The organism is Bartonella sp. WD16.2, from assembly GCF_002022505.1.
In the GTDB taxonomy this organism is placed as follows: domain Bacteria; phylum Pseudomonadota; class Alphaproteobacteria; order Rhizobiales; family Rhizobiaceae; genus Bartonella.
Genome location: NZ_CP019781.1, coordinates 922,741 through 1,147,500, shown reverse-complemented (window position 1 = coordinate 1,147,500; position 224,760 = coordinate 922,741). Strand labels below are relative to the sequence as shown.

Here is a 224,760-nt window from a genome sequence, read left to right as displayed (position 1 = left end):
TCTGTTTGAGCTCAAAGTCAGAAAGGTCACTATTGGCTTTTTGTAAAAAGGATAACTAGAGTATCGCTGTGAGTGTTGATATCGGTACCTAACTTAAACTCGCTGTGGTTCTTCATCTCTTAAAAAGTGTCTTACACTTTGCAAAGGTCGTGCTGTATTGAGTTCTTGCTGTTCTAGCCATCGTTCTCATTTTACCAGGGCAATAAAAGCACTTAAAAAAAAGAGGAAAAACTTTCTTATTAGCTTTACTTACTTCTTCCATTTTGAAAGCGTGGCTAAACACTATCACCTAATAAAGCTACAAACACTTTATTTTTAGCTAATTCCCGTTTGTATCATTCAAAAAAATGAAGGTGGTAGGATCAGCGTTTTCTCCTTCTAGAGTTTATAAAAAAATCTTATAAGTTGGTAGGTATTTCAAAAGTATAACACTTAATCTATTGTTCAAAATGCTAGAGATAACTTTTCCTTGTGAGCAAGAAAGCTGCTATAAGTGAGCAGCTTTCTTGTTGTGATGATCAATGATGATCCATTGCGATGTTTTTTAAAGAAAAGCTTTTAAATAAGGCAGCAATGTTTACGGCTTTTAGAACCATAATAGCCACATACAGTTGCAATAACAGCACCGATAAGGCTACCTAAAAAGCTCCACCACCCAATGGTAGAAGCTGTTCCAATAGCTTTGTCTGCAAAGCTCTGGGCGCTCTTTGCTGTTTGTTCAAGGTGATGAGATAGTGTTTCAATTTGTTGGCTAAAGTTTTTGATGGCCTGTTCAGTTTTTACTTGTGCTGCTTGATAAAGAGTTATGGCATGATCTGCAGTGCGTTCTGCTTCAGCCTGGGTCATGCCGTTGTTCATAAGGCCACCGATGACATCACTGCGATCAATATTATCTGTTATCGTTGCAAGGCGGTTGGATAAACGATCTCCTAGTTGCTTAAGATAAACAGAATAGCCTGAAGGATTATGCATCAAAGCGGTGATAACAGATTCTATATCATCTAAACTCTCTTCATAAACACCTCGCAAATGTTCAGGATTAAGGGCTTCAATATTACTTTCGTTGAGTACTTTTCGTAAATCGTTTTTGAGTTTGTCAAAATCAATTTTATGGCTGTTTTTATTGCTCAACAGTTTATTGAAAGTGTTATAGTCTGAAGATGAGAAGAGGGTGCCAATCCCTTTTCCTAGGCTAGAAATGACATTTTTAGAGCTGGATGCAACACTTGAGAGAGTTTGAGCCCCCATGTGTGCTGCTCCGGAAACGAACAGAGTTGTCTGAAGTGTTACAAGAAGCATAAGAAGAGCCCAGGTTAAGAAGCCATGTGCTGCTCCCGCTTGTCTTGCAAAATGACCAGCAACAAAACCACCAATAGCAAGACTAAAAAACATCACAATAATGGAACCTATGCCAACAGACATCAAGACTCCTCCAAAGGGCGCAGAAGAATAGAGGTCAATTTGTCCTAAACCTAAAGCTGCGAGCAAAAAAGAAAAGCAAATTGAAGTAGCAATAACTGTAATTAGTCCTGCAAAAAGGGCTGACCAAGAAAGAGGCCTATGAAATAGTGGACGCTGAGGTTCCACAATTTTTTCTCCTTGCGAATGTGGATTTAATAGTGTGTCTGTTGGAATGCGCGTTTCCATTTGTTTATCTCCTTCGATGAGTATTTTATATACAACGCACGATTTGCGTTTATGTTCCAATCTAGAGAGATCTTGTTAGAAGGAAAGGGGATGCTTAATGGTTTCAGGTTTTTAGAGAATTATATTCCATTTTAAATAAACCTTAAAAATAAAATGTCTCATTGTCATGATTATTTATAATAATCTGTTTACTAAAAGGATCAATAAGATGATGCTTTTTAGAGAATAGTGTGGTATTATAGCGGTGTAATGGGTTTTCTTGTTGTGTCTTTTTAGGTGCGAGAGTTTTTGTAAGAGGAACTCTTGTGAATGGTTGTGCTTTTCTTACTGCAATGGATGGTGGGGACATATTACAATATGTATGGTGTGCTGAGAATATATTATTATTTTTATTGGTGGTTGCGTTGAGCAATTTTTGTGATGGTCATTTTGTGGGGTATAAATAAATTGTTTATTGCTTCCCAAATTTGATTTATTGCGATATGTAAGGATATGTTTTATGTCAAGTATGGTTACACTATACGATAATTTTTTAGAGAAAAAGTAGAACAAATAAAAAAGCCTTGTCAGAAACAAGGCTTTTTAGTGGTTAGGTTATACAGTGTACAGGGAAATTAGAATTTATAAGATACTCCAGCACGAAAATCATTAGTCTTGTAATGAAGTTCAAGGCTATCTTTAACAAATTTCTTTTTTCCGAAATCCGAATAACGATACTCTGCCCGCAAAATAACATTGTCGGTCATTGCAAAATCAATACCAGCACCAAAAGTATAACCGATCATTGTTTTTGTTTCATCTACCATATTATTAAGCTCTTTGTCTTGTGTATTTGTGCTTGATAGCGATAGAATATTTTGGAACTGTCCATAAGCAACACCACCGGCAATATAAGGCATAATACGATCAGCAGCAAAACCGATACGTATCCGTGTAGCGCCAGTCCATTTTTGGTTTAAAGTATACTTAAATGTTATAATGTTTTTTTCTGCCTCTTCTGTATTAATTGTATTTTCTAATTGGGCAGCTCTTTTTGACCGTTGATGTTGGCTTGTTGTTAAGTCACTTTCTTCTGTATTTACACCTTCATTAGATGGGGGAGTGATTACGGTAGTTTTTGTATTTTTTCGTGCAGATAAAATTATATCCGTATCAATGCTTAGGATAAGGCCATTACTGAGATCAACATTGGAACCTGCATAAAAACCACCTATAAAACCAGAAAGTTTAGGTAAAAATTTTTCACTAACTGGAACCCATTTTATAGGTCCTCTACTCGTAGCAGGCAGTAAAGGAATATCATCACTATGACTCATTGCAGAAATCTTACTTGAAAAACCACCAACCTGCCCCCCAATATAAAAACCATTCCAAGAAAAAGTAGGGGGTCTAACAATTGGTGAAACATCCATTTGATAATTTTCTTTACGAATTATACTATCTGCTGCTTGTGCTAAAGAAATTGCAGCTAAAGTGAAAATAGATGTAGTTATTAAACATTTTGTGTTCATAGTTTTCTCCAAAAGTAACAATTTAAATACGTAATGTTATTTTTACATCAAAAAATTTACAAAATATTGATTTTTTCTTTGTCTTAAAAGACAATACTTTATGACATATTCTAAGGCTTTTATGCAAGATGAGCTTATATATGTTTACTTTTAGTGTTGTCATATATAATAATCAAAATGATTTTAACAATAGATCACTTTGTTGTTTAATTTTTTTAGGAACAAGCAGAGCAACACGATCTCCTAATGTAGCGACATTCCTCTGATATCGTTGATAGCAGGCATCAAGTTATTTTTTTGGAAGTGTTGTTTTTACTCTTCTTCCAACTTTTGACTCAGTAATGCTTAATGCTATAAATAGCTGTGATATAAAAAGATTGTCCCGTTTTCTTCATGTATAGATCATAGGTTGCTCAAGGGAGGAAAAAGAGTTTCTGTGGATAAATTGATGGCTATTTTTAACACACTTAGAAATGCAAGTGTCATATAACAATAATAATTGATTCAATATTTTCGAGGAAAATGTAAAACTTATAACTTGTGCTTCATTTGGAGATAAGAAGAAGCTTGAAGCTTTAAATGCTTTGTTGACGGAACGGTATAAGTAATATCTTTTACTGTCCGTAATATTCCTTGTTTTTTGTGTTGTAGATAAAGTCTCCTACCTTACAACAATATTATAGATGAAATTACTTCTAAACTTTTAGAGTCTTTATTTTGTGTCATTACATTAATTAAAATAACACTAAAGCGTATTATGCCTATTCTATAACTTAGAAACAAACATTTGCCAACGGCGAGTGAACACAAGGATCATATTAACTGATCTAACTCAAAGGCATAATACTTGAATGTTTAAAACGATCTTGTGGGCTGTTTAGTTTAAACCAAGCAGCAAAAATGTTAGAATTAAAGCCCAAAGATTTTCTAGTTATTTTCATGTTTATTATTGTGTTTCGAGTGGGTTTTTATTATCAGAGTAAAATCAATGAAAACTGATGGATTGTATAATCCGCATTATTCAAATACCCAGCGGAATAAAAAAGACCGTTTCTAGTGCAAAAATCATGGACGAAGAATTAGCATGCTTGAGGGAGGTAAATTCAAAAATAGTGTGCATATAAAAAGATATCAATCAAAGTATGAGCTTTTTCAATACACGTGTTTTTCATGCCACAGGTAAGGTGCATCTCAAAATTAGAGAAAATAATGATGACAACTTCCTTCATAGCAAAAGTAGCGCAGAAATATAATTTATCAGAACAAGAGTTTCGTGAAGCACTCTTTAAAACCTGTATCAATTTCAATATTTTTGAAGAAGATTTTGAAGACTTTATTTATCTTGCCAATGAGTATAACTTAAATCCTTTAGGAAAAGAAATATACGCTGTTCCTAAAAAAATGGCATCATCCCAGTTGCTACAACCACTGGGGGGACCAAGATAATCAAATCCCACCCTTGATAATATAACACTTCAAAAGAACGACGATAACGAAGGCAATCTGCTTTCTGTTACATGCGCTATGTATTTGAAGAACAGTAAAACATCCAATAAAAATCACAGAATATTTAAAAGATTGCAAACAAGACACAAAACATTGGCGGAAATATCCTGTTCGCATGCTGCAGAATGAAGCAATTAAACAATGTGCACGTTATACCCTCGGTTCTGTTGGCCTTTTTTTATGAAGAAGATAAAGCTTTTTATGAAAAAGAAGATGTAGTCGATCTTATTCACGAAATTATTTGCTGCAAATGAGACTAATTATAATCCCAAAAACGAGAGGGTATTTAGTGAATTGCTTACGCCAATCAAAGAGTTAAAAAACAAACACAAACAGAGTGATTTCAAGCTCGTTTAAGAAAAGTTACAGCTTCAAACATTGATAGCATTATCAGTAGAACAGCTAAAAGTTTGCCGACAAGTAAATATGAGGAGAAGGGTACAAACTTAGATTTATCGCAAAATGTTTAAGAGATGAAACAATATCATTTTATAAAATACCAGCTATAAAATGGGGAAATAAACGCAAAAAGAGAGTGATTAAAAAATACAGCCTCAAATGTGAAATTGCTATCACCCGATGTGGATTTATTCCCCATCCGACAATTGAAATGGTAAGTACTAATCCTGATAGGTCTCATTGGGGATGAAGGCTTTATAAAGGTCAAATATTCTCAAGCAACGACGCGTGTACGTTTTTTACGAGATGATAAAATCAAGCCTGAATATATCTTACAAATGCAATTCCAAATGGCTTGCACAGGATGAAAATGGTGTAATTTTGTCAGCTATTATCCTTGGTTTATAGATAAATCATCTCATTTATATATCAAAATTCAACGCATCTCACGCGATGATGAACAGATTGAACGCATTAATAAAGCTGTAGAAGCACTTTTAGAAGAAATAGAACAAGAAATGAAAATCTTTATACAAGCTGCTTAAACCTATGGGGGGAGCTCTGTTACTTACATGTCTCCTTAAGCGCTCCCACTCATTAAAGAGAAAGGCAATGAGATGATATTTAATGATGGTGATAGATATGTCATAATACGTGAATGTGCTCAGTTTTTTAGCGTATCGACAACAACGATTCGCAATTGGGTAATACGAGGTTCCCAAACCATATAAGTTGGGCAAATCAGTAAGATGGAGAAAAAAAGAAATCTTGGCATTTATACCAAAGGAAATAAGCTGCAAATAACACAAATTTAGATAAAATTATATAAACTCTAAAGAGTAGACTAAATGGTGGACTAAAAATTATCTAATTAAGTAAAAATCTATATATTTCAACATGTTAAAGGTAAAAGATGGTGCCCAGAAGAGGACTCGAACCTCCACACCTTGCAGTACAGGTACCTGAAACCTGCGCGTCTACCAATTCCGCCATCTGGGCAATGGAATTTATCTAAGCTTGAGAAGTAACTCTGTCAATGATCATTACTCTACTAAAAATATTAGAGTTAGGGTGCTTATTTCTATAAATCGCAATTATAATAATTTAAGACGTAATGATTTTTTTTGATAAAATTGTTGAATCAGAATTGAAGTCATAAATAATAGGGACACCAGTTGCTAATTCTTGAGATATGATTTCTTCAGTGCTTAGACCTTCAAGTGCCATAATAAGAGCACGAAGAGAATTGCCATGCGCTACAATTAAAACAGTTTTGGAGCGTAAAATGTGGGGCTGAATATGGTAAAAATAATAAGGCCAGACACGCGCACCTGTATCACGCAGGCTTTCCCCATTGGGTGGGGCAATGGCATAAGAACGGCGCCATATATGCACTTGTTCTTGCCCCCATTTTTGACAAGCATCATCTTTATTTAAGCCGGATAAATCGCCATAATCGCGTTCATTCAATGCTGAATTTTTTATCAATTGCAAATCTGTTTGTTCTGTTTGTTCTAAAATATGCTGAGCAGTTTTTTGTGCTCGCTGTAAGGCTGATGTATAAGCAACATCAAATTTTAAGCCAGATTCTTTTAGTTTTTTTCCTGCTTTTATTGCTTCTGCATAACCTTTTTCTGTCAAATCTGGATCTTTCCAACCAGTAAAAAGGTTTTTAAGGTTCCATTCACTTTGTCCATGACGGATTAATACAAGTGTACGTCCCATTATAAATTTCCTGAAATTGATTGATTAACGTTAATCGTTCAGATCTAAAACATCCAGCATTGAATAAAGACCATTTTTATGATTTCTTGCCCACAGAGCTGCTTTTAATGCACCGTTGGCAAAAATAGAACGTTCTTGTGCTGAATGTGAAAGAACAATGTGTTCATTTGGACCTGCAAAAATAACACTATGGTCTCCGACAACTGTTCCACCCCGTAAACAAGCAAAACCAATAGTGCCTTTTTTGCGTTCGCCTGTATAGCCTTTACGTTCGCTAACATAGACATCTTGGAACTGAACATTGCGTCCTTCTGCTGCCGCATTTCCAAGAAGAAGAGCTGTTCCAGAAGGAGCATCAACTTTGCCAAAATGGTGCATTTCAGAAATTTCAATATCAAAGTCTTCAGATGTTAATGTTTTAGCTGCTTTCTTTACAAGGTTAGCCAAAAGATTAATTCCAAGGCTCATATTTCCAGATTTAACAATTGTTGTGTGCATCGCAGAAGTTGCAATTTGTGCTTCCTCTTCTTTGCTAAATCCTGTTGTCCCTATAATGTGAACAATGCCTTTTTGGGCTGCATAATCAGCGTAGATAATAGTAGCTTGTGGCTGGGAAAAGTCTAAAATACCTTCAGCATTAGAAAAGGCCTTTTCAGGATCATCAGTAATTGGGATTCCAAGAATATTTGAACCAATCAATACGCTGGCGTCTTTTCCTACAAAGGGTGACCCTTTGCGCACAAGCACACCACAAAGTTCTACACTTTTTCTATGTTGGAGAGCTGTAATTAACGCACGCCCCATTCTCCCATTGGCACCAACAACTGCAAGGCGCATGTTTTTCTCCTTGTGACACTTTACTCCTTGAGTATAGGCAAATTCTTTTTTTTGCCAACTATTCTTTTTCCATATAAAGCTAAATTTAGTACATTTAATGGTTTAAACTGATGATTAATTTATGTGGAACTTGTATAAGTAATATACTTATTATCATTATAACAAATGAACACTTTTGTAAGTATGTATAAAGTATTTTAAAAGTACATTTTGAAATTTAGTGTAATTTTAATGTATTTTACTACAATCAGTGATAAGTTTCTCTATTTATTGTATATTAATTTTGAAATTAAATACACATTTTGTTTATCTTTATGTAAATTATTTCAATAATATTATTTATGACTGTTATATGAACAAAGTTAAATACTTTCTTTAATTTAATGATATACAGGAATTTCTTTTTTACAATTTAATAAAAATTCCAACTAAAATTGTTATTTATTGGTCAATATAAGGTAGCTGTAAAATACAGTATTTATTGACAAATTAGAAGTCCAGATCAGTGTAATGAGAACTAGGCGTAGTTCCACGAATCCGATCATTTAAAAGAGGGCGAAAAGAAGGGCGAGATTTAATCCGCATATACCATTCTCGAATAGAAGGAAATTGCTCCCAATCAATTTCTCCCAAAAAATCAAGTATAGAAATAGAAGCTGCAGCTGCTAAATCTGCATAGGACAATATAGATCCAGCTAACCAATCACGGGATGTGCAAAGCCAATTCAAGTAATTCATGTGTGGTGGAATATTAGCACGTGCATTGCGTAAAATTTGCGAATTAGGAGCTCCACCACCAATGGCTAATGGCATTTCACGTTTATAGATTCGCTCTCGCACAATATGACGCGTAACTTCATTTTCAAGTTTGTTTAAAAACCAATCATTAAGACGGCGTACTTCGGCACGTTCTAAAGGATTTGCTGGAAAAAATTGTTTATCTGGTCGTAAACTGCCACGCGTTTCATCTAAATATTCATAAATCACGGTAGCACCCGATAATGGTATTTCATGTTCAGCAAGGAAAACGGGCAAATGTCCCGCTGGATTAAGAGCAAGAAATTCAGGTTTTCTTGTCCATTCATATTCTTCAATAAGATGGGTTGCTATACCATATTCTTCGAGAATAAGACGTATAAAACGAGAGGCAGAAGATAGGGGATGATGAAAAAGTGTGAGCATAATTTATGTGCTTAAATAGAGTCGGTAGATTTCTTAATATAATAGGATTTTTATAAAGATGCTTTGTTGAAAGAACAAGCTCATTAGTAATTGCTAACAGTTATGTTTAATAATCTCTTAAGAAAGATATCATCTTATTGCGTAACTGCTTGCAAGATAGCTGCACGCAACTCTTCTAACCCCGAAGCTTTTTGTGAAGAGGTGATTAGTAGCTCTGGATAAGCAGCTGGATGTTTTAAAATATTTTTTTTTGTAGCAGTTACTAAAGTTTCAAGTGCATTTGGTTTGATTTTATCACTTTTGGTTAAAACAATTTGATAAGAAACTGCTGCTTTATCCAGAAGATCTAAGACATCTGTATCATTTTTTTTAATTCCATGACGTGAGTCAATTAAAACATAAGCGCGTTTAAGTGTTGTACGACCCCGCAAATAATCAAAGATCAAATGTGTCCATGTTTCAATGCAATTTGGAGGAGCTTTGGCAAAACCATAACCTGGCATGTCGACAAGTGCTATAGGGGGAAAGTTTTCTTTCTGATCACTTAAACTGTCAGGTATAAAGTAATTAAGCTCCTGAGTACGCCCTGGTGTATTTGAAGTGCGTGCTAAACCTTTTTGTTGCACCAGTGCATTGATTAGGGAAGATTTTCCAACATTAGAGCGTCCTACAAATGCAATTTCTGGGGGGCCCTCAGGTGGAAGATGTTGTATTGCGGGTACACTACGAATGAAAATCCAATTACGAAAAAAAATCCCAGAAGTTGTAGGACGTTTTGTCATTTATGTCCTTCTTTTTTAGATTTCTTATGGAACATAGCTTTAAGATTATCAAAAAGCTCAATTTTCACGCCTTGACGTTTCATCATGATGCCTTGCTGAATAATTGACAATGTATTATTCCATGCCCAATAAATAACAAGACCAGCTGGGAAGGAAGCTAGCATAAAGGTAAAAATAACTGGCATCCATGTGAAAATCATAGCTTGTGTTGGATCTGGAGGAGTTGGGTTCATATGCATCTGTAGAAACATTGTTATCCCCATGATTAAAGGCCATGCACCAAGGATAAGAAATGCTGGAACTTCATAAGGTAATAAGCCAAATAGGTTAAAAATAGATGTTGGATCAGGTGCTGCTAAATCTTGAATCCAACCAAAGAAAGGTGCATGTCGCATTTCAATGGTAATATAAAGAACTTTATAAAGAGCAAAAAATATTGGAAATTGAACTAGCATTGGCCAACAGCCCGCAAGAGGATTGATTTTTTGAGTTTTGTACAATTCTATCACTGCTTGTTGCTGTTTAACTCGGTCATCTGCATATTTTTCCTTTATTTCTTGCATCATTGGTTGCACTAACTTCATGCGTGCCATAGATTTATAAGATTTATTAGCAAGCGGGAATAGAAGTACTTTCAAGAGCACTGTAACAAGAAGAATGGCAATACCAAAATTTCCTGTTTGTTTATAAAAGATATCAATAAGAGCAAACATTGGTTTGGTGATAAAATCAAACCAACCCCAATCAATTAAAAGACCAAATTTCTTAATCTTTAATTGATTTTGATAACGGTTAATGATCCCAACTTGTTTTGCACCCGCAAAGAGGTGATTTGTAATAGTTTTTGTTTCATTGGGAGCAACTGTTAAAAGAGCACTTTGTAAGTCGGATTGATAGTGGGTATTTAGTTGATTAAAATAAATAAAACGACTTGTATATTCTTGATCTTGTGGAGGGATAACCACTACAGCCCAATATTTATCAGTGATACCAATCCAACCTCCTGTAACTTTGGAGAAAATCATGCTTTTCTGACCATTTCCAGAATTTGGGTTGAGCTCTTCTAGATTTTTATATGTTTCTGTTTTGAGTGAATCCCCCGCGACACCAATCATACCTTCATGGAGCAAATAAGTTGCATTTGTGTATTCTGGTGGAGCTGCACGTGCAACTCGGGCATAAGGCGAAAGATATACAGGATTGTCACTTTCATTTTTGATAGAATCTTCAATGGTGAACATGTAATGATTGTCGATTGAGAGAGTACGACGGAAAATTTGTCCTTGTCCATTATTGTAGATTAAAGTGACAGGTGTTGAAGGGGTTAGAGTCGTATTTTCACCTTCTATCTGCCATTGTGTATGAGATTGTGGCAATGCTGTTGCTGGTAGAGATGAACTCGTAAAACCAAATTCAGCAAGATAAGTTGTATTGAATCCATTAGGATTGAGCAAAGCAATTTCCGGCGATCCTTTATCTACAGTTAAGCGATATTTTTTGAGAAAAAGGTCATCAAATTGTGCACCAACAAGATTAATAGAACCTTCTAATTCATCAGTTTTAATTGCAATACGATTTGTTTTAGCCAATTCTACACTACGGTTTTCAGGCGTCATAGGGCGGTCAGATACACCCCCTGATTCACTTGTTTGAGCAGTATCAGAGAAATGCACATCAGTTGTGGGAAGTTCTGAACTTTGTTTTGACAATTGTTGTGCCATTATTTGCATTTCTTGTAGTTTTGTTTGTTGGGGAATAACATAAAAAAAATGCCATGCGACAAAAATAATAAGAGATAATCCAATGGCGATAAAAAAATTACGATTATATTCCATTTGTACTTATCCTATTGCCGTTGCTGGTTTTTAATTTTTGGCTTTATTCGTCGGTTTAATTCATTGATCAGAGATGAAAACGGTGCATGCAGTGCATCGGGATGAGCTACAATGACATAATCGGTTCCTGCTTCTATGTTATTTTTTAGTCCAATTCGAACTGCTTCACGTAGACGCCTTTTAATGCGATTACGTTTGACGGCATTGCCATTTTTACGCGTTACAGTAAAGCCTACACGTGCAACAAGAGGATGTTTTATTTCTGCTGTTTGTTCACGAGGTTTAATTTCAAGTAGAAATAGAGGACCACGTCGTTTTTCTCCTGTGCGTGCAGCCAAGAAATCTGCTCTTTTACGAATGCGGCAGGGGTGTTTTTGCTTCATTGAAAGATGCTTCATAGCTTTACTAAATGCCTGCCTTTTACAGAAAAGACAGGCACCAAAGATTCATAATGAAAAAATAACTAACGACATTCAATCTGTTGTAAAAATTCAAAGAATCAAGCAGATAACCGCTTCCGTCCGCGATTACGCCTGGCTGAAATGATTTTACGCCCACTAGCTGTTGCCATACGGGCACGAAATCCATGGCGACGTTTACGAACAAGTTTAGAGGGTTGATAAGTACGTTTCATTTATTCAAATACCGTTGTGCGGCCCTTCTTAGTTCTATAGCACAATAATACACTCGATGAATAATCTTATTCCATCAGATAATTCTAAGGTAAGTGCTTACCCTATAAGGAAAAGCATAAAAAAGTCAATCTTAGATTATTTTTTCGTATTTTAAAAAGATGCAAGAAGTTTGAAGTTTATTGACTTAAGCAATATATTTCTCATTCGAGATATTTACTATTTGAACAGTTAATAAAAAAGGCCACGCGGGTGCGCAGCCTTTTTACATAAGAATGTTATGAAATTAATTACGGAACAAGAATAAGATATTCTGGCTACCTTGATTTGCAATAGAAAGAGCTTGAACACCAAGCTGTTGCTGAACTTGCAAAGCAGACAATTTTGCAGATTCTGCATTCATGTCAGCATCAATCATTGAACCGATCCCTGCATCAACATTGTCTAACAATCTTTTAACAAATTCGAGCTGAGTATTCATCAAGTTAACTGCAGCACCAATCTTAGCACCCGCAATAAGAGTTAAATCAACTGCATCGCGCACTTTATTTTGAAGGCTGCCTAGAAGGATATTTTGTCCATCTGAAGACATTGCACCAATTCCTTCTATTTTGACAAATTCAGCTATGGTAACTTTACTAGCTTCCACTTTAAAAGCAGCTTGCGCTTTAGCCCACGTTTCGTTCCCTTTACCAGTAGTCAGTTTGTCTTCAGCCGTTTTTACTTTCTCCTTTGCCGCTTTTATTTCTTTACCTCCTGGTTTATCCTCAGTAACGTCACCATATATGGACACCAAATCCGCCAATGCAGCTTTCGCATCTTCAATGTCATTTAACAGGCCCTTGTATACTTTTTCTGCTGCCTCAAAAGTACTAATAGCTTTTTTAGCATCATTTTTTTCGTCTACATTGAAAATGTTTTTCAAAATACCTTTTGACATATCAATGGTGCCATTCTCATTCATAACACCAAAATTCAACTCACGGCCACCAACTTCAATCATATCAACATAGACAGCTGTACCTTCACGACGATAACCAGCAGCTATGCTAGCAGTTTGACCACCATTGGAAAGCATGTTTTTGCCAGCAAATGAAGAAGACTGAACTGCATTCGAAATGTTCGTCATATTTGCTTTCATTGAATCTTGAAGCTTAGCAATATCAACTTCACCTTTTCCATTAACAGTAACCATTGATTTTTGAATATCATCAAGTGCTTCTTTGGTTAGGTCAACAGCTGTAGCAGCAATACTCACCTGTTCTTTACCTAAATTAATGGCATCAATAACAGTGCTCATTGTATTACTGTCATGCTTCATCATTGATGAAATAGACCAGTAGGCTGTATTATCACCAGCATTGTTAATACGCAAACCTGTTGAAATACGGTCTTTTGATTTGTCTAAATTATTATCAATTGCACGAAGTGTCTGCAATGCAGTCATTGCAGATCTATTAGTAAGTATACTTGAACCCATAATCGTGTCCCTTAACGAAAAATAATTAAAGAGGGACATGCTATTTTTATAGCTCATGATAGAACGACATCATGTCTGCCAGATAAATTTGGCCTATCACTTTTTGCAGTGCTATCAGACTAAAAAATATTGTTCAAGTTGTTTTTTTCAATGTGTGGATAAAAATGCAACTCTTTGCTCTCAAATACATTTACTATTATTGATTTACGAATAATTGATGATGAACTTTCAGACTTCAGTAACTACTCTCAATGTAAGTAAAATTATTATTTTTCGCAAAAAACTAAGACCCCTATATTCTAAAAAATACAATTTTTATTCAGCTAAAAATTGTGATTTATATACTGATGCTTATAAGGCACATCTGACCTTACCCCCCTAATCCATATTTTAAATCAGCTAAGTTAGACTGCTCTTATCAGAAAAACTAAGCGTATACTCATTATTTGAACAGTTAATAAAAAAGGCCACGCGAATGCGCAGCCTTTTTAAGTAAGAATGTTATGGAATTAATTACGGAACAAGAATAAGATATTCTGGCTACCCTGATTTGCAATAGAAAGAGCTTGAACACCAAGCTGTTGCTGAACTTGCAAAGCAGACAATTTTGCAGATTCTGCATTCATGTCAGCATCAATCATTGAACCGATCCCTGCATCAACATTGTCTAACAATCTTTTAACAAACTCGAGCTGAGTATTCATCAAGTTAACTGCAGCACCAATTTTAGCACCCGCAATAAGAGTTAGATCAACTGCATCGCGCACTTTATTTTGAAGGCTGCCTAGAAGGATATTTTGTCCATCTGAAGACATTGCACCAATTCCTTCTATTTTGACAAATTCAGCTACGGTAACTTTACTAGCTTCCACTTTAAAAGCAGCTTGCGCTTTAGCCCACGTGTCGTTCCCTTTATCTTTATCAGTCAGCGCTTTTTCAGCATTAGTTACGGCCTCTTTCGCCTTTTGTATCGCACCCTTTCCTGGTTCTTCTTTAGGGTCAGCACCATATATGGCAACCAAATCCGCCAATGCAGTTTTCTTCTCTTCAAGGTCATTTACCAATGCTTTGTATGCTTTTTCTGCTTTCTCAAAAGTCTCAATAGACTTAGCAATATTACTTTTTTCGTCTGCATTGAAAATGTTTTTCAAAATACCTTTTGACATATCAATGGTGCCATTTTCATTCATAACACCAAAGTTCAACTCACGGCCACCAACTTCAATCATATCAACATAGACAGCTGTACCTTCACGACGATAACCAGCAGCTATGCTAGCAGTTTGACCACCATTGGAAAGCATGTTTTTGCCAGCAAATGAAGAAGACTGAACTGCATTCGAAATGTTCGTCATATTTGCTTTCATTGAATCTTGAAGCTTAGCAATATCAACTTCACCTTTTCCATTAACAGTAACCATTGATTTTTGAATATCATCAAGTGCTTCTTTGGTTAGGTCAACAGCTGTAGCAGCAATACTCACCTGTTCTTTACCTAAATTAATGGCATCAATAACAGTGCTCATTGTATTACTGTCATGCTTCATCATTGATGAAATAGACCAGTAGGCTGTATTATCACCAGCATTGTTAATACGCAAACCTGTTGAAATACGGTCTTTTGATTTGTCTAAATTATTATCAATTGCACGAAGTGTCTGCAATGCAGTCATTGCAGATCTATTAGTAAGTATACTTGAACCCATAATCGTGTCCCTTAACGAAAAATAATTAAAGAGGGACATGCTATTTTTATAGCTCATGATAGAACGACATCATGTCTGCCAGATAAATTTGGCCTATCACTTTTTGCAGTGCTATCAGACTAAAAAATATTGTTCAAGTTGTTTTTTTCAATGTGTGGATAAAAATGCAACTCTTTGCTCTCAAATACATTTACTATTATTGATTTACGAATAATTGATGATGAACTTTCAGACTTCAGTAACTACTCTCAATGTAAGTAAAATTATTATTTTTCACAAAAAACTAAGACCCCTATATTTTAAAAAATATAATCTTTATTCAGCTAAAAATCGTGATCTATAACACTGATACATGCAACTTTTAAAGTATAGATACATTTGACGTTATTTCCCTAATCCATGCTTTATTAACAGAACTAAACTTCTCTAATTAATAGTCTTTATTGATGGGCCATATTAAAGAAAGTGGTATACATAGAATAATTTGTAGTTATTTCGTTACGCCGCGAGTAAACGATCAAAAAATTGAAAATAAGATAAAAAATGGTGCATCACTCTATAATATCAATAAGGTTTTCAAATTTTGGATTATTTACAAAGATTTGTAGAAAAATTCGTACACAAATATTTGTAACGAGATTCTGCAATGCATTTTATTCTAGAGTTTTTTATAGAACTGGCTTTGCATCTTGAATTGGTATTTTGAAAGAAACACAGTTATTACACTGAAACTTTTATAACTCTTAACGAAGGAAAGTGCTAAGGTGATTGACGTAAATATTTTTTCTCTTTATTGCTATATTATCTAGCATCTGTATAGAGAGGAAAGAGTGTGGTCCCTGTTACACGCGAAGCTATTCGTGAAGAACTGCGTAAAGTTAAAGGACCAAATTTTGAAAGCGATATTGTATCGCTTGGGTTGCTTTCAGAAATATTCATTACAGGTGGTAAGGTTTTCTTTTCCATTACAGTTCCCCGTGAACGCGCACAAGAATTAGAACCATTACGCCGCGCTGCTGAAAAAGTAGTGTATGCTATGGATGGAGTTGAAGCAGTTGTTGTCACTCTTACGGAAGAAAAACAATCGCCAACATTTTCTCAAACACACAAACATGCAGTTTTTTCTGCGCAGAAACGTAAAGCAAATACATTGCCTATGAAAATGCCGATAGAAAATGTACAGCATATCATTGCTGTTGCTTCTGGAAAGGGAGGAGTTGGCAAATCCACAATGGCGATAAATATTGCCTTAGCTTTACAGGATGCTGGTTTTAAAACAGGTTTGATGGATGCAGATATCTACGGTCCGTCTCTGCCACGTTTGACAGGGCTTGTAAATCAAAAACCATCATTAGTTGATGACAAAAAAATTCAACCTCTTGAAAAATTTGGCCTTAAATTAATGTCTATGGGTTTTTTAGTTGAAGAGGAAAAACCAATCGTATGGCGTGGTCCTATGGTGATGGCAGCTGTAACCCAATTACTAAGGGATGTTTTATGGGGGCCTCTCGATGTTTTGGTAGTTGATATGCCACCTGGAACAGGGGATGCACAATTAACACTAGCTCAACAAGTGCCGTTAACGGGTGCGTTGATTGTTTCTACCCCACAAGATCTTGCTTTAGTTGATGCACGCAAAGCTGTAGAAATGTTTACAAAAGTTAAAGTCCGCATTCTGGGACTTATTGAAAACATGAGCTACTTTATTGCGCCTGACACAGGAAAACGCTATGATATTTTTGGTCATGGCACTGTGCGTACAGAAGCAGAAAACCGAGATATTCCCTTCTTGGCAGAAGTGCCACTCGATGCAACTTTTCGATTTTCTTCAGATGATGGAGTGCCAATTTTTATCTCTGAGCCGGAAGGTAGGCATACCAATCTTTACCGTGCAATTGTTCATCAAATAAAAGACAAATTTTCTTAACTTCATTTTTTTGAGTAAAGTCTCGCTTAAGGTAAAGTAATCCTAAAATAATAAGGGAGTGTTTTAATGGTAACTATGATGCGTGAACGCTTAATCGTGGGATTAGACGTTCCGGATATTAAACAAGCAGAAAAATTGATCACGCAATTGGGTGATTGGGTCAGCTGGTATAAAATCGGTTATCAGTTGTTTTTTTCTGGCGGAATGGAATTAGCCAAGGATCTTATTCAAGCACAAAAAAAAGTGTTTTTCGATATGAAATTGTTAGATATCGATCATACCGTTGCTAGAGCTGTGGAAAATATTGCAAAATTAGGTGTTTCAATGCTGACGATTCATGCATATCCAACAACAATGAAAGCAGCTGTTGCAGCGGTTAAAGGAAGTGATTTATGTTTACTGGGGGTGACAGTCTTAACATCAATGGATGAAGTCGATTTAAAAAATGCTGGTTATAAAGATAATCCCCAAAAATTAGTGCTCAAAAGAGCTGAGCAAGCGCAAAAAGTAGGAATGGGTGGCATTGTTGCTTCAGCACTTGAAGCAGAAGCTTTGCGAAAAGTTATTGGAACTGATATGGCATTAATAACACCAGGGATTCGCCCTCAGGGAAGTGATAAAAATGATCAAAAACGAGTTATGACACCAAGAAAAGCATTGGATTCTGGTGCAAGCCATCTTGTCGTGGCGCGGCCTATCATTCAAGCTATTGATCCTTTAGCTGTAACAAAGAAAATTTTGGCAGAAATGTCTGACGATTGTTCATAAGGTCTTTGCTAAAATTTTGAAGAGAAAGCACTGGATATGCAGAAGAGTGTGAGTGAAAAAATATATTTTATAGGTTCTCATGCCTTTTGTGCACCAATTATAGAACCAGCGCTTTATTTAGTGGCAACACCTATCGGAAATCTTGCAGATATAACTATCCGTGCTTTGCAAGTCCTTGCACAAGTCGATATTTTAGCTTGTGAAGATACGCGGGTAACACGTGTTCTGTTAGAACACTACGGTATTCAGAAAAAAACATTTCTTTATCATGAGCATAACGCACAAAAAGCAGGAGTGAAATTATTAGAAGCTTTGGCAGAAAATAAAACAGTGGCCCTTGTATCAGATGCTGGAACACCACTTATTTCTGATCCAGGATTTAAATTAGTAAAAGAGGTGCGTAAAGCTGGTTACAAAATCGTTCCGATTCCCGGTGCATCAGCTCTTTTAGCTTCTATTGTAACAACAGGGTTTCCTACAGATAGCTTTTTCTTTGCAGGTTTTTTGAGTACTAAGAAAACGCAGCGCCAAAAGCGACTGGAACAATTAAAATCGATACCTACGACCTTAGTGTTCTATGAATCGCCTCACCGTCTTGTAGAAACTTTGCAAGATATGGTTACTATTTTCACAGCTAACCGACCAGCTGCAATATGCCGTGAATTAACAAAAAAATTTGAAACTATAGATGTCTCCAATTTAGGAAACTTAGTTGAGAAATATGGAAAACAAACGCGTATTCGTGGAGAAATTGTTATACTCGTTGGAGAAGCAACAGCATCTTTACAGCAAATGAGTACTCAAGAAATCGATGCGATGTTACTAGAGTTGCTTAGTATATATCCTGCAGCGAAGGCGGCTGCTTTAATTGCAAAAAAAACAGGTTTGAAAAAACAAGAACTTTTCCAACGATCAACTCTTTTAAAGGGAGGGTAGGATTATGCAAAAAAAGCATAAGAAAAAATCCTTTTATAAAGGTATTCGAGCGGAAAAGTGGGCAGCTTGGTGGTTACGTTTGAAAGGATTTCATATTGCTGAAATGCGTTTTAAAACAAAATGTGGGGAAATTGATTTAATTGCACGGCGTGGAAATCTTGTTTTAATTGTTGAAGTGAAAGCACGTTCAACATTAACTGAAGCAATGACTGCAGTTTGTCAGGTAAATGAAAAACGTATTATATCGGCAGCTAATGTTTGGTTAGCACGGCAAAAAGATTACTCTCTTTTATGTGTACGTTTTGACCTAATTGCAATTTTACCGTGGCGTTGGCCACATCATATTCCGGCATTTATTGAGTCTCATAAATAAATTTTCTATACCGTTTATTGTATCAGCTAAAAATATTTTGGATTGATTATTCTCCCTATTTATATGTTGCTCTTGTTATTAATTTTTATACGCGGATAAAATCCATTAACTGAGTGAAGCAATTACGCTAAGTGGCAAGATACATATCTTAACTTTGGAATAATGCTATACAGATGCAAATTTATGGCTTTTATGACTTAAGTCTATTTTGCTTCATCTAGATTTTACAAAGAAACAATGGCCTTATTTATGTTGAGGGTAGTCTACTGAAGTCTTTAATGATATTTATTATCAACTATTCGTGAATCAATGCTAGTCAAAGTATGTTAAGAGCTGATTTGAGATCCACTTTAAATTGTAAACATGAGGAGAGACATGAAAATTGGCTTTTTGGGAACGGGCACAATTAGCGCTGCAATGATTGATGGTTTAATGGCTAGCGCTTTTGAGGTGCATTCAATTGTCGTTTCACCACGCAACACACAAATAGCACAACGTCTCTCCCATGATTATAATAAGGTTATAATTGCTGAAAACAATCAAGCATTGCTAGATAGTAGTGATTGTGTTCTCCTTTGTCTACGCAATCAAGTTGCTGAAGAAATATTGCGCCCTCTTCGTTTCCACCCAGAACAACTTGTTGTTTCTGTACTTGCAATGGCTAGAGCAGCAGATGTTGAAAAATGGATAAACCATAAAGTTTACCGTGCTATTCCTCTACCCTTTGTCTCAGAATGCAAAAATTTAACACCAATCTATCCCGATCATCCATTTTTACGTGCCATGTTTGATAAGTTAGGTGGCACATTAGTACTTGAAAGAGAAGATCAGTTTAACCTTTTCATGACAGCTGGATCACTTATGGGAGTGTACTTTAATTTTATAGAAACAGCACATCAATGGTTGGTGACACAAGGAATAGAAAAAACTCAGTCAGCAGATTTTCTTAGCACGATGTTTGGAAATCTTTCTGATCAAATGCGCAAAAACACAAAAGCTCATTGTTCAATGTCTATTGATTTTGCACTTCTTGAACAAGAATTTTCAACAAAGGGAGGAACAAATGAACTTTTATCAAATTGTTTTTCTAACCAAGGTGGGCGGGCTGCTTTAATAACGGCCCTTGAAACTACTTTGCAAAGAGTTGCATTTTTATCCACACATTGAAAAAAACAACTTGAACAATATTTTTTAGTCTGATAGCACTGCAAAAAGTGATAGGCCAAATTTATCTGGCAGACATGATGTCGTTCTATCATGAGCTATAAAAATAGCATGTCCCTCTTTAATTATTTTTCGTTAAGGGACACGATTATGGGTTCAAGTATACTTACTAATAGATCTGCAATGACTGCATTGCAGACACTTCGTGCAATTGATAATAATTTAGACAAATCAAAAGACCGTATTTCAACAGGTTTGCGTATTAACAATGCTGGTGATAATACAGCCTACTGGTCTATTTCATCAATGATGAAGCATGACAGTAATACAATGAGCACTGTTATTGATGCCATTAATTTAGGTAAAGAACAGGTGAGTATTGCTGCTACAGCTGTTGACCTAACCAAAGAAGCACTTGATGATATTCAAAAATCAATGGTTACTGTTAATGGAAAAGGTGAAGTTGATATTGCTAAGCTTCAAGATTCAATGAAAGCAAATATGACGAACATTTCGAATGCAGTTCAGTCTTCTTCATTTGCTGGCAAAAACATGCTTTCCAATGGTGGTCAAACTGCTAGCATAGCTGCTGGTTATCGTCGTGAAGGTACAGCTGTCTATGTTGATATGATTGAAGTTGGTGGCCGTGAGTTGAACTTTGGTGTTATGAATGAAAATGGCACCATTGATATGTCAAAAGGTATTTTGAAAAACATTTTCAATGCAGACGAAAAAAGTAATATTGCTAAGTCTATTGAGACTTTTGAGAAAGCAGAAAAAGCATACAAAGCATTGGTAAATGACCTTGAAGAGAAGAAAACTGCATTGGCGGATTTGGTTGCCATATATGGTGCTGACCCTAAAGAAGAACCAGGAAAGGGTGCGATACAAAAGGCGAAAGAGGCCGTAACTAATGCTGAAAAAGCGCTGACTGATAAAGATAAAGGGAACGACACGTGGGCTAAAGCGCAAGCTGCTTTTAAAGTGGAAGCTAGTAAAGTTACCGTAGCTGAATTTGTCAAAATAGAAGGAATTGGTGCAATGTCTTCAGATGGACAAAATATCCTTCTAGGCAGCCTTCAAAATAAAGTGCGCGATGCAGTTGATCTAACTCTTATTGCGGGTGCTAAAATTGGTGCTGCAGTTAACTTGATGAATACTCAGCTCGAGTTTGTTAAAAGATTGTTAGACAATGTTGATGCAGGGATCGGTTCAATGATTGATGCTGACATGAATGCAGAATCTGCAAAATTGTCTGCTTTGCAAGTTCAGCAACAGCTTGGTGTTCAAGCTCTTTCTATTGCAAATCAGGGTAGCCAGAATATCTTATTCTTGTTCCGTAATTAATTCCATAACATTCTTACTTAAAAAGGCTGCGCATTCGCGTGGCCTTTTTTATTAACTGTTCAAATAATGAGTATACGCTTAGTTTTTCTGATAAGAGCAGTCTAACTTAGCTGATTTAAAATATGGATTAGGGGGGTAAGGTCAGATGTGCCTTATAAGCATCAGTATATAAATCACAATTTTTAGCTGAATAAAAATTGTATTTTTTAGAATATAGGGGTTTTAGTTTTTTGCGAAAAAGATAATAAGGCGCTAATTACATATTTGGGTAAAAAGGTCCTTCACTTCCTTGCGGACAAGTCCAATTGATATTTTGGTTAGGGTCTTTAATATCACATGTTTTACAATGGATGCAGTTTGAGGCATTAATAATATAAATTTTATGATCATTATGGTCTAGCCATTCATAGACACAAGCGGGGCAATAACGTGTAGAAGGTCCCCCGTAGATTGCATATTCAGAGTTCTTATGTTTTTCCAATGAGGCTATTTTTAAATGGCAAGGTTGATTTTCTGTATGGTGCGTATTGGAAAGTGCTACACTGGAAAGACAATCAAAAGTCACAATACCATCTGGCTTGGAATAAGCTATAGGTTGAAATTTTTCTGCTGGTTCCAAATATGCATAGTCCGGTTTTCCATGAGGGAGTGTTCTAAATAAAGAAAAGCCAAAAATCTTTTGCCACCATATATCAAATACAGCAAGTTTAATTCCGTATTTTGTACCATATTTTGCCCAGAGTGGTTTAGTATTACGTGCTATATAAAGATCTTTTCCGATAGGACCTTTGCGCCAATGATCTTCGATCTCTTTAACTTCATCATGGGAACGACCTTGAGCAAGGGCGTCAGCTATTTTATCAGCTGCTAGTATACCGGATAATATGGCATTATGTGAGCCTTTGATACGAGGTACATTAACAAAGCCAGCAGAACATCCAATGAGTGCACCACCGGGAAAGATGAGTTTTGGTACAGATTGCCAACCACCTTCGCTGATAACGCGTGCACCATAAGCAAGACGTTTTGCACCCTTTAAAAGTTCGTACAGCTTGGGGTGTGTTTTGAAACGTTGAAATTCTTCAAAAGGAGAGAGATAAGGATTTTTATAATCCAAGTGTACAACAAGGCCAACGGAAATCAAATTGTCTTCTTGATGATAGAGAAAACCTCCACCACCAGTGTTATTATCCAATGGCCAGCCGATGAAATGCTGAACTGAACCAGGTTTATGCTTTGAGGAATCAACTTCCCAAAGTTCTTTAAGACCAAGACCAAATTTTTGTGGTTCACGGTTCTTGCTAAGGTCGAATTTTTGTATGAGTTGTTTAGCAATTGAGCCACGCGCTCCTTCTGCAATGAGGGTGTATTTTGCCAGTAAAGCCATGCCAGGAATATAATTTTTTCCAGGTGTCCCCTCTTTTTCAATACCCATATCACCTGTGAGGACACCAATAACAGCTCCTTTATCATTATAAAGAATCTGAGATATGGCAAATCCGGGATAAATTTCAACACCAAGCGCTTCAGCTTTTTTACTTAACCAGCGGCAAACACTCCCCAGTGAAACGATATAACAACCATCATTTGATAAGATTTTTGGGAGAAAAATATTAGGTAATACTTTAGTGCTCGTTGGCTTCAATAGAAAAAATTGATCACTAGTAACAGGCGTTTTGAAAGGATGATTTTGTTCATTTTTCCATTCTGGTAAAAGTGTATTTATACCAATAGGATCAACCACTGCACCTGATAGAATGTGAGCACCGATTTCGGTGCTTTTTTCGAGAATTACAATAGAAAGTTTGGGATTGTTTTGTTTCAAACGAATTGCAGCAGAAAGGCCTGCAGGTCCTGCTCCTACAATTACTACATCAAATTCCATACTTTCACGCTGATGATGTGTAGGTACATTCATAGTAAAGCTTTCTCTAACTCAGGAATGACGTGGTGAAGATCACCTACGAGGGCGTAATCAGCAATATGCATGATGGGGGCTTCTTCGTCTTTATTAATAGCCACAATGGTTTGTGCATCCATTATTCCTGCTAGATGCTGGATGGCACCAGAGATGCCTATAGCAATATAGAGTTGAGGAGCAACGATTTTTCCTGTTTGTCCAATTTGCCAATCATTTGGAGCATAGCCTGCATCAACTGCCGCACGGCTAGCACCCACCGCAGCTCCTAGTTTGTTTGCGAGCGGTAGAAGTAATTCCATAAATTTCTCTTGTGAGCCAAATCCACGCCCACCTGCTATGATAACTCGTGCTGATGTAAGATTAGGGCAGTCACTTTTGTTGGTTTCTTCTTTTACAAAAGAAGAAAGGTTTGGGTTGGGGGCTGGTGTTATTGTTTTAATGGGAGCGGAATTTCCTTGGAGAGTTGGAGTGAAAGAAGCTGTGCGTACTGTTATAATCTTTTGGCGGTCATTTACACGCACAGTTTCAATAGCATTACCTGCGTAAATTGGTCGTTTAAAGGTGTCAGGTGCAACAATGGCAATAATGTCTGAAATTTGCATAAGGTCAAGGAAGGCAGCCACGCGCGGCATTACATTTTTGCCAACACTTGTGGAAGCTGCCATGATTACATCATAGTTATCGGCAAGTTCGACAATCGTTGCTGCTACAGGTTCGGCTAGTTGATGTGCTAGATAATCAGCCTCAGCAATAAGTACTTGCCGGATACCAGCCAATTGCGCACTATTTTCTGCAATTGCTTGAACCTTTGTTCCGCAGACTAAAATATCAACATCACCACCAATTAAATGAGCGGCAGTAAGTGCTTTTGCAGTTTCTTCTGACAAGGAATGATTATTATGTTCGGCCAATAAAAGAATTGCCATAAATTATTGCCTTTTTATGCATTGTTACTTTTGATATATCTATTATTGCATTTTAAATACAACTTGTTTTTTTAAGCGCACTAACAAGTTCTACTACATTTGCTACTTTAATTCCTGGTTGACGGGATTGAGGTTCTTCAATGTTAAGCACTGTTAAACGTGCTCGCGTATCTACGCATAGATCAGAAAGCGCTTTTTGTTCAATAGGTTTCTTTTTAGCTTTTATAATATTAGGAAGAGAAGTATAACGCGGCTCATTTAATCGTAGATCAGTTGTCATAACAACAGGAAGAGGTAAACAAATAGTTTGTGTACCACCATCTACTTCACGAGTAATAATAGCTTGATGGTTTTCTATGTTTAGATGTGAGGCAAATGTTGCTTGCCCCAACCAAGTAGAGCTGCTAACATTTGACCAGTTTGATTGTTTTCATCATCAATTGCTTGTTTGCCTAAAAAAACCATATTTGGTTTTTCTTCAAGAATAATTATTTTAAGAGTTTTTGCAATTGCTAAAGGCTCAAGAACTTCTTCAGTTTTGACAAGGATGGCACGATCAGCTCCCATTGCAAGTCCTGCCCGTAGGGTTTCTTGTGCTGCTTCTGGCCCAATTGAAACAAGAACAACTTCTGAAATTTTACCAGCTTCTTTTTGCCGGATAGCTTCTTCTACAGCGATTTCATCAAAAGGATTCATAGACATTTTTACATGGGATAGATCAACACCTGTGCCATCGGGTTTAACACGTATTTTGATATTATAATCAACAACACGTTTGACAGCGACAATTATTTTCATAATGATCCTCTTTAATTTATATAGTCACTATATTTTATAATAATAACCACAAGAAACCAAATCATTTAAGATTGATGCCAGCAGTTGGTTTTTAAAAAACCATTGCTATAAAGCTATAAGCCTTTGGTCAATGGTAAGAACGGGTCAGTTAGGTATTATGTTAAATATTGAATAAGGTGAAAATTAATAATATTTCCATTAATTTTGTTAGTTAGCTTTGTTTTGATATTATTATTTTCAATCTCTCTGATTGTTTTAAAGCTCTATTTACTAAAATGAGCCATATTCTCTATTATAAATATGATTTCTTGAAAAAGGTAAAAAGGGATGCATCTGTGAATATGAAACGTTATGTTATAAATCCGGTTGCACATAATCAACTTTCTACTTTTGTTGTTGAACAAAAGCAGAAAACGAAAAAGCATGCTGAAATAACTATGTCCGATATTGCTACTAAGTTGCGCTACGTTTACAAACAAATGCAGATAAAAAAAGTGCCCAATCATTTAATTATGCAAAGCTTTGTGGATAATAGTATTAAATCTTATTTAGATACAATTGGTCGGGCAATTTTAGCTGAGCATTCTGCACGAGATCAAGCGCAAAAAAGTTGTTTGAACGTTTGGAACAGATAGAAAAGCTTATTCAAAAGATTCTTCATGAAAAGAAAAGTTCACAAGAAACTATTATAGAGCAGTGTGTTCCTCGTGCGCAATCAATGGATTCTATTGTGCATCATCTTGCTCATATGACATATGAATGTGAAGAGAACTAAATGTTTGGTGTATCAAGAGGGACTCAATTTTTCTGAAAATAGTCAATTGAATCTACCTCAACAAAGTCAGTTTTAGTTCTTTACCAATAAAAGCTATGGAACATTTCTTAATAAAATTCTATAAGGTTTTTCAAAAAGGGAAATCTTTTTTTAATGTTCAATTATTTAGTTGTTTAGTTAAAATCTCTTGATGTGTGCTTTTTTTAAAAAATCTCTAAGATTTTCTTTTCGTAATAGAGCTTTTATAGAAATTTGTTTTTTAAAAGAGAGATTCTCTAAAGTACCTTTATTTTCTACGGAAGATGCGTAAAAAAAGGAAAACAGGCATAACAATTATTGCACCAGCCAAGGTCACATGAAAGAGGTTTACAAAAGTCATAAACCCTGTTTCCCATAGAGATTGAAGGAAGTCTATTATTTCCCAAATAAGATTAATAGGTGTCCACCCTAGGATGTTGATCGCGATTCCAGTGAAGAATGAAAGGATAAGCAGTTTTACAGCAATACGCCCTGGTGTATCACCGAGAAATGAATGAAGAGAATTGTGTGAATTTTTTCTATTTTTCATTTTTACATGACTTCAAATATACTAAACTATATACGTAGTGCAAATGATATACCCATAATGGGGGAGGAAAACGGATTTTATCGTTATTTATTTACTCTTTGTTTTGTAAGTTTTTCTCTCAAATTTACACCTTTAAATGCTCGTGTAACATTTGTACTATTTTTTTGAATTGCGTTCATGTGTAATTGACAATTTTTGTAATATTTTCATAGGGATTTTTCATTGTTTGCTTGATGTTGTTTAATTTTTTAGAATTCATCAGGCGCTATTGGTAATTTTCACCAATAATTTCCACCTCTTGGATGATGGTGAGTATTTCTCAATAAATGTTATTGCGGAAACGTTAATATGTTGTGCATAGAATATATTTCAAGGTATCTATTTTATAGAGATACTATTCATCTTCATAAAGATGTATTTATGTTACAGTTGGGTTAAGTGTTTTTAAGATTAAGCGAGTTTGAAAAATACGATGGATTTATTTAGTTCACGACCAGTGGCAACGAATGTAGCAGAATTTAGTGTTTCCGAAATATCAAGTGCTTTAAAACGCATTGTTGAGGATAAATTTGCTTATGTACGGGTGCGAGGGGAGATATCTGGTTATCGTGGTGTTCATGCTTCAGGCCATGCGTATTTTGCCTTAAAAGATGATAAAGCTCGATTAGAGGCTGTTATTTGGCGAAGCTTAATGGAAAAGCTTAAATTTTCTCCTGAAGAGGGGATGGAAGTGATCGCTGTAGGCAAACTTACTACTTATCCAGGTTCATCAAAATACCAAATAGTCATTGATGCTCTTGAGCCAACAGGAGTTGGTGCTTTAATGACACTTTTAGAAAATCGTAAGAAAAAGCTTGCAGACGAAGGTTTGTTTGATGAAGCAAAAAAGAAGCCACTACCTTATATGCCTCAAATTATAGGAGTTGTGACATCACCAACAGGTGCTGTTATTCACGATATTATTCATCGTATATCAGATCGTTTTCCTTTGCATATTTTGGTTTGGCCTGTAAGAGTTCAGGGAGAAACGAGTGGCCGAGAAATAGCTTCTGCTATTGAGGGGTTTAATGCTCTACCTTTAGGTGGTGTTTTATTTAAACCTGATCTTATTATCGTAGCACGCGGAGGAGGGAGTTTAGAAGATTTATGGGAGTTTAATGATGAAGCAGTTGTTCGTGCTGTTTATGCATCGACTATTCCTATTATTTCTGCAGTTGGGCACGAAACAGACTGGACTTTAATTGATTATGCCGCTGATTGGCGGGCACCAACCCCTACGGGAGCAGCAGAAAAAGCTGTTCCTGTTAAAGTTGATATTGAAGTACAATTGGCGTCACTTGGTGCACGTCTTTGTGCGGGATTAACACGTTATTTTAGTTTTCATCAACAAAAATTGCGTGCTATTTCGCGAGGTTTACTTACTGCCGACCAATTACTCGCTTTACCGCGTCGTGGTTTTGATGAAATTTCAAGTCGGTTGCAACGAGCTCTTTGTATAAGCTACGAGAAAAAACTTTTTTATTTTCGTGCTCTTAGTGTTCGGTTTTCTCCGCGTTTACTAAATAGCGAAAAAGCACGATACAATGTAAAAGGATATACGATACATCTTCGTCGTGCTTTCTTACGCAATGTTGAAAAACAACGTGCTCAGGCAGAGATGGCATTTAGGCTTTTAAAAAGCACTTCTTATCAGAATATTTTAGAGCGGGGATTTGTTTTGGCATTGGGGCAAAATAATAAGCCACTTAAACGATTAGTGCAGTTACCTAAAACAGGTCAGATGAATTTACGTTTTTTTGATGGTGAAATTAGCGTTTCAACACTTAATCGTGCTTCAAAAAACAAACGGATAAAACAGCAAGAAGATGATCAAGGAACACTCTTCTGATACGATAGATTCTGTACTCAATGAAGGACTTTTGATGGGGGTGGATGGAAAAGTTCGTTGTTTTTGGGCAGGAACTGATCCGCTTTATTGCGCTTATCATGATCATGAATGGGGAAAACCCGTTTTTGATGATCTGCGTTTATTTGAAAAAATCTGTCTTGAAGGTTTTCAAGCAGGACTTTCTTGGTTAGCAATTTTAAAAAAAATCTCCCATTTTCGCAGTGCTTTTGATGACTTTGATTTTGAAAAGATCATTCATTATGATGAAGCTAAAATCAAAATGTTAATGCAAAATAAAGGCATTATTCGCCATCATGGGAAAATCCGATCGGTGGTTAATAATGCTTTTAGGGCACAAGAAATTATCGCAGAGCAGGGCAGTTTATCCCACTATTTTTGGTCTTTTCAACCGCCACCGTTTGAGCGTCCTGAGAAGATAGATTTTAAGATGTGGCAGAACAATTCTATAACAGCCGCTTCTATTCGTCTTTCTACAGATTTGAAAAAACGTGGTTGGACATTTGTTGGTCCCACTACGTGTTATGCTTTTATGCAGGCAGTAGGGATAGTTAATGATCATCTCGAAGGGTGTTTTTGTCGTTAAATCTGCAAAGGTTTGTTTTAGCTAACCTTATTTTATTTCTTGGTTATAAACGATCATGAAAGACTAAAATACGTATCTGGGAGAAAGGCGTTAAAGATAACATGCGTTATATAGAGATTAATTATTGATATATTGACGCTTTAAATAACAATTGTATTGTGCGCCTATTAATTGGGGAAAATACTTAATAAACAGGTTTCATCTTCTCTGTTTTAAATCAAAATTCAGCATTTACTACTAGAAAAATATAAAGAAAATTGTTAAATATGGGGGAAATTATTTGGGTATACTTAAAGGTAAATAGTATGTGGGAATATTCTTTATATATTTTACCAATTGCTCAATTTATTCCAAGATAACACAACAGAAGTAAACATGCACTTTTAAAATTAAATGTATTGAAATAATATGATTATTTTTAAAAGTCTGCGCATGTGCTTTTGATAAAGGTTCGTGATATGGGAGAAGTTACTTTGCAGATTTTATATAAGTAATTTCATGTATTGTTAATAACCGTGATAACCAGTTTAAGTTAAAATTATGGCTTATGTCAGTTGTGAGAAAAGTTTTTTTGGTGCAAATATAAATCACCATGTTGAAAAAATCATTATTTGAGAAGAATTTAAAAGAATAGAAAAAAACGCGATATTTATTTTTAAATGTGAATTTATAGAGCAGACTTTATATAGTCCATTTTAAAATAACAATATCGCAACCGTTGTGCTGTTATCAAACAATGAGTTGAAGTAGTAGACTGTATGTTTTCAGATGTAATTCAGAAATAAATTCAGTGAATGAGGAAGGAAATAACCATTTAAAAGAGTATTCGCATTATATGTATTCAGTTTTTGCTGATATAAACTTACTAATTCAACTAAAATAGCTAATTATAAAATAAGAGTTTAAGGGAAAGGTCTATGAATATAAAAAGAAGATATTAAAAGGGAGCTGTTCTTTTATTTCTGCTCTTATGGCTATAAGCGTGCTGTTACAACAAGTGTCAGCAAAAACACCTGCTGATACACTCGTGATGGCTTGGAATCTTGATGCGATTAATGCATTTGATCCTGCTCAAGTTAACGATTCTTACAGCAGTGAAATTATTCATAATATTTGTGATAGTTTGGTTGATACTGACCCAAGTGATGCAACCAAAATGATTCCACATTTGGCAAAGAGTTGGGATGTTACAAGTGATCATAATATGATGATTACTTTTCATTTGCGTGATAATTTAAAGTTTGCTGATGGGCGGCCTGCTAGTGCTGGTGATCTTGTTTGGAGTATGAAGCGTGTTGTTCAGTTGAATATGGCTAATGCCGCAACACTTAATGAATATGGCATTACAACGCAAACAGTTGATTCTGCTATTTACGCGCCGGATGAGAAAACTGTGGTAATGAAATTTGATAAGCCTTATCCAGCGGAGCTTATTCTTAGTAATATTGCTGCTAATCGTGTTGCTATGTTGCTCGATCGTGAAACGATTATGAAACACGAAAAAGATAATGATATGGGAAACCGCTATTTAGCAACTCATGCTGCTTGTGTTGGGCCTTATCAGCTGGTCAGTTGGCGCCCTGGAGAAGCTATTTTACTACGTTCTCATTCCAATTATTGGGGGGAAGCACCTAAACTTAAACAAGTTCTAATTCGTCATGTTTCTGAATCTGGTACGCAACGCTTATTATTGCAAAAAAACGATATTGATGTAGCACGTGACTTAACACCTGAGGCTTTGGAAGATCTTGAAAAAACAACAGATGTCAGGATTGAAAGAATATTACAGCCAGCTATGATGTATTGGGGTTTTAATATGACAAACCCTATTTTTGCTAATGAAAAAGTGCGTTTGGCTATGCGCTATCTTATTGATTATGACAATCTTGGTAAAACAGTTTTGAAAGGTATTGGTATTCCGCGTTCTAGTTTTATACCTATCGGTGTTTTTGGGGCTTTGGACGAAAAAGAAGGACTACCTTTCAAACTTGATCTTCAAAAAGCTAAGCAACTTTTAGTTGATGCAGGTTATCCAAATGGATTTGAAGCGCATATCGTTGTGGGAGGGGCTCCTTATACTTTACCGATTGTTCAGTCTATTCAAGATAATGCAGAAAAGGTGGGTGTGCACCTTAAAATTGAACGTGTGGCGGGTGCGCAATTGTTTTCAAAAGTTTCTGCACGTGCTTTTGATACAGCTTTTTTAGGATGGGTTAATGAGTCTGCAGATCCTTATACGATGGCTTTGCGCATTGTTTATAACCCCGACAATCGTTTTGAGGCTAAAAATACGGCTTATCCTAGTTGGCAGCAAGGATATTTTGATGCAAATATGAATCAGCAAGTTGAAGACGCTCTATTTGAAAAGGATTTAGAAAAACGAGCGCAACGATATGCTGATTTGCAGCGTAAACTTATGCAAAAAGGGCCTTATGCTTTTCTGTTTCAAAAATATAATACTGTAGCTGTTTCATCTGTTATTAAAAATGGGTTTGGAATAGTGCACCACGTGTTTTCTATAGTTCAATTGAAAAATAAGCGTATTTTAGGCAGTAAAAATACGAAGGGTGAATAAGTTAAAGGTTAGTAATGAGTAATAGCTCCTTGCATAAAGTGATTTTTAGTGATTTGTAACATTAAACTATAAGGGGTAGCTTATTCATAAAAGTTCAATTTATATGTATTTAATCAATATTAACGACACGTGATAAGTAATATTGCTTGGTGTACTTGCTCATATATTATGGGTAATTTATAACTTTAAGTATGGGGAGAGAGACTAAGAGCATTTTTGAGTTTAAGTTGGATAAATAGAGTGAGTGTGTACAATGTTTTGTAAGGGAAAAAACAATAAAGAAATCGTAATCACTTTATTTGGAAAGAGTAAAACACCATAAAAAAGGGGGTTGAAAGGGAATTAAAAGGTAATGCTTAAGAGTTTTGGTGCTTTATTAGGATTAATCGTTTTTTTAAGTAGTTTAATGCCAGTAGCGCTAAGTGTGCCGCCTAAAAATACATTAGTAATGGCATGGAACATTGATTCAATCAGCAATTTTGATCCTGCCCAATCTGTTGAAATTGTAACAAGTGAATTATTGAGCAACATTTGTAGTTCTTTGGTGCAGTTTGATAAACATGATTCTATGAAAATTCGTCCTGCTATGGCTCGGTCTTGGGATGTTTTAGATGATGGGAAGAGAATTGTTTTCCATCTTCGTGATGATTTAAAATTTGATGATGGAAGGGTAGCAACTGCGAAAGATCTTGCTTGGTCGATGCAGCGAATCATTAAATTAAATTTGGGCTTTTCTCAATCTTTGGGAGACTTTGGATTTACCAAAGAAAATATTGAGACTAGTATTCAAGCTCTTGATGATACAACTTTACAGTTAGACTTTGATAAGCCTTATCCTGTCCATCTTATATTGACTACAATTGGGCAAACTTATACTGCTGCTTTGCTTGATCGGAAGACACTTGAAACAAATAGTGTTAATGGTGATATGGGGAATAAGTATTTAGCTACTCATTCGGCTTGTGTTGGTCCTTATAAATTGGTCCGTTGGCTCCCCGGGGAGCGGGTTGTTTTACAAGCTACCCAACATTATTGGGGAGAGAAACCCAAAATTCAGCAAATTTTAGTGCTTCATGTGGCTGAATCAACAAGCCAGAGATTGCTTTTGGAAAAGGGTGATGTGGATATAGCACGTGATCTTTCTTCAGAAGATGTTTTGGATCTTGAAAAACAAGGGGGATCTATCAAGATTAATCGTATTTTGCGGCCACAATCTGTTTATCTATCGCTGAATAATAAGAGAGAAGCTTTGGCTCATGAAAAAGTAAGGTTGGCGTTGCGTTATCTTGTTGATTATGACAATCTTGGTAAAACAATTTTAAAAGGTATTGCAATTCCTCGTGCAAGCTATATGCCATTAGGAATGCCAGGCGCTTTAGATGAAAAAGAAGGAATGCCATTTGAGCTAGATCTAGAAAAAGCAAAGCAGTTAATAAGTGAAGCAGGTTATCCAGATGGATTTAAAGCCAATCTTTTAATTGGTAGTCTTTCCTATATGTCATCTGTTGCACAGTCTATCCAAGAAAATGCACGCAAAATTGGGATTGATCTTACAATTGAAAAAATGACACAGACTCAATTATTAAGCCGCGTTCGTGGAGGAAATTATGACATTGCTATAATGGGGTGGCATACAACAATTCCCGATGGACATTTGTCTTCAATACGTCATGTTTTTAATCCTGATCCAACATTTACTCAAAAGCACAACATGTATTTGGCTTGGCGGGCTGGTTATTATGATGTAAAAGTCAATAAAATGGTGATGGATGCTTTATCTGAAAAAGATCAAAATAAACGCTTTGAACAGTATCGCAATTTGCAGCATTATATTCTTTATCATGGTCCTATGGCTTATTTATTTCAGACCTATTATATCATTGGTATGGGGCCTAAGGTAAAAAAATGGTTTTGGAATAGTTTTGAAATTCGCTATAGTGAAGCAGAAAAATAAGTTACAATTCCGTTACGAATAAGAGTCATGTGAATGTGCGAGTGCGATGTATTTTACTGTATGGCTAGAAAAGGTCGTAAAGCATAGGTTTTATAAATGTGTGGGGAATTACCATAATGGTTTTATCGGATTCAAAAGCTGATGTGGCATTAGCACAAAAGCGGAGAAGTCTGCGTATATGGCCTTTTTTCTTTAAGTCATTTAAGCTGTTAATTTCGGTATTAATTACATTATTTGGTTTAGTGACAATCACTTTTTTTATTGGTCGTCTTTTACCTTTAGATCCTGTTATTGCTATCTTGGGTGATAATATTAGTCAGGAAGCTTATGATACAATGTTCTATAAATTAGGTCTCGATCAGCCGTTGATTGTACAGTATTGGGGTTATCTTCAGAATATTTTTCTGTTTGATTTGGGGGACGCTTTGACTTCGGGGCGTCCTGTTTTGGAAGATATTTTACGTGTATTTCCTGCAACGTTAGAACTTGCGACGGTTGCTGTTATTATTGGCACGAGTTTGGGTATTCCGTTAGGGGTCTTTGCAGCGATGTATCGTAATTCATTTGTTGATTATTTCGTTCGTATTTTTACCTTGATAAGTTATTCAACACCAGCTTTTTGGCTTGGATTGATGGCGTTATTAGTATTTTACGCTAAACTTGGTTGGATTGGTGGTCCAGGGCGTATTGATTTTCTTTATGAATATTCTTTCGAACCCAAAACAGGTTTATTTCTTTGGGATACTGCTATGCAGGGGCAATGGGAAGTTTTTGGCAATGTTTTTAGTCACATCATTATGCCTGCCTTAATTCTATCTTTTGGTGCTATGGCTTATATTAGCCGTATGACTCGTGGGTTTATGATTGAACAGCTTAATCAAGAATATATTCTTACAGCACGTGTTAAAGGATTATCATGGGCTCGAACAGTTTGGGGGCATGCTTTTCGTAATTCTGCTGTTCAGGTTATTACTGTGGTTGGCCTTTCTTATGCGTTTTTATTGGAAGGTGCTGTGTTGACAGAAACAGTTTTTGCTTGGCCTGGTTTCGGGCGTTATTTGACCAATGCGCTTTTTGCAGGAGATATGAACGCAGTTGTAGGTTGTACCCTACTTATAGGATGTTTTTCTGTCACTATTAATTTATTTTCTGATTTACTTTATCAGCTTTTTGATCCAAGGACACGTTGAATATGACAATAATTAATCATCATAATCCGCGATCGTCATTTTCTTTGAGTCGTTGGTTAAATGGATCTGTTCCGCAGTCAACAATCCAAGCAAATATACAAAGATTTTATTACTCATTGACCATTTTTTTCGTAATTTTTCAGCTGTATTGGGATTGGCTATTATCCTTGTTATTCTTTTGTGTGCGATTTTTGCATCTTGGATTGCTTCCTATGATATTGCTAGCAATGATCTTGTTCACCGATTACAGCCACCGTCTATGCTGCATTATTTTGGAACTGATGAATTGGGCCGTGATATTTTTAGTCGATTAATTTTTGGTACGCGTATTACCCTTTATATTGTTTTTTTAACGACAATTATTGTAGGTCCGATAGGACTGATTGTAGGCACTATATCTGGTTATATGGGGGGATGGGTTGATACGGTTTTAATGCGTGTTGTAGATATTTTTCTTGCTTTCCCAAGTTTGATTTTAGCACTTGCTTTTTCAGCAGCTTTAGGGCCAGGTATTGAAAATGCAGCAATTGCGATTTCAATGGCAGCATGGCCACCGATAGCACGTTTAGCGCGTGCAGAAACTTTGACTATACGTTCGTCTGATTATGTTGCAGCAATTTTCCTGCAAGGTGCATCAATGTGGCGAATTATTTTATTTCATATAGCACCAATGTGTATTCCTTCAGTGATTGTACGGTTAACATTAAATATGTCTGCGATTATTTTAACAGCTGCTGGTCTTGGTTTTTTGGGATTGGGTGCTCAACCGCCAACTCCTGAATGGGGCGTTATGCTTTCGACTGGTCGTGAATTTATGATGACAAGTTGGTGGTTGGCGGCAGTACCAGGTTGTGCAATATTACTTACAAGTCTTGCCTTCAATCTTTTAGGTGATGGACTTCGTGATATATTGGATCCACGCAATGGATAAAAAATTATTAGAGATAAAAGACTTACATATTTCATTTCCTACAACGCGTGGTATTTTAGAGGTTGTACGTGGCGTTAGTTTTTCTGTAGGAAAAGAGAAAATTGGAATTGTTGGAGAATCTGGATCAGGAAAGTCAACGATTGGGCGTGCAATTTTAAAATTAAACCCAAGATCAGCAATTATCAAAGCTCAAAAAATGTGCTTCAATAACATAAATTTGTTGGCTGCCAGTGAGCATCAGATGCGCTCTATTCGGGGAAAGCGTATTTCAATGATTTTACAAGATCCCAAATATTCACTTAATCCATTGATGCGAATTGGGAAGCAGATTATGGAGGCTTACCGTATTCATTATCGTGTTTCAAAAATGGAGGCGTGGGAAAAAACGGTTTCTATATTGGAATCTGTTCATATTCGCGATCCTGAACGTATTATGAGGTTATTTCCTCATGAAATATCAGGTGGAATGGGACAGCGTGTTATGATTGCTATGATGCTTATTCCTAAACCTGATTTGATTATTGCAGATGAACCAACATCTGCACTTGATGTCACTGTGAGATGTCAGGTTTTAGCAATATTGGATGAGCTTGTAACAAAGTCTGGAGCGGGGCTTGTTTTCATTAGTCATGATTTAAATTTGATTGCTGATTTTTGTGATCGTGTTTTAGTAATGTATGCTGGCCGTATATTGGAAGAATTGTCTGCATGTGATTTATCTCGTGCATGTCATCCTTATACTAAGGCTCTTTTACAAAGTTTACCACGGCTTGATAAGCCGGTTGATATTTTGTCTGTTCCTGAGCGGAACCCTGATTGGCTACATGGTCCAACAATTGTTAATGGCGTTGAAAGAACTTACCATGACCAATTGTAAAAATATTATTGAGGTTTTTGATTTATCTGTAACCTTTGGACGTGGACATAGGGCAATAGAAGTTGTTAAAGAAGTCAATTTTCATATTAAGCGTGGTGAATCTTATGGTTTGATTGGTGAATCAGGATGCGGAAAATCAACCATTTTGAATGCACTAATTGGGCTTATTTCCGATTATAGGGGGCATTTTATTTTTGATGGAAAGGAAGTATTAAAGAAAAAAAATAAAACTTTTTTACGCCGTATTCAAATGGTTTTTCAAGATCCTTATGCTTCGCTTCATCCAAGAAAGATGGTGCATACGGTTCTTTCAGAATCTCTTACGATCCATGGTATGGATAATCAAAAGGAAAGGGTACACAATGTTTTGGATTCTGTCGGCTTAGACGCTTCATTTCTTTATCGTTATCCACATGAGTTATCAGGAGGGCAGCGTCAGCGTATTGCTCTTGCACGTGCTTTGATTATTGAGCCAGAGGTTTTGTTGTTAGATGAGCCAACCTCTGCACTAGATGTATCTGTGCAGGCTGAAATTTTGAATTTATTAAAATCATTACGAGAAGAAAAACAATTAACCTATTTAATGGTATCTCATGATCTTCCTGTTGTTGCACATATATGTGAGCGTATTGGAATTATGCATCAAGGAGTTATTTTAGAAGAGTTAAGTAATAATAATTTACGTCATTTGCGTGCGCAGCATGATTATACAAAAATGTTTCTTAAAGCGAGTATTCAACCAATTTCTTACAAAGAAGAGGAGGTATAATTAGCTTTACAAGAAAGTGGGAGGGATTTTCTTTATTTTGAAGCTCTTGTGCTAAAATAAAAAGTTTTCTTTATCTTTCAATTTTTTTACTTTTATTATAAAAACATTTTATAAAAATGGGTTTAATACCTAAAATTTTAGCAAGATAACTGCTTGTTGATTTATAAGTTTACTATTATTCTTCTTTTAAAAAGTTGTTTATAATTATCCTAATAGAATCTGTCAAAAACCAATAGTGCAGAATTCTTTTTAAAAATGCTATAAAAGAGCGCTAGTAGCGGAGGAGGGATTCGAACCCCCGACACAAGGATTATGATTCCTCTGCTCTAACCTACTGAGCTACTCCGCCAAAACAGAAAGATATTAAGAAATAATTTTATCTTTGGCGGATATAAGAGGTAGAATAGTGAGATGTCAAGCATCGTTTTTAAGCTTTTCTCTTGTCATTCTATTTCATCCCCGATATGGAATGAATGGAAATATAATTTTCATAGAGTTAGGCAAATAAGGTGTAAAAATGACACCACGTGTAGCGGTTTTAGGATGCGGTTATTGGGGTAGAAATCATATACGAACACTCCAAAGTCTTGGAGCTTTAGCAGCAGTTTCTGATATTGATTCTAATCGAGCTATGAGTTTTGCAAACGCGCATAACGTTGAAGCTATAGCGGCTGATGATCTTTTCACTCATGGGGATATTGATGCGATTGTATTAGCACTCCCTCCACAATTTCATACAGACAATGCACTACGTGCTCTAAAAAATGGTAAAGATATTTTGGTTGAAAAACCAATTGCTTTAAATATGGCTGATGCTGAGCACCAAGTTCATGTGGCTAATGAATATGGACGGATTTTTATGGTAGGCCATGTTTTACGTTTTCATCCTGCTTTTGAAAAAACATGTGAATTAGTGGTGAATAAAGAATTGGGAGATGTGCGTTATATTTATTCTCATCGATTGGGTTTTGGAAAATTTCATATGCAAAGTGGTGCCCTATGGGATCTTGCTCCTCATGATCTTTCAATGATTTTAGCTTTGACGGGGTGTGAACCTTCTGAAGTTCGCGGAGAGGGTGCTGCAGTAATTGACCAACTCTCTGATTTTGCACATATTCATATGGCGTTTCCAAATGGTATATGCAGCCATCTTTTTACTTCACGCCTTAGTCCTTATCGTGAAAGGCGTTTAACAGTCGTTGGTACAAAAGCTATGCTTGTATTTGATGATATGGAATCGTGGGACCGTAAATTAGCATTTTGCCGCTTTTCTGTTTGGCAAGAGAATAAAGAGTGGGCTTTTCATTCTGATGAATTAAATTATATTGATATTTGTGAAGGTTTACCGCTTACTTATGAGTTGCAGCATTTTCTTCATTGTATTGAAACACGTCAGGTACCTCGTACAAATGGTGATGATGCTCTTGCTGTTTTACGAACTTTAATTGCTGCTAATATCGATCATCAGAGATGAAAAAATAAATAGTACTTTCATATTTTTGTAATTATCAATGGAGTTAATATGCAATTTATCGACCTTGGGGCGCAGCGCGCACGCATTGAAGAGAAAATTAATGCCGCAATTGCGCATGTTGTAGCCAGTGGTCAGTATGTTTTAGGGCCGCAAGTAACGGAATTTGAAGGACAATTGGCGGATTATCTTGGCGTTAAACATGTGGTTGCATGTGCCAATGGAACTGATGCATTGATGATGCCCCTTATGGCTAAAAATATTGGTCCAGGTGATGCTGTTTTTTGCCCAAGCTTTACATTTTCTGCAACAGCTGAGGTTGTTGCTTTGGTAGGAGCAAAACCTGTTTTTGTGGATGTTTTGCCGGACACGTTCAATATTGACGTTGATAAACTTGGTAAAGCAATCGAAATGATAAAGAAAGAGGGAAAGCTCAAGCCAAAAGCAATTATTTCGGTCGATTTGTTTGGGTTACCTGCTGATTATACAAAAATTTCTGCAATAGCTGCGAGAGAAAATCTTTTTGTTATTGAAGATACTGCTCAAGCGATAGGTGGTAAAATAGGTAATGTTATGTGCGGGGCTTTTGGTGATGTTGCAGCAACAAGCTTTTATCCAGCAAAACCATTAGGATGTTATGGTGATGGAGGCGCTATGATGACCAATGATGGTGATCTGGCAGCGCTTTTACGTTCGATTTTGTTTCATGGTAAAGGTAAAACGCAATATGATAATGTTCGTATTGGTTTAAATTCACGATTGGATACAATTCAGGCTGCAATTTTATTAGAAAAACTTGCAATCATTGAAGACGAGATGGAAAAACGTATGGCAATTGCCCAGCGTTATTCTAGTAGTTTAAAAGATATTGTAACAGTTCCAGAAGTGGGAAGGGATATTCGTTGTGCTTATGCGCAATATACTATTAAAGTGAAAAATCGCGATCAATTGAGGATGTATTTACAAAAAAACGGCATCCCTACAATGGTTTATTATAATACTCCATTGCATTTACAACCAGCTTATAAACATTTTCCCTACGTGAAAGGTTCTCTTTCTGTTTCTGAATCTTTAGCAGATTGTGTTTTAAGTTTACCTATGCATCCTTATTTATCGCAAAATGATCAAGATGTAATTATTCAACACATAAGAAATTTTTATCATTCTTAAAAGAATATTTGCATTCTTAAAAGACTAAATTATTACATTCGTTTTATTTTTTTAAATGCATCGTTTTTTGAAGAGAATTTTTTACGCTATGATTTTTAAAAATAAAATTTAAAATTATACGAAGATGTCTCCATCAACAGGGGCTTTCATAGAGAAAAGTATGTTTGTGTTTTTCCCATCATAAAAAATGTCAATAATGGCTTTTAAAAAATAAGATAATTATCAATTGGATAAGTAGTGCTTTATAGATCAACATAGAAAGCAAAAAGGGACAAAATTTCAAAATTATTCAAAATGAATATTATGGTTTATGATCTAATTGTCACTATGACTATCATAAAGGTTCTTATCCCAATATAGAGATTAGAATTTAAGTTATATTAGTGATTGTCAGTAGCTGATATAAGATTACTGTAAGTGTTTTAACGAGATAATAATTGCGTTTTCTAAAAATGATCGTGAAACAAATAAAATACGACGTACATTGATTATGGTTAGGGTATATAAGGAATCTTTCTACATTTTAATGTGCTATTAGTAATTGCAACAAGAGATATACCAAAGATTTGTAGTAATTTGGATCACTTATAAAGTTTTTTAAAGCTGTAGTTTAAGCAGTGTTTATGTTGGAGGTTTTATCGTTAAAGGGTGTGTAATTTGGTTAACATAAGAGGAAAATTGCGACCACCATTTAACTGCATCAGCAACTTTTTAATGTAAACGTTAAGCTAATATTGTTTTTAAAGACAGTTTATGTAAGAAATATTTATATAGTACGGATTGTTTTTTTACGAATGCAGGATGCAAGATCGTTTTTATTTTTAGAGTTTTTAATCAATGTATTGATGGGTGAATCTTCACTTTCTTTTAAGGCTATTTGGGCAGCTAATGTAGCTGCTAATTCTTTAGTTTCTTTGCGCAATTCATTGAGGAGTTGATTGTTAGAATCATTGTTAAGGTCATTGATTTGAATTTTTAATAAGCGTTGTTGAAAATCTTCTATTTTTTCACGCATAGCGTTAGTTTCCATTATGAAAAATTTATCGCAAAAATATGTTGCTTGTTTTTATTGTGTTAGCTCCTGTTTAAGGAAAAGGGATATAGAGCCTATTATATGGGAAGAGACAATCTGTATTTTACTTGATTGAATTAAATTTTGTCTTTTAAAAATCGCATTTTTGTCATTATGTATCAGTTTTATGACATATTGAGCATAAAAAAATCACAGCTTTCTTATACTGCATTGAGTGATAACAGAACTATTATAGACACAAATTGATGTACGAAAAAAAGTATTTTGCCAAATAAAAAAATGACACTTCCTCCTAACCGAGAAATAAAAATATCAAGAATAAAAAAGAATTAATTAAATTGGCATAGTTTTTTCAATAACAATTGTTTAAAATGGATTCCACGTTGGCATGGGTGTTAATTTTAAATATCCCATATTAATGCCGAGACGTGCACCAAGCCCTGTCCGTACCGGAATTAATAAAGTATTGTCACGTTTAAGAGCATGAAACCCGACTCCTGCAATTAAATAGGCTGAACCTGAAATACCACCATAGCGTCCCCATAAATTATTTATATCATTGAGATCATAAATTAGAATCATTAAACGAGAGCCTTGACCGCCAAAGTCCCACCCTACAGAAGGTCCTTGCCAAAAGACTTTATGCTGACCATAATTTTTGGTAAAAACCTGTCCTTCACCATAAGTTAATCCAGCAAAAAAAGCACCAGAAGCCTCTTCTCCTAAAATATAAGCATTTGGAAGACCGTATCGCGAGAAGATATTTTCAATTGCAGTTGCTAGATTATTTGTAGTTTGCCCAAAAAAATTATGGCCGGAAGCAATAATTTCTTGCATTGAATAGTATTTATTTTTGTTCATTGGTTGAAGTTGAGCATTTGCAGAAGCTCCTGTTACAAATAAAAGAGCTATCAAAAGTGCAATATTTATATTCCAGCGTGGTAAAAAAGAGAGAGTCATGGGATTTTCTTTTTAGTTGTCATATGAAATAATATTAAAGTTTTTATCCAATTTAAATAGAAAATAAGGCATAAAACTGTTTAAATCCTTAAATTTGTCTCACAAAATTTTTTTTAAGTAGTTATTAAATTTTTCATCTATGTACTGAATGTTAAAAATTTTAGCGTAAAATGAACCTTAATTTTTAAGTTTGGGAGTTATCAATAAAATTATGATGTCAGCTGTTTCTTTGAAGTTTGCCGATCTTACTGCGCTGCTTTGTAGTCGTATTTGCCATGATTTAATTTCACCTATTGGTGCCATTCAAAATGCGATGGAACTTTATGATGAAGGGGGAGTTGAGGAAGATGCTTTACAATTGGTGCGTTCGTCTGTCTCAAAAGCTTCTGCATACTTACAGTTTTTCCGATTAGCTTTTGGTGCTGCAGGATCAGTAGACAGTCAAATAGATACTCGTTTTGCTGAACAGGTTGCTCAACAATATATGGAAGAGGAAAAGACAATTTTGAAATGGCAAGCTCCTACTTTGCTTTTACCAAAAAATGAAATTAAGCTTTTATTGAATTTATTATTAGTTGCAAATACAATCACTTCCCGTGGTGGTGAAATAGTCGTAACCATTGCACAAGATATAAATACACGCTCTTTCCAATTCAAAATTTGCGGTCAAGTTTTACGTATTCCTTCTCATTTTATTGAATTGTACAATAAAAAAGCACCGGAAGAAACAATTGATGCTCATGCAATTCAATTTTACTATACAGTATTGCTGGCTGAGATAACGACTATGACAATAAACATACATGAAACTGATAGTCACGTTATTTTAGAAAGCATAAAAAAGCTTTAAGTAAAATTGTTTATATTATACTAAAAACACCCTAAATCCTGTGAGTTAATAGTGATTTTGATCTCTCTTAACCCACAAGTCTTTTATATGAAGAAAATCTTTGTATAAAACCTTTATTAAGAAATAAAAAACCTTACACTTAAATTCCAAAATCATACTTACATATTTTATTTATTTAAGCAGTTTTGCGTATATTTTCTTCAGACGGATCACGTAATACATAGCCACGTCCCCAAACTGTATCAATATAGTTAATTCCCGAGGATACAGCATCCAATTTTTTACGTAATTTGCAAATGAATACATCGATAATTTTAAGCTCTGGTTCATCCATCCCACCGTAAAGATGATTGAGAAACATTTCTTTGGTAAGTGTGGTTCCTTTGCGTAGGGAGAGAAGTTCTAGCATCTGATATTCTTTACCAGTCAAATGAACAGGACGACCCGCAATCTCAACTGTTTTATTGTCAAGATTGACAGTAAGATCACCTGTAACAATAACTGATTGTGCATGACCTTTAGAACGACGCACAACAGCGTGAATACGCGCAATTAGTTCATCTTTATGAAAGGGCTTAGTCATATAATCATCGGCCCCAAAACCAAAACCACGTACCTTATCTTCAATGCTACTCATGCCTGAAAGAATAAGAACTGGGGTTTTTATTTTTGCTAATCGTAGAGTTCGCAAAACATCATACCCCGACATATCAGGTAAATTTAAATCAAGCAAAATGATATCATAATCATAAAGCTTGCCTAAATCGATACCTTCTTCACCTAAATCAGTAATATAAACATTAAAATTTCCCGATTTTAGCATCAATTCGATGCTTTGAGAGGTTGTTTTATCGTCTTCAATTAATAATACGCGCATTTTAAAATTCCTCGCTTTGCTCCTTCCGAATCAAGTGGAGCTCTTTATTTATACGATTGGTAGAACCACCGTTGATAAAAAAACATAAAATCAAACACTTAATTATTAAAAGTGTTTGTATGCAATGGTACGCGTAACAATCACCACTGTTTCTTCCCCACTATCTGAGATAGTGGTTAACAAAATGTTTTCATTTTTGAAAGAGGTTTAATAAAATTATTTTTAAGAAGAATTTTATTTTTCTTAAATTAAGTGGAAAAATTAGTTACTATTTTATTAATTTGTTACTTAAAAAAATCTTCTAATAGATTATAAAATTATTTTTTTGTTCAAGATTATGATGTTTATTTATTGTGTTCTAAGTTTCTTTGATTCTATAGTAGCAATGAAATAAAGAATAAGTAATTGATACTTTTTAAACATATTGTATTTGTTAAGTGTTTTAAAAAAGGCAAAAAAGAGCTATTTTTCGATTTAAAAAGAATAGTTTACTTTTTTTTGAAAGGATGGTGTTAGAAGTCTGTTTTAGAGGGGAAATGTGCGTTTTTATTAGCGCAATCAAGGAGTAATGAGTATGAAATCACAGCAAAGTATGGTAAGATTAAAAATGTTTCAAGTACGTGAGAAGCGTCGTGAAATTGCACAGCTTGAAATAATGATCAAAGAATTTGAACAAATGACGCTAGAGTTAGAGGCACAAATTGCCAGTGAAGAACGTAAATCTGGAAATAATGATATTCATCATTTTGCTTATTCAACTGTTGCTTGTGCGGCACGGAAGCGGCACGATAATTTAACGGATTCAATTCGTAATTTACAGCTTCAGAAAGCAAATGCTGAAATTATTTTACATGAAATTGAAACAGAATTGCGACGTATACAAATTCTTGAAATGCGAGAAAATAAAAAGGCAGTGGGTGAATGATGGCCGTGTTTTTATTCAGTTTCGTACTCATGGCAGAATAACACAAAATGTGGATTTGGTATAAATTTTTAATTTGTGGACTATAATAGAAAACAGCCAGATTTTAAAAAATCTGGCTGTTTTAAAAATATAAAGGCCAAAAATCCATCACTATCAGGGCAATTAATGCCTGTAGTGTTGGATTCTTGTTGTCCGTAGTCCAGCTAAGCCGTGTTCATCAATAGAACTTTGCCATGAGAGAAATTCTTCTACAGTCAAAGTATAGCGTTGACACGCCTCATCAAGACTTAACAAACCACCTCTAACAGCCGCAACAACTTCAGCCTTACGGCGGATAACCCAACGCCTTGTTGTTGGTGGTGGCAGGTCGGTAATTGTAAGTGGACTGCCATCCGGGCCAATCACATATTTTATTTGTGTTTTTATCAAATCGGTCATTGTATTCTCTACTTTTGTTCAAGGACCTGAGATACTTATAAAGTGTGAGCTTTAAAAAGAACTAAACACGTTGAAAAAAAATTAATAAAATCGATTCAAATGCAAAGAGACGGATAAAAAGTAAATAAAACAGTACATTATGATATTTTCGATAAAATTTTTTTTATTTCAAAAAATGCAAAAAATTTGTTTTCTTTGTTTTTTATCCATTTCCTTTGTGTTTTGAGTCGCTTCTTTAAAAATCTAATACTATTAGTTGTAGGAAGGATAAAAAAACAATATAAAGAGATAATAGATGGTGTGTATATGAATTTACTCACTAACGCGTATTTTAACTAGAGAATGAATATATGTCTTTAAATAGTCTTGATTTGCCAGGACAGCCGGAAAACTCTCGTATTGTTGTTGCAATGTCTGGAGGAGTTGATTCGTCTGTTGTGGCAGGCCTTTTAAAAAAAGAAGGTTATGATGTGGTTGGAATTACCTTGCAACTTTATGATCATGGTGTTGCAACGCATCGTGTGGGGTCGTGTTGTGCAGGACAAGATATTGAAGATGCACGTCGTATAGCGGAAACATTGAAGATACCTCATTATGTTCTTGATTATGAAGAGCGATTTCGTGAAGCTGTAATTGATCCTTTTACGGAAAGCTATACACATGGAGAAACACCTGTTCCATGTGTGGCCTGTAATCAAACTGTTAAATTTTCTGATTTATTAGCAACTGCACGTGAATTAGGTGCAAATGCTTTGGCAACAGGGCATTATATTCGTAGTCGTTCTTGTGGTGCGCATCGAGCATTGTTTCGCCCTCTTGATGCTGACCGTGATCAGAGTTATTTCCTTTTTGCCACAACGCAAGAGCAAATTGATTATTTGCGTTTTCCACTTGGAGATCTTTCAAAAGCACGTGTTCGTGAAATAGCAGCAAAAATGGGTTTTGTTGTTGCCGATAAGCACGATAGTCAAGATATTTGCTTTGTTCCACAAGGGAAGTATTCTGATGTTATCACAAAATTGCGTCCAGAATCCACAAATCCTGGAATTATTATGCATATCAATGGGCAAATTTTGGGCGAACATTCAGGAATTATCAATTATACTGTTGGTCAACGTCGCGGTATTGGGATTGCAACTGGTGAAGCGCTTTATGTAGTTTATCTCGACGCGGAAAATGCGCGCGTTATTGTTGGTCCGCGTGAGATGTTGGAAACACATAAACTCTTTTTGCGTAATGTAAATTGGCTTGGTGATGAGCAATTAGATAATTTTCCTCCTGATGGCATTGATGTGGTAGTCAAAATTCGTTCGACACGTCCTCCACGTCCAGCTCGTTTACTTTATCAAAAGGGTGTCTTTTCTGTTGATTTATTAGAAAGCGAAAGTGGAGTTGCTCCTGGGCAAGCCTGTGTTTTTTATAATGAAAATAGTAATGAAGCACGTGTCCTTGGGGGAGGATTTATTACACATTCAGAACGTTCTGCAGGTGCTGAAGCAATGTTGAAGCAAGTTTTGCATAATTTAGAAACAAAAACTATTACTTTTTCTCAGACTAAAGAAGCTATTGCATGCAAATGAAATGGGTAAGCTAATAAAAGTATATATTTACAACTTAAAGTATTCTCGCTTTTAGTTGAGTTTATCAAAATCAGCAAAATGTGCTAATGCGATACCTGATGCTGTAGCAACATTGAGGCTATTAAAACCATAAGCCATAGGAATGCGTAAGGTCTCTGATTTTTGCAGAATATGAGCTGGCAAACCGTCACTTTCTGTTCCTAAAATAATTGCAGTGCGTTTTGTTGATTTTGCTTCTTTGAGATAACGTGGAGCAGAAGGGGAAAGAGCATAAAGATGAAAATCTGCATCATTTAAAGTTTTAATAATACTATCAATATCAGCGCCTTGTGTATAAGGTATTTTTAGAGTCGCACCAACAGAACCTCTAATTGCTTTTCGGTATAGCGGATCGCACGAAGTTTTATCAACAATGATACCGTGACTGGCAAAAGCGGCTGCATTGCGAAAAATAGCACCCATATTATCATGATTAGAAATACCACATAAAACTGGAACTAAAGCTTTTTCTGGAAGATTTTGTAAGAACTTTTGTAATGATGGTAAAGTTTTACGTTTACCGATACCGAGTATACCACGATGAACATGAAAACCAGCAATATCATCCATGACTTTTTGCGGGACGCAATAAATAGGACAGGTTGGTTTTGTTTCTTTTAAAATGGGCATAATTCCAAGAAGGCGCGCTGCTACAATAAGCAATGACAAAGTAGAAAAATTTTTTGAATGCAGCAATGTCGACAATACCACTTCACCTTCGGCAACAAATTGATGCTGCCGTCCAACGAGATCTTTTTCACGAATATTACGATAAGTTTCCAAACGCGGATCATCAGCTTCGTGGATTGTGGTGATATTCAGAATCATGTGGAGCTTCTAACATTATTTTTTTTAAATCACCAGTATAGTGAATGTTGTCTTTGTGATTGAATAAAAAAAACAAAAATATGGGTTATTTTTTAAATTTAAAGTAGAATATATATTGACATAATACAACCATAGGTATAAAACACAAATACCGAGTGCAGCACAGGAGAGGTTTCATTCGGGTACAGGATTAGGTCCCCGCTATTTCCTAAGACTGTAGTCCCTTTTTTAGGGGAAAAGAATCTGGGTCCCCAATGCCCAGATTCTTTTTTGTGGGAATAACCATTTATAAAAAGCTTTTTTCCATAGTTAAAAATAACTTTTTAAATTACACACTTAGACCACAAAATAAAAATTTTGATAAATATTCTATCCACTTTATGATTTTTCTTTAAGTAGAATTATTTATAACAACCATAAGTTTTGATGCATTTGGGAATAAAATCACAGCAATAATATTAACTGGCTTTTTTGTATTTTATGCAGTAACAGCTATGCTGAATGAAAATGATAGTAAACAATATGTAAGTATAAAGTATATTTAAAAAAGTTATTTTTCTATTATAAAGCAGCAAGGATGTTCAGTCTATTTAATAAGCAATTATAACAGTTGGGTTGATACATCTGGTGTCGTCTTAAGAGCTGTCTCTTCTTTTTATGGGAGAGATTCAAATTGTTACAGTTGATTATAGTATGGTTTGTGGTGTGGCAATTTTGCACGAACAGTAGGCCTACGATAATTGTTTTATTTTAAAGCTATCTGATATTGAGGAATGGTGTAAAGGCATATCAATAATGTTTATTGGGTATGCTGCTCAAAATATTGTACTTCATTTAATAGAGAATGGTGTGTGGTTATGAGTACAAAGATAAAGATACAAAGATTGACACTATGGTCTATTTTAGTGGCTTGTATCGTTTTTGCTTTGAAATATTGGGCTTATCAGATTACCGGTTCGGTTGCACTTTATTCTGATGCTTTGGAATCAATTGTTAATATAATTGCTGCCTTAGCAACATGGTGGGCTGTTAAAATAAGCCTTAAACCAGCTGATCAAAATCATCCTTTTGGGCATCATAAGGCGGAATATTTTTCTGCTATTTTTGAAGGTGTATTGATCATTATTGCAGCAATTGTGATTTTAAGAAAAGCATGGCTAGCTCTTTCGACTGCTGAATTACCGCAGCAGCCTGGAGTATGGATTGGTATTAATCTTGCAGTCTGTATCATAAATTATTTTTGGGGTTTGATTCTTATTCGACAAGGAAAAATTCATCATTCACCAGCTCTTAAGGCTGATGGAGCGCATGTAATGATGGATGTTTTAACCTCCTTTGGCATTTTAGTAGGACTCATTGTTGCTTTCATAAGTGGATGGACTATTTTAGATCCAATTTTGGCAATAATGGTTGCTATTCATATTCTTGTGCAAGGCTGGAAAGTGATTCATAATTCTGTTCAAGGATTGATGGATGTTGGAGTAGAATTAAATGAAACCATGCGGATTAATGATCTTATTTTAGCAAATGCGTGTGGGGCCATTGAAATACATGATTTACGCACGCGTATTGCTGGTAGGGTTACTTTTATAGAGTTTCATTTAGTTGTACCAACTGCGATGCAGGTGGGAGAAGCACATCAAATTTGTAATAAAATTGAGAAAGCACTTAAAGTAGAATTTGAAAATGCACGTATTACTATTCATATAGAACCTGAAAGTGAAGCCAAATTTTTTTCTGGTACAATGACTATTCCTTTTTTGTGAGAAGTTTTCTTTTTATTTGTTTTTTCTACGTACAATGCATAATCGAATTTTGTATAGGTGTAGAAATATCAATCACGGATTATCGCAGACATTTATTCTAACAGGAAGATGCTACGATAGTGAGATGTTATATGAAAGTAATGCATCGGCAAAATATGAGGCATTATAATTGATAATGGCATCATAATTGTTATATCCAGCAACTCTGAGTTTTGTAGTTAATTATAATATTGTTTTAAAAGTGTAAACTACAGGATGTTTTAGGATTAGTAATTTTAAAAATACTAAAGATCAGTTTTTTCAGTACACATTATTTCATTATTTTGATTAATAATACTATGACGTTGTAACTGGCAGTGCCATTGCTGATGAAAGCGCTCAATAGCAAACAAGTTGAAATTGGCAGGTGGCTTCTTGCTTCCAAAGATTTGTGATGCAGAAGAAACACCTACAATAGGAATTTTTTTCATTTTTCCTTCAATAAAGTTTAATGTAGGTAGGTGGGTGTGGCCATGGAGAATAAGTTCACAACCGTGATTTTTTATAACGTCTAGAAATTTTTCTATACCCCATAATTTTTTATACCAAGAGGTCGCATTATGAAAAGGAGGATGGTGTATCATGACGATACGAAAGAGATTGTGTTCTGCAGCTTCATTTAGAAGTTGGGATAAAGTTTGTGCTTGCATTTTATCAAAATAGCCGGCAGCTTGGAAAAATGGTGTAGCGATGGCTGAAGAAGCACTGATAATAGCTACATTATCACGAACGCGCATATAAGGAAAAGCATCACTTTGAGGAAGATCACCTGTGATCCAAGGTTGAAAGGCGATACAAGCTTTTTGAAATGCTCCGCGAACATAGGCATCATGATTACCAAGCGTTAAAGAAATATTTTTAGGATGATCTTGTGCACGTAACCAACGACACGCTTGTTCAAATTCTTTATCTAGAGAAAGATTGACGAGATCACCGGAAATTACAAGATGATCAGGTTTTGCCTTTTTTAGGGTATGCATTAAAGTGTCTAAAACACTTGTTGTCATTTGGTTTTTGCGTTTTTTTTGCCAATTAAAATAACCAGTAAGACGCTTCCCAAAAAGCTCAGATAAAGAAGGCTGTGGGAGAGGTGAAAGGTGTACATCCGATATATGGGCAAGATAAAACATAAATGTTAGCATAGTGCTGAAAACAATTTAGGCAATAGAAAAATAAACCGATTTATTGTTAGAAGCGATAGAGGGGTATAAAATAAAAACAGTTTGCTAGAAAGTTTTAAGAAAACTTTGTGAGCATTTACGGTGTTAGAAAAGAGTGCTAAAGCAAGGTTTTTCAAATGGGGTGGATAATGTGTGAAAAAATTAGTGATAATAAATCAAAACTTTCGAAGTTAAAATAATTAGCTTTTTGTTTGCATATTAATTTTAGGAACGATCTATGATAAACTCATCGTCTACTTCTCAATCTTGCGCTCCTTTTTCTGCAATTGATAATACAATAAGCTATTGGCCTGAAACAATTGATCATGAGGCTCAAATTAAGCAAATCAATCAAGTAGTTTTTGGTCCTGGTCGTTTTGTGCGTGCAAGTTATTTACTGCGAGAAGATGGTAAGCATGATCGTCAACTTTCTTTTGTTGCTTGTTTGGGAGACTATGTTATTGGTTCTGTGAGGATGACACCTATATACATTGGTATACAAACTGCTTATTTATTAGGTCCTCTTGTTGTTCATCCTGACCATAAGAATATTGGTGTAGGAAGCAAATTAGTACGTATGACATTAAAAGCAGCAGAAAATTGTAATGTTCCTTTGGTTATTTTGATTGGGGATAAGGATTATTATGGCCGTTTCAATTTTAAAAATGTACAACATAAACAAATACAAATGCCTGCGCCAGTAAACCCACGACGATTATTAGTCTTAGAATTACAAGAAGATGCGTTAAAAATGGCACATGGTAAAGTACGTTATCGTTCATGTAGCTAATATACATTCTTTCCGTAAAAAATGGATTTAAGCCATCTTAAAGTGATTAAAAATCGCTTAGAATTTTTTAGTGGTTTTCACGATACCACGTGCTACTGAGTAGTAAAAAGCAGGTGATCAGAGCTAAAAATCCAGAAAAGATTGGAAAATATGAAACACTAATCAAACGGGTTTCTGTTGCTTCTTTCAGAACAATTGATTGAGTACGAGGAGATATTGATTTTGTTTTCGTTTGAATCAATTTAATGGGAGGAAGGTGAATGCCCTCTTTTTTCCCATGATGCAAACGCACTACATGACCACCAGTGTGTTGGCTGATAGGGGCTAGTTTTTCTTCTGTTGAAATTAAATCAGAAAATTCAAGGCTATCGAGTGAGCCTATAGGAGAAAACACTGTTTGATCACCATTGTGGATGGTAAAGATTCCTGTTTCATTGGTATTTACAGTTCCTGTAAAAACACCTTCTTGTTCTTTTGTGAGAATGATCTTTTGTTTTTTTCCAGAGGGGAAAATCACTTCGGCTGGCTCTGGCTGCTCTTTAAGTGTCTGTCGACGAATTGTTAAATGATGATGATCATTTACACTACTTAATCGTTCTTCTTCAAGTTCTGGTTCTTTCATGAGCCAATGAGCAATGCGACGATAAAGAGCAGCGTAAGGACCTCCTCCTTCGAAACCTCGCGCCCACAACCAGCTTTCATCAGAAAGCAACATGCCTACTCGACCTTTACCCATATGAGAGAGAAGCAAAAGTGGTTGTTCATCAGCTCCTTTCATAATAGGAACACTTTTGTTTGTGCTTTGAATTGCAATTTGTCGTAACCACCGCCCCCATTGAGAAGCTGGGTGGGCAGGGGTAGCAAGATCTCGCGTAACAGGATGGCGCTCGCCTTCTGTGGTTAATGTAGGGCGGAAAGGCTTTTGAATAATGGTACCATTTGGTAATGCTGGTAGGACACTTATTAAAGGTGTTTTAGCAAGTGATTGTTCATTAGCAAATTCAGGTCCTGTTACTATAAGTAATGCACCACCTTTTTGTACATATTGGGTGATATAATCATAGTAAATCAATGGTAACACATTGGAATGCTGAAAGCCGTCAAGAATGATGAGATCAAAATTATTGATTTCTTCAACAAATAATTGGGTTGTAGGAAAAACAACAAGTGATAATTGGTTCAAAGGTGTATTGTCTGCTTTTTCAGGTGGACGCAAAATAGTAAAATGAACAAGATCAATATTAGAATCACTTTTTAAAAGATCACGCCATGTACGTTCACCATTGTAAGGTGCACCCGAGATAAGAAGAACACGCAAATTTTCTCTAATTCCTTCAATGACAGCAATGGCGCGATTGTTTTCGAAGCTTAATTCACCTTCATAAGCGTCAGTTGTAGCTTGAACGATATTTTTTTCAGCATGAGGAAGAGTGATTTCAGTTTGAAAAATAGTACCAGGAGTTACAGAATAACGGCCAACCTCTTGGTCATTAACACTTATAAAAATATTTGCTTGTGCTGGTATAGATTCTTGAGGTTGGCCTTTATCTTCTACCAAGATGGAAAGTACTTGTGGTTTATTGATAAGAGCAAAACGGGGAGGAGAAATAAACTTAATTTGACGATCAAATTCATTGGCTTTCCCTGTTATAAGAGCATTAATTGGCGCACTATCATGAAGTTCTGACAATTTTGGAATATCATGCACTTGTCCATCTGTGATCAAAATTGTTCCTGCATAGCGAGATGGGGGTATATCAGCTATAGCTTGTGTCAGAGCATTAAATAAATTTGTTGATGGTGCATAATGGTTTTCAGAAAGTTTTCCAGCTTCAATAAAACGCAGTTCAAATTGTGAATAGCGGGATAGCTCATTTGTTAATTGTATGCGTGCTTTATGACTATCATCTGCACGTGTACCAAATGTTTGACTTTCGCTTTGGTCAATCACAATACCCACAGTGCTTTTAACAGGTTCACGCTGTTCTTTTATTATCATTGGATTAAGCAAAGCAAGAATGATTGAGCTTAATGCTATAAAACGCAACAAGGCTCCGGAGCGCTGCGTAATGAGGCCGATAATGATAAAAAAGGCGGGAAGTCCCCCTAAAAAAAGAAGCCAGGGAATGGGTAAAAGAGACTGAAAAGTGATTGATGGTATCATTGACTTTTTTTTCTGTTAAAGCTCTCTAACAATGCAGGAACATGAATCTGATCGGCTTTATAATTACCTGTGAGCATGTAGATGACAATATTCAGTCCTGCGCGAAATGCCCATAGGCGTTGCATAGGATCATTGGGGACAAGTGGGTATTTCCATGTACCGTTCTCGTCTAGTGCCCAAGCACCAGCGAAGTTATTGGCAGTGATAAGAAGAGAACTAACATTATCGCCAGTAGCAATAGAGTTTTTATTTTTTTTATTTATTGATGATGATTCAACCCATAAAGGTGAACCACGATAGCGTCCAGGAAAATCAGGCATAATATAAAAAGAACGAGTAACAACGTGATCAGTTGATGCCGGTTCAATGGTTGGGATATTTAATCCGCTTAAAATAGCACGCAATCTTTGTGTGGCTGGGGTAGCAGTTTCTTCAAGACTGAGATTGGTACTTATTTGATCACGGGTGTCAAATAAAACTGTACCACCATGTTTCATAAAAGCATTTATTTTTTCAAGACTTTTTTGCGTTGGCATGGGGCCGTTAGCGTCAATAGGCCAATAAATAAGAGGATAAAAAGAAAGTTCATCTTTATCAAGATCAAGCGCTACAACAGAGCCAGGTGAAAGCATTGTACGCTCTGAGATAAATTGACTGAGTGCTTCTAATCCACTTTTACTTGTTGTATCAATTTCATGATTATGAGTCACAACATAAGCAAGGTGGGTGGCACCAGCTGCTTGCACCATGATTTCATCATGCTTTTCCACAGTTTGTGCATAAGTGATTGGTGAATAAGACAATAAGACGATAAAGCTTGCTATCAGAGGAAGTAGGAGGGACATATTACTTCGTCGATTAAAAAGAAAAGCTCCTCCCATCCATAACACTAAAAAACTATCTAGCGCTAAAAATAGGCTAGCTAGCCCTAAAAGTGGTCCAGCAAAGTGTTTTTCTTGTGTATCATAGGATAATAGGTCATTGCCTAAGGAGGCAGGTAATGACAATTGTTTCGTTAAACTTGATGAATGATTTAATAAATTCAATGCATAAAGATTATTTTTAGAACCGTAAAATCCAGGTGGTGTATCATAGGATGGAAGGGGTGGCTTTTGTACATCAATGACAAGTGGAGAGATATGAGCGGAGGGTATCTGTAATTGGCCGTCAGCATTTAATATTCGCCAAGGGCTTTGTGCCGTTGTTGTCTGTGTTTGTATAGGGGATTCCTGGTCATGTACACGAAGCGTGGTAAGCTTTTGCAACATTTGAGCAAAAAATCCAGAAAGCGGAAGATTTGACCATATAGGATCAGGCGCAATGTGGACAAAAATGAGTATGCCTTTTCCATAGTTAGCAGCTGTAAGAAGAGGGGTACCATCAGCAAGACTGAGCCATGTTTTTTCAAAAAGATCTGAGCTTGGTTCTGCTAAAATTTGACGTGAAACAGTGACTTCTTCTGGAAAAGGAAGATCAAAGAAAAAGCTATTTTTTGCAAAAGGTGCTAATTTTTGGGGTTTAGCCCATGACATAGTACTTCCAAGATAACGTTCACCAGAACGTAATGGTACAGGTAATAAACTGTCATATTGTTCTGTAGAACTCAGATTCTCTCCAGCAAAACGGATAAGTACTCCCCCTTTATTCACAAAATTAGATAGTTTTTTTTCTGCTTCTTTTGACATATTAGCAATGTCACCCATAATGAAAACAGACGGATTTTGTTTGAGTAAGTGATCAATATCAATTGAAAGTTCTCCTCCGCCAGCTGTTATAATTTGTGCATGTTCCTGCAATGCTTTGATGACATAGTAAAGTGGAGACAATAAAGGCTGCACCATTTCATTAACGCTTGGTGATAGAAGAGCAACGCGACTTATTTGGTTACGGCTATCAATTAAAAAAGTTGCGGCAGCTTGAGCATGGTTATCAATTTTTATCCATGCAATGTCATTGCGTAGTTCAAGAGGTAAGTTAAGAGGAACAAGAGCTGTTGTTTCTCCTTCATGAAAGTGTGCTGTAAAACGCCCAAGAAGCTGACTTTTGAAATCATAAAGGCTTAATGTCGTCATGGACTTATTATGGGTGGTTGCGCGAATGATACGTGCTGCCATATTTCCATCGTTATTGACTATGCCTGTTATGCCAATCAAACGAGAAATATCATCTGAATACCATAAGAGTGTTTTAGGCTTTAATTGTTCAATGAAAGTAAGAACTTGTTTATCTTCATTTGTTTGTAAGCCATCACTTAAGTAAGCAATATCAAGAGGTTTTTCGCCAGTTTTTTCAATGAGTTTTTTAAATGCTTGTACTCGATTGACGGGCCATGGTTGAGGTTGCAAATGCGTTAAATGTTGTCTTACAACTTCTGCAGAAAAAGGACCAATTTCTTGGGTGTTATTCTCAGCTGTTGCAAGTAAATAAATGTTTTTTTTATGTTTTTCTGCTTGTACAAGTAAGGATTTTGCAACAGTAATACGTTTTTTCCATTCTTCAGCAGACGCCCATCCATTATCAATAATAAGTGCCAATGGTTGAGGTCCGGAAAAGATAATGGAATTTTGGTTCCATATAGGGCGTGCTAAGGCGATAGTGATTAATGCTATCATAGCGAGCCGTAGCAATAACAACCACCAAGGTGTATGGTTAGCTGTTTCTTGCTGATTAGTTCGTTTAAGCAAGAGGCGTAAAGGAGGAAAAGGCTCTTTATGAGGCGTGGAAGGTGTTGTTCGCAACAACCACCAAATGATTGGTAAGGCTAAAAGCCCAAGCAAAACTAAGGGAGCTTCAAAACTCAAAGTTCCCTCCCTGTATGAGGTGTAGAGGTATTCATTCTATTTGTAAGTTGCAAGATAGTTTCTTTTAAAGGTCGATCAGTTGTGCTCACATGATAACTCCATCCTTGGCGTGAGCAGAAATTTATTAATTTTTCCCGTCTTTCTTGGTAGAGTTTGCAATAATGTTTACGAAGGTTTTCTGCTTTTCCTAAAAGAAGCTTTTGTTTGGTTTCAGGATCAAAAAATTCTGTACGTCCTTTGTAAGGAAAACGCTCTTCTGCAGGATCAGCAACTTCAATTAAATGTGCATTGACCTGTTTTGCCACCAAAATTTTTAAATGTTGAATGATTTGTTCGGGCTGATCAAGAAAATCGCTAATTATTATGACTTGTGAAAAGCGAGTAATAGACGAGAAATCTGGAAATGGATTTTCAGCTTGGTAATTTGTTAAAGCTATTGCCATGCGTTCTGCTATATTAGATGCCATGATGGGAGCCATTAAATTAGGAATAGCGATATATTGACCATCTCGTGCAAGAAGTGTTGCCAATGCAAGGGAAAGAATAATCGCATGATTGCCTTTAGAGATTTTAGAAAAGCGTGAGCAATAGTGCATGGAAGCACTTTGATCCGGCCAGATCCAAACTGTTTGGGCTGTTTCCCATTCACGTTCACGTAAGTAAGTGTGTTCATCACGTGCAGAACGACGCCAATCAATATGTGTTGTGGATTCTCCTTCAACATATAGACGGAACTGCCAAAAATTATCTCCATTGCCACGTTTACGTTGGTTATAGCAACCAGCCATTAGTGTATTAGCAATAAGGCGTGCTTGTAAAAGAAGGTGGGGCATATTTCCTACATCTTTATGCAGTTTTGCAATAAACGACTGTGGATTTTTTTTAGAGACTTTTTTGCCAATAGCCATTAAAGAGCATCTTTCACAAGCTTAGCGATAATATCTTTGATGGTTATATTATCAGCACGTGCAGAAAAATTAAGTGCCATGCGGTGTTGTAATACGGGATAAGCTAATGCTTTAATATCGTCAAGTGAGGGGGATAGACGCCCGTGATAAAGAGCACGGGCGCGAGCACAAAGAGAAAGAGCTTGTGATGCTCGAGGGCCAGGTCCCCAAGCAATATAAGTATTTGCAAAGGAATTATCTTCATTTGGACGAGCCGAACGCACTAGTTTCAAAATGGTTTCAACAACATTTTCAGAAATAGGTATTTTACGGACGATTGTTTGAATTTTTTGTAGTTTTTTGGTCGATAGAACTGGTTTTACAGTTTGGCTTTTTTGACCTGTTGTTTCTAAAATAATACGCCGTTCCGTAGTAAGATCAGGATAATCAATATCAATTTGCATCAAAAAGCGATCAAGTTGTGCTTCAGGAAGTGGGTAGGTTCCTTCTTGTTCGAGAGGATTTTGTGTTGCAAATACATGAAAAGGTTTTGGCAGATCATAACGAGTGCCAGAAATAGTCACATGATATTCTTGCATGGCTTGTAAAAGAGCTGATTGAGTACGAGGAGAAGCACGGTTAATTTCATCTGCCATAAGAAGTTGGGCGAAAACAGGGCCTTGAATGTAACGAAAGAAGCGTTTACCGTTTTTATCTAAGTCCATAATTTCAGAACCTATAATATCTGATGGCATTAAATCTGGTGTAAATTGAATGCGCTTTCCATCAAGTCCTAAAACAAGGCTTAATGTTTCAACAAGACGCGTTTTAGCAAGCCCTGGAACGCCAACAAGAAGGGCATGCCCCCCGGCCAAAATGGCTGTTAAGGTATATTCAATCACGTGACTTTGTCCAAAAATAACTTTGTCGATTGCTTTTTGTAGAGTAGCTAATTCTTTATACGCTGCATCAATATCATCAACGATCGATTTGGTATCTTTATTTACACTAGCCTTTTTGGTGGCATTAGATAACGTATCATCTTGATTCATATTGTTTCCTTAAAACAGTTGTCGCAAAGTAATAATTTCTTTTATACGATAATAAATATTTATAGTTTGTAGCAGAAAATAAAGAAAAAAGAAGCATGATAAGCTGTTTTTTTAATTTGTGTGCAGATAGAGAAGTGCATTAATGAAGGAGGGATTATAACTTATGAGGAATATATTACAAATTATTGTGTGATAGACTATTCAAGTGGAGGGAAGCATTAAGAATTTGTTCAAAAGGTTAAGTGGATGAGCATGCCACAAAGTTTCAGACAGGTTGATTGGTTGCAAAACAGCCATATTCAAACACTTCTTCGTATTTTATCGTTGGATGGTGAAGAGGCACGTATTGTTGGTGGTGCAGTACGTAATCAGCTTTTGAATCAGCCCATTAGCGATATTGATATTGCTACGACCTGTTTGCCGCAGCAGGTTATAAAGCGCGTGGAAAAGGAAGGATTTAAAGCTATTCCTACAGGCGTTGATTTTGGTACAGTAACAGTTGTCATCGAGTCACGTTGTTATGAGGTTACAACTCTTCGCTCTGACATTGAAACAGATGGTCGTTATGCAAAAGTCGTTTTTTGTCGTGATTGGAAAAAGGATGCTCAGCGACGGGATTTTACTATAAATGCGCTTTATTGTGATGCATCTGGTCAGCTTTATGATGAAGTGGGAGGTTTGAACGATATTGAAAGCAAAACGATACGTTTTATAGGTGTTGCGAAGGATCGTATTTGTGAAGATTATTTACGTATTTTACGTTTTTTTCGTTTTTTTGCTTGGTATGGGAGAGGGCGACCTGATGCGCAAGGGTTGAAAGCGTGCATTTCTTTAAAACAAGGTTTGCACAAACTTTCACCTGAGCGTATTTGGGGAGAAATGAAAAAGCTTCTTACTGCTTCTGATCCAACACGTGCTCTTTTGTGGATGCGTCAAAGTGGTATTTTAACACTCATTTTACCTGAAACAGAAAAATGGGGTATTGATACAATTCACCCACTTGTGAAAATAGAACACATTCTTGCTTGGAAAGCTGATTCATTGCTGCGCTTAGAAAGTTTACTACCTCCTGATCCCGTACGTCTTTATGATATGGCTCATCGTTTACGTTTGTCTAATGAAGAAAAAAAGCGATTACAAGAATGGGCAAAGTTAGGGATGATCAATCCAAATTGTTCAGATATTTGTGTAAAAAAATTGATTTATTTTCATGGACGACAGCCTGTATTAGATCAATTATCCTTGTCCTTGGCATCTGTCTGTACTGGTATTTTAGATGAAGACGAAATTTTGGAAAAAGCAAAATATTATCTTCAACTTTATCATCTGGCTCAACAATGGCAGATTCCAACTTTTCCTATAAGTGGCAGAGATTTGGTGAAAAAAGGTTTAGCTCAAGGAGTACTTTTAGGTCAAAAGCTTAAAGAGCTAGAAAAAATCTGGGTTAAAAGCGAATTTTTAATGGATCGTGATGAGTTATTAGAAAAAATTAAACAGTAATACTAAGTTTTTTATGAGTAACTCTCTACTTCTTTATTTATACAATATTTTCTATCTTATTATAACCAATTTGACGAAGGGCCTCACCGGTTGTTATGGCTACGCTCATTGCGAGATTTAAAGAGCGTGCGTGTGGTTGCATAGGGATTGTTAATATATGATCAACTGCTTCACGAACATAATTAGGGGCACCTGCTGATTCACGGCCAAAAAGTAAAACATCATTTTTTTGATAGCGTATATCTGTATAATATGTTTTTGCTTTTGTACTCAAAAGTAAAAGACGGCGATTAAAATGTCTCATGGTTTCAATAAAGTGTTGCCAATCAATGTGACGTTCCAACAAGGCATGTTCAAGATAATCCATACCTGCTCGTTTAAGGTTACGATCTGATAAGTTAAAGCCCGCTGGTTCAATAATATGCACGTGTACGCCAAGACAAGCGCTAAGGCGTAAGATTGTTCCAGTATTACCAGCAATATCCGGTTGAAAAAGAGCGATGTGAAGTGGCATACGCTATTCCATATGATTTTACATATTTATCTATAGAAGATCTATACAACTCTCCCTAGAGAATAAAGGTGTTGTTTTTTTATTTAATAACTGTTTATTCTAAACTTTAGAGAGAATTATTTACACGGGCTTTTATCTATATACAATAAGTAGAGAGAGTTTATATTCCTTAATATATTCAATAAAATTTATGTTCCAAAGAGTGTAAAAGTATTATGTATATCAAACTGATTGAAAATACATTTCTTTAATAAGTACTTGGGTATTTCTTTTGAAAGTGGAATTTTAGAAACAACGAAACATTATCATACATGATGTCTCTATTTTAAAATTTGAACTGATAATTCATAACGTAGATTTTTTAAGATAACCAGTTCTCATATTATTTTACTTTTCAATGTTTTAGGTGCTGTTTATCTTATAAAAACTAAGTTTAACATAATTGAGATAAGAAATTCAAAAAGAAATCGCATAATTGAAGGAACACACAAAAATAGAACAAGCCAATCTTAAAAGCCCATAGGGAACAAATCAAATTACTGTGCATTGAGAGCATGTAAAGTAAAAATGGAGAATGTAAAATGAAAAAAATTGCTATCACTGCTCTCGCATCAATTTTAATGGTTTCTAGTGCCTATGCCCAATTTTTATTGCCTTCTGAACATGAAAAGATTTCGGCAACAGGTATTGTACGAGTTAAGGCAGATATGATTGCACGTTATGTTACGCCTTTAACAACTGATTTTGTTGCTTCAAACCTTATTGGTGTGGATGTATACGATATAACAGATGAAGAAATTGGTGAGGTAAAAGATATTATTTTGCGTCAGAATAATATCGATGGGATTGTTATTAGCATTGGTGGTTTTTTAGGTATGGGTGAGCATTATGTTGTTGTTTCTCCAGAAAAAATCCAGATGAAAAGTGATGATGGTAAGTGGAAGCTTATGGTCAATGTAACAAAGAATGCTTTAAAAGAAGCTCCAAAATTTAAATATGAAGACTATTTGATACGCTAGTTTTTATATTTCTGTCTTTGATAAATAAAACAGTCGCTCTCATGGTGCGGCTGTTTTTATTGAATAGTGCTCTTTGAGAATATGAAAACAATTTTATGCAAAAAATATTTTAAGTTGTTAAAGAAATAATAATATTAAGTATTATGTTTAAACAACATAATGTCCCCATCTTGTACGATATACTCTTTACCTTCATCACGGGCTTTTCCTGCTTCTTTCGCTGCGTTCTCTCCACCCAAGGTAACATAATCTTCGTAGCTAATAGTTTGTGCGCGAATAAAACCGCGTTCAAAGTCTGAGTGAATGACACCAGCTGCTTGAGGTGCTTTAGTACCACGGGCGATTGTCCAGGCTCGTGTTTCCTTGGGTCCACAAGTGAAATAAGTGATTAAATCAAGTAGATGATAACCAGCGTGGATAAGTCGATTCAAGCTAGGCTCAGATAATCCTAAGACATGAAGATATTCTATAGCTTCTTCATCAGCAAGTTGAGCGATCTCAGCTTCAATGGAAACAGAAATAGTAATACTTTGCGCGTTTTGCTCTGCAGCTATTTTCTCCACCGCTTTAGTAAAATCATTGCCATGAACAGTTTCATTTTCGTCGACATTGCAAACATAAAGCACAGGCTTTGAGGTTAAAAGATTCAAACCATGAAGAATACGTTGTTCATCAGAGGAAATATTTTTAAGCAATAATCGTACAGGATCTCCTTTCTGTAATAATTCTAATGCTGCTTCCATTATAGGAAGGATTGCCAAAGCTTCTTTGTCTTTTCCGATTGCACGTTTACGGACTTGTATGATTCGCCGTTCAAGACTTTCAAGGTCTGAAAGCATGAGTTCTGTATCAACAGTTGTAGCATCAAAAACAGGATCAATCCTTCCTTCTACATGGGTAATGTCTTCATTTTTAAAGCACCGTAGTACATGGATAATGGCATCGACTTCACGAATATTGGCTAAAAATTTATTGCCTAAACCTTCACCTTTTGAAGCTCCACGGACAAGTCCTGCAATATCAACAAAATTGATACGTGTAGGAATGATTTCTTTTGAACCAGCAATAGAAGCGATTTTTTCCATTCGTGAATCTGGCACAGCAACTTCACCGGTATTAGGCTCGATTGTGCAAAAAGGATAATTAGCTGCTTGTGCTGTAGCTGTTTTTGTTAACGCGTTAAAAAGAGTTGATTTACCGACATTAGGCAGCCCGACGATACCACATTTAAAACCCATAGGCTCTCTCTCTTATTAGATTATGATTTATTTATAATGGCTTAAGATATACTTTATTGGCGCTTTTATGACATGTTTAAAGAAGAGTTCTAGTCTTCAGCTTTTGTAGTGGTAAAAAAGATAAACTGAAACAATTATGACGATTTTAGCGAGTTGTTATCATTTTTTAATCGACAAATTCTAAACATTCCCTATTTTAATAGTCATAAAATTATAAATCAACGTTAACAGTGTGCTAAGTTTTTTATAGTATAGAAAACTGTAGGATTAAATAATTTATATTAAATCAAATAATTGCGGAAATATAAAATTGTTATCTCGTCGTGCTTTTTTAATGGCTGTTTCTCTAGTGTTGGTTGGCTGTGCTACACATCAGCCCAGTGAGTCTTTTGTTTCTGTTCAACAAGTTCGCTTCATACCAGAGGAACTACGCACTTTATATGGGCCTGTAACGAATGAACCTTATTTATTACCTGCAATCGATCTTGCAGAAATTGATCCAAAATTTTTGCGTAAACAAGTAGATTATGATACTTCTTATCCGGCTGGTACGTTGGTTATAGATATTCAGGAGTGCTTTCTTTATCTTGTTGGTGAAAATGGAAAAGCTATGCGTTATGGCATTGGCGTTGGCAAGGAAGGTTTAGAGTTTAAAGGCGAAGCAGTTGTGCAATATAAGCGTCGATGGCCGTCTTGGGCTCCAACTGCGGCAATGATGGCTCGGGAACCAGAACGATACGGTCATTTAGGGAAAGGGATGCCGCCAGGGCCTGATAATCCATTAGGTGCGCGGGCGTTATATCTCTTTAAAAATGGTCAGGATACGCTTTTCCGTATTCATGGTTCATATGAAGAATGGTCAATTGGTCAGGCTATTTCAAGTGGGTGTATCCGTTTGCTCAATCAAGATATTATTGATCTTTATGATCGTGTTCCTAATGGTTCACGTGTGGTAGTTTTGTAGCTATAGTGAAATGTGCTGTAAGTTTTCATCAAAGGGCTTCTTTGTAATTCCGATGGCCATATAAGCTTGGACAGTTTTGTCTGATGAATTCGATATTATTCTCCTTAGAAAAGGAGTGTATCATATATAAAGGTCGTAAAAAGTTGTTCATTATTACGCCTGCTTAAAAGAAATTATATTTTATCATGAGTTTTTTTCTCCATTACCAATGAAATTTTGTTCATAAATTGATTAACATCTCCCTTTATTAGGGTAGCAATATTATTCGCGATTGTGTTTAATAAAGTAAGTAACCATTCTTGATCAGATTTTGTAAAATTGCCTAAAACATGTTGATGAACCAATTCTTTGGGACCAGGATGTCCAATCCCTAAGCGTACACGGCAGTAGTTATTACCGCAATGGCTATCAATGGATTTTATGCCGTTATGTCCTCCACTTCCTCCTCCAATTTTTACGCGCACTTTCCCAGGAGGTAAATCTAGTTCATCGTAAAAAACAATAAAATTATTCAATTCTAGTTTATAAAATCGCAAGGTTTGGCTGATGGCTTGACCAGATAAATTCATAAAAGTTTGAGGTTTAATAAGAAGAATTTTTTCACCATTTATGAGACCATTAGAAATTTCAGCCTGAAATTTTTTTGACCATGGAGAAAAAGAAAAGAACTGATGAATAGCATCAACAGCCATGAAACCAATATTATGGCGATTATTTTGGTAGGATAAACCAGGATTGCCAAGACCAGCAATGAGTAACATATACGCTTTCAATGAAGTATAAAAGTATTAAATGATTAGCAAAATACTTCAAAATAGGTGGGAAAACTTCCCACCTACTGAAATTTATAAGGTTTTAATTATTTTCATCACTCTCTTGTTCTGAATTATCGCTCACATTTGCACTGGCAGGAGCTGCGATGGTTGCAATGGTAAAGTCTCGATCTTGAATAACCGGAGTTACACCTTCTGGTAATTGTACTGCCGAAATATGGATAGAGTCACCAATAGAATAACTAGAAAGATCAATGTTAATCGCTTCAGGGATAGCATTTGCTGGTGCAGTACATTCAATTTCATGGCGAACAATGTTTAAGACACCACCTCGTTTAATACCTGGAGCTGTATCTTCATTGAGGAAATGTACAGGAATGTTTACATGCACAACTGATTTCTCTGAAACATGTAAGAAATCTACATGCATAGGAAAATCACGAACCGGATCAAGTTGATAATCCTTTGGTAGAACTTGAATTCTTTTTTTATCAACTTCAATGGTGGCGACAGTAGTACGAAAGCCACCTGCATGAATTTTGTAGAAAATTTCCTTATAAGAAACTGCAATTGCCAAAGGAGGTTGTTTGTCACCGTAGATAACTGCTGGAATAAGACCGTTGCGGCGAAGTTCACGGGAGGACCCCTTACCAACCCGCTCGCGTATTTCGGCCTTAAGAGTATAACTCTTGCTCATGGTTAAATCCTTCTTACATGATTGGAGATTCATCAAAAACAACGAGTAGCTTTTGCATGAATATGAAGATATATACTGCAACGCAGCAATTAGCTCCATTCTGCGTTGCCTCCAAGGGTGTCTACGCAGAAGCTTACTCTATAATTCAAACCCTTTAGAGATGCAAGAGTTGTAAGGAAGACCCATTGATCTGATTTTTGACTTATTTGGAAAAGCGTGAATTTTGCATTGTGCGTATTGATTTAGTAGTAAAAATTTCAGGTATTTCTCGGTTTCAATTTATAAAGGCTTCAGGAAACCCAAAGATACTATTTTAGTCAAATAAGCTTGAGACAGACTGTTCTGCTGCTGTTCTTGCGATTGCTTCTCCTATTAAGTCGGCAATAGCCAAAACGCGTATATTATGTGCTTGTTCAATTTTTGTTGTTGGCATAATCGAATCAGTAATGATTAATTCTTTCATTTCTGAGTTGGTAATGCGTTCGATGGCGTTTCCAGAAAGAACACCATGTGTGATATAAGCAGTAACACTGTTTGCTCCATGCTTAAGAAGAGCGCTTGCTGCATTGCATAGAGTGCCACCTGAATCAACAATATCATCTAGTAGGAGGCAATCTTTTCCAGCTACGTTTCCGATAATGTTCATTACTTCTGATTCACCTGGCCGTTCACGACGTTTATCAACGATAGCAAGTAGACTGTTTAAGCGCTTGGCTAAGGAGCGTGCACGTACCACACCACCAACATCGGGTGAAACAACCATAACATTTTCAAGAGAATAACGCATTTTGATATCACGAGAAATGACGGGAACAGCATAGAGGTTGTCAGTAGGAATATCAAAAAAACCTTGGATTTGTCCTGCATGAAGATCTAATGTTAAAACGCGATGGGCACCCGCTTGAGTAATCAGATTGGCAACAAGTTTTGCAGAAATAGGGGTACGTGGTCCAGGTTTACGGTCTTGGCGAGCATACCCAAAATAAGGTATAACAGCTGTAATACGACGTGCTGAAGAACGACGCAAAGCGTCAATCATGATGAGTAATTCCATCAAATGATCATTGGCTGGATAAGAGGTTGATTGCAGCACAAATGCATCTTCTCCGCGCACATTTTCATGCAATTCTACGAAAATTTCTTGATCTGCAAAACGCTTAACGGTTGCTTCACCTAGGGAAATGCTTAAATAATTTGCGATATTTTCAGCAAGATGTGGGTTAGAATTGCCACAGAAAATTTTCATGATAAAACCCCTGAATAATCATGATAGAATTTAATACAGCTTTTAACTTTTTATTATTAGATTGCAAGGGAACAATTACAAAAGCAATTATAATTTTATTTAGTATGGGTTAAAAGAATTATTTTGCTATTAATTATGACAAATCAAGTATCCGGAAACAAGGTTTTAAATTATCATAATTTACGGACTTATAGGTTATTTTACTAAACAAAAAAACATAATCGAATGTATCTTTTTTCATTTAGATTAAGAAATTTATTTTGCAGTTATGATATGTTTCTGAGGTAAAAAACTTATTTTTCATTTTCTAACATAAGAGCAGAAATCTGTCGCCCATAATCAGATTCATTACGATGTGTTGCACGACGGTAGGAAAAAAAACGTTGTTCATCTTGGTAAGTGCAAAGTTTCAAACAAGAAGCATTGAGGCCTGCTTGTTTTAATTGGTTGATAATGAATGCCCATAGGTTAAAATGAAAACGGTTTGTTTTATCTGTTTTTAAAAAATATTTTTTAAATTGATTATTGCGATTCATAAATTGATTATAGAATTCGTTTGTTACTTCATAGTGACTGGGACCAATACAAGGTCCGAGTACTGCTGTTATTGATTGTCGTTTGGCACCTTGTTCTTCCATAGCTAAAATTGTTTTTTCCAAAATTCCATTCAAGCTTCCTCGCCAACCAGCGTGCGCGGCACCGATGACACCTGCGTACGGATCAGCAAAAAGAACTGGTCCGCAATCAGCTGTAAGAATGCCGATTACTAAACCTTTTGCAGTTGTAACAAGAGCATCAGCTTTAGGACGTTCACCAGTGAAAGCTTGATCAATTACTACTACGTCACAGGAGTGTACTTGATTGACAGTGATCAAATTTTTTATGTCAATATCAAAATAATTCGCGATTAATATGCGGTTTTGCCTAATATGTTTAGGATGATCATTTGAACCTTGGCCGACATTAAGGCTGTGATAAAGGTTTTGTGAAACTCCGCCTTGACGCGTAAAAAAACCATGTTTTATCCCGTATTTATGTAAAGCAAGAAGATCTTTTGCAAGGATAGGTTTAAGGACAGGCTTCACGAAAGCTCCCCATAATTGTTTGAACAAGCAATGGTGTCCGAGACAACAGTACTTGTCAATTCTTTGTCATTATTGAAAGTCAAAAAAGTTAGAGATAGTAGTAGATTGATCACTAACATGGAGAACTTTGAAAAGTTTACCCATTTGATCTGGGCTGACAAGCCGTTCAATATCTTGACGGATTTTATTTTGGATCAAGGTGTCTTTGTTAATGCTAAGCTGTTTTGCGCGTTCAAGAATTCCCATTTTTAAAAGAAAATCTCCTTGTTCTAGAATTTCAGCAAAACAACCTTGTTGAAGAGCTATGGTTTTTAAGGAGAAAAAATCAACATGTGATGTTAAATCATGTTTACCTGGATTGGCAAAAACATCACGAAATTTATGTTTTGAAATAGCTTGCAATGTGTCTCCAAATGCACAATCAGAAGCACCATAATCAATGAGTAAAGCAGAACCTTTATCTTGTATTAAGCGATTACTAATTTGTTGCATCAGTTGGTTACGTAAGGGGGCGTGCTCCCAAATTGTTCCGTTAGGCATTTTAGCACAATAGATTGGTAAGTCATCAGAGGAAAATTGATGCATTCCAGCTATAAAGGTGAAATGACCATCTTGATCAAGTGTAATGCAACGCTCTTTCCATTCTCCGTTGATTTTGATATATTGGTGGATAGGAAGCACATCAAAGAGCTCATTAGCAATGAGAAAAAGAGGCCCTGAAGGTATTTGATTAAAATGTTCAATGCTATGAATATGTTTTTGATAAGGGGAAAGACGCTGTTTTTGTTCTGTTGCAAGACGTTGGTTTATTTCAATAAGAAAAATTTCAGCGGCATTGAAAGCTGTTTTACATAATTTTTGAATGGTACGTAAAACATCGTCCATAAGTGTTCCGCGCCCTGGGCCTATTTCAGTTAGAATAAAAGGATTGGGGCTACCTTGAGCTTTCCAGCTTGCAAGAACCCAAATACCAATCATCTCTCCAAATAATTGACTTATTTCAGGTGCAGTGATGAAATCACCGGTGGATCCAAAAGGTTCTTGTGTTTGGTAATAGCCAAATTGGGGATCTGTGAGGGCTAATGTCATGTATTGATTAACAGTTATTGGCCCGTTGACAGCAATAATTTCTTTAATTTTCTCTTTTAGAGTGGCCATTATTTTATAGAATGATTCCTGAAAGCTTGAAGAAGTGCGTAAAAGCCAAAAAGAATCATAGGAAGAGATAGTGCCATTCCATAGGTAAATCCAGTAGAATAAAAGAGGGAAGAAAACCACTCTGGGTCTTCTTGGGGAACACGAAAAATTTCTGAAATACTACGCGTTATTCCATAACCTAAAATAAATATTCCAGTTGCTGTTCCAGGGCGTTTTAATGCTTTAAAAGCAAAAATGGCAATAGTTAATATGATAAAAAGAAGAAGTCCTTCCATTAATGCTTCATAAAGTTGGCTTGGGTGGCGTGGTAGATATTGAGGATCGTGGTTGAAGCAAACAGCCCAAGGAACGGTGGTAACATTACCCCATAATTCCTGGTTAATGAAGTTGCACACTCGCACAATACCGATACCTACGGGAGCACCTACGGCAATTATATCAAACATTGTCCAGGTGTTAATGTTATTTTTATGAGCGAACCAGATCATTGCAATGGTAGTACCAATAAGACCACCATGAAAAGACATTCCTCCAGTCCATACCGCAATAATGGCGCTGGGATGGTTAAAATAATACGCGAGATCCCACACAAGTACTTGTCCTAAACGACCACCAACAACAATACCTATAGTGGCCCAGATAACAAAATCACTTATTTTATGCTGATCCATGGGAGGTTGGTTTGCGTACCACAAGAATTTTTTTGCTAATAATTTTTGTGCATACCACCAAGAAAAAAGAATGCCTACGACATAACCAAGCCCATACCAGTGTAGCGCTATGGGGCCTAAATGGATAATAACAGGATCAAGAAAGGTAGGAAAATTAATAGCAGGACAAAAAGGAAAGTCGTTCATCAGGAAGCGCTTTACATTTATGAAATTATAAGTTGTTAAAGCATGACAGATGAACACACAATGGTCAAGGTAAGAAGAGAATAGATCACTATTGTTTATAGATGTAAGAGGAGGATAGAAAAATTACAGTGGATTTTGTAAAAGAAACAAATACAATATCTACGTTTCATAAAATGCACTATAATGCATACATAATTGGCTAAAATTAAGGAAAAATTTCATGCATGATGGACCCAACCGTATTCTTGACGAATTAGCAAAATTGATGACAGATGCAGCTGGTGTTGCGCAAGGTGTACGGCATGAAGCTGAAACAGTTTTTCATTCGCAAACTGAGAAGATAGTCAATAAGCTCAATCTTGTTTCACGTGAAGAATTTGAAGTGGTTAAGGAAATGGTTCTTAAAGTACGTGCAGAAAACGCTGATTTGGCAAAACGTCTTGATGATTTAGAAAAATAGAGTTCATGATGGAAACTAATATAATTTTAATATAAAAATTATATTCTCAAAAAATAATCCCCAATTTTTCAATATTATGCACGAAACTAAAAAATGCTTAATTCTGAATCTGTTAAAGCAAATCATTAATTTATTGTTGGATTCGTTTTTTATAAAAAAGCATTTTTTTTAAATCAGGGGGCTGGCACTATGAGATTGTATCAATACACTGAAATAGCTTGGTGATTCGTTTTATCTTTATCAAGCTATATACCATGAGAAACATCACCTGTTGTGTTGTTGTGGGTATCGTATATTGTCTACGTTTTTTGTGTATTTTGTTTGGTGTAAAAGCTTAATTGTAACAAATGTTATTACAATTGTAACCATTTTGCGCTGTATTGATAACATTCTTAAATTTTGAGGGTTAATGATGAGGCTTGCCTTTAGCACCGCGGAAAGAGAAGAGCATCCAGTCGATTTTATCGAACAGATTGCCTATAAATACGACTGGTCTTTTGAGCGGAATGCAGAAGATGAAATTAATGTTTGCGTGGAAGGAAAATGGGCTAATTATCATCTTGCTTTTTCATGGGTGGAAGAGCATGAAGCTCTTCATTTAGCTTGTGCATTTGATCTTTCTATTGAAAGTACTCGAACGGCGGAAATACACCGCTTATTATTGGCAATTAATGAAAAGTTGTTACTAGGGCATTTTGATTATTGGCAAGGAGATAATTCAGTTATTTATCGGCAAGGCCTTCTTTTAGCTGGTGGGGTACATCCATCCCCTGTACAAGTTGAAACATTATTGATCCATGCGCTCAGAGTTTGTGAAAGTCATTATACTGCTTTTCAGATGGTAGCTTGGATGGGTGAGAGTGCTTATAAGGCATTGCAATATGCTTTATTTGAGACTGTAGGAAACGCTTAAAACTATTCAGTAAATTTATTTTACGATTAATTCTTAATCAAAGGTTTTTTGAATATATTTTATAAGGGAATATCAATAATAGCACGCAAACCTCCTAATGGACTGTCGTCTAATTGAATATTCCCTCCGTGGCTACGGGCTATATCTTGTGCAATGGCAAGACCAAGGCCTGTTCCACTTGCATCTTGATTACGTGCTTTATCAAGTCTAAAAAATGGCTTAAATACTTCTGTACGCATGTTTTTATGAATGCCAGGTCCATTATCATCAATAATAATAATAAACGATTCTTGTTGAGATGTAGCTGTTAGTTTGATGGTGTTTGCATAATGAAATGCATTTGATACAAGGTTGCTAACCAAACGCGTAAAAGCATGAGGGCGTACTTGTATCTGTGTAGGGCCTTCAATTGTATAAAAGAATTGACGTTTATGAAGATGAGCTTCGGTAGAGAATTTTTGCATGAGAGCATTTAAATCAAGGGAACTAACATTTTCACCACTTTCTCCGCGTGCAAAAGCAAGATAATCTTCTAACATATTTTGCATGTCACTAACGTCTTGCTCAAGCGGGCTAATATCAAAATCTGTACTTGCTAAGGCTAGTTGGAGCTTAAAACGCGTAAGAATGGTTCTTAAATCATGACTTACACCTGAAAGCATCATAGTGCGTTGTTCAATTTGACGCTCAATGCGTTCACGCATACGTAGAAAGGCGATGCCAGCACGACGCACTTCATCAGCCCCTTGTGGTTGAAAATCTTTTGGTAGGGGACGTCCCCGTCCAAAACTTTCAGCTGCTTCAGCGAGTTGTTGGATCGGTTTAATTTGATTGCGTAAGAAATAAATGGCTATCAATAATAAAACCAGAGCTGTTCCTACCATCCAGCTTAAGAAGATACCGGTATTGGAGGCATAGGCTTGACTACGCACAGCAAAGACGCGCAAAATATTATTATCAAGACGGATACGAATTTCAACAAGATTAGAATCGCCCACTGTATCAATCCAGAAGGGGCGGTTAATTTGATGGGTGATTTCTTCACTAAGAAAATAGTCAAGAATTGCAAAAAATGGTTTAGGACCAGGAGGGGGCAGGGGGTCCGGGGGCAGGATAGAAATATTTAACCCCATGCGTTGTTGTGCAATGCGCTTGATATCTTCATAGTTATGCTGTTGCGGATATGTTTCAATTATATCAATAATAGCAGCAATATCGTGGACAATAGCAGTTGAAAGACGCTCAGTTACCATTTGCCAGTGACGTTCCATAAAAACATAGGCAATCACTGTTTGCAAGAGCACCATGGGAGCGATAATAATAATTAAAGAGCGGGCATAAAGGCGTTTAGGCATTTGCCTCGTTAACCACCAAGCAAATTGTTTTGCGAGTTTAATCATTGTTTACGTCTATTCAATTGAGAGTTTGTAACCGATCCCTCGCACAGTTTGAAGCCATATAGGGGTTGCCGGGTCTTTTTCGATTTTGCGGCGTAAACGATTGATTTGTACGTCAATGGCACGTTCACTTATCTCGTTGTCACCTGTTGCGAGTTTATGGCGTGGAATTGTATTACCTGCATTTTCGGCAAAAATAACCATCATTTCTTGTTCTTTATCTGTTAGTTTGATAATTTCTCCTCCTTTTTTCAGTTCACGTCGTGAAATTGAAAATATATAGGGCCCAAAAATAATTTGTTCGATTTTGGGTTGGTTAGGTAAGAAACCACGCCGTAAAATGGCGTTAATGCGAAGTAAAAGTTCACGAGGATCAAATGGTTTGGATAGATAATCATCTGCTCCTGCTTCTAGTCCATGGATGCGACTATCTGTTTCTGACAAAGCCGTTAACATTAGGATGGGGACATTTTTTGTTTGACGCAGTGAAAGGGTAAGATCAATGCCATTTTCACCAGGCATCATCACATCAACAATGAGAAGATCAAAATCTAGACTTGTAAGTTGACGTCTGGCTTCATCAGCATTAGCAGAAACTGAAACACGAAATCCGCTTTTAATAAGAAATTGAGATAAGAGGCTACGAATACGTGTGTCATCATCAATAACAAGAAGATGAGGTGCATCATCGCATAAAACGTGAACATGGCCGGTCATTATTTAAAACCTTGACGAAAATCCAGTTTCCAATAAGATCCAGTCTACATAAGTTGTGTCAAGCTGTCGAGCATGCAATTTTTGATTTTATAAATGCATGAAGTGTTATTTAATTGATAAATATTTCTTAAAAAGGGTATTATGAGTAATCTAAGCGCACATATTATTCCAGTTACATCTTTCCAACAAAATTGTACTTTACTTTTTGATAATAAAAGTAAAAAGGGGGTTTTAGTTGACCCAGGTGGTGACTGGCCTAAAATCCAAGCAGCAATTCAAGAGATAGGTGTTAATATTGAAGCTATTTGGATAACACATGGTCATGTTGATCATGTGGGAGCGGCGATGCAAGCTAAAGAGGACCTTAATGTTAAAATTATTGGTTCACATTGTGGTGATAAACCAGTTATGGAAGATGTAGTCGAAAGGGCAAAAGTCTATCGTATGACTGATGTGCGTATTTGTATGCCTGATCAATGGTTGGAAGATGGTGATAGTGTTGATTGTGCTGGACATGTGTTTGATGTTTTGCATATCCCTGGTCACACCCCTGGGCATGTTATTTATTTCAATAAAGAAGAACGCTTAGCTTTAGTGGGTGATGTTCTCTTTCGTGGTTCTATTGGACGTACTGATTTTCCATTATCTTCTCACGAGGAATTGATGAGATCCATTAAAGAAAAAGTTTTACCCTTAGGAGATGATGTCAACTTTATTTCTGGTCATGGACCAGGAAGCACAATAGGTTATGAACGCCGCTTCAATTCTTTTCTTCAAGGAATGTGATGGTAAGTGTATGAAAAACCCCGCTTCAAAACGGGGTTTTTTCAATATTGCTTAAAGTCATTGTATTGGAGCATGACAGAAATGGTCTAACCCATCGTAACCACGAAAGGTACCTGTTCTGGGATTAAATGAGCGGTATTTTTTTGTGCAATATTGAAGCCATTGTGATGTCCATGGTTGGTAAATGGGTTGATAGGTTACTGTTGGATGCACTTGGTAAACTACTTGAGGTTGTGGTATTTCTTGATAGATCACCTGATTTTGAGGGTATGGGGCTTGATAGATAATTTGTGGTTGCGCAGGTTTCGTTAAAACATTGCCAAGAATTGCACCTGTAGCAAGGCCTAGAACACCTGCTGCTAAAGCGTCATTTGTGTTATTAGGGCGATTGACATAATATTGATGAGTATTGTATTGCGTTGTTTGTTCGTAATGATAAGAGTGACGTGTTGGGTTCTTGTGATGGATATGCCGTTGCTCGCGATGATATTGAGTATGTTGTTGAGGGATGCTGTTTACATTGTGCTGAATGTACACATAATCATTACGGGCAGATGCTGCGGCTAGTGGTGTTGAGATGGTTGCGGTTGATATTGCTGATAGTACTATTAATTTGGTCAATTTGTTCATAACATACTCCCTTTATAAATTTATATTATTCATACTTTATGTGTATTAAACTGAATATAACCTGAACGTTTTTAAATTTTTTTGATAAAACGATAAAGAAACCATTTAGTTGAGAATAAATTATAAAATAACAAAATAAGATTACGCTAAAAATCTGATTACACAAAATTTATTATACTATATTAACACATAAAACGTTAGTATTTAAAGTTTTGTTTTTACTACGGTGGTCAAATTTTTGTACCAAATATATTTTATACACTGTTTAATTTAGTAAAATCTGAATCTTAGACAATAGAAATGTAATAAAAATATCAATGCTACTATTATTGAAGTTAACGAAATCAAAGCCTTTGTTATTGTTTAAAAATTTTACTTGTCCGTTTAAGGTGGAGAGTATTGTTTATGTTATTGCTTTTTACAAGTAGATAATAAAAACTATGTCCTATACTGTATACAAATTGGTATATTAAGGTAGCTTCTGATATATGAAAAATTCTCTCTTTATTGGTTTTTTCTTATTTAAAAATTAGAGAATAACTCTTTTATAACTTTGTGATATTTATAACTTATCCAAATGTGATAAGGTTTCTTGGGCAGAAAATATTTGACAGAAGTTTTATTCGTACAAATTCGTCTTTTTGTATTGTTTTTTTAGCTAGAAATAATTTTAAAAGATTTTTACTATTGGATTATAGCGACAGAAAAATACAATTTTTTGATTATGGATTTAGAATTTACTGATGTTCTGGGCGACCATTTTTTATAAAGCGCTTCCGTTTTTTAGTTGTATAAGGGTCATTTTTAGAAGTGCTAGAATTTACTTGACTATAAGTTATTTGTTTAGAACTATTATTTGAAAAGACTTCAGCTTCCTTTATATCTTCTCATCAAGAGCTTTTTTACGCAGCTTTTTTTCTATTTGATGATTTTCTAAAAGACCAGCATCCATAGTTGGTTCCATATGGTCAAGATCAGGTTTGGAGAAAAGACTTGACTGTATCGTTGTCTCATTAGTGGAATATTCATTATCACTATGTGTTAAGAGGTCATCAGCAATTGTTAATTCTATTTTCTGTAGTCGTTTAATTTCATCACGAAGTCGGGCTGCTTCTTCAAAGTTAAGATTGGCAGCTGCTTCACGCATTGATTTTTCGAGATGTTGAATATGGTTGGCTAAATTATTGTCAACTTTATTATTTTGTTTAACAAAATCAGGAATATCTGCATGATGGTTATTTTCGTAAACTGAATTAAGGACATCACCGATATTTTTTTGGATACTGGTTGGTGTGATATGATGTTCTTTATTATAGGCTATTTGTTTTTGTCGGCGTCGTGTTGTTTCTTGCAATGCTCGTTCTATGGAGTTGGTGATTGTGTCCGCATAAAGAATAACGTGGCCATCTACATTACGTGCAGCTCGTCCAATTGTTTGAATAAGAGAAGTTTCTGAGCGTAAAAAGCCTTCTTTGTCAGCATCTAAAATAGCAACAAAGCCGCATTCTGGAATGTCCAATCCTTCTCGCAGTAGGTTAATGCCAATTAAAACATCAAAAGTACCAAGCCGTAGGTCACGAAGAATTTCAATACGCTCTAATGTATCAATGTCAGAGTGCATATAGCGTACACGAATGTTGTGTTCATGGAGATATTCTGTCAAATCTTCAGCCATACGTTTGGTTAGAACAGTTACTAATGTACGATAACCTTTTTTAATTGTTTTGCGAATTTCATTCATAACGTCATCGACTTGTGTGCGTGCGGGGCGCACTTGTGTTAGTGGGTCAATAAGCCCTGTTGGACGAATGATTTGTTCGACAAAAACGCCGCATGTTTGTTCTATTTCCCAACGTCCAGGTGTTGCAGAAACAGCAATTGTTTGCGGACGCATAGCATCCCATTCTTCAAAGCGTAGGGGGCGATTATCCATACAAGAAGGTAGGCGAAATCCATATTCAGCTAGGGTTGCTTTTCGTCGAAAGTCACCCCGATACATTCCACCAATTTGGGGAATAGTTACATGGCTTTCATCAATAAAAATGAGAGCATTGTTGGGAATATATTCAAACATGGTTGGAGGTGGTTCACCAGGATTGCGGCCCGTTAGATAGCGTGAGTAATTTTCAATTCCAGCACAAGAACCAGTCGTCTCTAACATTTCTAAATCAAATATTGTGCGCTGTTCTAAACGTTGTGCTTCTAAAAGGCGACCAACAGAATTTAATTCATCAAGACGTTGGGCTAATTCCATTTTAATTGCTTTTATCGCTTGATTTAATGTTGGTCGTGGTGTGACATAGTGTGAATTTGCATAAATTTTAATAGATTGAAGATCCCCTGTTTTTTGCCCTGTTAAAGGATCAAATTCAGTAATTGCTTCAATTTCATCACCAAATAGTGAAATTCTCCAAGCACGATCTTCAAGATGAGAAGGAAATATTTCTATCGTATCGCCTCGTACACGGAAGGATCCACGCGTAAAATTTATATCTTGTCGACGATATTGTTGAGTAACTAAATCAGCTAATAATTGCCGCTGATTTAATTTATCACCTTTTTGCATTTGGAAGGTCATAGCGGTATAAGTTTCTACTGAACCAATTCCGTAGATACAGGATACAGATGCAACAATAATGACGTCATCACGTTCAAGTACAGCACGTGTTGCAGCGTGGCGCATACGATCAATTTGTTCGTTAATAGAGGATTCTTTTTCTATATAAGTATCAGAGCGTGCAACATAGGCTTCTGGTTGATAATAGTCATAATAAGAAACAAAATATTCAACAGTATTGTGGGGAAAGAAGTTTTTGAATTCTCCATAAAGTTGCGCAGCTAAAGTTTTATTTGGTGCTAGGATTAGAGCAGGGCGTTGTGTTTCTTCAATAATTTTAGCCATTGTGTAGGTTTTACCTGAACCGGTAATACCTAAAAGTACTTGAGTGCGTTCATTTCTTTCAATGCCTTCAACTAGAGCTTTAATTGCTGCTGGTTGATCTCCTGCAGGTTTAAAAGGTGTATTTATTTGGAATGGAATTCCACCTTCAGATTTTTCAGGACGAATAGGGCGATGAGGTGTCCATACTGTACCATTTTTAAAAAGGGGATTATCCGAAGCAATAAGTGTAGAAAGGGCTTCAACTGTTGCTGTAACACCATTTATTATCACATTGTGAGATGTAAAATCGTTTGTAGTTTTAAAAGAAATATTAGGTCCTGTTACTAGATTAGGGCTAGTAGCAGAAGGTTGTTCAGCAATTGCAGCATGGCCTGTTTTTATCTTGCAGGATGTTTTATTAGATTTTTGGGCAGGTCTTTTAATTTTTTGGTACGACATTATAGGAACATTTTATGAGTTTTTATCGTAAGGAATTAAAGTAAATCAATGTTATCATCAGTTTTGTATTTCATTTATTATAAATTAGCATTTTTAGTTTGATAACACTAGAGTTGCTTGTACCTATTGTTTATTTGTTGTGGGTGATATTTATTATTTTGTTTTTTTGATTATGGTACTTAATTAATAGCTATTGTTTTTGATAAAAATGCAGTTAGCTTAGAAATTAGAGCAGCATAGCTGCTAGTGGGGCAAATGATAAGAGAGTGTACGGTATTGGGATTTTTAAATTCACCCAACTGCTATCAATAATAATCGGCAGTCGAAGATGATGGTATCGTATATGTATGATAGAGGTCATTTCCATTTTTAAACGATAGATAACGAGATGATACCCAACCGGTTTGTGAGTCATAATTAATTTGGCACCACTTATTTCTACAGCTATAGACGGTTATTAAGTGTCCTACAGGAATGAAACCCCGAAGGGCGTAACGAATACTTGGTCCTTCTCTAAGATTAAGATTTCTTGTTACAATTGCGTTTGTGGCTTGGCTTACGTTTGTGGACAGGAAGAAAAAGCCGAACACAAAAAAAACAATTATTTTTTTCATTATTGACCTCATAGGATTTTTATATAGTTCCATGTCTTCTAGTTTTACACAGTGTTTTTTGTTTAAGTTAATGATAAGATAGAAAAATATAATTGTTTCTTTGATGTGTCCATCATTATAGGTATTGTGGGTGAATATTTAAGCTGAAAATGTAAATTTATCTAAAAGAATCCTAATATGCTATGTATTGTTTTTATTTTTATATGGAAAATGAGGTTGTTGTCCTATATAATAAAATAATTGTAATGCTCGGGTTCCAAAAGTAATTTTGGAAGCCGTTTTTGTATTTTTATAAGGCCTTCTGTATAAGAGAAAGGGACGGATCATGGAAAAAGTTCCGATGACTACAACCGGTTTTGAAAATCTCAAAGAAGAGTTGCGTTGGCGCCAGCAGCAGGAACGTCCTCGGATTATTGAAGCAATTTCTGAAGCACGTGCGCATGGTGATCTATCGGAAAATGCTGAATATCACGCTGCCAAGGAAGCGCAAAGTCATAATGAAGGGCGTATAAACGAACTTGAAGATTACATTGCGCGGGCAGAAGTTATAGATGTTTCTCGCCTTTCAGGTGATAGAATTAAATTTGGGGCTACTATAAAACTTTTGAATGAAGACACTGAAGAAAAAAAGGTTTATCAGATCGTTGGTGATCAAGAAGCCGATGTAAAGACTGGTAAAATTTCTATTTCTTCACCTATTGCACGTGCACTCATTGGTAAACAAGAGGGTGATGTCATTGAAGTCAATGCTCCAGGTGGAGCGCATAATTATGAGATTATTGAGATTCAATATATCTAAATTATTATGTACATGTCTTTAAAAGAGATTGATATTATTGCTCCTCACTTTAAAAAGCGTATATCAGGGGTGACGTCTACAATTATTCAACTTATTCCATTACAACAAAAACAAGGGATACGTATATCTACTTTGGGATGGGGATTGCCGCAAAGTTTACCAGCTCTTTCTTTTAGAGATATTTTGGGGCTTTGGAAAAATCCAGTAAACAAGCCATTTCGTATTTGGCATGCACGACGCAATATTGAAATGCTCTGTGGTATCTTTTTTCGCGATATTTTGCGCATGAAGCTTAAACTCATCTTTACATCAGCATCTCAGCGTCAGCATAAGCCTTTTACAAAATGGTTAATTCGTTGCATGGATAAAGTTATTGCTACTAGTGCACGTACTGGAACTTATCTGGAAGTTCCTTATCAAGTTATTATGCATGGGGTGGATCTTGAGCGTTTTTCACCACCAAAAACTGTTAATGATTGCTTTGTAGCAACAGGGCTACCCGGAAAATATGCAGTAGGGTGTTTTGGGCGTGTGCGTTATTTGAAAGGTACTGATTTATTTGTGGATGCAATGTTAAAATTGTTACCACACTATCCTGACTGGACAGCAATTATCGCTGGCCGTACTACAACACAACATTATAATTTTGAAAAGAAATTACGTCAAAAAATCGCTCATGCTGGTTTGAATGATCGCATTATTATTCTTGGTGAAGTATTGGATGTACCTTTATGGTACCGTCGTTTATCACTTTATGTAGCACCTTCTCGTGTGGAAGGTTTTGGTTTAACACCATTAGAGGCAATGGCATCGCAAACGGCTGTAGTAACCAGTAATGCAGGTGCCTATGAAGAATTAGTAGTAGAAGGAACGGGAACAGTTGTTAAAGCAGGAGATGGACTAGCTTTAACTGCTGCAATTGAACCATATTTTGCTGATTTAGAAAAAACATTAGCTACAGGGAAAAAGGCTTTAACTCATGTTCGCACTCATTTTCCTTTAGAACAAGAAGCAGCTGCAATTGGGAGTGTCTATGAGATGATGTTTGAAGGAAAAACATTTTAAATATATTTCAAGGTTTTTAGAATAATTATTTTGCAAAGGGAAACGAATACCTTACAAGAAATGTCGTATATCATTTGCAAAATGTTCCAGGTTATTCACTGAAACCTAATTTGATTGTTTATGTCAGGAAGGGTTGCATTAAAGTAAAGTGTAAATTCTTGTTAGGCAGAGTATAGTTAGCAATAATTATTTCAGATTTTTTTATTCAAGATAGGTTACATTACTATTAGTGAATTAAAAAGATTGTTTTTTCTACAGCGTTTTTTAAGGATATGAGATGATTCTTCTTTGAAAATGCGGGTTATTAAAGCTTTTTGTACTGATTCAATAAAAAATAGAGATGAATTTTTAAACACAACAAAGCGGTAAAAGTTTTGATATCAAATGTAATGTAATATAGAAAATCAGATTCACTGTGACTTTTCTATGTTGATGAGCTGATAATTATTCGTAAGTCGTAACAAAGAGGTAGTGCAGATTAGCTTCGGATTGATAGAAAAGACCTACAAAGCTAAATGTTACAAATTTTAGTCAATATAAGAAGTCGTTGTACCCAACGTATGGTTGTTTTAATAACATTACCTGGCTTATTGATAAATGTATCTTAGACAGATGAAGCAAAAATTATAGTTGATGTTAAGCTTAACATTACTAATGTAGCTATTCATTTGAGGTTCTTTAAATATTTGCCAATCAATTGGACTGAAGATTAGTCTTAATGTGCGTATTATTCACCTTTTTGTTTAGCTTGTGAGTTTCTTTTATTAACAAACTTAAGCATTAAGCATAAAACTACTCACGCCAAAAAGTAGGGATAAAAAATACAAATATAGTTATAATTTCGAGACGACCGGCTAGCATGAGAAAGCTTAAAATCCATAAAGCGTTATCATTAATTGTCGTAAAATTACCAGAAGGACCAATAATTTCTCCAAAACCTGGACCTATATTTGAAAGTGCAGTTAAAACGCCTGTAAAAGCAGAAGTGAAATCAAGCCCGGTGGTGAGTAAAAGTGTAGTGCCGATAAGAAGACAAAACATATACAGGCATACAAAAAGCAAAACGGATTGAGCAATGTCATTAGATATATTTGAATGATCATAGCGAACTTTTACAACTGCATTAGGGGAAAGGAGTTTTGTCATATTTGTTTGTGCAATGCGCCAAAGAATAATTAAGCGGTTGATTTTTATACCACCAGAGGTAGAACCAGCGCACCCACCTGTAAAAGAAACAATGAAAAAAACACCAAATGCAAAAGGTCCCCAAAGTTGATAATTTTCAGCGCTATAGCCGGTGGTGCTGATAATAGATACAAAGTGGAAAATCACATCAAGAAAAGTCCAATGAAAGGTAAGATGGTCCTGAGATTGTAACCATACAGCTAAAGCAAAGCTGAAAAAGAAAACAATATTTAGAAAAACGATAACTTGTGGATCAATAGAGCGTTTTGATTGGCCAGGAAGTACTAGTTTTACATAAAGTACAAAGGGTAAAGCAGAAAGCAACATGAAGATTGTTGAAACAATCAGGATGGCTGGCTTATCAGAAAAATAACCAAATGAGGCATCGTGGGTTGAGAACCCAGCAGTTGCTATCGTACTCATTGCATGGTTGATGGCATCAAATAAGGTCATACCAGCAGCAAAATAAGAGAGCATGCAAGCAAGTGTTAAACCAATATAGGCAATGATAATTCCATTAGCGATTTGATTAATACGGGGCAATATTTTTTCGGATTTATCTGATGATTCCATGTGAAAAAGTTGTACTCCCCCAACACGAAGTGAAGGTAAAAGCAATAAAGCTAGACCAATAAAACCAATACCTCCTATCCAGCAGATAAGAGAACGCCATAGCAAAATACTTCGTGAGAGATTATCGAGACCTGTGATTATGGTGGAACCTGTTGTTGTAATTCCAGAGACAGATTCAAAAATCGCTCCTGCTAAAGAAATTGGGAGTGGAGAAAGATATAGAGGGAGAGCACCCACTATACTACCTGTTAACCAAAGGCAAATAGTCAGTGTAAAACCAAGGCGTGCTGAAAAACGGCAGCTAGCACCTTTGGTTGCTAAAAGAATCAGTGTTGCTAGCATGGTAATTATAGCACAAGAGTAAAGAAAGACTGTCCAATTGTGGTTTCCATCACGCAAATCTGCAAGAGCAGGCAAAAGCATTGCTACTCCCATGATTAATGCAAAACGTGCACAGATATTGATAATAAACTGAAAAATGACCGTTTCCTATCTCTTTTTTATTTTGTTTGTGGTTTTGTACTCATTAGTGTGTATATAATTTATATAAGATACAGTTTAGTCTCTATAGTAAGCAAGCTATGATAAATTGGCAATCAACCTTTAGTCGATCTTGAAAAAATACAGGTAAACCATAACTTGCTTGAATTGTAAGAGAAATATTTTAAAAAGGCTACATTTTTCATCATAATTTATAGATATAAGAGGATAAAAGAGAAAGGGATTTTATGACAAAACCGCATATTCGCGTTCTTATTATTGGTTCGGGGCCGGCTGGTTATACAGCGGCAATCTATGCGGCAAGAGCAATGCTTAAGCCTGTTTTGGTTACAGGAGTGCAGCAGGGTGGACAGTTGACAATTACAACCGATGTTGAAAACTACCCAGGTTTTTCTAATTTAATTCAGGGGCCATGGTTGATGGAACAAATGGCAAAACAAGCTGAGCATATGGGTACGGAAATTGTTTATGATAGTATTATAGAAGCTGATTTATCGAAACGTCCTTTTATTTTATATGGAGATTCAGGAACACAATATTGTTGTGATGCATTGATTATTGCAACAGGAGCACAAGCTCGTTGGCTTGGTTTGGAAAGTGAACAAACTTTTATGGGCGGTGGTGTTTCTGCTTGTGCTACTTGTGACGGTTTTTTTTATCGTGATAAAGATGTTATTGTTGTAGGTGGTGGAAATACAGCTGTTGAAGAAGCACTTTATTTATCACACTTGGCTAAAAGTGTTAGTATAGTTCACCGGAGAGATCATTTTCGTGCGGAAAAAATTTTGCAAGATAGATTATTTGCTCGCGATAATGTGCGTATTATTTGGGACCATATAGTAGAAGAAATTGTTGGTTTACCAGCTAATTCATCAGTGGGCGCTGTTGTGACAGGAGCGCGTCTTAAAAATATTAAAACAGGTCAAGAACTTAAGGTGGATGCAGACGGGATATTTATTGCTATCGGACATGACCCTGCTGTTTCTTTGTTTGAAGGACAATTGAAACAAAAACCAGGTGGCTATTTATGGACAGCACCAGATTCAACAGCTACAAGCATTTCTGGCGTTTTTGCTGCAGGGGATGTAGCGGATGATGTATTTCGTCAAGCTGTGACTGCTGCAGGAAGAGGATGTATGGCTGCGTTAGAGGCAGAACGGTTTTTAGATTTACACACATAAGCGTTTTTAAAACAGCAATTATTTAGTTAGTAAAAGAGATTAGAGAAAAATTGTGACTTCACCGTTGGATTGGGATAAATTAAGAGTTTTTCATGCTGCAGCAGAAGCAGGTTCTTTTACGCATGCAGCTGAAAAGCTTCATTTGTCTCAATCAGCAATTTCACGACAGGTCGCTGCTTTAGAACAAGATGTTGGTGTTCCCTTGTTTCAACGTCATGCACGTGGTTTAATTTTAACAGAACAGGGCGAAATTCTCTACCGTACCGCTTATGATGTTTTAATGAAACTTGAAAATGCGCGTTCGCAATTAAATGAAAGCAGCAAGAAGCCAACAGGGCGTTTACGCGTTACATCAACTTTTGGAATGGGGGCGGGTTGGCTTGCGGAGCGTGTGCATGAATTTCTTAGTCTTTATCCCGATATGCAAGTACAACTTTTGCTTGATGATAAAGAGATTGATTTAACAATACGTTATGCAGATTGCGCAGTTCGCTTACGTCAACCTCAACAACCTGGTCTTATACAAAGAAAATTATTTACGGTTCATATGCATGTTTATGCTTCGGTAAATTATATTGCAACTTATGGAAAGCCAGAGAGATTATCTGAACTAGATTCACATCGCATTATTTCATTTGGTGAACCTGTCCCTTCTTATTTGTCTGGTTTGAATTGGTTGGAAAAAGCAGGGAGAAGTGATGGCTCTTTGCGTGTTTCAGTCTTACAAATTAATAATATTATTTCGATCAAGAATGCGCTTATGCGTGATTTTGGTATTGCTGTGCTTCCCGATTATATTGCTCATAACAATGAGCAGCTTGTACGTCTTTTTCCTGATATGGTTGATATTCCCTCTTTTGATACCTTTTTTTGTTATCCTGACGCTTTGAAAAATTCGGCAAAGCTCAATGCTTTCCGAGATTATATTTTTCTAAAAGCTCGTAAATGGTCTTTTTAATAAAATGATGTTTTTTAAACTATTGGGTAATTAAAGTAAAAAACTTTAATGAGCTATGTGTTTAGTGTACAGCAGCTCACTTTAAGTTTTTATTATGCTTCATTCTTTGTAAAATGCTATAAATCTATTACTTCTTGGTTATGTCTACTTCTATTACTTTTTAGGTATTTCTCTGCAAAGATCTGTTAGATTGGTTTTATCTCTACAGGTCTAGAAAATTAAGCGAGCATATATCTAATTTTTGCTTTTAAATATGAAAAATGGTTCAGAACTTTTTAAAGTAAACTGTTACAAAAACGTTGGATACGCAAGCAAGCTTCTTCGAGTATTTTTTCTGATGTTGCATAAGAAATGCGAAATGCTGGCCCAAGCCCAAAGGCAGATCCTTGCACTACAGCTACAGATTCTGATTCTAGAAGCTCTGTTACAAAGTCTTCATCATTTGCAATAATTTTCCCTCCAGGTGTTTTTTTGCCAATGAGATTTGCACAAGAAGGGTAGACGTAAAAAGCACCTTCGGGTGTTGGACAATTAATACCAGGAGCTTGATTAAGCATAGCGACAACAAGATCACGACGCGCTTGGAAAACACTTTTATTTTGAATAATGAAATCTTGTGGTCCATTAAGTGCTTCGACAGCTGCCCATTGTGAAATGGAGCTTGTACCAGAGGTTTGTTGCCCCTGAATTGTATCCATAGCTTTAATTAATTCTTGAGGTCCACCTGCATAGCCAATCCGCCAACCTGTCATTGAATAAGCTTTGGAAACACCGTTCATTGTTAATGTACGATTATAAAGCTTTGGTTCTACTTGAGCTGGAGTAACAAAAGCAAAATCTCCATATGTTAGGTGTTCGTATATATCGTCGGTGAGGATATAAATATGAGGATATTTTACTAAAACATCCGTTAGCTTTTTTAATTCGTCGTATGTATAAGCGGCTCCTGATGGATTTGAGGGAGAATTAAAAATAAACCATTTGGTTTTTGGGGTAATGGCAGCTTCTAGATCTTGCGGTTGGAGTTTATAAGAAAATTCTGCTTTACTTTCTACAAAGACAGGTGTGCCATCGTTTATGATAACCATTTCAGGATAACTCACCCAATAAGGAGAGGGAATAATGACTTCATCTCCTTTATTCAAAGTTGCCATAAGCGCATTAAAAAGAATTTGTTTTCCACCTGTACCGACAATAATTTGTTCTGGTGTATAATTAAGGTTATTGTCTCGTTTAAATTTGGCAGAAATTGCTTTACGCAATTCTGGGATACCGGATATAGGTGTGTATTTTGTTTCCCCACGTTGAATGGCTTCAATAGCAACTTTTTTAATATTGTTTGGAGTATCAAAGTCTGGTTCTCCAGCGCTTAAAGAAATGATATCACGACCTAAGTCTTTTAAATTACGTGCCTTTTGGGCAACAGCAATTGTTGCGGAAGGTTTGATATGAGAAAGCTTATCAGCAATAAAAGCCATAATTAAAATCCTTAGTAATATAAGTGGATGATTGTTTTATAATAGATACTCCAATAAAGGATTATGTCGTAAGCGATAAAAAACTACAAGAAAACTCTTAGAAAATTTTATTTTAGGCACAGATTATATAATTTTATTTTGAAATTCTGGAAGAATATCTAAAAAGCAAATGTGCAGAAAGTTTTCTTTTATCTGGAATAATGCAAGAAGTTTACTTTGAATTTTTCTGATAAAACAGTGCTATCATTTATAAGTGAGAGAGCGATTTACACTTGAAATTTTTCTAGTTAATTTTCCGTGTTTTTTATTATTTTTTTAAGAATTTTCACAAAAAAATTATGAATAATTGTGAGCAGATTTTAAGGTAAGTACAAAAATGCTGCAAATATTCGTTATTTTATCAAGGTAAAATATTTAAAAAAATAAAAACCTCGTCTGTGAAGACGAGATTTTTAAAAACAAAATAAGCTTGAATTTAAAGAACTGCAAGATTTCCAGCAGTAAATTTTCCTGAGCGATGATCTTGAACAACTTCATAAGAAATTTTCTGCCCTTCATTAAGGTTACTCAAACCAGAGCGTTCAACAGCAGAAATATGTACGAATACATCTGCACTCCCATCATTGGGTTGGATAAAACCAAAACCTTTTATTGTATTAAACCACTTGACTGTTCCTGTAGACATAGGAAACTCCTTGTATATAAAATGTTATCATATATTGAAGCTAAGAGCTTTCAATATGGCTATAAATCGAAATTAGGCAGGAGAAGTTTTGTCAAAAATGCGTATGCACAGGAAAAAAGTCACGTAACCGAAAATCCGATCGCAATAATGATAAAAGACTTTTGAATAAGAAACAAGTCTTATCACTATTTTTATGCAAAGAAAAGGTGAGTAAGAAGTAATAAACGTTATGTTTTGTAAGTGCAGTTCAAATCTTAAGCAAAATAACTTTGTAGCGGACGTACTTCTAAATAATTGGATTTAAGTGCTTCAATGGCTTGTACTGCGGCTTCAGCTCCAGCTATTGTTGTGTAATAGGGTACTTTTTGCATGAGTGTTGCTTGGCGTAATGATTTAGAGTCTGAAATGGCACTGGCTGTATTTGTTGTATTAAAAATCAATTGGATTTGCCGATTGCGAATGGCATCTTCAATATGAGGATGACCTTCTAGCACCTTATTAATTTTTTGGGCTTTGACACCATGGGAGCCCAGAAATTTTTGTGTTCCGCTTGTTGCTAAAACAGAAAAACCAAGCTCAGTTAAACGTTTGACGCACTTGAGGATACGTTTTTTATCTTCATCTTTCACGGAAACAAATACAGTTCCCTCATATGGAAGATCAACACCAGCCCCAAGCTGTGCTTTAGCAAAAGCAAGTGCAAATTCGTAATCGACTCCCATAACTTCTCCAGTTGAACGCATTTCCGGACCAAGCAGCGTATCTACACCAGGAAAACGATCGAAAGGAAAGACCGCTTCTTTGACGGTGATATGCTGTTTTTGGGGTGTAGAAGGTAATTCACCGTAAGCTTGAAGTGCACTATGAAGTTTTTCTCCCGCCATAATACGTGCAGCAATTTTAGCAATTGGTCGGCCAATAGTTTTTGCAACAAATGGAACAGTACGCGAAGCACGGGGATTGACTTCTAAAACATAAATCACTCTATCTTTGATGGCATATTGTACATTCATTAAGCCCACAACATGAAGTGCTTGTGCTAATGCTTTAGTTTGACGCTCTAATTCAGAGACCAATTCACGTGAAAGTGTGTTTACGGGTAAAGAACAAGCTGAATCGCCAGAATGGATACCTGCTTCTTCAATATGTTCCATAATGCCAACAATCAGTGTTTCTTCACCATCGCACAGACAATCAACATCAACTTCAATAGCTTGTGTTAGATAGGTATCAAATAAAAGTGGGTTTTTACTCAGCAATGTGTTGATCTGCTTTGTTGTGTCGTTAGGATAACAGGCTTTGAGATCTTCTGAAACTAATTCAGGAACTGTTTCAAGCAGATAATTTTGCAAGCTGCGTTCATCACGAATAATTTGCATGGCACGTCCACCTAAAACATAAGAAGGGCGTACAACTAATGGAAATCCTAGGTCATGAGCGATAAGACGTGCTTGTTCAATTGAATGAGTAATACCATTTTTTGGTTGTTTTAAGTTAAGCTTAAATAATAATTGTTGAAAGCGATCTCTATCTTCTGCTAGGTCAATAGCATCAGGTGAAGTACCTAAAATGGGAATGTTATTTTTTTCTAATGCATTTGCTAGTTTCAACGGTGTTTGTCCACCAAATTGAACGATAACTCCAATCAACTCGCCTTTTTCTTGTTCCGTTTCTAAAACAGCTAAAACATCTTCTGTTGTTAAAGGTTCGAAATAAAGACGGTCAGATGTATCATAGTCGGTCGAAACAGTTTCGGGGTTGCAGTTAATCATGATGGCTTCAAAGCCTGCATCACGCAAGGCAAAAGCGGCATGACAACAACAATAATCAAATTCAATTCCTTGGCCGATGCGGTTTGGACCTCCACCCAAAATGACAATTTTTTTGCGTTTGGAAACATATGCTTCTGAACATGTTATCCCTGCAAAAGGTGTTTCATAGGTTGAATACATATAAGCTGTAGGTGAAGCAAATTCAGCGGCACAAGTATCAATCCGCTTAAACACATGTTTAACATTAAGTGATTTACGTAGAGCAGCAATATTGTCTGGCTCTTGTCCTGTAAGGTTAGCTAAACGTGCGTCCGAAAAGCCCATAGCTTTTAACATACGTAGATTGTCTGCGTCTTGAGGAAGACCGTGAATGCGAATACGCTGTTCCATTTCAACGATGGAAGCTATTTGCTCTAAAAACCATGGATCAATTTTGCTTATTTGGTAGATTTCATTTAAGGGTAAGCCCATGCGCATTGCTTGAGCCACATAACGTAGACGATTAGGACTTGGTATTGCGATAGCTGAACGTATAGAATTATTTTCATCACCTTCAGCATGTTCAGGAAGCTCAATTTCATCAAGGCCGGTAAGACCTGTTTCAAGTCCACGGAGCGCCTTTTGTAATGATTCTTGAAAAGTACGACCAATTGCCATGACTTCCCCTACAGATTTCATTGCAGTGGTTAAGACAGGTGATGAACCGGGAAATTTTTCAAAAGCAAAACGAGGGATTTTGGTGACAATATAATCGATAGAGGGTTCAAATGACGCTGGTGTTATACCACCCGTAATATCGTTTTTAATTCATCAAGTGTATAGCCAACCGCTAATTTGGCTGCCACCTTGGCAATTGGAAAACCTGTTGCTTTTGAAGCAAGTGCTGAAGAGCGTGAAACACGTGGGTTCATTTCAATGACGATTAAACGACCATTTTCGGGATTGACAGCAAATTGTACATTAGCTCCACCGGTTTCGATGCCGATTTCACGCAATACGGCAATTGAGGCATTGCGCATGATTTGGTATTCTTTATCAGTTAAGGTAAGAGCAGGGGAAACGGTAATAGAATCACCAGTGTGGACACCCATAGGATCAATATTTTCAATGGAACAAACGATAATACAATTATCTTGTTTATCGCGGACAATTTCCATTTCATACTCTTTCCACCCCAAAACACTTTCTTCAATCAGAATTTCCGTTGTGGGAGATGCTTCAAGACCACGTTCAATTATTTCATAAAATTCAGATCGATTATAAGCGATACCACCGCCTGTGCCACCAAGCGTGAATGAAGGGCGAATGATAACTGGAAGGCCAATAATATCAAGAGCTTGAACTGCTTTTGCTGTGGCATGTGCTATATAACGTTGTTTACGATCAGCTTCTGTATGATACCAATTGTGATCAAGTTTTTCTAATGCTTGCTCAAGTGCGTCACCGGAAAGTTCAGTTTTCAGTTCATTACGTCTTTTTTCGTATAATCGACGATCTTCTTCTTTGAGTTCGGTTGCATTGGCTAACATAGAACGCGGTGTTTCTAAACCGATTTTTGCCATTGATTTGCGAAATAAAGCACGATCTTCGGCTTTATCAATAACGTCAGCATTAGCTCCAATCATTTCAACGTTATAGCGGTCTAAAATTCCCATACGCTTTAATGATAAAGCTGTATTAAGTGCTGTTTGTCCTCCCATAGTAGGTAAAAGAGCGTCGGGGCGTTCATAAGCAATAATTTTTGCGACTACTTCTGGGGTGATGGGTTCAATATAAGTTGCGTTAGCTAAATCTGGATCAGTCATAATGGTGGCAGGATTAGAATTGACTAGAATAATTCGGTAGCCTTCTTCCTTTAAAGCTTTACAAGCTTGTGTACCTGAATAGTCAAATTCACATGCCTGGCCAATAATAATAGGTCCTGCCCCAATAATAAGGATAGATTTTATATCTGTACGTTTTGGCATGTTTTTTCCTATCACAAATTTCTGTGCGCGGTTGTGGCAGGCAGAATATTGAAAATTTTAAGGCTAAAATCACTTTATAGGTTAATAAACGAAGAAAGTAATCCATAAAATGTTTTTTCCATTGCTTTTTTATAAAAATTGGAAATCAATATCTTCTTTATTGTGATAAACTTTATATAGCTGTGAAAGTGTGTTTTTTGATAAAAAAGACAATAATGCATTGGAAAAAAGCACGTTCAAATCAGTGTATTGAAGACTACCGTGTTTGGAAGATATAAACAGCTGCTGATCGTAAATAGAATTTAGACAGATAGAAATTAAGCTGTTTGTCTGCAGCAATAACTGTAGCATGCTTATGCTGATTATCCTTATTAAATTTTTGGATGATGATTTTGATTGTGTTCTCTTTAGTGATGACGTTCAAAATAGAGCTCTCTTTATAAACACGGTGATAAATGTTCAACATTGCTAGAAAGATACTTGGCTGTAATTTTCTGCTGATATAACACGTGTTCGCAAGAACTTATATTGGTATTTATTTGTAGATTGCATCTTTGTTGTTGGTTTTATCACTATTTGGCTGATTGTAGTTTTTATTTTAATGGTGCATTCCAAACTAAATAGTGATACCAAAATCGCACACTGCGGTATTTTCTGAACTTACGTTATTGTGTATGGATTTGATTGTTCTTTTAAGAAATAACCTGCATAAATATGCAATGGGTTTATAGCAATTTTAATATTTCTTGTATGGATAGAATTGCAAAGGTTGTTACATTAAGATTTTGATTGATTTAACCAACAAAAAAGATTTTTCAAAAATGATGGTGTAAGAATACTAAACGTGGGCAACAAAATTAATGATAATGTTTTGAAAAAAACATACACGGTTATGGAGTTTTGAGATTTATTCAAACTTCTTACGTGTGGTGAATAGTTTAGACATGGTTATAAAATTTAGTAATAAGTAATTTATATTATATTTTTTATGTTTTCCGTAACCTTTTTTATTTTGCTATTGTTATATATGGAACTCGAGTTATGTTTTTGGGCGGCTCTAAAAATAAGTAAGGTCTAAAAAACAGGGGCGAAGAAATATGCATACTGTGAAAGATCGAAAGCTTGATCCGAAGTTTATCCGTAGTGGGCTCATTATAGTTTTTATTACTCTGTTATTAGATATTATTGGTATTGCAATTGTTAGTCCTGTTTTGCCTGAATATCTTCGTTATTTGACTGGAGAGGATCTTAGTAAGGTTTCCATAAATGGGGGTATATTACTGGCAGTCTATTCAGTAATGCAATTTTTGTTTGCTCCCTTGATTGGTAATTTTTCTGACCGCTATGGTCGGCGTCCTATTTTGCTTATTTCTATTATCAGTTTTGCTATTGATAATTTTATATGCGCTATAGCATGGAGTTATTCTATGTTGTTTATTGGGCGTCTTTTATCGGGGATAAGTGGTGCTAGCTTTGCAACTTGTTCAGCTTATTTAGCAGATATATCAGATGATAAAACTCGTACACGTAATTTTGGTATGATAGGAATGGCATTTGGAGTAGGATTTATTATAGGCTCTCTTATTGGTGGCTTTTTAGGCCAATTTGAGTTGCACTTGCCTTTTTATTTCGCAGCTGCTTGTTCATTTGTTAATTTTATTTTTGCGTGGTTTATGCTTCCAGAAACTCTTGCTATGCATGATAGACGCCGTTTTGATATTAAGCGTGCTAATCCTTTAGGTGCACTTTTGCAACTTAGACAATACCCAGCAGTTATTTGGATGTTGTTAGCTTTTTTCTTTATTGGCTTGCAGAAGCTGTATGGCCGAGTGTTTGGGCATTTATTGCTAAAGAACGTTATGATTGGAGCACATTTTCTATTGGATTGTCTTATAGTATTTTTGGTGTAGGCCAGATTGTTGTGATGGTTCTTATTTTACCATATTTTTCTAAGCGCTGGAGCGATTGGCACATGACTATGATAGGACTCTTTTTTGCATTAATTGCTATGCTTGGTTATATGTTTGCGGTGCAAGGGTGGATGGTTTATGTCGTTTTTGTATGTACAGTGCTTGAATATCTTGTTCACGCACCTATACGTTCTATTGCTGCAGCACAAGTACCGGCGAATGCACAAGGAGAATTGCAGGGAGTAATGACATCCATTACTTCGTTAAGCTTGATAATTGGGCCCATTTTTTATACATTTCTCTTTGAACAATTTACACATAAAAATGCAGTATTTCATTTTTCTGGTGCACCTTTTGCTGGGAGCTTCTGCATGCTTTTTTTAGCAATTTTAGTATTTGCTTTTTCGGTAAGACAGTCTCTAAAAGAACTTCCTAGAGATATTTTACCGAAATAATTCAATAAAATGTAACTCCTGTATTCTATAAACGAATTTAGCTATTTTGTTATTTCAAAGGCCGGTATGTTTGAATGTAGTAAAGGGATCAATGTTTGGTAAGAAATTCAAATTAATTAAGCTGTTTTTTATATTCTACGATCAGATTATGAAAACGCTGGAAAAGATATTGACTGTCTTGTGGTCCAGGGGAAGCTTCAGGATGATGTTGGACAGAAAAAACTGGTTTTCCAATAATCTGAATACCACAATTTGAGCCATCAAAGAGAGAAATATGTGTTTCTTCAACGTGTTTTGGTAGAGACGCTGCATCTACGGTGAAACTATGATTCATTGATGTAATTTCCACTTTTCCGGTGGTAAGGTCTTTTACAGGGTGATTTGCTCCATGATGTCCTTGATGCATTTTTATGGTTTTAGCTCCAACAGAAAGGGCAAGAAGTTGATGGCCAAGACATATGCCAAAAAGTGGGATATTACAGTCAATTAGTTTTTTTATAGTTGGAACTGCATACGCGGCTGTGGCAGATGGATCTCCTGGTCCATTGGAAAGAAAAATGCCATCAGGATTCATTGCCAGAATTTCTTCTGCGTTTGTATGTGCTGGCACAACAGTAATACGCGCACCTTGTGTTGCCATAAGGCGGAGTATATTGCGCTTAATGCCATAATCAATCGCAACAATATGAAAATTGCATTTACTATTTGTACCGTAACCTTGATTCCAAGTCCATGCTTTTTCACTCCATTCCATCAACTGGTGTGATGTCACTTTTTTTGTGAGGTCGAGATTAGTGATCCCTAACCATTTTTGCATACGTTTTTTTAAAGCACTGAGATCAAAATTGCCATTTAAATCGTGAGCAATAATAGCATTTTGCGCGCCTTTTTCACGGATAAGAACAGTTAGTGCACGTGTATCAATGCCGCAAATTGCAATGATTTGACGCATTTTAAGCCATTGATTTAAGTTTTCATTCGCACGATAATTAGAGGGCTGAGTAATATCTGCTTTTAAAATAGCACCAACTGCACCATGGTGATTGGTTGGTGTAAGATCTTCAATATCTTCACTATTTATACCTACATTGCCTATATGAGGAAAGGTAAAATTAACGATTTGTTTAGTGTATGATGGATCGGTGAGAATTTCTTCATAACCTGTCATGGCAGTGTTAAAACATATTTCTGCTTCAACAATACCCGTAGCTCCTGCACCTTTACCTTCAATAATGGTTCCATCGGCTAATACTAAAAGAGCTGTAGGTTTGCTCGTACACCAAGGTTTGGGAGATAGAATGGTTTGTGTCATAGTGTGTGTTCACAGTTCGACGTCATACGGAAACCGCAGCCATAGCAGATGCTATATATTATCTTGTAATGTTTTGCTTAATTTTAAAAGTATAAGTATATTCCATAAATAGGTAAAGCCCCATTTTAGATTTTCTAAGACTTTTGTTATTATTATGCATTGTAAGATATTAAAGAGTACTGAAAGAGTATGTATCCATTTGAACAAAATTGGATAAATTTATGTTGTATTGATTAGGTTAATAGAGCACTCCAAATGATTTTGTAGAAGAAAGAGAGAACATATTTTGCTCTACGTTACTTAATGCATATTATGTGATTAATGAATATCAGAGTATTTAGAGTGTTTGATAATGGTGAAAAAAAACTAAGATGGTAGCTAGAAATACTTTTTTTAACAAAAATGGTTGTTTTAGAAATCAACACGTATTTATGAATAAACTGATATCTTGAAGTTTAAAATGCAAGTAAAAGGGATTGTTACTTGCGATCTCTCTACTAGTTAATAGGATACAAGGTGATTAGGTTTTTGTGATATTTTAGGTAACAAGAGTTAAAAAATTATGTAATATAAAATGGGTAAGTTATAATTCTGTTTAAAAAGACAATTACATAGATTAAGTAGATTTTAAAGGTTATAATGATAGTGTTTTATAAATACTTAAACAAGTTTATCAAACTGATCTAAGAATATCTCAAGCTGTTTTTATAACTAGTAGGGCGTTAAGCTAGTAAAGAGTATGGTATGTTATTATAAATAACACGCGTCTATATAAATATTATAAAGGACGTGGTAAAAGTAAGTTAAATTAATGAGTTTTCATTGATGAAGGGCAATGGATAAGGTGTCTGTTATTTATTGTATACTACATTTCTTTTCAAGATATTGATTTTTCTTATTTATTTAATTTTGTATATTGGTGAAGCAGTTAAAAACAGTTCAGTCAACAATAGTGGTTTGTTTGCTAGCCGCAAACGAGAACGACGCGCCCATAGTGCATCTTTTCGGCCAATATGAATGTAATCACGGGTTAATTCTTTACTGTTAAATAAATAACGTCCCAGAGGTACATTTCCCAAATTTGTTAGTTGACTGTGGTCATCTAAAGTTTCTTGTGGGATTACTGTACGCCCTAAAAGCCAAGGCTGATTATCTCCCATTAGTACAATTTCGCGCAGCCAATAACGGGTAGTATCAGGCAAATGCTCGGCCTCTTCTTCTAGTTCATCATAAGTAATGAAGCATTCACGTTGTGGTTCAATATGTATCTGAGTACAGTAACATTCCAAACGACGAGTCATAGAGCCTGATTCCATCAGCCAATCTTTGATAGTAATAGGTACTGAAAGGTTTTGATCAGATAACCACTTTAGTGGTGGTAAAATGGAGTTTCTAGTACTCGACATGATTTAATGTTTCTAAATGGGTAGAGATTGTTAAAGTGCCTATTATAAAGCTTTCAATTATAATGTAGAAATATAAAAAGCAGCAAACTGCTAAGATGGGTATAAAAAACGGATTATTGGTTTTATGACTATAGTTTTTAGTATTTTGTCGATAAAAAAATTTAATAGTATGATTAGCGTATTTTAGTTTAGTTTAAGAATTTTGATTGTTGATATTATACTATTTTGCATTATTTCATGCAGGAAACGCTAGTGATTTGAATGTGAATACAGTAATTTCATACTAAACACGGTTAGTATTTAAGTAATTTGCTATGTAGAGCAAGCTTTTGGAGAATATTAGCTAGTGTGTTGAAAAAATATTCTTTTTTCGTATTTACATCAAAATTTTATCATTGATTACGCTTTTAAGGTTTTAGTCGTTAATGAATCGATATTAATTCTAGTAGGATAATCGTTGTGCTGAATGGTTACTTTCTGTATTTAGCTGGTAGATTATAACTTTTAAAACTAAGATAGAATTTTAGGATAGCTTAAAAAGGCACCAAAAGGTGCCTTTGAAACTAAGCATTTTATGGTCGGATTTTTCGACCGACCCATATAAGAATGCAGGCGCCGATGAAACCTGAAATCAGGTAACCAAATACACCAACAAAAGTAACACCAAAAAGGCCAAAAAGAAAGCTAGCCAATGACGCTCCAATAATTCCTAGGATAATGTTTAAAAATATTCCTGTTCGACTGTTCATGAAATATTGTGCAGCCCAACCTGCAAGACCACCAATGATAATGGCTGCAATCCAGCCGATGTTTGCATCTTCCATTACGCTCTCCTTTGCCTGAATTAAACTGTAAATTCTAGTTAGGGTAAGCTTTTTAAAGGTCAAGTCTTGCTTGTTGTTTAGAAAGGTTATGGAAGCGAGAACTTTGGGGTAGTTCCTGTTCTTCTAAAATGGGATAGACCATAGAAGAGAGAAGAGAATTAATTTGTTTTAGATGATGCACACTATCAAGATATAAATTGGATATTTCTATATTTTGGATATTAATTTCATGTAAGTATTTGAATTTTTTAAGCTCATTTCTTTTTCTAAATTACGGAGCTGATTTTTTTGCGCTAATAAATTATGTACAGTATGGGTATCGCATGAGATGAGAATATTAAATGCAATATGCACATTAGCTAAAACAGTTGTATGGGGACAAGGCGGATCATTTCAACTATTATGAGTGAATTGTGGATTTTTTTGTTTTTTTAACAAGCATATTGTAAATAATAATATTTCCTTCTTGATCTATTTTTAGATATTGCGCTTGGAGGTTTTTGAGTTTGAAGAGCTTCTTCATTCGATAATTTTTGCCTTGCTAAGAGTGCAAAGTAAAGTTTAATTGTGGTGTGTTTTTTGTTCAATATAATATTAATTGATTAAGCTCATATACGATGGAGTGATTTGGATTTTCATAAAATTCCATTTTTTGCAGCATTATAATTAACAAGATCACAGATATGGAGCACTTCTCACACATGACATTAGGAAACGCTGCAATTAGGCGATTAAGAACATTATCATCAAGAGCTGTTTATTTATTAAGTCAGGAGTTTTTCAGGCTGCATTTGTACTTATATGAATAAGTTTAGTGATTGTTTTTTAAACTCATCTTGATAGTGTTTTTTTGCAGGAAGGGCGAACATATTAAAATTTCAAATGTAGGCATTGATGATTTAAGTATTAGTATTGTCGTCCAACTATGTAATTGGGTAGTTGGAAAAAGGAATAAGATAAGAGTAATGGTTAAACCAGCTCCACGTATGAGTAAATTACCCAATGTGATAATTGCCTAATATGATAAGACGAGTATTAAAGGGAGCATTGCGCGTTAAAATAGAATTATGAAAGAAGAACTTGGATTAATGCTAAGGACCATTACGATGATAATTTGGTATGAGTAAGATCATAATTAGCAAAATTAATTAACAATGATTCTTGTAATAGAATGGAATGTAAAAGATAAGTTACGACTGCCACCAACAACAAACAGAGGTAGAATCTGTTGAAAGATAACTGATGATGGTATTAGGCAAAACGCATTATCACATAAAGGTTTTATAGCAGCGCTTATCATACCAATTTTTATTTACACCATGCGTGTGTAACCTTAAAGAAATAGAGAAATACCATCTGTAAGATGAATAATTACCAATAAGCTATTTGTTGATACTTTTTCTTTCCTTGTTATGTTGAGAATGTAGTTCGATTAAAAGAATTCATATAATTAAGACTTACGGTTTTTCTTGGTTTCAAATACGTGAACAAAATCATAGCCACTTGGGTTTTGAAAAAGCTTAAGATCAAAACTAGGGAGGATGGAATAAAGATGGTCAAAAATATCAGCTTGAATTTGTTCATACTCTATCCAAATAGTGGTGTTCGTAAAACAATAGACTTCTAAAGGCAAACCATTCGGTGTAGGGGATAATTGCCGTATCATGAGAGTCATATTATTTGTAATGTTTGGGTGATTTTGTAAATAAGATAAAACATAAGCGCGAAAAGTTCCAATGTTGGTTAAGCGACGAGTATTAGCTGGTATATCGCGGTTTTTATCTAATTGAGCATTCCATTCATTAATTTCCGGTAATTTTTTTGCAAAATAGTTTTCTAACAGATTAAATTGCATCAAGTATTCTTGTTCTTCTTCTCTATAGAATCGGATACTGGATTGATCAATGAAAAGAGACCGTTTAATACGTCTTCCACCTGATTCTTGCATGCCACGCCAATTTTTAAAAGGATCGGTTACAAGTTTACGAATAGGAACTATGGTAATCGTTTTATCAAAATTTTGAACTTTGACGGTATGGAGTGCAATTTCAATTACATCTCCGTCTGCACCAAGATTGGGAATTTCAATCCAATCGCCTACACGTACCATATCAGTAGATGAAATTTGAATACTTGCAACGAGGGAAAGAAGCGTGTCTTGGAAGACTAAAATTAAGACAGCTGCCATCGCACCAAGACCGGAAAAAAGGATAAGAGGAGAGCGGTCAATCAATTTAGCTAATATTAAAACAGTGGCAACAGTGAAAAGCGCAATTTTAGCGATTTGAATATAACCTTTTATTGGTTTTAACCGCGATGTTGGCCGTTGTTCATAAAGGGTATTAATAATATTAAGGAGTGCGGAAATTATTAAGACAATAACAAAAATAATAAAAGCATTGGAAACATTACGAATAATGGTACTAAGTGGATTAGGTAATGTAGGGATAAAATTAACACCGATTGAGAAAATAAAGGCTGAAGCAGTATTAGCCATGTGCCGAATGGTGTACTCAGTGTCATTAGTTGTATCTGCCGGAAGAAAAGAAAAAAGCTGTTTTGCTTTATGAATAAGCAATTTGCGTACTAAAATATTAATTAAAATAGCAATAAGAGTAAGGATAATAAGCCAAGAAATAGTCTCTAGTAATGGATATTGAGCAAGAAATTCGGTCACTTTTCTATCTCCATTTCTCAAATTATTTAGGGTTGATCACTTGGAATTTGTCAACCATTTAAGAGAAGTATTGGAATTATGCTTCAAAGTAGTTAAACATACAAAAAGAATTTAAAACTCTGTGAGATATAATGCGTTTTCCACCTGATTTTCTTGATGAGATCCGCAGCCGATTACCAATTTCAACGGTTATTAGCCAAAGGGTGACATTTGATCCTCAAAAAAGCAAGCCCGCACGAGGAGATTTTTGGTTTTGCTGCCCGTTTCATGGTGAAAAAACTCCAAGTTTTCACTGTAATGATCGTAAAGGCTGTTATTATTGTTTTGGTTGTGGTGTAAGCGGTGATGTTTTCACTTTTCTTTGTGAACTTGATGGATTGCAGTTTGTAGAAGCTGTAGAGCGTTTGGCTGATCTTGCAGGTATGAAACTACCTCTCCTTGATCCACAAAGTTATGAACGTGAAATGCAGAAAGCCAGTCTTTATGACGTTATGGGAATGGCTACGGATTTTTTTCAATCTAGCTTGCATGATAAAGGAGGAAAACAGGCACTTTATTATCTTAATGAACGTGGCGTGACGCCAGAGCTTATAAAACGCTTTCGGATTGGTTTTGCTCCAATAGGGCGTACGGCTTTAAAAGAAGCGTTAAGTATGCGTGGTGTTTCAATAAAGCAGATGGAAGATTGTGGTCTTCTTATATCGGGTGAGGATGTTACAGTTCCCTACGATCGATTTAGAAATCGTATCATATTTCCTATTGAAGATTTTCGTGGGCGTGTGGTGGCTTTTGGAGGACGCACGTTAGATAAAAGCGTGCGAGCAAAATATCTCAACAGTCCTGAAACGGTACTTTTTCATAAGGGGAATATGCTTTACAATGCAGCTTCTGCTCGCAAAAGCAAACATTTCATGGGAAAGGAAAAAGCATGTTCTATTCTCGTCGTTGAAGGCTATATGGATGTTATTGCGTTAACAAAGGCTGGTTTTGAGAAAGTGGTAGCGCCTTTGGGTACAGCATTAACAGAGGAACAGATTGCGCTTTTATGGCAGATGGAACCTGATTGTGTTTTTTGTTTTGATGGAGACGATGCTGGTTTAAAAGCTGCTTTTCGTGTAGCTGATCGTGTGCTACCCCTTTTAAGGGTTGGGGTATCTGTACATTTTATTTTATTGCCGCAAGGTGAAGATCCGGATGAAATTATTCGTGCTGGGGGTGCTCCTCTTTTTAATTCTTTTTTACAAAAATCAATTCCACTGATTGAACTTTTATGGTGGCGTGCTACTTATGGACAACGTTTTGAGACACCAGAAACGCGAGCAGCACTGGAACGAAGACTTAAACAAGAGGTCTTTACGATTAAAGATGAAGATGTACGTCGTTATTATTTTCAAGATATAAAGAAACGGCTTTTTGATTTTTTTTCTCCTCCTTTTTTACAAAAAAAGAATGTGGGAGGATATGGTAAAAACCAAAAAGATGGAATATTTAAAGGACAGTCTTTTTCTACTTTAGAAAATTCTAATATAGTGCGTAATTTGCCGCATTCTATTCCTTTGCGTGAGGCAGTTATTTTACTAATTTTAGTTCACTATCCTGATCTTTTGTATGAGAATTTTGAGGTTCTTTCTGAATTAGAATTAAAAAATACCGAGTTAATAAATTTTCATCAATCGATGCTGGAAATTCTTGGGAGCCAGCAGATTCATGATAAAACAGTCATGATTATGCTTTTAGAAGAAAAAGGGCAAAAAGCTATTTTAGAACGTATGAGAAATCTTGTGCAAAGCGTTGGTATGCGTACTACTTTTACTAAAGCTCCCATAGAAGATGCTCGTGCTGTATTAAAACAAGCTATCTACTTGCATCTTCGAGAACACCACCTACATAAGAGATTACAGGATATTGAGGAACAACTCATGGAAAATCCTAAAAATGAGGTTTTTGATTTACTGCGTGAGACGAAAACTGAATTGGAGCAAATGCGAGCAACAGAAGCTTTAATTGAAGGGTTTGGATGTTGGTTTGATGAAGAAATAGACGAGAGTGAGCCAAATGAGATAAAATGATTCGCTTTTTTAAAGCGAATCAGTCACCAAAGTCTAATGTGAAAAAAATCTATTGTAAGAGACGGCATTTTTGTGAAGAATGACGAGTGAATTTTAAAAAAAGCGGAAATTGATTCTTACTATGGAGTGTAAAGATTATCTCAAAAGAGCTGAGTGTGTCGGGGAAACTTCTGGAGTTTTCCCGCGTTTTTATGTGGGTAAAAGCGTATGTTAAAGTGTGTCTTTGAAAATGAGGATTTTATCCTAAGATAAAATGCATATGAGAAATTGTTGACGCGCTAAATGAAAACGCAAAAAGCTGGTCACGTGAAATCTAGTAGTGATCAAGTGGAGTTAATGGTATGGCAACAAAGGCTAAACAAAAAGATAGCGTGGCAGAAACGGGCCAAGTAAGTTTGGACAGTCCTCTTCTTGATTTTTCCGATGATGCTATCAAAAAGATGATTAAACTCGCCAAGAAAAATGGTTATGTGACAATGGATGAGTTGAATGCAGTTCTTCCTTCTGAATCAGTTACATCTGAGCAAATTGAAGATACATTGGCCATGCTTTCTGAAATGGGGATTAATGTTGTAGATGATGAAGATGAAGTCGATTCTGAACCTTATGAGGAAGAAATTACAATAGAAGGTGGTGATTTAGTGGAAGCCACCAGCCGATCAATTGCAACAATATCGAAATGTGATACGACAGATCGGACTGATGATCCGGTGCGCATGTATTTGCGTGAAATGGGAGCAGTTGAATTACTTTCACGTGAAGGTGAAATTGCTATTGCTAAGCGTATTGAAGCAGGGCGTGAAACAATGATTGCAGGGTTATGTGAGAGCCCTTTAACATTTCAAGCCTTAATTATATGGCGTGAAGAATTAAATGAGAAGCGTATCCTTCTTCGTGAAATTATTGATCTTGAAATGACTTATGCTGGTCCAGAAGCCAAACAGGCTCCTGCTATTGAACGCAGTGGAATGGAAAGAATAAAAGAGGAAATGCCGTGTTCTAATATGCATGATGTAGATGATCTTGCAGCAGATATTGGTGTTGAAGATGAAGAGGAGGATGAAGTTAGCTTATCGCTTGCAGCGATGGAAAATGAACTGTGTCCTCAGGTTATGGAAACTTTAGATTTTATTGCTGAGACGTATGTAAAACTGCGAAAATTGCAAGATCAACACGTTGAAAGCAGTTTAGCAGATTGTAAAGAGGATGCTCTTTCCGCTTCTCAAAAAAAGAAATGCACTCAATTGAAAGCTGATTTAGTTCAAGCAGTAAAATCTCTTTCTTTGAACCAAAATCGTATTGAGGCGTTGGTTGAACAGCTTTATGATATCAATAAACGGTTGGTTCATAGTGAAGGTAAATTGAAGCGGCTTGCTAACAACTATGGAGTTGGACACGAAGATTTTTTAAAAGAATATCAAGGCCGTGAATTAGATGCAGATTGGATTAATTATATTGCGACTTTGCCGGGGTCTGGCTGGAAAGAATTTTCAACTCGTGAAGCCAAGGTAATACAAAGTTTGCGCAGTGAAATACAAAGCCTTGCGCAAGAAACTGCTATTTCAATTGGGGAGTTTCGTCGAATTGTTACGCAAGTACAAAAAGGTGAGCGTGAAGCGACAATTGCTAAAAAGGAAATGGTGGAAGCCAATTTACGTCTTGTGATTTCAATTGCAAAAAGATACACTAATCGTGGTTTACAGTTTCTTGATCTTATTCAAGAAGGCAATATCGGCTTGATGAAGGCGGTCGATAAATTTGAATACCGGCGTGGATACAAATTTTCAACTTATGCAACATGGTGGATTCGTCAGGCAATTACGCGTTCGATAGCTGATCAAGCGCGCACCATTCGTATTCCTGTTCATATGATTGAAACTATTAATAAGATTGTTCGTACATCACGTCAGATTTTACATGAAATTGGGCGTGAGCCTACACCGGAAGAATTGTCTAGCAAGCTTTCTATGCCATTAGAAAAAGTGAGAAAAGTGCTTAAAATTGCAAAAGAGCCTATTTCACTTGAAACACCAGTTGGTGATGAGGATGATTCTCATTTAGGTGATTTCATTGAAGATAGAAACGCGTTATTGCCGATTGATGCAGCCATTCAAGCTAATTTACGAGATACAACAACTCGCGTACTTGCTTCACTAACGCCGCGTGAAGAACGTGTTTTGCGGATGCGTTTTGGTATTGGGATGAACACTGATCACACGTTGGAAGAAGTTGGTCAGCAGTTTTCAGTTACACGTGAGCGTATCCGCCAGATTGAAGCCAAAGCGCTTCGTAAATTAAAGCATCCTAGCCGTTCACGGAAATTACGCAGTTTTCTTGATTCTTAATGATGTTACAGCATATTTCGAAAATGTACCGTTTATTGTGATGTAAAATTTACTGTGTCATTTTTGAAAAACTTTTTAAAAAGGATAAAAAGCATACTGAATAATTCAAGAAGATTCATTGTGCAAGCAATATAGTGACTTAAATATTTATTACTACGCTCTCGTGAAAAAACTAGTTTAAAATCATGGAAATGATCTGCAAAGAAATAAAAAGAAATAAATGGTGTCATAAAAAGTGTTATTTGTACATGTAGGTGAAGTTTGACTCCAGCGGAGATGGTGTTGAGTATGCTTCATATTGAAGTGTGTCAAATTATAGGTAGACACACAAAAAATCTCTTTTTTATAAAAACTATTCATAAAATGGTTTATACAAGTTATAGTTGTAATGAAAATTTTGTTTAGTTTTTGTTAGTAATTGTAATCTGTAAAGTATTTACAATTAGGTATTGTTTTTGAGTTTAAGTTCATTTGTGATAATGATATCTTTATAAGGTGTTTTTTGTATGAGATTTTTTCTAAGGATGTCTTTTATCTTTGTTGAATTAATCTTTGGGAAGATTATTGGGAGTAGAATGAATATGGGTGGTATTAGGCTAGCTTAGAGATGTATAATGTTACAGGGGCGACATTGTACTTTATTTGCGTTTTTGCGTAAATTTCTTATTTTTAGATAAAGAGTATAGTCGGATTTATGAGTAAAGAGGCTCCCTTTTGGAAAGTTAAAAATTAGAAGAGATGTCCATTGTTGAGTGGGAGAGTCTCTGTGATGGTTGTGGCTTTTGTTGTTTGCATAAAGTAGAAGATGAAAACACCGGTTATATTTATACAACTAGCGTTGCTTGCCATCTTTTAGATATGGAAACTTGTCAGTGTCAAAATTATGCTCATCGTAAATCAATAGTTCCGGATTGTGTATTATTGGATATTGCAACAGTAAAAAAAGTTCATTGGCTGCCAAAAAATTGTGCTTATCGGTTAATTAATGAAGGGAAAGACCTTCATTGGTGGCATCCACTTATATCAGGAAATCGCCAAACGGTACATCAAGCACAATTCTCTGCACACGGGAAGATTGAAGTTCACGAAAATGAATTATCATCTGACGAGGCTTATCTTCAGTATATCACCGGCATTTTATATGAGGGCTGGTGATACAATTTTTTATGTATTGTTTTATGTACGAATTAACGACGATACCTTATTTAGTCGATAGAAAATGTTACAGTGACACTGACATTATAGTTCAATTCACCGTTTGAAAAATTTGTATCTGCATAGCTTGCAAATTGTGCACTTCTGCTTAAACGCTGTGTTGGATGAAAGCTATTATTATTTTCATTAATTTCAATGATTTTACCCAATTTTAAATTAGCTGCTTGTGCTAAAGTTTTTGCTTTTTCAATAGCTTCAGCAATAGCTTTTTGACGCGCTTCTTTATAAAAGGGTTTTGTATCGGCATTGGTAAAGGTAATTCCCTGAACAGAATTAATACCAAGAGATATTGCTTGATCAAATATTTTACCAACGTTAGCGAGATCGCGGATACGTACTGTTAAAGAATTGGAAACTTCATAGAGGTTTTCGTTGTTTTTTTGTTCTTGCTGTTTATCTGGGCTAGACTGATAAATAGACAAATTTGATGTTTGCAAGTCATGTTCTTGAATGTTATTCTTTTTAAAGAGTCCACAACACTATTCATAAATTTATTATTGTCCGCTAATGCTTTTTGAGCGGTTTTATCATAAGTAACAATAGATAGATTGATAATTGCCATATCTGGTGTTGCTTGGCTTTCACCTGTTGCAGTAACTACAATAGTTGAATTTTTCATTGTACATTCTTCTGCGTGTACAGAGAATGAAGTGGTTAGTAATGTTAATGCTGCTAACGTGAAAATTTTAATTAGGTTAGTATTTCTTAGCTGGAAAATTATTTGTGTCATATTCATTTTTACTCCTTTTGTTTATAAATTTTTACTTTTCCATTTTTGGGAATCATTGTAAAGAATTAAGATACTGAGAGATAGAAAATGAGAGAAACTTAAAAAAGTGAATTATAATTCAAGCAGTCTCTTGTATTATAAGACATTTTAGTTTAGAGAAAAATGGCCTGTAGGGCCTGTAGCTCAATTGGTTAGAGCCAGCGGCTCATAACCGCTTGGTTGGGGGTTCGAGTCCCTCCGGGCCCACCATTCCCTTTTTTTGATTTATAACCCTTGATTTTATTATATTATAATAGTCTTCTGGGCTTAGAAGTTATCTAGTAAGTTAAAATATCTTTTTAAAGTAAAGATGTGCATAGCTGCTTATTTTGTTGATTTTTTGATTCCTATCTAGCATATTTTTGTAGTTTTGTGATTAATTTGATTAAGTTTTCTGATTAATACTTTGGTATAAAGTGCTTGTTGTATTCTGTTAGTTGATTGCAATATATTCCTCTGCTATTTTTCGCACAAAAACGTATAATTTTATTAAATTTCAAAAGTTTTTGAGGGAAGGGGGGTATTTTAAATAAAGCTATTAACTTTTAAAGATGCTCACTCCAATAACTAAGTCTTTCTTTTATCATTCATAATATATGCATTTTTATGTGCTATAAAAAGTAGAAGTAAGGTTTTATTATCGAATCTATAAAATAAATTATATGAATGATTATGATATTAATGAAACGAAAATTGAAAAATTCATAAGTATTCATTTAGTGAACATGAAACATATTTAGGAACAGCAATTCTTTTTAAAATATGGGTTAAAAACCGCTATTATAAAAATAAAAAATGAAAGGGGGGTCTTTTTTAAAGGGATAAGGCTGGTTATTTTTTAGGTAGGGATAAACAGAAAAAATTTTAAAACAGCTTAAACTTTATCAATATAGTAAAAGCAAAATACTATTTTCCAGGTTGATAAAGTTTAGGCTATTTTTATTTGAAATAAAGCTTATTAGTTAGCGGTTGTTTCTTTGTGTGATATGCTTCGAATAAGTAAATCGATAAACAAACTAAGAGCATAAGAGTTGGCCATATTTGCTTTTATATTGACCAGAGAAGTAATTGCCTTTGGATTGAGACCATTGGATATACCTTGTGTTAGAAGATATTGCTGTAATTTTCATAAGAATTTTCAATCTTTTTTTGATTTATTGTATCATTATGATCATTTTTGGTAAGAATATCTTCAATTGCTTCAATTTTTTTAATAAAATAATTCCAATCAAATTCACTTCTAGTACATTCGGTGTCGAACATTTTTCCTTGTCCAGTTAAAAGCCAATTAATGTTGACTCCGTACAACGTGCGATATGCTTGTAATACGCTAAGATTGGGTTCTCTTTCTCCACGCTCATAAAAGGCGATAGAATTTTTTGTCATGCTAAAATTTTTAGCTAATATTTCACGTGACGGATCGCCTAAAGCGAGGCGTATGTGACGTAAACGTTTTCCAAATACAGTTTTTGCTTCAGTTTCAGGACGTGCCATGAATTATCTCCCTCAGTAAATCATCATGGTATGAGCTTTATTTATGCTAATAAAAGCACACAATGTATGAATATCTCATTACCTAATGTCAATATTTATTGACTTTTATTCCTCTTATTTTTTTAAATATTTAATAAATATTTGGATTAAATTTTAATTTTTGTATTTTATTATTATAAGAAATAACCTTTTTATTGGAAGAGATATAGGCTTTTTGATTTTTCTCTTGTTTTTTTGAGGAGAGATTCCATATAAATTTTACAGTGTACATTCGTTGTACTATCGATAGATGTAATCTTTCAGTCTTGTGATCTTTCAATATGATGAGTACCAGGATAGATTAAAGAGATGAATTTTGAGGCATGATCATGGCCCTATTAGGCTATTTTAGATGGGCTTTTTTCTTCACAATTATTGGTGTCTTTTGGGGTGGATTTGTTGGTTGGTTTGAGACGGGTAGTCTCATTGGTTTTTTTAAGTATTTTTTTATCTGCTGTGTTTTGGGAATTTTAGAGATTTCTTTATCTTTTGATAATTCTATTATCAATGCGCGTATCCTTGGAAGGATGGATCAGCTATGGTCTCGTCGTTTTTTGACATGGGGTATTTTAATAGCAGTATTTGGTATGAGGATTATTTTTCCATTATTGATTGTTGCTTGTGCAGCTTGGATTAATCCAATTGCAGCAGTCCAATTGGCACTATGGGAGCCACATCAATATGCTGCAATTTTAACAAATGCTCATGTAAGTATTACCGCTTTTGGGGGAACTTTCCTCATGATGGTTGGTTTAAAGTATTTTTTTGATCCTAAAAAAAAGGAGCATTGGCTAGCCTTTATAGAGAAACCAGCTCAAAAATTTGGTTCATTTGTTGGAGTTGATATTACTATTGTTTTGATTCTGATGTTGTTTTTCTCAGGGCAAACTACAACAGAAAATAAGCTGACTGTTTTATTTTCTATGCTTTATGGGCTTTTAACATTTTTAGTGGTTGAAGCAGTTAGTTCACTTTTGGATTCCCGAGAAAATACTTTAGTTACTATCGCTAAGGGAGGAGTGGGCTCGTTTCTTTATTTAGAAATTCTGGATGCTAGCTTTTCTTTTGATGGTGTTATAAGTGCTTTTGCTTTTTCACATAATCTTTTTATTATTGCAATTGGTCTTGGTATCGGTGCATTTTATGTACGTTCTATAACGATCATGTTGGTTGAAACAGGAACATTGTTGCATTACCGCTATTTGGAACACGGTGCTTTTTACGCAATTTTGGTACTTGCAATGATTATGTATATACAAATTATTATACCGGTACCTGAAGCATTAACAGGACTTATTGGCGCGTGTATTCTTGGTGTAGCATTTTGTTCCTCCATTCGCTTTAAACATAAAACATTATCTCCCAAATAATTTATTGTTTTGAGATGCAGATTCTACTAAAAACTCTTCTGTTTATTACCACAAAACAGGGCAGGGAAGCGATTTATAACGTCATTAAGAGCTCTATACCGGTTTCATTCATAGTTTTAAGCATTGTATTTAATGATCCATTTAGATCAATGCCGGCACAGGCGTTCAGTGAAACACTCACCTTAAAGCCGCATTTTACGGCGTGAAGTGCAGAAAATCCCACACAGAAGTCAGTAGCCAAACCACATATAATCAATTGTGTAAAACCGCGCTCTTTGAGGTAATTTTGTAAGCCTGTTGGCGTTTTTTGGTCATTCTCAAAAAAAGCAGAACAGCTGTCAATTTTCTGATGGTAACCTTTTCGAAGGATAAGTTGTGCTTTACCAACCATGAGAGACGTATGAAATTTTGCTCCTTGTGTTCCTTGTACACAATGATCGGGCCAAAGTGTTTGAAATCCGTAGTCAAGCTTAACTGTATCATAAAGAGATTTGTGAGGATAGGAAGAAGCAAAGCTGCAATGGTCCTTTGGGTGCCAATCTTGGGTTAAAATGACATGATCAAAACGGTTTATAAGGTCATTGACGGCAGGTATAATAATATCGCTTTGTGGGACTGCAAGTGCTCCTCCTGGTAAGAAATCATTTTGTACATCAATAACGATTAAGGCTTTTTTTTCCATAAATTTATTCCTGTAGGTGATTTTTTTGTTGTAGCCTTTTAAAGATTGTGTTGTGTCTTAAAGTTTTGAGATGATTTGGTCAATGTTTGTGCTTAAGCCAAAAGAAATGAATAGATCAGTTGTTACGATAATTTTTGTAATTTTGTGCTAATTTGTAACTGTGGATCAAAGCAATGCGCTGTTTAGCGATAAACTATGTGTTGATGCAAAGCTAACTAGAGCATTAGATGCTATAAATGTGTTCTTATTTTTTTGCAATTTAATCATATAAAGTAACATAGCGGGGATCATTGTATTTTTATGACATCAAAATGATAAAAAGGGGAGGAGGAGGGTATGATGTAAAGTCTGTAAGGTAAAAAAAGTGCATAGAGAGTTGGCTTTTCTTGTGTTTTTGTGTTGCACTAATAGGTTATTTAATATGATAAAATATAGTTTTTATCTGGTATGGAGAAAAGAGATCTAATAGTATAATTCAAATATAGCTTAAGTATATTTTCTTTTTGTACTTTGAGATAGTGTTTTCCTGCCTTTGGAGCGCAAAGTTAGGGCTTGTGAGATTAGAAAAAATATATCAATATAAAGCATAAAACTGTTAGAGCATTATTTAAGTATTGCTAATTGTGAAATTTAAGAAAAGCGAAAATAATACCTTCGAAATTCTTACCTTTAATCTCGTATAATATCAAAGAGAAATTTATGGCACGTCAATTTATCTATCATATGGCTGGAGTCAATAAGATTTACGGCAATAAGAAAATTTTGGAAAATATTCATTTATCTTTTTATCCAGATGCTAAGATTGGTATTTTAGGGCCAAATGGTGCAGGTAAGTCGACAATTTTACGTATTATGAGTGGGTTGGATAAAGAATATACAGGAGAAGCGTGGCTTTCTGAAGGAGCGCGTTGTGGTTATCTTCCGCAAGAGCCTGTTCTTGATTCAAGCAAGGATGTGTGGGGTAATGTGATGGAAGGCGTTGCAGATAAGCAGGCAATTTTAGATCGCTATAATGAATTGATGATGAATTACAGTGATGAAACAGCCGATGAAAGCGCTAAACTTCAGGATATTATTGACAGCCAAAATCTTTGGGATTTAGATAATCAAGTAGAAATGGCTATGGCCGCTCTTGGTTGCCCGCCAGGGGAGGAGGGTGTAACTAAACTTTCAGGTGGTGAAAGGCGGCGTGTTGCACTTTGTAAATTGCTTTTATCAAAACCTGATTTATTGCTTCTAGATGAACCGACAAACCATTTAGATGCTGAGACTACAGCTTGGCTTGAAAGGCATTTGCGTGAGTACCCAGGTGCAGTACTTCTGATTACGCATGACCGTTATTTTCTCGATAATGTGACGGGTTGGATATTAGAATTAGATCGTGGTAAAGGTATTCCTTATGAAGGAAATTATTCTGCTTATTTGAGTGCTAAAGCTAAACGTATGGCACAAGAGGGGCGTGAAGAAGCTGCTCGTCAACGTGCATTGTCCCGCGAAAAGGAGTGGATAGCTTCCAGTCCAAAAGCGCGCCAAGCAAAATCAAAAGCTCGTATTAGGGCTTATGATGAATTGGTTCAGGCTGCGCGTGAACGCCGTCCTGGGGATGCGCAAATTATTATACCAGTTGGTGAAAGATTGGGACAGGTTGTTATTGAAGTTGATAGTTTATCGAAAGCATATGGTGAGCGTGTATTAATTGATTCTCTTTCTTTCAAGCTTCCTGCCGGTGGGATTGTGGGAGTTATTGGTGCCAATGGTGTGGGGAAGTCTACCTTATTTAAAATGTTAACAGGGCAAGAACAGCCTGATTCAGGTAAAATACGCATTGGGGAAACGGTTCAGATGAGTTATATTGACCAGAATCGTGATGCATTGGCGGGAGATAAGACTGTTTGGGAAGAAATCTCTGGTGGAGATGACATTATTAAGTTAGGCAAATATGAAATGAACAGCCGTACTTATTGTGGTGCATTTAACTTTAAAGGTTCAGATCAGCAGCAAAAGGTAGCAAATTTATCGGGAGGACAGCGCAATCGTGTTCATTTAGCTAAACTTTTAAAAAACGGAGGTAATGTTCTTCTTCTTGACGAACCTACCAACGATCTTGATACAGAAACATTAGGTGCGTTAGAAGATGCACTGGAAAATTTTGCTGGTTGTGCAGTTGTGATATCGCATGATCGTATGTTTCTTGATCGGTTGGCTACTCATATTTTGGCGTTTGAAGGTAATGGTCATGTGGAATGGTTTGAAGGTAATTTTGCCGAATATGAAGCTGATAAACTTCGTCGTCTTGGTCCAGATTCTATTAATCTTAAACGTGTCAATTATAAACCTCTCGCCCGTTAACATTGCTTTTCTTATATAGATACTTGTACTCCTAATTTGTCAGTATAATACTTTTTGAAGATATCTAAGATCTGTGCTTTTATTTCGCAAAGTATAGGCGCTTGATTTAATAGAGCAGGGTATTAAAGGTTTTTGTTGTGATGAGTTGTCTAATTAATTGATATATTTGCTCGTTTATTGAAATGTGATCTATAAGACCTGTTTGTTATTTTAGGACTTTTGCTGCAGTAAATTATTTCTCGTAATCTTATACTAAAGATTAAACTTATTAAGAAGAATTTTATTAACACACTTTGAAATAAAAATGCTTCAAATTGGATCATTATAAATGTTTATTTGCCTAAATTTTTCCATTTTTACAAAGGTTAAGGCTATTTTTTGCTCTTTTTTTAATTAAGATGGTGAGAATTTCTTGTTGTTTAAAATATTTTATTTCATTGTAGAAAAATTGCATTAGCGATTATAATGGTTGATGTAATAAGACAATCGGGGAACCTCTCCCCCTCCCCCGCGTGGATCCCTAGATTGTCTGGCCCGGCTGAGAAATTCTTCAGCCGGGTTTTTTTTATTTAAGTTAAATTTGAATTCAGCGTGATATTGGTACATATGTCATTTTAGCAAATATAAATACCTATTTATAGTATGGTGTTTGGTACAGAAATGTTTGGAGTATTTTTTTTAGATATTTATGTTTTATTTTCAATAAGTAGTACAATTATTTTAAGTTAAAAGATGAAAAACGTTATATGAACGATTACAATTATAGTGTATTATAATGTTTAGGATCAAAAATGATAAAATTCCGCTGGCGTTGCCTTGTTATTCTAATTTTTCTTTTTTTGTGTGTTATGATAACTAGTTTTTTTGTTTATCGATTTGTATTTGGTGAGGTGAGTTCTTCACGCCAGACTGATACAGCAGATAGTGGGCTAAGATGGATGGCAGTATCTTTGCCGAATGTTCCAATGAATCTTTTTAAGGTAAGTTCTCAGCAAGAAAAAGGCATTGTTAAACAGGCACGTCAAGATGCGATTGCTGCTGCCCTTGCAAGCGGTCAGAATAATAAACAGGCACAACAATTTGGAAAAATTGCGGCTGCAGCTGCATTAGAAGTAATTTCTCATTCTCCTGTTGTTGATATTGGTTTTTAAGCATTTATCTATAGTAATTTAAGAACAATATATTTGAAGTTTGTTTTAAGAATGCTTTGTTGTATCCTTCTCCAGAATATAAAAAGCGTGAAAAATGCATTCCGAATTATTCGCTGTGTTATTGGGAATAAATGATAGGTAACTACTAAAATATTTTTTTATAAAAGTTTAAACTGTTTATCCATTTTAGCTGTATGAGAGGTGTGTAAATACGCGTGTATATGGGTGTAAGTGAGAATGTTTATTAGATAATGTTATTAGGGTGGTGTCAGTGATATAAATTGTTTATTAATCGGTATTGAAATTGTCAATGTTGGTTTTTACAGAATTATCTGAAAATAGACAGACACTGGTTATCAAGTTGTGTTTGAAAGCACTTAATAATATACAATTGAAAAACTGACTTATTAACGTATTTAAGTGTAATTTCTTATAAGAGTATTGGTTTTTAGAGAGCAGTTTTTATGGCATGAGCTTTGCTTAATTGGTGTTGGTTTTAAGTAAAACTGATGATTCTTTCTGAGGATGTTATATGATTAATGAATAAAAGGGTATTCATTAAAAGCATTCCTAGTTGGTATTAGATTTTATGATAGTAGATTTGGCAATAATGGAGTTTTTTATATCTGTACGCGATTAGTGATGGAGTTTTTCAGCATTATTTTTTTATTGCGTAAATTAGTATTGTAAATCTATCAAATGAATATGTTGCACCACTTTTTTTAACTCTTTTCTGGGTGAAATACGCCTTAAAGCTTTATAATTGTGATTAGACGTATTTTAATGAAAAGGGAAAGAATGCAATTTTGAAAATCTTTTTAAATGCAGTTTTTCCTCTATTTTTGTATTTTATGCGAAAGGACTTATACTGATATTGAAAGTTTAAGCTTAGACAGCAGTTTAATTGTTATTTCTTTTAAGATATTTGTCCGTTTTTATAAAGTTTTAATTCAAAAATTGCGTTTTAATATAAAGTTCTGATTAATTTAGCATAGGCTGTTGTTAGTATTAAGGTAATGGTAGTACGCATACAAAAATTTTTTGGTACAATAGTTTATCAGCGATGGATAGTCTCAATAACTCTGTATAAAGATCTTTATCATTCTTGAGGCAATTTTGAATACGGTGTACATTATTAGTACAAACACGTAAGTTAAGTAGTAATAATAGCTGTACACATTTTAAAATATAATGCTGGTCATGCTGCGAAAATGAGTTCTATTTTAGTTTTAAATATTGCTCAAGAGCTACAATCTATTTACTATTCTTAAAATAACACTATCATTTTTATAGTAATGGACGATTTAAATAGACTATGTAAAATATTTTAAAGGGCTATTTTCACTTTGTGAAAAATGTTTTATAAATTATCGGGTCAGTCGGCTGGGCAGCCGCGCTTGCTCGGTGTTTAAAAGTAGCAGGTGAGGAAAGTCCGGGCTCCATGGAAAAACGGTGCCGGGTAACACCCGGCGGGGGTGACCCTAGGGAAAGTGCCACAGAAAGCAAACCGCCTATTTTTATAGGTAAGGGTGAAAGGGTGGGGTAAGAGCCCACCGCGCACTCAGTAATGAGTGTGGCAAGGTAAACCCCACCGGGAGCAAGACCGAATAGAAATGACGCGCAAGCCTTAGCTTGCAGCCATTTTCCAGGTGAGTCATTTGGGTAGGTTGCACGAGGCGGGTGGTAACATCCGTCCCAGATGAATGGTTGCCATGTAGAGTGTAAACTTTACCATACAGAACCCGGCTTACAGGCCGACTGATATTTTATATGTAGTATTGGCACAAGTTTTCAGAAAAATTTATATTTAAATTGCACACTTAAAAAAATGTTTTTTAAAATTATAACATTTCTTTAAATATAATGAATTAATGTGTGCATTGGGATAACTTTAACTTCATTTTCTTTTGTTGAGATAAGTGTGAAAGTTAAGGTTTTGGTTATTGTGACATCATTTGCCATTAGTGGTTATTGATGCGGAAAAATATAAATCAAGATGGGTTATTTTGACAGGGCAGAGTAACGAAACTGAGCGCCATATTCCGGTATTGTTGCAGCCAGTTTTAGCTGCGCTTGCGCCATTAGCTGGGGCAAAGGTAATTGATGGTACCTTTGGTGCTGGTGGTTATACGCGTGCTTTGCTTGATGCGGGGGCAGATGTTATTGCTCTTGATCGTGATCCTCATGCAATCCGTGAGGGACAATTGCTTGTCGATCAATTTTTTCCACGTCTTCGTTTGGTGCAAATGGAATTTTCACGGTTGGATTGTGTGGTTGAAGAAAAAGTGGATGCAGTTATTCTTGATATTGGCGTATCTTCAATGCAGTTGGATGAAGCTGAACGGGGATTTTCTTTTCAAAAAGATGGTCCGCTAGATATGCGAATGGCACAGACTGGTTTGACAGCAAGTGATTTTATTAATTCTTTAAAAGTCAATGAATTATCACATATATTTAAGATATTAGGTGAAGAGCGTCATGCGGATCGAATTGCACGGATGATTGAAAAGCGTCGTCGTATTCGTCCTTTTTTGCGTACATGTGATCTTGCTAATGCTATTGAGATTTTAGTGGGTCGTAAACCAGGTGATCGTATTCATCCTGCGACGCGCGTGTTTCAGGCACTTCGTATTTATGTTAATGATGAGCTTGGTGAACTTACACGAGGTTTATTTGCTGCTGAAAAAGTTTTGAAAGCAGGGGGGCGTTTAGGAGTTGTTAGTTTTCATTCTCTTGAGGATCGCATAATAAAAAGATTTTTTTCTGCTCGTTCAGGAGAAGAAGGAAGATCACGCTATCTTCCTGAAATAAAATCTAGTCCAACAACATTTTTGCCTTTGTTTAAAGGTGTGAAGACTGCAGATGAAGAAGAATTACAAAAAAATCCTCGTGCACGTTCTGCAAAGTTACGTGTAGGTGTGCGTACTCAAGAAGATGTCATTAAAGCGGATATGGAATTGTTTAGTTTGGCAGAAATTACCAGTTTTAAAGGCAGTAAAAAATGACAATTTTTCGTACATTGGATGTAGTTTTAGTAACTATTATGATTTGTATGGCAGCTATTACTTATAAGGTAAAATATGATGTCCAAAAACAAATTAGCGAGGTATACCGTCTTGAACGGGAAATTACAGCAGAAAAAAATATGGTAAGGCTTTTGCATGCTGAATGGGCTATGATGATAGAACCATCGCGTATGCAAAGACTTGCAGAATATTATCAAAAAGAGCTAAACTTAGAAATAATACAACCCCATCAGATTGTAGAATTGAAGGATGTTCCTGCACGTTTATATGATCAAATTGACGAATTAATTAAGAAAAATACTTTTGAAGAAGATAAGGCTTTTCTTGTTAAAAATCATGTTTCTCAGAATAATAACGTTATTCAAAAAGGTGTGCAGTAATGCGATTATTGCTCCTGTTTTTGCGGAAAAAGAAATTAAATAACCAATTGAGTAATCTAGATCTTCCTATTTATCACTCATATTTTAATCGTTCACGATTGATTTTTTCTCTACTGTGTTTTCTTATTCTATACGGTATTATGGGGAAATGCCTTATTTCTTATGGGCTTCAAGGTGGACAGATTGAAGAAGCAAAAGGGCCTGGAGCATTACAGCTGGCTGCTCGACCTGATATTATTGATCGTAATGGGCGTTTATTGGCAACAGATATTGAAACTTACTCACTTTTTGCTGAACCACGCCGCGTTATTGATGTAGATGAAACAATTGAATTAATTTCAACAGTTTTACCCCAGCTCAACTGGCAAGAAACTTATAAACGCTTGAAAAAAAAGTCTCGTTTTTCTTGGGTCCAACGTGGGTTAACTCCAACACAAAAAGCGCAAATTATGGCGCTTGGTGTTCCAGGTATTGGTTTTCGTACTGAAGTACGTCGTTTTTATCCAGGTGGGCCTATAGCTTCGCATATTCTTGGTATGGTTAATGTTGATAATCAAGGCATAGCAGGCATAGAAAAATATATTGATGATACGGGTTTGAGTGTTCTTCGAGATGCCGGTCTTGCAACTGAAGCATTATTGAAACCAGTTCAACTTTCGATTGATATACGTATTCAGGCAATTGTGCGTGATGAGCTTATGAAGGGGATGAAGCGCTATAAAGCGCTTGCTGCAGGAGCTGTTATTTTGAACATCCACACCGGTGAGGTTGTTGCTATGGTATCTGTGCCTGATTTTGATCCTGGGAATCCTGTTGATGCTCTTAAAAGTGACCGCCTCAATCGGATGACAGCTGGAACTTTTGAAATGGGATCAATTATCAAAAGTTTTACTACTGCGATGGCGCTTGATTCAGAAGTTTTTCATTTAAATAGTCTCATTGATGCTTCAAAACCAATTCAAATAAGCCACAGTCATTTTATTCGTGATTTTCATGGAAAAAATCGTCTCTTAACGCTATGGGAGGTTTTTGTTTATTCTTCTAATATTGGCTCTGCTCGAGAGGCATTAGAAATAGGGGTTGATGGACATCGTGATTTTTTGAAACGACTTGGTTTACTTGATCGTATGACAATAGAATTACCTGAGGTTGCTAATCCTGTTTTGCCGCGTCGTTGGCGGGATATAGATTCTATGACAATTTCTTTTGGTCATGGTATGGCAACAACACCATTACAAACAGCGGTAGGGACAGCCGCTTTAATTAATGGTGGTTTGTTGATTGAACCCACATTTTTGAAGCGAACTGAAGGGCAAGTTTTGCAACATGCTAAACAAGTATTGCACCCCCGAACTAGCCAGGATATGCGCTACCTTTATAAGTTAAATAGTGTTATTGGTTCTGGGCGTAATGCAAAGGTGGAAGGTTATCGTATTGGCGGTAAGACAGGAACAGCTGAAAAAGTTGAAAATGGAAAATATTCTAAGATAAAGAATTTCAACAGTTTTCTTGCTGCTTTCCCTATGGATAATCCTTCTTACGTTGTTTTAACAATTGTTGATGAGCCTCAACCTGAAGAAGGTAAACGTTCAGCAGTGGCGGCAATGAATGCAGCGCCGATGCTTGCAAATATTATTCGTCGTTCAGCCAGTTTTCTTGGAATAAAATCAGATTTAAAAAAAGAATATGAGCTGACTTTAAGTGCAAGTAATAATTCTGAATTATTTAAGACAGCGGTAAAAAATTAACATAAAGATAAACGATCATGTTTCTTGGAGCATTGTTTACAGAATGTAGTGAAGATAGTTGCCTTTCTTCAATTGAAATTACGGGAATAAGTTCAGATTCTCGACAAGTATTGCCGGGTTATGTTTTTGTGGCTCTTCAAGGGAATCAGGGTGATGGTAGGCAATATATAAACGACGCTATAAAGCGTGGTGCACGGGTAATAGTTACAGATTATGATTGCGTCCTTAAGGGGTTATGTGTTCCGGTTTTGCGTGTTGTAGATGTGCGCCATAGCTTAGCCATTGCAGCTGCACGTTTTTATGGTACTCAGCCTGAAATTGTAACAGCTGTTACAGGAACAAGTGGTAAAACATCGGTTGTGTTTTTTGTTAGGCAAATTTGGAAGCATGTTGGATTTTGTGCGGCTAGCATAGGGACGGTTGGTGTTGTTTCACCTAAGCGTAATGATTATGGTTCTCTCACAACACCTGATCCGGTAATGTTGCAGCGTTTGTTGTGTGAAATTGCTGGTGAAGGTGTTACGCATGCAGCACTTGAAGCTTCTTCGCATGGTCTTGATCAGAGTCGACTTGATGGGGTGCGTTTGGCAGCGGCAGCTTTCACTAATTTAGGGCGCGATCATATGGATTATCACACGTGTGTGGAAGATTATTTACGTGCTAAAATGAGATTGTTTGATACGCTTTTACCATGTGATGCGCCCGCTATTATTTTTGCGGATGATGTTTATTCACAAAAAGTGATTGAGCATGTTACACAAGCAGGGCGCCCAATATTAACGGTTGGACGTAAGGGTCAGTTTATTACAATTAATCGTATTGAGCATCAGCGGTTAAAACAAAGTGTTGAGTGTCGGATGGGAAACGATATTTACACATTTGATTTGCCTCTTGCGGGGGAATTTCAAGTGACTAATGCACTTATGGCTGCAGGTTTAGCAATTGCGACAAATGTACCTCCCAGTAGTGTTTTTCGCTCTTTGAAAAAATTGCAAGGAGCACCTGGCCGGTTAGAATTGGTCGGAAATACGAAAGATAATGCATTTGTTTATGTGGATTATGCTCATAAACCAGAGGCTTTAGAGCAGGTATTACTTTCTGTTCGCCCTTTTACATTAGGGCGTTTGATTCTTGTTTTTGGTTGTGGGGGTGATCGTGATCAGGGCAAAAGATCCTTGATGGGAAAAATTGCAACAAGCAAAGCTGATATTGTTATTGTTACTGATGATAATCCTCGCACGGAGGATCCTGCGAAAATTCGAAAAGATATTTTACAAGCAGCATCAGGAGCAATGGAAATAGCAGATCGTGGTGAAGCTATTGATTATGCAGTGAGATTACTTGAAGCTGGAGATACATTGATTATTGCTGGAAAAGGTCATGAAAATGGTCAAATTATAGGAAAGACAACGTATCCTTTTTCAGATCATTTAAGAGCAGTTTCTGCTTTGAAAGAACAAAATAAATGACAGTTTTATGGGATAAGCAGACACTTCTTTCTGTTATGAATGGTCTATCAATTGGACGCTTGCCAGAGACTTTTTCTGGGATTTCTATTGATAGCAGATCTCTTATAGAGGGCGATATTTTTTTCTGTATTAAGGGTAATAGTCTAGACGGTCATGATTTTGCTGCACAAGCTTATGCAAAAGGTGCTGGAGTTCTTGTGGTTGCCCAAAATCGTTTGGTTGAAATGAAAAAATTGGCTGCTCCATTGATTGTGGTTCCCGATGTTTTAAAAGCGTTAGAAAAACTTGCGCAAGCAGCACGTGAGCGTTCAAAAGCTAAAATTATAGCTATCACAGGTTCTGTTGGAAAAACAACAACAAAAGAAGCTCTTAAACAAGCACTTAAAACTGTTGGAAAGGTTTATGCCAATCCTGGTTCTTTCAACAATTGTTGGGGTGTCCCTTTAACTTTGGCGCGTATGCCTGCGGATAGTGATTATGGTATATTTGAAATTGGAATGAATCATAAGAATGAAATTCGCCCTTTGGTAAAGTTAGTTCGCCCACATGTAGCTTTGATTACTCATATTGCTGCTGGACATATAGGTTTTTTTAAAAATCTTGAAGAAATTGCAGATGCAAAAGCTGAAATTTTTGAAGGACTGAATGATAAAGGTGTAGCTCTTTTAAATGCGGATAGTCATTTTTTTTCTCATTTGGTTCAAAAAGCAGAACAATGTGGCGTAAAAAAAATCTTGAGTTTTGGGGAATCGAAGGATGCTGATTACCAAGCAAAAGAGATTCATCTTTTGACAGATTATTCTTGTATGACTATGCATTTTTCTGACCAAGATATAATCATTAAAATTGGTTCTCCTGGGCGACACATTGTACAAAATATTTTGAGTGTTTTAGCAGTTTGTGATGTGGTTGGTGCTGATTTAGCACGTGTTTCATTTGCTTTAAGTTGTTTTTCTCTTCCCAAAGGTAGAGGTAACCGCTATCGACTATCTTTACCAAATGGAGGAGAATTTCATTTAATTGATGAAAGTTATAATGCCAATCCTGCTTCTATGCGTGCTGCCCTTGATCTTCTTGCTATGGGGCCGGTCGGTATACGTGGTCGGAAAATAGCAGTTTTGGGTGATATGCTTGAGTTAGGAATTTATAGTGAAAAGCTTCATCGTGATCTGGTAAAGCCAATATGTATTTCTGGTGCTAATCCGGTTTTTTTGGTTGGAAAAGCAATGAAATTTTTAGCTAATGAGCTTTCTAGTTATGTCAAAGTTCATTACTCTGAACATATTGAAGAACTTGTACCGCTTATTTTAAAAGAAATTTCAGAAGGCGATCTTATTATGATTAAATCATCTCATAGTGTTGGTCTATCGCGTATTGTTGAGGATCTTCTTGATCGCTATAAAAAACATCTTTATAATTTTACCGGGTTTTTTTACTATGATTTTGTTACTTTCTTCGTTGAGTGATTGGCTTCCAGGCGTTAATGTTTTTCGTTATATTACTTTTCGTACTGTGTTAGCTATGCTAACATCAGGTTTAATTGTTTTTTTGTTTGGCCCTAGTATTATTGCCTCTCTTAAAGTGCGGCAAGGAAAGGGGCAACCAATTCGAGCTGATGGTCCTCAAACTCATTTTAAAAAAGCTGGAACACCTACTATGGGTGGATTAATGATTTTGAGCGGCATTGTGGTGTCGACGCTTCTGTGGTGTAATTTATCAAACATTTATCTTTGGGTATCACTGTTAGTTATGCTTTCTTTTGGGATAATTGGTTTTTATGATGATTATCTTAAAGTGACAAAACAAACAGACAAGGGGTTTTCCGGTAAAGCACGGTTGGGTTTGGAGTTTTTAATTGCGACAACTGCTTCTTTGATTATTGTGAAAGCCGGTTCGTCGGGATTGGCTTTACCTTTTGTAAAAGACTATTTTATTAATTTAGGTTGGTTTTTTGTTCCTTTTACTGCTTGTGTTATAGTAGGGACCGGTAATGCGGTTAATTTAACGGATGGTCTTGATGGTCTTGCGATTGTTCCTGTAATGGTAGCTGCTTTATCATTTGCATTAATTGCTTATTTGTCTGGTAATATAAATTTTGCTGATTATTTACAAATCCACTATGTGCCTGGAACTGGAGAATTGACTGTTTTATTAGGAGCAGTTGTGGGGGCTGGTCTTGGCTTTTTATGGTTTAATGCTCCTCCAGCGGCTATTTTTATGGGTGATACTGGTTCATTGGCACTTGGAGGGTTGTTAGGTGTTGTTGCCGTAGCGACAAAGCATGAAATTGTTTTAGGTGTTATCGGTGGACTTTTTGTTTTAGAAACGCTTTCGGTTATCATCCAGGTAGGTTGGTTTAAATTGACGAGAAAGCGTGTATTCCTTATGGCACCAATTCATCATCATTTTGAAAAAAAGGGGTGGACTGAAAGTCAGGTTGTGGTGCGCTTTTGGATTATTTCAATTGTTTTAGCATTGATTGGTCTTTCAACACTTAAATTGAGATAAGATTGTGATTCCAGTTGAATGTTATAAAGGTCAAAAAGTTGCTCTATTTGGGCTAGGGCAGTCGGGATTAGCTACGGCGCAAGCACTGATTACTGGTGGAGCTGAAGTGATTGGGTGGGATGAAAATCCTTCTAGTGTGGAAGCTGCTTGTAAAAAAAATATTCCCACCAGAGATCTTCGTCATGAGGATTGGTCAGAATTTGTTGCGTTGATTTTAGCGCCTGGGGTACCTTTAACTCATCCTAAACCTCATTGGACGGTTGATAAAGCACGTCAGGCAGGTATAGAAATTATTGGTGATATTGAACTATTTGTTCGTGCACGGAACCATTTTTTATGTCAACATGGTTTTTGTGATCAGGATGTGCCATTTATTGCTATTACAGGTACGAATGGTAAATCGACCACTACTACTTTGCTTACCCATCTTTTAGACAAAATGGGCTATGATGTGCAAATGGGAGGAAATATTGGAACTGCAATATTAACCCTTAAGCCATTTGTTAAAAAACGTATTTATGTTATTGAATGTTCATCATTTCAGATTGATCTAAGTCCTTCTCTTCAGCCTACAGTTGGTCTTTTGTTAAATTTAACACCTGATCACATTGACCGACACGGTAGCTTCACGCATTATGTGCAAGTCAAAGGGCGTTTAGTTGCTAAAGCTTCTCACGCTCTTGTTTCAATTGATGATTCTGCCTGTCAGGTTTTATATCAGCAACTTATAAATGAAGGTCATCAAGTTAAAGCAATTTCTAAGGAACACTGTATTGATGATGGTTTTTATGCAGAAGGAACAAAACTCTTTTCTATTAGCCATGAGCAGCGTTGTTTGCTTGCAGATCTTGCTACTATAACTTCGTTACGCGGTGCCCATAATGTGCAAAACGCTCTTATGGTTTTAGCAACATTGCAGGTGTTAAAAATTACTGATCCCCATATAGAGAGACATTTAGCAAGTTATATGGGACTTGCGCATCGTATGCAGCAGGTACGCAAAATTGGATCGGTTTTGTTTATCAATGATAGTAAAGCTACTAATGCGGATGCGTCAGCTTGCGCGCTTGCTACTTTTAACGATATTTTTTGGATTGTTGGAGGACAGGCAAAAGAAGGTGGCATTTCTCCCTTAAGAGGATTTTTTAATAAAATTCGTAAAGCTTATTTAATTGGTGCTGCTGCAGAGGATTTTGCCTGCACTATTGGTTCTTCTTTTCCTTTTTCAATGAGCTTAATTTTAGAAAATGCAGTGCGTGAAGCGGCTGCTGATGCAACTTATGCTCATGCTAAAGAAGCTGTAGTTTTGTTTTCGCCAGCTTGTGCAAGTTATGATCAATTCAAAAATTATGAAATACGTGGGGAGACTTTTATTTCTTTGGTTAGACAGTTGAAAGAAAACGAATTATAAAAATTTATTCTATCATTAACAATTCAGAATCTTTTTAAGTGTAATTTAGTTTTTGCAATGCTTGCCAAAAAAAATAGAAACATCATATCGCTTTGAGTGGAATGATAAAAAGGATAAAGTGAAAATGATGATTACTCGTGCCAATCAAGATCCGATTGCTAATTGGTGGTGGACGATTGATCGCTTTATTTTTGCTGCTTGTCTGATCTTGATGGGGATTGGCGTTATGTTGTCTTTTGCAGCCAGTCCCGCTGTTGCGAAAAAAATAGGAATTGAGGATAGTTTTTATTTTGTTCGTTGGCATATCATTTTTAGTATCCTTGCGTTTTGTACTATGGTTACTATTTCTTTTTTTTCACCTCATAATATTCGTCGTTTATGCATTCTTTTGTTATTTGCTACACTTGTTCTTATGGTTGCGACTTTATTATTTGGTTCTGAGTTAAAAGGAGCACGGCGTTGGATTTCTTTGTTTGGTTTTTCTTTGCAAGCTTCAGAATTTATGAAGCCAGCGTTTGTAGTTGTGTCAGCTTGGTTGTTTTCAGATCAAATGAAACATTATGGTAAATTTCGCTATATGTTGTCTATTGCACTTTATGCTATTTGTTGCACACTTCTTGTTTTTCAGCCTGATATTGGTCAAACACTTTTGATTAGTGCAACATGGGGTGGTTTGTTTTTTGTTGCAGGTGTATCTTTTACTATTATTTTGTTCTTTGTTGTTTTAGCTGTTTTAGGAGGTTTTTTAGCTTATTTTTTTGTTCGCCATGTGCGCGAACGTATTGATGGTTTTTTGACAGGTGAAGGCAATACATTTCAGGTGGATGTGGGGCGTGAGGCTATTTTAAATGGTGGGTGGTTTGGTCAAGGACCAGGGGAGGGTACAATTAAGCGCATTATTCCTGATAGCCATACAGATTTTGTGTTTTCTGTTGCAGCTGAAGAATATGGTATTATCTTCTGTTTATTGATTATGGCCCTTTTTGGTTTTATTGTTATACGTTCACTTTATATAGCGTTGAATACGCGTGATTCATTTACGTGTTTTGGTATTACTGGCATGGCGATAATGATTGGTTTGCAATCGGGAATTAATATGGCAGTTAATCTTCATTTGATACCTCCAAAAGGTATGACATTGCCATTTATTTCTTATGGTGGTTCATCTATGGTAGCGATTGCTATTTCGATGGGTATTTTGCTTAGTTTAACACGCCGTTGGCCAGAAACGCGGTTTTCAGCTTTTCCTCCGCTTATTGTTTAGGATGTCATCTAATGACGCATAAAAAAAAGGTTATTATTTTGGTTGCTGGTGGTACAGGTGGGCATCTTTTTCCTGCAGAGGCACTTTCTGTTGAATTAAGACAACGCGGATATGATGTTCATTTGGCAACAGATGAAAGAGGTAAGAGTTTTGTACGTCATTTTGATAAAAAACATATTCATATTATGTCATCAGCAACATTGATACGATATCATCCTTTTGCACTTATGAAAACGTTTTGGCATTTATTAAAAGGAATATGTCAGTCGTGGGTGCTTTTTTATAAATTACGTCCTGTTCTTGTAGGGGGGTTTGGTGGTTATCCTACCTTTCCACCAGTTTTGATTGCCGCCTTAACGAGACGTGTAACATTTATTCATGAGCAAAATGCTGTTATGGGCCGTGCTAATAGGATTTTAGCAGCTAGGGTCAATGCAATAGCAGGTGGTTTATTATCAGCTAATGGAGTTTATGCTTATAAAACGTTTCTTACAGGCAATCCTGTTCGTGAGGCTATTCTTAAAGCAGCAGAAATTCCTTATTGTACTTCTACAGAGAAAAAGCCATTTCATTTTTTAGTCTTTGGTGGTAGCCAAGGAGCTTCTGTTTTTTCAAAAATTGTTCCTGAAGCAATTGCTTTGCTTGATAATAATATCCGTAAACGTTTACGTATTATTCAGCAGGTTCGTGGTGAAGTGATGGATTTGGTACAAATTTATCGCAATATGGGGGTGGAAGCAAAAGTTGCTCCTTTTTTTGATAATATGGCTGAACATATTGCTTGGTCTCATTTCATTATGTCACGTTCTGGTGCTTCAACGGTTTGTGAAATAGCTGTTATTGGTAGGCCAGCTTTATTGATTCCGTATCCTCATGCTTTAGATCATGATCAAGCAGAAAATGCGGCAATGCTTGCTGCAACGGGAGCAGCTCAAATTATTGCCGAAAAAGATTTAAATGCACAAATGCTTGCTACTCTTTTAACGAAAGCTTGTCATGAACCCCACTTATTAGAAAAACAGGCGCTTGCTGCGAAAAAGGTTGGGCAACCTCATGCAACCAGAGTTCTTGCTAATATGGCTGAAGCTTTGATTGCAGGCTGGTCATTATCAGACATTAGAAAGGAGCTTTTTAATGAAAATGCCACTTGATATTGGCATTATCCACTTTATAGGTATTGGGGGTATTGGTATGAGTGGAATTGCTGAGGTTCTTCATAATCTTGGTTATAAAGTTCAAGGATCCGATCAAACGAATAATGCAAATGTAGAGCGTTTACGGGGTAAAGGGATTAACATTCATATAGGTCATTGTGCTGAAAATTTAGAAGCTGCAAAAGTTGTTGTTATTTCTACTGCTATAAAAAAAACAAATCCTGAATATATTGCTGCTAAAGAAAAACATTTACCAATTGTTAGACGTGCAGAAATGTTAGCCGAGTTGATGCGTTTTCGCCGGGCGATAGCTGTTGGTGGTACACATGGTAAGACAACCACTACATCAATGGTAGCGGCGCTTCTTGACGCTAGTAATTTTGATCCGATGGTAATTAATGGTGGCATTATTAATGCTTATGGAACCAATGCACGTATGGGCTGTGGAGATTGGATGGTGGTTGAAGCTGATGAAAGTGATGGTACATTTTTAAAATTGCCTGCTGATATTGTTGTTGTCACCAATATTGACTCTGAACATCTGGATTATTATGGCAGTTTTGATGCTGTGCGTGAGGCTTTTCGGCAATTCGTAGAGAATGTACCTTTTTATGGTTTTGCTGTTATGTGTATTGATCATCCGGAAGTTCAAACATTGGCCAGTCGTATTGATGATCGTTGGGTAGTAACTTATGGTGCTAATCCGCAAGCTGATGTGCGTTTTCTTAATCTTTCGATGGAAGGTCAAAAGGCGTATTTTGACGTTCTCATTCGATCCCGGAAAACAAATGAAGAAACTGAACTGAGAAACTTGGTTTTGCCGATGTCAGGGCAACATAATATTTCTAATGCTACTGCGGCGATTGCTATTGCACATGAGCTTGGTATTTCAAATGAATCTATCAAAAAAGGGTTAGCAGAATTTTGTGGGGTAAAACGGCGTTTTACACAAACGGGAAGTTGGCGTGGTATTGAAATATTTGATGATTATGGGCATCATCCGGTTGAAATAAAAGCTGTTTTAAGTGCAGCTCGTGAAAGTACAAAAGGACGGGTTATTGCGATTGTACAACCCCACCGTTATTCACGTTTGCATAATTTATTTGACGATTTTATTACTTGTTTTAATGATGCTGATACAGTAATGATTGCGCCGGTTTATGCAGCTGGTGAAGAACCAATTGCTGGTTTTGGTTCTAAAGAATTGGTTGAGCATATTCAAATGGCAAGTCATCGTGATGTGCGCTTGGTGAATACTCTTGAAGATATTACTTTGATTATAGCTGCATTAGCAAATCCTGGTGATTATGTGGTTTTTCTCGGTGCAGGTAGCATTACACAGTGGGCTTATGCGCTACCTAAACAATTAGCGGAACTTAATAAAAATGGTAAATTTTCAACCAATTGATGGTGAAACGCTGTTAGCACAATTACAGCCGGCGTTAAAAAACATCCGGGGTAAATTTACTCCCAATATTGAGATGCGTAAGGTGACATGGTTTCGTACTGGTGGATTAGCTGAACTTTTTTATCAGCCTTCTGATGAAGAAGATTTAGCTTTGTTTCTTCAAGTGCTACCGGAATCTATTCCTATAACGATTGTGGGGATTGGTTCTAATCTTCTTGTACGTGATGGGGGGATTCCTGGGGTTGTTATTCGTCTTTCAGCAAAAGGTTTTGGACAATTAAAGCAAGTTTCTCCAAAGTGCCTTCTCGTTGGTGCTGCTACGGCTGATAAACATTTAGCAGCAGCGGCTTTAGAGGCTGAGCTTTCTGGTTTTCATTTTTATTATGGTATTCCTGGTAATTTGGGTGGGGCATTAAAAATGAATGCAGGGGCTAATGGTATTGAAACAGCTGAGCGCGTTGTTGAGGTTTATGCCCTTGATCGTAAGGGTGAGCGCCATGTTTTGAGTTTGAGTGATATGCATTATTCGTATCGTCATTGTAATATTTCTGAAGAGCTTATTTTTACTGCTGCTATGTTGGAAGGAAATCCAGGAAATAAAGATAATATTCACGCTGCTATGAATGAAGTTGTTTTACATCGAGAAAAGGTACAACCTGTTCGTGAGAAAACAGGTGGGTCAACTTTTCGTAACCCTAAAGGTACATCTGCATGGCGCGTTATTGATGAAGCTGGGTGTCGTGGTTTACAGGTTGGTGGCGCTCAAATGAGTAAGATGCATTGTAATTTTATGATTAATACAGGTGAAGCTACAGGCTATGATCTTGAACAGTTGGGTGAAACTGTCCGTGCTCGTGTTTTTGCTCATTCAGCCTATTATTTAGAATGGGAAATACAACGCCTTGGACAATTTGAACAAGACCATATCGTTCCTTCTTTTGATCAGTTTTATTGATTTATTTAAATCACTAAAAAACTGAGTCATTTCAAAGAGATAAGAAAAATTTTCTATTAAAAATCAACAAATTAATAGAAAAACTCTTGCTTCATGCTCTTGATTCTGATTCACTATAGAAAATGCTAGGGTGTTGATTCGCAAGGATAAATCTAGTTTATCCTTATGTGTGGTATAAATTGTTTTAGTAGAGTCTATATCTAGTATGTAAAGAGGAATAAATTGTTATGAAGGATAGGCGTATAGCTGTGTTGATGGGTGGATTTTCATCTGAGCGCTCTGTAAGCTTATCTTCAGGTACTGCTTGTGCTGATGCTCTTGAAAAGCAGGGTTATAATGTAATTCGTGTGGATGTTGATGAACACATTGCTGCTGTTCTTGTGCAATTACAGCCAGATATTGTTTTTAATGCATTACATGGACCGTTTGGTGAAGATGGTTGTATTCAAGGTATTCTTGAATATTTAAAAATTCCTTATACTCATTCTGGAGTGATGGCATCAGCTTTGGCAATGGATAAAGGACGTGCGAAAATCATTGCTGCTAGCGCTAGTGTACATGTTGCTCCTTCTTGTGTGATGAACCGCTTTGTCATAGGGCGAGAACATCCTATGGAGCCACCCTATGTCATTAAGCCAGTGCGTGAAGGGTCAAGTTTTGGTGTGGTGATTGTAAGTGGTGATGAGACTTTGCCATTGCGTAATATTATGAGTACTGAATGGGTTTATGGAGATGAAGTGATTGTTGAAAAATACATTCCTGGGCGTGAACTTACTTGCGCAGTTTTAGGGGATGAGGTTTTGGATGTTTGTGAAATTGTGCCTGATAAACATTTTCAATTTTATGATTATGACTCAAAATATACACCTGGTGGTTCTCTTCATATTTGTCCTGCACAACTTTCATTAAATATTTACCAAAAAGTGCAAAGAATGTCTTTGGCAGCACATCAAGCTATAGGTTGTCGAGGTGTTAGCCGTTCAGATTTTCGTTTTGTTGAGGAGACAGAGGAGCTGGTTTGGCTAGAAATTAATACGCAGCCTGGTATGACACCGGTTTCTCTTGTTCCTGATATAGCAAAAGCGAGTGGCCGTACTTACGGTGATATTGTTAAATGGATAGCGGAGGACGCGTCGTGTATGCGTTGAATGTTGATAGAATAAATATTCTGATGGTGCAATCAGTGCCAGTTTTACCGCGTCTTTATCGTCGGTTTCGTCGGTTTATATTTCAGTTTGTTGCCAGTATTTATGTGCCTCGTCATTTTGGTTCTTTTGCCGTTTTATCTTTTTTCTCTCTTTCGGCACTTTATGGAATTTCGTCTAATGGTCAGATGGATAGTATTGTAAAAGCTGCACCATTGAATTTTGGTTTTGTAGTAACTGATGTCGATATGAACGGTAATAAGCGTTTGGCGAGACAAGATATTTTGAAAATTTTAGGGCTTGATGCTTATCCATCAATTATCAGTTTTGATGTTAATAAAGCACGCTTTATTTTAGAACAGCAGGTTTGGATTCAATCGGCTGATGTTCAAAAGATTTATCCTAATCGGGTGCGTATTTCACTGATAGAACGTGAACCATATGCCATTTGGCAACATGATGGTATAATGGATATTGTTGATCATACAGGGTGTGTGATTGCTCCATTTCAGGCAGGTTTAGTTCAGAATTTGCCTCTTGTGGTTGGTCAAGGTGCGCAAAGTGCAGCAAAATTATTTATTCAAGAACTTTCATTATATCCACAGTTGAGCAATCGTATCCGTGCTTATGTGCGTGTGGGCGATCGGCGTTGGGATATTGTTCTAGATAATGGAATGCGTATTATGCTTCCTGAAAAAGGAGCTATTAAAAGCCTTTCTTCTCTTATTAAAACAGGTACAGCACAGGATCTTTTTGTACGCGATGTTTTAAGTGTTGATTTGCGTCTTTCTGATCGGATAACGATTTCTTTGTCGGATGAAGCATTAGAACGTCATCGTGCTGTTATAGCTGAAGAAGAGCGCGTCTTGAAGGCGGAGGGGGTATAATGTTGCTTGGGTCGCATCATAGTGGAGGACGCAAAACACGTTTTCTAACGGTTCTTGATGTTGGTTCAAGTAAGATTGTGTGTCTTATTGCTTGTTTGCATCCTTTGAGGCATACACACCATTTACACGCTCGTACACACTTTATGGAAGTTTTAGGTTTTGGTGTGCAACGTTCACGTGGTATTAAATCTGGTGTTGTGATGGATATGTATGCGGCAGAACAGTCTATACGCTTGGCTGTTGATGCGGCAGAAAAAATGGCTGGTTTAGTAGTAGATTCAGTAATTGTGAATTTTTCTTCAAGCCGGTTGAAGAGTACTTTTGTTAATGGTGTTGTGCGTTTGGGTGGGCGTAAAGTTACTACGCGTGATATGCGTATGGCATTAGCAGATGTCTCGCGTAAGGCTTTTAAGGTTGAACGTCATATTATGCATTCAGTTCCAGTGTCTTATGCATTGGATGGAGATAAGGGAATTTCTGATCCTATTGGGATGATGGGAGAGTTATTTGGTGTGGATGTGCATGTTGTAACAGCAGAAACAGCTCCTTTGCGTAATTTAGAAGCCTGCATTAACCGTGCTCATTTAAGTGTTGAGGCAATGGTGGCAACGCCTTTTGCTAGCGGTCTTTCGGTTTTAGTTGATGATGAGGCGCGTTTAGGAGCGGCGTGTATTGATTTTGGTGGTGGAACAACGACATTTTCTGTGTTTTCTGAAGGAAAATTTGTTTATGCGGATGCACTTGCAATTGGGGGACACCATATAACTCTCGATATAGCTCGTGGATTATCGATGTCTATTGAAGAAGCTGAGCGTTTAAAAGTTGTATACGGCTCGATGTTTTCAACGGATTATGATGAACGTCAAATGATTAATGTGGCAGAAATTGGAAATGAGCGTCATGAAATTCAGTATCCATGTGCTGTTCTTGGTCGTATTATTCGTGCGCGTGTTGAAGAAATATTAGAAATGATGCGTGATTGTTTGAACTGTTCAGGTTTTGGCCACATCATTGGTAAGCGTGTTATTTTAACCGGAGGAGCAAGCCAATTAACGGGTTTGCCGGAAATAGCACGTAGTATATTGGGAAGAAATGTTCGTGTAGGGCGGCCTTTGGGTGTTTCCAGGCTTCCTTCCTTTGCTAAAGGGGCGGCATTTTCATCTGCTGTTGGATTGTTAATTTATCCGCAATTGGCGGGGTTTCAAGAAAAAACAGTTCAAACTGCAGTGAATCATTTATCGACAAACACAGGTGGATATTTCCAGCGTGTTGGTCAGTGGTTGCGTGAGAGTTTTTAGTAAGTTTATAGGGATAAAATTAATTTTCACCGCCTTAATTTGCGGTGCTTTATGAGAAGGAAAAGAAAATGACGATTAATCTGCACCGACCAGATATCGCGGAATTGAAACCACGCATTACCGTTTTTGGTATTGGTGGTGGTGGTGGAAATGCCGTCAATAATATGATTAACGCTGGCCTTCAAGGGGTTGATTTTGTTGTTGCCAATACAGATGCACAAGCTTTGGCTATGTCAAAGGCTGAACGTGTAATCCAGCTTGGTGCAGCAGTTACAGAGGGTTTGGGTGCGGGTGCTTTACCGGAAGTTGGGCAAGCAGCTGCAAATGAATGTATTGATGAGATTATGGATCATCTTGCAAATTCCCATATGGTTTTCATTACGGCAGGTATGGGCGGAGGTACTGGAACAGGGGCGGCGCCTGTTGTTGCTCGTGCGGCACGTGAAAAAGGAATTTTGACTGTAGGTGTTGTAACAAAGCCATTTCAATTTGAAGGTGCACGTCGTATGAAAACAGCGGAAGCTGGTATAGAAGAATTGCAAAAATCTGTTGATACATTGATTGTTATTCCTAACCAAAATCTATTTCGTATTGCAGATGAAAAAACAACATTTGCCGATGCTTTTGCTATGGCTGATCAGGTGCTTTATTCCGGTGTTGCTTCCATCACGGACTTAATGATTAAAGAAGGGTTGATTAATCTTGATTTTGCTGATGTTCGTTCTGTTATGCATGAAATGGGTCGTGCGATGATGGGAACAGGTGAGGCTTCTGGTGAAGGACGTGCTTTAAAAGCAGCTGAAGCTGCTATTGCAAATCCGCTGTTAGATGAAACCTCTATGTGTGGAGCTCGTGGTCTTTTGATTTCCATTACAGGGGGTCGTGATATGACTTTGTTTGAAGTGGATGAGGCTGCTAATCGTATTCGTGAAGAAGTTGATGTTGATGCAAATGTTATTTTTGGTGCCATTGATGATGATTCACTTGAAGGTCTCATTCGTGTGTCGGTGGTTGCAACAGGTATTGACCGTATGGTTAGCGATGTTATTCAGCCTTCTAGCCCTAAATTTCAACGATCTGTAGTCTCAACGCGTAAGAATGATGGTGGATTAGAACAAACTACTTCTCAATCATCATCACCGTCTTCTGAATCAATGGTAGATGTAATGGAAGCGCTTGAATTAGAAATGAATCAATCAGTTGAAGAGTCATTTCGCCCTAAAAGTCAAATTTTTACGCGACCTACGGATACAATTGCTACACGAAGTACAAATACTCTTCCTTATGGGCAAAATATCTCTCATGGGCAGATATCAAATACGCCGCGTAGGCATGTTAGTCATGTTTCTACACAGCCTGTGGCTGCAGCAGTCAGTATGGAGGCGACTGCGCATGTTCTTGATGAAGTGACTGAAATTGTAGAACAGAAGGAAAAGAGAGTACAAATGCAACCTCGCTCAGCATCGGCGCATATTCCTGAGTTAAAAGATTTCCCTTCCGTTTCTCTTGGGCAAGATGCGCATTCTTCTGTTTCTGATCAAGGTCCGCGCAATCTTTGGCAGCGTTTAAAGCAGAGCTTAACATATCGTGAGGAAACTGAACCAGAGGCCCGGTTGGAGCCTGCTGCGGGATCTTTTCAGCATAAGGAGTCTCAAAATTCTAATAAAAACAATCAAGTACTTTCTCAAGATGCTTCTGTTTATGCTCCACGTTGTTCTATTGAATCGCGTTCACGCGTATTACGAGATCAGCAAACTTTGGTAAGTGAAGAAGATCAGTTAGAAATACCCGCATTTTTGCGTCGCCAAGCACATTAATAGAAAAAGGGTAAGAAGAGAAGACTTTTTATCATAGTAAATTATAAGTAAAATATGTTGAGTTTTTATATAAAATTCTATATTTTCAATAAGCCCGCTTATTATAAGCGGGTTTATTATTTTACGTAGAAATAATTTGTTGAGGATTTTATTAAGACCTTTAAAGATCATCAAGAAAATTAAGAAGTGGTGTTATGCGTTTGATGAAAAGGTATCAATCGACTCTTAAGAATGCAGTGACATTTAAAGGATATGGTGTGCATAGTGGGTGTCTATCTGTAGTAAAAGTTTGTCCAGCTGATGTTGGGTGTGGTATCATCTTTAGGCGTTTTGGAGAGGATGGAAAAGAACAAACGTTTCAGGCGCATGTATCGCAAACGGGGAAAACTGAATTATCAACAGTGCTTGGACATGGGGATGTAAGGGTTGAAACAATTGAACATTTGATGGCGGCAATTGCTGCTTATGATTTAGATAATCTTATCATTGAGGTATCAAATAATGAGATCCCTATTTTGGATGGTGCTTCATGGCAGTATTGTCAACTTTTTGAGAAAGTAGGTATTGTACAGCAGGCAGTATTGCGTCCTTATTTTATCATAAAAAAACCAATGCGGGTTGAAACGGCTAATGGCTTTGCAGAATTTTTACCGTTTGATGGGCGCCGTTTTGACGTTACAATCGATTTTGCTTCATCTGTTATTGGGAAGCAACAATTGAGTTTTGATCTTACGTCACAAGCATTTCGAGATGATTTATCACGTGCGCGTACTTTTGGTTTTGTTAAAGATGTAGAAAAATTATGGACTTCTGGAAAAGGATTAGGCGCCTCTTTAGAAAATTCTCTTATTATTGGTCTTAATAATCAAATCATTAATTCAGATGGCCCTTATTTTGAAAATGAATTTGTTAGGCATAAAACTCTTGATGCAGTTGGTGACACTGCATTGCTTGGTGCGCCTTTTATTGGATTATTCCGTTCACACTGTAGCGGGCATGCGCTTAATTCACAATTGGTTAAAGCTGTTTTGACAGATGAGTCATGTTATGAGAAAAGTATTTTGTAGGTAGAATAAAAAGAATTTGAAAAATTTTACTTAAGCTTCTTTGATTTTTTAAGGGAATGATTGACCTAAGAGTACTAAATTAATTAATCAGTTTTTAAATATATGGCATAAAGCTTTTTAATAAATAGCTTTTACTTCAAGGTGATATTTTCGGGAGATCGGGAGCACTATGAAAAGGTCTAATATGTATATTAAAAGTATAACACATAGACAATCTAAAATTGTACGCAAAATATTGATTGGAATCGTGGGAGGGGGACTCTGTTTATTAGCGGGTTGTTTAAGCAAAGATAAAGACGCTTTTAACCCAACTATGCATGTTTTAATAATGGATCCACCAGATGTATTGTATAATCAAGCACTTGCTAATCTTAATTTAGGGCGACTTGATGAGGCATTGAAAAAGTTTTCTATTATTGAAAAACAATACGCCTATACTGAATGGGGGCGTAAATCTTTAGTTATGGGCGCTTTTGTAAGTTACCGACTGGCCAAGTATGATGACGCAATTAGTATGGCGCAGCGCTATATTACTCTTTATCCAAATGCAAGTGATTCTGCTTATGCTTATTATATTGTTGGTCTTTCTTCTTTTCATCAGATTCGTGATGTTACACGTGATCAACGAGATACCAAACGCGCTATTGCTGCTATGCAACTTTTAATAGAACGCTACCCAAACTCTGAGTATGTAAAAGATGCTAAAAATAAAATACGCTTTGGTCGAGAACAATTGGCTGGTAAAGAAATGCAGATTGGCCGCTACTATGAGGAAGGTCGGCAATATCTAGCAGCAAGCAGAAGATTTCGCGCAGTAGTTGAAGAGTATTCGGATACAAACCAAATTGAAGAAGCACTTTTCCGCTTGACTGAGGTTAATCTTGCTCTTGGTTTAATTGCAGAAGCACAGACAGCAGCAGCTGTTTTGGGGCGCAATTATCCAGAAAGTAAATGGTATAAATTCTCCTATGATTTGTTACAGAAAAATAGAGTGTCACCGCAAGAGCATAAGTCTTCTTGGATTTCACGTGCTTTAAGTGGTGATAAAAATGAGGCGCGTTGATTTCATATGCTGGTACAGCTTTCGATTCACAATATTGTTTTGATCGAGAAGCTCGATATTAGTTTTCCCATAGGTTTATTGGTTTTAACCGGGGAAACGGGTGCTGGAAAATCTATTTTGCTTGATTCTTTATCATTAGCTCTTGGAGGACGTGGTGATGCTTCACTTGTGCGCCATGGTGCAGTGCAAGGGCAGGTGACAGCTGTTTTTGATGTGCCTATTTCACATCCTGTACGCCAGCTTATACGTGAGAATGGTTTTGATAATGAAGGTGATATCATTTTACGACGTGTACAATCAAATGATGGTCGTAGCCGCGGTTTTATTAATGATCAGGTAGCTAGTATTGCATTGATGCGTAGTGTTGGTCGTATGTTGGTTGAAATTCATGGGCAGCATGATGATCGTGCACTTGTTGATGTTGATACGCATCGCCAGTTATTAGATGCTTTTGGTGGACTTGAGAGTGAGGCAGAAAATGTACGCAAATGTTATCGGATATGGCATGAATTAGGGGAACATGTGCAACAGCAGCGTATCAAAGTGGAAGCTGCTACACGTGAGGCTTGTTATCTTCGTGCAAGTGTGGAAGAACTTGAAAAATTTGATTTTACAATTGATGAAGAAAATACACTGTCTCTTCGTCGTGCAGATATGTTGAAATTAGATAAAATAGCGACTGATATTAAAGAGGCTGATGATCTTTTCAATGGTCCGAGATCACCAATTTCTATTCTATCCAATTTGGTGAGACGTTTAGAACGGAAAATTCCTGAAGCACAGACACTCATTACACCTGTGGTTAAGTCTATTGATGATGCATTGCAGGCGCTTTCAGTAGCGCAAGATGGTATTGAAACAGCAATGCAAGCATTGAACTTTGATTCTGGTGAATTGGAACGAGTAGAAGAGCGCCTTTTTGCACTTAGAGGTTTGGCACGCAAATACCATGTTTCTGTAACTGAATTGTCTCAGTTATGTGATAAAATGAAGGCTGAACTTTCTGATTTTGATTCTGCTCAGACCACGTTGGAGCATTTGAGAGTAAAAGCGCAGGAGGCACAAAAAGAATATGATACATGTGCACAAGTCCTTTCCATGAAACGCCAAGAAGTAGCGCATCGTTTATCTACGAGCGTTATGGCTGAATTGCCAGCATTGAAATTAGAAAAGGCGGAATTTACTGTTAACGTGCAAAGTGATTCTGAAAAGCGTTATGCAGATGGTATAGACCGTGTTGAGTATTGGGTACGAACAAATCCTGGATCACGAGCGGGACCAATGTTGAGTGTAGTTTCTGGCGGTGAATTATCTCGTTTTTTATTAGCATTAAAAGTTGTCCTAGCGGATCGTGGATCAGCTCCTACGCTGATTTTTGATGAAATTGATACAGGAATTGGTGGGGCTGTGGCTGCTGCGATTGGGCAGAGGTTGCTGTGTTTATCAAAAAGTGTTCAGGTTTTTGCTATTACACATGCACCTCAGGTTGCAGCCAAAGCTCATAGTCATTTTCTTGTTTCAAAAGTTGAAGGCGATAAAGGGCATTTTGTTACGCGTATTCATAAAATGGAAGAGTGTGAACGTGCTGAAGAAATTGCACGTATGTTAGCAGGGGAACAGATCACTGAAGAGGCACGTGCAGCAGCCCAAAAACTTTTAGCACAAATATGATTGATTAATGGTAGGAACACAAGCGAAGATATATTCGTTTGGATTCTATTGATAATAAAGAGTTGAGATTCATATAATTATAAATTGCACGACTTGGAATAAAGTATATGGACAAAAATGCGGTTAAAAATCTTACTGCTCTTGAAGCGGCAAGTGAGTTAGAGTGGTTAGCAAAAGAGATCGCACGTCATGATGTTCTTTATAATAATAATGATCAACCTGAGATTTCTGATGCACAATATGATGCTCTTCGTCGTCGCAATACGGAAATTGAAACTCTATTTCCTGAATTAATTCGTGCAGATTCCCCTTCGTATAAAATTGGTGCACCAGTTTCAGAAAAATTTGAAAAATCTGTTCATGCACAGGCGATGCTTTCTCTTGATAATGCATTTAGTGTTGAAGATGTCAGTGAATTTGTTGAACGTGTTCGTCGTTTTTTACGACTTCCATCAACACAGACATTAGAAATGACGGCTGAACCAAAGATTGATGGTTTATCTTTATCTTTGCGTTATGAGCAAGGGAAACTTGTGCGTGCTGCGACGCGTGGTGATGGATATACAGGTGAAAATGTAACTGCAAATGCACGAACAATTTCTGATATTCCAAAGGTTTTACAAGGTGAATTTCCTGATATTATCGAAGTTCGTGGTGAAGTTTATATAAAGCAAGAGGATTTTCAAGTACTCAATATTAACCAGCAAGAAGAAGGAAAAATAGCTTTTGCAAATCCTAGAAATGCAGCGGCTGGCTCTCTACGCCAGCTTGATTCACGGATAACTGCTAGCAGAAAGCTTAAGTTTTTTGCTTATGCTTGGGGTGAGGTAAGTGAAATGCCAGCTAAAAGCCAAATGGAGATGGTGAATAAGCTAAAAGAATATGGCTTTATTGTTAATCCATTTACAAAAGTTTTCGAAAAAGTAGAAGATCTTATCTCATATTATCATTTTATTGAAGAACAGCGGCAATCTTTAAGCTATGATATTGATGGGGTTGTTTATAAGGTTAATGATTTAGGGCTGCAAATGCGTTTGGGGTTTGTATCTCGTTCACCACGTTGGGCAATTGCACATAAATTTCCAGCAGAAAAAGCTACAGCACTTTTAGAAGATATTGATATTCAAGTAGGTCGAACTGGAGCACTAACGCCAGTTGCGCGCCTTGCACCCATCACTGTAGGTGGGGTTGTGGTTACCAACGCAACTTTGCATAACGAGGATTATATTAAAGGAGTTGGTCGTAAAGGTGAGCCAATCCGTGAGGGGCGTGATATCCGTGTAGGTGATACAGTGATTGTACAGCGTGCTGGTGATGTAATTCCTCAGATTATTGATATTATTTCTAGCAAGCGTCCCAAAAATGCAACTCCTTTCGTTTTTCCTCATCATTGTCCTGCTTGTGGGAGTCATGCTGTTCGTGAAGTGGGTGAGGCAGTATATCGGTGCACAGGTGGGCTTATCTGTTCAGCACAAGCGATTGAGCGTATTCGTCATTTTGTTTCACGTAATGCTTTTGATATTGAGGGGCTTGGTAAAAAACAGGTGGAATTTTTCTTTAATATTCAAGATGAAACGCTTTGTATCCGTTCACCGGTTGATATTTTCACTTTAGAGAAGCGCCAAAAAAAAGCTTTGACACGTTTGGAAAATATAGAGGGTTTTGGCAGTCTTTCTGTCCGCAAGCTTTTTGACGCTATTAATGCACGTAGAGAAATTCCTTTAAGTCGTTTTTTGTTTGCATTAGGTATTCGTCATGTTGGTGAAGTTAATGCACAACGTCTTGCACGTGTTTATCGAAATTATACTGCTTTTGAGGCTGCTGTAATGTCAGCTATTGTGCCACATGATAAGGCAGATGAAGGTAATGAGGAGTGGACAGACCTGATCAGTATTGAAGGGATTGGAGTTCGTGTTGGCAGGGCAATTATTGATTTTTATCAAGAAGCACATAACCGTGATGTGTTATCAGCCTTGCTTCAAGAAGTGACACCTCTCCCTGAGGAAGTTATTGCAACAGATTATTCGCCAATAGCAGGAAAAATAATTGTTTTTACGGGAACTTTAACGTCTATGTCACGAGATGAAGCAAAAGCATTAGCAGAGCGGTTAGGTGCTAAAACATCTGGTTCTATTTCTAAAAAGACTGATCTTCTTGTTGCAGGGCTTGGAGCGGGATCAAAATTGACTAAAGCAAAAGAATTAGGTGTTGAGGTTATTGATGAAGATAACTGGTCCCAGTTGATTAAGGAGTATTATATTTAATTTTTTGATGATATATTTCAATTATTTACCCTTTGTACAATTATGAACTGTAGTTTTATTTATATCTGCTTACGAGAAGTGCATATTTGTTTTTTTAGAATATCAAAGGAATATTTTGGAAACAGAATAAGCGTGCACTTTTATTTAATTAAAGAGGCATTGTGGCTTCTTTTGCCCATTTTTTTCTTCTGTATTTAGATAAGGTGCATTCACTTGATAAACGTGCGTATGATAGTCATTGAGCCATCGTCGCTCTTGAGTTGTCAAAAGCTCTGGTAGGATTAGCCGTCGATCAATAGGGCAATTTGTGAGTGTTTCAAATGATAGCATGTCTATATCGCCAGAAGTAATTTTTTGTGCAGGTTTCACAATCATCAAATTTTCAATACGAATGCCAAAATCTCCTTCACGGTAATATCCGGGTTCATTAGAAATAATCATTCCGGGAATAAGTTCTTGGTTTCCATGACGTGAAAGATTTTGTGGTCCTTCGTGAACAGAGAGATAAGAGCCAACTCCATGGCCAGTACCATGCGCATAATCAAAACCGGCCTTCCATAAAGAGATACGTGCTAGAACATCAATATCTTGCCCGCGTGTGCCTTTTGGAAATCGTGCGGTTGAAAGAGCAATCATACCTTTAAGAACAAGAGTAAAACAACGTTTTTCTTCTTCTCCGATAGAGCCGATTGCTATTGTGCGCGTGACATCTGTTGTGCCGTTGCGATATTGTCCACCTGAATCAACAAGATAAAGCTCACCGGCATTGAGTAGTTTGTTTGTTTCAGTCGTTACACGGTAATGAACAATTGCACCATTCGCACCTGCTGCTGAAATTGTATCAAAGGAAAGATCTTCGAGTTTTGTTCCCATTTTTTTTGCTGTTATTATGCGAAATTCTTCTAATTTTTGAGCAGCAGAAATTTCACTAATTGTGCCTGGTGTTTGTTTATCCAGCCAAGCCAAAAAACGAGTAAGTGATACACCATCACACAAATGAGCTTTGCGTGCACCATCTAATTCTGTGCTGTTTTTAATAGCACGTGGCAAGGCAGCTGGGTCGGTAAGCGTAATGAAAGAATTATTTTCGTCTTCAATAATAGTACGTAATTTTTCGCATGTTCGCAGTGGATCTAAAGCAAAAATCATTCCTTTTTGAACATAATCTTTAATCTTTGGAACGAGTTTTTCCGGTTCATATAATTTTACATATTGTTTCAGATAATTTTTCTGTTCTGGGCCAAGTTTTTTGCTATCAATAAATAAGGATGGTATTTCTTTGGTTGAAATGAGGGCAAAACAAAGAGCAAGAGGTGTATTGGAGACATCATTGCCCCGTATATTGAATGTCCATGCAATAGAAGCAGGATCTGTGAAAATAAAAGCATTTGCTCCGGCTTGCTGTATGTTTTTACAAATCAATGCTAATTTTTCGTCGGTTTTACATCCCGCATATTCGGGAGGATGAATCGATAAAGCAGCTTGCGGTAATTGTGGTTGGTCCTGCCAAATGAGATCAATAGGATTGGCTTTGGTTGCTATGAGCTTTCCTCCTGCTTTAAATTCTAGTGCTTTTCTCAATGTAGCGGTAGCAGCGATAGTATGAAGCCATGGGTCGAAGCCAATGGAAAGCTTGTGCCCATTTTCTTCCAGCCATTGTGAGGGTGAGCAAGCCATTAAGTCTTTATACTCAAAAATATGAGGATCAGTTTGCTGACGAACTTGGAGTGTATAACGCCCGTCTGTGAATATGATAGCTTTATTTTTTAAAATTAGTGCTGTACCAGCTGATCCAGTAAAACCAGTTAGCCAGCTAAGGCGCTGAGCGTGCGGTGGAATATATTCTCCTTGATGCTCATCTGTTCTTGGTACCAAAAAACCATCTAGCCCTATACGATCAAGTTCTTGACGAAGGAAAAAAATGCGTTCTGCAGCATGGGTTGGATTTGTTATAACCTCAAAAGATTGATACACGCGATGTCCTTTTTTATTTGAGATGTAAAGTAACCCATCCTTGGCGGTGGTATGTTTCAATATGTTGTAGGCCTTGTTTTACATAAGCTTTTAGAACATGGTCGCGCTGTTCTTCAAGAATACCCGATAATATGATAGATCCATTTTTTTGCAAAGCTTGGGTCATTTCTTGTGCAAGCTCAATAAGAGGGCCAGCGAGGATATTAGCAACAATAAGGTCAAAGGGTGCATGTGATGCAATTGTATCATGATTAAGGCCTGTCGCTGTAATAGCTGTGATATATCTTTTAACACCATTGAGTTTGATATTGTGTTGTGCGATTTGAACAGCAATTGGATCACTATCAGATGCAAGTATAGAAATGGGTTTAAGCATTGCCATACCAATGGCTAATACGCCACTACCTGTGCCAAGATCAAGAGCATTTTGAGGATTTTCAGTTTGCATAATTTGAGTGATCATTTCTAAACAACTAGATGTTGTTTCATGGTGACCTGTGCCAAAAGCTTGATTGGCTTCAATTTCAATTGGTAAAACATCAGGTGGGATGTTTTTTCGGTCATGACTTCCATGAATAAAAAAAGGGCCTGCATATACAGGTTTTAGCCCTTTAAGGCTTTGTTGAACCCAGTCAATATCAGGTAAAATTTCTATGTTAATTTTATTAGGGTCCAGAGTAAGAATATCTGCAAAGCGTTTATACGCATTGTCTTGGTTGTCTTTGTCAACGTAAAGTGATAGTTCATAAATAGCGTTTTTCTCATCTATTTCTACCAAAGCAAGAGGATATCCTTCTTCCTCAAAGGCTTCTTCCAGAAGAGTATAAAACTTTTCTGCCTCGTTTTTGAAGGCTGTACAGGATAAACGAATTTGCTGAGACATATTTTTTCTTTTATTAAATGCTTTTTAATTTAGTTTGAGATGAGCTTTTTAAGCTGTTTAATGGCAATATCATCTTTTAATTGATTCTCATTTTCTTCCACGTTGTAAGGAATAACACCAGCTAGTTTCCCGCCTTTTTTAAGCAAGAAAATTGCAGCTGTATGATCGTAAGTATAGTTACCATTTATTCCAGGGACTTTTTCTGCAACAATGTTGAAAGAGGATACCATTTTATGGACTTTTTCAGGATCTCCACTTATACCCATAATATTATTAGTAAAATTGCTTAGATAATCACGTAATACTTCTGGTGTATCACGTTCAGGATCGATAGTTACGAACCATATACCTAATTTATCAGTGTTAGGGCCAATTTCTGTAAGCCACCGATCAAGATTTATCAGTGTAGTAGGGCAACTTTCAGGACACATGGTAAAACCGAAAAAAATTGCTGAAGGTTTACTTCTAATATCAGCTTCAGTAACAGTTTGGCCATTGGAATCAATGAGTGTAAAATCATCACCTAAGGGCTTATTTTTCCACGCATCATAAGTAAAAACACCAGCGAGAAATACGATTGTTAGCCCAAAGATGTATATTACATTTTTCATAGTTTAACCTTTTTGAATTTTATAGCTTAACTTTTAAAGCATCGGGAACGCTATAGTGCTGACGAATTAGTTTTGCAATCTTTGTTTCAATATTACGAAGCATGATTTATGCTATAAGTTTCATAAAAGAATATAGGTTAAAAATATCGTATCACAGATGAGCAATAAAATATTGTATTTTCTATGTTGAGGATAGTTTTACTGCCCAAAAATCAGAATGTCATTGTTTTGTAATCTTAAAACAACTGATGCGGGATGAATAAATTTTAAAAAGATTTTTAGAGGCTGTAAAAACCATCTTCATATTAAACGATAATAAAATTACGTGAAGCAGTTATTTAGCAATGAACGCGCTAATGATTTTACGTAATGAAACTGGTGGTAATTTTCTTATTTTGATTACAAAATAGTGCAGCATGGGAGAACGATTTGTTACTTGGAATAACTGCACTGTTTTATGTGTTAAGCTTTAGTTATGAAGTCATCGAGAACACGTTTTTCACCGGCTTTATCAAACAAAACAGTCAATTTATTACCACCTATTGCTGAAATATGACCATAACCAAATTTGATATGAAAAACGCGATCATTAATTGAAAAAGCTGATGGTGTATCAAACGCGGATTGAGGGGTGACTTTTCTTTCAATATTTTTTTTCTGATAAAATTGAATGGGACTAAAATCTAAATCACTATTTTCATAACCAGTTTTCTGAATATAACCGGATGATTGTGAGCTCCAATTATTGTGTCTTGCTTCTGTTTGATTGTTGTTTGCATTCTTCCACCCTAGCTTTGAATATTGGCCATAACCACCATAAGATGTTTCATTTTCTAGCACTTCTATATGTTCTTCTGGTAATTCATCCAGAAAACGAGAGGGGAGGGTAGCTTGCCAAAGCCCGTGAATTCGTCGATTAGAGACAAACCATATATGCAGGTTTTGTTGTGCTCTTGTTAGCCCTACGTAAGCAAGCCTACGTTCTTCTTCTAGTCCTGCACGGCCACCTTCATCCAGTGAGCGTTGATTGGGAAAGAGTCCTTCTTCCCAACCGGGAAGAAAAACTGTTTTAAATTCAAGCCCCTTAGCTGAATGAAGAGTCATAATATTAACTGCATCCATATTTTCGTTATGCTCAATATCCATAACCAATGAAACATGTTCTAAAAAACTGTGAAGATTTTCAAATTGTTCCATAGAACGAATCATTTCTTTAAGATTTTCTAAGCGTGTTGGTGCTTCTGGCGAACGATCTTCTTGCCACATTTCCATATAGCCTGAATCATTAAGAATCATTTCAGTAAGCTCTGTAAGTGGTGTGCGTGGTAATAGGTTTTGCCAGCGGTGAAAATCTTCAATAATGTTGCGTAAAGCATTTCGTGCTTTAGGTTTTAGTTCATCGGTTTCGATTATTTCAATAGCAGCAGAAAAAAGAGGAATAGTACGTGCACGGGCATTATTATGAAGGTGGCGTAGTGTTGTCTCTCCTAAGCCACGTTTGGGTGTATTGATAATGCGTTCAAAAGCTAAATCATCAAAAGGTTGAGCAACAACACGCAAGTAAGCCAAAGCATCACGTATTTCCATTCGTTCATAAAAACGTGGCCCTCCAATGACACGATAGTTAAGACCAAGTGTTATAAAACGCTCTTCAAATGTGCGCATTTGAAATGATGCTCGTACTAATATAGCCATATCATTTAACAAATGCCCAGATTGTTGTGCTTGTTCAATTTTTTTCGCGATGGCACGTGCTTCTTCTTCCGAGTCCCATGCAGCATGGACTTTTACTTTTTTTTCTTCATTGTTTGCTTTATCTGAAAAAAGTGTTTTTCCAAGTCTTCCCTGGTTGTGAGAAATAAAATGAGAAGCTGTTTTAAGAATATGCGATGTAGAACGGTAGTTGCGTTCTAAACGGATGATTTTTGCAGGAGGAAAGTCTTTTTCAAAGCGCAATATATTATCAACTTTAGCGCCACGCCATCCGTAAATGGATTGGTCATCATCACCAACACAACAAAGGTTGACCTGCTGTCTTGTAGATTGTTGTGCTAAAAGACGAAGCCAGAGATATTGCGCTGTATTGGTATCTTGATATTCATCTACAAGAATATAGCGAAATTTAGCGTGATATTCATGAAGAATATCTGGGTTATGTTGGAAGATATTAATGGAATGGAGTAAAAGATCACCAAAATCACAAGCATTGAGACTTTTTAGCCGATCCTGATAGCTATGATAGAGTTCACGTCCCATACCTTTAGCAAAGGCATAAGAATCACTCTCTGAAATATGATCTGGTAAGAGCCCTTGGTTTTTCCAAGCATCAATCATTGTTGCCAAACTACGTGCTGACCAGCGCTTGTCATCTAAACCTGCTGCTTGAATGAGCTGTTTTAAAAGACGAACAACATCGTCAGTATCAAGAATGGTAAAATTACTTTTTAAGTCAACAAGCTCTGCATGGCTGCGTAAAATTTTTGCACCAATGGAATGAAAAGTTCCAAGCCACGGCATACCTTCGATAGTTTCACCAACAAGTTCAGCAATACGAGTTTTCATTTCATACGCTGCTTTGTTTGTAAAGGTAATCGCTAATATTTGCTTAGGGTGGGCAAGACCAAGGTGCAAAATATGAAAAATGCGGGTAGTAAGGACACGTGTTTTTCCCGTACCAGCTCCAGCAAGAACTAATAGAGGCCCTTCAGTGTTTATGACGGCTTCTTGTTGTTCTGGGTTAAGTTTTTTCAAATAGTCAGATTCGTATTGTACTTTTTCTTTTGCTTCTATAGCACCGGGAGTTAATTCAAAATTATTTTCACGCTTGAGGGGAAGCTCCTCATCTTCAAAAAATGGTACGTGATTAGAAAAGTCATTCATTATATTTTTTGTGTATTATTTTTTTGATTAAGACGCTAGTTTTTAAAAATTCTTCTTGGGAAAAATCTCAACATTTTCACGTGAATGAGTTTGCAGAAATAACAGAAAAAACAAAAGCAATATTAAAATTATTAAACGAAAAATTATAAAATGCGTAAGCACATAATAAAACTGAAATATTAATTTTTTTAGTCTTTTTTCAATATCAATGATTATTGAATATAAAAATTACTTTTTTATGAACTGTTTTTAAATCCCAAAAATAATTATGCTACAAATCTATTTATAAAGGGTTGATTAATATAAATGAATAATTTTTTACAAGCTATTTTTAACCAAACATTTATTTTCATCTTTTTCTCATTCATTGTTAGATAGACGATTTTGATCGAGAAATTTTTGAGCTTTTAAAAGTTCTTTTTTATCAAAAATTTTCTCAAGTTTTGTTCGCCCAAAACGATAACGGTTTTCCTCTGCATGAGTAGTTTGCTCAATACGTTTCTGCTGTTTTCGAAATTGGCGAAGGTTAATCACTTTAGTCATAGATAGGTTCATTTATTTTTTCGAAAAGAATCTAAAGAAACAACATCAGCACTTTGTTTGGTATCATTGTTTGAAGGTTTTTTATCTACTTTGAGATTCTGTGTTTTTATAAGCTCATTTTCTGTTTTTTGTTTGCTTAAAGAAATATCAGGTGCATGTGGAGCACCTTCTGGATTTTCATTTTCTTCAGAGGTAAGATTAGCGGGCAAATCAAATGCTGCTTCAAATGCTGCTATAGGGTCATAAAAAACTTGAATGGAAGCAAAAGGAATAATTAATTTTTCAGTAATTTCTCCAAAGGATAAAGTGACTTCAAAAGCAGTTTCTGATACATTCAAGTCTCTAAATTGATGTTGCAATACGATTGTCATTTGATCGGGATAGCGGCTTTTGAGTCGAGAAGAAATTTTTACTGCTGGTGCTTTTGTTGAAAAGGTAATAAAAAAGTGATGATTACCCGGGAGACCTGCTTTAGCGACTTCTAGCAAAACTTTGCGGATAACTCCACGAAGCGCATCCTGAACGAGAATATCGTAACGGATTTGATCTTGAGCCATTAAAGTTTATCCTTTTAATTTATGCAGTTATTGAAGCGCAAATAACATAGTGCAATGAAATATTTCTTTAAACTAGCAATATTTTTTCTACCATGCATTTTATAACAATTCGTATCTAGTCGATCAAAATAAATACTTAAAAAGTGAAGGCTTCTGTTGCCAGGTGCCTCCGAACCCCGCTTAAACCTGCGACGGTTTAAGACTTAATTTGAAGCTTTCGCACTGCGTTAAGCAGCGAGACGTACTTCCGCATAGTTGTCGTTTGCAACTACTAATTTAGTCCGATGACGGTGGTACAATACCGAGTAAAAGAGCAATCTTTACACCCTTGTCGATCCTATTTCGCCCCCACCAAAATATAACTCTGTTAATTATATTTTGGTGGAGGCGCCGGGTACCGCCCCCGGGTCCAATGGGTTTATTCCATTGTCCATTTATTACCATAGCTGGAAAACCAGCTCTTTAAATGTAGATGAAGAACAGCTTTTTGGAAAGGGGGAATTGTTAATATTTTGAATCTTTTCATTATTAATGAGTTCAAGGTTTTATAATGTGATTGTAAAGTGTAATTGTTCATTTTTGGTTTTATTTATGAAATGACACATAATTTAGTAGGGTAATTTATATAAAACGATTTTGATAAGGTAAACTAAAGAATGACTTAGATATCACTTAATTTTACCTATAGGTAATTAAATGTGATTGTTTGCTACTGGATCGAAGAAAATGTAAAGTGAATTCAAAACTTATTGGATGATAAAAATAAAGCACTGGAGTGACTATTTCAGAAATGGTGATGTGATATTGGGAAATCATAAAGAATTATACAGCTTTTTATTGTAATTACTAAAAAAGCAAATGCACTTGATAAAATTTTAATGTCAAGTTTTTATAGAACAATCAAAAAAAGCCCGATTTTCTCGGGCTTTTAAAATTGTTTTTTAATGCAAAGTTTAATGAGTTTCATCTTTTTGAAGATATCCATTTTTTCGAGGATCTGGCATCAAGATAATTGCTATGAATGCAATTATCATCATACCGGTTATATAAAAATAGAAGACAGATTCATATCCAATATCTTTTAATCCAAGTGCTACAGATTCAGCAGAACCACCAAATAGCGCGTTAGCAATAGCATAAGATAAACCAACTCCTATTGCACGAACTGAAGAGGGGAACATGTCTGCTTTTATAATACCAGAAATAGATGTGTAGAAGCTTAGAATGCACAGCATTCCAATAATGATTGATAAGGCAATCCACATATTGTTGGTGTTACCAATTATTTTAAGTCCGGGAATTGTAAAGATGATAGATAAAAGACTCCACATAAAGAGTGAAGCTTTTGTTCCAATTTTGTCAGCTAAAGCACCAAATGCTGGCTGGAATAACATGAAGATAAAAAGAGCTATCGTCATTATAGTTGTAGCTGTATGTTTGTCAAATCCGCTGGTAGTGATCAAATACTTTTGCATATAAGTTGTATAGGTATAAAATGTGAGCGAGCCTCCAGCTGTAAAACCAATAACCAGAAAAAAAGCTTTTCGATGGTTACACAGAAGCTCCATAAGGCTACCTGCTTGTTTTTTAGAACGACTTTCTTCAGTGGTTGTCTCATGGAGAGTACGACGTAAAAAAATCGCAACAATCGCTGCTAATCCACCAATGGCAAATGGAATACGCCAACCCCATGCTTTTAACTGATCTTCTGTAAGGTAAAGTGCTAGAATGAATATAACAAGACTAGCTAAAAGCTGCCCACCAATCAGTGTAGTATATTGGAAAGAACTAAAGAAACCTCGATGATTTTTAAGAGCAACTTCACTCATATAAGTTGCTGTTGTGCCGTATTCACCGCCAACAGAAAGTCCTTGAAGCATACGAAGTAGTAGAAGAAAAACTGCTGCTGTTACTCCGATAGTTTCGTAGGTAGGAAGTATAGCGATTAAGAATGAACCTCCACACATCATAAAAACAGAAATAAGCATTGAACGTTTACGGCCATAACGATCAGCGATATAACCAAAAAGCCATCCACCAATTGGGCGCATAAGAAAACCAATAAAAAAGACTGCGGCAGCTTTTAAGAGTTGAGCAACAACATCACCATCTGAGGGAAAAAATTGCGACGCGAAGTAGATGGATGTAAAGGAGTAAACATAAAAGTCATACCATTCTACAAGATTACCTGATGCACTAGATACGATAGACATGATACGCTTTTTTGTATCATGTGTTGCTAAAGTTCCATTATTTTCCATATTATCCCTCTTGAATTTCAATTGGCTTGCTTCCTTCTACAATATTTTATTTTTTGCGTCATCAAAATTTAAATCGCATAACAATAATTTTCTGTGAAAGGTGCTTTTTGGTTTATTTGAATTGTGTTTTTATGAATTTTGAAATTTCAATTTCCCGTAATAGATGGAATCAGTCATAATACTTTTATGAAAGTTTATCTTGATCTTCTATCCCATGTTTTAAGCAACGGTGTTGATCGTTCAGATAGGACAGGTGTGGGGACACGATCGATTTTTGGATATCAAATGCGATTTAATTTGCAAGCAGGATTTCCACTTTTAACAACAAAAAAGTTGCATTTGCGTTCAATTATTTATGAACTTTTGTGGTTTCTTAAAGGTGACACAAATATTGCGTGGCTAAAGGAACATGGCGTATCTATTTGGGATGAGTGGGCTGATAAAGAAGGAAATCTTGGTCCTGTTTATGGTTTTCAGTGGCGTTCTTGGCCTGCACCTGATGGGCGTTATATTGATCAACTAAGCAATCTTTTGGATATGATTAACACAAATCCTGTTTCGCGTCGTTTGATTGTATCAGCATGGAATCCTGCATTGATAGAGGAAATGGCTTTACCGCCTTGCCATTGTTTATTCCAATTTTATGTTTCTGATGGCAAATTATCATGCCAACTTTATCAGCGTTCAGCAGATATTTTTTTGGGAGTCCCATTTAACATTGCTTCTTATGCATTATTAACGATGATGATTGCTCAAGTTACTGGATTGAAAGTGGGTGATTTTATTCACACTCTTGGTGATGCTCACCTTTATGCTAACCATTTTGAACAGGCAGAACAGCAATTATCCCGTACACCGGGTACTTTACCTGTGATGTTCGTAAATCCAGAAGTAACAGATCTTTTTTCTTTTAAATTTGAAGATTTTAATTTGCTTAATTATGAAGCTCAGCCTCATATCAAGGCGCCGGTAGCAGTATGAAACTTCCAATTTATTTAATTGCAGCTGTTGCTCAAAATGGTGTTATCGGTTGTGACGGCACAATGCCTTGGCGTTTATCAACAGATTTGCAGCGTTTTAAGGCTTTAACTTTGGGTAAGCCCATTATTATGGGGCGCAAAACTTGGAATTCTCTTGGACGCCCCTTACCAGAGCGCACGAATATTGTAATTACTCGCAATCGTACTTTTGCAGCTGAGGGTGCTGTTGTCGCTCATTCTTTGTCTCAAGCTTGTGATATAGCGCAAGAGGTGGCTATTCAAAATGGTGCAGATGCAGTTTTTATTATTGGGGGTGGTGAAATTTTTCAACAAGGATTAATGATTGCTCGTAAAATATTCTTAACAGAAATTTTTGCGTCTATTGAAGGTGATAGTTTTTTTCCCATTTTTGATAAAGAAAAGTGGACTATTATTGAAACACAATATATTCCACAAGGAGATAAAGACAATTATCCGACGCGTTTTGTAATTTATGAACGGCAATAGTCATTTAAATTGAAAGAATTTATCAATTGATTGTAAACAGGTTATAGACCTTCTATAAAGTCAGTAATTGAGTTTTAAAAATGGTTGGTTTCGATTCATAGCACTAGTTAAAGAGGTAATGATGCCCTGGACAAATCAAAATGGCAGTGGCCCATGGAGTGGCGATAGAAATAAACTTGGTGGTGATAAAAAATTACCACCTAAGAATCCTTTTGGTTCTGGTGGCAATAATGGCAGTGATAATGGCTCTAATATTGATGATATTTTGCGTAAAGGGCAGTATCAGCTTAAACAGTTTGGTGAGAGTGGTATTTTCATTGTGTTATTTTTGCTTGCTATTCTTTTTTGGCTATTCCAGTCTATTTATATTGTGCAGCAAAATGAACAGGCAGTAGAGTTGCGCTTTGGTGTTCCTAAAGCAGGCATTGTTGGTGATGGTTTGCATTTTCATTTTTGGCCAATTGAAACCTATATGAAAGTACCTCTAACGGAAAAAACAATCGCAATTGGTAATCAATCTAATCAGGCACAACAGAGTGAAGGTTTGATGCTTTCAAGCGATCAGAATATTGTTAATGTAAATTTTTCTGTATATTATCGGATTTCAAATCCTAGCCAATTTTTGTTTAATGTGAATGATCAAGAAGGGACAGTGCGTCAGGTTGCTGAAAGTGCAATGCGTGAAGTGATTGGTTCACGCCCTGTTGATGATGTTTTACGCAATAAAAAAGAGGAAGTGGCTAATGATGTCAAAAAGATTATTCAGTTAACTGCAAATAAATACCAACTTGGTGTTGAAATAAACCGTGTATCAATTAGTGAGGCTGCTCCTCCTACTAAAGTTGCTGCTGCGTTTAATTCTGTCCAACAAGCAGAGCAGGAACGTGGGAGGATGATTGAGGAGGGTAATCGTGTGCGTTTCACTAAGATTGGTTTAGCCAATGGTGAAGCTTCACGCACACGAGAAATTGCAAAAGGTGAAAAAGCACGGATGATTGAAGAAGCAACAGGGCGTGCTAAACGTTTTCAGGCTATAGCTCGTGAGGCTGCAATTGCGCCAGAGGCTGTTCGCTACCGTTTTTATATGGAAACAATGGGGCGTATTCTTTCTTCACCTAATAAATTAGTTTTGAATCAAACAGATTCTCCAGTAATACCTTATTTACCACTGAATGAATTGTTACGTAATTCATCAGAAAAAACAGCGACAACATCGACACATTCCTCATTATTATTGGGGTCTAGTGTTTCTGGAGGGCGTTAATTATGCAGCAATCTCGTTTCTTTTTTGTTTTAGCTGTTATAGTATTTGCTCTGGTTACTTTATGGGCATCTATTTTTATTGTTTATCCTCGTCAGCAGATGGCAATTAAGCGCTTTGGACAGATCGTTAAAGTAGAGTCTGATCCTGGTATTTATTTTAAGGTCCCTTTTTTGGATCAGACAGTTATTATTGATAACCGACTATTGCGTTATGATTTGCCTACACAATCTGTGCAAGTTCGTGGTGGTGCCTATTATGAAGTAGATGCATTCTTTATCTATTGCATTACAGACCCTAAATTGTTTTTACAACGCATTGCATCGGGTCGGCCACAGATTGCTGCGCGTGAAAATCTTGCACCACGTTTTATTGATGCTTTGCGCGCTGTTTACGGTAAACGAGAATTCAAAGCAGCTTTATCGGATGAGCGTGGAGCGATGATGGCTGAAGTACAACGACAATTTTCTGTGGATGCAGGTTCATTGGGTATTACCATTGTTGATGTACGTATTCGTAAAACCGATTTAACTGATGCTGTTTCTGAAGATGTATATCGGCAAATGGCGGCTGAACGTGAAGCAGCTGCGGAAAATATTCGTGCTCGTGGTCAACAAGAAAGAGATCGTATTGTGGCAGAAGCTAATCGTGAATATGAAGAAATTGTAGCAGCAGCAAAACGTGATGCTGAAATTACACGTGGTGAGGGGCAGGCTGAAAGTATTCGTCTTTTATTAAATGCCAGAAAAACTAATCCATCATTTTACGACTTTTGGTTGGCGATGGAGCAGTATAAAAATTTGGAGCAAACCTCAATGGTGATTTCACCAAAAGAAGATTTCTTTTTCTATTTCCGCAATTTACCGCAAACGAAATCGAATATTAGCACTAATGGTTGATATGGGATAATAAAACTGATAATCTAAAATGAAGGAATAGGTCACAGCTATAGATTTTGCTTTTTCATTAAAAGCTTAATGTATGGCTACTTTTTTTGTGATGAAGTCTGTATGGTATTGTAACGGACATGTTTATTTTGCAGAAAAGAATTTGGTAATGCTTGTTTCAGCATTGAGCGAACACATATTATGGGTAGAAATATGTTACTGAAACGCTTTGTCACGGTAATCATTATCTGTATGGTTTTGTCTTTATTAAGATCAGTAAGTTGGTCTAATGTTACCTTACAAAAAGATGTGTCACTATCAGTTCCTGATTTAGCTGCTACCCTTTTAGATACAGTTGTAAATATTTCTACAACACAAATAGTTGATGGGACTGAACAAGATGAACATACTCCTGCTCCTGTTATTTCGAAAGATTCATTACTACAAGAATATTTTGATGATTTTTTTACATCAAAAGATGGTCAAGAGGGTAGTCAGTTTCAGAAGGTACGTTCTTTAGGATCAGGTTTTGTAATTGATGCTCAAAAAGGGCTTATTGTTACAAATTACCACGTTATCGTGGATGCTGATGATATTGAGGTTAATTTTACTGATGGCACAAAGCTAAAAGCGAAATTACTTGGAAAAGATAGTAAGACGGATTTAGCTTTACTTCAAGTAACGCCAGGAAGCAAAAAGTTAACAGCTGTACGTTTTGGTAGTTCAGAAAAAGTACGTATTGGTGATTGGGTTATGGCCATCGGTAATCCTTTTGGTTTTGGTGGTAGTGTAACGGTTGGAATTATTTCTGCACGTAATCGTGATCTTAATGCTGGTCCTTATGATAATTTTATTCAAACAGATGCAGCAATTAACCGAGGAAATTCTGGAGGTCCATTATTTGATAGAAATGGTGAAGTGATTGGGATTAATACAGCAATTGTTTCGCCTTCTGGAGGATCGATTGGGATTGGTTTTGCTATACCATCTGACATGGCCATTTCTATTATCAATCAATTGCGTGATTTTGGGGAGGTAAGACGCGGTTGGCTGGCTATTCGTATTCAACCTGTAACAGATGATATTGCAGAAAGTTTGAAATTGGACCAAGCTGTTGGGGCGTTAGTTGCGGGTAAAATCGAACATGCAAAGGTAGATAATAGCCAATTACATGTTGGTGATGTTATTCTTTATTTTGAGAATACCAAAATAAAGAATGCACGTGATTTACCGCGTTTAGCAGCAGAAAGTCCTGTAGGGAAAGTGGTAAATATTACGGTTTTACGTGATGGACAGGAAAAAACAGTAAAAGTTAAACTTGGTCGTTTAGTTGAAACTGACTCAGATGAAAATAAAGCAAAAAAATCTGATAAGAAAAAAAGTAGCGCAGATCCTGCTACAATGCAGTTTATGGGCATGACATTATCGGCGCTTAACTCTGATTTACGCCAGCGCTATTCAATTACTGATAAGCTTAATGGGTTAGTTGTGACATCCGTGGCACGAGATAGTGCGGCTGATAAAAAACGTATTTGTGTTGGTGAAGTAATAGTTGATATCAATCAAAGTTCAGTTACGACAGTTGATGATGCTCAAAAACGTTTTCATAAATTACGTGAAGCAGGACGCAAAAACGCTTTATTTATTGTTGCTCGTCCTGATGGAGAATTGCGATTTGTAACCATCCGAATGGATTGATGTTCTCAATACCTTTGTTTTCCTTGTAAGAGATAATTTTATAAGGCGGCGCTTTTGTGCTTAATACTGATATAAAAGAATTATTATTGTTTGTAAGTAATGCATCGATGTTAACAATATCTATATGCAAATTCTAATTTTTTAGCTTATTTGGAATGTATTTTATTATGGTTGACGTTCATACGTACAAGAAGAGTGTTTTATAGAGAGTATTTTAATTTATCTATTAATCGTAATACTTTGATTTTATTTTAGAATTATCGTATTGCTTGTTTTTATCTTTTTAAAGAATAAAAATACCGTTACATTAGCTTTTTCTCTTTATTTAAATATCAATGTTTTTGGTATTCACAGTTTAAGAAATTCTATTTACAACGTCATAGGTAAATACTGGAGTTAATATTAATGATGAGCATTACAATTAAGTGATTGATTAATGTATATAAAAGGCTTCCATTCATGACACAAAGAATGGTTACATTGATAGCTGGTCCAACGGCAAGCGGAAAGTCAGAACTTGCATTAAAAATAGCTCAAGAAAAAAATGCCGTCATTATTAATGCTGATTCGATGCAGATTTATAATGTGTTGAATATTTTAACAGCAAGGCCGACAAGAGCTGATAGTCTGATTATTCCACACTATCTTTATGGTTATGTAAGTCCTGCTTTTAACTATTCGGTAGGGCAATGGTTGAGCGATGTTGAAAGGCTTTTAAGCGCATTTCCGCTGAAACAACTTATTTTTGTTGGAGGAACAGGGCTTTATTTTCGTGCGCTTTTAGAAGGAATTTCAAAAATCCCTTCTATTCCAGATGTTATACGGGAAAAGTGGCGAATTCGACTTTATAAGGAGGGAGCTGAAAGTCTTTATCGTGAATTGTTGCAGGTTGATGCTGTTCTTTGTGAAAAAATTGCTCCACAAGATGGACAACGAATTGTTCGTGCTTTGGAAGTTTATGAATCAACAGGTAAGAAATTAAGTTGGTGGCAAAAGAAAAAAACAAAATCTTTAATTGCGCAAGACTGTTCAGAAAAAATTCTTCTTATTCCTCCACGTCGATTACTTTATGAACGGATTAATGAACGGTTTAACCATATGGTTGAAAGAGGAGTGTTAGAAGAAGTAATTGCTATGAAGAAGCTCATGCTTTCTCCTTTACTGCCGGCGATGAAAGCTATAGGAGTACGTGAACTTATGGCTTATTTAGATGGATATAAGGGCTTTAAAGATGCTATTGAAGAAGCGAAAATGCAAACTAGAAGATATGCAAAAAGGCAAATGACCTGGTTTAATAACCAATTTGATGACAAATGGAATCTCATTTATTCATAAAACAAAGGGTAGGAAAAAATATCAAAATTGTTTAAGAAGAGAAGAATATTTTGAATGAAAAATTTTTCAAAAAGAAATTTTAAATTGACGAATAATATTAATGAAATTAAAATCTTCACCTACAGAAAGTGCTCTTATCGTGGTTGCGTATAAAGATAAGCAGTTCGATTTATGATATTTTCTCCTTATATGCTATAGGCTCCTTTGGGAGCCTTTTTTGTTATGCTGTAGAATAGGCGAGTAGAAAACATGACAAATTATCCAAGAACACAAGAGAGGACAAATGGGAAGATAATGTTGGGGGCTGAAATAGTAGTTCAAGCTCTTATTGATCAGGGGGTTGAACATATTTTTGGTTATCCTGGTGGAGCTGTTCTTCCTATTTTTGATGCGATTTATAAGCAAGATTCATTTCAACATATTTTGGTGCGTCATGAACAAGCAGCAGGTCATGCGGCGGAAGGCTATGCACGCAGTACTGGAAAAGTTGGCGTTATGCTTGTGACTTCTGGTCCGGGAGCAACAAATGCTGTAACTCCTTTGCAAGATGCATTGATGGATTCTATCCCTATTGTTTGTTTCTCTGGTCAGGTACCTACAACTTTGATTGGAACGAATGGTTTTCAAGAAGCGGATACAGTTAGTATTACGCGGCCTTGTACTAAACATAATTGGCTTGTTAAAGATGTGAATGATCTTGCACAAATTATTCATGAGGCATTTCATATTGCCCAATCGGGTCGTCCAGGGCCAGTTTTAGTTGATATTCCTAAAGATATTCAATGCATTTCAGGTGTTTATAAGGCGCCTCAAGCTATGACATCTATACATTGTCATTCCCAGTTCAAAAAGGATGCAAAAGCTATTGAACATGCTGCTTCTCTTTTAGCAGAAGCTAAACAGCCTGTTATTTATTCTGGTGGTGGTGTTATTTCATCAGGACTTGAAGCTGTAGAACTCTTAGGTGATTTAGTTCAATTGGGAGATTTCCCGATTACTTCGACATTAATGGGACTTGGTGCTTATCCTGCTTCTGGCAAAAATTGGCTTGGAATGCTCGGGATGCATGGAACTTATGAAGCTAATATGGCCATGCATCATTGTGATGTCATGTTGGCTCTTGGTGCACGGTTTGATGATCGTGTTACTGGGCGGCTTGATGCATTTGCACCTCATGCGCGCATTATACACGTTGATATTGATCCTTCTTCTATCAATAAAATAGTTAAAGTAGACGTTCCTATTATTGGGGATGTCTCCTATGTTTTAAAAGACATGATACAATGTTTGCGTGCACTACAACCTGTATTTAATAAGAAGAGTCGAAATGAGTGGTGGACACAAATTAATCAATGGCGTGCTCGTAATTCATTAGTATACGTCAAGAAAAAAGATGTTATTATGCCACAATATGCTCTTGAACGGCTTCATGTTCTTACCAAAGATGCCAATACTTATATTACAACTGATGTCGGACAACATCAGATGTGGGCTGCACAGTATTGTCGTTTTGAAGAACCAAACCGTTGGATGACGTCTGGTGGTCTTGGAACAATGGGGTATGGTTTTCCTTCTGCTATTGGTGTTCAGATTGCACATCCTGATGCACTTGTTATATGTGTTTCTGGTGATGCTTCAATTCAGATGAATATTCAAGAACTTGCAACAGCAGTTCAGCATAATACACCTGTAAAAGTTTTTATTTTGAACAATCAATATATGGGTATGGTCCGCCAGTGGCAGCAATTGTTACACGGCAACCGTCTTTCTAATTCTTATATAGAATCGATGCCTGATTTTGTTAAATTGGCGCAAGCTTATGGAGCAGTTGGTATTTGTTGCTCAAAGCCAGATGAGCTTGATGACAAAATTCAACAAATGATTGATTGTGATAAGCCGGTTTTATTTGATTGCCGTGTTGATAATTTAGAAAATTGTCTTCCTATGATTCCGTCTGGGTGTGCACATAATGATATGCTGTTGCCTGATGAGGCTGATGATGAAGTATTTGCTAATGCTGTTCCTGTTACAGGAAAATTATTCGTATAGGAAGTTTGAAATCTATTATACTCAATTAGAGAATTTTATTTCAGCTTATTTCACTATTTTTGATCATTGATTTAATAGAAATTGGTATGCCGGTTTTGAGTTGATGGTGAGCCGGATATTTAAACGTATATCTCTGATTTATTTTTAGGATATGGAAATTATTGTCGTTTATTATATGTGTTGATTTATCAGTTTGTCGGTCAATTGGCATATTTTTCTTCAACAAGAGTAGGCTTAATTAAGGGTATAGGCGGTGGATAGAGGTACAGGCTTTGTAAATTGTGAAAGTATTTTGTGTAAGTTAGTATAGCAATGGACTATTTTAATTTTTAAATTATTAAAAGCTATCTAACATTGATCAATTTGGTAATGCTCTACGTTTTTTGGAGTTTATAAAATATATTAAATTGGATGACTCAAAAATGAGCTAAAATTTTAAGAACATTATAAGGATAAGCTTATCTTTGATAATAGTTTTTATTTTCAAAATGCTTGCTCTTTTTGTACGAATCTTGTCTTGATAAACTATGCAGTTTTCATCAGAACAAGATAATGCGCTGAAGGCTGTAGCCGCATGGTTGAAAGATGGGAGCTCTCCTGTTTTTCGCCTTTTTGGCTATGCAGGAACGGGAAAAACAACACTTGCTCGCTATTTTGCAGAAACAATTGATGGTTCTGTTCAGTTTGCTGCGTTTACAGGTAAAGCAGCACAAGTTTTGCGTTCTAAAGGGGCGAGTAATGCTCGTACTATTCACTCATTGATTTATTGTCCTCGTGGTGAGCAAGAAGTTTCTGATGAAGTGACAGGTAAAACATCTATAACACCAACATTTTCATTAAACCGACAAAGTCCAATTGCGCAGGCTAAGCTTGTTGTTGTCGATGAATGTTCAATGGTAGATGAACAATTAGCACGTGATTTGATGAGTTTTCGCACGCCAATTCTTGTCCTTGGTGATCCAGGTCAGTTGCCTCCCATATCAGGAGGCGGTTTTTTTTCTAATGGTACACCAGATTTTCTTTTATCAGAAATTCATCGACAGGCGTATGATAATCCAATTATTCGCTTAGCTATGGATGTACGTGAGGGGCGTGATATTGCTTATGGGGATTATGGGTTAGCGCGTGTTGTTAAGCGTAAAGAGCTTGATCAACAATTGGTATTAGATGCTGATCAACTTTTGGTAGGGATGAATCGAACGCGCTATCTTTATAATAGGCGTTTGCGTGAATTAAAGGGGTTTATAGAAAAATATCCGCAGATTGGAGACAGGCTTGTGTGTTTGCGCAATGATTCAACAAAAGGTTTGTTGAATGGCTCTTTGTGGACAGTTATGACTTCAAAGAAGGAACTTGTTAAACCAGGTATTCATCTTCTTGTTAATTCGGAGGAGAGCGAATGGGGAGTTGTAAAAATTAAACTTCTCAAAGCAATTTTTGAAAATCCTGAAGATGAAATTTCATGGCAAATAAAAAAGAGATACGATGACTTTGATTATGGGTATGCACTAACTGTTCATAAAGCTCAAGGATCTCAATGGGATAGTGTGGTTTTATTTGATGAAAGTTTTGCATTTCGTGATATGAATGCATGTTGGCTTTATACGGGGATTACACGCGCAGCAAAACAGTTAACAATTGTTCGATAGAATAAGAAATAATTTTTATTGCCTGATCTTGTAAGGAATTGTATTTTTTTCTTTTTTTAAATTTAATAGAAATGAAAGTGTACATGGCAGTAAAACTTTCAGTTAATCTCAATGCTGTTGCTGTTTTGCGTAATCGGCGTCATTTGCCATGGCCAAGTGTTACAGATATTGGGTATAAAGCACTTACAGCTGGTGCAGCGGGGTTGACGGTTCATCCGCGGCCGGATGAAAGACACATTTGTTTTTCCGATTTGCCAGATATACGTTTTTTAATTGACAATAATTTTCCCACTGCTGAATTTAATATTGAAGGTTATCCAAGTGATATGTTTTTAGATATGGCAGAAAAATATGCTGATCAAATTACACTTGTACCTGATGATCCAGCTCAATCGACGTCTGATCATGGTTGGGATTTTTCTAATAACGCAGAATTTTTAACACCTATTGTACAACGCTTAAAGGAAAAGAAAATTCGTGTATCATTATTTGCTAATCCAGTTGTAGAAGGTCTTGATACTGTTAAAACGATTGGTGCCGATCGTGTAGAGTTTTATACTGGAGCTTATGGTGGAGCATTTAAAGATAAGGAGAAACAGAAGCAGGAGTTAGATAAACTTGTATTGGCGGCCAAAAAAGCCAGAGAGTTGCAACTAGGTATCAATGCGGGGCATGATCTGACAGTTTCTAATTTGCCTTCTCTTGTTGATCGAATACCTTGGCTTGATGAGGTTTCTATTGGTCATGGACTTATCGCTGATGCGTTAGAATATGGGATACATGAGACTGTTCAGCGTTTCATTCGTTTGTTAATATAAATTTTACTTATATTAGTTTATTAATGTGGGGTAAAATTTTCTTGTAAATCGGAAAAATTGCTTGTTTTATGACTTATCCAAAATCATAGTCATTAGAAAATCGCGATTGGTATTATTTGTGATTTAATAACTTTATTCCAAATAGTGAATTGGATATTTATTTAGGTTAAAATAAACTTTTAAAAAGTGTGGAATTAAAATGTTATAATGTGTCAAATGCACTATTTATGGTTAACTAAAATTTTATTGTATAGCTGATATTTTTGTAATTGTGATCAATCGTTTGACATGATATTTCCCTACATAATCTGAAAATAAAAGTAAGAAATAAGCTTTAAAAAATTATTTTGTTAAATAAATGGAACTATATAGATGGTTATCAATCATTTTAGAGAATGGTTGTTTTTTATCATAGGGTAGATAGGTGGGGTGGTTTTAATGCCAAAGTATAGGTAGGCTATCATGTTTATTATGATTTTTTACTATTTATTTTGAGATCTAAATATAATTTTAAAAAATTATTCGGATTTGTAGCTTTATTGTTTGTAATATGCAAATTAAAAAATTATTCAATTACCGTTTTATTATGAGTGGGAATTTGGGCATTTGTAAGGTGCAAAATGCGTAAAGTGGTTTTCTACTCTTTGTTTATTGAGTGAAAGAAATTTAAGCTTTGATTAAAATGTAGATATAAAGGAATATTTTTATGCGTGTTTATTATGATTGTGATGCCAACGTTAATTTAATTAAAGAGAAAAAAATAGCAATTATCGGTTATGGTTCACAAGGGCGTGCACACGCGTTAAATCTAAAGGATTCTGGTGTTCAAAATATACAAATTGCTTTACGCCCAGGATCAGCGACAGCTAAAAAAGCCAAAACAGATGGTTTTAAAGTTGTTGATGTTTCTGAAGCAGCACAGTGGGCAGATCTTATTATGATGGTAACACCTGATGAGTTGCAGGCTGATATTTATAAAGAGCATGTCCATAATTATTTGCGTGATGGAGCGGCGATTGCTTTTGCACATGGTTTGAATATTCATTTTGGCTTGATTGAGGTAAAAAAACTATTGATGTTGTGATGATTGCTCCCAAAGGTCCAGGTCATACAGTGCGTGGCGAATATCAACGCGGTGGTGGTGTTCCTTGCTTAATTGCGATTGCGCAGGATGCTTCGGGTAATGCGCATAATGTGGCGTTGTCTTATGCTTGTGGTATTGGTGGTGGGCGTGCCGGTGTGATTGAAACAACTTTTAGAGAAGAATGTGAAACAGATCTTTTTGGTGAACAAGCTGTTCTGTGTGGTGGGCTTGTTGAACTTATTCGTGCAGGTTTTGAAACATTGACAGAAGCAGGTTATGCGCCTGAAATGGCTTATTTTGAGTGTTTACATGAGGTTAAATTGATTGTTGACCTCATTTATGAAGGCGGTATTGCAAATATGAATTACTCAATTTCCAATACAGCTGAGTGGGGGGAATATATGTCTGGTCCACGTGTGATCACTGATAAAACCAAAATAGAGATGAAACGTATTTTAAGGGATATTCAAACAGGTAAATTTACATCAGATTGGATGCAAGAATATAAAGCTGGTGCAGCCCGTTTTAAAAGTATTCGACGTTTAAATGATGCACACCCTATTGAGGAAGTTGGTAAGAAACTACGTGCTATGATGCCTTGGATTAGCTCTAATGCTTTGGTTGATAAAGAACGTAACTGAGTTTCGTTGGGTTAAGCGTAAAAAAGCTATAAGACTGGATAATGAAAAATTCTTTTTTATGATGTATTTTTTACGCATAAACTTTATTTTTTATGTTTGATAAAATTCTTCTTTCCAAATATAAAGTACATAAAGCTTAAGAAAACAAACCAAAGTGATGTGTATTTTAAAGCTGCTAAAGTATCGGCTTCTAACGTCAATAAAGAAATAATAAAGGCGAAGAAAGCTAGAGTGACCCAGCACATAAAAACACCCCCTGGCATTTTATAGGTAGATATATCATGTTGCGTAGGGTAATTACGACGGTAAATAATATAGCTGATTAAAATCACGGACCATACAAATATAAATAAAATTGCTGAAATGGTTGTAACGATTGTAAAAGCATCTATAGCAGTTGGAGATAACGATGAGAAAATGTAGCCTAATAAAATACACAGGCAAGAAAAAACTAATGCATTAGCTGGAACGTGGTTATTAGAAAGTTTTCCTAAGAAAGCAGGAGCTCCTTGTTTAGTGGCAAGGCCGTATATCATGCGGCTGGTAGAAAAAATACCGCTATTTGCAGAGGATGCTGCTGATGTGAGAACAACAAAATTGACTATACCAGCAGAGATTGGAATACCAGCAAGTAAAAACATTTCTACAAATGGACTTTTATCTGGAACAACTTGATGCCAAGGTATGACTGACATAATTACAACAAGAGAGAAGATGTAAAAGAATACAATACGAATAGGTATTGAGTTGATTGCTTTTGGTAATATTTTTTCAGGTTCTTTGACTTCGGCTGCGGTTGTTCCGGCCAGCTCAATGCCAGTAAAAGAAAAAATAGCAATTTGAAATCCAGCAAAAAATCCAATGATTCCTCGAGGGAAGATATTTCCATCATTCCATACGTTACTAAGAGAGGAAACGGTGCCATTTGGGGAAGTAAAACCAATAAAAATCATATAAAATCCAACAATAATTAATACCAGAATTGCTATGATTTTGATAAGACCGAACCAGAATTCAAGTTCACCAAATAATTTTACTGCTACAAGGTTAAACATTAAAAAGAATAAGATGCAAATAGGAACGGGAATCCATGGGTTGAGTGTAGGCCACCAAAATTGTGCATAACTAATGATGGCAATAATATCTGCAACTCCGGTTACAATCCAGCATAACCAATAAGTCCATCCAATGAAAAAACCAATAGTTGGTCCCAATAATTCGGATGAAAAGTCCATAAAAGATCGATATTGTGTATTAGAGAGTAATAATTCTCCCATAGCTCGCATTACAAAGTAGAGAATGCAACCAATAATAGCGTAAACTAGTATAATTGAAGGGCCTGCAACGCTTATTGTTTTGCCTGATCCCATGAAGAGACCTGTTCCAATAGCACCACCAATAGCAATAAGTTGCACATGGCGATTATCTAATCCACGTTGTAATTCCTTTTGATAATCTTCATCTAAATTTGGTTTATGATCCATTTTTAGGAGAACCCCTTTATTATTTAAAACTAAGTTACACTAACAAAAAAACAATTTCCCATATGGAAGCATGATACAAGTGAGTCGTAAAGCAGAAAAACACTTTCATGACTTTAAATGCTGATCACTTTTGGATTAGATATACATTTCAATCGACAGGAAGGCACCTTGGAGAAAGATTTGGAAGTTTTTTAATAAATAACATTGGGAACATAAAACACTCTGTGTGAACTAATTTGAGGAAATTAGAACAGATGCGAAAATCGGGATAAAATAAGGGAATGTAACTATATTTTTTCCATTAAAACGAAGAGAGGATCTTTAAGCTTTTTCTCAAGATGTGTGTTCTTCATTTTGGGTTGGTGTTAGGCTAATTTGCAAATTTAAGGCACTCAAAACATTAAGAAAGGTTGAGAGTTTAGGATCACCTTTGTCGCTTAAAGAGCGATAAAGAGATTCTCTTGACAATCCAGTGTTTTTAGCGATTTTACTCATTCCTTGGTTTTTTGCTATTATCCCAAGAACATGTGCAAGATACTGACTATTTTTACTTTCAAGAGCATCTTGTAAAAGAATTTGTTGAGTTTCAGGAGTTTTAAAATACTCACTTGTATCAAATTTAGTGATTTCCATGTTTGAGTTCCTTTACTATTAGTAGGGCTTTTTCAATATCTTTTTGTTGGGTAGATTTATCACCGCCATTAAGGAGTAGAATAATTTCTTGTCCTTGTTTTACAAAATAAACCCGATAGCCAGGGCCATGATTTATTTTTAATTCTGCAATGCCATGGAAAAATTTTACATTGCCAAGAAGCCCTGTTTCTATTCTCGCTATCCGTGTCACAACGTGTGCTTGCGCAATCTCATCTTTTAAAGAATCTAGCCATTTTATAAAATACTTTGTTTTGTACACTGTAAACATATGTAACTTATAAGATACAGTTATTACAGTGTCAAACACAATTTTTTGTTCTAATAACAGACAAATTTTCTCATTTATAGAATTTATTTTATAAATATTATCAATGAGTTCTATGAATGTGATGAGAAAAGCATTTAGATATTTGTAAAATGCTATAAACTGTTTATTTTCAGTTATTTATTTTATTTATCTGTATTAAATAGTTTAGTAAATTGTTATATAATATTGTAAAATATATAAAAAATAGTTTTTCATATCCGTATTTTGTTTCATTAAGACACACATAATTTCCCTTAGATAAAGATATCCAACATGATCAACAAAGTAATTTTAGTAGGCAATCTTGGTGCCGATCCAGAAAGCAGAACAATGCCATCTGGAGTAGAAGTAGCAAATTTCCGTATAGGCACTTCTCAAAGCTATACAGATAAAACAACTAATCAAAGAATAAATAAAACAGAATGGCATCCTATCGTTGTTTTTAATCCGCATCTTGCAAAGATTGCGCTGCAATATTTGAGTAAAGGTTCCAAGGTTTATGTTGAAGGTCAATTACAAACACGTAAATGGCAAGATAAAAGCGGGCAAACACGTTACACAACAGAAATTGTCTTGCCGCAATATAAGGGTGAGTTGAAGATTCTTAATAGCATTCAAAAAGATGGTATTGATATGGCTTTGGAAGCGATGGAGCAAGAGGATAAGCGGTATTTAGAAACGACTTTGGATGACAATATCCCGTTTTAATTGGTAAGTTTATTATGAAGAAACGTAAGAAACGGGGAAGACCTAGAATAGAAGGTCAAAAAAGAGAACCCAATGGACGTATCTCACGTGCAAAAACGACTGATAAGTCTTTGTACCAACAGACACTTAAAATGCGTGCCAAGCGTTATGGGGCGAGTATTCAAGATGCGAAAAACCCGATTATAGGCACTTATGTAGGGCGATTATATTTATTGGAAAAAAGATTAATCAAGATCAGTATGATGCATCACAGCAGTATATTCAGGTGCGAAACAATTATTCGAGTGCGAAAGGATTGTCGGGGGCTTATTATGATGGTGCCAATGACAATCACGATCAAGACAGTCTTGAGAAGTGAGTTGAAATAACAACTGATCGCTATGAAGTTGTGCAAGAGGTTATCAGAGAAACACAGGGGTTATATCGTCAGTATAATCTTTATGCTGCTTTGCAGTACATCGTTATAGAAGACCAACAACTAGAACATCTTGTTAGTTCTCTACGTGTTGCGCTGAATGCTCTTCATAAGTTTTTTGACCGTTAACCAAAAGCGAGCAACAATAATATTGAGCCACTAATTACAGCGGTTGTTATTATAAATAAAGATGCCGGCACTTTCAATCCAAAGCGCCACAGCAAGCTAATTGGGATAGACATGATGCTGATAAATATAAGCAGTGCTATTGGAAAAATAAAATTATCAATTGCCAAATTCATTTTATTCTTCCATTACTTTTTTCTGTTTCTCATTTATTTCTTTTAACATTTGAATAGCTAGGTCACGTCCTATAATCGCTTTACGGCGTAGTTTCAGGTACTTAATGATGGAATAAGGAAGCGAGATGGTTAATACTACCTTTACACAAGCCACCATAGAAGTTACGGCCTGTGCTAATAAGAATAGAGTAAAAATCATTTTTCTCTCCTTCTTGGATTTTGATTAGTCATTATTTCGTTAATTTTTTCAATTGCTTCGTCCAATTGTTGAATTACGTCCTTCAGTTTCTTTTTTACTATTATGTATAATCCTAAAAATATCGGTAAAGATATGGATATTAAGAGAAAAGCCACCAATCCTATTGCAGTTGGGATATCAAATTGATCTCTATCTAGATTACCCAATATTAAAAGAGTATTAGATAAACCTAAACTTATAAAAAATATTAGTATTAGTTGCATCCGTGAAATAACACCAAACTTCATTACCTTCTTCATCTCTTTTTGTGTGTTGAGTATCGAATCCCATTTTGAAGTCATCTTTTCTCATTCCTTAATTTCTTTGCTTTTTAATCACATTATCGTAGTTTTCTATTATTGGATTATAGAGATCGACAGAGTTATCATGTGTATAACTTGTATTCCAATCTTCCTTCGTTATCTTCAAAATGGGATGAGGTATACTGAATGCCGCAAGTGTTCTTTATTATTATGACGGCGTAGATCATTGTTACCCCTCCCTCCTAATTTTAAAATTACGAGCTCGTATAATTGATTCGATAAGAGAGGGCAATTTACACCATATTTAGATTAATTGAGATAAAAAAATTAGATCATGATTTTTAGTTGACAGGGGGATAAAAATGGTATTTAATGACAATACGGTACTAGTCGTGTTGTGCCTAAAATTAGATTTATAATACAATTTTTATTTCTTGCTATGCTACGGAAAGTCCTGCGAAAGCGAGGTTTTTTGTTAAAGCAATCCAGTTTATTCATTTTTATTTATTGACGATTTATTGACCTCCTCTTGTCCCCCCGAGAGTAAGGTCTTTTTTATGTCTTACACTCAAAAGGAGTAATCCATAGCATCTGGAGTTAGGGATAGTGAGTGAACTTTCGTATAGCCACCTCTCAAAGAAATATAGATAAAGCAACAGGTCAAAGAATAAAGAAAACAGCATGACATTTTATCATGATTTTTTCTGCCTCTTGCAAAGGTTGCACTTTAATATCTCTGTAAAAATTCCAAGGTTTATGTTGAAAGTCAATTGCAGACACGTAAATGGCAAGATAAAAGCGGGCAACATTACACAACAAAAATTATCTTACCCAATATAAGGATGATTTAAAGCTATCAGGACAACAGAAAAAATGATGATGATTTTGGTCAAGAGCGGGCTTTACCCCATAACAGAAGCTGAATTTGTTACATAGATTGAGCAAAATCCTGAAAAGTTTGAACAAATTATGAGCAGAGCGTGAAAAACATGCGCCTTATCACGAGATATAACCAAGTGATGTTGCTTGGTTATGCTGCGCAAGTGCGGCAATTTTTTAAACAATACGAAGAAAGGCATTTAAAAAATGGTGACAACACAAATAACTATCAATGACACATTAGTGGTTAGCTTTTGGGCTAAGATGTTCAATACAGAGATTTTAGAAGCGTTGCCCATTGCACCACTTATGGAAAAGACAAAAATAGTATCATCCAAGTGAAGGATGAATTAGGAAAAACATCGGGTGATTCAATTACTATGGGATTACGGACCCAGCTTATGGGTGATGGTGTTAGCGAGGGCCAAACGCTGGAAGGTAATGAAGAAGCACTCCAGATAGTATGTATTAAAAAGCTTGCTCATGCTGTACATGTTCCAAATAAAGGGTCGGTCGGTCAGAAACGTGTCTTATTTAACTTGCGTAATGAAGGAAAGGATGCATTTGTTGATTGGTATGCAGACCGTTTAAGTATAATGTTCTTTATTCAAGCTACAGGATATACAGCACTATGGATGCAGTTTAAAGGGGGCACCATATCAATTGAACCAGTGCATTATGGTTTTAATGCCCCCTTAGAGCCAAGCAGTAAGCGTGTTATTCGTCCAGGTCAGAAAAGAACTGATGAAACGCTTGCAAAAGAAGATGTATTTAATCTCAGATTGATCGATCAAGCTGTGCAGCGTGCAAAACTGGCTAATCCTAAGATTAGACCGGTGTGTGTTAATGGAAAATCAGTTTATGTGATGTATCTTCACCCAACACAGGTGACACAATTGCGCACCAATACAGATGCTGGTCAGTGACTTGACATTACTAAAGCAGTTTATGATAATTCAAGTTTTAAAAACACAATTTTTGATGGGGCAATAGGGATATATAATGATGTTATTTTACATGAAGATCCGTGTGTGCCTCATGGTGTTGATTCAAAGACAAAAGAGCCTGTTTTGTCTGTTCGGCGTGCTGTTTTGCTTGGTGCACAAAGTGTCATCTGGCTTATGGGCGTAGTAATAAAGGCAGTGGAGGAACGCGCTATAAATTGATGGAAGAGCTCTTTGATTATGAATGTGAGCTTGGTGTGGCTGCAGAAACCATTATTGGCATGAAAAGGCCACGCTGCACTTTACCGTATTCTGATCAGGGGGAATAAGACTTTGGTACCATTGTCATCCCATCTTTTGCAAAAGATAACATATAATATTAATGAGACAAAATAGGATTTAGTAATATTTAGAAAATTAATAAATTTTTATATCTTAGTTTTTCTGAGATATTTATTGCTAACCAGTATAATATTTATCGCAATTAACTTACTTTGTCTTTTGGGTTGAAAATTTCTGTTTGTTTCTACTAGCAATTATTGTAATTATCTAAATGAATCTGGTTACACAGTCATTGACTAGAAGAAAATAAGGCGGGGGAAATGTGCCTATCTTATCTTTTAAAAGAGCTACCCTATTAGGTATAGTTATTAGTGAGCTTTTCATCATTGGCGATGCAAATAGTGAGCGGTTAGTAGTTGGTTATAAAAGGAAATCAATGGCTGAGTTGAGAAAATCTGATCCTTATAAAAATACGAAAGTTATTGGGCATATAAATGACTATACACCAGAAAAGAATTTTTCGAGTGCAATACAATTACACCAGGGGGGTAATGAACTAGCTCAACGTCAGCAAACTTTGAAGTTTTTACAATCCAAAGGATATAGTGATGAAGAGGCACAAGCAGTTGCACAAACCCCTGATCTTGCTATGAGAATCATGAGCGATACGTTAGGCTCTGCTAGCCCCCAGGAGGGTTATAGAGTACTTACGCAAGAAGAAAAGGTAGCGCAAGGATTGCCTAATGATACAGCTTTCCAAGCCTCAACACAGGCAGACAAATTATGCCTATTCAAGGAATACAGCATTCAGCTTCTGGATTAAGGGCAAGTAGATCTGGGTTAGATTTTAACAATGTACTCTCAGAGCCTGAGCCTAGATATATGTATGTCAAGGATAGAAATGCACCACATGGTATACGTGCTGTTCCTATTCCAGGGAGTGCTGCAGAACGTAAATTAATACGAGAAGAACAAGCTAATAAATTAGCCGAAAAAAAAGACAATTATATCTTGAAGATAATAGGGCCTATAGAGCAAAAAAGTTCATTAAAATGGCAGAGAAATTAAAGCAAGTAGTGGAGGAAAACCTTAACACTGTTGGCATGATTGGTTATTGGAAATCGTTTATTTCCGGAACAGATGCAGCTCGATTTGGGCGTATGATTAAATCTCTTAAGGTAAACATTGCAATTAGATACATTGATCAAAACTAAATCGTTTTTGAACTAAATGGAGCATCGGGTTTTTGGGAACTTGTCTAATTTTGAGTTTAAAGCACTACAGAATTTTACAGCTGCTTTAGAGCAAGACCTTTTAGCAGAGCAAATGGAAGAATCTCTTCAAACGGTTATCAACATTTATCATAAAGCCAATACTTTAGCGCAGAGGCTTCTTTTTGACGACTCAAAATCAGAGCCTGAGATTATTCAAGAAGTGTACGAAATTGAGGATTACAAAAATGAAAATAAGGCACAGTAAACGCGAGATAATCTTAAAACAAGTGCTATAGGTGCTCTTTGGATGGAGATCAGTTCACGGAGTGACTTTGGGCTATGATAATGAAATAGCAGGGTTGTTAGCAGAAAACCCTTTTTCTTATTGGTGGGGAAAGAAATATTTACTGAAGGTAATGACGGCTTTGGCTGCTTTTTTGTGACTTTAGCAAGGGTTTTTGTTTTGGAAAAAAGTTGAATGGGGTTAAATAGGCGCAAACGAACAGAGAAAACTTTAAAAATAGCAATAACACGATTTAAAGTAAGAAATGAGGTTAACAAGAAAAGTGATGTTGATGTACACTCTGATCTTTCTGAATGGGTGCGTAACAAATGAATATGTTTTTTGTATTGGATGGTTGCCAATGTATTTGGATAGGTAGATTACAATGGGATCAGTTCAAGTTTAGCAAGAGACATTTTAAAACATAATAAGAACGGAAAACGTTCTTGTGGGTGGAAACTTATTAACAGCAGTTCAAGGTGATTTATAAAGGTAAGTTGGAAAATCCTATTCCCTAACTTGATTATTTTATCCCTAATCTTAAATAAATATTAATAAAATCAGTGTGTTATAGAAGCATAAAAACGAATGGTGGGTGATGAGGGAATCGAACCCACGACCCGCTGATTAAGAGTCAGCTGCTCTACCGACTGAGCTAATCACCCACAGTTCTTCAAAAGAAGAGAATGATCGGTTCTATAACGTTCCTAGAGGAGGATGTCTAGATGGTCTCATTGTTTTTTGTAAGATAAATAAAGTCTATAGCTAACCAGTAAAACATATAAGCTTTATACAGTATTTTCTCTTGATATTGTACAAAAATATCCATTATAAGATAGTTCTACTAATAAATGTTTTAATTATCTATGCAAGAACGGTACTAAAGGATTGTCGAGCGTAATGCCCGAACAAAATTCAGAAGAATTTCCTTATAATATCAGGCAATGTAAGCTTTTCTTTCACGGTATGAATCTTATCAACAATCATATGAGTTTAAGTAATACCTTGTGCTTCCTGCTTTTGGGTGCAATTTATTTGCATTCAATGTTATTGATCAATTGTGCGAATGAAAGCTTATGAATTTATTTCATCAACGATGCACATTTAAGTTTTTTATAATATTGTCAAAGGATGAACTATGATGGAATGGATCATTGATCTCCATGTGTGGTTTGGCTTGGTTACATTGATTTTCCTCGAAATTGTTTTAGGAATAGATAACCTTGTTTTCATTGCAATCTTAGCAGAAAAATTACCATTACATTTGCGTAATCGTGCACGTTTGGTAGGTTTAACTTTAGCATTAATTATGCGGCTTTGTCTTCTCATGGTTATTGGCTGGGTAATAAGCCTTGATAAAGTAATTTTTTCTATCGTATCCTTTGGTTTTAGTTGGCACAGCCTCATCTTAATTAGTGGTGGAGCTTTTTTGTTAGCAAAAGGAACGCTGGAGTTACATGAAAGATTGGAGGGGGCAGCCCATGAAAGGAAAACTGGTGTTATTTACGCTGTTTTTTGGCAAGTGATTGTCCAAATTGTTGTACTTGATGCAGTGTTTTCTCTTGATAGTATTATTACTGCAACAGGTATGATTGCCAGAGATCAGGCAATGGTTATGTATATAGCGGTTGTTATTGCGATGGGTGTAATGATGTGGGGATCTGGCACCATTATGCGTTTGATTAGTCGTTATCCTACTGTTGTCATTCTTTGTCTTGGTTTTTTGATGATGATTGGTTTTACCCTCATTGTTGAAGGATTGGGCTTTCATATTCCAAAAGGTTATTTGTATGCAGCAATAGGTTTTTCAGTTCTCATTGAAGTTTTGAATCAAATTGGGCGTCGTAATCGTGAAAAGATGGTTACAACAAATGATTTGCGTGAGCGGACAGCTGATGCTGTGTTAAGACTTTTAGGCGGTGGAAAAAAGACGGTAATCTTAGTGAAACTGTAGATGTTATTGTTGAACAAGCGGCTACTTCTGAGCTTTTTCGACCGGAAGAAAAAGAAATGATACGTGGTGTTCTTGATTTAGCTGATCGTCCTGTGCGCTCTATTATGTCACCCCGTAATGAGATTGAATGGCTGGACTTGAATGGTAATGAGAGTGAGATGCGTGAAGAATTGCAAAAAGTTAAACATAGTCGTTTAATTCTTGCACGCGAAAAAGTAGATGAATTTGTTGGTGTTGCTTTAACTAAGGATCTGCTTTTAAATTGGGCTGAAGATCAAAGGATTAATTGGCAAAGAGCTATGCGTGAGCCACTTGTTGTTCATGAAAATACAAGTGTTTTACGATTGATGGAGCAATTACGCCATTCTTCGATTCAGCTTGCGATTATTGTGGATGAGCATGGATCTTTTGAAGGTATTGCAACACCAACGGATATTCTTGAGGCGATTGCTGGTGATTTTCCTGATGATGATGAAGAACCTGTTGTAGTGGAACGACTTGAAGATGGAAGTTTTCTTGTTGAGGGGTGTGCGGATATTCGCCATTTGAGTAGTTATCTTGAGCGTGATTTTGTTGATGAGGCAGACCGTTATACTACGCTTGCAGGATTTATGCTTTGGCATTTTGGTCATTTACCAAATGAGGATGAAAGTTTTGAAACTGAAGGTTTGTGTTTTAAAGTGATTGAAATGGACCGTCGAAATATTTCTAAAGTGCTCATCTCTCCACTTAATTTTGTAGAAAACGAAATAATGATTTAGGAAATAATATCCAAATTTTTTATTATTGGTTTTAATATGCTTATACAAATTTATGAATATCTGAAATCATAGAAGTATTAAAAAGATTTTAGGTTAAAAAGTAATATTTATTCCATGAATTTTGTATATCTATGTGAAAAATAAACACTGATCAGTGCGTTATTACAAAGTTATAAAATACTTTTGTAATTAAAATAGCTATCTATAATCGTAAAATACACTTTTTTTAGTATGTCATTTATGTTGTGCATTTAGAGGAAAATCAAGTAAATATACTAATTAAATTTAGCAACAATTCTTGTTATTTGTTTGAAAACAGGAAAAGGTGAAGTAAGTTTAGCTTTTTTGTTCAAGTGAAGTGTGCTGTGTTCGTTTCCGATATTGGTGAATTTCAAAAATTGCTACAAAGAACAGTGAGATAATAAATGGTATAATCAAATAGAGCATTCTAAATACAATGAGTGCTGCAATAACATTAGCGGGATCTATTTGAGGCATACCTGCCATAAATAAAGCTTCAAGTACACCTACTCCTCCTGCAGGTGCATTAGAAAGCAAGGTAATGGTGAAGGACACCAGAAAAACGCCAAGTACAGAAATAAAACAAATATCAGTATTGTGTGGCAGTACGGCATATATAATTCCTGCTGCTCCTAAAAGCTCTAATGGGCTAATTAGAAGCTGTTGAATGACAATTTTAAGCCGTGGATAAGAAAGTTGAATTTTTTTGCTTATATATAGAGGTTTTAACTGAAACCAGCTGCCAAAAGTATATAGCGCTATAAAGGCGAGTAAAATTACGCCAATTATTGTTCCAAGCCATACGGGAAGATTTTCATAAATGAGCGTGATAATTTCAGGCTGCAGAATTAAAACGATACCAGAAAGCAAGATTGTTCCAATTGCAAAAGTAAAAGAGCAAAAGCCAACTAATATTGCAACTTCTGTTCCACTTAGTCCTTTCATTTTATAAGCGCGATAGCGCACAACAGCACCAGAAAAAACTGAAGCACCGATATTGTGTGAAAGTGCATAAGTGGTAAATGAACAGATGGCAATGAATATCCAAGAAATTTTACGACCAAGATGTTGCAAGGCAATTCGGTCATATCCAGCAAGGGCTGTATAAGCAATGAGTGAGCAAAAACAGGCTAGTAACCACTGATGCGCTTTTAAATCGGCTAAACGATCTAGTACGTCAGTAAGAAAAATAGTTGATAGTTTTATATAAAGAATACGGATTGATATCAGCATTGTTAGGATGCCGATAAGTGGCCATATAAATTTTTTTAATTTCACACTTTTTTATCCATTTCCGGGTTTTCATGTACGGTTTTTGTGCACATAATTCGTGGTTGTTCATCTTGATTGCAAATCGCTGTTTCGCTACATTATTTCATAATCTTAAGTGCTTTTTGTCATTATCATTACAATGGCTACACATCAATTAGTAAAATAAGCTGTTTTTGCTTTAAGTAGTGTATAAACTTTAAGATTGAATATATTGTTATGCACTATCCTACTTCAATAATACAATAACACCTTTTTGTATATTTCTAAATATTAGTTGTATCAATAATTTATTGTTTCCATGGTATTTACTGCTAAGCGTTTTGATTTTATCTGCGATTATTTTATTGGTAAAATATCTTGATTTTTCTGCCATAATTATAAGTTTTTTTATTCAGGAAAAATGCAATCTATTTGCAATACAACTGTAAGTACTCATCACAACATGACTGGTTTTTAAAATAGTAAATAGGAACTCTAGGTTAGAATTTTCATTTATATTAAGAATTATTTGCGCATTTTATCAATTTACGTAAAATTTTCTCTAAATATTTTTAATTTTGCAAAGGTTACTGAAAACGGAAAGATTTGAGTAAAATAGAAGGAGTTGTTTCTGTAAAGATCAAACATAGAAGCAATTATTCAAGGGTTCTAAGCTTGAATCTGATTTTGTGAGAATAAAAAATTTTCTAATGTTGGCAAAATTATTTAAGATAGTAGAAAATTATTTTATTAAAATAGCGGTAAGTTTCATAATGAAAAAAGCAATAATAAATTTGTCTGATATGATCATTAATCATATTTCTAGAAGCGGTAGAAAGTTATCAAGTTTCTTTCTTTTTTAGATTAAATAATATGCTTGCAGAGATAAAAGAAAGAACAGAAGAGGCATTTTTGCAAATGATAAGAATTTTTTGCTGCACACTGGCTTTTAAGAGGGGAATGCTCCGAATTTTAAATCAGCCATTGTATAAAAAGACCAATTAATTCTCTTTTATTCCGTATTCTGAGGGATAGTTGCTCTTGAAGGTGTAGGGGGTAGTACTAAGGTCATGATTAAATTTTTAATAGTTAATCACGCGGTAGCAATAAATTTTTTTTCGTTTTAATAAGTTGGTGTTTCTATAGAGTATTGGTTATGGTACACTGAATAAACCACTCCTAAAACCGTAATCCATAGTTCAGCTAGGAACATAACCCTAGAAAATAGCAAACGCTATTTGTGTGATAATAATAGAGGTTGCAATGGTTTTGATAGATACAAACTTTTAATAAAAATGCACTTCAACACCAAATATCTAACAATGAAACTCTTTCAATGGGTTGTTTGATAAGAGACGGAGTTTTATTTTAGAACTGTTTGTATTTAGTTATGTAATAATAATCCTTAGAGAACAAATATCTCGCCAGTAATGAAAGACGTAAATAATAAACAATTATTTCAGAAAGAAATGCTCAACATAAATCCAATAAAAAGAGCTGTAATTAGTAGTGTGTCATAGAATATAATTTCTTGAAGCATTTTTTAGGAAATGGGTTATTTAAAACGATTGTAGTTTTATAGGAGGAGAAAAATGGCACGTTATATGAATTGATGTGCCACTTTTGTGGTTTGTTGAATTTTATTGTTTATGCTTTTTCTTTTATTTTGCTTATACCCCAGTTACTTAACAATAATAAGATAGGTGCTGCAATAAAGACAGAAGATAATGTTGCAATAATGATGCCAAAGACCATAGGCAATGCAAAATTATAAACAGCACTTCCGCCCCATAATGCCATAGGCAACATAGCGAATATTGTAGTGGCTGATGTGAAGACACAGCGTGTAAAAACTTGATTAATCGAGAGGTTTATCAATTGATGCATCGGCATTTTTTTATAAAGACGCATATTTTCACGCATGCGGTCATAAACAACTACTTTATCGTTAATCGAGTAACCGACAATCGTTAAAAGGGCAGCAATGGCAGTCAAATTGAAATCAAATTGAAATAAAGCAAAAAGACCAATCATTTTTGTGATATCAAGAATAAGTGTGACAATTGCCCCAACTGCAAAAAACCATTCAAAACGCCACCAAATATAGAGTGACATAGCAATTGCTGCCAGTGTAACAGCAATAACACTAGCTGTGACAAATTCCTCTGAAATCTTAGGGCCAACAATTTCTATTTGATCAAATATAGCATCTGGGTAGATATTCTGTATGGCTGCCTTAACCTTATCCATGGCAACGGTTTGTTGCATTTCATTGCCATTTTGTTTCTGGATACGAATTAAAACTGTATGTGCATTGTCAATATTTTGCAATTTTACTTCACCAATATTAAGGGCAGAAAGCGTTGAGCGTAAGGTAGCCAAATTTGCTGGTGCTTTTGTCGTTATACTCATTTGGCTGCCGCCAATAAAATCGATGCCAAAATTCAGACCAGGTTTAAAAAACAGAAAAATTGAAGCAAGTGATAAAATAATTGAAATACCAATACCTATAAAACGGGCTTTCATAAAGTGGAAAGTTATATTGTGTAAGGTAAAGTCAAAAAAGGGTTGAATACGCAACGTTTTTATTTTCCATTTACGGACAACCCAAACCATGATGATACGCACTATGGTGATATCAGTGAACATGGAAATAACAATTCCAAGTAACATTGTGATTGCAAAACCACGAATAGGGCCATTACCAAACCAAAAAAGTAAAATGGTTGCAATAATAGCGGTAACATTGGCGTCAACAATAGTTGCAAAAGCTTGTTTAAATCCACGATCTAAGGCGGCAAAGGCGCTGACACCTTTTCGACTTTCTTCTCGAATACGTTCATTAATCAAAATATTGGCATCGACAGCAATGCCAATACCCAAAATAATACCTGCAATACCTGGCAGTGTAAGTGTAGCACCGAGAAGACTTAATGCTGCAAGTGTCAAAATAGTATGTAGTGCTAGCGCTATATCGGTGATAATGCCCCAAATACCATATAGAAGAAACATGAAAATGGCGACGAGAACAAAACCTATAATTCCTGTATACAGTCCCATTTTAATAGCATCTGCACCAAGATCTGGGCCTACAGTTCTTTCTTCAATAACAATTAATGGTGCAGGCAAAGAGCCAGCTCGAAGTAGAGCAGCAAGGGTTGATGCTTCTTTTATATCAAAATTTCCTGTGATTTGACCCTGTCCATTAGGGATAACGCCATTAATAACAGGAGCGGTCAAAACTTTGTTATCAAGAACAATTGCAAAGGGACGGTTAATGTTTTTGCGTGTTATTTCCGCAAATATTTTAGAACCAATTGAATTCATGGTGAACGAGATAATAGCACGTCCTGGCATTTGCGGGTCGAAACCTGCACGTGCGTCTTTTAGCACATTTCCATCCAAAGCAATTTGATCATAAATTGCATAATGTTGATTTTCATCAGTATATCCAGGAAGAATTGAAACACCTATAGGCGGGGTGTTTACATCCACATTGGAAGGAACAAGGTGGAAGGTCATTTTTGCGGTTGTTCCTAGAAGATCACGTAATTGTTTTGGATCTTGGAGACCAGGCAATTGAACCATAATACGATTAGTTCCCACTTTTTGAATAGCGGGCTCAGCGACACCTATCTGATCAATACGCCGGCGGATGATTTCTAAGCTTTGTTCGACAGTGTTTTTAATACGGTCCTTAATACCAGATTCAGTTAATGTTACACGGATATTCTCACTTTGAGTGCTAATAGCGATATCATTGGTTGTGGTGCCAAAGCTATTTTGTATCGGCATGATCAATGTTTCTAAAGCAGTGATGGCTTTTTGATTTTGTGTAGGATCGGAAATAACAATAATAATATCATCTTCGATGATACGAATATTTGATGTACGAATTTTTTGCTCACGCAGTTTTGTGCGTACATTATCTAAAACTGTACGTAACTGATCACGCTTTAATGTTTTTACATCAACTTCGAGTAAAAGAGAAGATCCCCCTTGAAGATCAAGTCCAAGTGTTACGTGGGTGTTAGGCAGGAATTTAGAGTTTTTAATTTGCTCTTGTGAAAATAAATTAGGTAATGCAACGTAAATGCCACTTAAAAGGATAAGGCAATAGAGAGTAATTAGCCAGCCAGGTGTACGCATGATATATTCCAACTAATAGGCACTGTAAGAATTATTAAAGTTAAAGTGCGCAAAGTAAAATTAAACTGATAATTTTGCAGCTCAAAAAACAGAAGAAGCAATGTTAATTTGAAAATATTATTTTTGAAGACTATAACACCTTATACGAGCAATGATTATAGGATTTAAAATATATTCAATGCCTGTTTTGGAAAGTTGCAACAGGTAAATCATAATAGGTATAAGCTGTTATACATTTTATTTGTAATCATCGTGAAATTCAGTTGATTGTGTTTATTTTCTAGATAAAGCCATAATACCTACTACATTATCAGTATGTCGTACTCTGATCAAGTGCGTACGCATTTCTAAGTTATTGATCGACTATATTGTTCACGTTGAACAAAAAACAAATTGTACAAAAGAGAAAATTTGTTGCAATATAAGAGCAAAAAACATGCTAAAATATTTTTTGTCTTATTGATTTTAGGTTTATTAATCTCCTTTATCAGCATTATTGGGTGAGGGGAAACTTTTATGGAATTATTCTATGAGAGTTGGAAATATTATCTTATGCCATACTTTAAAAGGAGTTACTCTTTTTACTTATTTTTAGGGCGGATATGTATTCATTTTTTAAAAAATTATGTGTTTTTTTCTCAATCATCACGATTAATGTTTTATTTAGCGCTTTTTCATGGGGAAATTTAGCATCTCCAACTACAGAAACTGGACAATCAATAACTTCACAATTGGTTGAAGAAATTGTTGAACAACAACAGCCAATTCTTGAGACTCTTAAACAAGATATCGAGTCTTTACAAAAAAACTTTGAAAGTGAATCAGAAGATGAACACATTGTAAAAGAGTGGCGGTTGCAGGCGCAAGATATCAGTAAACGTGCTTTAGAGGCTGCATTTGTTTTACGTGCTCCTCTTAGTAACATTAATATACTTCTTGACCAGTTAGCTGAGCTACAAGATGGTCAAACAGACTTAGAAAACCAAAGTAAGGAGCGCTCTGGTCTGATAGAGCAAAAGGCTAAAATTAATAGTATAGTATGTCAGTTTGAAGAAATATTTTTGACTGCAAATAAGATGACGGAACGTGCTATTTCTCAATCTCGAGCACTGTTTACACGCACGCTTACGTACAAATTTGAATTTTCAATGTCAATGCTTGAAGATATTATTACAAAAACCAAAGAGACTTCATTTGATTTTATTTCATTGTTTAACTCTTGGTGGAAATTTGTGTATCATTTCAAACCATTACAATTATTTTCTACTTTTTTTATTTCACTTGTTGTTGCTTTAAGTCTTTCTTATTTTTCGTGCGCAAGTATTGCACACGTAAGGTGCCGCGTTGTCAAAGAAAATGACGAAGTCCCTTATCTACAGCGTTTATTGGTTGCTTTTATTTCAATTCTTTTGCCTTCATTTGTATGTGTTTTTTGTGTTTATTTGACATTTTTCCTATTGTATTATTTCAATTTGACTTTTGGGAAGCTTACAGAAGTATTTTATACAATTGGGCACCAAATTATTATGGTTTTTTTGATAAATCGTATAGCAGTTGCTCTTTTATCACCAAAAATGGCGTCTATCCGCCTTGTGAATGTTGCACCATCACCAGCATATCAACTGGTAATTTTACTTACTCTGTTAGGTGGAGTTTTAGCGCTTGATGCTGTTTTTAATAGCATTTATTGGGTTGTTTCAGCATCTTTTTCTTTGACAATTGCTAAAAGTTTTATTGCTGTTTTTCTCGTAGGAGTTTTGCTGTTTATTATTTCGTTTATACCTTTGCAGTTTAGACGTAGGCGTTTTCAAAATGGAGAGATAAAACCACTACTCTGGCCACTTTATATACGTGTTCCTCTCTTAGTATTGGGATTATTTCTTATTGTGATGGATTTTTTAGGTTATATTGGTTTGGCGCGTTTTGTTGTACAACTGATTGTGATCAGTAGTGCATTTTTGATTCTGATGTATTTGGGGATACAAAGTACACGTGCTATCGCATCTAAAGGGGAATTTATCAAAACAGGAATTGGCCACACCTTGATGAAATGGTTTCATCTCGAGGAGAAAACAATGGATCAATTGGGAACTGTTATTAGTATTTTTCTTAATGTGGTCGTGTTTGTATTTTGTACAGTGCCAATTATTGGACAGTTTGGATTTTCGTATTCTGAGATAGGGGCAGTATTTTGGCAATTAATGACTGGTTTTCAAATTGGAAATATATCTATTTCTTTGATTTCTATTGTCATGGGAATGGTTGTTTTCTTTGTTTGTTTATTCATTATTCGTCTATTTATTGGTTGGTTAGATGGCACAGTAATGGAGCGTGGAGAATTCGATCTGGGTGTGCGCAATTCTATCAAAACGGTCATAAGCTATGGGGGTATAGCTTTATCGGTCTTGTTAGGAGTATCAACAGCAGGTTTTAATCTTAGTAGTTTGGCGCTTGTTGCTGGGGGACTTTCACTTGGTATCGGTTTTGGTTTGCAGAATATTGTCCAGAATTTTGTATCTGGGCTTATTATTTTAATCGGGCGGCCATTTAAATTAGGTGATTACGTAGAATCAGGATCGGTTCGTGGTATTGTCAAACGTATTAGTGTGCGTGCAACTGAACTTGAGACATTTCAGCGCCAAACAATCATTATTCCTAACTCAAATCTCATTAATAACAACGTAAATAATTGGACGCGTCGTAATAAAATGGGGCGAATTGATATACCTTTGACTGTTGCAACTAATGTTGATCCAGAATACGTCGTTCAAATATTGCTAGAGATTGCTTCTGCGACGGAGGGGGTTTTGAAAAACCCTGCGCCGCAGGTGAATTTTACTGGATTTGATAAACAAAACTTTTCATTTACTTTGGCTATTTACGTACCTAATATTACTTCTACTTCTAAGGTAAACAATGCTCTTCGCTTTATGCTTTATAAACGTTTTTTTGAGGAAGGAATTTTGGAGTGCTAAAATATTTTTATATTTTTATTACAATGACGTTATTAAGTATTTTTTCTATGAAAGTTTTTGCAGCAACTGTGAAAAATAATGGTTTAACAGTACAGTTGCTTATTATTGCTGAAGGAAGTGCACGTTCAAATATTTCACTAGATACTGGCCAAATGATTACAGTTTGTACAAAGGGCTGTTTTATTACTTTTTCCAATAAGGATAATTTTGCAATAAAAGCAGACGATACTATAGAGATAGCTGAAAGTAGAGTATTTTTTAAATAAAATAGTTTACGATTCTTTTATTATAGGGTGTTTGTTGGAAGAGTTTTGTAGTAAAATTTTCTGATCTATTTAGTTATGAAATTGGTGATATATTTATGAAAATTTTGATGCTTTTTCATAAAAAGGATTTCTCATATTCGAGAAGATCAGAGAAAGAATAAGAAAAGGTTGATACGCATTTATTAGGTTCAATTCAGATATGTAAAATCAGATTGCTTAAAGAATCTATATATAGATCTTAAATTTCATTAACTACAAAAAGATGTTCAAACTGTAGAACTTAAAATTGCTTTTAAAAAGTGTTTGGGGTGATTCATGGTGGCAACCCTAACTGTTTAGCGGAGCATTATTAGTAAATTGCCAAGAAGGTATGATTAAAAAATGCCTTAACAACTCTTTATTTACAATTTTTAGTAATTATCTGTGCCGCATTAATAATGCTATAATTCTTTACATAAAGTGATTTTAAAAGAGTTTTTATCATTTCCAATAGGACTGAAGTAGGAAAAGATTTTATATAATGGTATATAATGGTGCGGACGGCGGGACTTGAACCCGCAAGGCCTTCGACCGGCAGATTTTAAGTCTGCTATGTTTACCTATTTCATCACGTCCGCGATAAGGGCTTCTCATAAGCTATATCTTTTATTTAATCAAGAATTAATAACAGAAGAAACTTCTTTCGTTTTTTGATAAATTTTTGACTGACAATAATTGTTTTTACAGTTAGAAGAAATCTATACATTATCAATAAAGCAGGAAAATAAGTGGTGCTATGAGTGAATTTGTTCAAGATGTAACTAAAGCTATGGTAGCTTTACGTAATGTTTTTACTGAAACACCACTTCAGCGTAATGAATTTCTTAGTCAAAAATATGATGCGGAAATTTATTTAAAACGTGAGGATTTAACACCTGTACGGTCGTATAAAATTCGTGGTGCTTTCAATTTTGTTTCAGAAATGCTTGATAAGGTATCTCAAGATGCGGCATTTGTTTGTGCATCAGCAGGTAATCATGCACAAGGGGTTTCTTTTGTTTGTCACTATTTTAAACGTAGAGGCATTATTTTTATGCCTGTGACAACACCACAGCAAAAAATTGATAAAACACGCATTTTCGGTAAGGAATTTATTGAAATCCGTTTGGTTGGTGATACATTTGACCAATGCTATGAGGCTGCGCAGTCTTTTGTAGCTGATGGGGGAGGTGTGATGGCACCACCTTTTGACGATATTCGCATTGTTACAGGGCAAGCAACAGTTTTATGTGAGGCTGCTTTACAATGGAAAAAACTTAATGGAGGAAGTGAGCCAGATTTGATTATTGTACCTGTGGGTGGTGGTGGTCTGGCTAGTGGTGTGAGCAATTTTTTACATGAATATGGTTGGAAAACAAAGATCCGTTTTGTTGAACCAGAAGGAGCAGCGAGCTTACTTGCATGTTTAAAAAACAAAAAACATGTCAAACTTGAAAATATTAATACATTTATAGATGGTGCTGCTGTGGCTGAAATTGGCGCGTTAAATTATACTATGTTGCAGCAATTTTCACCCGATTGTATTATTACAGTTCCTGAAAACAGAGTCTGTTCTACAATGGTTGAAATGCTCAATGTTGAAGGTGTAGTTCTTGAGCCAGCTGGTGCTTTGTCGATTGATGCTCTTAAAAGTATTTCTTGTCAGGAATTGAAAGGCAAAAAAATTCTTTTAGTTATTTCAGGTGGTAATTTTGATTTTGAACGTTTGCCAGACATTAAAGAGCGCTCTTTGCGTTTTCAGGGATTAAAAAAATATTTTATTTTTGGTTTCCCACAACACCCTGGTACTTTGCGTAGTTTTCTTGCTCAATTAGCGCCAGATGATGACATTGTGCGGTTTGAATATCTCAAAAAATCAACTAGAAATTTTGGTTCTGTTTTGATTGCAATTGAAACAAAAAAATATGATAATTTTTACGTCTTAGAGAAAAATTTTCAAGCATTAGGTTGGCCTTATCGTGATATTACTAATGATCAGGTATTATTTGATTTTGTAATCTGAGAGTCTAAATTTTTTATTAGAGTGAAAGTTATAAAAATGAGATTTTTTCATTGTTTTACGCTGGGTGTATTTTTGTTGTTAGGTATTGGCGGACAAGGTTTAGTAGCCAAACAAACAACAATACAAAAGACAGAGCTTTTAAACTTAGTTGTTGATATCAATAATGCTATAAAGGACAGAAATTTTGCGGTTGTTTCTGATCATATGCCTGGTCGGCTTTATAAAGAAATGGCGCATCGATTAAATACAACAGAAGATGATTTACGCGACAGTTTGCTTAAACAGCTCCATGTTCAGTTTGAAAATTTATCTGCTGACGCTTATTATTTAGATGAGATAAAGATAGATTATCGGCAAACAGATAATGGTACTTTTTACGCTTTGATTCCAACTACGCTAAAAACAGAAGATCGCATTATTCGCTATAAGACATTGGCGATTTTTGATAATAACAGGTGGTATCTAATTTATGGGGGGCAGAAAACAATACAAAATCCAGTTTTTCTTGAAATTTATCCTGATTTTGATGGAATCAATCTTCCAAAGGAAACAGTAATAAAAAGATAAATAATAAATCTAATGTTTCTTCTGGTTATAATAAATGCTTTTAGAAAGTACTTGCTTTTTTATTTTAATCCAACAATAGTATAGCTTAAGACATTTAAGCTTAAATATTGGCGTTTTACAAAGTAATTTTATATTTTCTCTTTAAATTTTAAAATACTTATGAACTGCTCAAGTCGCTTATTTCTATTTAAGCCGTATTTTAAATGTTCAATGTCAAATCTCGATTATGCGGAATTTAAAGTGATGTAATTATATCTTGTTAGCTGTCTAACAGTTCTTGAGTTAAAGAGAGATTTTGTTGTGAATATAAAAAAATACCTTTATAAAATTGAGTATACCTGCACTTTTAACTGAAAACCTATTTATTGCTTGTATAAACAAATCTAAGCCTATTCAAAACAAGCTATTCCAATAATGCTAAAAAAGCATGATATTTTAGGTATTGCACAAACTGGTTCTGGAAAAAACATTAGTATTTGGGTTATCTGTTTTGAGTCAAATTTTGGCTTTAGGTGATAAAAGATATCCTAAAACTGCACGAGCTTTGATCTTGGTTCCAACTCGTGAACTTGCAGTTCAGATTGAAGAATCAATTCGTATGCTTGCAAAAGGATCTCATCTTTCAACATGTTTAATTTTAGGGGGGGTGTCTCGATCTGCACAGATCAAACGTATGAAAACAGGTGTGGATGTTTTAATTGCAACACCAGGGCGTTTAATGGATCTTGTCTGTGAAAAATGCATTGATCTTTCTCAGTCTCGTTTTCTGGTTTTGGATGAAACTGACCGTATATTAGATATAGGCTTTATTCGCGATGTACAACGCATTGCAAAACTTTTGTCAAACAACGCTTTTTTTCGGCGACAATGCCGTAAGAAATAGTTACTCTTGTAAAGAGTTTGCTAATGAACCAGTAAAAATAGAAATTGTTCCTCAAGGGACTGTTGCTACAAAAATTACTCAAAAATTATATTGTGTTTCTACAAATGAAAAAAAGAGCGTTTTGAATAAGTTTTTAACAGATCCAGCTTTAGCTTCGGTTATTATTTTTACGCGAACTAAACATGGCGCTGATGCTGTTGCGCGCAGTTTGACGAAGGTGGGATATTCTGTTGCCAGTAATTCATGGAAATAAATCGCATGCTGCACGACAGCGTGCGTTAAAAGCTTTTCGTGAAGGGTCAGTAGGGATTCTTGTTGCAACTGATATTGCTGCATGTAGTATTGATGTGCCTGGAGTCAGCCACGTTATTAATTATGATTTGCCGGATGAAGCTGAAAATTATGTACATTGTATTGGCCGTACGGGACGAAATGGTACGTTTGGCAACGCTATTACACTTTTTGATGAAAAGGTAGAACAAGTGCGTTTACGTGCTGTAGAACACGTTATTCGAATGAAATTAACTCACAAAGATATCCCACCACAAATTGCAATACTCTTAGAAAAATCTCTTATACCAGAAAATGGTAAGAAACATTGTTTAAAAAATCTCAATGTCAGAAGCAGAGTTTTGATTATATAGATGAAATTAAACAATCACATATCAAAAATTCTTCATCTAAAAGTAAAAGATATAAGAAAGCAAACACAACAACAAAACGTGCTAAATCATTTCGTTTTCGTAAGTCAATAAAACAGGTGGCTTAAATAAAACGTTTGGAAGAGTAAGCAAGATAACTAGATTATATCAGAGGAAATTTAGGTAAAATCCTTAAGCTATAGTAACAGATTGATGAGTGTATTTAATTGTATTTGGCACTTTTAGGCTTAATTGTATATTAGCTGGTTTGTTATGAGAAGATATAATGGAACATTTAAAAAGTGCACAAATGCACTATTCTAGCTGTAAAGTTGCAAAGTTGTAGTACGAGACCAATGTGTTTCGTAATATATTGATAATTAGCGAATGTTTGAAGCAACTTATAATTAATTCAAAAATGTATCGATTAATTTTAATAATAATCAGCTTGATAAAAAGACTGGTTTTTCATTATTTTTCAAGCATGATAGGACTCATTTTTAATTTGCGAGTAAATTACTTAAAATTCAATAATGAACGTGAACGTATACTTTAATTCAAAAGCAAAAATATGTTTTAAAATAATTTTTTAATATATCTTAAATCATTTTTTCAATCTATGAGTGTTGTTTTCACTTGTTTGATAAAAAAGAAACAAATTTAAAAAAGAATTTAAATATTGTAAGTTAATATAGAAGAGAAGTGAAGCACGTTAATAAATTTTATCGCTAAAGCTGTTTAGCCATGATTAATATACATCTTTTTTACTTTTAAGTTGAAAAGAGGTTAAAATAAAACTTTTTTGTAAAAAGGTGTGGATATTTTACCTTATAAAAGATACCAATCCGGATAAAAAATATTCAAAATACAGTAACTATAAAAAACTAATTATTACTATAAATATATATTATTCAATAAATTATAGCTATATTTTAATTAAAAGAATGAATTAAATTTGTTATAATGCGAATGCATTAAAATTGTTTTTAGTTTGTGCATCAATTTAATATTATTATCAATTTTCTCTTGTAAAAGAAACACGAAAAAACTTTAACAAAATGACTTTTTAGACATTCTTCGCGTTAAATATTTAAAATATGATGATAACTTGAGAACAAAAATAGATAATTTTAATTATAGCTACCTCTTAAGATTATATTGAAAAATTTTTAATCAGTAAATAAGGCAGCTCAGTTGTAAGTTTTCGCTAATAACTCATTCTAATTAAGTTGAATTTAAAATATTTCTTATAAAAGCTTTGAGATTTACATTAACTGTTAATTATAAATCTGAAATAGACGACAGACACATTCAAAAAAGGAGAAATAAACTCCACACAAAAAAAGCCTCATTTCAAAAAAATAACTTTACACTCATTTTATATTGCTGTTTTTAATTTACTTAGCTCATCATAAATTTTCTGTTATTTTAGAGACTACAATTTATAATTAGAATACCATTTTACAAAAAACAAATCATGTGAATTTTCAAAAATACTTATAAAACTTTTGTGCAAAAAATGACAAAATTTCTTAACTAATTACATTTTATAAAAATCAGAATTTATAAGATACACCAACACGAAAATCATTAGTTTTATAATCAATTTCAAATTTATCTTTAATAAATTTCTTTTTACCAAAGTTTGAGAAACGGTATTCTGCACGTAAAATGAGATCATCGATCATTGCAAAATCAATACCGCCACCAACAGTGTAACCAACCATTGCTTTTGTTTCATCTATTATTTTACCTTTTTTTACCTCGCCTGAGACAGAAAAGATATCTTGAATCTGGGTATAAGCAACACCTCCAGCAATATAAGGCATAATACGATCAACAGCAAAACCTATACGCATTCGTGTGGCCCCGGCCCACTTTTGTTTTACAGTATAACTTATAATAAATTTTTCTAATAATTCATTGCTTGATACTGCTTCTTGTACAGAATCTTGTCTCTGTAATCCACGCTCCCCTACATCTATTTTATATCCGCTACGTTTGATAACCTTTGTATCTTTTTTATCAGACCAAATTACATCGGTATCAACACCTAGAACAAGATTGTTATTAAGCTCAAAATTAGCTCCTGCATAAAGACCACCTATAAAACCCGAAAGCTTGGGTAATAAATCTTTCTCAATCGGTGATAATTTTGTAGAATCAATACCTTTAAAATTTAAATTTAGAGCAGTTTTACTCGAAAAACCACCAATTTGACCACCGAAATAAAAACCTGTCCAAGAAAAAGAAGGAGCAACGACACTTGGTAGAACGGACATTGATTCTTGAGAAATTGTACCAATTTCTGCTTGTACTGCAGAGGGCACAACTAAAATAAAAATAGATGCAGTAATTAAATATTTAGTATTCATATATTGCTCCAAAGTTAGACACTAAACCACATAATGATACATATTTTTTGTAAAAAATCTGTAGTAAAAATGATACAAGTATAGGCAAAAATGAAGTCCCCCAAAAAAAGCAATAACTTCTTCTCATGCTTCAAAAATGAAGCAAACATCAAACATTTTGTATTTTTTGTTTGCTTAAAATTTGCCTATTATATTAATTATGATGAGGAAACTCTATTATAATATATCTTAAAATTAAGACTTTTTCTTCTCAAAATATTTTTCTAATCCGTGCAAGAGAAATAGACATTTACTTTGATATTTCATTCAAAAGCACGATTATACGTTAAATGTGAATTTGGGTAACATTAATTCAAGTTTAACAAGAAGTATCTAAAATATGATGAATATGAAGAACGTTTGTGTGAATGAAAACCAATTCAGAAGAAAAATTGGAAAATACATAAAGCTTATAGAAGAAGAAAAAGAAGCGCTGCAAGAAATAATCAGTACCTACCAAAGATGTGAAAATCTACGAGAATGTGAAAGTGATATCTCATTTTTGAAGTGAATAGTATTTATAATCTTTTTACTGATCTTTATTTTGCTTTCATAGATGCGATGTATAATATTTTTCACATTTAAAACAGTGGTTTTTAAAGAAATTAAGTGTTTGTTGCTTGAATTACTTTGAAATATAATAATAAGATATCCTTATTCTATAATAGCACCATAAAATATTGCTTTTTAAGGTCCACTGAGGGGTATCATGATATTTACTTCATTTAAATTAGAAAATTTCAAAGGGATAGGAGAATCTGTGGAAATAGATCTCTCAGGGGGAGATAGACGTTTTCCTTTTATTCTGGTGGGGAATAATGAATCAGGGAAAACGACAACTTTACAGGGTATTTACCTCTTGTCACAGTTATGCTTAGGGAAACAATTAACAGATGAAGAGCTTGCTTCTATACGTCCTAAAATAGGTTATTTTAATAAAGGTATTATCTTATCTGCCACAATTTCAGTAGATGAAGCGGAGATTGAAAAATTAGCTAAGCTTAACACACTGAAAAAAATCAAAGATGATTTCTCTGAAAATAACCAACTAAATTTATCTTTTGTATATTCATTTGCTAAGAGCTGTTGCACAGAAAAGCGTGTAATGATCAACAATGAGGATTATGGAGATAAAACAGTAACAACGCTTTTAACCTATATAAAGGACCATATTCCTGAAATCGTCTATTATGATGATTTTATGTTTGATGTGCCTAATAAAATTAGATTTTTAAAAAATGCAGCTCAAGATTCAAATGAACAATTAAAACAAGATAGTTTGTTGAACGATAAAAAAAACCTTTTATGGCATGATATTTTTAACGATTTACTGATTGGTGCTCATAAACAGCAAACTGGGGGAAAAACTGAATCCAACATTAATTTTCAATGTGATGTCATTGATTGTGATGATAAAGACGCAGTCAAGCAACGTCTATCTTCTATGAATGATTATCTTAATACTGTTGTTACCAGAGATTGGGAAGACATTACAGGAGGAAAAACTGTATTTGATAGCTTTAGCATAGAAGAAGTAACAGGATCAAATCCTAATTTTCTAGATTTTTGTTTAGAGGTCAAAGCTAAAGGTCGCACTTTTTCTTTACATGAAAGAAGCAAAGGGTGCCGTTGGTTTTTTTGTTTTAAAGTGTTCACAGATATTCGTACCAATAGGAGCAAAAATGGAACGATTTTCTTATTGGATGAACCTGCAAGTAATCTACATATCCATCCCCAGGAAAAAATATTACAATCTTTGCAGAAATTATCAGGGTCTGATAATAATAGTGTGATTTATTCTACTCATTCTCCTTATTTGATTGAGGAGACTCAAATAGATAATTTATTTATTGTTCGTAATGAAGCATCTGATTGCGATCATCCTAAAATTCTATGTAGCAAAATTTCTCAACTAGATAACGAAAGTGACGAAGTATCGAGATCAGTTGAGCCTTTTTTACAGAAACTTATGATGAGTGGCGTTAAGCATCTTGGTAACAACTGGAAGGAAAGATTTTTACGATGCTGCAGTGTTATTAAAGAAGTTGGCCCTGTTGCTGATTCTGCCCAAAAAATTGCTAATTTAATCAGATTTGTTTGTGACAAGCTATATTAGAAAATCTTATTTTCTAACCTTATTATTTTATCTCTAACCTTAAATAAATATCAATAAAATCAACAAATTATAGGGATAAAAAATAAATGGCTCCCCGGGCCGGATTCGAACCAGCGACCAACCGGTTAACAGCCGGTTGCTCTACCACTGAGCTACCGAGGAATAACACTAATTTATTTTAGTGCAAGGGCTATAGCAAAGCAATATTCATTTGCAAAGGGTAAAATTGCTTTTTTTAAAAAAAAATTCAGAAATTGCGTAAAAAGAATAAAAAAGATCCAAGAAAGATTACTGTATCTTGACGGACGCATTACCTTCCCTTATTGACAATTTTGATATTTATTGACGAGGCCTCGTGGCGGAATGGTTACGCAGAGGACTGCAAATCCTTGTATCCCGGTTCGATTCCGGGCGAGGCCTCCACTTAATTCAATTAAAATAATTTTTTATTGCATAATACTTTTAATTTTTTGAAAAAGTTATTTTAATATATGGAAAACTAGCACAATTGGAATCTTGTTATTGACTGTAACGTGCTTTTTTGTCACACTCACAATGGAAAATATTACGCTCTTAATTATTGCCATTTGATTGTGGTTTTTGTTATGCATTAGGAGAAGAAACTAGTTATGGTTGCAGATTTTGCAGAACTTCGCCGCAAAATGGTTGACAATCAAATTCGTACAGTCGATGTAACGGATTTATCGATTCTTGAGGCATTTTTAACAGTGCCACGTGAAGATTTCGTGTCAGAAGATGTTAAAGATTTAAGTTATCTTGATGGAGATATCGTTGTTTTTCCAGTGCAAGATAATTTACGTGCATGCTATTTGATGAAGCCTGCGTCTTTAGCAAAATTACTACAACTTGCGGCTATAAAACCATCAGATAGTGTGCTGAATATTGGTGCAAATAGTGGCTATTGTGCAGCATTATTTTCAAAGATTGCTGCATCTGTGGTTGCGTTGGAAAGTAATAAAACGCTTGTAGAACAAGCAGATAAGCTTTTAAAATATCATCAGTGTGATAATGTGGTGGTTGTTTGTGGACCATTAGAGCAGGGTTACGCTGATAAGGGGCCTTATGATGTGATTTTTATCGAAGGTGCTGTTGATTTTATTCCTGATGGTATCTTTGATCAAATGAAAGAAGGTGGGCGTCTTGTTGTGGTGGAAGGACATGGTGGCGCGGGTGTTGCACAAATTTATATAAAAGAAGATAAGGTTATTTCAGTTCGTCGTAGTTTTAACCTTGCTGTCAAACCTCTGCCTGGTTTTTTAAAGACATTCGATTTTGTGTTTTAATATTTATTTCATCCATGAATAAGCAAAGAGTTGTGTGGTAAGTTTAGGATTTATAGTGTGTTTAAAATAAATAAGAAACTTCAAGCATGTTTATTGCTAATAGTGGATGTTTTTATATCAGGATCAGCTCATGCTAGTACGTTAAAGGATGCCTTGGCTGAGGCTTATATGTATAATGCCAAGTTAAATAGCGAACGCGCTGCTGTACGTATATCAGATGATGATATGGTTATTGCTCGCTCAAATTTTTTCCCGCAAATTGAAGGAGTTGGAACCTATAGTCGGAATAAGCCTGTAATTGGGGCTCATAATGTTTCTGGATCTGTAGGGATAAAGTTAAGTCAAAGATTATTTGACGGTTTTATTACGCAAAATACGTTTTTTTCAGCTCAAGTTAAAACACAAGCACAACGTGAATATCTTCGCAATGCTGAGCAAAATATGTTTTTAGATGCTATAACAGCATACGCTAATGTGTATAAAGCGCGCCGTATTGCTAATCTTCGTCGAGAAAACTTGGCTGCTCTTGAAGAACAAGTTCGTTCGAATAAAGCAAGGTTGAATGTAGGGGAGGGAGCTCATGTGGATTTTGCTCAAGCGCAGGCAGCCCGTTCTGTAGCTGTTTCTGAATTTAGTCTCGCTTGTGCTGATGTAAAGGCAATGGAAGCCATTTATCGTCAAATCATTGGTTCAGATCCTACACAGTTAGAACGCCCACCAGTGGCAACAGAGCTTCCGAAGAATCTTGATATTGGTTATCAAATTGGCGATATCATGCATCCAGCGATTCTTTATGCAAAATATTTGACTGACGCCAGTTCTTATAATGTGAAAGCAAAAAAGGGGGCTTTGCTTCCTAAAGTAGATTTTTCTACAACAGTGTCTTATAATCAGATTTATAGTGGTCCTGGTGAGGATGGGATTTCTCAATCGATTGGAGTTTCATTGAGTGTTCCAATTTTTGAAGGTGGACGTACATCTGCGCAGGTTCGTCAGTCGAAAGAGCAGTTTGAGCAAGCTCGTCTCCAACTTACTGTAGCTCAAAATGATGTAAGACGGGCATTAACTGCTGCTTGGTTTCAGTTAGAGGGTGCACGTGCATCTGTTGTAGCTTATCGGGAGAGTGTTCATGCTGCTGAAATTGCTCTTAAAGGTCGTATTCAAGAAAACCGAGTGGGACAAGCGACTACATTAGATATTTTAAATTCTCGAACTCAGTTGATTAATGCTCAAATTGCGCTGGCAATTGCAGAACGGGATGTTGTAATTGCAAGCTATAGTGTTCAATCTTCTATTGGAAAACTAACTGCAAATTATTTAGGTTTGAAGACAGTTAAATATACTCGCTGAAACTGTTAGTGATTAGCGTTCAAAGGATACACAGATTAAATTGCTAATAGTATTGAAAAATGTATTGTTTGCATATAACTTCATTTTTAAATAGAAAAAGTCATTAACTAAGGAAAAGAATATGGTACAGAGTTCAAATGCGTTACGTGAGCCAAATATGGATGAGATTTTGACATCTATTCGTGAAATCATTGAAGAGAATGCAGTTCAGGCTGATCATTTTGCAAATGAAGCTGCTTCTGATACTTCTTTTGAAGAGCACTCAGAGGTATCTTCAGAAAATGCTTGTGAAACAACTTTATCAGTTGATGATGCAATGAAGGCTTTGGCTGATCGTATTGGTTTTTCTTCTGAGAACCAGGATTTTTCTCTGACACAAGTACAAGATAACACAAATGTAGAGGATAATACAGTTATGGGTATACAAGCGACAGAATTTTCTTCCGAAGGAGAGGATCCTATTTATGAAACAGAAGGATATGATACTCAGTCATTTGTATCGCAGCAAGAAAATACAGTTTTTGATTGTGTAGAGCTATCTCCATATTTTGTTTCTTCTGCAGAAAGAATTGCAGAGGACATTTTGCGTCCAGCTATAGCAGAGTGGTTACAGTGTCAATTGCCTGTTTTTATTGAAAAGATTTTGCGTAAAGAGATCGCTAAGACAATTAAAAATTTACCTTAAATATTTGTTTGTTACTTTTAGCCATTTAGTATTTTCCTTTTATTGTAAAAATTTGTTTGTAATTTTGTGAGGTCATTTTAAATGGGTGGCGTTTACAAATAATATTTGCTGGATATTAGGTTATAGGTTACGTTTTCTAGTGGTATTATGAGTAAGTGGGTGAAGAATGATAGAAAAAAACTATGATGCCGCTTCCATAGAACCACAGATCGCAAAAGAGTGGGAGATTCATGGTGTTTTTAAGGCGGGAGTTGGTTCAAAACCAGATGCAGAGCCTTTTTGCGTTATGCTTCCCCCACCGAATGTAACGGGCTCACTTCATATGGGGCACGCTTTAAATACAACAATCCAAGACATTATGGTACGTTTTCAGCGAATGAAGGGTAGAAACGTATTATGGCAACCTGGTTTGGATCATGCAGGGATTGCGACGCAAATGATCGTTGAACGCCAATTGGCAGAACATCAAGAACCAACACGTCAAGAAATGGGTAGGGAAAAATTTATTGAACGTGTTTGGAAATGGCGTCGTGAGACAGGTGGTGTTATTGTTAATCAGCTACGGCGTCTTGGTGTTTCATGTGATTGGTCGCGTGAACGATTTACAATGGATGAGGGGTTATCTCAAGCTGTTTGTGAAGTGTTTGTTGCACTTTATAAGCAAGGGTTGATTTATAAAGACAAGCGTTTAGTTAATTGGGATCCTGAATTATTAACGGCTATTTCAGATCTTGAAGTGGATTCGAAAGAAATAAAAGGTCATTTGTGGCATTTTAGATATCCGCTTGAAGGTAAAGTCTTTGATCCAAATGATTCAACAACTTTTATAACAATTGCGACAACGCGGCCTGAAACAATGCTTGGTGACACGGGCATTGCGGTTAATCCTGAAGATGATCGTTATAAAAATCTTATAGGTCAAAATGCTATTTTACCACTTGTGGGTCGCAAGTTATTGATTGTTGGTGATTCTTATGCTGACCCTGAAGAGGGAAGTGGTGCTGTAAAAATTACACCAGCACATGACTTTAATGATTTTGAAGTAGGGCAAAGAAATGGTTTACGCTTAATCAATATTTTAACGCAAAAGGCTGAAATTTTTTTACGTGATAATAAGGCGTTTTTTGGTGGTTTGATTTTATCAGATGAATTGAAAGCATTGGTGGAAGATTTAGATCAATGTGATCGTTTTGTTGCACGAAATCGGATTGTATCTTTAATGAAAGAGCGGGGTTATTTTGTGAGTGTTGATGATCATCTGCACACCGTTCCTCATGGTGATAGAAGTGGAGTGCCTATTGAGCCATTCTTAACCGATCAATGGTACGTCAATGCTGCAGAATTAGCAAAACCAGCAGTAGAAGCTGTTCGTCAAGGAAAAACACAATTTGTTCCAGCTAGTTGGGAAAAAACCTATTTCAATTGGATGGAGAATATTCAACCTTGGTGTATTTCTCGCCAATTATGGTGGGGACATCAGATTCCAGCTTGGTATGGCCCTGATGGTGTAATTTTTGTTGAAAAAAGTGAAGAAGAAGCTTTAGTTTCAGCTTTATCTCATTATGGTAGAGAGGTTCAGTTAACGCGTGATCAGGATGTCTTAGACACCTGGTTTTCATCAGCTTTGTGGCCTTTTTCGACGCTGGGTTGGCCACAGAAGACGACAGAATTAAGAACATTTTATCCAACATCTCTATCGGTCACTGGGTTTGATATTATTTTTTTCTGGGTTGCTCGTATGATGATGATGGGTATTCACTTTATGGGTGAGGTACCTTTTTCAGCTGTTTATGTACATGCTCTCGTACGGGACCAGACAGGTGCAAAGATGTCGAAATCTAAAGGAAATGTTATTGATCCGTTGGAACTCGTTGATCAATATAGTGCGGATGCTTTACGTTTTACTTTAGCTATTATGGCGACACAGGGTCGTGATGTGAAACTTGATCCTTCGCGTGTTGCAGGTTATCGCAATTTTGCTACAAAATTATGGAATGCCACTCGATTTGCAGAAATGAATGGGGTTAGGCATGGTTTGTCTTTTAAGCCGGAAGAAGCAAAACTTACTTTTAATCGTTGGATTGTAACAGAATTATCCAAAACTGTTTTAGCAGTGACTGCTGGTATTGAGAACTATAAATTTAATGAGGCTGCTAGCGCACTTTATCGATTTGCTTGGAATACATTATGTGATTGGTATCTTGAATTTCTTAAACCTGTATTTCAGGGTTCAGACGAAGATTCCAAAAAAGAAGCGCAAACATGTACTGCTTGGGTTCTTGACGAAGTTTATAAACTACTGCACCCTTTTATGCCTCATATGACGGAAAAGTTGTGGTCTCTCACAGCAATGTCGGGCATAAAGCGTGAAAATATGTTGGCATTGACGCAATGGCCTCAGATAACATTTATAGATGAAGAAGCTGCAATCGATGTTAATTGGCTTATTGACGTTATTGGTGAAATTCGTTCTGTGCGCTCTGAAATGAATGTTCCAGCAGCTGCACAAACACCTCTTGTTATTATAGAAGGGGAGGGGACAATACAAGAACGCGTGCAGCGTTATGATACTGTTCTTAAAAGATTAGCACGTGTTGAAACGATTTGTTTCTCTGATAAAATTCCATCTGGATCTGCGCAAATTGTTTTGGGAGAGGTGACTTTTTGTTTATTGCTGGAGCAGTTGATTGATTTAAATGCTGAACGTGCCCGTTTGATGAAAGATATCAATAAAATTGAACAAGATATTGAAAAAATATCAGTTAGGTTAAATAATCCAAAGTTTATAGAGAATGCAAAACTAGAAGTTGTTGAAATTGAACGTAAAAAAATCATAGAATTACGTGCTGCAAGGAATAAAACATCGCTTGCTTTAGAGCGCTTGGTTTAATTAAAATTTTTTATTTTTATGAAAGTCAAATATTATTTAAATGTGACACATTTCATAATTTTTTTTCATTACGTATTTTAAAAATTGAAATTATATAATACTTTATTTTTATTTTAAAAAGGTAATGTATTTTAAATACATGTTTTTTTAAGATTTGTAGTAGCATCAATGGTGTAATGAGATTGGATAACTTTTAATGATAAATAACTTTAAAATATTCAAGATAGCTATGATTGCTATTACTTTAGGGATGCTTTCTACTGTTTATGCAACGGATGTAAATGTTTCCCAGAAAGTAACTAACCATTCATCTGTTTTTTTTAAGCGTGGTATGTCTGCTTATAAAAATGGACAAACAGACCAAGCTATTTCAGCTTTACATTGTGCAGCTAATATGGGCCACATTGGTGCAAATTGGAAACTTGGTTATATTTATGCAAATGGCGATGGTGTGCCTGAAAATGATTATAAGGCATATAATTTTTTTGCACGTATCGTTGAAAAAGGTGCTGATCCTGGCTCGGAGAATGAAAGTTATGTTTCTGATGCATTGGTTAAACTTGCGGGTTATCTTAGAAAAGGTATTCCTGATTCGCCTGTAAAAGCTAATCCTTCTTATGCAGTTAATCTTTATACGCAGGCTGCGACGAATTATAGAAATCCTCAAGCTCAGTATTATCTAGGTAGAATGCTTTTAAAAGGTGAAGGTGGGGAAAAAAATTCTGTACAAGCAGCCCGATGGTTTCAACTTGCAACTAAGAAAGGGAATTCTTCTGCTCAGGCTATGCTCGGAAATATGTTGTTTCAAGCAGGGGAAATGGTTCGTGGTGTAGCAATGTTAACTGCAGCTTATGAAAAGGCTAACACAAAAGATCAAAGTTGGATTCGTCCCATGCAAGAACGAGCTTTTGCTATTTGTGATGAATTTGAACGGCGTAAAGCAATGTCGTTAGCTATTGATATTCTTGAAAAGAGTAATTCTTAAGCAATTTTATTTGTGGTAATACACCTCTAATATCTATACATAAATTTCGGTTTATGTATAGATTCGCAATAAAATGACTTTACATACACAGTGTAACAGTTAATGATTAAGAATTTTTGATAAAAATTCTTGTGCACGTGGTGTTCTAGCTTGTGGATCAGAGAAGAATTCTTCTGACGAGCAGTCTTCAAGAATTGTTCCTTGATCCATGAAAATTACGCGCTTTGATACTTTTTGCGCAAAATTCATTTCATGAGTTACGCAAATCATTGTCATACCTTCTTCTGCTAAATTGATCATGACATCTAACACTTCACCTACCATTTCGGGATCCAAAGCAGAGGTTGGTTCATCAAAAAGCATAACAAGTGGATCCATAGTCAAGGCTCGTGCAATAGCAACACGTTGCTGTTGGCCTCCTGAAAGTTGACCGGGGTATTTATTTTTATGTTCAATAAGTCCAACACGCTCAAGATATAATAAGCCACGCTCAAGTGCTTCTTTCTTACTGCGCTTTAGAACTTTAATTTGTGCAATTGTTAAATTTTCTGTGACAGATAAATGTGGGAAAAGCTCAAAATGTTGAAATACCATTCCTACATGGCTGCGCAATTTAGGTAAATTTGTTTTTTTTGAGTGTATTGGTACACCATTAATCCAAATTTCGCCTTTTTGAAAAGGTACTAAAGCGTTGATGGTTTTAATGAAGGTTGATTTCCCTGAACCTGATGGCCCACAAACTACCACAACCTCCCCTTTGTTAATATTGGTTGTACAATTTTTAAGAATATTAACTTCGCCGTACCAATTGGAAACGTTTTTCATTTCGATCATATGAGTAGACATTTTTTTTCCTTATTAGCGAATGATGGATATTTTTTTCTGAAGGTGTAAAACTATCTGTGACAATGTAAAGCAGATAGCAAAATAGAAGATGGCCGCTAAAATATAAGCTTCTTGTTTTACGCCAAAATTGTTAGAAACAATATCAAAACCGTTTAAAAGGCTATTACCACTAATTGCGTAGACAAGTGTTGTGTCTTGAAACAGAATAATAACCTGTGTCAAAAAAACAGGAAGCATGTTTCTGAAAGCTTGGGGAAGAAGTACAATATACATGTTTTGCCAATACGTCATTCCGAGAGCTTGTCCTGCATATTTTTGCCCTTGTGGTATTGAAGAAAGGCCAGCGCGCATGATTTCAGCAAAATAAGCCGCTTCAAATGCTGTAAAAGTAATTAATGCTGATTTGTTCGCGCCGATTGACGTTCCCGTTAGAAAAGGTAAGAGCACAAAAAACCATAAAATAACCATAACAAGGGGTATTGAGCGCATGGCAGTTATATAAATTACAGCAAGCGAAGAAAGAAGTTTAATAGAAGAAAGCCGCATCACTGCTAATAATATGCTAAAAATAAGCCCAAATATCGTTGCAAAGAGTGTTAGAAAAACACTAAAAAGCAGACCCGGCAGAATATAAGAGAGGAATATATCAAAAGTAAAAAATGAAAAATCAAAATCTGAAAAATTAAAAGAAAAATAGGGCCAAAAATAAGAATTCATAAAATCTGTCATATTCAACGCCCCCCCGTTTTAAAATTAGGAATTCTAAGCATTTTCTCAATGATTGTCATCATAATAAAGATGAATAAAGCTATGGCAATATAAAGAATAGTAACAATCAAATAGTTTTCATAAACATGACTTACTTCTTCAATTGTTTGATATTGGAACTGCATTAGTTCATTAATAGAAACGGCAAATGCTATAGATGAATTTTTTACAATCCCCATTGCTTCTGAAGTTAATGGTGGCATGATTGTACGAATAGCACGTGGTAATATAATATAGCGATAACTTTGACCAGTAGTAAATCCCATTGCCATGGCTGCATAACGCTGGCCAGAAGAAATAGATTCAATACCTGAACGAACTTGCTCTGCGACACGTGCAGATGTGAAGAATCCTAAAGCACAGGTTATTAATGCAATAGGTGAAAAATTTATTGCTGGTGGATAAATTTTAGGGACGACAAAATACCATAAAAATACTTGTACAAGCAGAGGGATATTGCGCATAATTTCTACCCAGACGCAACCAATAGCACGAAGAACGCGGTTGATGATGGAAGTGTGGGGCAAAGTGCGTATCGTTCCTATAATGACACCGACAAATACAGCTAATATTAATGAAGAGACAGATAATATAGCGGTATTTTTGAAACCATCGAGCAGAGTGTCCAAGTAGGTATGACCTATACCAGGAGTTCCAAGACATCCAATCACTGGTGTTTGATTAAGATCATCTATACAAAGGAAAAAAAAGTCCATTAGTCAACATTTCCTAAAGTTGTCCATCCCTTTAGGGTGGATAAATCAGCTGCATTACACATGCTAAATTTATTGAAAAGTTAAAAAAAACAACCACACTCGATTTTTGGAGAGTGTGGTTGCTCTTTATTTAGATACTACAAGTTGTTTTCTATATAATGTTCCCGAGGTTTATTGTTGGGATTTTCCCAAGCGGATTTTGTTGATTGGGATAAGGGAAGATTGACAACAGTATTTGTAGGAGGAATTGGTTCCATAAACCATTTATTGTAAAGTTTTTCAAGTGAACCATCTTTAATTTGCCGCATAATACTATTGTTGATTTCTTGCTCGAGATTTTTGTCATTTAATCGAAGCATACAGGCAATAGGTTCAATTGAAAGCACGGTATCAAGAATTATATAATCGGATGGGTTTTTTGATTTAGAAATATGCCCAGAGAGAATTGAAGCATCCATCACAAATGCGTCAGCACGACCAGATTCTAACAACAAAAAGCTATCTCCGTGATCCTTACCTGTTACAACTTTGAAGTTAATGTTTTTTGCTCGTTTATTTTTACGGATAAGTTGAACAGATGTTGTACCGGTGGTAGTTGCAACTGTTTTACCATTTAAATCTTCAATAGATTTAATACCAGAACTTTTCTTCACAGCAATTCGAACTTCTTCAACATAAGTGGTATAAGCAAACGTTGCCTCTTTATTGCGGGAAGAATCATTTGTTGTAGAACCACATTCGAAATCATAGGTTCCGTTTTGTAACAGAGGAATTCGATTTTGTGACGTGATAGGAAGATAATGGATTTTAATTGATTGACCAATTTTTTTTGAAATATCATCAATGATATATTCCGCCATTTCTGTATGAAAACCTGTATATTTACCATTACCAATAGCATAGGCTAAACCTATAGATGATTCGCGAACACCTAAAGTAATTTCTCCTGTTGCTTTAATTTTCTCCAGTGTGTTATTTTGAGCTTGCACCATATTTGTTAGCCCAATAACAATCGTTGCACTAAATGCCAACAGTAATTTTTTCATTATTTCCTCCATTTATTTTATAATTTTTGTTCTTAATTATTATATTAGAATTTTTTTGCACGCAATGTAACATGTTTATTATTCCAAAGTGGGCATTTTTTAAATTATCCTCATAACAAGGTCAAATTTTTAAATCAGAATTGAGCTCAATCCACACAGGAACATGGTCTGACGGTTTTTGATATCCTCTTGCTTCTGTTTGACTGTAAGCACAAACAAGTTGATCTGCAGCTTCTGGGGATAATAATAAATGATCAATACGAATACCATTGTTTTTTTGCCATGCACCCGCTTGAAAATCCCAAAAACTAAAAGAAGAGTCATCTGTAACATTACGAATAGAATCATAAAAACCTAAATAAATAATGCGTTGGAACGCTTGTCGTGTTTGTGGAAGAAATAAAGCATCATTTTTCCATTCTTCAGGTTTTTTTGCATCCAATGGGGTTGGGATGACATTATAATCACCAGCTAAAACAAGGGGATCTTCATATGCAAGTAATAATTTTGCATGCGTATACAATCTCTCCATCCATTTCATTTTATAAAGATATTTTTCGCTATTGATGGGGTTACCGTTCGGGAGATAAAGGGAAGCAACACGGACAACCCCTTTATTTGTTGAATAAACCGCTTCAATATAACGTGCTTGCTCGTCATTATCATCACCTGGTAATCGACGGATAAGTTCATCAGGTCTTTTTTTAGAAAAAATTGCAACACCATTGAAATTTTTTTGTCCATGTGTCTCTATATGATATCCTAAAGTTTCAATTTCATTACGTGGAAAATTTGCATCAATACATTTAATTTCTTGTAAGCAAACTATATCTGGCTGATTTTTCTGCAGCCATTTATATAGTGTGTCATGGCGTGCTTTTATTCCAGCGATGTTCCATGTTGCAATTTTCATAGTATTAACTATTAAACATTATATATACAATTAGCAAGTGATTACAGAATAGTATGTTAAAAACTCCTTAATATGTTACAGTTGTTTTTGTTGAATGGAATTATTACAGCAGTGATTTGCTTTACAATAGTCTCTTTAAAAATCAAATTTTAAAAAGTGTCGTAATGTTACTTTATTTTTATTTTTGCAAACTTTCTGTTGTTTAATACTTGACGAATGTATATGTTCTCGCTATTAAAAATCATCGTGACCAATGTGAGAGTGATTAATATTTTAGGGCTTTACCCTGAGATTTATCTCAAACAGAGTTTGTTTTTAAAAATTTAAAAGCCAATACTAGTGCAAGAGGCGAGTGCCTCCTCTGCTTTTAGTCGGGTAAGCCGTTTATGTAAGCATGCCCGACTTTATGTGTAAGTTTAAGTCTTTATTCCAATTTGTATCGGGATAGGCATTAGTAAAAAAAGCCCAAATGGGTGAGATAACGTAGATTGAAAGAGGAAGGTTGTATGCCTACCGTAAACCAGTTGATTCGCAAACCACGTGTAGCGCCAGTTAAGCGCAATAAGGTTCCTGCCCTCCAGGCAAACCCACAAAAACGTGGCGTTTGTACTCGTGTTTATACAACGACACCGAAGAAGCCTAATTCTGCTCTTCGTAAAGTTGCTAAAGTTCGTTTAACAAATGGATTTGAGGTTATCGGTTATATTCCTGGTGAAGGGCATAATCTTCAAGAGCACTCTGTTGTGATGATTCGTGGTGGTCGTGTAAAAGATTTGCCAGGAGTTCGTTATCACATTATTCGTGGTTTACTTGATACACAGGGTGTTAAAAATCGTAAACAGCGCCGTTCAAAATATGGCGCGAAACGCCCGAAATAAATACTGAGAGACAAAGCCAATGTCCCGTCGTCATAGAGCAGAAAAACGTGAAATTAATCCAGATCCTAAGTTTGGTGATGTGGTCATTACAAAGTTTATGAATGCCATTATGTTTGATGGTAAAAAATCTGTTGCTGAGCGCATTGTTTATGGTGCGCTTGATGCGGTTGAGAGTAAAGTCAAAACAGATCCTGTGGCTTTGTTTCATCAGGCATTAGAAAATGTTGCTCCACATATTGAAGTTCGTTCGCGCCGTGTTGGTGGTGCTACTTATCAGGTTCCGATAGATGTTCGTCCTGATCGTCGTCAGGCTCTTGCTATTCGTTGGTTAATTGTGGCGGCGCGTGGGCGTAATGAGACGACAATGATTGATCGTCTTTCTGGAGAGTTGGTGGATGCTGCTAATAATCGTGGTTCTGCAGTAAAGAAGCGTGAGGATGTGCACCGTATGGCTGAGGCTAACCGTGCATTTTCTCATTATCGCTGGTAGGTATATTGTAAATCTAAGGCAAATAGAATGGCTCGCGAATATAAAATCGAAGACTATCGTAATTTTGGTATTATGGCGCATATTGATGCGGGTAAGACCACGATGACTGAGCGTATTTTGTTCTATACTGGTAAAAACCATAAAATTGGTGAAACTCATGATGGCGCTTCTACAATGGATTGGATGGAGCAAGAGCAAGAGCGTGGTATTACAATTACATCTGCTGCGACAACAACTTTTTGGAAAGGGCGTGATGGGCGGAGTAGACGTTTTAATATTATTGATACGCCTGGGCACGTTGATTTTACAATTGAGGTTGAGCGTTCTTTACGTGTTCTTGATGGTGCGATAGCTTTATTAGATGCGAATGCTGGTGTGGAACCTCAAACGGAAACAGTTTGGCGACAGGCTGAGAAATATCATGTACCACGCATGGTTTTTGTGAATAAAATGGACAAAATTGGGGCTGACTTCTATCGTAGTGTAGAAATGGTTGGTTCGCGGTTGGGTGCTAAGGCGCTTGTTGTCCAGTTGCCAATTGGTTCTGAAAATGATTTTGAAGGTGTTGTTGATCTTGTTGAAATGAAGGCGTTGAGGTGGGATGGTTCTATTGGCGCTTCGGCTACAGTGAGTGAAATTCCAGTTGAGTTGAAAGAAAAAGCAGAGGAATATCGTGAAAAATTAGTTGAAATGGCAGTTGAGGTTGATGAAGCTGCTATGGAGGCTTATTTGGATGGTGTTATGCCAACTGATGAGCAGCTTATGACTCTTATTCGTAAGGGAACAATAGAGGTTCAGTTTCATCCAGTTCTTTGTGGTACTGCCTTTAAAAACAAAGGGATTCAACCACTATTAGATGCTATTGTTTCTTATCTTCCTTCTCCGGTTGATGTTCCGGCTATTAATGGTATTGATGTTAAAACTGAAGCTGAAACAACACGTGAATCTTCAGATGATGCTCCGCTTTCTATGCTTGCTTTTAAGATTATGAATGATCCGTTTGTTGGATCATTAACTTTCTGTCGTATTTATTCTGGTAAGATTCAGAGGGGGATTTCTCTTGAGAATACAGTTAAGGGAAAAAAGGAACGTTTAGGGCGTATGCTTCAGATGCACTCAAATTCTCGTGAAGATATTGAGGAAGCGTTTGCTGGTGATATTGTTGCTCTTGCAGGTCTTAAGGAGACGACAACAGGCGATACTCTTTGTGATCCTTTGAAGCCTGTTATTCTGGAGAGGATGGAATTTCCTGAACCTGTTATTGAGATTGCGATTGAGCCGAAAACGAAAGCGGATCAAGAGAAAATGGGTATTGCACTTAATCGTTTAGCTGCGGAAGATCCTTCATTTCGTGTTAAATCGGATGAAGAATCTGGCCAAACAATTATAGCTGGGATGGGAGAGTTGCATCTTGATATTATTGTTGATCGTATGCGGCGTGAATTTAAGGTTGAGGCTAATGTAGGTCAGCCACAGGTTGCTTATCGTGAAACAATTACGAAAGTTGCAGAGATTGACTATACTCACAAAAAGCAGTCTGGTGGTGCTGGGCAATTTGCGCGTGTGAAGATTATTTTTGAGCCTCATGACGGTGATGATTTTGTGTTTGAATCAAAAATTGTTGGGGGTGCTGTTCCTAAGGAATATATTCCAGGTGTTCAGAAGGGTATTGAAAGTGTTATGGGGTCAGGGCCTCTTGCAGGTTTTCCCATGCTTGGTGTGAAGGCTATTCTAATTGATGGTGGTTATCATGATGTTGATTCTTCTGTTTTGGCTTTTGAAATTGCCGCGCGCGCAGCATTTCGAGAGGGGGCACAAAAGGCAGGTGCACAACTTCTTGAACCAATCATGAAGGTGGAGGTTGTGACTCCAGAGGATTATATGGGAGATGTAATTGGTGATTTAAATTCTCGTCGAGGTCAAATTTCAGGTACTGAAGTGCGTGGTATTGCAACGGTAGTAAATGCAATGGTTCCTTTGGCGAATATGTTTGGTTATGTAAACACGCTTCGTTCAATGAGTCAGGGGCGTGCTCAATATACAATGCAATTTAATCATTATGAGCCTGTTCCTTTAGCTGTGGCGCAGGAGATTCAGAAAAAATACGCGTGATCTTCTGATTGCGTATTAACTTTAACTTAGTCCTTGATTTGGACAGAAAATGGAGAGCTCACATGGCAAAGAGCAAATTTGAACGTACGAAGCCGCATGTTAATATAGGAACGATAGGTCACGTTGACCATGGGAAGACGTCCTTGACAGCGGCGATTACGAAATATTTTGGTGAATTTAAAGCGTATGACCAAATTGATGCGGCGCCTGAGGAGCGTGCCCGTGGAATTACCATTTCAACAGCGCATGTTGAGTACGAAACAGAACAACGTCACTATGCGCATGTTGATTGTCCAGGTCACGCGGATTATGTGAAGAACATGATCACAGGTGCAGCACAGATGGATGGAGCGATTTTGGTTGTTTCAGCAGCTGATGGACCGATGCCTCAGACACGTGAGCATATTTTGCTAGCACGTCAGGTTGGTGTTCCTGCGATTGTGGTTTTTCTAAATAAGGTTGATCAGGTTGATGATGCTGAGCTTTTAGAGCTTGTTGAGCTTGAAGTTCGGGAACTTCTTTCGAAATATGACTTCCCTGGTGATGATATACCGATAGTTAAAGGTTCTGCGTTAGCGGCTCTTGAGGATTCAGATAAAAGTATAGGTGAGGATGCAGTTCGTCGTTTGATGAGCGAAGTTGATAATTATATTCCAACGCCTGAGCGTCCAATTGATCAGCCGTTTTTGATGCCTATAGAGGATGTTTTTTCAATATCTGGGCGTGGAACGGTTGTAACGGGTCGTGTTGAGCGTGGAATTATTAAAGTTGGTGAAGAAATCGAGATTATAGGTATTCGTCCGACTTCTAAGACGACGGTTACGGGTGTTGAAATGTTCCGTAAGCTTTTAGATCAAGGTCAGGCAGGTGATAATATAGGTGCATTGCTTCGTGGTATTGATCGTGAGGGGATTGAACGTGGACAAGTTTTGGCGAAGCCTGGTTCTGTTACACCACATACCAAGTTTAAAGCTGAGGCTTATATTTTGACGAAAGATGAGGGTGGTCGTCATACACCGTTTTTTACAAATTATCGTCCACAGTTTTATTTCCGCACGACGGATGTGACAGGAATTGTTACACTTCCAGAAGGTACGGAAATGGTTATGCCAGGTGATAATGTTGCAATGGATGTTTCTTTGATTGTTCCAATTGCAATGGAAGAGAAGCTTCGTTTCGCTATCCGTGAAGGAGGGCGTACTGTCGGAGCTGGTATCGTTTCTAAGATTATTGAATAATATTAATAATTGTTAGAGAAGTGTCTTTAGTGTTAGAGTTGCTCCGTATGACAGGAAAATAAGAATATGAATGGTCAGAATATCCGTATTCGCTTAAAAGCGTTTGATCACCGGATTCTTGATGCGTCGACACGTGAGATTGTGTCGACCGCCAAGCGTACTGGCGCTAATGTCCGTGGTCCTATTCCGCTTCCGACGCGAATTGAGAAGTTTACGGTCAATCGTGGGCCGCACATTGATAAGAAAAGTCGTGAGCAATTTGAAATGCGCACACATAAGCGTCTTCTTGATATTGTTAATCCCACACCGCAAACGGTGGATGCTCTTATGAAGCTTGACCTTTCTGCTGGTGTGGATGTAGAAATTAAGCTCTGAGGTTTGAAGACAGAAGGAACAAACCCGATGCGTTCAGGTGTAATAGCACAAAAACTGGGTATGACCCGTGTATACAATGAGGCCGGTGAACATGTGCCAGTGACAGTACTTCGTTTGGAGAATTGTCAGGTTATTGCTCAGCGTACAGTTGAGAAGAACGGTTATACTGCTGTTCAATTAGGTGTGGGGTTTGCGAAAGTTAAAAATATTTCGCGGGCTCTCCGTGGACATTTTGCTAAGGCTGTGGTTGAACCAAAAGCTAAGGTGGCAGAATTTCGTGTTAGTCCCGATAATTTACTTGATGTAGGTACTGAAATTACAGTGGAACATTTTATTCCAGGACAAAGAGTTGATGTGACGGGTACAAGTATCGGTAAAGGTTTTGCCGGTGTTATGAAGCGGCATAACTTTGGTGGGCATCGTGCTTCACATGGTAATTCAATTACACATCGTGCTCATGGTTCAACAGGACAATGTCAAGACCCGGGTAAAGTATTTAAAGGTAAAAAAATGGCTGGTCATATGGGGCAGGTACGTGTGACGACGCAAAATATCGAAGTTGTTTCTACTGATGTTGATCGTGGTTTGATTTTGGTACGTGGTGCTGTTTCTGGTTCTAAAGGAGCTTGGATTTTAGTGCGTGATGCTGTAAAGAGGCGTCTTCCTGATAATGCGCCAAAGCCCGCTGGGATTCGTCGCTCTGTAGGGAAAAAGACTGAATCAGCTGCTCCGGTGGTAGATGCCTCTAAAGCTGAAGGGGCTGAATAATGGATCTTATAATTAAAACTCTTGACGGCAACGAAGTTGGTAAGTTACAAGTTTCTGAACATATTTTTGGTCTCACTCCGCGTGAAGATATCCTTCAGCGTGTTGTTCGTTGGCAGCTTGCACGTCGTCAACAAGGAACACATCAGTCACAGGGACGCTCTGATGTAGCTCGGACAGGGGCAAAAATGTTTAAACAAAAAGGTACTGGGCGTGCTCGGCATTCATCTGCTCGCGTGCCGCAGTTTCGGGGTGGTGGTAAAGCGCATGGTCCAATGACTCGTAGTCACGTACATACTCTTCCTAAAAAGAGTCGTGCACTTGGGTTGTGTCTTGCTTTGTCAGTAAAACTAAAGACAAATGATTTGATTGTAGTTGATGAGCTTAATGTTCGGGATGCTAAAACCAGGGTACTTGTTAAGAATTTTTCTAAACTTGGTTTTAATAATGCTCTGTTAATTGGTGGAAAAGAAATAAATGTGAATTTTTCTCGTGCAGCATCTAATATTCCTAATGTTGATGTTTTGCCTGTTCAGGGGATTAATGTTTATGATATTTTGCGTCGCAATAAGCTTGTTTTATCAAAAGCAGCTGTTGAGGTTCTTGAGGAGCGCTTTAAATGACGAATCTTCGCCACTATGATGTAATTATCAGTCCGGTTGTTACTGAGAAATCGACTATGATTTCTGAATATAATCAAGTCGTTTTTAATGTTGCACCAAAAGCAATGAAACCTGAAATTAAAGCAGCTGTTGAAGCGCTTTTTAATGTTAAGGTTAAGGCGGTTAACACGACGATTCGTAAGGGTAAAGTGAAGCGTTTCAAAGGTTTTGTTGGTCGGCAGAGTGATGTCAAGAAAGCGATTGTGACATTGGCTAAAGGTTACTCAATTGACCTTTCGGCAGGTCTTTAATAAGGCTCGGAGATAAGAATAATGGCACTTAAGCATTTTAATCCAACAACGCCCGGGCAACGTCAGCTTGTTATTGTAGAGCGTTCTGATCTTCATAAGGGTAAATCTGTAAAGACGCTGACTGGGGGATTGTCGTCAAAGGGGGGGCGCAATAATCATGGTAAAGTTACAGCCCGTTTTCAGGGCGGAGGACATAAGCGTAACTATCGGTTTATTGATTTTAAGCGTCTTAAGCGCGATATGTCTGCAAAGGTTGAGCGTTTGGAATATGATCCAAATCGTACTGCTTTTATCGCATTGATTCGTTATGAAGATGGGCAATTAAGTTATATTCTTGCGCCGCAGCGTCTTGGTGTTGGTGATTTTATTGTTGCGGGTTCAAATGTTGACATTAAACCAGGTAATGCAATGTCTCTTTGTAATATGCCAGTAGGTACGATTGTTCATAATGTGGAAATGAAGCCTGGTAAAGGTGGTCAGATTGCACGTTCTGCAGGGGCTTATGCACAGCTAGTTGGGCGAGATCAAGGGATGGCTATTCTTCGGCTTAATTCTGGGGAGCAGCGTTTGGTTCCTGGTGGTTGTTTTGCAACTGTTGGCGCTGTTTCAAATCCTGATCACGGAAATATTAATGATGGTAAAGCTGGTCGGTCGCGTTGGCGTGGAAAGCGTCCACATGTTCGTGGTGTAGCTATGAATCCAGTTGATCATCCACATGGTGGTGGTGAGGGGCGTACGTCGGGTGGTCGTCACCCTGTGTCTCCTTGGGGTAAGCCTACGAAAGGTAAGCGTACACGCTCCAATAAAACTACTAGTAAATTTATTATGCGTTCACGTCATCAACGTAAGAAATAAGAGAGGTAGTCTAAAGTGGTTCGTTCAGTTTGGAAAGGTCCGTTTGTTGACGGCTATCTTCTTGGAAAAGCAGAGAAGGTACGTGCAAGTGGGCGTAATGAAGTTATTAAAATGTGGAGTCGTCGTTCTACCATTCTGCCGCAATTTGTTGGTTTGACTTTTGGTGTTTATAACGGCAATAAGCATATTCCTGTTTCTGTTTCTGAAGAAATGGTTGGGCATAAATTTGGCGAGTTCGCTCCTACTCGAACCTATTATGGTCATGGTGCGGATAAGAAGGCAAAAAGGAAGTAGTAATGGGTAAAGCTAAAGTTCCGCGTCAACTTAAGGACAATGAAGCGAAGGCTGTTGCTCGAACGATTCGTATTAGTCCACAAAAGCTGAATCTAGTTGCTGAGATGATTCGTGGTAAGCGGGTTAATACGGCGTTAGCTGATTTAACATTTTCACGTAAACGTATTGCTCAGACAGTTAGAAAAACTCTTGAATCAGCGATCGCAAATGCGGAAAATAATCATGATCTTGATATTGATTCGTTGATTGTTTTAGAAGCACATGTTGGTAAGTCTATAGTAATGAAACGTTTTCATGTGCGTGGTCGTGGGCGTTCTAGTCGGATTGAGCGTCCATTTTCGCATCTTACTATTATTGTTCGTGAAATTGCCGAAAAAGAGGAGGCTGCGTAATGGGGCAGAAGATCAATCCAATAGGGCTTCGTCTTGGAGTTAATCGAACTTGGGATTCGCGTTGGTATGCTGATAGCGGTGAATATGGTCGTCTCCTTCATGAAGATTTAAAAATTCGTTTATATGTGGTTGAAGAGCTAAAGCAAGCGGCTATTTCTAAGGTTGTTATTGAACGTCCTCATAAAAAATGTCGCATTATAATTTATTCAGCGCGCCCTGGTCTTATTATTGGTAAAAAGGGTGCTGATATTGAAAAGCTTCGTTGTAAACTTTCAGAAATGACGAATGCTGAGACTTCACTAAATATTGTTGAAATTCGTAAGCCAGAAATTGATGCAACAATCATTGCACAATCAATTGCTCAGCAGCTTGAGCGTCGTGTTGCTTTTCGGCGTGCAATGAAGCGTGCTGTTCAATCCGCTATGCGCCTTGGAGCAGAAGGTATTCGAATTAATTGTTCTGGTCGTCTTGGTGGGGCTGAGATTGCTCGTATGGAATGGTATCGTGAAGGTCGTGTTCCGCTTCATACTTTGCGTGCTGATGTGGATTACGGTACAGCAGAGGCTAAGACGGCGTATGGTATTTGTGGTGTTAAAGTTTGGGTTTTTAAAGGCGAGATCCTTGAGCATAATCCAATGGCTTCGGAGTGTCGTGCTATGGAGAGTGATCATTCAGGGGGGGTATCGAATCGCCGCCGTGAAAATATTTAATTTTTGTGGTTGAATTGAAATTTGGAGTAGAAAGTAATGTTGCAGCCAAAGCGTACAAAATTTCGTAAGCAATTCAAAGGCCGTATTCACGGTGTTGCGAAAGGTGGTACGGATTTAAATTTCGGTGCTTACGGTTTGAAGGCTATTGAGCCAGAGCGTATTACTGCGCGCCAAATTGAAGCAGCGCGTCGTGCAATTACACGTTACATGAAGCGTTCTGGTCGTGTGTGGATTCGGATTTTTCCAGATGTTCCAGTTACATCTAAGCCGACTGAGGTTCGTATGGGTAAAGGTAAGGGAAGCGTTGACTATTGGGCAGCGCGTGTTTCTCCTGGGCGCGTTATGTTTGAGCTTGATGGGATTCCTGAGGATGTGGCACGTGAAGCGCTTAGATTGGGCGCTGCAAAGTTGCCTGTTAAGACTCGTTTTGTTCAACGAATTGCCGAATAAAGAGGTTAAGCGATGAAAGCTGAGGAATTACGGGCACAAACGCTCGACCAAATGAAAGATGAGTTGACTAAGTTAAAGAAAGAACAGTTTAATCTGCGGTTTCAAAAAGCGACAGGTCAATTAGAAAAAACTGCACGTGTTAAACAGGTTCGTCGTAACATTGCGCGTATTAAAACTTTTCTTCGTCAGAAGATGGATGGAAACAAGGTTTAAGGAAATAAGAGATGCCTAAACGCATTTTGCAAGGCGTTGTCGTTAGCGACAAGAGTGATAAAACTGTAGTTGTCAAAGTGGAGCGTCGTTATTCTCATCCGCTTCTCCAAAAGACGGTTCGACAGTCTAAGAAATACAAGGCGCATGACGAGAACAATCAATTCAAAATCGGAGATCGGATTTCTATTCAAGAATCTAAACCGATTTCGAAAGATAAACGTTGGATTGTTATTGTAGACAGTGTAATGTAATTAATCAGGCTAATTATTTTAAAATTTAACATTGGTTTTTTCCATTAGTAAATTTTGATAAGTAGCTTCATTGTTGTTTGACAGGCAAATCCGGATGTGTGAAAGGCATTGTCGGATTTAAATAAGAAAAGGTGGTGGCCAGTCATGATTCAGATGCAAACAAACCTCGACGTTGCTGATAATTCTGGTGCTCGTCGTGTCATGTGCATCAAGGTGCTGGGCGGTTCGAAGCGGAAGTATGCTTCGGTCGGTGACATTGTTGTTGTTTCGGTTAAGGATGTTATTCCTCGTGGCCGTGTTAAAAAAGGTGATGTGATGAAAGCTGTGGTAGTTCGTACTGCTAAAGATATTCGTCGCGCGGATGGTAGTGTAATTCGTTTTGATAGAAATGCTGCTGTTTTGGTGGATAATAAAAAAGAGCCGATTGGTACACGCATTTTTGGGCCTGTTCCTCGCGAACTTCGTGGTAAGAACCATATGAAGATCATTTCGCTCGCTCCTGAGGTGTTGTAAGGAGTAGATATCGTGCAAAAAATTCGAAAAGGTGATAAAGTTATCGTTTTATCCGGAAAAGATAAAGGGCGTAGTGGTGAAGTTATTAAGGTGAATCCCAAAAATAGCAGCGCTCTTGTTCTTGGAGTTAATATAGTTAAACGTCATCAGCGTCAGACACAAACGCAAGAAGCTGGAATTATTTCTAAGGAGGCGCCTATTCATTTGTCTAATTTGGCAATTGTTGATCCTAAAGATGGTAAACCTACACGTATAGGCTTTCGTATAAATGCAGATGGTAATAAAGTTCGTGTTGCCAAACGGTCGGGAGAACTGATTAATGGCTAAAGAAAAACAGAAACCGCGCATGAAGACGCATTATCTTGAAGTTGTTCGTAAAATGCTTCAAGAGAAGTTTAGTTATAAAAACGAAATGCAAATTCCGCGTGTTGATAAAATTGTGATTAATATGGGGATTGGTGAGGCGACTACTGATTCCAAAAAACCATCTATTGCGGCTGAAGATCTGACATTGATAACAGGTCAAAGAGCTGTAGTTACCTACGCGCGTAATTCTATCGCGAGCTTTAAGGTTCGTGAAAAAATGCCGCTTGGAGCTAAAGTTACATTGCGTAAAGATCGTATGTTTGAGTTTTTGGATCGTCTTATTACGATTGCCCTTCCACGGGTACGTGATTTTCGTGGTTTAAATCCAAAAAGCTTTGATGGTCATGGTAATTTTGCTATGGGTATTAAAGAGCATATTGTGTTTCCAGAAGTTAATTATGATAAAGTTGATCAGATTTGGGGCATGGATATTATCGTTTGTACGACAGCGAAAACGGATGAGGAAGCGCGTGAATTATTGCGTGCTTTTAATTTTCCATTTCGCTTGTAACGGCAAACGTAGTGAGGTGATATTATGGCTAAAGTAAGTGCCGTCGAGAAAAATAAGCATCGTGTCGTGATGGCAAAGCGTTATGCTGCACGTCGTGCACGTTTGAAAGCAATTGTGATGGATCAGAAGGTTTCGCTTGAAGAGCGTTTTAAAGCTTCTATTCGGTTGGCGGAGCTGCCACGTAATTCTACAAAGGTTCGTATTCGTAATCGTTGTGAAGTTTCAGGGCGTCCAAGGGCTTATTATCGTAAATTAAAAATGTCGCGAATTGCACTACGTGAACTTGGTTCTCTAGGTCATATTCCCGGCATTGTTAAATCTAGTTGGTAAGAGGAGATAGTAAGATGTCTATGTCAGATCCTCTTGGTGATATGTTAACGCGTATTCGTAATGCACTTAGTCGTAAAAAAGGTAAAGTAGTGACGCCTGCTTCTAAGCTTCGTAGGCGGGTTCTTGATGTTCTGCAATCTGAAGGTTATATTCGTGGATATAATCAGGTTGATTTTGGTAAAGGGAAGTCCGAAATCGAAATTGAATTGAAGTATTTTGAAGGTTTAGCTGTTATTCGTGAGATTTCACGTGTTTCAAAGCCTGGTCGTCGTGTGTATGTTTCTGCTAAGTCTATTCCTCAGGTAGCAAATGGTCTTGGTATTTCAATTTTGTCGACTCCTAAAGGGGTCATGGCAGATCATGAAGCGCGTGAACAAAATGTCGGTGGAGAAATTCTCTGTCGTGTTTTCTGATTAGATTGTAAGCAAACGAAAGTAAAACAGGTTAAAACAATGTCTCGTATTGGAAAAAGGCCTATTCCAGTTCCTCTTGGAGTTACTGCTACTGTTGAAGGTCAGTTGATTAAGGCGAAAGGTCCAAAAGGTGAATTGAGCTACATCGTTAATGATGAAGTTTTAGTTAAGCTTGAGGAAAATGTTGTGTCGGTTTTACCGCGTGATCAATCAAAAGATGCACGCTCTAAATGGGGTATGTCGCGTTCAATGATTGAAAATATTTTTTGTGGTGTGAAAGATGGTTTTGAAAAGAAACTTGAGATTAACGGCGTTGGTTATCGTGTTGCTTTACAGGGTAAAGATATTCAATTATCATTAGGTTTTTCTCATGATGTTATTTATAAAGTACCATCTGGTGTTACTGTGACAGTTCCTAAGCCGACAGAGATTGTTGTTTCTGGAATTGATAAACAGCAAGTTGGGCAAGTTGCGGCAGAAATTCGTGAATATCGTGGACCCGAGCCTTATAAAGGTAAAGGTATTAAATATGTAGATGAACGTATCGTTCGTAAAGAAGGTAAAAAGAAGTAAGGGTTTTGCGTTATGGTTTCATCTAAAAAGGTTATTCAGCGCCGTGCGCAGCGTGTTCGTCGTCAAATTAGAGCTGTCGCTAATGGTCGTCCGAGACTTAGTGTTTACCGCTCAAATCAGAATATTTATGCACAAATTATTGATGATTTACGTGGGTATACACTTGCTTCTGCATGTACTCTTGAAGAAGAATTGAGAAAATCTTTAAAAAGCGGTTCTGATAAAGCAGCTGCTTTTGCTGTTGGTAAATTAATTGCTGAACGTGCAAAAAAGGTTGGCATTAATGAAGTTGTTTTTGATCGTGGAGCATATGTTTATCATGGTCGAGTGAAAGTTTTAGCTGAAGCTGCTCGTGAGGGCGGTTTGAATTTTTAAAATATCTTGTTTAGAGATCTTGTTAAGAAGGTATTTTGATGTTTTGTATGAATTCCTTAATTTAATATTGAGGATTCGTGTTAAGGTGCTTCCGGAAAAGAAAAAGGAATGAGGAATGGCACAAAAAGAGCGTAATGATCGCGATGAGCGTCGAAATGAAAATAGTAGTGAATTTGTTGATAAACTTGTGCACATTAATCGTGTTGCTAAAGTTGTGAAGGGTGGACGGCGTTTTGGTTTTGCTGCTCTTGTTGTTGTTGGAGACCAAAAAGGACGTGTTGGTTTTGGTCATGGTAAGGCGCGCGAAGTGCCTGAAGCAATTCGTAAGGCTACAGAATCTGCAAGGCGTGAAATGGTTTACGTTCCGCTTCGATCTGGGCGTACATTACATCATGATGTTGAAGGCTGTCATGGAGCTGGTCGTGTGTTGTTGCGCTCAGCTTCTGCTGGTACCGGTATTATTGCTGGTGGGCCAATGCGTGCTATTTTTGAAACTCTTGGCGTGCAAGATGTTGTTGCTAAATCATTAGGTTCGTCAAATCCTTATAATATGGTACGTGCAACTTTTGATGCTTTAAAGCGTCAGGTGCATCCTAAAGATATTGCAGCGCAACGTGGTATTAAATATTCAACTTTACAATCGCGCCGCCAGCATTTGATTGGTTCAGAAGAATAATTTCTGAGGTTTGTTAGAAAAGGAATTGAAAATGGTTCAAAAAAAATCTCAGGTTGGCAAGACGGTAACGGTGGAGCAAATTGGAAGTCCAATTCGAAAGCCGCAAATTCAGCGTGCAACGTTAAAGGGGCTTGGATTAAATAAGATGCGTCGTCGTCGCACTTTAGAGGATACGCTTTGTGTGCGAGGTATGATTGCTAAGGTTTCGCATCTTGTTCGGGTTGTGGATGAAGGTTAGAATAGAAGGTCGCAGGAGTATAGAATATGAAACTTAACGAACTGCGTGATCGCGAAGGCGCAACAAAGAATCGTAAGCGTATTGGACGCGGTATTGGTTCGGGTAGTGGTAAAACGGGTGGTCGTGGTGTTAAAGGACAAAAGTCACGTTCTGGTGTATCACTTAATGGTTTTGAGGGTGGGCAGATGCCTATCTATCGTCGTTTGCCAAAGCGTGGATTTAAAAATTCCTTTGCCAAAATTTATAATGAAGTTTCATTAGGTCGAATTCAACGAGCAATTGATGCAGGAAAGTTAAGTATTGAAAAACCAGTTGATGTTTTTGTGTTAAAAGAAGCCGGTGTTGTTCGTCGTGTAAAAGATGGTGTTCGTCTTCTTTCTGATGGTGAGTTAAAAGCTAAGATTGTGTTTAATGTTTCTGGTGCTTCTAAGATTGCTTGTGTAAAGATTCAAAAAATTGGTGGTCAGATTAATTTTCTTGAATCTGTCCAGTAAGTTCATTTTTTGGTAAATAATGGCTGGCCTGGAAAGGAGTATATGTGACTCATTCTAGGCCATTATTTATGAAAGGCTATTTAAGTTTTGTATTTATTTTTATTGGCATATGAATGTTAGGGTTATTGTTGTGTAAGCAACGAGTTGGAGTATAAACTGGAGAGATTTTATGGCATCAGCTGCAGAACAACTTGCTTCCAATATAAATTTTAGCACTTTTTCACGTGCGACTGAATTAAAAAAACGTATCTGGTTTACTTTAGCTGCACTTCTTGTGTATCGTTTTGGTACTTATATTTCTTTGCCTGGTATTAATATTGATGCTTTACGGCAAACGTTTGAGCAGCATGCGTCCGGTGTACTGGGATTGGTAAATATGTTTGCTGGAGGTGCTGTTGGGCGTATGGCGATTTTTGCACTAGGAATTATGCCTTATATATCAGCATCAATCATTGTACAGTTGCTAACTTCAATTATTCCTTCATTGGAATCTCTTAAAAAAGAAGGTGAATTAGGCCGTAAAATTATTAATCAATATACTCGCTATGTAACAGTAATATTGGCTATTCTGCAGGCTTTTGGTGTTGCTGTTGCTCTTGAAACTGGTATAGGAACAGGACTTCAAATTGTTTTGGAGCCTGGTGTGATGTTTCGTGTTTCTGCTGTCATTACGTTGGTTGGTGGAACGATGTTTTTGATGTGGCTTGGTGAGCAGATTACATCACGTGGTATTGGTAATGGGGTTTCTCTCATTATTTTTACAGGTATTGTAGCTAATTTCCCTTCCACTTTTGCTCAACTTTTGACTGCGCATAGTCACGCTGATTTATCAACTTTTTTATTAATAGGAATTGTTTTTATTATTGTTTTTGTTGTTGGATTCATTGTTTTTATAGAACGTGCACAACGCCGAATTCTTATTCAATATCCAAAACGTCAAGTCGGTAATCAGATGTTTCAGAGTGATGTATCGCACCTTCCTTTAAAGTTGAATACTGCTGGGATTATCCCTCCAATTTTTGCTTCATCTTTGTTATTGTTGCCTGCAACTATTAATAATTTTTCTGATAAAATGCCACAGTGGATTCAGACTGTTTCTTTTTCTCTTGGTCATGGACAACCACTTTATATGATAATTTATGCAGCTTTGATGGCGTTTTTTTGTTTTTTCTATACAGCTATTGTATTTAATCCTAGTGATACAGCGGATCAATTAAAAAAGCATTCGGGTTTTATTCCCGGAATTCGCCCTGGTGAGCGTACAGCTGAATATATTGATTATGTTTTGACGCGTATTACTGTTGTCGGTGCGGTTTATATTATCCTAGTTTGTTTACTGCCGGAGTTTATGATATCGACACTGCATGTTCCTTTTTATCTTGGGGGTACGTCCTTGCTCATTGTTGTTACTGTTACGCTTGATACGGTTGCTCAAATTCAGGGGCATCTTGTTGCGCACCAATATGAAGGGTTGATTAAAAAGTCGAAACTCCGTGGAGGCAAAAGGAATCGATGAGAGTTATTTTTTTAGGACCTCCTGGAGCTGGTAAGGGTACTCAAGCTAAAATATTAGGTGAGCATTATAACATTCCTCAATTATCAACAGGTGATATGTTGCGTGAAGCCGTTATAACGGAAAAAGAAATTGGTAAAAAAATAAAGCCATTATAGAAAATGGTGCTTTGGTATCTGATGATATTGTTAATCAAATTGTATCAGATCGTATTGAGGAGAATGATTGTGTAAACGGTTTTATATTGGATGGATATCCGCGCACTGTAGGACAAGCAGAAGCATTACAACAGATTTTACAATCAAAAAATATACAGCTTAATGCCGTTATTCAATTTATTGTTGATGAAAAGGCTTTGATTGAGCGCATGAAGAAACGTGTTGAGGAAACGATTGCTGTTGGTGGACAGGTTCGTTCAGATGATAATTTTGATTCTTTTGCAAAACGATTAGTTGAATATCGTGAAAAAACGGCTCCTTTATCAGAATTTTACTTGAAAACAGGTTTGTTAAAAAAGGTTGATGGAATGGTGTGTGTTACTGATGTATCACGTGCAATTAAAGAATTCCTTGAATAAGAAAATTTTTTAAAGTAAATGAAAAGAGTTGACTTTTATAGTAAAATCTATCAAAAGCTGCTTTATTTCAGTAAGATAATGGGATTTTGGGTATGTTGGAGCCGAGATCATTTCTTTGTTTCTATAAAGTGCTTCAAGTATTTTATGGTTCATTGTTAACGTAATCAAGGAGAATAAGTGTGGCTCGTATTGCTGGTGTCAATATACCAACAAATAAGCGTGTAGTTATTGCGCTTCAGTATATCCACGGGATTGGACGGAAATTTGCTCAAGAAATTGTAGAGAAAGTTGGCATTCCTTCGGAACGTCGTGTGCATGAACTTTTGGATGCGGAAGTGTTACAAATTCGTGAAACGATAGATCAAGGTTATCAAGTTGAAGGAGATCTTCGTCGTGAAGTTGCGATGAATATTAAACGTTTAATGGATCTTGGTTGTTATAAGGGGTTGCGCCATCGTCGTTCTCTACCTGTTCGTGGGCAGCGTACACATACTAATGCGCGTACGCGTAAAGGTCCAGCTAAGGCAATTGCTGGTAAGAAGAAATAATAGTATCTTTTATTTTAAATATTCTTCTTTTTGTGAGAAGTTTTGAATAAAGGTAAATAAGGTGGAGCTGCTGGTGTTACGGCAGGGGAGAGATCGTTGAAAGGAAAGTTATGGCCAAGGAAGCCACACGTGTTCGCCGCCGCGAGCGTAAAAATATTTCATCAGGTGTTGTGCATATCAATTCAACATTTAATAATACGATGATTAGTATTACTGATGCTCAAGGGAATGTGATTGCATGGTCGTCTGCTGGTGCTCAGGGATTTAAAGGTTCTCGTAAATCTACACCTTTTGCTGCACAAGTTGCAGCAGAAGATTGTGCAAAAAAAGCGCAAGAACATGGTATGCGCTCATTGGAAGTTGAAGTTTGTGGTCCTGGGTCAGGTCGTGAATCTGCTTTGCGTGCGTTGCAATCTGTTGGTTTTGTAATTACTTCCATTCGAGATGTAACGCCAATTCCTCATAATGGATGTCGTCCCCGAAAAAGGCGGCGTGTTTGATTAGGTATTGTTTTTCATAATCGGAAGCTTTCTCCGGTGTTCACACTGGCCGTTGCGATTGAATGGTAGCGGAACTAAAGAACAGGAATAAAAATATGATCCAGAAAAACTGGCAGGAATTAATAAAACCCAATAAGGTTGAGTTTCATGCAGATGGTAATTCAAATGTTGTAAGTGTAGTTGCGGAGCCACTTGAGCGTGGTTTTGGTTTAACATTAGGAAATGCACTTCGCCGTGTATTGTTGTCATCATTGCGTGGTGCTGCGGTTACTGCTGTGCAAATTGATGGTGTGTTGCATGAGTTCTCGTCAATTCCGGGTGTGCGTGAAGATGTTACAGATATTATTTTAAATATCAAAGAAATTGCTATTCGCATGGAAGAGGAGGGGCCTAAGCATGTTATCATTTGTAAGGAGGGGCCCGGTGTTGTTAGAGCTGGAGATATACGTACTGTTGGAGATATGGAAATCCTTAATCCCGAGCATGTTATTTGCACACTAGATGAGGATGCGGAAATTCGTATGGAATTTATTGTGAATACAGGGAAAGGCTACGTTCCGTCTGATCGCAATTGTGTAGATGATGCGGTTATAGGTCTTATCCCAATTGATAGCCTTTATTCGCCTGTTCGTAAGGTGTCTTATAAAGTGGAAAATACACGTGAAGGGCAGGTCCTTGATTATGATAAGTTGACATTAACGATTGAAACTAACGGTGCTGTTAATGGTGAAGATGCTGTCGCTTTTGCAGCACGTATTCTTCAAGACCAGTTGGCGGTATTTGTCAATTTTGAAGAACCGCAAAAAGAACTTGTTGAAGAACCAGCTTCTGAGCTTTCCTTTAATCTTGCACTTCTTAAGAAAGTGGATGAGTTGGAGCTGTCAGTTCGTTCAGCAAATTGTCTTAAGAATGATAATATTGTTTATATTGGTGATCTTATTCAAAAAACGGAAGCTGAAATGCTTCGGACACCAAATTTTGGAAGAAAATCATTAAACGAGATAAAAGAAGTTCTTGCATGTATGGGGCTCCATCTTGGTATGGAGATTCCTGCATGGCCACCTGAAAATATTGATGATCTTGCTAAACGTTATGAAGATCAGTATTAAAAATTAAATTTAAGGAGAAAGCTCATGCGCCATGGTAAATCAGGTCGCAAGCTAAACCGAACTGCTAGTCACCGTAAAGCAATGTTTGCCAATATGGCAGCTTCATTAATCGAGTGTGAGCAGATCGTGACTACGCTTCCGAAGGCTAAAGAAATTCGTCCTATTGTTGAGAAATTAGTTACACTTGGTAAACGCGGAGATTTGCATGCGCGCCGGCAAGCAATTTCAGCTATTCGTGATACCAAAAAGGTTGCCAAGTTATTTGATACACTTGCACCACGTTATGCGTCACGCAAAGGTGGTTATTTGCGTATTATGAAAGCAGGTTTTCGTACTGGTGATAATGCACCTATGGCTGTTATAGAATTTGTTGATCGGGATATTAATGCAAAAAATTCTGCAAATCATAAACATATAGAAGAGGACGCCAATGAGGAAAAGGTCTCTTTGTAAAGAGCTTTTTCTTTTTTGGAATGAAAAACGCCTTTCTAAGGCGTTTTTTTATTCATGTTTTAGAATAAATGTTGTTCAATAGATGAACGAAAAAGATAGAATACTCTTTTTGTTGATTTTGTAATATTACTTGCCAAAGTGAGACATTTTTGATTTAAATATCAAATAGATGGAGATGAATAAGAAATTTTTCTGTTCTACTTAATGGAGGCTTTTTTAGTTTTGAGGGAGTGGATAATGAAACGTTCTATTTTAATAGGGCTTTTTTTTGTGATTATGGCATTGATATCGTTTCATTCTACGAGTGCTCAAGTTCCGCAAACACAATCAGAAATTGCTTTTTCATTTGCTCCTTTAGTAAAAAAAGCTGTTCCGTCTGTTGTAAATATTTATGCTGCTCGACAAGTTAAAGTTCGTTCTCCTTTTGAAGATGATCCATTTTTTGAGCAATTTTTTGGTCGTTATCAAAATAACAGACCTTTACGCACGCAATCATCGTTGGGATCTGGGGTAATTGTTGATACGCGTGGCTTGGTTGTTACGAGTTACCACGTTATTAAAGGTGCTCACGAGATTAAAGTTGCTCTTTCTGATGGAAGGGAGTTTGAAAGCACAGTTATATTAAAAGATGAAGCAACTGATATTGCGGTACTTGAAATTAATTCAAAGGATACTCGATTTCCTATTCTTCCTTTAGGAAATTCTGATGTAGTTGAGGTTGGTGATCTCGTTCTTGCGATTGGTAACCCTTTTGGTGTTGGTCAAACAGTTACAAGCGGTATTGTTTCAGCACAGGCACGTACACGTGTTGGTATTTCTGATTTTGATTTTTTTATTCAAACAGATGCGGCTATCAATCCAGGTAATTCTGGTGGGGCTTTAATTGATGTAAATGGCCGATTAATTGGGATTAATACAGCTATTTATTCGCGTTCTGGAGGTTCTATAGGAATTGGTTTTGCTATTCCAGTCAATCTTGTTAAAATAGTTCTTGATACAGTTAAACGTGGTGAAAAGTTTTTTGTACCGCCTTATATTGGTGCATCCTTTCAAAGGGTTACACCTGATGTTGCAGGTGGTTTGGGTTTAGAGCGTCCCTATGGGGCTCTTGTTATTGAAATTGTTAAAGATAGTCCTGCTGCAAAAGCTGGTTTAAAAGTGGGCGATGTTATTTTAAGTGTGCAAGATGTACAAATTGATAGCCCAGATGGCCTTATATATCGTTTGATAACAACTAGTGGAGGGCACAACCTTAATTTAGAATATTTACGGGATGGCAAGACTTTTAAAACAAAGATAACTGTCTCACCAATATCTAACTCTACATTTGTAAAATCTGAAAAAATTATTGATAAAAGTCCTCTTTCTGGGGCTGAAGTACTAGATTTAACACCACAAAATAGCCAGCGTTTTCATCTTCCTGCGACTGTAAAGGGTGTTGTGATTGTTAATCTCGACAATATGAGCAATGCTGCAGAAATCTTCCGCTCAGGAGATATTTTACGTGCTGTTAATGGTCATCAAATTCAAACTGTGAATCAATTAAAAAAGGTTCTTATGCAGGAACATCCGCGTATTTGGCAGCTAGAATATGAACGCAATGGTGTCTATATTCGTCAATTTATCCGCTGAGGGATATTTTGAATAAAGATTTTTTTACTTCATCTTTTGATTCTCATGTCAGTAAAAATCGGCCACTTGCTGAAAGAATGCGTCCCCGTTCTTTGAGTGAGGTGGTTGGGCAAGATCATTTGATTGGAACGGAAGGTTTTCTTTCACGTATGATAGAAGCTGGTTCGTTTGGTTCGATGATTTTTTGGGGGCCTCCAGGAACAGGTAAAACAACAATTGCACGTTTATTGGCATTTGAGACGGATTTCGCTTTTGAGCAAGTTTCTGCTATTTGTACTGGTGTTACAGAGTTAAAGAAAATTTTTGAGGTAGCTCAAGCTCGCTTTATGTCTGGGTGTCGAACACTTTTGTTTGTTGATGAAATTCACCGGTTTAATCGTGCTCAACAGGACGTTTTTCTTCCTTTCATGGAAGATGGTACAGTTGTTCTTGTAGGGGCAACAACTGAAAATCCTTCATTTGAACTTAATAGCGCCCTTCTTTCACGTGCACGTGTTTTAACGTTTCGCTTACATGATAGTAAAAGTTTAAGTATGCTTTTAAAGCGTGCTGAGGAAGTGGAAGGAAAATCTTTGCCCTTGGATGATCACGCTAGAGATCTCTTGATAAGAATGTCTGATGGTGATGCGCGATCGGCGCTAACACTGGCTGAAGAAATCTGGTGCGCTGCACGCCCGGAAGAAATATTTAATGCTAAAGTTTTACAAGAAATTGTTCAGCGTCGAGCTCCGATTTATGATAAAGGTCAAGATAGTCACTATAATCTTATTTCAGCATTACATAAATCGGTTCGTGGATCTGATCCCGATGCTGCTCTTTATTATCTTTCACGTATGTTTGATGCGGGTGAAGATCCTCTATATATTGGACGCAGATTGGTACGTATAGCTGTTGAAGATATTGGTTTGGCAGATCCGCAGGCTCTTGTCATTTGTAATGCAGCAAAGGATGCTTATAATTATTTAGGATCGCCTGAAGGTGAACTAGCTTTAGCACAAGCATGTCTTTATATTTCTACGGCACCAAAGTCGAATGCGGTTTATCTTGCTTATAAAGCAGCAATGCATTGTGCGCGTAAAAATGGTTCTTTACCTCCTCCTAAGCATATCCTTAATGCTCCTACAAAACTTATGAAGGAAAATAGATATGGAGAAGGTTATCGTTATGACCATTCTGAGCCGGACGCTTTTTCAGGGCAAGAATATTTTCCTGAAAAGCTTGGACGTCAAATTTATTATCAACCACAGGAACGTGGTTTTGAGCGTGAAATTGTGAAGCGTCTTGAATGGTGGAAAAAGTTGCGACAAAAACGAACCAGTCAAAAACAAGATTGTAGCTAAATTATTTTTTGTTTTTCTTTAATAGATTTCAGTTCAACTGCAATTATTATAGCTTTATTAATAAGCTAGGTCATGTGCAAAAAAATATCATTCTTTATGTAATTAATAATTTTTTTAAGTGAAAATAGATTCAGATCTAGGTAACAACTAGGTTTTGAAAGTTATTTGTGGAGCTGTAATTAATATGGGTTGTTAGTGTATTTAATTGTTTGCTTATTGGTGCTTCAAGTTATTTCGCAAATACTCTATGATTTTAATCAACGTTAGCTTTGAGCTATTGGCGCTAGATTGGTAATTCTGGCGTTGTGTGTTTAGGTGCTCATTCATGTTTATATTTAAAAGTGTATACCCAAAGCATTGCATTAGAATTTGAGACATTTTCTTTATGGATAAGATAGGTTAACGATATAAATTAATGCAAAAAGCTGCTATTTTTTGAATGCATTTTTTGAAATATGCTTTGTGTTAGCAAAAGAAAATGTAATTTTTTTATAACATTGATTAAAAATTGTTGATACAGCGAAGATAGAGATGAAATAGTCTGTGAAAATCTAAACTCCAGACTTTAATTAAGTTAATAGAGCGGTATATATTGTATGAGAAATTATTCTGACTTACTAAGGATATGGTTGTGGATAAAATAAAAGCTCTAGATTCTGCTCTATCACAAATCGAACGTTCTTTCGGTAAAGGCTCAATTATGCGTCTTGGGCAAAAGGAGCAGGTTGTTGAAATTGAAACAATTCCAACTGGCTCATTATCCTTAGATATTGCTTTAGGTGTAGGTGGATTACCAAAAGGGCGTATTATTGAGATTTATGGGCCAGAAAGTTCCGGGAAAACGACATTGGCTCTTCATGCTATTGCTGAAGCTCAGAAAAATGGTGGAGTTTGTGCTTTTGTTGATGCAGAACATGCTCTTGATCCTATTTATGCACGTAAACTTGGTGTTAAATTAGAAGATCTGCTTATTTCTCAACCAGATACCGGTGAACAGGCTTTGGAAATTGCAGAAACGCTTGTTCGTTCTGGCGCAATTGATGTACTTGTTGTTGATTCAGTAGCAGCTTTGACACCACGTGCAGAAATTGATGGTGAAATGAATGATTCTGTACCGGGATTACAAGCTCGATTGATGAGTAAAGCTTTGCGTAAATTAACGGCATCAATTTTTCGCTCTAACTGTATGGTTATTTTTATCAATCAGATTCGCATAAAAATTGGTGTAATGTTTGGTTCTCCTGAAACAACAACAGGTGGGAATGCTTTAAAATTTTATGCTTCTGTTCGTTTAGATATTCGTCGTGTTGGTGCGATTAAAGATAAGGATATGGTAATTGGTAATCAAACGCGTGTTAAAGTGGTGAAAAATAAATTGGCACCTCCATTTAAACAGGTGGAGTTTGACATTATCTATGGTGAGGGCATTTCCAAAGTAGGGGAATTGATTGATTTGGGTGTTAAAGCTGGTATTGTAGAGAAATCTGGTTCGT

176 protein-coding genes, 7 tRNA genes, 2 other RNA genes and 19 pseudogenes (1 of these 204 only partly in view) are annotated in these 224,760 nt (G+C 36.3%); 129 read left to right on the top strand and 75 right to left on the bottom strand.

Annotated elements, in window-relative coordinates; all coding sequences use genetic code 11:
* Positions 1-558: 558 nt before the first annotated feature.
* Both BWD162_RS04900 and BWD162_RS04895 read right to left on the bottom strand, forming a co-directional pair.
* Positions 559-1,647 carry a YrzE family protein gene (locus BWD162_RS04900; RefSeq protein WP_078705678.1) on the bottom strand — a complete coding sequence of 363 codons (1,089 nt, stop codon included), beginning with the start codon at positions 1,645-1,647 and terminating at the stop codon, positions 559-561.
* Positions 1,648-2,261: 614 nt separating this feature from the next.
* Entirely contained in the window at positions 2,262-3,158 is an 897-nt protein-coding gene (locus BWD162_RS04895) for an outer membrane protein (protein ID WP_078705677.1), read from the bottom strand.
* A gap of 406 nt (positions 3,159-3,564) precedes the next feature.
* On the opposite strand from BWD162_RS04895, the pseudogene BWD162_RS07965 reads away from it, so the two are divergent.
* From BWD162_RS07965 to BWD162_RS07955, 4 genes and pseudogenes are all read left to right on the top strand, one after another.
* A pseudogene (locus tag BWD162_RS07965) lies at positions 3,565-3,766 on the top strand (helix-turn-helix domain-containing protein); the annotation flags it as partial.
* Between the two features lie 601 nt (positions 3,767-4,367).
* A complete protein-coding gene (locus BWD162_RS04890) occupies positions 4,368-4,604 on the top strand; it encodes a hypothetical protein (protein WP_078705676.1) in 237 nt (78 codons plus the stop codon).
* Positions 4,605-5,041: 437 nt separating this feature from the next.
* A pseudogene (locus BWD162_RS07960) lies at positions 5,042-5,608 on the top strand (YqaJ viral recombinase family protein).
* A 72-nt stretch (positions 5,609-5,680) separates the two neighbouring features.
* Positions 5,681-5,867, top strand: a pseudogene (locus BWD162_RS07955) (helix-turn-helix transcriptional regulator).
* 110 nt (positions 5,868-5,977) lie between these two features.
* On the opposite strand, the gene BWD162_RS04875 reads toward BWD162_RS07955, so the two are convergent.
* The 10 genes from BWD162_RS04875 to BWD162_RS08115 all read right to left on the bottom strand — a co-directional run bounded on the left by BWD162_RS04875 (position 5,978) and on the right by BWD162_RS08115 (position 15,242).
* A tRNA-Leu gene (locus BWD162_RS04875) sits at positions 5,978-6,062 on the bottom strand.
* A 105-nt stretch (positions 6,063-6,167) separates the two neighbouring features.
* Positions 6,168-6,788 carry a 2,3-bisphosphoglycerate-dependent phosphoglycerate mutase gene (locus BWD162_RS04870; RefSeq protein ID WP_078705675.1) on the bottom strand — a complete coding sequence of 207 codons (621 nt, stop codon included), beginning with the start codon at positions 6,786-6,788 and terminating at the stop codon, positions 6,168-6,170.
* A 30-nt stretch (positions 6,789-6,818) separates the two neighbouring features.
* On the bottom strand, positions 6,819-7,625 hold the full coding sequence (gene dapB / locus BWD162_RS04865; protein ID WP_078705674.1) for a 4-hydroxy-tetrahydrodipicolinate reductase: 807 nt from the start codon (positions 7,623-7,625) through the stop codon (positions 6,819-6,821).
* Between the two features lie 489 nt (positions 7,626-8,114).
* Complete coding sequence (locus tag BWD162_RS04860; RefSeq protein WP_078705673.1) at positions 8,115-8,807, bottom strand: glutathione S-transferase family protein; 693 nt, start codon at positions 8,805-8,807, stop codon at positions 8,115-8,117.
* Between the two features lie 134 nt (positions 8,808-8,941).
* Complete coding sequence (yihA, locus tag BWD162_RS04855; RefSeq protein ID WP_078705672.1) at positions 8,942-9,589, bottom strand: ribosome biogenesis GTP-binding protein YihA/YsxC; 648 nt, start codon at positions 9,587-9,589, stop codon at positions 8,942-8,944.
* On the bottom strand, positions 9,586-11,424 hold the full coding sequence (gene yidC / locus BWD162_RS04850; protein ID WP_078705671.1) for a membrane protein insertase YidC: 1,839 nt from the start codon (positions 11,422-11,424) through the stop codon (positions 9,586-9,588). The genes yihA and yidC overlap by 4 nt, the downstream gene beginning before the upstream one ends.
* 11 nt (positions 11,425-11,435) lie before the next feature.
* The gene (gene rnpA / locus BWD162_RS04845; RefSeq protein WP_078706146.1) at positions 11,436-11,807 is read right to left on the bottom strand and encodes a ribonuclease P protein component; all 372 of its coding nucleotides are present in this window, start codon (positions 11,805-11,807) and stop codon (positions 11,436-11,438) included.
* 116 nt (positions 11,808-11,923) lie between these two features.
* Positions 11,924-12,058: a 50S ribosomal protein L34 gene (rpmH, locus tag BWD162_RS04840; RefSeq protein ID WP_007476702.1), complete on the bottom strand. Its 135-nt coding sequence runs from the start codon at positions 12,056-12,058 to the stop codon at positions 11,924-11,926.
* 284 nt (positions 12,059-12,342) lie between these two features.
* Positions 12,343-13,536 (bottom strand): flagellin N-terminal helical domain-containing protein, encoded by a 1,194-nt coding sequence (locus BWD162_RS08120; RefSeq protein WP_078705670.1) that lies wholly within the window; start codon positions 13,534-13,536, stop codon positions 12,343-12,345.
* Between the two features lie 509 nt (positions 13,537-14,045).
* On the bottom strand, positions 14,046-15,242 hold the full coding sequence (locus BWD162_RS08115) for a flagellin N-terminal helical domain-containing protein (protein ID WP_078705665.1): 1,197 nt from the start codon (positions 15,240-15,242) through the stop codon (positions 14,046-14,048).
* Between the two features lie 832 nt (positions 15,243-16,074).
* On the opposite strand from BWD162_RS08115, the gene BWD162_RS04825 reads away from it, so the two are divergent.
* The 6 genes from BWD162_RS04825 (at position 16,075) to BWD162_RS08110 (ending at position 21,757) form a co-directional block, all read left to right on the top strand.
* The gene (locus tag BWD162_RS04825; RefSeq protein ID WP_078705669.1) at positions 16,075-17,169 is read left to right on the top strand and encodes an Mrp/NBP35 family ATP-binding protein; all 1,095 of its coding nucleotides are present in this window, start codon (positions 16,075-16,077) and stop codon (positions 17,167-17,169) included.
* 66 nt (positions 17,170-17,235) lie between these two features.
* Positions 17,236-17,937, top strand: a complete 702-nt coding sequence (pyrF, locus tag BWD162_RS04820) for an orotidine-5'-phosphate decarboxylase (RefSeq protein ID WP_078705668.1) — start codon at positions 17,236-17,238, stop codon at positions 17,935-17,937.
* Between the two features lie 48 nt (positions 17,938-17,985).
* On the top strand, positions 17,986-18,873 hold the full coding sequence (gene rsmI, locus BWD162_RS04815) for a 16S rRNA (cytidine(1402)-2'-O)-methyltransferase (protein ID WP_078706145.1): 888 nt from the start codon (positions 17,986-17,988) through the stop codon (positions 18,871-18,873).
* Between the two features lie 4 nt (positions 18,874-18,877).
* A complete protein-coding gene (locus BWD162_RS04810; RefSeq protein ID WP_078705667.1) occupies positions 18,878-19,246 on the top strand; it encodes a YraN family protein in 369 nt (122 codons plus the stop codon).
* A 375-nt stretch (positions 19,247-19,621) separates the two neighbouring features.
* Entirely contained in the window at positions 19,622-20,413 is a 792-nt protein-coding gene (locus tag BWD162_RS04805; RefSeq protein WP_078705666.1) for a pyrroline-5-carboxylate reductase, read from the top strand.
* Between the two features lie 147 nt (positions 20,414-20,560).
* Complete coding sequence (locus BWD162_RS08110) at positions 20,561-21,757, top strand: flagellin N-terminal helical domain-containing protein (RefSeq protein ID WP_078705665.1); 1,197 nt, start codon at positions 20,561-20,563, stop codon at positions 21,755-21,757.
* A 256-nt stretch (positions 21,758-22,013) separates the two neighbouring features.
* On the opposite strand, the gene BWD162_RS04795 is transcribed toward BWD162_RS08110, so the two are convergent.
* From BWD162_RS04795 to BWD162_RS04785, 3 genes and pseudogenes are all read right to left on the bottom strand, one after another.
* Entirely contained in the window at positions 22,014-23,675 is a 1,662-nt protein-coding gene (locus tag BWD162_RS04795) for an electron transfer flavoprotein-ubiquinone oxidoreductase (RefSeq protein WP_078705664.1), read from the bottom strand.
* The gene (locus BWD162_RS04790) at positions 23,672-24,604 is read right to left on the bottom strand and encodes an electron transfer flavoprotein subunit alpha/FixB family protein (RefSeq protein ID WP_078705663.1); all 933 of its coding nucleotides are present in this window, start codon (positions 24,602-24,604) and stop codon (positions 23,672-23,674) included. Before BWD162_RS04790 ends, BWD162_RS04795 begins: the two co-directional genes overlap by 4 nt.
* 52 nt (positions 24,605-24,656) lie before the next feature.
* Positions 24,657-25,402: pseudogene (locus BWD162_RS04785) on the bottom strand (electron transfer flavoprotein subunit beta/FixA family protein).
* A gap of 335 nt (positions 25,403-25,737) precedes the next feature.
* Here BWD162_RS04785 and BWD162_RS04780 point away from each other — a divergent pair.
* On the top strand, positions 25,738-26,037 hold the full coding sequence (locus BWD162_RS04780) for a hypothetical protein (protein WP_078705662.1): 300 nt from the start codon (positions 25,738-25,740) through the stop codon (positions 26,035-26,037).
* Positions 26,038-26,463: 426 nt separating this feature from the next.
* On the opposite strand, the gene BWD162_RS07920 is transcribed toward BWD162_RS04780, so the two are convergent.
* A complete protein-coding gene (locus BWD162_RS07920) occupies positions 26,464-26,745 on the bottom strand; it encodes a DUF6460 domain-containing protein (protein ID WP_078705661.1) in 282 nt (93 codons plus the stop codon).
* Between the two features lie 472 nt (positions 26,746-27,217).
* Between BWD162_RS07920 and xseA the strand changes: the two genes are divergently transcribed.
* The 8 genes and pseudogenes from xseA (at position 27,218) to BWD162_RS04735 (ending at position 37,533) form a co-directional block, all read left to right on the top strand.
* Positions 27,218-28,633, top strand: a complete 1,416-nt coding sequence (xseA, locus tag BWD162_RS04770) for an exodeoxyribonuclease VII large subunit (protein ID WP_078705660.1) — start codon at positions 27,218-27,220, stop codon at positions 28,631-28,633.
* On the top strand, positions 28,611-29,237 hold the full coding sequence (locus BWD162_RS04765; protein WP_078705659.1) for a DNA-3-methyladenine glycosylase I: 627 nt from the start codon (positions 28,611-28,613) through the stop codon (positions 29,235-29,237). The genes xseA and BWD162_RS04765 overlap by 23 nt, the downstream gene beginning before the upstream one ends.
* Before the next feature lie 970 nt (positions 29,238-30,207).
* Positions 30,208-31,775 (top strand): annotated as a pseudogene (locus tag BWD162_RS04760) (ABC transporter substrate-binding protein).
* A gap of 389 nt (positions 31,776-32,164) precedes the next feature.
* The gene (locus BWD162_RS04755) at positions 32,165-33,766 is read left to right on the top strand and encodes an ABC transporter substrate-binding protein (RefSeq protein ID WP_078705658.1); all 1,602 of its coding nucleotides are present in this window, start codon (positions 32,165-32,167) and stop codon (positions 33,764-33,766) included.
* 116 nt (positions 33,767-33,882) lie between these two features.
* Positions 33,883-34,956, top strand: a complete 1,074-nt coding sequence (locus tag BWD162_RS04750; protein ID WP_078705657.1) for an ABC transporter permease — start codon at positions 33,883-33,885, stop codon at positions 34,954-34,956.
* Positions 34,957-34,958: 2 nt separating this feature from the next.
* Positions 34,959-35,887 (top strand): annotated as a pseudogene (locus tag BWD162_RS04745) (ABC transporter permease).
* Positions 35,880-36,764 carry an ABC transporter ATP-binding protein gene (locus BWD162_RS04740; RefSeq protein WP_078705656.1) on the top strand — a complete coding sequence of 295 codons (885 nt, stop codon included), beginning with the start codon at positions 35,880-35,882 and terminating at the stop codon, positions 36,762-36,764. Before BWD162_RS04745 ends, BWD162_RS04740 begins: the two are co-directional and overlap by 8 nt.
* Positions 36,751-37,533, top strand: a complete 783-nt coding sequence (locus BWD162_RS04735; RefSeq protein WP_078705655.1) for an ABC transporter ATP-binding protein — start codon at positions 36,751-36,753, stop codon at positions 37,531-37,533. Before BWD162_RS04740 ends, BWD162_RS04735 begins: the two co-directional genes overlap by 14 nt.
* A 275-nt stretch (positions 37,534-37,808) precedes the next feature.
* On the opposite strand, the gene BWD162_RS04730 is transcribed toward BWD162_RS04735, so the two are convergent.
* Positions 37,809-37,882: transfer RNA gene (locus BWD162_RS04730), tRNA-Met, on the bottom strand.
* Between the two features lie 168 nt (positions 37,883-38,050).
* On the opposite strand from BWD162_RS04730, the gene BWD162_RS04725 reads away from it, so the two are divergent.
* Both BWD162_RS04725 and BWD162_RS04720 read left to right on the top strand, forming a co-directional pair.
* Positions 38,051-39,007: a Gfo/Idh/MocA family protein gene (locus BWD162_RS04725; RefSeq protein WP_078705654.1), complete on the top strand. Its 957-nt coding sequence runs from the start codon at positions 38,051-38,053 to the stop codon at positions 39,005-39,007.
* Between the two features lie 48 nt (positions 39,008-39,055).
* Positions 39,056-40,174: a DegT/DnrJ/EryC1/StrS family aminotransferase gene (locus tag BWD162_RS04720; protein ID WP_078705653.1), complete on the top strand. Its 1,119-nt coding sequence runs from the start codon at positions 39,056-39,058 to the stop codon at positions 40,172-40,174.
* 766 nt (positions 40,175-40,940) lie between these two features.
* Here BWD162_RS04720 and BWD162_RS04715 read toward each other — a convergent pair.
* Positions 40,941-41,210 (bottom strand): annotated as a pseudogene (locus BWD162_RS04715) (hypothetical protein); the annotation flags it as partial.
* Positions 41,211-41,573: 363 nt separating this feature from the next.
* A complete protein-coding gene (locus tag BWD162_RS04710) occupies positions 41,574-42,167 on the bottom strand; it encodes a DUF1134 domain-containing protein (RefSeq protein WP_078705651.1) in 594 nt (197 codons plus the stop codon).
* 211 nt (positions 42,168-42,378) lie between these two features.
* Here BWD162_RS04710 and chpT point away from each other — a divergent pair, with 211 nt between their 5' ends.
* A complete protein-coding gene (gene chpT / locus BWD162_RS04705; RefSeq protein WP_078706144.1) occupies positions 42,379-43,017 on the top strand; it encodes a histidine phosphotransferase ChpT in 639 nt (212 codons plus the stop codon).
* A 175-nt stretch (positions 43,018-43,192) separates the two neighbouring features.
* Here the strand turns inward: chpT and ctrA are convergent, their stop codons facing one another.
* Positions 43,193-43,894 (bottom strand): response regulator transcription factor CtrA, encoded by a 702-nt coding sequence (gene ctrA / locus BWD162_RS04700; RefSeq protein WP_078705650.1) that lies wholly within the window; start codon positions 43,892-43,894, stop codon positions 43,193-43,195.
* Between the two features lie 574 nt (positions 43,895-44,468).
* Here ctrA and BWD162_RS04695 point away from each other — a divergent pair.
* A complete protein-coding gene (locus tag BWD162_RS04695; protein WP_078705649.1) occupies positions 44,469-44,819 on the top strand; it encodes a flagellar export protein FliJ in 351 nt (116 codons plus the stop codon).
* Between the two features lie 162 nt (positions 44,820-44,981).
* On the opposite strand, the gene sciP is transcribed toward BWD162_RS04695, so the two are convergent.
* Positions 44,982-45,257, bottom strand: coding sequence for a CtrA inhibitor SciP (sciP, locus tag BWD162_RS04690; RefSeq protein ID WP_078705648.1), 276 nt, complete (start codon positions 45,255-45,257; stop codon positions 44,982-44,984).
* Positions 45,258-45,607: 350 nt separating this feature from the next.
* On the opposite strand from sciP, the gene mnmA reads away from it, so the two are divergent.
* Positions 45,608-46,837: a tRNA 2-thiouridine(34) synthase MnmA gene (gene mnmA / locus BWD162_RS04685; RefSeq protein ID WP_078705647.1), complete on the top strand. Its 1,230-nt coding sequence runs from the start codon at positions 45,608-45,610 to the stop codon at positions 46,835-46,837.
* Positions 46,838-46,888: 51 nt separating this feature from the next.
* On the opposite strand, the gene BWD162_RS04680 is transcribed toward mnmA, so the two are convergent.
* Complete coding sequence (locus tag BWD162_RS04680) at positions 46,889-47,704, bottom strand: TrmH family RNA methyltransferase (protein ID WP_078705646.1); 816 nt, start codon at positions 47,702-47,704, stop codon at positions 46,889-46,891.
* A gap of 857 nt (positions 47,705-48,561) precedes the next feature.
* On the opposite strand from BWD162_RS04680, the gene BWD162_RS04675 reads away from it, so the two are divergent.
* A complete protein-coding gene (locus BWD162_RS04675) occupies positions 48,562-49,470 on the top strand; it encodes a cation diffusion facilitator family transporter (RefSeq protein WP_078706143.1) in 909 nt (302 codons plus the stop codon).
* A 284-nt stretch (positions 49,471-49,754) separates the two neighbouring features.
* Here the strand turns inward: BWD162_RS04675 and BWD162_RS04670 are convergent, their stop codons facing one another.
* Positions 49,755-50,651, bottom strand: coding sequence for a metallophosphoesterase family protein (locus tag BWD162_RS04670; RefSeq protein ID WP_194284850.1), 897 nt, complete (start codon positions 50,649-50,651; stop codon positions 49,755-49,757).
* A 256-nt stretch (positions 50,652-50,907) separates the two neighbouring features.
* Between BWD162_RS04670 and BWD162_RS04665 the strand changes: the two genes are divergently transcribed.
* Positions 50,908-51,459: a GNAT family N-acetyltransferase gene (locus BWD162_RS04665; RefSeq protein ID WP_078705644.1), complete on the top strand. Its 552-nt coding sequence runs from the start codon at positions 50,908-50,910 to the stop codon at positions 51,457-51,459.
* A 67-nt stretch (positions 51,460-51,526) separates the two neighbouring features.
* On the opposite strand, the gene BWD162_RS04660 is transcribed toward BWD162_RS04665, so the two are convergent.
* From BWD162_RS04660 to BWD162_RS04645, 4 genes are read right to left on the bottom strand one after another with little or no spacing between them, the layout of a single operon-like run.
* On the bottom strand, positions 51,527-53,623 hold the full coding sequence (locus tag BWD162_RS04660) for a hypothetical protein (RefSeq protein WP_078705643.1): 2,097 nt from the start codon (positions 53,621-53,623) through the stop codon (positions 51,527-51,529).
* A complete protein-coding gene (locus BWD162_RS04655; protein ID WP_078705642.1) occupies positions 53,620-56,424 on the bottom strand; it encodes a DUF4159 domain-containing protein in 2,805 nt (934 codons plus the stop codon). The genes BWD162_RS04660 and BWD162_RS04655 overlap by 4 nt, the downstream gene beginning before the upstream one ends.
* On the bottom strand, positions 56,421-57,332 hold the full coding sequence (locus tag BWD162_RS04650; protein WP_078705641.1) for a DUF58 domain-containing protein: 912 nt from the start codon (positions 57,330-57,332) through the stop codon (positions 56,421-56,423). The genes BWD162_RS04655 and BWD162_RS04650 overlap by 4 nt, the downstream gene beginning before the upstream one ends.
* Positions 57,332-58,363 (bottom strand): AAA family ATPase, encoded by a 1,032-nt coding sequence (locus BWD162_RS04645; protein WP_078705640.1) that lies wholly within the window; start codon positions 58,361-58,363, stop codon positions 57,332-57,334. The genes BWD162_RS04650 and BWD162_RS04645 overlap by 1 nt, the downstream gene beginning before the upstream one ends.
* Before the next feature lie 246 nt (positions 58,364-58,609).
* Here BWD162_RS04645 and BWD162_RS04640 point away from each other — a divergent pair, with 246 nt between their 5' ends.
* The gene (locus BWD162_RS04640; RefSeq protein WP_078705639.1) at positions 58,610-59,863 is read left to right on the top strand and encodes a CCA tRNA nucleotidyltransferase; all 1,254 of its coding nucleotides are present in this window, start codon (positions 58,610-58,612) and stop codon (positions 59,861-59,863) included.
* Between the two features lie 37 nt (positions 59,864-59,900).
* On the opposite strand, the gene BWD162_RS04635 is transcribed toward BWD162_RS04640, so the two are convergent.
* Entirely contained in the window at positions 59,901-60,377 is a 477-nt protein-coding gene (locus BWD162_RS04635; protein WP_078705638.1) for a tRNA (cytidine(34)-2'-O)-methyltransferase, read from the bottom strand.
* Positions 60,378-60,958: 581 nt separating this feature from the next.
* Here BWD162_RS04635 and BWD162_RS04630 point away from each other — a divergent pair.
* Complete coding sequence (locus BWD162_RS04630; RefSeq protein ID WP_078705637.1) at positions 60,959-61,396, top strand: PRC-barrel domain-containing protein; 438 nt, start codon at positions 60,959-60,961, stop codon at positions 61,394-61,396.
* Positions 61,397-61,530: 134 nt separating this feature from the next.
* On the opposite strand, the gene ychF is transcribed toward BWD162_RS04630, so the two are convergent.
* Positions 61,531-62,634: a redox-regulated ATPase YchF gene (gene ychF, locus BWD162_RS04625; protein ID WP_078705636.1), complete on the bottom strand. Its 1,104-nt coding sequence runs from the start codon at positions 62,632-62,634 to the stop codon at positions 61,531-61,533.
* Positions 62,635-62,944: 310 nt separating this feature from the next.
* On the opposite strand from ychF, the gene BWD162_RS04620 reads away from it, so the two are divergent.
* Positions 62,945-63,598: a L,D-transpeptidase gene (locus BWD162_RS04620; protein WP_236824098.1), complete on the top strand. Its 654-nt coding sequence runs from the start codon at positions 62,945-62,947 to the stop codon at positions 63,596-63,598.
* A gap of 173 nt (positions 63,599-63,771) precedes the next feature.
* On the opposite strand, the gene pth is transcribed toward BWD162_RS04620, so the two are convergent.
* From pth to lgt, 6 genes are all read right to left on the bottom strand, one after another.
* Positions 63,772-64,359, bottom strand: a complete 588-nt coding sequence (gene pth, locus BWD162_RS04615; RefSeq protein WP_078705635.1) for an aminoacyl-tRNA hydrolase — start codon at positions 64,357-64,359, stop codon at positions 63,772-63,774.
* Between the two features lie 94 nt (positions 64,360-64,453).
* The gene (locus BWD162_RS04610) at positions 64,454-65,068 is read right to left on the bottom strand and encodes a 50S ribosomal protein L25/general stress protein Ctc (RefSeq protein WP_078705634.1); all 615 of its coding nucleotides are present in this window, start codon (positions 65,066-65,068) and stop codon (positions 64,454-64,456) included.
* A gap of 313 nt (positions 65,069-65,381) precedes the next feature.
* Positions 65,382-66,314, bottom strand: coding sequence for a ribose-phosphate pyrophosphokinase (locus BWD162_RS04605; protein ID WP_078705633.1), 933 nt, complete (start codon positions 66,312-66,314; stop codon positions 65,382-65,384).
* Between the two features lie 293 nt (positions 66,315-66,607).
* On the bottom strand, positions 66,608-67,399 hold the full coding sequence (gene pgeF, locus BWD162_RS04600; RefSeq protein WP_078705632.1) for a peptidoglycan editing factor PgeF: 792 nt from the start codon (positions 67,397-67,399) through the stop codon (positions 66,608-66,610).
* 69 nt (positions 67,400-67,468) lie between these two features.
* Positions 67,469-68,557 (bottom strand): class I SAM-dependent methyltransferase, encoded by a 1,089-nt coding sequence (locus BWD162_RS04595; RefSeq protein ID WP_078705631.1) that lies wholly within the window; start codon positions 68,555-68,557, stop codon positions 67,469-67,471.
* A complete protein-coding gene (gene lgt, locus BWD162_RS04590) occupies positions 68,557-69,414 on the bottom strand; it encodes a prolipoprotein diacylglyceryl transferase (RefSeq protein ID WP_078705630.1) in 858 nt (285 codons plus the stop codon). Before lgt ends, BWD162_RS04595 begins: the two co-directional genes overlap by 1 nt.
* Positions 69,415-69,634: 220 nt before the next feature.
* On the opposite strand from lgt, the gene BWD162_RS04585 reads away from it, so the two are divergent.
* Both BWD162_RS04585 and BWD162_RS04580 read left to right on the top strand, forming a co-directional pair.
* Complete coding sequence (locus BWD162_RS04585) at positions 69,635-69,874, top strand: accessory factor UbiK family protein (protein ID WP_078705629.1); 240 nt, start codon at positions 69,635-69,637, stop codon at positions 69,872-69,874.
* A 412-nt stretch (positions 69,875-70,286) separates the two neighbouring features.
* Entirely contained in the window at positions 70,287-70,787 is a 501-nt protein-coding gene (locus BWD162_RS04580) for a YbjN domain-containing protein (RefSeq protein WP_078705628.1), read from the top strand.
* A 59-nt stretch (positions 70,788-70,846) separates the two neighbouring features.
* Here BWD162_RS04580 and BWD162_RS04575 read toward each other — a convergent pair whose 3' ends face one another.
* Positions 70,847-72,187, bottom strand: a complete 1,341-nt coding sequence (locus BWD162_RS04575) for an ATP-binding protein (protein WP_078705627.1) — start codon at positions 72,185-72,187, stop codon at positions 70,847-70,849.
* A 9-nt stretch (positions 72,188-72,196) separates the two neighbouring features.
* Complete coding sequence (locus tag BWD162_RS04570) at positions 72,197-72,901, bottom strand: response regulator (protein ID WP_078705626.1); 705 nt, start codon at positions 72,899-72,901, stop codon at positions 72,197-72,199.
* Between the two features lie 141 nt (positions 72,902-73,042).
* Here BWD162_RS04570 and BWD162_RS04565 point away from each other — a divergent pair, with 141 nt between their 5' ends.
* The gene (locus BWD162_RS04565; protein ID WP_078705625.1) at positions 73,043-73,687 is read left to right on the top strand and encodes an MBL fold metallo-hydrolase; all 645 of its coding nucleotides are present in this window, start codon (positions 73,043-73,045) and stop codon (positions 73,685-73,687) included.
* Positions 73,688-73,744: 57 nt separating this feature from the next.
* Here the strand turns inward: BWD162_RS04565 and BWD162_RS04560 are convergent, their stop codons facing one another.
* The 3 genes from BWD162_RS04560 to BWD162_RS04550 form a co-directional block, all read right to left on the bottom strand.
* On the bottom strand, positions 73,745-74,317 hold the full coding sequence (locus BWD162_RS04560) for a BA14K family protein (protein ID WP_078705624.1): 573 nt from the start codon (positions 74,315-74,317) through the stop codon (positions 73,745-73,747).
* An 877-nt stretch (positions 74,318-75,194) separates the two neighbouring features.
* Positions 75,195-77,657: an excinuclease ABC subunit UvrB gene (gene uvrB, locus BWD162_RS04555; RefSeq protein WP_078705623.1), complete on the bottom strand. Its 2,463-nt coding sequence runs from the start codon at positions 77,655-77,657 to the stop codon at positions 75,195-75,197.
* 305 nt (positions 77,658-77,962) lie between these two features.
* Positions 77,963-78,271, bottom strand: coding sequence for an SH3 domain-containing protein (locus BWD162_RS04550; protein WP_078705622.1), 309 nt, complete (start codon positions 78,269-78,271; stop codon positions 77,963-77,965).
* Positions 78,272-78,596: 325 nt separating this feature from the next.
* Between BWD162_RS04550 and greA the strand changes: the two genes are divergently transcribed.
* Together greA and BWD162_RS04540 are read left to right on the top strand one after the other, a co-directional pair.
* Positions 78,597-79,070: a transcription elongation factor GreA gene (gene greA, locus BWD162_RS04545; RefSeq protein ID WP_078663585.1), complete on the top strand. Its 474-nt coding sequence runs from the start codon at positions 78,597-78,599 to the stop codon at positions 79,068-79,070.
* 6 nt (positions 79,071-79,076) lie between these two features.
* Positions 79,077-80,135 carry a glycosyltransferase family 4 protein gene (locus tag BWD162_RS04540; protein ID WP_078705621.1) on the top strand — a complete coding sequence of 353 codons (1,059 nt, stop codon included), beginning with the start codon at positions 79,077-79,079 and terminating at the stop codon, positions 80,133-80,135.
* 792 nt (positions 80,136-80,927) lie between these two features.
* Here BWD162_RS04540 and BWD162_RS04535 read toward each other — a convergent pair.
* A complete protein-coding gene (locus BWD162_RS04535) occupies positions 80,928-82,316 on the bottom strand; it encodes a TrkH family potassium uptake protein (protein WP_078705620.1) in 1,389 nt (462 codons plus the stop codon).
* A 305-nt stretch (positions 82,317-82,621) separates the two neighbouring features.
* Between BWD162_RS04535 and trxB the strand changes: the two genes are divergently transcribed.
* On the top strand, positions 82,622-83,575 hold the full coding sequence (gene trxB / locus BWD162_RS04530) for a thioredoxin-disulfide reductase (RefSeq protein WP_078705619.1): 954 nt from the start codon (positions 82,622-82,624) through the stop codon (positions 83,573-83,575).
* 52 nt (positions 83,576-83,627) lie between these two features.
* Complete coding sequence (locus BWD162_RS04525; protein ID WP_078705618.1) at positions 83,628-84,533, top strand: LysR family transcriptional regulator; 906 nt, start codon at positions 83,628-83,630, stop codon at positions 84,531-84,533.
* Between the two features lie 275 nt (positions 84,534-84,808).
* On the opposite strand, the gene BWD162_RS04520 is transcribed toward BWD162_RS04525, so the two are convergent.
* From BWD162_RS04520 to carB, 3 genes and pseudogenes are all read right to left on the bottom strand, one after another.
* Positions 84,809-86,011, bottom strand: coding sequence for a pyridoxal phosphate-dependent aminotransferase (locus BWD162_RS04520; RefSeq protein ID WP_078705617.1), 1,203 nt, complete (start codon positions 86,009-86,011; stop codon positions 84,809-84,811).
* 475 nt (positions 86,012-86,486) lie between these two features.
* Complete coding sequence (locus BWD162_RS04515; RefSeq protein WP_078705616.1) at positions 86,487-86,696, bottom strand: cold-shock protein; 210 nt, start codon at positions 86,694-86,696, stop codon at positions 86,487-86,489.
* A 254-nt stretch (positions 86,697-86,950) separates the two neighbouring features.
* Positions 86,951-90,435: pseudogene (gene carB, locus BWD162_RS04510) on the bottom strand (carbamoyl-phosphate synthase large subunit).
* A 1,097-nt stretch (positions 90,436-91,532) separates the two neighbouring features.
* Between carB and BWD162_RS04505 the strand changes: the two are divergent.
* A pseudogene (locus BWD162_RS04505) lies at positions 91,533-92,800 on the top strand (TCR/Tet family MFS transporter).
* A 112-nt stretch (positions 92,801-92,912) separates the two neighbouring features.
* Here BWD162_RS04505 and carA read toward each other — a convergent pair.
* The 4 genes from carA to BWD162_RS04485 form a co-directional block, all read right to left on the bottom strand.
* A complete protein-coding gene (carA, locus tag BWD162_RS04500; protein ID WP_078705615.1) occupies positions 92,913-94,112 on the bottom strand; it encodes a glutamine-hydrolyzing carbamoyl-phosphate synthase small subunit in 1,200 nt (399 codons plus the stop codon).
* Positions 94,113-95,011: 899 nt separating this feature from the next.
* A complete protein-coding gene (gene ubiC, locus BWD162_RS04495; RefSeq protein ID WP_194284849.1) occupies positions 95,012-95,518 on the bottom strand; it encodes a chorismate lyase in 507 nt (168 codons plus the stop codon).
* A 572-nt stretch (positions 95,519-96,090) separates the two neighbouring features.
* Positions 96,091-96,342, bottom strand: coding sequence for a GlsB/YeaQ/YmgE family stress response membrane protein (locus BWD162_RS04490; RefSeq protein ID WP_078705613.1), 252 nt, complete (start codon positions 96,340-96,342; stop codon positions 96,091-96,093).
* 1,450 nt (positions 96,343-97,792) lie between these two features.
* A complete protein-coding gene (locus BWD162_RS04485) occupies positions 97,793-99,019 on the bottom strand; it encodes a mechanosensitive ion channel family protein (RefSeq protein WP_078705612.1) in 1,227 nt (408 codons plus the stop codon).
* Positions 99,020-99,150: 131 nt separating this feature from the next.
* Between BWD162_RS04485 and dnaG the strand changes: the two genes are divergently transcribed.
* The 3 genes and pseudogenes from dnaG to BWD162_RS04470 all read left to right on the top strand — a co-directional run bounded on the left by dnaG (position 99,151) and on the right by BWD162_RS04470 (position 104,588).
* Positions 99,151-101,088 (top strand): DNA primase, encoded by a 1,938-nt coding sequence (dnaG, locus tag BWD162_RS04480; RefSeq protein ID WP_078705611.1) that lies wholly within the window; start codon positions 99,151-99,153, stop codon positions 101,086-101,088.
* 341 nt (positions 101,089-101,429) lie between these two features.
* Positions 101,430-103,433 carry an RNA polymerase sigma factor RpoD gene (gene rpoD, locus BWD162_RS04475; protein WP_078705610.1) on the top strand — a complete coding sequence of 668 codons (2,004 nt, stop codon included), beginning with the start codon at positions 101,430-101,432 and terminating at the stop codon, positions 103,431-103,433.
* Between the two features lie 694 nt (positions 103,434-104,127).
* A pseudogene (locus tag BWD162_RS04470) lies at positions 104,128-104,588 on the top strand (YcgN family cysteine cluster protein).
* 50 nt (positions 104,589-104,638) lie between these two features.
* On the opposite strand, the pseudogene BWD162_RS04465 reads toward BWD162_RS04470, so the two are convergent.
* Positions 104,639-105,378: pseudogene (locus BWD162_RS04465) on the bottom strand (SIMPL domain-containing protein).
* 172 nt (positions 105,379-105,550) lie between these two features.
* Here BWD162_RS04465 and BWD162_RS04460 point away from each other — a divergent pair.
* A tRNA-Ile gene (locus tag BWD162_RS04460) sits at positions 105,551-105,627 on the top strand.
* Between the two features lie 748 nt (positions 105,628-106,375).
* On the opposite strand, the pseudogene BWD162_RS04455 reads toward BWD162_RS04460, so the two are convergent.
* Positions 106,376-106,911 (bottom strand): annotated as a pseudogene (locus BWD162_RS04455) (helix-turn-helix domain-containing protein).
* 368 nt (positions 106,912-107,279) lie between these two features.
* Here BWD162_RS04455 and BWD162_RS04450 point away from each other — a divergent pair.
* Positions 107,280-108,320 (top strand): DUF475 domain-containing protein, encoded by a 1,041-nt coding sequence (locus tag BWD162_RS04450; protein ID WP_078706141.1) that lies wholly within the window; start codon positions 107,280-107,282, stop codon positions 108,318-108,320.
* A 73-nt stretch (positions 108,321-108,393) separates the two neighbouring features.
* Here the strand turns inward: BWD162_RS04450 and pncA are convergent, their stop codons facing one another.
* Complete coding sequence (pncA, locus tag BWD162_RS04445) at positions 108,394-109,002, bottom strand: bifunctional nicotinamidase/pyrazinamidase (RefSeq protein WP_078705609.1); 609 nt, start codon at positions 109,000-109,002, stop codon at positions 108,394-108,396.
* Between the two features lie 699 nt (positions 109,003-109,701).
* Here pncA and ettA point away from each other — a divergent pair.
* From ettA to ligA, 22 genes are all read left to right on the top strand, one after another.
* Positions 109,702-111,351 (top strand): energy-dependent translational throttle protein EttA, encoded by a 1,650-nt coding sequence (gene ettA, locus BWD162_RS04440; protein WP_078705608.1) that lies wholly within the window; start codon positions 109,702-109,704, stop codon positions 111,349-111,351.
* 791 nt (positions 111,352-112,142) lie between these two features.
* Positions 112,143-112,502 (top strand): hypothetical protein, encoded by a 360-nt coding sequence (locus tag BWD162_RS04435; protein WP_078705607.1) that lies wholly within the window; start codon positions 112,143-112,145, stop codon positions 112,500-112,502.
* Between the two features lie 1,375 nt (positions 112,503-113,877).
* Positions 113,878-114,268, top strand: an RNA gene (gene rnpB / locus BWD162_RS04430) — RNase P RNA component class A.
* 240 nt (positions 114,269-114,508) lie between these two features.
* A complete protein-coding gene (gene rsmH / locus BWD162_RS04425; RefSeq protein ID WP_194284872.1) occupies positions 114,509-115,507 on the top strand; it encodes a 16S rRNA (cytosine(1402)-N(4))-methyltransferase RsmH in 999 nt (332 codons plus the stop codon).
* Entirely contained in the window at positions 115,504-115,908 is a 405-nt protein-coding gene (gene ftsL / locus BWD162_RS04420; protein WP_078705605.1) for a cell division protein FtsL, read from the top strand. Before rsmH ends, ftsL begins: the two co-directional genes overlap by 4 nt.
* The gene (locus BWD162_RS04415; RefSeq protein ID WP_078705604.1) at positions 115,908-117,656 is read left to right on the top strand and encodes a peptidoglycan D,D-transpeptidase FtsI family protein; all 1,749 of its coding nucleotides are present in this window, start codon (positions 115,908-115,910) and stop codon (positions 117,654-117,656) included. The genes ftsL and BWD162_RS04415 overlap by 1 nt, the downstream gene beginning before the upstream one ends.
* A gap of 17 nt (positions 117,657-117,673) precedes the next feature.
* Positions 117,674-119,125, top strand: a complete 1,452-nt coding sequence (locus BWD162_RS04410; protein ID WP_078705603.1) for a UDP-N-acetylmuramoyl-L-alanyl-D-glutamate--2,6-diaminopimelate ligase — start codon at positions 117,674-117,676, stop codon at positions 119,123-119,125.
* Positions 119,122-120,591, top strand: a complete 1,470-nt coding sequence (locus BWD162_RS04405; RefSeq protein WP_078705602.1) for a UDP-N-acetylmuramoylalanyl-D-glutamyl-2,6-diaminopimelate--D-alanyl-D-alanine ligase — start codon at positions 119,122-119,124, stop codon at positions 120,589-120,591. The genes BWD162_RS04410 and BWD162_RS04405 overlap by 4 nt, the downstream gene beginning before the upstream one ends.
* Positions 120,563-121,633: a phospho-N-acetylmuramoyl-pentapeptide-transferase gene (gene mraY, locus BWD162_RS04400; protein ID WP_078705601.1), complete on the top strand. Its 1,071-nt coding sequence runs from the start codon at positions 120,563-120,565 to the stop codon at positions 121,631-121,633. The genes BWD162_RS04405 and mraY overlap by 29 nt, the downstream gene beginning before the upstream one ends.
* A gap of 4 nt (positions 121,634-121,637) precedes the next feature.
* Positions 121,638-123,044 carry a UDP-N-acetylmuramoyl-L-alanine--D-glutamate ligase gene (gene murD, locus BWD162_RS04395; RefSeq protein WP_078705600.1) on the top strand — a complete coding sequence of 469 codons (1,407 nt, stop codon included), beginning with the start codon at positions 121,638-121,640 and terminating at the stop codon, positions 123,042-123,044.
* A 124-nt stretch (positions 123,045-123,168) separates the two neighbouring features.
* Entirely contained in the window at positions 123,169-124,308 is a 1,140-nt protein-coding gene (locus tag BWD162_RS04390; protein WP_078705599.1) for an FtsW/RodA/SpoVE family cell cycle protein, read from the top strand.
* A gap of 11 nt (positions 124,309-124,319) precedes the next feature.
* Positions 124,320-125,459, top strand: a complete 1,140-nt coding sequence (gene murG / locus BWD162_RS04385; protein WP_078705598.1) for an undecaprenyldiphospho-muramoylpentapeptide beta-N-acetylglucosaminyltransferase — start codon at positions 124,320-124,322, stop codon at positions 125,457-125,459.
* Positions 125,443-126,870 (top strand): UDP-N-acetylmuramate--L-alanine ligase, encoded by a 1,428-nt coding sequence (gene murC / locus BWD162_RS04380; RefSeq protein ID WP_078705596.1) that lies wholly within the window; start codon positions 125,443-125,445, stop codon positions 126,868-126,870. Before murG ends, murC begins: the two co-directional genes overlap by 17 nt.
* A complete protein-coding gene (gene murB, locus BWD162_RS04375; protein ID WP_078705595.1) occupies positions 126,848-127,825 on the top strand; it encodes a UDP-N-acetylmuramate dehydrogenase in 978 nt (325 codons plus the stop codon). The genes murC and murB overlap by 23 nt, the downstream gene beginning before the upstream one ends.
* A 227-nt stretch (positions 127,826-128,052) precedes the next feature.
* Positions 128,053-128,973, top strand: coding sequence for a D-alanine--D-alanine ligase (locus BWD162_RS04370; protein ID WP_078705594.1), 921 nt, complete (start codon positions 128,053-128,055; stop codon positions 128,971-128,973).
* Entirely contained in the window at positions 128,940-129,857 is a 918-nt protein-coding gene (locus tag BWD162_RS04365) for a cell division protein FtsQ/DivIB (RefSeq protein WP_236824097.1), read from the top strand. Before BWD162_RS04370 ends, BWD162_RS04365 begins: the two co-directional genes overlap by 34 nt.
* Complete coding sequence (gene ftsA / locus BWD162_RS04360) at positions 129,857-131,155, top strand: cell division protein FtsA (RefSeq protein ID WP_078705592.1); 1,299 nt, start codon at positions 129,857-129,859, stop codon at positions 131,153-131,155. Before BWD162_RS04365 ends, ftsA begins: the two co-directional genes overlap by 1 nt.
* Before the next feature lie 68 nt (positions 131,156-131,223).
* Positions 131,224-132,972: a cell division protein FtsZ gene (gene ftsZ, locus BWD162_RS04355; RefSeq protein ID WP_078705591.1), complete on the top strand. Its 1,749-nt coding sequence runs from the start codon at positions 131,224-131,226 to the stop codon at positions 132,970-132,972.
* Positions 132,973-133,166: 194 nt separating this feature from the next.
* Positions 133,167-134,039 (top strand): UDP-3-O-acyl-N-acetylglucosamine deacetylase, encoded by an 873-nt coding sequence (gene lpxC, locus BWD162_RS04350; protein ID WP_078705590.1) that lies wholly within the window; start codon positions 133,167-133,169, stop codon positions 134,037-134,039.
* Between the two features lie 169 nt (positions 134,040-134,208).
* Positions 134,209-135,102 (top strand): outer membrane protein assembly factor BamD, encoded by an 894-nt coding sequence (locus BWD162_RS04345; protein ID WP_078705589.1) that lies wholly within the window; start codon positions 134,209-134,211, stop codon positions 135,100-135,102.
* Between the two features lie 6 nt (positions 135,103-135,108).
* A complete protein-coding gene (recN, locus tag BWD162_RS04340) occupies positions 135,109-136,773 on the top strand; it encodes a DNA repair protein RecN (protein ID WP_078705588.1) in 1,665 nt (554 codons plus the stop codon).
* 107 nt (positions 136,774-136,880) lie between these two features.
* Positions 136,881-139,037 (top strand): NAD-dependent DNA ligase LigA, encoded by a 2,157-nt coding sequence (gene ligA / locus BWD162_RS04335; RefSeq protein WP_078705586.1) that lies wholly within the window; start codon positions 136,881-136,883, stop codon positions 139,035-139,037.
* A 148-nt stretch (positions 139,038-139,185) separates the two neighbouring features.
* On the opposite strand, the pseudogene BWD162_RS04330 reads toward ligA, so the two are convergent.
* The 8 genes and pseudogenes from BWD162_RS04330 to BWD162_RS04295 form a co-directional block, all read right to left on the bottom strand.
* Positions 139,186-141,011: pseudogene (locus BWD162_RS04330) on the bottom strand (aminopeptidase P family protein).
* A gap of 13 nt (positions 141,012-141,024) precedes the next feature.
* Positions 141,025-141,894 (bottom strand): 50S ribosomal protein L11 methyltransferase, encoded by an 870-nt coding sequence (locus BWD162_RS04325; RefSeq protein WP_078705585.1) that lies wholly within the window; start codon positions 141,892-141,894, stop codon positions 141,025-141,027.
* A 29-nt stretch (positions 141,895-141,923) separates the two neighbouring features.
* Positions 141,924-142,505 carry an SCO family protein gene (locus BWD162_RS04320; protein ID WP_078705583.1) on the bottom strand — a complete coding sequence of 194 codons (582 nt, stop codon included), beginning with the start codon at positions 142,503-142,505 and terminating at the stop codon, positions 141,924-141,926.
* A gap of 462 nt (positions 142,506-142,967) precedes the next feature.
* On the bottom strand, positions 142,968-145,385 hold the full coding sequence (locus BWD162_RS04315) for an ATP-dependent helicase (protein ID WP_078705581.1): 2,418 nt from the start codon (positions 145,383-145,385) through the stop codon (positions 142,968-142,970).
* A 360-nt stretch (positions 145,386-145,745) separates the two neighbouring features.
* Entirely contained in the window at positions 145,746-145,928 is a 183-nt protein-coding gene (locus BWD162_RS04310) for a DUF4169 family protein (RefSeq protein ID WP_078705580.1), read from the bottom strand.
* An 8-nt stretch (positions 145,929-145,936) separates the two neighbouring features.
* Complete coding sequence (locus BWD162_RS04305) at positions 145,937-146,485, bottom strand: SspB family protein (RefSeq protein WP_078705579.1); 549 nt, start codon at positions 146,483-146,485, stop codon at positions 145,937-145,939.
* Between the two features lie 142 nt (positions 146,486-146,627).
* Positions 146,628-146,983: a transfer-messenger RNA gene (gene ssrA / locus BWD162_RS04300) on the bottom strand.
* A 455-nt stretch (positions 146,984-147,438) separates the two neighbouring features.
* Positions 147,439-148,746, bottom strand: a complete 1,308-nt coding sequence (locus BWD162_RS04295) for an MFS family transporter (protein ID WP_078705578.1) — start codon at positions 148,744-148,746, stop codon at positions 147,439-147,441.
* A gap of 186 nt (positions 148,747-148,932) precedes the next feature.
* Here BWD162_RS04295 and BWD162_RS04290 point away from each other — a divergent pair, with 186 nt between their 5' ends.
* From BWD162_RS04290 to ilvC, 10 genes and pseudogenes are all read left to right on the top strand, one after another.
* Positions 148,933-149,727 (top strand): thymidylate synthase, encoded by a 795-nt coding sequence (locus BWD162_RS04290; protein WP_078705577.1) that lies wholly within the window; start codon positions 148,933-148,935, stop codon positions 149,725-149,727.
* The gene (locus tag BWD162_RS04285; RefSeq protein WP_078705576.1) at positions 149,724-150,233 is read left to right on the top strand and encodes a dihydrofolate reductase; all 510 of its coding nucleotides are present in this window, start codon (positions 149,724-149,726) and stop codon (positions 150,231-150,233) included. Before BWD162_RS04290 ends, BWD162_RS04285 begins: the two co-directional genes overlap by 4 nt.
* 121 nt (positions 150,234-150,354) lie before the next feature.
* Positions 150,355-151,497 carry an FtsH protease activity modulator HflK gene (gene hflK / locus BWD162_RS04280; RefSeq protein ID WP_078705575.1) on the top strand — a complete coding sequence of 381 codons (1,143 nt, stop codon included), beginning with the start codon at positions 150,355-150,357 and terminating at the stop codon, positions 151,495-151,497.
* 2 nt (positions 151,498-151,499) lie between these two features.
* On the top strand, positions 151,500-152,393 hold the full coding sequence (hflC, locus tag BWD162_RS04275; RefSeq protein ID WP_078705574.1) for a protease modulator HflC: 894 nt from the start codon (positions 151,500-151,502) through the stop codon (positions 152,391-152,393).
* 201 nt (positions 152,394-152,594) lie between these two features.
* A complete protein-coding gene (locus tag BWD162_RS04270; protein WP_078705573.1) occupies positions 152,595-154,079 on the top strand; it encodes a Do family serine endopeptidase in 1,485 nt (494 codons plus the stop codon).
* A gap of 459 nt (positions 154,080-154,538) precedes the next feature.
* Positions 154,539-155,414 carry a tRNA (adenosine(37)-N6)-dimethylallyltransferase MiaA gene (gene miaA, locus BWD162_RS04265; protein ID WP_078705572.1) on the top strand — a complete coding sequence of 292 codons (876 nt, stop codon included), beginning with the start codon at positions 154,539-154,541 and terminating at the stop codon, positions 155,412-155,414.
* Positions 155,415-155,663: 249 nt separating this feature from the next.
* Entirely contained in the window at positions 155,664-157,463 is a 1,800-nt protein-coding gene (locus BWD162_RS04260) for an acetolactate synthase 3 large subunit (RefSeq protein WP_078705571.1), read from the top strand.
* A gap of 527 nt (positions 157,464-157,990) precedes the next feature.
* On the top strand, positions 157,991-159,112 hold the full coding sequence (locus BWD162_RS04255) for an ATP-dependent DNA helicase (RefSeq protein ID WP_078705570.1): 1,122 nt from the start codon (positions 157,991-157,993) through the stop codon (positions 159,110-159,112).
* A gap of 83 nt (positions 159,113-159,195) precedes the next feature.
* Complete coding sequence (locus tag BWD162_RS04250; protein ID WP_078705569.1) at positions 159,196-159,930, top strand: pyridoxine 5'-phosphate synthase; 735 nt, start codon at positions 159,196-159,198, stop codon at positions 159,928-159,930.
* Between the two features lie 706 nt (positions 159,931-160,636).
* Positions 160,637-161,655, top strand: a pseudogene (gene ilvC / locus BWD162_RS04245) (ketol-acid reductoisomerase).
* An 83-nt stretch (positions 161,656-161,738) separates the two neighbouring features.
* Here the strand turns inward: ilvC and BWD162_RS04240 are convergent.
* From BWD162_RS04240 to BWD162_RS04230, 3 genes are all read right to left on the bottom strand, one after another.
* Positions 161,739-163,139, bottom strand: a complete 1,401-nt coding sequence (locus BWD162_RS04240; protein ID WP_078705568.1) for an amino acid permease — start codon at positions 163,137-163,139, stop codon at positions 161,739-161,741.
* Positions 163,140-163,472: 333 nt separating this feature from the next.
* Positions 163,473-163,772, bottom strand: coding sequence for an addiction module antidote protein (locus BWD162_RS04235; protein ID WP_078705567.1), 300 nt, complete (start codon positions 163,770-163,772; stop codon positions 163,473-163,475).
* Positions 163,759-164,061 carry a type II toxin-antitoxin system RelE/ParE family toxin gene (locus BWD162_RS04230; RefSeq protein WP_078706139.1) on the bottom strand — a complete coding sequence of 101 codons (303 nt, stop codon included), beginning with the start codon at positions 164,059-164,061 and terminating at the stop codon, positions 163,759-163,761. Before BWD162_RS04230 ends, BWD162_RS04235 begins: the two co-directional genes overlap by 14 nt.
* A gap of 312 nt (positions 164,062-164,373) precedes the next feature.
* Here BWD162_RS04230 and ssb point away from each other — a divergent pair, with 312 nt between their 5' ends.
* Both ssb and BWD162_RS04220 read left to right on the top strand, forming a co-directional pair.
* Positions 164,374-164,808, top strand: coding sequence for a single-stranded DNA-binding protein (ssb, locus tag BWD162_RS04225; RefSeq protein WP_078705566.1), 435 nt, complete (start codon positions 164,374-164,376; stop codon positions 164,806-164,808).
* 14 nt (positions 164,809-164,822) lie between these two features.
* Positions 164,823-165,352, top strand: a pseudogene (locus BWD162_RS04220) (hypothetical protein).
* A 174-nt stretch (positions 165,353-165,526) separates the two neighbouring features.
* Here the strand turns inward: BWD162_RS04220 and BWD162_RS04215 are convergent.
* Together BWD162_RS04215 and BWD162_RS04210 are read right to left on the bottom strand one after the other, a co-directional pair.
* On the bottom strand, positions 165,527-165,724 hold the full coding sequence (locus BWD162_RS04215) for a hypothetical protein (RefSeq protein ID WP_236824096.1): 198 nt from the start codon (positions 165,722-165,724) through the stop codon (positions 165,527-165,529).
* Positions 165,721-166,065, bottom strand: a complete 345-nt coding sequence (locus tag BWD162_RS04210) for a hypothetical protein (RefSeq protein ID WP_078705565.1) — start codon at positions 166,063-166,065, stop codon at positions 165,721-165,723. Before BWD162_RS04210 ends, BWD162_RS04215 begins: the two co-directional genes overlap by 4 nt.
* Before the next feature lie 731 nt (positions 166,066-166,796).
* Here BWD162_RS04210 and BWD162_RS07915 point away from each other — a divergent pair.
* From BWD162_RS07915 to BWD162_RS04185, 6 genes and pseudogenes are all read left to right on the top strand, one after another.
* Complete coding sequence (locus tag BWD162_RS07915) at positions 166,797-166,877, top strand: hypothetical protein (RefSeq protein WP_236824134.1); 81 nt, start codon at positions 166,797-166,799, stop codon at positions 166,875-166,877.
* Positions 166,878-167,112: 235 nt separating this feature from the next.
* Positions 167,113-168,178 (top strand): annotated as a pseudogene (locus BWD162_RS04200) (N4-gp56 family major capsid protein).
* A gap of 275 nt (positions 168,179-168,453) precedes the next feature.
* Positions 168,454-168,954 (top strand): hypothetical protein, encoded by a 501-nt coding sequence (locus BWD162_RS04195; protein ID WP_078705564.1) that lies wholly within the window; start codon positions 168,454-168,456, stop codon positions 168,952-168,954.
* Entirely contained in the window at positions 168,915-169,199 is a 285-nt protein-coding gene (locus tag BWD162_RS04190) for a hypothetical protein (RefSeq protein WP_078705563.1), read from the top strand. Before BWD162_RS04195 ends, BWD162_RS04190 begins: the two co-directional genes overlap by 40 nt.
* Positions 169,184-169,345, top strand: coding sequence for a hypothetical protein (locus BWD162_RS07675; protein WP_153300990.1), 162 nt, complete (start codon positions 169,184-169,186; stop codon positions 169,343-169,345). The genes BWD162_RS04190 and BWD162_RS07675 overlap by 16 nt, the downstream gene beginning before the upstream one ends.
* A 40-nt stretch (positions 169,346-169,385) precedes the next feature.
* Complete coding sequence (locus BWD162_RS04185; protein ID WP_153300989.1) at positions 169,386-169,610, top strand: hypothetical protein; 225 nt, start codon at positions 169,386-169,388, stop codon at positions 169,608-169,610.
* Positions 169,611-170,217: 607 nt separating this feature from the next.
* Here the strand turns inward: BWD162_RS04185 and BWD162_RS04170 are convergent.
* A tRNA-Lys gene (locus BWD162_RS04170) sits at positions 170,218-170,293 on the bottom strand.
* A gap of 473 nt (positions 170,294-170,766) precedes the next feature.
* Between BWD162_RS04170 and BWD162_RS04165 the strand changes: the two are divergent.
* A pseudogene (locus tag BWD162_RS04165) lies at positions 170,767-172,343 on the top strand (TerC family protein).
* Positions 172,344-172,679: 336 nt separating this feature from the next.
* On the opposite strand, the gene BWD162_RS04160 reads toward BWD162_RS04165, so the two are convergent.
* Both BWD162_RS04160 and secD read right to left on the bottom strand, forming a co-directional pair.
* Positions 172,680-173,642, bottom strand: a complete 963-nt coding sequence (locus BWD162_RS04160; protein ID WP_078705561.1) for a lysylphosphatidylglycerol synthase transmembrane domain-containing protein — start codon at positions 173,640-173,642, stop codon at positions 172,680-172,682.
* A gap of 1,620 nt (positions 173,643-175,262) precedes the next feature.
* Positions 175,263-177,764, bottom strand: a complete 2,502-nt coding sequence (gene secD / locus BWD162_RS04155) for a protein translocase subunit SecD (protein ID WP_078705560.1) — start codon at positions 177,762-177,764, stop codon at positions 175,263-175,265.
* Positions 177,765-178,366: 602 nt separating this feature from the next.
* Between secD and BWD162_RS04150 the strand changes: the two genes are divergently transcribed.
* Positions 178,367-180,739: a mechanosensitive ion channel family protein gene (locus BWD162_RS04150; protein ID WP_078705559.1), complete on the top strand. Its 2,373-nt coding sequence runs from the start codon at positions 178,367-178,369 to the stop codon at positions 180,737-180,739.
* Complete coding sequence (locus tag BWD162_RS04145) at positions 180,733-181,005, top strand: hypothetical protein (RefSeq protein WP_078705558.1); 273 nt, start codon at positions 180,733-180,735, stop codon at positions 181,003-181,005. Before BWD162_RS04150 ends, BWD162_RS04145 begins: the two co-directional genes overlap by 7 nt.
* A gap of 531 nt (positions 181,006-181,536) precedes the next feature.
* Here the strand turns inward: BWD162_RS04145 and BWD162_RS04140 are convergent.
* Positions 181,537-181,622: transfer RNA gene (locus tag BWD162_RS04140), tRNA-Leu, on the bottom strand.
* Positions 181,623-181,780: 158 nt separating this feature from the next.
* Between BWD162_RS04140 and ilvA the strand changes: the two genes are divergently transcribed.
* From ilvA to BWD162_RS04125, 3 genes and pseudogenes are all read left to right on the top strand, one after another.
* Positions 181,781-183,046, top strand: coding sequence for a threonine ammonia-lyase IlvA (ilvA, locus tag BWD162_RS04135; RefSeq protein ID WP_078705557.1), 1,266 nt, complete (start codon positions 181,781-181,783; stop codon positions 183,044-183,046).
* Between the two features lie 36 nt (positions 183,047-183,082).
* Positions 183,083-183,613, top strand: a complete 531-nt coding sequence (locus tag BWD162_RS04130; protein WP_078705556.1) for a hypothetical protein — start codon at positions 183,083-183,085, stop codon at positions 183,611-183,613.
* 300 nt (positions 183,614-183,913) lie between these two features.
* A pseudogene (locus BWD162_RS04125) lies at positions 183,914-185,265 on the top strand (DEAD/DEAH box helicase).
* Positions 185,266-186,693: 1,428 nt separating this feature from the next.
* On the opposite strand, the gene BWD162_RS04120 reads toward BWD162_RS04125, so the two are convergent.
* Positions 186,694-187,512, bottom strand: a complete 819-nt coding sequence (locus BWD162_RS04120; protein WP_078705555.1) for an outer membrane protein — start codon at positions 187,510-187,512, stop codon at positions 186,694-186,696.
* Positions 187,513-188,260: 748 nt separating this feature from the next.
* Between BWD162_RS04120 and BWD162_RS04115 the strand changes: the two genes are divergently transcribed.
* Complete coding sequence (locus tag BWD162_RS04115) at positions 188,261-189,667, top strand: AAA family ATPase (protein WP_078705554.1); 1,407 nt, start codon at positions 188,261-188,263, stop codon at positions 189,665-189,667.
* 87 nt (positions 189,668-189,754) lie between these two features.
* On the opposite strand, the gene BWD162_RS04110 is transcribed toward BWD162_RS04115, so the two are convergent.
* Positions 189,755-189,829, bottom strand: a tRNA-Asn gene (locus tag BWD162_RS04110).
* A gap of 187 nt (positions 189,830-190,016) precedes the next feature.
* On the opposite strand from BWD162_RS04110, the gene BWD162_RS04105 reads away from it, so the two are divergent.
* The 6 genes from BWD162_RS04105 (at position 190,017) to BWD162_RS04080 (ending at position 196,881) form a co-directional block, all read left to right on the top strand.
* A tRNA-Cys gene (locus BWD162_RS04105) sits at positions 190,017-190,090 on the top strand.
* A 206-nt stretch (positions 190,091-190,296) separates the two neighbouring features.
* Positions 190,297-190,971 carry a protein-L-isoaspartate O-methyltransferase family protein gene (locus BWD162_RS04100; RefSeq protein ID WP_078705553.1) on the top strand — a complete coding sequence of 225 codons (675 nt, stop codon included), beginning with the start codon at positions 190,297-190,299 and terminating at the stop codon, positions 190,969-190,971.
* A gap of 57 nt (positions 190,972-191,028) precedes the next feature.
* Entirely contained in the window at positions 191,029-192,321 is a 1,293-nt protein-coding gene (locus tag BWD162_RS04095) for a TolC family outer membrane protein (protein ID WP_194284847.1), read from the top strand.
* A gap of 121 nt (positions 192,322-192,442) precedes the next feature.
* Positions 192,443-193,006 carry a DUF2497 domain-containing protein gene (locus tag BWD162_RS04090; protein ID WP_078705551.1) on the top strand — a complete coding sequence of 188 codons (564 nt, stop codon included), beginning with the start codon at positions 192,443-192,445 and terminating at the stop codon, positions 193,004-193,006.
* A gap of 166 nt (positions 193,007-193,172) precedes the next feature.
* Positions 193,173-195,896, top strand: coding sequence for a valine--tRNA ligase (locus tag BWD162_RS04085; RefSeq protein ID WP_078705550.1), 2,724 nt, complete (start codon positions 193,173-193,175; stop codon positions 195,894-195,896).
* A gap of 196 nt (positions 195,897-196,092) precedes the next feature.
* A complete protein-coding gene (locus BWD162_RS04080) occupies positions 196,093-196,881 on the top strand; it encodes a tetratricopeptide repeat protein (RefSeq protein ID WP_078705549.1) in 789 nt (262 codons plus the stop codon).
* 99 nt (positions 196,882-196,980) lie between these two features.
* Here the strand turns inward: BWD162_RS04080 and BWD162_RS04075 are convergent, their stop codons facing one another.
* The 5 genes from BWD162_RS04075 to xth form a co-directional block, all read right to left on the bottom strand.
* Positions 196,981-197,727 (bottom strand): amino acid ABC transporter ATP-binding protein, encoded by a 747-nt coding sequence (locus tag BWD162_RS04075; protein ID WP_078705548.1) that lies wholly within the window; start codon positions 197,725-197,727, stop codon positions 196,981-196,983.
* A 12-nt stretch (positions 197,728-197,739) separates the two neighbouring features.
* Positions 197,740-198,456: an amino acid ABC transporter permease gene (locus BWD162_RS04070; RefSeq protein ID WP_078705547.1), complete on the bottom strand. Its 717-nt coding sequence runs from the start codon at positions 198,454-198,456 to the stop codon at positions 197,740-197,742.
* 2 nt (positions 198,457-198,458) lie between these two features.
* Positions 198,459-199,211 (bottom strand): amino acid ABC transporter permease, encoded by a 753-nt coding sequence (locus BWD162_RS04065; RefSeq protein ID WP_078705546.1) that lies wholly within the window; start codon positions 199,209-199,211, stop codon positions 198,459-198,461.
* Between the two features lie 137 nt (positions 199,212-199,348).
* The gene (locus tag BWD162_RS04060) at positions 199,349-200,257 is read right to left on the bottom strand and encodes a transporter substrate-binding domain-containing protein (RefSeq protein WP_078705545.1); all 909 of its coding nucleotides are present in this window, start codon (positions 200,255-200,257) and stop codon (positions 199,349-199,351) included.
* Between the two features lie 121 nt (positions 200,258-200,378).
* Positions 200,379-201,170, bottom strand: a complete 792-nt coding sequence (xth, locus tag BWD162_RS04055; RefSeq protein WP_194284846.1) for an exodeoxyribonuclease III — start codon at positions 201,168-201,170, stop codon at positions 200,379-200,381.
* A gap of 506 nt (positions 201,171-201,676) precedes the next feature.
* On the opposite strand from xth, the gene rpsL reads away from it, so the two are divergent.
* The 34 genes and pseudogenes from rpsL to recA form a co-directional block, all read left to right on the top strand.
* Complete coding sequence (rpsL, locus tag BWD162_RS04050) at positions 201,677-202,048, top strand: 30S ribosomal protein S12 (protein ID WP_007477052.1); 372 nt, start codon at positions 201,677-201,679, stop codon at positions 202,046-202,048.
* 19 nt (positions 202,049-202,067) lie between these two features.
* Positions 202,068-202,538 (top strand): 30S ribosomal protein S7, encoded by a 471-nt coding sequence (gene rpsG, locus BWD162_RS04045; protein ID WP_010702581.1) that lies wholly within the window; start codon positions 202,068-202,070, stop codon positions 202,536-202,538.
* A 27-nt stretch (positions 202,539-202,565) separates the two neighbouring features.
* Positions 202,566-204,650 (top strand): elongation factor G, encoded by a 2,085-nt coding sequence (gene fusA, locus BWD162_RS04040; RefSeq protein WP_078705543.1) that lies wholly within the window; start codon positions 202,566-202,568, stop codon positions 204,648-204,650.
* A gap of 62 nt (positions 204,651-204,712) precedes the next feature.
* Positions 204,713-205,888 (top strand): elongation factor Tu, encoded by a 1,176-nt coding sequence (gene tuf / locus BWD162_RS04035; protein WP_078705219.1) that lies wholly within the window; start codon positions 204,713-204,715, stop codon positions 205,886-205,888.
* A 66-nt stretch (positions 205,889-205,954) separates the two neighbouring features.
* Positions 205,955-206,263: a 30S ribosomal protein S10 gene (gene rpsJ / locus BWD162_RS04030; RefSeq protein WP_078705542.1), complete on the top strand. Its 309-nt coding sequence runs from the start codon at positions 205,955-205,957 to the stop codon at positions 206,261-206,263.
* Between the two features lie 27 nt (positions 206,264-206,290).
* On the top strand, positions 206,291-207,031 hold the full coding sequence (gene rplC / locus BWD162_RS04025) for a 50S ribosomal protein L3 (protein ID WP_078705541.1): 741 nt from the start codon (positions 206,291-206,293) through the stop codon (positions 207,029-207,031).
* Positions 207,031-207,651 (top strand): 50S ribosomal protein L4, encoded by a 621-nt coding sequence (rplD, locus tag BWD162_RS04020; protein ID WP_078705540.1) that lies wholly within the window; start codon positions 207,031-207,033, stop codon positions 207,649-207,651. The genes rplC and rplD overlap by 1 nt, the downstream gene beginning before the upstream one ends.
* A complete protein-coding gene (locus BWD162_RS04015) occupies positions 207,648-207,941 on the top strand; it encodes a 50S ribosomal protein L23 (protein ID WP_078705539.1) in 294 nt (97 codons plus the stop codon). The genes rplD and BWD162_RS04015 overlap by 4 nt, the downstream gene beginning before the upstream one ends.
* A gap of 21 nt (positions 207,942-207,962) precedes the next feature.
* Entirely contained in the window at positions 207,963-208,796 is an 834-nt protein-coding gene (gene rplB, locus BWD162_RS04010) for a 50S ribosomal protein L2 (RefSeq protein ID WP_078705538.1), read from the top strand.
* 15 nt (positions 208,797-208,811) lie between these two features.
* On the top strand, positions 208,812-209,090 hold the full coding sequence (gene rpsS, locus BWD162_RS04005; RefSeq protein ID WP_007477069.1) for a 30S ribosomal protein S19: 279 nt from the start codon (positions 208,812-208,814) through the stop codon (positions 209,088-209,090).
* A gap of 2 nt (positions 209,091-209,092) precedes the next feature.
* Positions 209,093-209,482, top strand: coding sequence for a 50S ribosomal protein L22 (gene rplV, locus BWD162_RS04000; protein ID WP_078705537.1), 390 nt, complete (start codon positions 209,093-209,095; stop codon positions 209,480-209,482).
* The gene (gene rpsC, locus BWD162_RS03995; protein ID WP_078705536.1) at positions 209,482-210,192 is read left to right on the top strand and encodes a 30S ribosomal protein S3; all 711 of its coding nucleotides are present in this window, start codon (positions 209,482-209,484) and stop codon (positions 210,190-210,192) included. The genes rplV and rpsC overlap by 1 nt, the downstream gene beginning before the upstream one ends.
* Positions 210,193-210,228: 36 nt before the next feature.
* Positions 210,229-210,642 (top strand): 50S ribosomal protein L16, encoded by a 414-nt coding sequence (rplP, locus tag BWD162_RS03990; RefSeq protein WP_078705535.1) that lies wholly within the window; start codon positions 210,229-210,231, stop codon positions 210,640-210,642.
* A 12-nt stretch (positions 210,643-210,654) separates the two neighbouring features.
* Positions 210,655-210,855 carry a 50S ribosomal protein L29 gene (gene rpmC, locus BWD162_RS03985; protein ID WP_078705534.1) on the top strand — a complete coding sequence of 67 codons (201 nt, stop codon included), beginning with the start codon at positions 210,655-210,657 and terminating at the stop codon, positions 210,853-210,855.
* 11 nt (positions 210,856-210,866) lie between these two features.
* On the top strand, positions 210,867-211,106 hold the full coding sequence (rpsQ, locus tag BWD162_RS03980) for a 30S ribosomal protein S17 (protein WP_078705533.1): 240 nt from the start codon (positions 210,867-210,869) through the stop codon (positions 211,104-211,106).
* A gap of 144 nt (positions 211,107-211,250) precedes the next feature.
* Complete coding sequence (gene rplN / locus BWD162_RS03975) at positions 211,251-211,619, top strand: 50S ribosomal protein L14 (protein WP_010701323.1); 369 nt, start codon at positions 211,251-211,253, stop codon at positions 211,617-211,619.
* Between the two features lie 12 nt (positions 211,620-211,631).
* Positions 211,632-211,946 (top strand): 50S ribosomal protein L24, encoded by a 315-nt coding sequence (rplX, locus tag BWD162_RS03970; RefSeq protein ID WP_078705532.1) that lies wholly within the window; start codon positions 211,632-211,634, stop codon positions 211,944-211,946.
* Positions 211,939-212,496, top strand: coding sequence for a 50S ribosomal protein L5 (gene rplE / locus BWD162_RS03965; protein ID WP_078705531.1), 558 nt, complete (start codon positions 211,939-211,941; stop codon positions 212,494-212,496). The genes rplX and rplE overlap by 8 nt, the downstream gene beginning before the upstream one ends.
* 24 nt (positions 212,497-212,520) lie before the next feature.
* On the top strand, positions 212,521-212,826 hold the full coding sequence (rpsN, locus tag BWD162_RS03960; protein WP_078705530.1) for a 30S ribosomal protein S14: 306 nt from the start codon (positions 212,521-212,523) through the stop codon (positions 212,824-212,826).
* A gap of 14 nt (positions 212,827-212,840) precedes the next feature.
* Complete coding sequence (gene rpsH, locus BWD162_RS03955; protein WP_078705529.1) at positions 212,841-213,239, top strand: 30S ribosomal protein S8; 399 nt, start codon at positions 212,841-212,843, stop codon at positions 213,237-213,239.
* Between the two features lie 39 nt (positions 213,240-213,278).
* A complete protein-coding gene (gene rplF, locus BWD162_RS03950; protein ID WP_078705528.1) occupies positions 213,279-213,812 on the top strand; it encodes a 50S ribosomal protein L6 in 534 nt (177 codons plus the stop codon).
* 12 nt (positions 213,813-213,824) lie between these two features.
* Complete coding sequence (rplR, locus tag BWD162_RS03945) at positions 213,825-214,187, top strand: 50S ribosomal protein L18 (RefSeq protein WP_078705527.1); 363 nt, start codon at positions 213,825-213,827, stop codon at positions 214,185-214,187.
* Positions 214,188-214,302: 115 nt separating this feature from the next.
* Positions 214,303-214,863, top strand: coding sequence for a 30S ribosomal protein S5 (gene rpsE, locus BWD162_RS03940; RefSeq protein WP_078705526.1), 561 nt, complete (start codon positions 214,303-214,305; stop codon positions 214,861-214,863).
* A 31-nt stretch (positions 214,864-214,894) separates the two neighbouring features.
* The gene (gene rpmD, locus BWD162_RS03935; protein ID WP_078705525.1) at positions 214,895-215,101 is read left to right on the top strand and encodes a 50S ribosomal protein L30; all 207 of its coding nucleotides are present in this window, start codon (positions 214,895-214,897) and stop codon (positions 215,099-215,101) included.
* Between the two features lie 26 nt (positions 215,102-215,127).
* On the top strand, positions 215,128-215,595 hold the full coding sequence (gene rplO, locus BWD162_RS03930) for a 50S ribosomal protein L15 (RefSeq protein ID WP_078705524.1): 468 nt from the start codon (positions 215,128-215,130) through the stop codon (positions 215,593-215,595).
* 169 nt (positions 215,596-215,764) lie between these two features.
* Positions 215,765-217,111, top strand: coding sequence for a preprotein translocase subunit SecY (gene secY / locus BWD162_RS03925; protein ID WP_078705523.1), 1,347 nt, complete (start codon positions 215,765-215,767; stop codon positions 217,109-217,111).
* Positions 217,108-217,685 (top strand): annotated as a pseudogene (locus BWD162_RS03920) (adenylate kinase). The gene secY and the pseudogene BWD162_RS03920 overlap by 4 nt, the downstream one beginning before the upstream one ends.
* 179 nt (positions 217,686-217,864) lie before the next feature.
* Positions 217,865-218,233 carry a 30S ribosomal protein S13 gene (gene rpsM, locus BWD162_RS03915; RefSeq protein ID WP_078705522.1) on the top strand — a complete coding sequence of 123 codons (369 nt, stop codon included), beginning with the start codon at positions 217,865-217,867 and terminating at the stop codon, positions 218,231-218,233.
* A 110-nt stretch (positions 218,234-218,343) separates the two neighbouring features.
* Positions 218,344-218,733, top strand: coding sequence for a 30S ribosomal protein S11 (gene rpsK / locus BWD162_RS03910; RefSeq protein WP_078705521.1), 390 nt, complete (start codon positions 218,344-218,346; stop codon positions 218,731-218,733).
* Positions 218,734-218,828: 95 nt separating this feature from the next.
* Entirely contained in the window at positions 218,829-219,842 is a 1,014-nt protein-coding gene (locus BWD162_RS03905; RefSeq protein WP_078705520.1) for a DNA-directed RNA polymerase subunit alpha, read from the top strand.
* A 24-nt stretch (positions 219,843-219,866) separates the two neighbouring features.
* Positions 219,867-220,295, top strand: a complete 429-nt coding sequence (gene rplQ, locus BWD162_RS03900) for a 50S ribosomal protein L17 (protein ID WP_078705519.1) — start codon at positions 219,867-219,869, stop codon at positions 220,293-220,295.
* 237 nt (positions 220,296-220,532) lie between these two features.
* The gene (locus tag BWD162_RS03895) at positions 220,533-221,927 is read left to right on the top strand and encodes a Do family serine endopeptidase (protein ID WP_078706137.1); all 1,395 of its coding nucleotides are present in this window, start codon (positions 220,533-220,535) and stop codon (positions 221,925-221,927) included.
* 8 nt (positions 221,928-221,935) lie between these two features.
* The gene (locus BWD162_RS03890; RefSeq protein WP_078705518.1) at positions 221,936-223,267 is read left to right on the top strand and encodes a replication-associated recombination protein A; all 1,332 of its coding nucleotides are present in this window, start codon (positions 221,936-221,938) and stop codon (positions 223,265-223,267) included.
* Between the two features lie 631 nt (positions 223,268-223,898).
* A protein-coding gene (gene recA, locus BWD162_RS03885; RefSeq protein WP_078706136.1) for a recombinase RecA crosses the window boundary here: on the top strand, positions 223,899-224,760 show its 5' portion. It continues 182 nt past the right edge of the window; the window shows 862 of its 1,044 coding nt (coding positions 1-862); the start codon lies at positions 223,899-223,901; the stop codon falls past the right edge of the window.

Excerpts from the sequence above, each read along its gene's own strand:
- BWD162_RS04900 (WP_078705678.1), bottom strand. The coding sequence starts at position 1,647 with ATGGAAACGCGCATTCCAACAGACACACTATTAAATCCACATTCGCAA.
- BWD162_RS04895 (WP_078705677.1), bottom strand. The coding sequence starts at position 3,158 with ATGAACACAAAATGTTTAATAACTACATCTATTTTCACTTTAGCTGCA.
- BWD162_RS04890 (WP_078705676.1), top strand. The coding sequence starts at position 4,368 with ATGATGACAACTTCCTTCATAGCAAAAGTAGCGCAGAAATATAATTTA.
- BWD162_RS04870 (WP_078705675.1), bottom strand. The coding sequence starts at position 6,788 with ATGGGACGTACACTTGTATTAATCCGTCATGGACAAAGTGAATGGAAC.
- dapB (WP_078705674.1), bottom strand. The coding sequence starts at position 7,625 with ATGCGCCTTGCAGTTGTTGGTGCCAATGGGAGAATGGGGCGTGCGTTA.
- BWD162_RS04860 (WP_078705673.1), bottom strand. The coding sequence starts at position 8,807 with ATGCTCACACTTTTTCATCATCCCCTATCTTCTGCCTCTCGTTTTATA.
- yihA (WP_078705672.1), bottom strand. The coding sequence starts at position 9,589 with ATGACAAAACGTCCTACAACTTCTGGGATTTTTTTTCGTAATTGGATT.
- yidC (WP_078705671.1), bottom strand. The coding sequence starts at position 11,424 with ATGGAATATAATCGTAATTTTTTTATCGCCATTGGATTATCTCTTATT.
- rnpA (WP_078706146.1), bottom strand. The coding sequence starts at position 11,807 with ATGAAGCAAAAACACCCCTGCCGCATTCGTAAAAGAGCAGATTTCTTG.
- rpmH (WP_007476702.1), bottom strand. The coding sequence starts at position 12,058 with ATGAAACGTACTTATCAACCCTCTAAACTTGTTCGTAAACGTCGCCAT.
- BWD162_RS08120 (WP_078705670.1), bottom strand. The coding sequence starts at position 13,536 with ATGGGTTCAAGTATACTTACTAATAGATCTGCAATGACTGCATTGCAG.
- BWD162_RS08115 (WP_078705665.1), bottom strand. The coding sequence starts at position 15,242 with ATGGGTTCAAGTATACTTACTAATAGATCTGCAATGACTGCATTGCAG.
- pyrF (WP_078705668.1), top strand. The coding sequence starts at position 17,236 with ATGGTAACTATGATGCGTGAACGCTTAATCGTGGGATTAGACGTTCCG.
- BWD162_RS04810 (WP_078705667.1), top strand. The coding sequence starts at position 18,878 with ATGCAAAAAAAGCATAAGAAAAAATCCTTTTATAAAGGTATTCGAGCG.
- BWD162_RS04805 (WP_078705666.1), top strand. The coding sequence starts at position 19,622 with ATGAAAATTGGCTTTTTGGGAACGGGCACAATTAGCGCTGCAATGATT.
- BWD162_RS08110 (WP_078705665.1), top strand. The coding sequence starts at position 20,561 with ATGGGTTCAAGTATACTTACTAATAGATCTGCAATGACTGCATTGCAG.
- BWD162_RS04795 (WP_078705664.1), bottom strand. The coding sequence starts at position 23,675 with ATGAATGTACCTACACATCATCAGCGTGAAAGTATGGAATTTGATGTA.
- BWD162_RS04790 (WP_078705663.1), bottom strand. The coding sequence starts at position 24,604 with ATGGCAATTCTTTTATTGGCCGAACATAATAATCATTCCTTGTCAGAA.
- BWD162_RS07920 (WP_078705661.1), bottom strand. The coding sequence starts at position 26,745 with ATGAAAAATAGAAAAAATTCACACAATTCTCTTCATTCATTTCTCGGT.
- xseA (WP_078705660.1), top strand. The coding sequence starts at position 27,218 with ATGGATTTATTTAGTTCACGACCAGTGGCAACGAATGTAGCAGAATTT.
- BWD162_RS04765 (WP_078705659.1), top strand. The coding sequence starts at position 28,611 with ATGATCAAGGAACACTCTTCTGATACGATAGATTCTGTACTCAATGAA.
- BWD162_RS04755 (WP_078705658.1), top strand. The coding sequence starts at position 32,165 with ATGCTTAAGAGTTTTGGTGCTTTATTAGGATTAATCGTTTTTTTAAGT.
- BWD162_RS04750 (WP_078705657.1), top strand. The coding sequence starts at position 33,883 with ATGGTTTTATCGGATTCAAAAGCTGATGTGGCATTAGCACAAAAGCGG.
- BWD162_RS04740 (WP_078705656.1), top strand. The coding sequence starts at position 35,880 with ATGGATAAAAAATTATTAGAGATAAAAGACTTACATATTTCATTTCCT.
- BWD162_RS04735 (WP_078705655.1), top strand. The coding sequence starts at position 36,751 with ATGACCAATTGTAAAAATATTATTGAGGTTTTTGATTTATCTGTAACC.
- BWD162_RS04725 (WP_078705654.1), top strand. The coding sequence starts at position 38,051 with ATGACACCACGTGTAGCGGTTTTAGGATGCGGTTATTGGGGTAGAAAT.
- BWD162_RS04720 (WP_078705653.1), top strand. The coding sequence starts at position 39,056 with ATGCAATTTATCGACCTTGGGGCGCAGCGCGCACGCATTGAAGAGAAA.
- BWD162_RS04710 (WP_078705651.1), bottom strand. The coding sequence starts at position 42,167 with ATGACTCTCTCTTTTTTACCACGCTGGAATATAAATATTGCACTTTTG.
- chpT (WP_078706144.1), top strand. The coding sequence starts at position 42,379 with ATGATGTCAGCTGTTTCTTTGAAGTTTGCCGATCTTACTGCGCTGCTT.
- ctrA (WP_078705650.1), bottom strand. The coding sequence starts at position 43,894 with ATGCGCGTATTATTAATTGAAGACGATAAAACAACCTCTCAAAGCATC.
- BWD162_RS04695 (WP_078705649.1), top strand. The coding sequence starts at position 44,469 with ATGAAATCACAGCAAAGTATGGTAAGATTAAAAATGTTTCAAGTACGT.
- sciP (WP_078705648.1), bottom strand. The coding sequence starts at position 45,257 with ATGACCGATTTGATAAAAACACAAATAAAATATGTGATTGGCCCGGAT.
- mnmA (WP_078705647.1), top strand. The coding sequence starts at position 45,608 with ATGTCTTTAAATAGTCTTGATTTGCCAGGACAGCCGGAAAACTCTCGT.
- BWD162_RS04680 (WP_078705646.1), bottom strand. The coding sequence starts at position 47,704 with ATGATTCTGAATATCACCACAATCCACGAAGCTGATGATCCGCGTTTG.
- BWD162_RS04675 (WP_078706143.1), top strand. The coding sequence starts at position 48,562 with ATGAGTACAAAGATAAAGATACAAAGATTGACACTATGGTCTATTTTA.
- BWD162_RS04670 (WP_194284850.1), bottom strand. The coding sequence starts at position 50,651 with ATGCTAACATTTATGTTTTATCTTGCCCATATATCGGATGTACACCTT.
- BWD162_RS04665 (WP_078705644.1), top strand. The coding sequence starts at position 50,908 with ATGATAAACTCATCGTCTACTTCTCAATCTTGCGCTCCTTTTTCTGCA.
- BWD162_RS04660 (WP_078705643.1), bottom strand. The coding sequence starts at position 53,623 with ATGATACCATCAATCACTTTTCAGTCTCTTTTACCCATTCCCTGGCTT.
- BWD162_RS04650 (WP_078705641.1), bottom strand. The coding sequence starts at position 57,332 with ATGGCTATTGGCAAAAAAGTCTCTAAAAAAAATCCACAGTCGTTTATT.
- BWD162_RS04645 (WP_078705640.1), bottom strand. The coding sequence starts at position 58,363 with ATGAATCAAGATGATACGTTATCTAATGCCACCAAAAAGGCTAGTGTA.
- BWD162_RS04640 (WP_078705639.1), top strand. The coding sequence starts at position 58,610 with ATGAGCATGCCACAAAGTTTCAGACAGGTTGATTGGTTGCAAAACAGC.
- BWD162_RS04635 (WP_078705638.1), bottom strand. The coding sequence starts at position 60,377 with ATGCCACTTCACATCGCTCTTTTTCAACCGGATATTGCTGGTAATACT.
- BWD162_RS04630 (WP_078705637.1), top strand. The coding sequence starts at position 60,959 with ATGAAAAAAATTGCTATCACTGCTCTCGCATCAATTTTAATGGTTTCT.
- ychF (WP_078705636.1), bottom strand. The coding sequence starts at position 62,634 with ATGGGTTTTAAATGTGGTATCGTCGGGCTGCCTAATGTCGGTAAATCA.
- pth (WP_078705635.1), bottom strand. The coding sequence starts at position 64,359 with ATGTTACTCATTGCTGGTCTTGGCAATCCTGGTTTATCCTACCAAAAT.
- BWD162_RS04610 (WP_078705634.1), bottom strand. The coding sequence starts at position 65,068 with ATGAGCAAGAGTTATACTCTTAAGGCCGAAATACGCGAGCGGGTTGGT.
- BWD162_RS04605 (WP_078705633.1), bottom strand. The coding sequence starts at position 66,314 with ATGAAAATTTTCTGTGGCAATTCTAACCCACATCTTGCTGAAAATATC.
- BWD162_RS04595 (WP_078705631.1), bottom strand. The coding sequence starts at position 68,557 with ATGGCCACTCTAAAAGAGAAAATTAAAGAAATTATTGCTGTCAACGGG.
- lgt (WP_078705630.1), bottom strand. The coding sequence starts at position 69,414 with ATGAACGACTTTCCTTTTTGTCCTGCTATTAATTTTCCTACCTTTCTT.
- BWD162_RS04585 (WP_078705629.1), top strand. The coding sequence starts at position 69,635 with ATGCATGATGGACCCAACCGTATTCTTGACGAATTAGCAAAATTGATG.
- BWD162_RS04580 (WP_078705628.1), top strand. The coding sequence starts at position 70,287 with ATGAGGCTTGCCTTTAGCACCGCGGAAAGAGAAGAGCATCCAGTCGAT.
- BWD162_RS04575 (WP_078705627.1), bottom strand. The coding sequence starts at position 72,187 with ATGATTAAACTCGCAAAACAATTTGCTTGGTGGTTAACGAGGCAAATG.
- BWD162_RS04570 (WP_078705626.1), bottom strand. The coding sequence starts at position 72,901 with ATGACCGGCCATGTTCACGTTTTATGCGATGATGCACCTCATCTTCTT.
- BWD162_RS04565 (WP_078705625.1), top strand. The coding sequence starts at position 73,043 with ATGAGTAATCTAAGCGCACATATTATTCCAGTTACATCTTTCCAACAA.
- BWD162_RS04560 (WP_078705624.1), bottom strand. The coding sequence starts at position 74,317 with ATGAACAAATTGACCAAATTAATAGTACTATCAGCAATATCAACCGCA.
- uvrB (WP_078705623.1), bottom strand. The coding sequence starts at position 77,657 with ATGTCGTACCAAAAAATTAAAAGACCTGCCCAAAAATCTAATAAAACA.
- BWD162_RS04550 (WP_078705622.1), bottom strand. The coding sequence starts at position 78,271 with ATGAAAAAAATAATTGTTTTTTTTGTGTTCGGCTTTTTCTTCCTGTCC.
- greA (WP_078663585.1), top strand. The coding sequence starts at position 78,597 with ATGGAAAAAGTTCCGATGACTACAACCGGTTTTGAAAATCTCAAAGAA.
- BWD162_RS04540 (WP_078705621.1), top strand. The coding sequence starts at position 79,077 with ATGTACATGTCTTTAAAAGAGATTGATATTATTGCTCCTCACTTTAAA.
- BWD162_RS04535 (WP_078705620.1), bottom strand. The coding sequence starts at position 82,316 with ATGCTTTTGCCTGCTCTTGCAGATTTGCGTGATGGAAACCACAATTGG.
- trxB (WP_078705619.1), top strand. The coding sequence starts at position 82,622 with ATGACAAAACCGCATATTCGCGTTCTTATTATTGGTTCGGGGCCGGCT.
- BWD162_RS04520 (WP_078705617.1), bottom strand. The coding sequence starts at position 86,011 with ATGGCTTTTATTGCTGATAAGCTTTCTCATATCAAACCTTCCGCAACA.
- BWD162_RS04515 (WP_078705616.1), bottom strand. The coding sequence starts at position 86,696 with ATGTCTACAGGAACAGTCAAGTGGTTTAATACAATAAAAGGTTTTGGT.
- carA (WP_078705615.1), bottom strand. The coding sequence starts at position 94,112 with ATGACACAAACCATTCTATCTCCCAAACCTTGGTGTACGAGCAAACCT.
- ubiC (WP_194284849.1), bottom strand. The coding sequence starts at position 95,518 with ATGTCGAGTACTAGAAACTCCATTTTACCACCACTAAAGTGGTTATCT.
- BWD162_RS04490 (WP_078705613.1), bottom strand. The coding sequence starts at position 96,342 with ATGGAAGATGCAAACATCGGCTGGATTGCAGCCATTATCATTGGTGGT.
- dnaG (WP_078705611.1), top strand. The coding sequence starts at position 99,151 with ATGCGTTTTCCACCTGATTTTCTTGATGAGATCCGCAGCCGATTACCA.
- rpoD (WP_078705610.1), top strand. The coding sequence starts at position 101,430 with ATGGCAACAAAGGCTAAACAAAAAGATAGCGTGGCAGAAACGGGCCAA.
- BWD162_RS04450 (WP_078706141.1), top strand. The coding sequence starts at position 107,280 with ATGGCCCTATTAGGCTATTTTAGATGGGCTTTTTTCTTCACAATTATT.
- pncA (WP_078705609.1), bottom strand. The coding sequence starts at position 109,002 with ATGGAAAAAAAAGCCTTAATCGTTATTGATGTACAAAATGATTTCTTA.
- ettA (WP_078705608.1), top strand. The coding sequence starts at position 109,702 with ATGGCACGTCAATTTATCTATCATATGGCTGGAGTCAATAAGATTTAC.
- BWD162_RS04435 (WP_078705607.1), top strand. The coding sequence starts at position 112,143 with ATGATAAAATTCCGCTGGCGTTGCCTTGTTATTCTAATTTTTCTTTTT.
- ftsL (WP_078705605.1), top strand. The coding sequence starts at position 115,504 with ATGACAATTTTTCGTACATTGGATGTAGTTTTAGTAACTATTATGATT.
- BWD162_RS04415 (WP_078705604.1), top strand. The coding sequence starts at position 115,908 with ATGCGATTATTGCTCCTGTTTTTGCGGAAAAAGAAATTAAATAACCAA.
- BWD162_RS04410 (WP_078705603.1), top strand. The coding sequence starts at position 117,674 with ATGTTTCTTGGAGCATTGTTTACAGAATGTAGTGAAGATAGTTGCCTT.
- BWD162_RS04405 (WP_078705602.1), top strand. The coding sequence starts at position 119,122 with ATGACAGTTTTATGGGATAAGCAGACACTTCTTTCTGTTATGAATGGT.
- mraY (WP_078705601.1), top strand. The coding sequence starts at position 120,563 with ATGATTTTGTTACTTTCTTCGTTGAGTGATTGGCTTCCAGGCGTTAAT.
- BWD162_RS04390 (WP_078705599.1), top strand. The coding sequence starts at position 123,169 with ATGATGATTACTCGTGCCAATCAAGATCCGATTGCTAATTGGTGGTGG.
- murG (WP_078705598.1), top strand. The coding sequence starts at position 124,320 with ATGACGCATAAAAAAAAGGTTATTATTTTGGTTGCTGGTGGTACAGGT.
- murC (WP_078705596.1), top strand. The coding sequence starts at position 125,443 with ATGAAAATGCCACTTGATATTGGCATTATCCACTTTATAGGTATTGGG.
- murB (WP_078705595.1), top strand. The coding sequence starts at position 126,848 with ATGGTAAATTTTCAACCAATTGATGGTGAAACGCTGTTAGCACAATTA.
- BWD162_RS04370 (WP_078705594.1), top strand. The coding sequence starts at position 128,053 with ATGAAGGATAGGCGTATAGCTGTGTTGATGGGTGGATTTTCATCTGAG.
- BWD162_RS04365 (WP_236824097.1), top strand. The coding sequence starts at position 128,940 with ATGGATAGCGGAGGACGCGTCGTGTATGCGTTGAATGTTGATAGAATA.
- ftsA (WP_078705592.1), top strand. The coding sequence starts at position 129,857 with ATGTTGCTTGGGTCGCATCATAGTGGAGGACGCAAAACACGTTTTCTA.
- ftsZ (WP_078705591.1), top strand. The coding sequence starts at position 131,224 with ATGACGATTAATCTGCACCGACCAGATATCGCGGAATTGAAACCACGC.
- lpxC (WP_078705590.1), top strand. The coding sequence starts at position 133,167 with ATGCGTTTGATGAAAAGGTATCAATCGACTCTTAAGAATGCAGTGACA.
- BWD162_RS04345 (WP_078705589.1), top strand. The coding sequence starts at position 134,209 with ATGAAAAGGTCTAATATGTATATTAAAAGTATAACACATAGACAATCT.
- recN (WP_078705588.1), top strand. The coding sequence starts at position 135,109 with ATGCTGGTACAGCTTTCGATTCACAATATTGTTTTGATCGAGAAGCTC.
- ligA (WP_078705586.1), top strand. The coding sequence starts at position 136,881 with ATGGACAAAAATGCGGTTAAAAATCTTACTGCTCTTGAAGCGGCAAGT.
- BWD162_RS04325 (WP_078705585.1), bottom strand. The coding sequence starts at position 141,894 with ATGTCTCAGCAAATTCGTTTATCCTGTACAGCCTTCAAAAACGAGGCA.
- BWD162_RS04320 (WP_078705583.1), bottom strand. The coding sequence starts at position 142,505 with ATGAAAAATGTAATATACATCTTTGGGCTAACAATCGTATTTCTCGCT.
- BWD162_RS04315 (WP_078705581.1), bottom strand. The coding sequence starts at position 145,385 with ATGAATGACTTTTCTAATCACGTACCATTTTTTGAAGATGAGGAGCTT.
- BWD162_RS04310 (WP_078705580.1), bottom strand. The coding sequence starts at position 145,928 with ATGACTAAAGTGATTAACCTTCGCCAATTTCGAAAACAGCAGAAACGT.
- BWD162_RS04305 (WP_078705579.1), bottom strand. The coding sequence starts at position 146,485 with ATGGCTCAAGATCAAATCCGTTACGATATTCTCGTTCAGGATGCGCTT.
- BWD162_RS04295 (WP_078705578.1), bottom strand. The coding sequence starts at position 148,746 with ATGGAAAATAATGGAACTTTAGCAACACATGATACAAAAAAGCGTATC.
- BWD162_RS04290 (WP_078705577.1), top strand. The coding sequence starts at position 148,933 with ATGAAAGTTTATCTTGATCTTCTATCCCATGTTTTAAGCAACGGTGTT.
- BWD162_RS04285 (WP_078705576.1), top strand. The coding sequence starts at position 149,724 with ATGAAACTTCCAATTTATTTAATTGCAGCTGTTGCTCAAAATGGTGTT.
- hflK (WP_078705575.1), top strand. The coding sequence starts at position 150,355 with ATGCCCTGGACAAATCAAAATGGCAGTGGCCCATGGAGTGGCGATAGA.
- hflC (WP_078705574.1), top strand. The coding sequence starts at position 151,500 with ATGCAGCAATCTCGTTTCTTTTTTGTTTTAGCTGTTATAGTATTTGCT.
- BWD162_RS04270 (WP_078705573.1), top strand. The coding sequence starts at position 152,595 with ATGTTACTGAAACGCTTTGTCACGGTAATCATTATCTGTATGGTTTTG.
- miaA (WP_078705572.1), top strand. The coding sequence starts at position 154,539 with ATGACACAAAGAATGGTTACATTGATAGCTGGTCCAACGGCAAGCGGA.
- BWD162_RS04260 (WP_078705571.1), top strand. The coding sequence starts at position 155,664 with ATGACAAATTATCCAAGAACACAAGAGAGGACAAATGGGAAGATAATG.
- BWD162_RS04255 (WP_078705570.1), top strand. The coding sequence starts at position 157,991 with ATGCAGTTTTCATCAGAACAAGATAATGCGCTGAAGGCTGTAGCCGCA.
- BWD162_RS04250 (WP_078705569.1), top strand. The coding sequence starts at position 159,196 with ATGGCAGTAAAACTTTCAGTTAATCTCAATGCTGTTGCTGTTTTGCGT.
- BWD162_RS04240 (WP_078705568.1), bottom strand. The coding sequence starts at position 163,139 with ATGGATCATAAACCAAATTTAGATGAAGATTATCAAAAGGAATTACAA.
- BWD162_RS04235 (WP_078705567.1), bottom strand. The coding sequence starts at position 163,772 with ATGGAAATCACTAAATTTGATACAAGTGAGTATTTTAAAACTCCTGAA.
- BWD162_RS04230 (WP_078706139.1), bottom strand. The coding sequence starts at position 164,061 with ATGTTTACAGTGTACAAAACAAAGTATTTTATAAAATGGCTAGATTCT.
- ssb (WP_078705566.1), top strand. The coding sequence starts at position 164,374 with ATGATCAACAAAGTAATTTTAGTAGGCAATCTTGGTGCCGATCCAGAA.
- BWD162_RS04215 (WP_236824096.1), bottom strand. The coding sequence starts at position 165,724 with ATGATTTTTACTCTATTCTTATTAGCACAGGCCGTAACTTCTATGGTG.
- BWD162_RS04210 (WP_078705565.1), bottom strand. The coding sequence starts at position 166,065 with ATGACTTCAAAATGGGATTCGATACTCAACACACAAAAAGAGATGAAG.
- BWD162_RS04190 (WP_078705563.1), top strand. The coding sequence starts at position 168,915 with ATGCCTATTCAAGGAATACAGCATTCAGCTTCTGGATTAAGGGCAAGT.
- BWD162_RS07675 (WP_153300990.1), top strand. The coding sequence starts at position 169,184 with ATGGCAGAGAAATTAAAGCAAGTAGTGGAGGAAAACCTTAACACTGTT.
- secD (WP_078705560.1), bottom strand. The coding sequence starts at position 177,764 with ATGCGTACACCTGGCTGGCTAATTACTCTCTATTGCCTTATCCTTTTA.
- BWD162_RS04150 (WP_078705559.1), top strand. The coding sequence starts at position 178,367 with ATGTATTCATTTTTTAAAAAATTATGTGTTTTTTTCTCAATCATCACG.
- ilvA (WP_078705557.1), top strand. The coding sequence starts at position 181,781 with ATGAGTGAATTTGTTCAAGATGTAACTAAAGCTATGGTAGCTTTACGT.
- BWD162_RS04130 (WP_078705556.1), top strand. The coding sequence starts at position 183,083 with ATGAGATTTTTTCATTGTTTTACGCTGGGTGTATTTTTGTTGTTAGGT.
- BWD162_RS04120 (WP_078705555.1), bottom strand. The coding sequence starts at position 187,512 with ATGAATACTAAATATTTAATTACTGCATCTATTTTTATTTTAGTTGTG.
- BWD162_RS04115 (WP_078705554.1), top strand. The coding sequence starts at position 188,261 with ATGATATTTACTTCATTTAAATTAGAAAATTTCAAAGGGATAGGAGAA.
- BWD162_RS04100 (WP_078705553.1), top strand. The coding sequence starts at position 190,297 with ATGGTTGCAGATTTTGCAGAACTTCGCCGCAAAATGGTTGACAATCAA.
- BWD162_RS04090 (WP_078705551.1), top strand. The coding sequence starts at position 192,443 with ATGGTACAGAGTTCAAATGCGTTACGTGAGCCAAATATGGATGAGATT.
- BWD162_RS04085 (WP_078705550.1), top strand. The coding sequence starts at position 193,173 with ATGATAGAAAAAAACTATGATGCCGCTTCCATAGAACCACAGATCGCA.
- BWD162_RS04080 (WP_078705549.1), top strand. The coding sequence starts at position 196,093 with ATGATAAATAACTTTAAAATATTCAAGATAGCTATGATTGCTATTACT.
- BWD162_RS04075 (WP_078705548.1), bottom strand. The coding sequence starts at position 197,727 with ATGTCTACTCATATGATCGAAATGAAAAACGTTTCCAATTGGTACGGC.
- BWD162_RS04070 (WP_078705547.1), bottom strand. The coding sequence starts at position 198,456 with ATGACAGATTTTATGAATTCTTATTTTTGGCCCTATTTTTCTTTTAAT.
- BWD162_RS04065 (WP_078705546.1), bottom strand. The coding sequence starts at position 199,211 with ATGGACTTTTTTTTCCTTTGTATAGATGATCTTAATCAAACACCAGTG.
- BWD162_RS04060 (WP_078705545.1), bottom strand. The coding sequence starts at position 200,257 with ATGAAAAAATTACTGTTGGCATTTAGTGCAACGATTGTTATTGGGCTA.
- xth (WP_194284846.1), bottom strand. The coding sequence starts at position 201,170 with ATGAAAATTGCAACATGGAACATCGCTGGAATAAAAGCACGCCATGAC.
- rpsL (WP_007477052.1), top strand. The coding sequence starts at position 201,677 with ATGCCTACCGTAAACCAGTTGATTCGCAAACCACGTGTAGCGCCAGTT.
- rpsG (WP_010702581.1), top strand. The coding sequence starts at position 202,068 with ATGTCCCGTCGTCATAGAGCAGAAAAACGTGAAATTAATCCAGATCCT.
- fusA (WP_078705543.1), top strand. The coding sequence starts at position 202,566 with ATGGCTCGCGAATATAAAATCGAAGACTATCGTAATTTTGGTATTATG.
- tuf (WP_078705219.1), top strand. The coding sequence starts at position 204,713 with ATGGCAAAGAGCAAATTTGAACGTACGAAGCCGCATGTTAATATAGGA.
- rpsJ (WP_078705542.1), top strand. The coding sequence starts at position 205,955 with ATGAATGGTCAGAATATCCGTATTCGCTTAAAAGCGTTTGATCACCGG.
- rplC (WP_078705541.1), top strand. The coding sequence starts at position 206,291 with ATGCGTTCAGGTGTAATAGCACAAAAACTGGGTATGACCCGTGTATAC.
- rplD (WP_078705540.1), top strand. The coding sequence starts at position 207,031 with ATGGATCTTATAATTAAAACTCTTGACGGCAACGAAGTTGGTAAGTTA.
- BWD162_RS04015 (WP_078705539.1), top strand. The coding sequence starts at position 207,648 with ATGACGAATCTTCGCCACTATGATGTAATTATCAGTCCGGTTGTTACT.
- rplB (WP_078705538.1), top strand. The coding sequence starts at position 207,963 with ATGGCACTTAAGCATTTTAATCCAACAACGCCCGGGCAACGTCAGCTT.
- rplV (WP_078705537.1), top strand. The coding sequence starts at position 209,093 with ATGGGTAAAGCTAAAGTTCCGCGTCAACTTAAGGACAATGAAGCGAAG.
- rpsC (WP_078705536.1), top strand. The coding sequence starts at position 209,482 with ATGGGGCAGAAGATCAATCCAATAGGGCTTCGTCTTGGAGTTAATCGA.
- rplP (WP_078705535.1), top strand. The coding sequence starts at position 210,229 with ATGTTGCAGCCAAAGCGTACAAAATTTCGTAAGCAATTCAAAGGCCGT.
- rpmC (WP_078705534.1), top strand. The coding sequence starts at position 210,655 with ATGAAAGCTGAGGAATTACGGGCACAAACGCTCGACCAAATGAAAGAT.
- rpsQ (WP_078705533.1), top strand. The coding sequence starts at position 210,867 with ATGCCTAAACGCATTTTGCAAGGCGTTGTCGTTAGCGACAAGAGTGAT.
- rplN (WP_010701323.1), top strand. The coding sequence starts at position 211,251 with ATGATTCAGATGCAAACAAACCTCGACGTTGCTGATAATTCTGGTGCT.
- rplE (WP_078705531.1), top strand. The coding sequence starts at position 211,939 with ATGGCTAAAGAAAAACAGAAACCGCGCATGAAGACGCATTATCTTGAA.
- rpsN (WP_078705530.1), top strand. The coding sequence starts at position 212,521 with ATGGCTAAAGTAAGTGCCGTCGAGAAAAATAAGCATCGTGTCGTGATG.
- rpsH (WP_078705529.1), top strand. The coding sequence starts at position 212,841 with ATGTCTATGTCAGATCCTCTTGGTGATATGTTAACGCGTATTCGTAAT.
- rplF (WP_078705528.1), top strand. The coding sequence starts at position 213,279 with ATGTCTCGTATTGGAAAAAGGCCTATTCCAGTTCCTCTTGGAGTTACT.
- rplR (WP_078705527.1), top strand. The coding sequence starts at position 213,825 with ATGGTTTCATCTAAAAAGGTTATTCAGCGCCGTGCGCAGCGTGTTCGT.
- rpsE (WP_078705526.1), top strand. The coding sequence starts at position 214,303 with ATGGCACAAAAAGAGCGTAATGATCGCGATGAGCGTCGAAATGAAAAT.
- rpmD (WP_078705525.1), top strand. The coding sequence starts at position 214,895 with ATGGTTCAAAAAAAATCTCAGGTTGGCAAGACGGTAACGGTGGAGCAA.
- rplO (WP_078705524.1), top strand. The coding sequence starts at position 215,128 with ATGAAACTTAACGAACTGCGTGATCGCGAAGGCGCAACAAAGAATCGT.
- secY (WP_078705523.1), top strand. The coding sequence starts at position 215,765 with ATGGCATCAGCTGCAGAACAACTTGCTTCCAATATAAATTTTAGCACT.
- rpsK (WP_078705521.1), top strand. The coding sequence starts at position 218,344 with ATGGCCAAGGAAGCCACACGTGTTCGCCGCCGCGAGCGTAAAAATATT.
- BWD162_RS03905 (WP_078705520.1), top strand. The coding sequence starts at position 218,829 with ATGATCCAGAAAAACTGGCAGGAATTAATAAAACCCAATAAGGTTGAG.
- rplQ (WP_078705519.1), top strand. The coding sequence starts at position 219,867 with ATGCGCCATGGTAAATCAGGTCGCAAGCTAAACCGAACTGCTAGTCAC.
- BWD162_RS03895 (WP_078706137.1), top strand. The coding sequence starts at position 220,533 with ATGAAACGTTCTATTTTAATAGGGCTTTTTTTTGTGATTATGGCATTG.